Here is a 229415-nt window from a genome sequence, read left to right on the forward strand (position 1 = left end):
CGACGGCCGTGCAGCCGGCGGCCAGCGCCGGGGCGATCTTGCGGGTCGCCATCGCCAGCGGGAAGTTCCACGGGGTGATCAGGTAGCACGGCCCGACCGGATGCCTGCTGACGATCATCCGGCCGGTGCCCTCGGGGTTGGCGCCGTAGCGGCCGCCGATGTGGGCGGCCTCCTCGCTGAACCAACGCAGGAACTCGCCGCCGTAGACCACTTCGCCGCGCGCCTCCGCCAGCGGCTTGCCCATCTCGAGCGTCATCAGCAGTGCGAACTGCTCCTTGCGTTCCTGCAGCAGGTCGAACGCGCGCCGCAGGATCTCGGCACGGTCCCGCGCCGGCGTCCGCGACCAGGCGGGGAAGGCGTCGCAGGCGGCGTCCAGCGCGGCCCGGCCGTCATCGACGGTGCCGCTGGCGAGGGTGCGGATCGTCGCGCCCGTCGCCGGGTCGGTCACGGCGAACGTGGCACCGTCGGACGCCTCCCGCCACCGCCCGCCGATGAACAGCTTGTCGGGGACGCTCGCCAACAGTTCCTGCTCGTCGATGTCACTCATCTGGACTCCTTCGTCATCACCAGCAACATAGGCGATGCGCCGCACCGCGGGGATGGTTCCGGGCCGCGGGGCGGGGGCCAACGTTCTGAGAACTGGACCCGCGACGGCCTGGTTACCGCTCCGCCCGCCGTGCCCCCCTCGCTCAGGGTCCAGATTTCAGAATCCGCCCAGTGGCCCCCCGCAGCCGGGGCCCTGGGTTGCTGGCCGGAGCGCTGCTCAGTCCTGGTGCCCGAGCAGTTCCAGGACGGCCCGCTCCAGCCCGGCCTGGCGGGCGCGCGGCGTCCGGTACCACTTCGTCGCCGCCTCGGCGATCGTGGTGCCCGACTCGTACAGGTCGGTGATCCGCGGGTCGATGTAGGACGACCGCGCCACCGTCGGGGTGTTGCCCAGGTACCCCGCCACCTCCTTGACCGCCTCGCGCTCGGCCCGCGTCCGCGACGCCTTGGTCTCACCCGCCTCGTCGCTCAGCGCCAGGGCGGCCGCGTAGATGACCGTCGCGTGCCAGGTGCGGAAGTCCTTGGCGGTGAAGTCACCCCCGAACAGCTCGGCCAGGTACGCGTTCACCGTTCCGGACGCCAGGTCGAGCCACTGCGATCCGTCGCGGTAGGCGAGCAGCCGGTCCCCACCGCGCCGCTTGCGCATCACGCCCAGCGCCTCGATCACGGGTTCGTCCTCGATCAGCACGTGGTGCTCGATGCCCGACTTGCCGACGAACGCGAACGCGAGCCCGTCCCCGTGCCGCCGGACGTGCCGCCGCTCCAGGGTGGTCAGCCCGAACGACCCGTTGGCGTCGGCGTAGTAGTCGTTGCCGATCCGGAAGTAGCCCAGGTCGAGCAGCCGCACGGCGGTGGCGGCCGCCCGCTCCAGCGGCATGCCGTCCCGGTTCAGATCGGTGCTGATCCGCCGCCTGGCCGTGGGCAGCCGTTCCGCGGCCTCGGCCACCCTGTCGTACTTCAGCTTGTCCCGCAGCACCCGCCAGTGCGGGTGGTACAGGTACTGCCGGCGTCCCGCGTCGTCCACACCGGTGGCCTGCAGGTGCCCGTTCGGCACCGGGCAGATCCACACGTCCCGCCAGGCCGGCGGGATGACCAGCGCTCGGATTCGCTCGACGTCGTCGGCCGGCAGCGCCTCGCCGTCGGCGTCGAGGTAGCGAAAGCCCTTGCCGGAGCGCCTTCGCGTCCACCCCGGCGAGGTGGGCGACACGCGGCGCAGACGCGGCATGGCCGCAGCCTACGCCGCCGGGCGACGGCCGACCTGACCCGTGCGGGGGTGAACGCCATGCCCGGTCCGGAGTAGCGTCAAGGCGGCATTCGGCCAATCCCGGGCGGACGGAGGTGAGGCGTGGTTGCACGGCTACTCCTCGCACTGGCCGCCGTGCTGGCCCTGACCGGCTGCGGCAGCACCGAGGATGCCGCCCAACGCTCCGTGGCCGAGGCGCGCTCCGCCGTCATCTTCGCCCACGATGCCGGTCGCCTGCTGCTCAACGACCGCGCCAGCCGCGCCTACGTCCAGGTGGTGTTCGACGACAGCCTCGACCAGGCCGCCGACGCCGAACGTGACCTGCAGGGCGCCTCAGGCGTCGAACCGCAGCGGGTCGCCACCGCGCACCGGGTGGTGGACGCCGCGGCGTCCGTACTCGACGAACTCACCGACGCCGGCGTGGGCACGCTCGATGAGAGCGGCCTGACCCGGTTGCAGGCCGCTCTGCGCGAGTTGGACGCCGTGGCTGAGGAGTTGGAGCGGTGAAGAAGATCTTCGCCGTCGCCCTCGGCATCCTGACCGCGATCGGCGGCTTCCTGGACATCGGCGACATCGTGACCAATGCCGTGGTCGGCTCGCGCTTCGGCTGGTCGCTGGCCTGGGTGGTGGTGGTCGGGGTGGCCGGCATCTGCGTGTTCGCACACATGGCGGGCAAGGTCGCCGCGGTCAGTGGACGGGCGACCTTCGAACTGATCCGGGAGCGGCTCGGCCCGCGGATGGCGCTGGCCAACCTGTCGGCGTCCTTCTTCATCAACCTGCTCACCCTCACCGCCGAGGTGGGCGGCATCGCGCTGGCCCTGCAACTGGCCAGCAGCGTCAACTACCTGCTCTGGGTTCCAGTGGCGGCGTTCGCGGTGTGGCTGGTGGTGTGGCGGGTCGGGTTCGAACTGATGGAGAACGTCACCGGGCTAATCGGATTGCTGCTGATCGGTTTCGCCGTGGCCTTCTTCCTGCTCGGACCGGACTGGGGCGAACTGGGCCGGCAGGCCGCGCAGCTGATGCCGACCCAGGAGAGCCCGGCCACGTACTGGTTCTACGCGGTGGCCCTGTTCGGCGCCGCGCTGACCCCGTACGAGGTCTTCTTCTTCTCCTCCGGCGCCGTCGAAGAGGGCTGGAGCGTGAAGGATCTCGGGCAGTCCCGGCTCAACGTGCTGGTCGGCTTCCCGCTCGGCGGCTTCCTGTCGTTGGCGATCGCCGGCTGCGCCGCGCTGGCGCTGCTGCCGATCGGTGTCGAGGTGGGCACGTTGAGCCAGGTGGTGCTGCCGGTCGCCGAGGCGGGCGGCACGCTGCTGTTGGTGGCGATCATCCTCGGCATCGTCGCGGCCACCTTCGGCGCAGCCCTCGAAACGACTCTGTCGGCCGGGTACACGCTCGCGCAGTTCTTCGGCTGGACGTGGGGCAAGTCGAAGGCGCCCGCGCAGGCGGCGCGCTTCCACACCACCATGATCGTCTGCCTGGTGATCGGGCTGGGGGTGCTGGCCACCGGGGTCGATCCGGTGATGGTGACCGAGGTGTCGGTGGTGTTCTCGGCGGTTGCCCTGCCGCTGACCTACCTGCCGATCCTGATCGTCGCCAACGACCCCGACTACATGGGTGAGCACGTGAACTCCCGCGCCCTCAACGTCGCGGGACAGGCGTACTTCGGGCTCATTCTGGTCGCCGCCGTGGCGGCCGTGCCGCTGATGATCGTGACGGGGGTGGGGCAATGACCGAGGACTTGCAGCCGGCCCGGTCGCCGTCGGGCGGAGTGCTCGTCGACGCGCGATTGAGCCTGCTCGACCGGCAGATGCTCGACGTCGACGGCGTGACCGTGGGTGTCGTGGACGACCTGGAGTTGTCCGACGTGCCGGCGGTGCTCGAGCGCGGGACGCCGCCGCCGTCGGTGCTGGCGCTGGTGCACGGGCCGATCGTGCTGGAGAGGATCTTCGGCGGCAAACGGCCCCACGGGCAGCTGCTGCGCTTCGGCTGGGACACCGTCGCGAAGCTGGGGTCCGCGGTCGAGCTGGCCGCGCCGGCGTCCGAACTGCCGAGGCCGTGGCTGGAGACCTGGCTGCGCGAACGGGTGATCGCCCGGCTGCCGGGAGGTCGTCATGTACCTGGCTGAGCTCGTCGACGCCCCCGTGCTGCAGGCCGGAAGCCGCATCGGCCATGTGGTCGACGTGCGGCTGTTCGTGCCCCGCCACACCGAGGGCCAACGGGTGGGGACGCCGGAGGTGTTCGGGGTGGTCGTCTGCCCGCGCCGCACCGGCTCGTTCCTCGGGTTCGAACGCACCGATGCCCGGGCGCCCGCGCTGCTGGCCGCCTTCTTCCGGTGGCGCGCACGTGGGTCGTTCCTGGTGCTGTGGGACGACCTGGCCGCCGTGTCCAAGGACGCCGTCGAACTGCGTCCGGAAGCCATGCGCTGGTCACCGGCCCTGGCCTGAGCGATCGCAAGTCGACGGATGCCGTCATCCCGGGCCGACCAGTGATGGTCCCGTCAGCCCGGGTTTGCCCCGGGATCTTTCGTTGGTGCTGGTCGGCCGGGGTCCCGGCCTGCCACGGGATGACCAGGTGTGATCGTCCACCCTCAGCAGCGTGGCGTACCTTGACGCCATGGAACCCGACGATGCGGTCCCGGGGACGCGTTCCTCACCCGAGCGCCGAGAGACCCCGGCCGAGCGGCTGGACCGCAATTGGTCCGAGTTGCTGCAGGAGTTGCGGGTCACCCAGACCGGCATCCAGATCCTCACCGGCTTTCTGCTGATCCTGCCGTTCCAGGCGCGCTTCGTCGACCTGTCGCCGGCCCTGGTGGGCATCTTCCTGGCGGCCGTCCTGCTCGCCGCGCTCGCCACCGGGCTCGTGCTCGCCCCGGTCACCGCGCATCGGCTGCTGTTCCGTCGCCACGAGAAGGACGTCCTGGTCAACCTGGGCGGGGTGATGGCGAAGGCCGGACTGGTCTGCCTCGCGCTGACCGTGGGCCTGGTCGCAACCCTGGTGGTCGGGCTGGTGGCCGACCTGACCGCCGGCCTGATCGCCGGGGGCTGCCTGGTGGCCGTCTTCGGAGTGCTCTGGCTCGGGGTGCCGCTGGCGCTGGTCCGCCGCAAGCGCGACCGGACGCCCTACGTGTAGCGTCCGGTCGGCAGTCGAACCGTGCCGGCAGGGCCACCGCTACATTGTGCGGCTGTCACCGATGGGGGAGGAACCCTTGTTCAGTTTCCTGGCCGACTGGACGTGGTGGGTGGCGGTCGCCTTCGTGCTCGACATGGTGGTGCGCGTCGTGGCGATCGTCGTCATTCCCCGCAACCGGCGCCCGATGTCAGGCATGGCGTGGCTGCTGGCGTTCTTCTTCGTGCCCTCGATCGGGGTGATCCTGTTCCTGCTGATCGGCAACCCACAGCTGCCGGCCGAGCGGCGCCGCAAGCAGGTGGCGATCAACGACCACATCCGTGAAGTGACCTCCGGCGTCGAGTTCGGCACCCTGCGGTCGGACGCCCCGACCTGGTTCGACTCGCTGGTCACGCTCAACGTCAACCTCGGAGCCCTGCCGCTGACCGGCGACAACGACGCCCGGCTCTACTCCGACTACGCCGAATCCATCGAGGCGATGGCCGAGGCGGTCCGCAGGGCCGGCCGCTACGTGCACGCCGAGTTCTACATCCTGCAGGCGGACGCCGCCACCGACGTGTTCTTCGCGGCGCTCGAGGAGGCGGCGGCGCGCGGCGTCGAGGTCCGCGTCCTGCTCGACCACTGGGCCAACCGCAGCAAGCCCTACTACAAGCAGACCCTGGCGCAGCTGGACGCGATGGGCGCGAGTTGGCGGCTGATGCTGCCCGTGATGCCGTTGAAGGGTCACTACCAACGACCCGACCTGCGCAACCACCGCAAGCTGCTCGTGGTCGACGGCGAAGTCGCCTTCACCGGCTCGCAGAACCTGACCGATTCCACCTACAACCTGCCGGTCAACATCCGCCGCGGGCTGCACTGGGTCGACCTGATGGTGCGCCGCGACGGCCCGGTGGTGGCCAGCGTCAACGCCGTCTTCCTCGGCGACTGGTACAGCGAGACCAACGAAATCCTGCCCGAGGAACGCGATCTGCTCGGCGCCACCGACGGTCCGGGCGATCTGGACTGCCAGGTCGTGCCGTCCGGTCCCGGGTTCGAGTTCCAGAACAACCTGAAGCTGTTCACCGGCCTGCTGTACGCGGCCCAGCAGCGGATCATCATCGTCTCGCCCTACTTCGTGCCCGACGAGGGTCTGATGCTGGCCATCACCACCGCCTGCCAGCGCGGGGTCCGGGTCGAGCTGTTCGTGTCGGAGGAGGGCGACCAGGCCATCGTCTACCACGCCCAGCGCAGCTACTACGAGGCGCTGCTGCGGGCCGGTGTGGTGATCTGGATGTACCGGCGTCCGTTCATCCTGCACTCCAAGTCGATGACCATCGACGACGAGGTGGCGATCATCGGCTCCAGCAACATGGACATGCGCTCGTTCGGCCTCAACCTGGAGATCTCGCTGCTGGTGCGCGGCTCGGAGTTCGTCGATCAGCTGCGCGAGGTCGAGGCGCAGTACCGGGCGAACTCGCGCGAGTTGACCCTGGCCGAATGGCTGCAGCAGCCGCTGCGCTCCACCGTGCTCGACAACCTCGCCAGGCTGACCTCGGCCCTGCAGTAGGAGCCCGGTCGGCTCAGCCCTCCGGCTGCTCCAGCCTCGCCTTCTCGGACGCCGCGGCGCGCCGGGCGGCGCGGCGGTCGCGTCCGTTCTGTCGCCAGTTCTCGAGCAGGTCGTACAGCACCGGCACGAGGATCAGCGTCAGGATCGTCGACGACACCAGGCCACCGATCACCACGATCGCCAGCGGCTTGGACACGAACACTCCGCCACCGGTCAGGCCCAGGCTCATCGGCACCAGGGCGAAGATGGTGGCCAGCGCGGTCATCACGATGGGCCGCACCCGCAACCTCGCACCTGCCGCGATGGACGCCTCGATGCCGGCACCCGATCGGCGTTTCTGGTTGATCAGATCGATGAGCACGATCGCGTTGGTGACCACGATGCCGATCAGCATGAGCAGGCCGATCATCGATGGGATGCCCAGGGCGGTGTCGGTGAGCAGCGACAACCCCAGCGCACCGGTCGCCGCGAACGGGATCGACACCAGCAGGATCAGCGGCTGCAGCAGGGAACCGAAAGTCGCGACCATGATCAGGTAGACCACGGCGATCGCGACCACCATCGCCAGGCCCAGCTGTGCGAAGGACTCCTGCTGCTGCTGCGACACCCCGCCGATCCGGACGGTGACCCCGTTGGGCAGATCGAGGGCCGCCAGTCCGTTGGTGATCGCGGTGGTGGTGGCACCCAGGTCGGACGACTCCGAGCTGCCGGTGATCGTGGCCGCCCTGGTGCCGTCGACCCGGGTGACCGTCGAGGGCGCCTGGGTGACGCTCACCTTGGCCACGTCGGACAGCGCAACCGGGTCGGCGGTCGCGTCACCGGCCGCCTTGCTGTCGTCGGTGATCGACTGCTGCTGCGCCTGGGCGTCCAGCGTCTTCTGCCGCTGCTCGGCCAACGCCTCCAGCTGCTTGTCCACCGAACTCACCCCCGAGCGGGCCTGGGCGAGCGCCGAGCTGAGCTGCGCGACCTGGTTGGCCGCGCCCGAGACCTGCTGGCTGAGCTGGTACACCGAGGCCGGCAGCGGGGTGCAGCGCGGGTCGGCGGGATTGGTGGCGCACACCGTGGGCAGGCTCTGCTGCAGCGCGCCGAGCTGGCGCTGCAGCTTCGCGAGCCTGGAGCGTGCGCTCTTCAGCTGCGAGTTCAGGTTCCGGCGAGCCTTGACGGCGTCGGCCCGGCTGTCGCGCAGTGCCTCCACCTGGTCGTTGTAGGCCTTGGTGGCGTCCCGCTTCGACTGGGCCGAGAGCCTGTCGGACCGCTTCTGCACCTTGTCGGCGGCGTCCGACTTGGCGTTGGCGTTCATCAGCTGGGTGACCGGCAGTTTGATGCCGCGCAGTTCCTCGACCGACCGCACCGGCTTGCGCGAGCGGAGGTAGACGTTGAGCGTCGTGTCGCCCTGGGCCAGCGTGCCGATCAGCTGGCCGCGGACGGCGCGGGCGACGTCCTGGCCGATGCCCGCCTGGGTCATGCCCAGCTTGGCGGCCTTGGCCTCGTCGACGTCGACCGACAGCATGTCGCGCGCGTCAGCGAGGTCGCTGGTCACGTTGGTCAGGCCGCCGATTCCCTGCATCATCGCCAGCACCTGCTGGTTGGCCGCCTCGAGGGCGTCGGGGTCGGAGCTCTCCACGTACACCACGACGCCGGAGCTGGTGTTGCCGGCACCGATCGACACTTCGACCTCGCCCACGTCGGGGCCCAGGTCGGCGATCTGGGTGCGCAGCCGGTCGGCGGTCTCGGTGGCGTCCGCACCCGCCTTGAGCGGCGCGGTGAAGTCGGCGCTGTTGGTGTCGCTGGGGGCGGCCAGGAAGACGGCCGAGGAGGAGCCGCCGATGGTGGTCGAGAACGTCTGCACCGACGGATCGGACGACAGCAGCGCCTCGATCCGCTTCGCGGCCTCGTCGGTCTGCGACAGGCTGGTGCCCGAGGGCAGGGTCTGGCTGATGGTCAGCGATTCGGTGCCGGTGTTGCCGATGAAGTCGGTCTTCAGCCGCGGCACCAGGGCGAGGGTGCCGGCAAAGATGGCCACGGCGATCAGCAGGGTGATCCAGCGGTGCGCCAGCGACCAGTTAAGCACCGGCAGGTAGCCGCGTTGCAGCCAGGTGTTGGTCTCGGCCGACGCCCCGCCCGTGTCTTCGCCGGCCCGGTCATCCTCGCCGGTCCCGGAGGACGCCCCGGCCGCCGCCCGCTGCTTGGCGGTGGGCCGCATGAACCAGGAGGCGAACACCGGCACCACGGTCAGGGACACGAACAGCGAGGCAAGCAGGGCCACCACCGCGGCGACCGCGAACGGCCGGAAGATCTCGCCGGCCTGGCCGCCGACCAGGCCGATCGGCAGGAAGACCGCCACCGTGGTCAGGGTCGAGGACGTGACCGCGCCGGCGACCTCGCGCACCGCCCGGGTGATGGACTCCCGGCCGTACTCGCCCTCGCTCTGATGTCGCTTGATGTTCTCGATCACCACGATCGAGTCGTCCACGACGCGTCCGATCGCCACCGTGAGCGCGGCCAGGGTGAGGATGTTGAGCGTGTAGCCGCCCAGCCACAGCCCGATCAGCGCGATCAGCAGCGACAGCGGGATCGAGATGGCGGTGATCAGGGTCGGCCGGATCGACCCGAGGAAGAGCAGGATCACCAGCACCGCCATGGCCAGGCCGATGCCGCCCTCCACCGTCAGGTCGTGGATGGACTGCTCGATGTAGGGGGCCTGGTCGAAGACGGTGACGAATGAGGCGTTGTTGCCCAGCAACCGCTCCAGCTCGGGTAGCCGCTCGGCGATGGCGTGGGACACGGTGACCGTGTTGGCGTCCGGGGTCTTGGTCAGCGACAGGGTGAGCGACGTGCGCCCGTCGACGCGGGAGATGCTGGTGGTCTCGACGGGCTGTTCGGACACGGTGGCCAGCTCGCTCAGCTTCACCGGGCCGTCGGTGCCCTGCACCCGCAGCGCCGCGACCTGCTTGGCGGTCGAGAACGTGGTTCCGGTCTGCACATCCAGGTTGGCGGTGTCGGTGCGCATCGTGCCCGACGGGATCGCGGTGGAGTTGGCGGCGAACAGCTGGGCGATGGTCGAGGGATCGACGCCGTACTCCTGCAGCTTGGACTGCTTGTAGGTGATGACGACCTCGTGTTCCGCCTGGCCGGACACCGCGACATCGCGCACCCCGGCGATCGCCCGCAGGTCGGGGGCGACGGTGTCGGTCACCCGCTCCGAGAGGGTGCTCAAATCCTCGTCGGAGGAGAGCGCCAGGATCGCCACCGGAATGTCGTCGGTGCCGCCGGTCAGTACCCGCGGGTCGACGTCGTTGGGCAGGGACGCCGCGATCGAATCGACCGCGCTGCGCAGCTTCGTCGCCATCTCGTCGGCCGCTATGCCGTAGTCCCACTGGACGCTGACCTGGGACACCCCGCTGGAGCTCGTCGAGGTGACCTGGGTCACGCCGTCCACGGCCTTGACGGCGCTCTCGATCGGCTTGGACACCTGCGCCTCGACGACATCCGGTCCGGCACCGGCGTACACGGTGACGACGCTGCCGCGGGGCACGTCGATGGACGGGATCAGCTCCTGCTTGAGCGCGGTCGCTGCGTACACACCGACGCCGATGGTGAGCAGGCTCAATAGCAGGACGACGGTGCGGTGGGCCAGGCTGAGCTTGGTCAGGCGAACCACGGTTTCCCCTTCTACAGCCCCCGAAGGGGAGATTCATGGCGTATCGACAGCCACATCCGTTAGCATAGCCCTAACTATTTGCGCAGTAGAAAGCGATGACGGTGCCGTCCTTCCACGCCATGGGGCTCGATGCGGAGCGCGCCGGGTTGGCCTCGGAACTGTTCGAGCTGAACTCGCAGGTGCACGACCAGGCCTTCGGGCTGGTGGGGCCGATGCCGATGCCGCCCGACCTGACCATGCAGCAGGTGCGGGTACTCGGACACGTGGTGAAGAGCCCCGGGATCACCGGCAACGAACTGGGCGCCACCCTCGGGGTGAGTGCCCCGACCGCCAGCGGCCTGGTCGACCGGCTGGTCGAGAAGGGCCTGGTGACCAGGGTGGACGACGTGGTCGACCGTCGCATCCGGCGGCTGCATGCGACCCGGACCGGGCTGGAACTGATGCGTGACATGGACTCGATGTTCGGTCGCGCGCTGGGTGTGGTGTTGCAGGAGCTGTCCGCCGACGACCTGCGGTTGCTGTGTTCGGGCTCGCGCGCGATGCTCTCCGCGCTCTCCCGGGTCAGTGCCGACCAGGAGCCCGTCGGCTAGTCGTCCGGCTCGACCACCCGCAGCACGTCCTGGGCGCGGGTGTGCGGCATCCGCGTCCAGTGCGGGGTGGGGGAGAGCCACGCCTGGTCGGTGAGCATCCGGGCGATCACCAGGCCCGCGGCCAGGCCGAGCACGATGCCGAGGCTGACCGAGCCGTTCGCGAGGGCGTCCAGCGGATCCTGGTTGATCATCGCAACGAGGGCGCGGTAGGTGGACGCGCCCGGGATCATGATCAGCACTGCCGGCACCGACAGGATGATCCGCGGCGTCGCCAGCCGTTGGCTGGTCCAGGCCGCCAGTAACCCCACCATGGCGGTGGCGGTCGTCGCGCACAGCAGCTCGTTCGCCCCGGCGTCCACCGCGACCAACCGGGGCACGTTCGCGATCGTGCCGATCACGGACGCCGCCAGGGCGCTGCGCATCGGGGTGTTGAACGTGATCGCGAAACCCAGGACGCCGACGAAGCTGGCCAGCACCCGCAGCGCCAGCAACGAGCCGACGCTCAGGTCGGGGCGCAGCAGTGCACCCGGCTCGAGGCCGAACGCGGACGCGGACAGCCACGCCCCGAGCGCGGCGGCCAGCGTGATCATCGTGGCGTACAACAACCGGGAGATCCCGGACCCGAAGTCGAACCTGGCCAGGTCGAGCGCCGCGGTGAGCAGCGGGAAGCCCGGCACCAGGAACAGGATCGCCGAGGTGAAGGCCGCCCCGTGCAGGGGCTCGGGGCCCATACCGGGCAGCAGCGCGAAGACGTCGGCGAGGAACAGGAAGGTCATGCAGGCCAGGGCCGAGGCCAATGCGATCGAGGCGAGCTGATTGAGCCGGAAGCGACGCTGGATCAGTACCAGCGCCAGCTTGCCCAGGCCGGCGGCCAGCCCAGCCGCCAGGCACTCCGGCCAGCGCCCGTTGTTGAGAAAGGCGAAGGCCGTGCAGGCGGCCGCCGCACCCGCCACCACGGCACCGGACGGATACCGCGCGCGGCGCTGTTCGACCCGGTCGAGCTGGCGTTGCAGGTCGGCCGCCTGCAGTCCCGGCTCGGCGCGCAGCGACACCCGCATCAGGGCCCGGATCCGGTCGGCGTTGACCACCGGCGGGCCGGTCTCCACCACCTGGGTGCGAAAGGTCCCGAAGGCCCGGGTGGTGGCGACGATCTCGTTGAGGCTGACCTGCGCCTCCAGCTGTTCGATGCCCAGGGCGGCCGCGACCCGGCCCATCGCCGCCTTCACCCGGTACGAGCCGGTGCCGGCGCCGAGCATCATCATGCCCATCCGGCACACGGCGTCCGACTTCTCGGCCAGGACGACGGCGGGGTCCTCCGCGGGGGGGGTCAGTCATGCCGGCTCCCAGAGATCGACTGTGTGCCCAACGCTGTCACGGACGCGCCGACTGTGCACCTGTACGACCGGGCGTCCCAGTACTCGGCAGCCATTACTCGCGCGCAGTACCCGGCACGCTCGTTCTCCGGGCCGACTCTCGCCGGGCTCAGCGGGTCAGGGTTAGGGGCGCGTCGAGGGCCGCCAGCTTGTCCGGGTTCACCACGATCTTGATGCCGCTGACCAGGCCGCCGGCGAGTTCGGTCAGCACTGCGCCGTGCGGCCTGCCGTCGAGGCGGGTCACCCAGGCGGGGCTGCCGTTGACGATCGCGTGCTCCACCCGGGCGTCGGGGTTCTTTGCGATGATGCCGAGCAGGAAGCGGGCCACGGCGTCGGCGCCGACGATCGGACGCCGCGCCGCGCTGACCACACCGCCGCCGTCCGAGAGCAGCACCACGTCGGGGGCGAGCACGTCCATCAGCGCCTGCAGGTCACTGGTCAGCAGCGACCGTTCGAACTCGGCCCTGACTCTTTCGGCGGTCGCACGATCGGTGGTGAAGCGCGGACGCCGGGCCTCGACGTGCTGCCGGGCCCGGTGGGCGAGTTGGCGCACGGCGACCGGGGAACTGTCCAGCGCGCTCGTGATCTCGTCGTGGCTGTATCCGAACACCTCGCGCAGCACGAACACCGCCCGTTCGCGCGGGCCCAGTGACTCCAGCACGACCAGCAGCGCCAGCGAGACCGACTCGGCCAGCACGACGTCCTCGGCCACGTCGGGCACGGTCAGCAGGGGCTCGGGCAGCCACGGGCCCACGTAGTCCTCGCGGCGGCGGGCCAGGGTGCGCAGCCGGTTCAGGGCCAGCCGGGTGGTCACCTGCGCCAGGTAGGCGCGTGGGTTGGCCACCTCGCCCGGGGGCCGCTGGGACCAGCGCAGGTAGGCCTCCTGGACAACGTCCTCGGCGTCGGCGACCGAACCGAGCAGTTCGTAGCCAAGGGTGAACAGCAGGGAGCGGTGCCGGTCGAAGACCTCGGCATCCGTCATGGGCGTGACGGTAGCGAACACGTGGCGGAGAAGCCCTGCGAAACCAGCCCCAGGGCCGCGTTGAACCGGGATCGCTGATTCTCGATGGCCACCATCATCGCCAGTTCGACCAGGCCGTCGTCGCCCAGCGCGGACCGCAGCGGTGTCACCTGCTCGTCGGTCACCTGGGGTGGCGTCCGGGTCGCCGCGACGGCGAAGTCGATCACCCGGCGCTCCAACTCGGTCAGGTTGTCGGCCGTGCGCCAGTCGGGCACCGCGGCCAGCTTGGCCAGATCGATGCCTTCGGCGTCGGCCAGGTGATAGCCGAAGTCGATGCACCAACTGCAGCCGATCTCGGACGCCGCCGCCATCACCGCGAGCGCCTTCAGGGTCGGATCCAGCCTGTTGAACCGGGCCACCGTGCGCTCGTGGCCGAAGGTCGCGAACAACACCCGGCGGTTGTGCGCCAGGGCGTGGGCGTTGTCGAGCTCGCGGCCGTACAGCCGTCGGCCGAGCCACGTGAGGAGGGCGCCGAACGGGCCGGCCGGCGGTTCGATCGGAACCCGCGCCAGCCGGCGCCGGGTGAGGGTGTCGATGCCCGCGCCGGGCAGGATCGGCGAGCTCTGATGGATATCTGCATCGTTCATACCCATGGGACACCGCCCGGTCCGGACGCGTGACATCACACGGCCTGAAAGCCGTCATCCCGGGCTTGCCCCGGGATCTCGTCCCATCGGCCGGGCTCAGACGACCAGCGGCAAGGGCTCATAGGCTGGACGCGGATCGGTGGGCAGCCGGCCGTAGGCGATGACGTCCACCCGGTCACCGTCGACCACCAGCTTGTCCCGCTCCAGTCCTTCACGGACGAAGCCGGCGGCCAGCGCCACGGCGCGGGAGGCCGGGTTGTCGACCCGGTGGCCGAGCTCGAGGCGTTCCAGCCCTCCGGCGTCCAGGGCCCAGTCCGCGATCGTCGCGGCCGCCCGCGAACCCCAGCCGCGGCCCCGGTACGCGGCGTGCAACCAGTACCAGAACCAGCCGTTGCGGTTGCCCGGATCGACGGTGATGCCCACCAGGCCGACCGTGCGGTCCTCGACGGTGATGGCGAACGCCAGGAACGGCCCGCCCGCGGCGCTGAGCCGCTGCACGTAGCCGATGGCGCTCTCGAGGTCGGTGATGTGCCCCTGCCGGGCCATGTCCGGCGCGGAGGAGAAGGCGGCGAGGACGTCTTCGGCGTCACTCGCACGCAGCCGGCGCAGCACCGGGTCATCCATGCTCGCGACGTTACCGGCAGATCGTGGCCGGTGCCCGCGCGGGAGGGCCGCGACGGCGTCCGTTTAGGCCCCAGCGCAACGCGACCGCTACTCTGGTGACCCTTGCGGATGTAGCTCAATGGTAGAGCCCCAGTCTTCCAAACTGGCTACGCGGGTTCGATTCCCGTCATCCGCTCCGGTTAACGACCGCACCGAAAGACCACCGACTACAGGAGCATCACGTTGCCCAGCACCGTCGAGCAACTCAACCCGTCCCGGGTGAAGTTGACCGTGGAGATCCCGTTCAGCGACCTCCAGCCGCACCTCGCCAAGGCGTACCGCGAAATCGCCCAGAGCGTGAACATCCCCGGCTTCCGCAAGGGCAAGGTGCCCGCCGCGGTGATCGACCAGCGGTTCGGCCGCGGGGTCGTGCTGCAGGAGGCGATCAACGCCGCACTGCCGACCGCCTACAGCCAGGCCGTCGAGACCAACAAGCTGATCCCGCTCGGTGAGCCCGAGGTCGAGATCACCAAGCTCGAGGACGGCGACCTGGTCGAGTTCGTCGCCGAGGTGGACGTCCGTCCCGAGATCGAACTGCCGGCCTTCGACACGCTCTCCGCGACCGTCGACGTGCTCGGAGACCTCGACACCGAGGTCGACAACCGCATTGGCATGATGCGCGAGCGGTTCGCCACCAGCACCGAGGTCGACCGCCCGGCCGCCGAGGGTGACGTCGTCACCATCGACCTGGCCGGCACCCGCGACGGTGAGGCCCTCACCGACGCCACCGCGGACGGCGTCACCTACACGATCGGCTCCGGCGGCATGCTGGACGGTTTGGACGAGGCGGTGACCGGCCTGGCGGCCGGCGAGTCCGCCGACTTCAGCTCGACCCTGGTCGGCGGTCCGCTGACCGGCGAGCCCGCCGACATCCATGTGACCGTCACCAAGGTCGCCGAGCAGCAGCTGCCCGAGTTGGACGACGAGTTCGCCCAGTTGGTGTCGGAGTTCGACACCGTCGAGGAGATGAAGGCCGACCTGGCCACCGGCGTGGCCCAGTTGCTGCGCGCCGAGCAGGTCAACAGCGCCCGCGACAAGGTGCTCGAGGGCCTGGTCGAGAAGGTCGACTTCGAGCTGCCCGAGAAGCTGCTCGCCGCCGAGATCGAGTCGCGGCACGCCCAGATCGACGACCAGCTGAAGCGGGCCGGGCTCACCCTTGACCGCTACCTGGAGACCGCCGAGGACGAGGCGGACACGGCCGAGGAGTTCTGGGCCGAGGTCGACACCCGCGCCGAGCAGAGCCTCCGGGCGCAGATCCTGCTGGACGCCATCGCCGACGCCAGCGAGGTCGGAGTCGAGCAGCACGAGCTGACCGACCTGATCGTGCGCAAGGCGCAGCAGGCCGGCTCGACGCCCGAGCAGGAACTGCAGCACATGATGGAGCACAACCACATGGGCGCCTGGATGCAGGAGATCCGCCGCAGCAAGGCGCTCAGCCTGGTGCTCGCCGAGGCCACCGTCACCGACACCGAGGGCGCGACCGTCGACGTCACGCCGCCCGTCGCCGAGGCTGAGGACGCCGCCGAGGTCGAGGGCGCCGCCGACGACGAGGCGGACGCCGCGGCCGAGCAGGCCGTCGAGGCCGACGAGGTTCCCGCCAAGGCCTGACGCCGTCCGCGTCACCCTGACCGCTCGCCCAACTACCGAGGGCTCGCCAAGCTTGGCGAGCCCTCGGTAGTTGGGCGAGCGCCGGGGGCGGGGGACAGGCTGGCCAGGGGGCGGACGCCGGGGGCACTGCGCCGTCAGCGAACAGCGGGTGGATGCCCTTAGATTTGTCACCGCCGTTGGATAGGTTCGGCAGCGTGAACGACATCCAATTGCCCATGACGGCCGCCGCCCCGTTGCGTGCCGCGGCCGGTATCAGCCTCGCCGGCATCAACGACTCGGTCTACCAGGCCCTGCTGGGTAACCGGATCATCTTCCTCGGCTCCGAGGTGCGCGACGAGAACGCGAACGCCATCTGCGCGCAGATGCTGCTGCTCAACGCCGAGGATCCGCACAAGGACATCTACCTCTACATCAACTCTCCGGGCGGCTCGGTCGACTCCGGCATGGCCATCTTCGACACCATGCAGTGGATCAGCAACGACGTCGCCACGGTGGCGATGGGTCTGGCGGCCTCGATGGGCCAGTTCCTGCTCAGCGCCGGCACCAAGGGCAAGCGGTTCGCGCTGCCGCACAGCCGGATCATGATGCACCAGCCCTCCGGCGGCCTGGGCGGCACGGCGTCCGACATCCGCATCCAGGCCGAGCAGTCGCTGCACATCAAGAAGACGATGTCGTCGCTGATCGCCGAGCACACCGGGCAGACCGTCGAGCAGATCGAGGCCGACTCCGACCGTGACCGGTGGTTCACCGCCGCCGAGGCGCTCGAGTACGGGTTCATCGACCACGTCTACGAGCGCGCCGCCCAGATCGTCTCCGAATCGCCGAACCAGTGAGGACCGTCATGACCACGCCCGCTCTGCCCGGTGGACTGGCCCCGGCCGGTCCGTCGATGGACTACTACATCCCGCAGTGGGAGGAGCGCACCAGCTACGGCGTCCGGCGCGTCGACCCCTACACCAAGCTGTTCGAGGACCGGATCATCTTCCTCGGCACCCCGATCAGCGACGACATCGCCAATGCGGTGATGGCCCAGTTGCTGTGCCTGCAGTCGATGGATCCCGAGCGTCCGATCAGCATCTACCTCAACAGCCCCGGCGGCTCGTTCACGGCGCTGACGGCGATCTACGACACGATGCGCTACATCAAGCCCGACGTGCAGACGGTGTGCCTGGGCCAGGCGGCGTCGGCGGCCGCGGTGCTGCTCGCCGCGGGCACCAAGGGCAAGCGACTGGCGCTGCCGAACAGCCGCATCCTGATCCACCAGCCGGCCACCGAGGGCGGTTACGGCCAGTCCTCCGATCTGGAGATCCAGGCCAAGGAGATCCTGCGGATCCGGTCGCTGATGGAGGGCATGCTCGCCGAGTCGACCGGCCAGGAGGTCGAGAAGATCTCCCGCGACATCGAGCGCGACAAGTACCTGACCGCCGAGGAGGCCGTCGAGTACGGCATCGTGGACGCCATCCTCACCTCGCTCAAGGACATCGAAGCCTGATCTGCCGCGCTGGGGTGCGTTCCTTGCGGATGCGCCCCAGCGGGCTAGGGTGGCCATCACGGGAAGGAGGGCGGCGGTGGCACGAATCGGGGAGACCTCCGAACTGCTGAAGTGTTCGTTCTGCGGAAAGAGCCAGAAGCAGGTCAAGAAACTGATCGCGGGTCCAGGTGTGTACATCTGTGACGAGTGCATCGACTTGTGCAACGAGATCATCGAGGAGGAGTTCTCCGAGGCGGCCGACGTCGGCCTGCTCGACGACCTGCCCAAGCCACGCGAGATCTGCTCCTTCCTCGACTCCTACGTGATCGGCCAGGAGGTGGCGAAGAAGGCGCTCAGCGTCGCCGTCTACAACCACTACAAGCGGGTGCAGGCCCAGGCCACCAATCCGTCCGGACGCCGCGCGGCCGAGGAGGAGTCGGTCGAGCTCGGCAAGTCCAACATTCTGCTGATCGGCCCCACCGGCTGCGGCAAGACCTACCTCGCCCAGACCCTGGCCCGCATGCTGAACGTGCCGTTCGCCATGGCGGACGCCACCGCGCTGACCGAGGCCGGCTACGTCGGCGAAGACGTCGAGAACATCCTGCTGAAGCTCATCCAGGCGGCCGACTTCGACGTGAAGAAGGCCGAGACGGGCATCATCTACATCGACGAGATCGACAAGGTCGCCCGCAAGAGCGAGAACCCCTCCATCACCCGCGACGTGTCCGGTGAGGGCGTCCAGCAGGCGTTGCTGAAGATCCTCGAGGGCACCACCGCGTCCGTACCCCCGCAGGGCGGCCGCAAGCACCCGCACCAGGACTTCATCCAGATCGACACCACCAACATCCTGTTCATCGTCGGCGGCGCGTTCGCCGGGCTCGAGGAGATCATCAACGCCCGGGTCGGCAAGCGTCCGCTCGGGTTCAACAACGACGCCGCGGTGCGCAAGCCCGCCTCGGCCAACCCGTTTGAAGAGGTGCGCCCCGAGGACCTGCACCGCTACGGGCTGATCCCCGAGTTCATCGGCCGGTTGCCGATGATCTCCACGGTGGCCTCACTCGACGCCGCCGCCCTGGTGCGCATCCTGGTCGAACCGAAGAACGCGCTGATCAAGCAGTTCCGCAAGCTGTTCGAGATGGACGGCGTCGACCTGCAGTTCACCGACGAGGCCATCGCGGCGGTGTCGGACATGGCGCTGCACCGGGGCATCGGTGCTCGCGGGCTGCGTTCGATCCTCGAGGAGATCCTGCTCAACGTCATGTACCACGTGCCCAGCGACGACGACGTCGCCCGCGTCGTGGTCACCGAGAGCGTGGTCCGCGACGGCGTGGCGCCCACGCTGGTCTCGCGGGCCAAGGTGGCCCGCAGCGACCGGCGCGAGAAGAGCGCCTGAGTCAGCCGCTGGCCTGCAGCCCGGGGCTCGACGGACTCGAGGGGTAGGTGTCGACCAGCCCCTGCAGCCGGGCGATGCTCACCGCGACCAGCCGGTCGTGCACGCCGAGCTTGCGGTAGATGTTGCCCAAGTGCTTGTGCACGGTACGCGGCGAGAGCTGCAGCCGTGACGCGATCGAGGTGGCGAGCAAGCCTTCGGCCAGCAGCCCCAGCACCTGCAGTTCGCGGTCGGTCATGTGGTTGGTGGCCACGGCCGTCCGTACCCAGTCCTGCGCGTCGTGCGCGCGCACCAATCGTGCCGCATGCGGCCACAGCGCCACCAGGGCGTCGCGGGCGCGGTCGAGCAGCGCACGGCAGCCGGGGGTGAACGGCTGCGTCCGGACGAAGGCCAGCAGCCGGCCCGGCCCGTTGGCGCCCGGTGGGTCCGCCGGTCGGATCCACATCGAGGCGACATGGCCGAGATCGGCCACGTACTCGACCCGGAAGTCCTCCTCGCCGGCCTGTAGTCCGCGACGCAGCAGGCTGTCGCCGATGGTGGTGGCGAGCGGGCTGTCGGGCCACGTACACACCACCTGGTCGGGCCGGTCGGGGTGCAGGGCGATGGTGACCGCGACGTCGGCATTCAGCGCGTTACCCAGTTGGCGACAGATGATCTGGTCGGCGGCGTGGCCCAGAGTGAGGGCGTGCATGGCCGAGCACAGCATGTCCAACACCACTGTTGCGGTGTCGGCGCGTGGCGTTCCCCCCTCATGTGAAGCCACCTGCTCGTCCCTTCGGCCGATAATGCAGGAATCAATCACCTCGGCTCCTCCCGATCATGCACAGGAGCCACTGGGCGCTTGCACAGATACGGTGGCACAACTGCGTATTACAGCTCAATAGTCCGTGGTCCATGCGGCCTTGGTGCGAGTCTGCCGAGCGACCTCCCGCGCCTTGATACCCCCTAGCCGAGCGCCATATATTGGCAAAGACCGCAGGCGTCGCGACTCGCGTACGCCGAGTCATCACCCAGGTCCTCTGGGGCCATTCGCACAAAGGAGTCCATCCATGGCCACCCGTGAAGTCGCTATCGGTTCGTCCGTCGGCCTGCACGCCCGTCCCGCCTCCATCTTCGTCCAGGCCGCCACGGCGACCGGCCTTCCGGTCACCATCGCCAAGCAGGGTGGAAACCCGGTCGACGCACGCAGCATCCTGGGCGTGATGGCACTCGGCGCCAAGAACGGTGAGGTCGTCACCCTGTCCGCCGAGGGCGACGGCGCAGACGCCGCCCTCGATTCCCTGGTCGCGTTGCTCGAACGGGATCTGGACGCCGAATGAGCGATCTTCACTCGACGCTGACCGGTATCGGCGTGAGTGCGGGCGTGGCGGTCGGCCCCCTGGTGATCGTCAACCCCCCACCCACCCCGCCCGCGGACGAGGCGCCCACCACCGATGCGGCGGCCGCCTCGACCCAGGTTCGCGACACGCTGAAGGCGGTCGCCGACGGGCTGCTGGCCAAGGCCGCTAACGCCGATGCGCACGCCAAGCCGATCCTGGAGGCCGGTGCCATGATGGCCGGCGACCCGGGTCTCGCCGGAGCGATCGACACCCAGTTGCAAACCGGCAAGGGCATCACCAGGGCGGTCTCGGACGCCGTGGACGAGTACTGCGCCATGTTCGAGTCGCTGGGCGGCTATATGGCCGAGCGGGTCACCGACCTGCGCGACGTCCGTGACCGCACGGTCGCCCGATTGCTCGGTAAGCCCGAGCCCGGCGTCCCGACCTTGACCGCCCCCAGCGTGCTGGCGGCGATCGACCTGGCGCCGGCCGAAACCGCGACCCTGTCGACCGAGACCTGCCTGGGCATCATCACCTCCGCCGGGGGACCGACCAGCCACACCGCGATCCTTGCGGCGCAGCTCGGCATTCCCGCGATCGTTCAGGCGGCCGGCATCCTCGACGTACCGTTCGGCACCAGTGTTGCGCTGGACGGCGGTGTGGGCGAGATCATCGTCGACCCGAGCGACGAGGAGAAGCAGTCCCTGCAGGACCGCAAGGCACGCCGCGAGAAGGCGCTCGCCGCCGGCTCGGGCAAGGGCACCACCAAGGACGGCCATCCGATCCAGCTGCTGGCCAACATCGGCACCGCTGCCGACGCCCACAAGGCGGCCGCGATGGACGTCGAGGGCGTGGGGCTGTTCCGTTCGGAGTTCCTGTTCCTGGACCGTGACACGGCGCCGACCGTCGACGAACAGACCGCGACGTACACCGAGGTACTCGAGGCGTTCGGCGACCGCAAGGTCGTCGTCCGCACCCTCGATGCCGGTGCTGACAAGCCGCTCGCCTTCGCCGATCTCGGCGAAGAGGAGAACCCGGCACTCGGACGCCGTGGCATCAGGCTCAGCGCGGTGCGCACCGACCTGCTCGACGACCAGCTGCAGGCGCTGTACAACGCGTGGAAGGCGACCAACGGAAACCTGTGGGTGATGGCGCCGATGATCGCCACCCGTCAGGAGGCCGCCTGGTTCGCCGAGCGGGTCCGGGCGATCGGCCTGCCCAAGGTGGGCGTGATGATCGAGGTGCCGGCCGCGGCGCTGCGATCGTTCGACGTGCTCAGCGAGGTCGATTTCGCCAGTCTCGGCACCAACGACCTGGGCCAGTACACGATGGCCGCCGACCGGATGCAGGGTGAGCTGTCGGTGCTGCTCGACCGGTGGCAGCCGGCACTGCTCGACATCATCTACTACGCCTGCGACGGCGGGGCCAAGACAGGGCATCCCGTCGGCGTCTGTGGCGAGGCCGGTGGCGATCCGCTGCTGGCCCTCGTCCTGGCCGGTCTCGGGGTGTCCAGCCTGTCGATGGCGGCCAGCAAGGTCCGGGCCGTCCGGACGGCGCTGGCGCTGCACGACCTGCCTCAGTGCCAGCAGATGGCGGCCGCCGCTCGGGCGTCCGTCGGACCGCAGGAGGCTCGCGAGGTCGTGCTGTCGATGGCCGACCCGATCATGCGCGACCTGCTCTGATCCATCCGCGAACGGGCCGGCGAGTTCGCTCGCCGGCCCGTTCGGCCTCCGGGCTACTTCTTGGCGCCCTTGAGCGAACCCTCGATGCCGCCCTTGCTGGATCCCGCGAGGCACAGCACCTCACGGTCGCCGATCGTCCACGAGTCCTCGACCGGGTACATGTAGTACATCTCGTAGCTGGAGTTCTTGGTGGCGAGCCCGACGAACGACTTGAACTGCGCGGCGCAGTAACTGTCGGCCTGCTTGCGCACCTCGTTGTCGCCGGGGAAGTCCGTGCCCTCCAGGGCCGTCGAGGCGTACGCCTCGTAGTAGTGCGCCTGCTCGCAGGGCAGTACCTGCAGGCTGTCGACGTCGCCCTCCGTCATCGGGCCCGTGCAGTCACCGACGGAGACCTGGAACGGGTCGACCGAGGCGGACTCCGTCACCTGCCCGGCGGTGTTGCGCGGCGCCCCGGTGACGCAGCCTGCCAGGAGCAGTCCGCAGGCCGCCCAGGCGACGGCAGACCGCAGCCTCACTGGCCGACCAGGACGATCTCGACGTGCAACGGACCCTCGGTGGCCGTGGTGGTGACGTCACCCACGATGCGACCCACCGCCGTCAGGTCACCCAGCACCGGCTCCAGCCGTTCGAGCGACGCCTGCGGACCGGACACGGCTGCCGACGCGGCCTCGGTCTTCATCGACACCTTCGCGGTCGACTTGGCGCCGCGGATGCCCATCAGCACCTCGGACACGTCGGCCAGCACCGCCGGGTCGCCGTCGCCGGGCAGTTCGTCGGCCACCGGCCACCGGCTCAGGTGCACCGAGCCGTCGCGCCACCACGACCAGACCTCTTCGGTGACGTACGGCATGAACGGCGCGAACAGCCGCAGCTGGACGTCGAGCGCGAGCCGCAGGGCCGCCCGCGCGGACGCCGCCGGCCCGTCGCCCTGGGCACCGTAGGCGCGCTCCTTCACCAGTTCCAGGTAGTCGTCGCAGAACGACCAGAAGAACCGTTCGGCGACCTCCAGCGCGGTGGAGTAGTCGAACGCCTCGAACGAGGCGGTGGCACGCTGCACCACCCGCCGCAGGCCGGCCAGCATGGACAGGTCGACGGCTTCGGTGATGGCCTCGGTGCCGAGCGGGCCCTCGCCGATGCCGAGCACGAACTTGGACGCGTTGAGCACCTTCATGGCCAGCCGGCGGCCGACCTTCATGCCGGTCTCTTCGAAGGGGGAGTCCATCCCTGGCCGGGTCATCGCCGCGCGCCAGCGGACGGCGTCCGCCCCGTAGCGCTGCAGGATGTCGGTCGGCACGATGGTGTTGCCGAGCGACTTGCTCATCTTCTTGCGGTCCGGGTCGACCACGAAGCCCGAGACGGCGACGGTCTTCCACGGCACGTGGTGCTCCTCGAAGTGCGCCCGCACCACCCGGCCGAACACCCAGGTGCGGATGATCTCGTGGGCCTGCGGTGCGAAGTCCATCGGGAAGGTGAGCCGCCACAATTCCGGGTCGGAATCCCAGCCGCAGACGATCTGCGGGGTCAGCGACGAGGTCGCCCAGGTGTCCATGATGTCGGGGTCGCCGACGAAGCCGCCGGGCAGGCCGCGCTGCTGTTCGGTGTAGCCGGGCGGCACGTCCGAGGACGGGTCGACCGGCAGTGTCTCGGCGGCGGCGAAGATCGGTCGGGTGTGGTCGGGCTCGCCCTCGGCGTCCACCGGGTACCACACCGGGAACGGGACGCCGAAGTAGCGCTGCCGGCTGATCAGCCAGTCACCGTTGAGGCCGTTGACCCAGTTGGCGTAGCGGTGCTTCATGTGGTCGGGCACCCAGTTGAGTTCCTCGCCGCGGCGCAGCAGCGCCTGCTTCAGGTCGTCGTCACGGCCGCCGTTGCGGATGTACCACTGCCGGCTGGAGACGATCTCGAGCGGCTTGTCGCCCTTCTCGTAGAAGTTCGCCTTGCGGGTGGTCGGGGTCGGCTCTCCGGCCAGGTCGCCGGAGGCGCGCAGCAGCGCCACCATCGCCTCACGGGCCGAGAACGGGGTCTTGCCGGCCAACTGCGCGTACGGCTCGGCGTTCACCAGCCAGTCCGGCGTCTCGCGCGCCAGGCGTCCGTCGCGCTGGATGACGGTGCGGGTCGGCAGTTGCAGTTCGCGCCACCACTGCACATCGGTGGCGTCGCCGAAGGTGCAGCACATCGCGATGCCGGCGCCCTTGTCGGGCTCGGCCGCCGGATGCGACAGCACCGGAATCTCGACGCCGAACACCGGCGAGGTGACGGTGGTGCCGAACAGCGCCTGGTACCGGCTGTCGTCAGGGTGGGCGATCAGCGCGCACACGCTGGGCAGCAGCTCCGGCCGGGTGGTCTCGATGTGGACCGGCTCCCCGCCGGGGCGGTGGAACGCGACCCGGTGGTAGTGACCCGGGTAGTCGCGGGCCTCCTGCTCGGCCTGGGCCACGGCGGTCTGGAAGGTGACGTCCCACACCGTCGGCGCCTCGGCCAGGTACGCCTCGTCGCGCTCGACGTTGCGCAGGAACGCCTTCTGCGAGATGCGCAGCGCGTCGGTCGAGATGGTCGCGTACAGGTGGTTGTCCCAGTCGACGCTCAGCCCGAGCGTCCGCCACAGGTTCTCGAAGGCCTGCTCGTCGACCTGGGTCAGCTCGTGGCAGAGCTCGATGAAGTTCTTGCGGCTGATCGACACCTGCCGCTTGGGGTCCGGCTTGGCGGGCGGGGTGAAGTCGGGGTCGTAGGGCACCGACGGATCACACCGGACGCCGTAGTAGTTCTGCACCCGGCGCTCGGTGGGCAGGCCGTTGTCGTCCCAGCCCATCGGGTACAGCACGTGCTTGCCCTGCATCCGCTGGTAGCGAGCCACCAGGTCGGTGTGGGTGTAGCTGAACACGTGCCCCACGTGCAGCGATCCGGAGACCGTCGGCGGGGGAGTGTCGATGCTGAACACCTGCTCACGCGACTCCGGACGCCGGAACGTGTAGATGCCGTCGGCCTGCCAGCGCTGCGACCACTTGTCCTCCAGGCCCTCCAGGGCGGGGCGGTCGGGCACCGCTACTACCGCACCCGACTGGGGAGTCGCGGTGGGCACGGTCGAGCGGGTTGGCGCGGTCATGGACGCATCTTATGAAACCGGTGCCCGCGGCCACGAATCCGGCACCGGGGTGGTCACCGATCGACTCCACCCATATACTTCGCCATATGGTGAAGTATATGGACGGGTTGGACGCGGTCGCCACCGCGTTGGCCCATCCCGGTCGCCGGCAGGCGGTCACGCTGCTCGGTAGCGGCCCGGCGAGCAGCAGCCGGCTCGCCGGCGTCCTGGGCATCGGCCTGCCGGCCATGCACAAGCACCTGGCGGTGCTCACCACCGCCGGGCTGATCGAGTCGACCAAGGCCGGACGGGTGGTCACCCACCGGCTGCTCGTCGAACCGCTGCGTCGCTACGCGGGTTGGCTGGCCGAGCGCAGCGCCTTCTGGAACACCCAACTCGACGCGCTGGCCGACGCCTTCGCCGCGCCCGCCGGGGAGCCGTCAAGAGCTCCCGGTGACCCGGACGGAGACGCATGAACCAGCTCGACATCGACCGGCTGATCCCGGCCTCCCGGCAGCAGGTCTGGACGGCCTGGACCACCGCGGAGGGGCTGGCGTCCTGGTGGTGGCACACCTGGAAGGGGGTCGGTTACGCGGTCGACGCCCGGCCCGGCGGCGACTACCGCATCGAAGCGCCGGTGCAGGGCATCGGGGTGCGCGGCACCTTCCGCGTGGTGCAGCCGACCGAACGGCTGGTGTTCAGCTGGATCTGGTTCGACATCGACGACGGACGAACGGTCGAGCAGCCGGCCGACGAGGTCGAGGTGCGGTTGGTGGCCGAGGGCGAGGCGACCCGCGTGCTGCTGCGGCACACCGGCCCCTGGACGACGCCGGACGCCGCCGACGATTACCGCCAGGGTTGGGCGTTCGTGCTCGACGCCCTTGCCGCCAGGTGAGGACCCAGATCGAGGCCGACCGGCCAGGATCCGGCGAGGGTGGCGGGGATCCCGGGGCAAGCGCGGGATGACGAAGCTGGGGTCCTGGCGAGCCCTGGGATGACGGAGCGTGGTTCCCTGGCGAGCCCTGGATGAGGTGATGACGCCTTCCCGTCATCCCGCCGGACGCCGGGATCCCCGCGCGGGGTCTCGACACGGATCGACCGGCAAAGGTCGAGTCCGACTGGATCCAGATATACCTATGAGGTATATTGTGTCTGGCTCACAGGGGGACAGGAGGCAGGCGTGCAGTTCGTGATCCTCGGCCTGTTGCTGAGCGAGCCGCTGACGTTGTACGAGGTCCGCACGCGATTCACCGCAGGCATTTCCCTGTTCTACAGCGCCAGCTTCGGCAGCCTGCAGCGGGCACTGCAGGTGCTGGTCCGCGACGGGTCGGTGACCGTCACCGCGGCGCAGGGCGACGCCCGGGGCCGCAAGCTGCACGCGATCACCGAGCAGGGTGAGCGCCAGTGGCGGGAGTGGATGCTGGCGCCGGTCGAACCGGGCGTGGAGGCCGAGCGGGTGATCCTGGCCAAGGTGTTCCTGCTCGGCAGGCTGCGCCCGGCCGACCGGGCCGTGTCGTTGGCCGGCGTCCGGGCCGCGGTGGCCGAGCAGGCCGACGCGCTGGGCCGGTTGGCGTCCGAACTGGATGCCGTCGACGTGCCCGCCGAGCACCGAGGGCTGTACCACTACCAGCGCGCCACCCTCGACTACGGCCTGCGGTCCAGCGCCGTTCTGCTCGACTGGGTCGACGAACTCTCCGGAGATCTGTCGTGACCGGCGCCGGGGATCCGCCCACGCGCGCACGGGTGGGCTACGGGCTGGCCGCGGTGGCCGCCGGGATCGTGGCGGCCATCTTCGGCACGGTCGGCGACGGGGTCGGCAGCGAGGGCCTGGACGGGCCGCGAAAGGTGCTGGTCGAGCACGGCCACACGGTGGTGTGGCTGCTACTGACGGTCGCCTTCGCCGCCGCTGCGCGCACCGCACGGTGGAATCGGCTCTCGCAGCTCAGCGCCGGAGCGGCCGGATTGCTCTACCTGTCGTTCCTCGCCGCCGTGTTCAGCGGACGCTGACCGATGGCCGCTCCCGCCGCCGTCGTTGCGGTGACTCCGCTCGCAGGGCTGGCCGTGTTCCAGCTCTGCCTGGCGTCCGGCGCCGGGCGGGGAGCTCAGCATCGTGCTGGCGTGGCGTCGGCTGTCGTGGCCCCCGACTGAGGACGCGGGACGCTCAGCTCGAGGCGGCGTCCGCGATGTACTCAGGCAGCTTGCTGACGTCGTCGGGCAGCGTGGCCAGGTCGATCGTCTTGCCGTTCACCATCATCGTCGGGGTGGCGTTCACCCCCGCCTTGCTGGACGCCTCCTCGACCCCGTTCACCCAGCCGAGCATCGACTTGTTGTCGTAGCACGCCTGGAACTGGGTGAGCGTGTCGCCGGTGATGCCCGTGCGTTCGGGCAGTTCGACGCGGAACAGGTTGTCGGTGTACTCGCCGTTGTAGGCGGCCGAGAAGATGCCCTGGCTGTAGTCGTTGTAGACCCCGGCCACGTCGGCGCAGGCCGCTGCCATCGCAGCCTTGTGCGACAGCCCGTTGTCGTCACCCTTGTCGAGGAACACCTTGGTGTTGGCGACCAACTCGATCGTGCCCTCGTCGGCCATCGAGTCGAGGGTCAGGCCGTACTTCTCCTCGAAGGTGACGCAGTGGCTGCATCGGTAGTCGAGGTACAGGTTGACCCTCGGGGCGCCGGCGGACGCCTTGCCGGGGTTCACCACGATGCCGTCGCCGGCAGCGGTCGCGTTCGGGGGGCGGTTGGCGGACTGCTGGCCGGGGGCCCCGCCGAGGGTCGACCACAGCATGATCGCGATCGCGACCGCGGCTCCGACCATGACGCCGACGGCCGCGATGATGCGGGTCCGGCGCCGCTTCTGCTGAGCCTCCTGCGCCGCCCGCAGCTTCTCGCGCCGGGACGCGTTAGCCATTGCCCTTGGTGGTCAGCAGCAGTTGCTTGAAGGCGTCCGTACTGGCGGAGAAGACGGTGTTGTTGTCGAGCTTGGTGCCGTTCACCTGGATCGTGGGCGTCGAGTTGACTCCCGCCTCGGACGCCTTCTCGTTGGTGCCCTCGACGAACGATTGGGTGGCCTTGGTGTCGTAACAGTTCTGGAAGCCGCTCAGGGCGTCCCCGGTGATGCCGGCGGTGGCGGGGAAGTCGACCCGCAGCTGTTGGGTGGTGTACCCGGTGCCTTCCGTGGAGGGCTGGCCGGCGAAGACCGCGTTGTGGTAGGCGGAATACTGGCCCGCGTTGTCGGCGCAGGCTGCGCCGATGCCCGCCTTCAGCGACGAGTCGTTGCGCAGGTTGTTGTCCAGGAACGTCATCGTGCGGTAGATCAGCTGGATCTGGCCGGCACTGGCCATCTCGTCGAGGGTGGCGCCGTGCATCGACTCGAACTGCTTGCAGACCGGGCACTGGTAGTCGAGGAAGATCTCGACCTTGGGCGCCCCGTCGGCGTACGTGCCGGGGTTGACGATGATGCCGGTGCTGTCGGAGGTGGCGTTGACCGGCGTCGCCTGGGAACCGGCGACCGGGTTGCCGCCCTTGTTTAGCTGGCTCAGGAAGATGGTGGCGAACACGGCCACCACGGCGACGGCGAGCACGATCGCGCCGACGATGACGATGCGTTGCGTCCGCTTGGCTCTGGCCTGTGCCTGTTGCTGACGGCGCAGCGCTTCGCGGCGACTCTGGCTCATGGTCAGGACTCCTCGGGATCTTCGTCTTCGGTGACGTCGGTGTCGATGCTCTCGGCGGCGCCGAACAGCCAGGTGTCGAGGGCAAGTGGCGAGCGGGGGAACAGGCCCCCCCAGACGCCACACGCCAACAGGCCGACGTCGCGCGCGATTTCCCAAGGGTACTGGGCGATGCCGTTCTCGGACGCGCCGCCACCCCCGAAGCAGCCGCAGTCGATCGAGATGCCGTGCGCCCACACCCACGAGATGCCGACGATGAACGCGACCATCACCGCGGCGCCGATCCAGGCGGCCAGCCGGGTGAACAGCCCCAGCATGAGCAGCAGGCCGACGATCACCTCGAGCACCGGCAGGGCGTAGCCGATCGGACGGGTGAGGTCGAAGGGCAGCAACTGGTAGGCGCGGACGGCCTGCACCGACGCCTCCGGCCACGGCAGTTTCAGCGCTCCGGCGACGACCAGCACGATGCCCAGGATCTGCCGCGCGGCGAACGTCGCCCAGCCGACCCAGCGTCGATCGGCTAGGGGGCGCGGCATGCGGTCAGTATAGGGAGCCTCCCGCCACCCCTCCCCACCCGCGCTCGCCCAACTACCGAGCGCTCGCGAAGCTTCGCGAGCGCTCGGTAGTTGGGCGAGCGCGGGTGGGCACTAGGCTGGCCGCACCATGCCCGAAACACACGCCCAGATCGTCCGGCAGCTCGTCTCGCGCTGGCCCGAACACCGGGTGGCGCCCGGCACCGCGCGGGTCCAGGCGCTGTGCAACCTGCTGGGCTCGCCGCAGGACGCCTACCCGGTCATCCAGCTCGCCGGCACCAACGGCAAGGGCAGCACGGCCATCATGATCGACGCGTTGTTGCGGGCACTGGGGCTGCGCACGGGACGGTTCAGCAGCCCGCACCTGGTCGAGGTGAACGAGCGGATCAGCATCGACGGTCGTCCGATCGACGACGAGACCTTCGACCAGCTCGTCACCCACAGCCAGCCCCTGGTCGACATGGTCGATGCCCGGGCGATCGACGGCATCGGACTGACCTTCTTCGAGCTGATCACCGCACTGGCCTACGAGGCGTTCGCCGAGGCCCCCGTCGACGTCGCCGTCGTCGAGGTGGGCCTGGGTGGGGTGACCGACGCCACCAACGTGATGGACGCCCAGGTCGCGGTGATCTGCCCGATCGACTTCGACCACACCCACCTGCTCGGCGACAACCTGACCGACATCGCGACCGAGAAGGCGGGCATCATCAAGCCCGGTTCGCACGTCGTGCTGGCCGCCCAGCACCCCGAGGTCGCCGCCGTGCTGCTGGAGCGGTGCGCCGAGGTCGGCGCCAAGGTGTACCGCGAGGGCGTCGAGTTCGGCCTGCTGGAGCGGACGCCGGCCGTCGGCGGCCAGGTGCTGCGCCTGGACACCTCGGGCGGACCGGTCGCCGACGTACTGCTGCCGCTGTTCGGCGAGCACATGGCACGCAACGCCGCCCTGGCCGTCGCCGCGGTGGAGGCGTTCCTCGGCGGCAAGCCGCTGGCCCCCGACGTCATCGCCGAGGGGTTGGCCGACGTGGTGGCGCCGGCGAGGCTCGAAGTGGTCCGGCGCTCGCCGACGGTGGTGCTGGACACCTGCCACAACCCGCACGGCGCCCGAGCCACCATCGCCGCGATCACCGAGGCGTTCGGGTTCGCGCCGCTGATCGGCGTCGTGGCGATGATGGCCGACAAGGACATCACCGGGGTGCTGGAGGTGTTCGAGGCCGAGATGAACACGGTCGTGTGCACAGCCGTCGCCTCAACCGACCGGGCGCTCAGCCCCGACGCGCTGGGTGAACGGGCCGCCGAGGTGTTCGGCGAGGACCGGGTCCGGGTGGCGGCGTCGATGGCCGACGCCATCGAGGCCGCCGTGGCCCTCGCCGACGACGCAGGGCCCGGCGCCGGCGTCCTGATCGCCGGGTCGGTGATCGCCGCCGGCGAGGCGCGGGCGCTGCTGGTGCGGGAGGACGACGACCGATGAGCCTGCTGCCGACGAACCCGATGAACAAGGTGCTGATGGCGATCCTGCTGTTCGAGGCGATCTGCTGCGGCCTGGCGATCCCCGGCATGATCCAGGTGGCCGACGCGCCGCTGGGGCAGGCGTTGGGGCTGGGTGGTGCGGCCATGGCGCTGTGCCTGGTCGCCGCCGGGCTGATGCGGCGCCGCATCGGTTGGGTGCTCGCCTGGCTCGCTCAACTGGCCTGTGTCGCGCTGGGTTTCGCGGTCGACATGATGTTCGCGGTCGGCGGCATGTTCCTGCTGCTGTTCGTCATCACCTTCGTGCTGGGTCGCCGGCTCGAGGCGACGCGGACGGCCGGCTGAGCGCGAGGGCGCGCACGGCTAAGGTTGACCGTCATGAGCGAGCGGACTTTCGTCATCATCAAACCGGACGCGGTGCGTCGCGGTCTGGTCGGCGCCATTCTGTCCAGGTACGAGACCAAGGGCCTGGCCATCGTCGCGCTCGAACAGCGGGTGATCGGGCCCGAACTCGCGGACGCACACTACGCCGAGCACATCGAACAGCCGTGGTATCCCTCGCTGCGCGACTTCATCACGGCGGGGCCGCTGGTGGCGTTGATCCTCGAAGGAGACTCCGCGATCGAGGTGGTCCGGCTCGTCAACGGTGCGACCGACGGACGCAAGGCGGCGCCGGGCTCGGTCCGCGGTGACTTCTCGCTGTCGAACCAGGCCAACGTTGTGCACGCCTCCGACTCGCCGGGCAGCGCCGCGCGCGAGATCGCGCTGTGGTTCCCGGCGTTCGCATGACCCAGTCGCCGCAGTCGGTTCCCCCCGCGGGCCAGGGGTCGTCGGGAATCCCACCCGTCCCTTCCGGCCGGCCCGAGCCCGGTTGGCAGCCCGCAGCGCACGGCCAGTCCTGGCAGCGGGACCCGGCCTCCCCGCAGGAGCAGCCGTGGCAGCAGGCGGGGCCGTCCGCCCAGGAGACCGGCCGGACGCCGTCCGCACCCACCTTGCACGAGCCTGATCAGCAGCCGCCGGCCCAGGCGCCCGGCCAGCAGCAGTTTGGTGCGCCGCAGCCCTGGCCGCCGGCCCCGGTACCCGGCCAGCAGTTCGGCACCGCGCCGCAGCCCTGGCAGCAGGCCCCGGCGCCCGGCCAGCAGCAGTTCGGTGCGACGCAGCCCTGGCAGCCGGCCCAGCAGTTCGGCCCGGCACCGCACCCGTGGCTGCCGCAGCCGCAGCAGCTCGGCCCGCCGCCCGCACTGCCCGTCGAGCCTCGCCAGTACCACGAGTTCCTGCGCACGCCCCGGCTGCGCTGGTGGCGTCCGGTGCTGGCCCTGCTGATGGGTGCGGCCCTGTTCTTCATCGCCAGCACGCTGTTGACCCTGCCCGCGATGTTCTACGACATCAGCACGGGTCGCACGACGATGGACAACTACACCTCGCTGGACGCCTTCGTCATGACGCCGGCGTTCTTCCTCGCCAACAACGTGGCGCTGGCCGCCTGCGTCCCGATCGCCGGCCTCACCCAATGGGCCTGCTTCGGGCAGCGGCCGCGGTGGATGTCCGCGGTGACCGGTGTTTTCCGCTGGCGCTGGTTCGGTGAGTGCGTGGTCTGGATCCTGCCGCTGTTCGGGATCAGCCTCGTGATGGACGTGGTGCTCAGCGGGGGCCTGGGTGGGCTGCGGGTGACGCCCGACACCGGGTTCATGCTGGCCGCGATCCTGCTCACCACTCCGCTGCAGTCGGCGGGCGAGGAGTACCTTTTGCGCGGCCTGGGCCAGCGGTCGATCGCCGCCTGGCTGCCGACCACGGCCGGACTGGTCCTCAGCACGCTGGTGACCGCGGTGATCTTCATGCTGCTGCACGGCGCCGGCGACCCCTGGCTGAACGCCTTCTACCTGTTCTTCGCCGTGATCTCGTCGCTGCTGGCCTGGCGCACCGGTGGGCTGGAGGCGTCCGTTGCGATGCATGCGGTCAACAACGTGGTGTCGATGACCTTCCTTCCGTTCACCGACTTCTCCGACATGTTCAACCGCAGCGAGGGCACCGGCAGTCCGGTGCTGCTGGTGCAGTTCGCGATCCTGGCCGGGTCGTTGGCGCTGGTGCTGTGGCGAGCGAAGCTGCGTGGAATCGTGCGCGCCGCTGCGCCTGCCGCGGTCGCCCTCCCCGCCGGGGTGGCCGTACCGGCCGGGATGGCCGTGCCCGGACCCGCCGCCGCTGCGTGGCCCGCGCAGCCCGACCAGGCGCACCCGGCCCGCCCGCCGTGGAGGCAGGACGATGGACACCAGACCCACTGAGCCGCTGGCCCGCAAGGCCGGCCTCGCCTGGCTGGTCTCGCGGATCCGTCCCCGGGCCGGCCGCACGCTGGTGGCCGTCGACGGCGTGGACGGGGCCGGCAAGACGACGTTCGCAAACGACCTGGCCACCGAACTCACCGATTCGGGGCTGAGGGTCATCCGGATCTCGCTGGACGACTTCCTCAACCCGCCCGAGCGACGCTACGCCAAGGGTCGTAGCTCGCCGGAGGGCTTCGTCAGCGACACCTACGACTACCGGCGGTTCGTCGACGACGTCCTCGAGCCGCTCGGCCCCGAGGGCGGCGGTCGTTACCGCCCGAAGTCCTACGACTACGCCACCGAGACGCCGCTCAGCCCGCCGTGGGAGGTCGCCCCCGACCCGGTAGTGGTCGTCGTCGACGGAATGTTCCTGCACTCCGACCAGCTCCGGGACGCCCGCGGCCGGAAGGTGTGGGACCTGTCGGCCTGGCTCGAGGTGCCGCCCGAGGTCAGCGTCCGTCGGCTCGCGGAACGCGACGGGTCGCCCCCCGACCCCGACGACCCGCGCAACCATCGCTACGTCGAGGGCCAGCGGCTCTACGTGGCGGCGCAGCATCCGGCCGAGCGGGCCGATCTGGTCGTCGACAACAGCTGATGCCGCCCGGGCCGCCGAGCGTCCACCCCTCCCGACACCGATAGACTGCCCATCCCCAGCCCTGCCCGCGATCCGGCCGTCCCTGGTCGAGAGAGGGACCCGTGATCAGCAGCATCGTCATCGCCCACCTGGTGATGGCCCTGTGCGCGCCCATCCTGGCCCGCTCGATCGGTCCCCGCGGCTACCTCGTGATGGCGTTGGCGCCGGCGGTCGGCTTCGGCTGGCTGCTGAGCCTCGCCCCGCTGGTCACCGGCGGCGGCGTCTATACGGAGTCCGGGGTGTGGATCGCCAGACTCGGCGTCGTCGTCGAGTACCGGGTGGCGCTGCTGCAGTGGGTGCTCGCCCTGATCGTCACCGGGGTGGGTGCCCTGGTGCTGCTGTACTGCCGGTGGTACTTCGACTCGGGCGCCAATCCTCGGACGATGGGTGTGCTCACCGCGTTCGCCGCGGCGATGCTCGGCCTGGTCACCGTCGACGACCTGGTGCTGCTCTACGTGTTCTGGGAGCTGACCACGGTCTTCTCCTACCTGCTGATCGGCTACGACCCGACCCGGCGGGCCAACCGGTCCGCGGCGGTGACCGCGCTGATCGTGACCACCACCGGCGGGCTGGCCATGCTGGTCGGCATCGTCACCCTCGGGGTGCAGGCGGGCACCTTCAGCCTGTCCGCGATCCTGGCCACCCCGCCGACCGGCACCCTGGCGACGATCGCGGCCCTGCTGATGCTGGTGGGCGCGTTGAGCAAGTCGGCGCTGGTGCCGTTCCACTTCTGGCTGCCGGGAGCCATGGCCGCGCCGACGCCGATCTCGGCCTACCTGCACGCCGCGGCCATGGTGAAGGCCGGCGTCTACCTGGTCGCGGCGATGGCGCCGGCCTTCGCCGGCGTCCCGGGATGGCGGCCCGCGGTCGCCCTGCTCGGCGCGACGACGATGATCCTCGGCGGCTGGCGGGCGCTGCGGCAGAACGACCTGAAACTGCTGCTGGCCTACGGCACGGTCAGCCAGCTGGGCTTCATGGTGCTGCTCAGCGGTTTCGGCACCCGGGCGTCCGCACTGGCCGGCATGGCGATGCTGATCGGGCACGCGCTGTTCAAGTCGACCCTGTTCCTGATCACCGGCGTGATCGACCATTCCGCAGGCACCCGCGACATCACCAGGCTGACCGGCCTGGCCAGACAGCTGCCCGTGGTGGCGGTCGTCGCGGGCGTCGCGGCGGCGTCCATGGCCGGGCTGCCGCCCACCCTGGGCTTCATCGCCAAGGAGTCCGCGCTCGAGGCGCTCACCTACCTGACCGAGGCCGGCGGCGACGGCACCGGGCTCACCCCGATGCTGGCCGTGCTGCTGCTCGCGGCGGTCGTGCTCGGCTCGGTGCTGACCGTCGCCTACACGCTGCGTTGGTGGTGGGGGGCCTTCTCCGACAAGGCGGACGTCGAGGCGGTGCACCTGCACCGGCCGTCGGTCGGCTTCGTCTCCGCCCCCGTCCTGCTCGGCACGCTGTGCCTGGTCGGCGGCTTCGCGGGTGAACCGCTGACCGCCCTGCTCCAGCCCTATGCGGCCCGGTTCGCCACCGGGCACGAGAGCCACGGCCTCGCCCTGTGGCACGGGTTCACGGTGCCGCTGTGGCTGTCGCTGCTGGCCATCGCCCTGGGCGCGGTGCTGTTCTGGCAGCGCGAGGCCATCGCCAGGGTGCAGGGCACCTTCCCGAAGGTGGTCGGCGCCGACGAGCTGTACACGGCGGCGATGAAGAAGGTCGACTCCGTCGCCGTCGAGGTGACGGCCCGCACCCAACGCGGCTCCCTGGCCAGCTACACCTCGATCGTGCTGGCCGTCGTGGTCGTGCTGGCCGGCGGTTCGCTGCTGTTCACCGTGCACTGGCCCGCCTCGATCCGGCCGTGGGACTACCTGCCGCAGGCACTGATCGGGGCGTTGATGATCGTCGCGGCGGTGCTGGCCGCGACCTCCCGCGGGCGGCTGCGCGCCCTGCTGCTGGTGGGTGCGACCGGTTACGGCACCGCGCTGCTGTTCCTGCTGCACGGCGGCCCCGACCTGGCCCTCACCCAGGTGCTGGTCGAGACGGTGTCGCTGATCGTGTTCGTCATGGTGCTGCGCCGGCTGCCCAAGTACTTCACCAACCGTCCGCTGCGCTCCACCCGGTGGTGGCGGACGGTGCTGGCCGCGATGGTCGGCGCCAGCGTGTCGTTGCTGGCCCTGGTCGCCGCCGGCGCCCGGGTCGCCGAACCGGTCTCCGTGCAGTACTACGAGGCCGCCTATTCGTTCGGCTACGGCAAGAACATCGTCAACGTCACCCTCGTGGACACCCGCGCGTGGGACACCATCGGCGAGATCTCGGTGCTGGTCATCGCGGCCACCGGGGTCGCCAGCTTGATCTTCCTGCGCTCGCGGGTGCAGCGCGTCCGGCCCCGCGAGGGCGACTCGTCCTTCGGTGCCCGGGGCATGTGGCTGCGGGCCAGCGGCGCCCTCGACCCGCGTTCGCGCTCGCTGATCTTCGAGGTCGTGACGCGGATCATGTTCAGCGTGCTGATGCTGGTCTCCCTCTACCTGCTGATCGCCGGGCACAACGCCCCCGGCGGCGGCTTCGCCGGTGGCCTGGTGGCCGGGATCGCGCTGATGATCCGCTATCTCGCGGCCGGACGCCGTGAGCTCGACGAGGCGGCCCCGTTCGACGCCGGACGCCTGCTCGGCCTCGGCCTGGGGGTGTCGGTGCTCAGCGCGGTGGCGCCGGCCCTGCTGGGCGGCAAGATCTTCCAGAGCTACGACCTCACGGTGATCATTCCCGGTTGGGAGTCGCTGGCCACCCCATGGGGGGAGTGGACGCTGTTCGGCGAGATGCACCTGGTCTCCTCGACCGTGTTCGACATCGGCGTATACCTGATCGTGATCGGCGTCGTGCTCGACCTGACTCGCTCGCTGGGCGCGGGCATCGACATCCAGTCCGAGCAGGACCAGGCACCGGTGCCCGAGCCGGAGTCGACCCGGACCAGGCCCGCGCTGGCCTCCGAGGACGACCGGATCACCCGCTACAGCACCCACGGCGGCGGCGCGCCGGGTGGACGGGGGAGCACCCGATGAGCCCGAACGTGACGCTGGCGATCATCGCCGGAGCCCTGGTCGCCTGTGGCGTCTACCTGATCACCGAGCGCTCGCTGAGTCGCATCCTGATGGGCGTGATGGTCGCCGGCAACGGCGTGAACCTGCTCTTCCTGGTCGCCTCGGGCGCCGCCGGCGGGCCGCCCTTGATCGGCGTCACGCCGAAGGAGGAGATGTCGGATCCGCTGCCGCAGGCGATGGTGCTGACCGCGATCGTGATCGCCCTGGCCACCGCGGCGTTCCTGGTGACGATGGCCTACCGGTCGTTCCAGCTCAACGGCCACGACGAGGTCGCCGACGACGTCGAGGACACCCGCATCCGCGAACTGGCCGAGGCCGACGAGGCGTCCGACAGCTTCGAGGAGATCAGGTTCACCGACACCGGCGACGATGTGGTGAGCGAATGAACAACCTCAACAACCTGCTGCCGCTGCCGGTGCTGCTGCCGATGCTCGGCGCCGCCCTCACCCTGTTGCTGGGACGCCGGCCGCGCCTGCAGCGCGCCGTGTCGATCCTCACCCTGGCCGGCGTCTCCGCCGTCGCCGGGGCGCTCATCTGGATCACCGACACGCACGGCGTCCAGGCCCTGTGGGTGGGCGCCTGGGCGCCGCTCGGCATCGTGCTGGTGGCCGATCGGCTGGCGGCGTTGATGCTGACGGTGGCGTCACTGGTCACCCTCGGCGTCCTGATCTACGCCACCGGCCAGGACGAGGAGGAGGTGCACCGCGAAACCCCGGTGTCGATCTTCCACCCCACCTTCCTGCTGCTGTCGTCCGGGGTGTCGGACGCGTTCCTGGCCGGCGACCTGTTCAACCTGTTCGTCGGCTTCGAGATCCTGTTGTTCGCCTCGTACGTGCTGATCACCATGGGCGGGACCGGCGAGCGGATCAGCGCGGGTTCGATCTACGTCGTGATCAACCTGGTCAGCTCGCTGCTGTTCCTGACCGCACTGTCGGTGATCTACGGCGCCACCGGCACGGTCAACATGGCTCAGCTCAACCTGCGCTTCGCCGAGCTGCCGGGCGACGTCACGATCGGCATCCAGTTGCTGTTGCTGGTCGTGTTCGCGATCAAGGCGGCGGTGTTCCCGCTGTCGTTCTGGCTGCCGGACTCGTACCCGACAGCGCCGGCGCCGGTGACGGCGGTGTTCGCGGGCCTGCTCACCAAGGTGGGCGTGTACGCCATCCTGCGCACCCAGACATTGATCTTCTCCAACAGTCCGCTCACCGACCTGCTCGGCTGGACGGCGCTGGCCACCATGGTGATCGGCATCCTGGGCGCCATCGCCCAGTCCGAGATCAAACGTCTGCTGTCGTTCACGCTGGTCAGTCACATCGGCTACATGATGTTCGGGGTTGCGTTGGCGACTCAGGCCAGCCTGGGCGGTGCGATCTTCTACACCGCGCACCACATCACCGTGCAGGCCTCACTGTTCCTGGTGGCGGGGCTGATCGAGCGGGTCGGCGGGTCGACCTCGATGGATCGGTTGGGCGGGCTGGCCGCGACCGCGCCCGTGCTGGGCGTGCTCTTCTTCGTTCCGGCGATGAACCTGGCCGGCATCCCGCCGTTGTCCGGCTTCGTCGGCAAGCTCGGCCTGCTGATGGCGGGCGTCGAGGTCGGGACGCCGGTGGCCTGGGCGCTCGTCTTCGGCAGCGTGCTGACCAGTCTCCTCACCCTGTACGCGGTGGCCAAGGTGTGGGGCCGCGCCTTCTGGGGGACGCCGGTGCTGGGCCCGCTCGCCCCCGACGAGGTGGTCGCGGACGACGACGACGCGCGCGCGGGCAAGCTGCCGGGCGTGATGGTGGGTGCGACCGCCTTCCTGGTGGTGCTGGGATTGGCGCTGACCTTCGCCGCCGGGCCGCTCTACGAGTACGTCGACCGCGCTGCGGGCGCGCTGCTCGGCAACTCCTACATCGAGGCGGTGCTGTCGGGGGTGAACGGATGATGAAACGCTCGTCGAGCCGTCGCCGGCTGCGGTTCCGCCTGCAGTGGCGGGCGATCGCGATGCTCGCCCTGGTCTGGGTGGTGTTATGGGGCAACTACTCGCTGCTCGACCTGCTGGTCGGGATCGCCCTGGCCTGGTTGATCACCGTGACCTTCCCGCTGCCGCCGATCCGCTACCACGGACGGCCCCACCCGATCGGGTTGGTGAAGCTGCTGTTCACCACGCTGCGCGACCTGGCCGTGGCGTCCTACCGGCTGACGATGCAGTCGCTCGGCCGGGAGATCGACTTCTACCCGGCGGTGATCCGGGTCCGGTTGCACACCAACCAGGACTTCTACCAGGTGCAGACGGCCGAGATCATCTCGATCGTGCCCGGCTCGATCGTCATCGACGCGCGGCGCTCGAACCGCGTCCTGTACCTGCACATCGTCGACACCGAAGAGCAGGCGGGCGGGGTCGAACAGGCGCGGGCGCGGGCCCTCGAGGTGGAGCGCCGGGTGCTCGAGGCGATGGGTTCGAAGGCGGAGATCGCCCGGGCCAGGGGAGAGGCGGCGTCATGATCATCACCCAGGTCCTGTTGTGGCTGGCGATCGCGATGGTGCTGGTGGCCGCGTGCCTCGCGCTGTGGCGACTCACCACCGGGCCGTCGTCGCTGGACCGGATCGTCAGCGCCGACGTGCTGGTGTCGGTGGTGCTGGTGGCGATCTGCCTGATGATGGTGATGTTCGCCGACACCAGCGGGCTGTCCATCCTGCTGGTGCTGGCCATGGTCGCCTTCACCGGCGGGGTGAGCGTGGCCCGGATGCTGGCCCCCGGCGCGGCGGATCGCCAGCGCTACCGCCGCGACGACGATGCCGAGGAGCCGCGATGACTCCCGACGACGGCTTCGAACTGATCGGCGCCCTACTGCTGGTCGGCGGCGCCTTCTTCTGCCTGGGCGGGGCCGTCGGGCTGGTGCGCTTCCCCGACATCCTCGCCCGGATGCACGCCGCGACCAAGCCACAGGTGTTCGGCCTGCTGCTGGTGGTGCTCGGGGTGGGGTTCTCCATCCACGACGTGAAGGTGTGGCTGAGCCTGGCGCTGGTGATGGCCATGCAGGTGATCACCGTTCCGGTCGCCGGGCACCTGATCGGCCGGGTGGCGTACCGTTCCGGCGAGTGGGAGCCGGAGGACCTGGTCGTGGACGAACTCGCCGAGGACCTGCGGGACGCCGGGTTCACCCGCAACCAGGAGTTCCGTCCCGAGCGGGGCACCGACCGGCCGAGCAGCCACCGGTTTGAGACTCCGCCCGAACCCTTCGACTACGGACGCCCCGAGCCCGACTGACCCGCTGGGACCGTTGAGAACCGTCCCCAGGTCCAGCGGCGGACTCACTCCCAGGGTTCGGGCAGCACCTCGACGGTGTACTCGGTGGTCGATGCGGTGCCGTCGGGCGCGGCCAACTCGACGCGCCAGGCGTCCGCGAACTGGTCGACGCCGGCCTTCATCGGGATCGTGCCGCTCATCACCACCGTGCCGGGTCGCAGCAGGCCGGCCTCGCCGAGCCGGTCGATCCAGTAGTCGGGGGAGAGCAGCAGGGCCGGTGAACCGTCCTGGATCATCTCTTCCACACCATCGTTGGTGACCCAGCCGCGCAGGGTGAACGTGTCGAAGGAGTCCCGGACGTCACCCCAGCGCCAGGCGAGATCGCCGAGGAAGTCCGGCGCGGACTGCTTCGACCAGGCCACCCCGTGCACCTCGAGCGCCCGGTCGGTGTGGTCGCAGGCCGCCGTCACCAGGTAGTCGTCGGGGCCGGCCGCGCCGTCGGGCACGATCATCGCCCATTCGGCCTCGCCGGAGGTCTGTGCGTGCGCCACCTGCGCCTCGCCGGCCTGGCTCACCAGGGTCGCCGACAGCGGGTACAACGTGGGGATCGTGCTCGGCCCGGGAATGCCGAGTTCGGCCAGTTCGTCGATGTGGTGCTGCACCTGCTCGGTGTCCCGGCCGGCATAGCCGCAGTTCAGCGCGTAACGCACGTCGACCTCGGTGCTGCCGCCGCCGGCCAGGGTGAAGTGAAGGGTCGGCATGTTTCCTCCTGGTGTCGATTCCGGGTGGGGCTTGCGGCCGGCCGGTCCAGCCGACCAGCATGTTGGACACCCTAGCCAGGAGGCACCCCGATGACACAGGCAGGTCCGCACACCGATGCGGAGAAGAAGAACCTGCGCAAGGCCTTCGTCGCCAGCCTGTCCGGCACGGCGCTGGAGTGGTACGACTTCGCACTGTTCGGCGCCGTCACCGGCACGGTTTTCAGCAAGCTGTTCTTCGACGGCTCCGACCCGAGCATGGACACCATCAAGGCCTTCCTCACCTACGGCGCCGGCTACATCGCCCGCCCGATCGGCGGGGTCTTCTTCGGACGCCTCGGCGACCGGATCGGCCGCAAGAAGGTGCTGGTCTGGACGCTGATGCTGATCGGGTTCGCCACCTTCGCGATCGGCCTGCTACCCACCTACGCAACCGCGGGGGTGTGGGCTCCGATCCTGCTGGTGCTGATGCGGTTCCTGCAGGGTGTCGGCGTGGGGGGCGAATGGGGCGGCGCGGTGCTGCTGTCCTCGGAGTTCGCCAGGCCCGGCACCCGGGGGCTGTGGGCGTCCGCGGCGCAGACCGGCGTGCCGCTCGGTAGCTTCCTGGCGAACCTGCTGCTGGTCATCATGACCGCGTCGATGTCGCAGGAGGCCTTCTTGTCGTGGGGCTGGCGGCTGGCCTTCATGCTGTCGCTGGTGCTGGTCGGCTTCGGGTTGTGGATCAGGCACCGGCTCGAGGAGACCCCGGTCTTCCAGAAGATCCTCGAGAAGGGTGAGGCGGCCGAGGCCCCGGTCTCGGAAGTGCTGCGCACCCAGCTCAAGCCGCTGATCGGTGCCATCCTCACCCGCTTCGGTCCCGACGTGCTGTACGCCTTCTTCGCCGTCTACGTCATCACCTGGCTGCAGGCCGGCACCTCGCCGCTGACCAACCAGCAGGCGCTGACCGCGACGATGACGGCCGGCTTCATCCAGGTCTTCACCATGCCGCTCGCCGGCTGGCTGTCGGATCGGGTCGACCGTCGGCTGCTGTACGCCGTGGCGACCGTGCTGGGCGCGATCTGGACCTTCGTGTTCGTCTGGATGCAGTAGGAGCGCAGCTTCGGGCTCGCCGTGTTCGGCGTCGTGGTCGGGCTGTTGACCCACTCGTTCATGTACGCACCGCAGGCCGCCCACATCGCCGAACAGTTCCACGCCCGACTGCGTTACACCGGCAGTTCGCTCGCCTACACCTTCGCCGGCATCTTCGCCGGCGGCCTGGCGCCGACCATGTTCGCGATCTTCTGGGCCAACGGGCAGAACAGCTGGGCGATCGCCGGCTACATCGCCGCGGCCTGCGTCATCACTCTGATCGGTCTCGCCATGGGCAAGGCGGTCGTGGACGACGAGGACGACATCTTCCCGGCTGAGGACGCCCGGGCGGAGCAGGCACGGTGAGCCTGCGGCTGGCTGCCTGCCAGTTCAGCGCCACGCCAGACCCGGCCTCCAATCTAGGGCTGATCCGCGGCCAGGCCGCCGAGGCGGCCGCCCAGGGCGCCACCGTGGTGGTCTGTCCCGAGGCGTCGATGGTGCCGTTCGGCTCCGACCTGGCGGCGGCGGCCGAGCCGTTGGACGGTGCCTTCGCCGACGGCGTCCGGGCGCTGGCGCAGCAACTGGGCGTGCTGCTCGTGGTGGGCATGTTCACCCCCTCGGGCGACGGCCGGGTGTGCAACACGTTGCTGATCGCCGGCCGGGGCGTCGAGACCAGCTACGACAAGATCCACCTGTTCGACGCCTTCGGTTCGCGCGAATCGGACACGGTCGCGCCGGGCTCCGAACTGGTCACCTTCGCCGCCGACGGCGTGACGTTCGGGGTGTCGACCTGTTTCGACCTGCGCTTCGCCGCCCAGTTCACCGAACTCGGACGCCGTGGCGCCGAGGTGCTGCTGGTGCCGGCCTCCTGGGGGGAGGGCCCGGGCAAGGCCGACCAGTGGGACCTGCTGGTCCGCGCGCGGGCCACCGACGCGCAGGCGTGGCTGCTGGCCTGCGACCAGGCCTGGACGCCGCCGGCCGGCAGCGACCCGCTCGGTATCGGCCGCAGCGCCTGCGTCGACCCGCTCGGGGTGGTGCGCGCCGCCCTTTCGGGGGCGCCCGGCGTGCTGGTCTGTGACGTGGATCCGTCGTTGGCCACGGACGTCCGCGGCCGCGTCCCGGTGCTGTAGCGCCCGTCGCCGGCCCCGGCACGACAAGCCGGCGCCGAACGCGTCGGCCCGCCCCGGTCAGTACGGGTAGCCGGTGAGGCGACGGTTGGCCTCGCGGGTGTAGCCCGGGATCAGGAACAGGTCGATCAGGCAGCCGATCATCACGAACAGCAGGCCGATGCCGAGCCAGCCGAGCAGCACCGTGCTCAACAGGTACGCGATTCCCCACCCGCTGCGGCCGAGGTAGAAGTGGTGGGCGCCGAAGAGGCCGAAGAAGAACCACAGAAGATAGGCGACCCCGCTCGACTTCGGGGACACGTACACCGGCTGGTAGGCGACCGGGTACCAGCCGCCCGGTTGGGCCGAGGGCGGGTAGGGCTGCGGCTGTGGGTAGGGCTGGGGCAGGCGTCCCGGAAGGTAGGGCTGCGGCGGGCCGAACCGCTGCGGCTGCGGGGGGTACGGATGAGAGTAGCCGGCCTCCGGCGCGGATCCGGCGTGTTCGGGCAGCCCGGGATAGACGGCGTACGTCGCGGTCGGGTCGGGTGCGGTGGGGACCGACTGCGAGGGTTGGGCGAGCGGCGTCGGCGTCGTCGGGGCCCAGGCGCCGGCGTTGCCCGCCAGCGGTTGCGTCGCTGCGTACGGGTCGCCGCCGGACGCCGCAGCGGCCGGGTATTCGGGACGGGTGGGTGGGTAGAGTTCCGCCTCAGGGCGGCGCCAGGGCTCGTACTCACTCACCCGGCAATGCTAGATCCGGCCACCGACACACACCGAATCCGCCGGGCCGTCTCAGGGTCCCTCCAGGCGGGTGTGGCATAATCACGCACAGGACGAGGCCGCGCAGCGGTCTCACTCGATCCGGCCCAGTCGTGGTGACAGCACGATTGGCGAGTCCGGCCACACCGCGACGGCGACGACCGCGGGGGCCGGCGGGCACGGACCGTCGTCCACAGGCTTTGCCACTCAGGTGGCCACATCATGCGGCGCCCCCACGCCGCCGAAGGAGAGCACATGCTCGACACCGACACACCCGCACCCGGCTCCGGCGACTCCGCCGTCGACGAGACCGCCCAGCCGCCCACACCGCCACGCCGTCGGCGTGCAGCCAGCCGCCCGGCGGGACCGCCGGCCCCGGCACCCGAGCCGGCCGAGGTCGCGCCCGAGGTCACAGAACCCATCGAGGACGAGGCCGCCGCAGAGTCGGAGGCCGTCGAGACGCAGCCGGGCCCCGTCCCGGACGAACCCGCCACCGCACAGCCGGACGAGTCCGACGCGGTGGCCCCCGTCGAGGACGAGGCCGCAGCCGTGGAGCATGAACAAGCCCCGGACGAGCCAGCCGAGGACGAGCAGACGGAGGCCGAACCCGCAGCGACTGTCCGGGACGAGCCGGAGCCTGCGGAGGCCGAGGACCAGCAGCAGGGAAACGACGAGGCGGCGGCCGAACCGGTCGCGCCCGAGCCGCCGGCCAAGCCGGCGCGCCGGCGCCGCGCCACCCGGGCGGCAGCGGCGCCCGAGCCGGTGTCGTCTCCCGCCACCGAGGCGGTCGAGGAAGATGCGCCGGCCAGCGATCAGCCGGCCGCCGAGCAGCCCGGCGACCAGCAACCTGATGCCGACGGCATCGTCGAGGTGACCGCCGGCGCCGCCGAGACGGAACAGCAGCGTCCGCTCAGCCTGGACGAGCTGCCCTCGCTCGACGAACTCGCCCCCCAACAGCCCACCGAGGCACGCGGCCGGCGCCGCCGCCGCAAGTCCGAACCCGAATCGGTGCGGGAAGCGGAGGCCGATGCGGCGTCCGCGCCCGCCGACGACGCGGCGTCCGACCCCGTCGCCGCAAGCCTGGAGAACCTCAGCCGTAGCCGCAGGGGCAAGCGTGCGAAGGTCGACGAGGACGCCGCCGCGGAAGCGCTGGACCAACTCGCCGCCGCGATCGGCGGTCAGGGCGAGGCCGCCGGCCAGGATGCCGACGAGGCGGAGTCGCTCGACGAGGCGTCCGCTCACCCGACGACGGACGGCGACGACGACGACCAGGCCGTCGACACCGACGACAGCGACGACAACGACGACAACGACGATCCCGAGGGTCCCCGGCGCCGTCGGCGCCGGCGCGGTGGTCGCCGCCGCCGTCGCGGCGGTTCGGCCGACGATGCCGAGACCGGCGACGCCGACGACACCACCGACGGTGAGGCGTCCGACGGCGACAACGACGGCGAGGCCGAGCCTGCGGCAGAGGCCGAGGGTGGATCGTCGTCGAGCCGCCGCCGCCGTCGCCGCCGTCGCCGCGGCGAGGACACCACCGGCGCCGAGGACGACCCCAGCGACGTCGTCGTGCGGGTTCGCGAGCCGCGCCGCAGCAAGGCCGGCGACGAGGTCACCGGCATCGAGGGCTCGACCCGGATGGAGGCAAAGCGCCAGCGCCGCCGCGAGGGCCGGGCGGCCGGACGCCGGCGGTCGCCGATCCTGTCCGAGGCCGAGTTCCTGGCCCGCCGGGAATCGGTCGACCGGGCGATGCTGATCCGGCAGGCCGACGACTACACCCAGCTCGCCGTCCTCGAGGACGGCATCCTGGTCGAGCACTACGTCGACCGGGCCTCCGCGACGTCCATGATCGGCAACGTCTACCTGGGCAAGGTGCAGAACGTGCTGCCGTCGATGGAGGCCGCGTTCATCGACATCGGTCGTGGCCGCAACGCCGTCCTGTACGCCGGCGAGGTCGACTGGGATACCTTCGGCGTCACCGGTGGCGACCGCAAGATGGAGAAGGTCTTCAAGTCCGGCCAGAGCGTGCTCGTGCAGGTCACCAAGGACCCGATCGGCGCCAAGGGCGCGCGGCTGACCGGACACGTCTCGGTCCCCGGCCGCTACGTCGTGTACTCGCCGAGCGGCCAGCTTTCCGGCATTTCGCGCAAGCTGCCCGAGCAGGAACGCAACCGGCTCAAGGGCATTCTCGACGGCCTGGTCGGCGACCACGCGTCGGTGATCGTCCGCACCGCCGCCGAGGGGGCGTCCGAGGACGAGCTGGTGCGCGACGTCAACCGGCTCAAGGCGCAGTGGGAGATCATCGAGAAGAAGGTGAAGGCGGGCAAGTCGCCCGAGCAGCTTTACACCGAGCCCGAGCTGACCCTGCGGATCGTCCGCGACCTGTTCACCGAGGATTTCGGCAGGCTGATCGTCGACGGCAACGGCAAGGGTGAGGATGCCTGGGACTCGGTGGAGGCCTACGTCGGACACGTGGCGCCGCACCTGAAGGAACGCCTCGTGCATTGGGACCGGGGCGAGTCCGGTGACCTGTTCGAGGCGCACCGGATCAACGAGCAGATCGCCAAAGCGCTGGAGCGGAAGGTGTTCCTGCCCTCGGGCGGCTCGCTGATCATCGACCGCACCGAGGCGATGACGGTGATCGACGTCAACACCGGCAAGTTCACCGGCACCCAGGGCAACCTCGAGGCGACCGTCACATCGAACAACCTCGAGGCGGCCGAGGAGATCGTCCGCCAGCTGCGGCTGCGCGACATCGGCGGCATCATCGTGATCGACTTCATCGACATGGTGCTGCCCGCCAACCGCGAGCTGCTGCTGCGCCGGCTGGTCGAGTGCCTCGGCCGGGACCGGACGCGGCACCAGGTCGCCGAGGTGACCTCGCTGGGGCTGGTGCAGATGACCCGCAAGCGGATCGGTACCGGGCTCGCCGAGGCCTTCACCGTCACCTGTGAGACCTGCCACGGTCGCGGCTACCACCGCCACGACACACCCGTCGACTCGCAGGCACCGGCCGACGGCGGCGAGCGCGAGCACGGCCGCCGCCGCCGCTGACCCTCGCGCTCGTCCGACTGTGAGCCGCTCGCCCACTGCGCGAGCGGCACATGGTCGGGCGAGTCGCAGATCGGTGGGGGGCGGGTGCCGCGTAGCTGAGACGGGTGTCCACCGGTCGGACGCCGGGTCGTAGGGTCGTGGGGAAAGGAGAACCCCACATGACTTCGACGACGACGTCTCCCGCTCCGCTCAACTCGCCCGGGCGGGTCATCGCCGCCAGCCTGATCGGCACCACGATCGAGTTCTACGACTTCTACGTCTACGCGACCGCGGCCGTGCTGGTGTTTCCGCAGCTGTTCTTCCCGACCGGCAATCCCACCACGGCGCTGATCGCGTCCTTCGGTGTGTTCGGTGCGGCCATGGTGGCCCGCCCGATCGGTGCGATCGTCTTCGGACATCTCGGTGACAAGCGCGGACGCAAGACGACCCTGGTGCTCAGCCTGCTCACCATGGGTATCGCCACCTTCCTCATCGGCCTGCTTCCGACCTTCCAGACCGCCGGACTGCTGGCACCGGTGATGCTGCTGATCCTGAGGCTCACGCAGGGTTTCGCGCTGGGAGGGGAGTGGTCGGGTGCGGCGCTGGTGGCGACCGAGAACGCCCCGGAGGGCAAGCGCGCCTGGTACGGCACCTTCCCGCAGCTCGGGGCGCCGCTGGGGTTCATCATCGCCAACGGGCTCTTCCTGGCGATCAACGTCACCCTGCCGCACCCCAACGATCCGTTGCTGAAGTCCGAGGCGTTCCTCAACTGGGGATGGCGGGTGCCGTTCCTGTTCTCGGCGGTGATGGTCATCGTCGGCCTGTGGGTCCGGCTCAAGCTCGTCGAGTCGGACGCCTTCGTGAAGGCCGAGCAGCGAGGCAAGATCCGCAAGCTGCCGCTCGGTGACACCTTCCGGCACCACTGGCGCGAGGTGGTGCTGGGCACCTTCATCATGCTGGCGACCTACGTGCTGTTCTACCTGATGACCAGCTTCACCCTCACCTACGGCACCGCGAAGACGGACGCCACCCCGGGCGGTTTGGGCTTCAGCTACACCACCTTCGTGCTGATGCAGATCATCGGCGTGGTGTTCTTCGGCATCTTCACCCTGTTGTCCGGCCCGGCGGCCGACGCGATCGGACGCCGCACGCTGCTGATCTGGACGACGATCACCATCATCGCGTTCGGGCTGAGCTTCCCGCTATGGCTGCAGCAGCGCGCCGACGTCGCCTTCGCCGGGGCGCTCACCCAGGCGTTCCTGATCTTCGGCTTCCTGTTGATGGGCGTCACCTTCGGCCCCATGGGGGCGCTGTTGCCGGAGCTGTTCCCGACCAACGTCCGCTACACCGGGTCGGCGATCGCCTACAACGTGTCCAGCATCCTGGGGGCCGCGGTGGCGCCCATCATCGCGGTGGCACTGTGGGCGGCGGCCGGTGGCAGCACCTGGTCGGTGGGGGTCTATCTGGCCGGCGCCGGCGTCCTCACCCTGATCGCGCTGCTGCTCAGTCGGGAGACCAAGGACACCGACTACGCGGCCTCCTCGGCCGACGACGAGTTCGCGGCGCGCGCGGAGGGTGAAGCCGTCACCCTGTGACCGGGCGACCAGCCCCGCCGACCGACGGTCGACGACAAAGCGGGGGCCGGTTCACCCCCGCGTCGCCGAATGTTCTCCCGCCGTGCAGCTGCCACCCCTGCACAAAGCCGATCCTCCCTCCCTCGGTACGGTGCCTGCCTGCCCGGGAGGTGGATGATGAGAGCACGCATCGTCGTGTTGTCGGTCCTGTTCGGCCTGCTGTTCGCAGGCGCCACGGCTACAACGGCGTCCGCCGCGACCGGGGTGACGATCAACAGGATCTCGGTGGCGCCCTTGGGGCCCGGTGCGAAGGCGACCATCAAGCCGAACCTCACGGTGCGCGGCTCGCTGACGATCACCACGAAGTACTTCACGATCTGGACCTCCAAGGGCACCAAGATCGTGAACAAGAAGACCAGGGCCACGCTGAAGGCGGGCACCTACACGGTCAAGACCGTCGTCACCTACAAGGCCAAGAAGCGCAGCGGCGGGTACTACGCCGCGAAGACGGTCAAGCGTGCGCAGACCCTGACGATCGCCACCTCGACGGCGACGTGCGCGACGCTGGCCGATGCCGGGCGGGTGAAGAGCAGGGACTCCAAGCAAACCGTCGCCGACACCCTGCATTCGACGGGTGCCCTGGACTGGTCGACCTCGTCGTGGGGCGTGCTCTACGAGACGTACCGCTACGCCTACTGCGGCAGCGGCTTCCAATGGGTCTGGGTGTCCTTCGCCGACGGAGCGGTCACCGACAGCTGGGCGGAGTAGCTCGCCGGCTCATCGGGAGCGGCGGCGGTACACCAGCAGAGCTGCCACGTGTGCGACGACGAGGATGCCCGCGCACCCGGCCATGGCGACCCACAGCGAACCGCCCACCGGCCGAGGTGGCGAGACAGCCCGGCGGTCAGTGCACCAGCAGGCTCACCGTGTGGATCGCCAGGCCGGCCAGGCAGCCGACCACCGTGCCGTTTATCCGGATGAACTGCAGGTCGCGGCCGACGTGCAACTCGATCTTTCGGGCGGCATCCCGGCCGTCCCAGCGTTCGATGGTGTGGCTGATCACGGTCGACAGCTCGGCGCCGTAGGTCTGCACCACGAACGCTGCGGCGTCCTCGAGTCCGCCCTCCAACCGGGTGCGCAGCTCGGAATCGTCGAGCAGCGCCCGCCCGAACCGCTGCACCGCCCGGTGCGCCCGCCGGCGCAGCTCGGAATCCTCCGCGGTCAGGGCGTCGTCGAGCGAGGCCCGGACCGTCTGCCACAGCCCGACGATGGTCTCGACCGTCTGTGGGTGGGTGAGCAGCCGCCGTTTGAGCCGCTCGGCCCGTTCGGCGACGACCGGGTTGTGCTGCAGGTCGCGGGCGATCTGGTGCAGCAGATCGTCCAGCGCCGCCCGGGTCGGGTGGTCGCGATCCGATCGGATGGCCCACAACCACTCCACGGCCTGGTCGTAGGTCCACCGCACGACGCGCCGGTTGACGAAGCCGGGCGCCCACTTCGGTGCCCGCTCGCCCACGATGCCGTTGAAGGTGTCGGGGTGCCGGCGCAGCCAGTCGTGCACCTCGCCCACCACCAGGTCGACCAGGCCGCGGTGAGCACCGTCGGTGACCACCGCATCCAGCAGGTCACCGATCGGGCCGGCCAGCGGTTCGGTCTCCAGTCGAGGCACGATCACCTCACCGACCAGGTGGGTGACGTCGGCGTCGCTCACCTGGGCAAGCGCCACCCTCCCCAGCCGGGCGCCCTCGGCAACCACCCGGTCAGCGTTGGCGTCCACCTGCAACCACTGACCCAGCCGGGTGCCGGCCCGCAGTGACCCGATCCGTTCGCGGATGATCTCCTCGGTGAGGAAGTTCTCGGTGAAGAAGTCCTGCAGGTTGCGGGCGATGTCGTTCTTGCGCTTGGGGATGATCGCCGTGTGCGGGATGGGCAGTCCGAGCGGATGCCGGAACAGTGCGGTGACGGCGAACCAGTCCGCCAGGGCGCCGACCATCGCCGCCTCGGCTCCGGCGTTGACGAAGCCCCACACCCCCCACGGGACGCCCTCGGCGGGCCGCAGCGTCAGCAGGTAGACCACCGCGGCGAGCAGCAGCAGCGAAAGAGCCAGCAGCTTCATCCGGCGCAGCCGGGCGGCGCGCTCGAGGTCGACGCCGGTCAACTCGACCGGCAGCACCGTCATCGCAGCACCCCGGGCAGCGGACCGATCGAGCCTGGTCGATCGATCACAGCACCCGGAGTCGGGCCAGCTGGTCACGCAGCTGCCCGGCACTGGTGAACAGGATGGTGCCCAGCCCGACCTCCTCGGCCGCATCGAGGTTCGCCTGGGTGTCGTCGATCATGATCGTCGAGGACGCCGCCAGGTCGAACCGGTCGAGGGCGTAGCGGAAGATCTCCGGGTCGGGCTTGGCCAGCCCCACCTCGCCGGAGACGATCACGTCGGCGAGCAGGTCGATGGCCGGACTGGCCCGGCGGGCCACGTTGAAGTTCTCCTTGGCCCAGTTGGACAGGCCGTAGCAGGGGACGCCGGCGGCCAGCAGGTCGTCGATCACCTCGGCCGTGCCCGGGATGGGTCCGCTGACGGTCATCGGGAACCGATCCAGGTAGGTGCGGAAGGCCGTCACCAGCTGGGGTGCCTGGTCGTCCATCTCGACGATCGCCTCGTGCAGGGGCATGCCGGCATCGCAGCGGGCATTGATCTCCCAGAACACCTCCGACTCGAGGAACCCGTTCACCTGGTCGGCCGGCAACGCTCCGGCCAGCGCACGGATCGGGTCCCAGTCGACGATCACGTTGGCGACGTCGAAGATCAGGGCGGTGGTCACGTGTCCTCCTCGGCGAGCGTCAGCCGCAGGGCTCGGGCCAGGACGGGTCCGAGCCAGCGGGCCTGCTCCTCGGTGATGACGACGCCGAGCATGCTGTCCGCGCCGTCCAGGCGGTTCAACCGCACCACGTCCAGGCCGCGCAGGTCAAGGTGTTCACCCTTGCGGTGGCGCAGATCGAGATCCTCGACCAGGCACTCCGCCAGCGCGGTGCGGGTGCTGGTCGCGCCCACCAGGTCGAGGGTGCCGATGCGGCAGCCGGTGAGCACCACGTCGGCCAGGGAGGCCTCGCGCAGGTTGAGGTAGCCGATCCGGACACCCCGCAGGACGACGTTGCGCCAGGTTGCCCCGGAGCAGTCCAGCACGCCGATCGATCCGCCCTCCACGGTGACACCCCGCCAGGACGAGCGGGCCGCGTCCAGCGTCACGGTGACCGGGGCGGCGAGCTCCACCTCGGCCAGCCGCAACCGCCGCGCCGCCAGCCGCTCGGGCGGGAGCCGGGCCAACCGCGAGTCGACGATCTCGGCACCGACGACGGACGCGTCGTCGTCCACCCAGGACAGCGACGCCTCGCTGAAGGCGCCCTCGTCGGCCTCGCTCGGAGCCTCCTGCCCGGTCAGCGGCGGCAGCTGCGGAGGCGCCACCCGGGGTGCGTCGATGCTCATCGGCGTGCGGTGCCCGCGACACCACGACAGCCCGGCCTTCGCTGGATCGCCCGGCGTCCACAGGCCGGGTTGCGGGTCATGGGACGTTGCGCTGCAGCTCGTCCAGCCACAGCTTCGCGGAGGTGTCCGACGGCATCCGCCAGTCGCCGCGCGGCGACAGCGAGCCGCCGCGGACCACCTTCGGGCCGTTGGGCAGGGCCGAGCGCTTGAACTGGGCGAAGCCGTAGAACCGGCTGCAGAACACCTCCAGCCACTTCTTGATCGTCGGCAGGTCGTAGGCGACCCGCTTGTCGGCAGGGAACCCTTCCGGCCAGTCGCCGCGTTCGGCGTCCGACCAGGCGTGCATGGCCAGGAAGGCGATCGTCGACGGCTTCGTGCCGTGCCGCAGCACGTGGTAGAGGGTGAAGTCCTGCAGGTTGTAGGGGCCGATGGACGCCTCCGTCGACTGCGGCTTCTCGCCCGGCGTGGTGGGCACCAGTTCGGGGGTGATCTCGGTGTCCAGAATGGCCTGCAGCACGACGCCGACCTCGGCACTGAACTGGCCCGACGTGATCACCCACCGGATCAGGTGCTGCATGAGCGTCTTCGGCACCCCGCCGTTGACGTTGTAGTGGCTCATCTGGTCGCCGACGCCGTAGGTGCACCAGCCGAGTGCCAGCTCGGACAGGTCTCCGGTGCCCAGTACGATGCCGCCGCGCTGGTTGGCCAGCCGGAACAGGTAGTCGGTGCGCAGCCCGGCCTGGACGTTCTCGAAGGTGATGTCGTAGACCGGCTCGCCGTCGGCGAAGGGGTGGTCCATCTCGTCGAGCATGGTGCGGGCGGTGCCGGTGATGTCCAGGGTCGCGAAGCTGACCCCGAGCGCCTCCGACAGCTCGGTGGCGTTGTTCTTGGTGTGCTCGGACGTCGCGAAGCCCGGCATGGTGAACGCCAGGATGTCGCTGCGCGGGCGTCCCAGCCGGTCCATGGCCTGGGCGGCGACCAGCAGCGCGTGGGTGGAGTCCAGGCCCCCGGACACGCCGATGACCAGCTTCGGCTGGCCGATCGCCTTGAGTCGCTGTTCCAGTCCGCTGACCTGGATGTTGTAGGCCTCGTAGCAGTCCAGCGCGAGCCTGGCCGGGTCGGCCGGCACGAACGGGAATCGGGCCAGGTCGCGTTCGAGGCCCAGATCGCCGGTCGGCGCGCCGAGGGTGAAGCCGATCCAGCGGAAGCCGTCCACCCGCTCGGCGTGGGCGCGCCGGTTGTCGTCGAAGGTGCCCATCCGGAACCGCTCCTGCTGCAGCCGGGCGGTGAACACGTCGGCGACCGAGGCGCGGGGTCCCTTCGGGAAGCGCTCCGACTCGGCCAGCAGGGCGCCGTTCTCGTAGATCATCGTCTGGCCGTCCCAGGACAGGTCGGTGGACGATTCGCCCTCGCCGGCGGCGGCGTAGACGTAGGCGGCCAGGCAGCGAGACGAGTTCGCCGAGCACAACTGGTGGCGTTCGACCGACTTGGCGACGGTGATCGGCGAACCGGACAGGTTGGCCAGCACCGTCGCACCGGCCAGGGCGGCCTCGGCGCTGGGCGGGATCGGCACCCACATGTCCTCGCAGATCTCGACGTGCAGGACGAAGTGCGGCAGGTCGTCTGCGGCGAACAGCAGGTCGGGGCCGAACGGGGCGTCGACGCCGGCGATCCGGATCTCACCGGTCACGTCGTCGCCCGGGGCGATCTGCCGGCGCTCGTAGAACTCGCGATAGGTGGGCAGGTACGACTTGGGCACCACACCGAGGATTTCGCCGCGGTGCAGGACGACCGCGCAGTTGTAGATCCGGTGCAGGCTGCGCAGCGGGGCGCCGACGACGATGACGGTGGGCAGGTCGGTGGTGGCCTCGGCCAGCGTGCCGATGGCGGCGTCCGCGGCGTCCAGCACGGCGTCCTGGAGAAGCAGGTCCTCGATCGAGTAGCCGGTCAGGCACAACTCGGGGAAAACGGCCAGCGCGACCCCGTCGGCGGCTAGCTCACGGGCCTGTGCGGCGACCGCGGCGGCGTTGACGTCCGGCTGCACCATGGTGATCGGCAGCGTGGCGGCCGCCACCCGGACGAACCCGTGGGCGTACAGGCTGTGGAAATCCATCGACCCTCCATGCGGTCTGCGCCGGTGTGTGACGCCAGCATGGCAGAACTTGCCCCCGGTCGGACGCGGTGGTTGGGCCGTGGCCGGCTGCCCGCGGCGCCCCCACCCCGCCCGGTGGGGAGCGCGAGCCGCGGCAGCGCCCTCATGCCCCGGAAGGCGGCCGGTGCGGGCCGCCGCGGGGATCCCGCCGGCCCGGGCTAGCGCGGATCCAGCCGCTGGCGACCCAGCTTCTTGAGTTGCAGCACCTGCTGCCCGACAGGGAGCTCCTCCGCCGCAAGCCGCAGCTTCGGCACCTGGTCGAACCATTCCCGGAGCCGCGCCACCTCGGCCAGCCCCCAGTCCGGGCCGCGCACGACCTCCGAGACCCGCACGGTGCCCTCGAAGATCTCGGGCTCGATCTCGTACAGCCGCCTGAACATCCCCGTCATCGCGTTCTGGCAGGCCGCCCGCGCCTGTTGCAGGTCCACCCCGAAGACCAGTCGCCGGGTCTCGACCTCGACCAGTCCCCGGGCCGACGCGCGGTGGACGGCGTCGCCCGGTTCGCGGACGAACACCTCCACCGGGATCCGCACCCGGCCCTGACCGTCCCGCATGACGTAACTGCGCGGCGGCGCGAGGTCCAGGCTCAGGCCGTTCCACGCCGTGGAGGCGCGCACCGTGATCCGCTGGCGTTCGCGGGTGGATCGGCCGGGCCCGGTCGGCACGTCCACGTCGACCTCGATGGTGTGGGCCAGGTTCGCCTCGGCCGTTGCGGCCTGGCCCTTCCAGCCGCCGACCTGCACCCCCGCGACCCGCCAGGCGAACTCGGGTGCCTCGAAGCCCGTGGCGTGCGCCTGCCAGCCGACCCGGCGATCCTCGTCCTGCCAGAAGCCCTCGAAGGACGAGACCACACACCGTTCGGTGGTGCCGCCGACGTCGTAGCGACCCGCGCCGACCCGCGGATATGCGGAGGTGACGGTGTTCTCGGTCACCATCAGGCGCGCCGACGGCCGGCCGGGGAATCGCTGGACCGAGAACCCGGCGGTGCCGGCGACCGGGTCGTACGACGTCAGGGTGAACCGTGCCGACCCCGCGTCGACGTCGAGCGACTGACGCGCCCCCAGCGGCACCGGCACCGTCCCCTGGAAGATCGGCCGATTGTGCCGCCAGGCGCTGCCGTCGCGGATCTGCTGGTCGGTGGCGTCGAGGTCGAGCACTGCCGCCACGTGGTGGACGACCAGGCCGGCCGCCTCGTGGGTGTCCACGTCACCGGCGGCCAGGCCCAGCCCGGCGTCCCAGTCGAAGCCCGCGGACGAACCCGGTCGGCGCAACTCCACGACCAGCCAGCCCGGCTCGATCCTGAATGCGATCGCCCGAGGCAGGCCGGCGGGACCGTCGAAGGCGGCGATCGAGTGGTGCCCGTCGAGTTCGTCGGCGAGCGTGATCCAGTCTGGCATCAGACCCGGGACGGGAATCCACCCGGCGAGCCGCAGACGCTCGAGGATCAGGCCGAGCCTGCTGGCGTTGGACAGCCGCGGGCCGCCCTCGTCCCACAGCGCGGCCAGCGGAGACGGCGCGGGCGCGGTGACCCACGCCGGGACGCGCCGGGTGACCGAGCGGCGCGCGCCGCCCATGATGCAGTGCGGCGAGCCGTACTCCGACTCCGGTCGACCCTGCGGGTCGGTGCTGGTCAGGCCGAAGGGGTGCGGGTATCCGAGGGTGTGACCGATCTCGTGACAGATCGTGAAGTGCGAGGAGTGGGTGCTGACGTGGCAGATCGTGACGCTGCAGCCGGGCACGATCTCGACGGGCGTCGAGCTGGCGAAGTCACGGTGCGCGGGCAGCGCCGCCCAGACCAGGACAGTGTCGACGCCGGCCGGGATCGACGAGCCGATCGCCAGCAGCGCCTTGCGGACGACCTGGGCGAGGGCCGGCGTCCGGTTGCCCTGGACCTGGTCGCGCACCACGGTCCAGTCCGGATCGGCGGCCGGGAGGATTGCCCGTGGACGGACGGTCCCGCGGATGCGGATCGCGCCGCCGGTGGTGTCCGACCAGAAGTCGGCGACGGTGCTGCGTTCCCCTGCAGGGACTGCCGGGTCACTGGGGTTGAACAGGCGTTGCAGGACGGCGTCCGGCCAGGAGCCCGACCCGTCATCAACGGGCAGGACGAGCACATGGTGATCGATCACCTCAGTCATGCGCCCCACGATGGCGGACGCCCGGGCCGCTGCACATGGGCACTTTCACCCATCCTCGTCCAGCCGGACCCGCTTGATCCGGGCGCTGTTGGGAGGTCCGCGTAGCCTGCCCACCCTCGCGCAACGTGGGGGAGGGTGGGCGGTCAGTCGCCGCCGAAGCCGCCGAAGTCGCCACCGCCGCCGAAGTCGCCCCAGCCGCCGCCCTCACCGCCGCCGCCGAAGTCGCTGCCCCAGCTGCTGCCGGAGTCGACGGAGGAGAAGTCGTTGCCACCGAAGTCGCCGAAGCTGCCGCCGGCGTCGGCGCCCAGGCCGTCGATGGTGCCCGAGTCGAACATGCCCGCGGCGTCGCCGCCGAACGCGTCCCCGAACGAAGCGCCGTCGAACGCGTCACCGAAGCCGCCGGCGTCCAGACCGCCGGCGTCGAAGCCGTCCATCGCCGAGAACAACGCCAGGCTGAACATCGCATCGTGCACGCCCCAGCCCATCACCCCCAGCCAGAGCAGATCGAAGTCGTCCTCGTAACCCTCGGCGTGAGCCTTGGCCGCCAGGTCGCCGAACAACTTGACCCAGTGCGAGGCCACCCCGAGCACGATCGCCCAGGGCAGGTACTTGGAGAAGATGCCGGCCGCCTCCTCGTAGCTGAACTGCTCGATCTCGGCGGTCTCCAGGTACTTCTTGAAGCCGAGCGTCTGGACCCGCAGCGCGGTGCCCTCGGCGGTGCGGACGGGGCGTTGCGCCGTCCGGGTGCCGATGAGCGCCCCGCCCAGGGCGGCCGCGCCGCCGGCGGCCAGCAGCGGCATGCTGCCCATACCGAAACCGAGCAGCAGCAGCAGGCCGGCGGCGATCCACACCATTCGGACGGGGTGGATGCCGGTCACGTGCCGGAAGTAGCCGCGCTCGTAGGACTCGTTGGCCAGCAGGTACTGGTAGTCGTTGAAGGCGAAGTTGCGCTGCCGGGGCAGCTCGGACAGCCGCACCGGCGACCCCGCCATGAACAGCGTCCGCAGCAGCTCCTGCTCACCGGGCTCCGGCTCATCGTTGGCGGGCGGTGTGTCGGTGGCCCGCAACTCCCAGTCCTTGCCGCCGCGCGCCTTGGCGTCCTCGACCACTGTGATGGTCAGGTGGCCGCGCGCCGCCAGGTCGACGATGGTCGCCATCACGTCGCGGTTCTCGGGCTTGCCGTCGACGACGGTGCCCGCCAGGCCGGGCCGGACGCCTCGTGGCGGGTTGAACGCGACCGCGATCTCTCCGTCGTACTCGTGGCCCTGGGGCACCGGTCCGCGCAGTTCAGGCTGTTGGCCCGTGGGCGTCAACCCGGGGGTCACCCCGCCGAACATCTCGTCCGCGAACTTGTTCTGCTGGGCCCGCCAGGCCCAGACCAGCAGTGCAGCGACGGCAACTCCGGCGACGATCCACAGCCCAACCATGCCTCCATAGTGGCAGGTGCGTCCCAGCGCCAGCCGGCGACACAATGACTCCATGTCGTCGTTCACGGTGCCCACCCCGGCAGGGGAGTCGCGGGTCAGTGTCCACCCCGCCGCCGAACCCGCCGCGGTGCTGCTGCTGGGACACGGGGCGGGCGGTGGTATCGACGCGTTCGACCTGGTCTCGCTCGCCGCCGACCTGCCCGGACGCGGTGTCACCGTCGCGCTGCACGAGCAGCCGTGGAAGGTGGCCGGCAAGCGGATGACCACGCCGCCCGCCACCCTCGACCAGGGCTGGCTGCCGGTGCTGGACGCCGTGCTCGCCCGCCACCCGGGCCTGCCGCTGTGGGTGGGCGGGCGCTCGGCGGGGGCACGCGTCGCCTGCCGGTGCTTCGAGGCGCGGCAGGCGGGCGTGGTGTGCCTGGCGTTCCCGCTGCATCCGCCCGGCAGGTCCGAGCGCTCGCGGATCGCCGAACTCGCCGGGGTCACCGGCCCGGTGCTGGTGATCCAGGGCGAGTCCGACCCGTTCGGCTCCCCGGACGACGTGCGCGCCGCAGCGCTCGAGGCCGGTGGCGCCCGGCCGCTGGTCGTCGCGGTGCCGGGCGCGCATTCGTTCGGTCCGCGGACGAAGGCCGCACGCGCCGGGGCGGCGGAGTTGCGGCGCACGATCGTGGACGCGGTGGCCGGCTTCGTCCTGGGGTGAGTCGGCGGGGCTCGGCGCCCAGCAGCTGGGTGGCTACCAGCCGGCGCCGTAGCACTGGAACGTCGACAGCAGGTCCGGGTGCTTCCCGGTCGCGGCGGCCAGGGCATCGGCCGGGGGAGCGCCCCGGGCGAGTTCGGCGTGCATGTCCGGCAGGATCGCGGCCGCCACCTCGTCCGACACCGACGCCGGGGACGCGATCACGCAGCGCGCCCCTGCGTGCAACCAGGCGGTGGTGAGGCCGAGCAGCTCGTCGCCGCGCCGGATCGTCGTAGCACCCAGCTCGCAGGCCGACAGGATCACCGTCTCGGGCACCTGCGCCAGCTGGTCCAGGTCGTAGCCGAACCAGGGTCCGTCGACCAGCTCGAGGGTGGAGAACAGGGGGTTCTCCGCGACGTGGTGGCCGTGGGCGGCGAGGTGCAGCAGATCGACCTGGGCCGCCATCGCGCCCACCGCGTCCGCCGTCGCTGCGGCGCCGGACAGCACTCGCGCGTCCGGCCAGTAGCCGGCAGCCTGCTGCACCTCCTGGCCGGAGCGGGGCAGCCGGGGACCGGCCGCGAACCCCGCGGTGGCGAACTCGTGCGGACGCGACCGGGCCGCCACCCAGGCCGAGGCGTTGCGCGGAATGGTGACCGCACGACCGGCCAGCGACGGCATCAGCGTCCAGGGCAGGCCGGAGAAGATCCCCAGCGGATTGATCACCACACGCGGGCCGATCAGTTCACCGCGGGCCGGCGCCAGGATGAGATCGTCGATGGTCGCGAGCCGGTCGCGCAACGACTCGGTCACTGCGTGGGCGAGACGCGGCGGCAGATCGGACGCCGCGACGTCGAGGTCGGCGGGCAGGCCGGCGAGTCGCTCGCGCAGCACCGCCGTTGGGCCCAGCCGATGCAGAGTGCCGCGAGCCGGCGACACCACCAATGCGAAGGAGTCGTCGTCCACGCTGAACAGGGCCAGCATGGTCGCTTCGCAGGCGCCCAGCTCTGCGCGCAACGCCGGCAACGGCACCAGGTCGTGCAGTTCGGCGGCGCCCTCGTCCATCCAGGAGCGCTCCCGGACGCGGCGCACCAGCACGTCGCGTTCGTGCAGTTCCGCGTCGCTCAGCTCCTCGTCCAGGCTGAGTGCCCGCAGCCGGCTCAGGTCGGCGGCGATCTCGGGACTGGCCGGAGGGCGCAGCGGGTTCAGCCGACCGGTCAACGCGCCGGTGCGTTCGATCCACTGGTGGATGACCGCGACCCGTCCGCCGGCCACGGCCAGTCGCAGGCCACGTTCCAGCAGTGGCTGGGCGTGGCCGGCGGCGGAGGTCTGCAGGTCGAGGCTGCCGAAGGTCGCCTGCCAGGCCGAGAGCTGGTCGAGGGCTTCCCGGACGATCCGCAGGGCCCGTCCGCGGTGTCCGAGCTCCTCGGCTTCGCGGGCACGCAGGTCGGCGGCGATCAGCCGTAGCGGCAGCGGCGTGTTGGGGGGCAGTCGCAGCATGCTGGCGCGGCGGCCTGCGCCGGCGAGCACCACCTGCAACAGTTGCGCGTCCCGGCGGATCCCGCGGCGTCGCAGCTGGCTCAGCAGCATCTCGGCCTGGCCTTCGACGGCCACCCCCCGGCTCAGGTCACAGGCGGCCTTGATCGCCCGTGACCGCAGCGCCTGGTGCGGCGCCCCCGCAGTCTCGAAACGGCGCGCCGCCCGTGCCGCGACTCTGGCCGCCTCCTTCGGTTGGTCCCAGGCGAGCAACTGCGCCAGCGTCAGCTCGGCGTCCGCCTGCCGCAACCGGATGCGGCGGGAACCGAAGCTTGCCGCGGCCCTGCGCAGCAGCCGCTCGGCCTCGTCGGCGAGGCCCGCCGACACCAGCGCCTCGGCGCGATCCTGGTCAAGGGTCGGCACGATGGCGGGCGCCTGCACCCGCAGCACCTCGTAGGCGTCGGTGAGCAGCCGCAGCGAGCGGACGAGGTCGCCGCCGAGCATGTGGGCGTAGCCCAGATTGTGCGTGGCCTTCGCCTTGCCGTCGGTGCGACCCACCCGCTCGAACTGCTCGATCGCCATGGTGTAGTCCGCGATCGCTTCGGCCAATTCTCCGCGATCGAGGAAGATGTTGCCCCGGTTCACGCCGATCCGCGCCAGCTCCTCGGGGTCGTTGGCGACCAGGGGTTCCGCGGCCGCGTAGTCGGCGAGGGAGCCCCGGCCGTCGCCGAGCCGATTGCGCACCAGCCCCCGCTGCGAGAGCAGTTTGCCCCTCTCCAGCGGGCTCAACCCGTCGCTGCCGGCGATCGCCGCGTCGAGCAGTTCGCGGCCCCGGACGGCGTTGCCGAGCTCAGTCTCGGCGTAGCTGAGACCCCGCTGCAGGGCGGCGACCAGCGACGCGTCGGTGGTTCGCTCGAGACCGCGCAGGAAATCCCGCCGCGCGGCCCGATAGCTGCCGCGGCCGTTGTTCTCCACGGCGCGGGCGTGCAGTTGGGCGGCGGTCAGCACGACCTCATCGTGGCATGAGGCCGTCAGGGCTGCAGGACACTCAGCTCGGTGTGCACCTCCAACGCCGTCCAGCCACGCTCAACCGCCGTCGCGCGGGCGGCGTCCTCGTCGGACGGCATCGTCGCGAGCAGTTCCTGAGCCAATCTGCCCGCCAGCAGCGGGGCCGCGAACGACGTCCCGTTCCAGGTGCCGAAGCCGGGGGCGAAGTTGTCGGGGTCGAATCCCTCGCGCGTCCGCCCCTCGTAGCGCACGCGGGCGACGGGCAGATAGCCGCCGTTCCAGCGCGGCAGGGTGCTGATCAGCGCGACACCGGGCGCCCACGCGCGCACCCAGGGACCGGTATTAGAGAACAGGGCGTCGGTGCCGTTGGGGTTGAGCGCGCCGACGCTCACCAGGGGCAGGGCGTCCTTGCGGACCGGGAGCGAGATGGGCGGGCTGGGGTCGGTCCGCCAGGGAGCGAGGGCGGCGGGGAACTGGGGCCTCGCGGTGGCGTCGTTGCCGGCCGAGCACACGACGATGACGCCCATCGCGCCCAGGGCACCCAGCAGCAGGCGGGCGGTCTCGACGGCTTCGGTGTCCTCGGCCGTCTCGTGGTAGAAGCCCATCGACAGCGACAGGACGTCGATCCGGTGGCCCTTCGGGTCACCGTTGCGGTATGCCTGCACGAGCTTCACCACCTGCGACAGCGCGCGCTCCCACTCCGACTCCGACACCGGCCCTTCGGAGTCGACCAGCCGCCAACTCAGGATGTCGGCGTCCGGGCAGGCCTGGTGGACCAGCCCGGCGATGAACGTGCCGTGGCCGGAGTTGGTGTCCAGGGCGCCGTCGAGCGGCCCGGCCAGGTCGCCATGCTCTTCGGAGTCGGTGGCCGGGTCGGTGTGACCGATCTGCCCGTCCATCTCGACCGTCTCGTCCACGATCCCGTTGAGCCAGGGGTGGCTGGTGTCGCAGCCGGAGTCGAGGATGGCAACGACCGGGCGCAGCGAGCCGAGGCGCTCGTCGGGGCACCGAAAGGGACGGGGACCCACGTAGTTGACGGGGCTCTTGCCCACGTTGCGGTACGGGTTGGGGTCGTGGACGGGATTGGGGTCGTGCACCGGGCTCCGGTTGGGGTCGTGCACCGGGTTGGGGTCGTGGACCGGGTTCGGATCGTGCACCGGGTTGGGGTCGTGGACCGGGTTCGGATCGTGCACGGGGTTCGGATCGTGCACGGGGTTCGGTAGCGGATCGCCCGTGGCGAACACGGCGTGATCGAGCCCCACCCCGCGGACGCCGTCGCGGTCGACCGCGCGCGCCAGCTGCAGCAGGATCCACGCGTCCGGCGCAGACGCTGCGGTGCCCTCGGCGACCTCGATCACCAGCCTGGCCCGGCCGAGGGTGATCTCCGCGCCGGGCTCGCGCGGGTCGGGAATGGTGACCTCCCAGGCCGGGAAGTCCTCGTCGGGGACGACCACCCAGCCCTTGCCCTCGCCGACCCGGTTCAGCAGCTCGCGCACCGCCTCCAGCCTGGCCGTCGGCACCAGCAGGCGGTCGCTCACGTAGACGGTGGCTCGCGGGGTGACGCCCCGGATCTTCATCGCCGTCGATGGGTCCAGGACGCGACCGCCGAGCAGGTCGATGAGGTCCCGCGGGGGTGCTTCGGGGTCGCGGTCCAGCGGGTCGCGAGCCGGTTTGCGGACCGGTCGCGTGACCGGCGTCTCCTGCTGCTGGTTCTCGTCGGGGGTGGTGGTGTCGTCCACGATCGGTCCTTGCGGTAGGGGTCAGATCTCGAACAGGGTCGTCCGGAACTCGGGGTCGTCGCCGGTGCTGACCAGGTCGAGCCGGGACAGTCCGGCCGGAACGCTGGCGAACTCGAAGCGGCCGTGCTGCCCGACCGGGGCGGTGGCGGTGCCGGCCTCCTGCCACAGTGACGCGGTCAGTTCGGGCTGTTCGCCCTTGCCGTCGGTGGTGCGGGTGACCCAGCCGTCGATGCGGCGAAGGTCACCGTCGACGGGGGAGACCCGCAGCATCACGGTGAGGCCCGGGGCGGTGAACTCGAGCACCAGCTTCTGGTCGTCGCCGTTGCGGACGCCGGCCAGCTGTTGCGATCGGTGCACCATCGTGAGCAGTTCGAACTCGAGGTCGAGGTCGTCGACCGCCAGGGCGACCAGCACCCGTTCGGTCAGACCCTCGGGCACCGGGTCGAGCTCGGTGTAGAGACGCCGGACGGCGTCCAGCAGGGGATCGCGCTCCGAAGCGTTCACAGTTGGCCACCTTTCTCCAGCGAGTTGCGCAGTTTGTCGAGACAGCGACGCCGGGTCGGGCCGATGCTGCCGATCGGCATGCCGAGATCCTTCGCGATCCCCGAATAGTCGGGACGGTCGTCGAAGGCGACGATCCGGATCAGCCGCTGGCAGCGCTCGTCGAGCCCGCGAACGTGCTCCCACAGCACCGAACCGCCGAGCTGCTCCAGCGCACTGGTCTCGGCGGCCGCCGAGGCGGGCAGTCCCGCGGCCAGCTGGGCGTCCTCGGTGGGCATCGCCCGGGTGTCGGACGACTTGGCGCGCCACGCCGTCCGCCTCGCCGTGGTCAGCAGCCAACCCCCGATGGCGGCCGATTCGGTCACCTGGTGGCCGTTGCGGACCAACGCCAGCCAGGTGTTCTGAACGGCGTCCTCGGCGGCGGCCTGGGCCAGTCCGTAGGCGCGGATGGTGTGCCACAGCACCGGGGTCATGATCCGGACGAGTTCGTCCAGGGCGGCGGCCTCGCCACCCTGCCAGCGCTCGAAGCAGCGCGCCGCCCGGACCCAGACCGACGTCTCGGCCGACTCCGGGCGTCCTTCAAGATCTGATGCAGCCATCAGCGTCCTTGTCACGTTGGTCACGAGCCACCAGGAGCCCCCGTTGATACGCACCCAGAGCCCCGGGAATCCTGTGAATCCGCTGGATGTTGGCGCAAACCTACCCCTTTGGCTGTAACCTCCGCAGTTTCCGCCGGCCGGTGGTGACCGGCCGACAGGCAGACTGGGCACATGACTGAAGCTGCGCGCATCCGGTTGACCTCGATCAGTTCCCGGGCCTGGGAGCACCCAGCCGACCGGGGTGCACTGGTGGCGTTGCGCAAGCTGCGCGGCTTCGACGTGATCGTCCGGCAGCTCTCCGGCTTCATCAACGAGCGGGCGGCGCGGATGCTGCTGCTCGGCTCGGCGGTGCGCGCAGACGGGCGGCAGTTCGCGCGCGTGCACCAGCTGTACCGCGAGGCCGGCGACGCCCTGGACGCCCCCGAGCTGCCCGAGCTGTTCATCAGGGCCGACCCGACGATCAACGCGATGGCGATCGGCCTGGACAAGCCGGTGATCGTGCTCAACTCGGGCCTGCTGGAGGTGATGGACGACGACGAGCTGCGGTTCGTGCTCGGACACGAGCTGGGCCACGTGCTCAGCGGTCACGCGGTGTACCGGTCACTGCTGGGGCTGTTGCTCGGGTTGACGTCGAGTTTCATCGCGATCCCGTTCGGTGCGCTCGGCGTCCGCGCCGTGATCGCGGCCCTGCTCGAGTGGCAGCGCAAGTCGGAGCTGTCGGGCGATCGGGCCGGGCTGCTCGCGACCCAGCAGCCGGAGGTGGCGCTGCGGGCACACATGAAGATGGCGTCGGGCGGACGCATCGACGAGCTCGATGCGGACGCCTTCCTGGCCCAGGCCGACGAGTACCACGCCAACGACGACATTCGCGACGTGGTGTTGCGCATCCTGATGGTGGAGGGTCAGACGCACCCCTTCGCCGTGGTCCGGGCCGGTGAGCTGGACCGTTGGGTGAAGTCCGGCGCCTACACGGCCATCCTGGCCGGCAGCTATCCGCGGCGTGAGGACGACGCTGCGGCGTCGATGACCGATGAGGCCTCGGCCGCCGCGACGCACTACTCGGAGGAGTTCGCCCGCTTCGACGACAGCGTCGGGAAGATCTTCTCCGACCTGGGTCACGGCCTCGGCCAGGCCCGTGACTGGCTCGCCGACCGGTTGCGCGACCTTTCCGAGCCGTCTCGCCCGCGCGGGCGCCGGCCACGCGACGAGCGCCCGCCCCGCGACGACCGTCCCGGGGGCGTCAACTGGTGACCACCACGCGCTGAACCGGCAACGGGCGGCAGCACGGGCTTCAGCCGGCCAGCATGCGCGCCAGGAAGTCGAGGGTGCGGCTCCACGCCAGTCCGGAGGCCGCGGGGTGGTGGAACATCGGGCCCGGATTGTCGAACGCGTGCTCGGCGCCGGCATAGGTGTGGAACTCCGCACCGTGCGGCGTGACGGCGGCGCGCACCTTCTCGACCACCGCGGGCGGAAAGAAGCTGTCCGCCTCGCCCCAGTGGTGCAGGCTCGGGCACGTGACGTTCGGGGCCAGCGCCAGCAGGCCGGGGATCGCCGAGCCGTAGTAGGCGACGAGCGCGTCGGGGGTGTTGCGCGCGGCGACCTGGAAGCCGAGTCCGCCGCCGAAACAGAAGCCGACGATGCCGACCCTGCCGGTCACCTCGGACGCCGCACGCAGGGCGTCCAGGGTGGCCGAGGCGTCGGCGGTGGTCTGTTCCCAGTCGAGCTGCTGCGCGGCGCCCATGCCCTCCTGGACGTAGCTGGCGCTGTCCGGGTCGAAGGTCATGGCGCCGAGCCTGAAGTACAGCTCGGGTGCGTACACCACGTAACCGGCGTCGGCGAGGTCGGCGCAGCGCTGCCTGATGTAGTCGCTCACCCCGAAGATCTCCTGCAGGACCAGCAGCCCGGGGCCGCCACCGGAGGGCGGCAGCCAGCGGTGGACGGGCAGATTGCCGTCGGGACGCATCACATGGATGAGGTCGCTCACCCGGCCCATCCTGCCTCAGCGCACCCGTGCTGGGAATCACCCGGCGGGTTCATGGCCCGACCCCGGCATCTGGTACCGAGCGAACGCGCAGTTCTACGATGAACGGACGATGGCCGTCCGCAGAGTGACCGAGGAGGTCAGATGGCAGGCAAGTTCGAGGTGTACGAGGACTCGGCCGGCAAGTACCGGTTCCGGCTCAAGGCCGGCAACGGCGAGGTCGTGGCCACCGGCCAGGGGTACGCGAGCCTGTCCGGAGCCAAGGACGGCTGTGAGGCCGTCCAGCGGGCGGCGGCCGGCGCCACCATCGTTCAGGTCGACAAGGAGTAGCAAGGCGTCGCAACGGCGCGAGATCCGGCCGGTCAGGGTCAGTTTGACCCTGTTCCGGCCCGGCGCGTACTCTTGATCCTCGGTGCCCGTGGGCCGGTCGGCTGATCCATCCGGATCGCCCCTCCACGATGGCATTGCATTCATCGAGATCGAAGAGAGTGGGTCAGGCGTGTACGCGATTGTGCGCAGCGGCGGACGCCAGCACAAGGTTGCGGTCGGCGACGTCCTGGAGATCGACCGGCTCGACGCCGAGGTGGGGGACAGCGTCGCGCTGACCCCGCTGATGGTCGTCGACGGCGAAACCGTCACCACCGAGGCGAACCAGCTCGCCCAGGTGAAGGTCAGCGCCGAGGTGCTCGGCGAGATCAAGGGCGAGAAGATCCGCATCCTCAAGTACAAGAACAAGACCGGGTACAAGAAGCGCCAGGGCCACCGGCAGAAGCACACCCAGGTCAAGATCACCGGAATCGAAGGCTGAGGTAGCACCAGATGGCACACAAGAAGGGCGCATCCAGCTCCCGTAACGGTCGCGACTCCAACTCGCAGCGCCTCGGCGTCAAGCGGTTCGGCGGTCAGCAGGTCAACGCCGGCGAGATTCTCGTCCGGCAGCGCGGCACGCACTTCCACCCCGGTGAGGGCGTGGGGCGCGGCGGTGACGACACCCTGTTCGCGCTGCGCGCGGGAGTGGTCGAGTTCGGCACCCGCCGCGGCCGCAAGGTCGTCAACGTGGCGCTCGACGCCGAGTAACCGCACCAGAACAGACGCCGAAGGGCGGCTCCCCGACGGGAGCCGCCCTTCGCGCGTCCCGACCCGGTCACCCGGCCTCCGATGGCCGGGTCAGGGGCCTCAGGGCACCAGGATGGCGCGGCCGCGGACGTTGCCGGCTTCCAGGTCGGCCAGCGCGGTCAGGGCCTCGGACAGCGGGTACTTCTGGGTGTGCAGGGTGACCTTGCCGGCCTGGGCGAGCACCATCAGCTCGGCCAGATCGGTGTAGGTGCCGACGATGTTGCCGATCACGCTCTTCTCGCCGGCCACGAAGTCGAGCGTGGGAGCCACGAACTGCCCGCCGTAGCCGATGATGTACTGGTAGCCCGCGGGGGCGGTCATCGCCCAGCCGTCCAGTTCGGCGCCCTGCTCGGCGACGAAGTCGAAGACCACGTCGGCGCCCCGGCCGCCGGTCAGGTCCTTCACCGCGTCGATGTGGCTGCCATCGGAGACCACCGTTTCGTCGGCCCCGATCTCCTTCGCCAACTCGAGGGCGGCCGGGCTGCGGTCGACCACGATCACCTTCGCGCTGGTGATGGCCTTGAGCGTCTGGATACCGATGTGGCCCAGGCCGCCGGCGCCCTGCACCACCGCGGTGGTGCCGGGGAACAGGCCGGACGCCGCCTTGCGGACCGCGTGGTAGGCGGTGATGCCGGCGTCCGCCAGGGCGGCGACATCGGCCGGATCGGTGCTCGGGTCGAGCTTCACGCAGGCCCGGGCGGTGGTCCGCAGGTATTCGGCCATGCCGCCGTCGTTGTTGCTCAATCCCGGGAAGAAGGCGCTGTCGCATTGCATGTCGCGACCGGCACGGCAGGCCAGGCACATGCCGCAACTCGGTTGCGGGTGCAGGATGACGGTGTCACCGACCTTCACGTTGGTGACTCCCTCGCCGACGGCGTGCACCCAGCCGGCGTTCTCATGGCCGATCACGTAGGGCAGGTCGGGGTGCTGCGCCGCCTCCCAGTCACCGTTGATGATGTGCAGGTCGGTGCGGCAGACGCCGGCACCGCCGATCTTCACGATGACGTCGAGCGGCCCCTGCAGCGTCGGCTCGGGAATCTCGTCGATGGTCGGGTCGGAATGGTACGCATGGACGCGCACGGCCTTCATCTGTGACCTCCTCGTCGTTGAAAGGGACCGATTGCCGCAACCGGTCCCGGTCACTATCGGCTGTCTACCGGCGCCCGCCCGCCCTGTCCACGGGCTTTCGCACCCAATGAGAATCGCGCACGCCGCCCAGCACCGCCCCTGTCGCTGCCCGCACGCGGCGGGTTAGGGTGCGGCGGGACGCGACGTCGGCTCGCCCTGGCACTGCTCGCTCTGGTGCTGTTCGGGCTCACCGGCTGCCGGGTCGAGGGCCGGGTCGTCGTGCGACCCGACGACCGCCTCGACGTCGATCTGACCGTGCACGCCAAGCGCAGCCCCTACTGCAACGCCGATCTGGCGGAACTGTCGGTGATTGCGGGCAGGGACGCCGACGGCGTCGTGCTGTCCTGCCGGTATCTGGGCACCGTCGACCCGACCGTCTTCGGTTACCGCGGCGTCTCCGTCACGTCGGCGGGCGAGGTCCAGGTCGCCACGTTCAATCCGCTGCTCGTTCCGGCGGCCGGCGCGCCCACGATCATCAACGACGTGGAAGCGCTCGACGTCGTCATCGTCACGGCCGGCGACATCGTCGAGGCCAACGCGGGCGTGGTCGCAGGCAAGGAGTTGACGCTGGCTGACCCGGCGTCCCTCGGGCAGCCCGGTGGCGTGAGGGTGCTGGCGCTGCGTCACGCGGGTCCCGCGTCGTGGGTGTGGTGGGCGCTGTGCGGTGCCGTCGCCGGCGCCACCCTGCTCGTGCTGCTCGTGCTGCGGCCCGCCGCCTTCCGGGTCGGTGGGACGGCGGAGTCCGCGCCCGACGACGACCGGCCACAAGTGGACGCCGCACACCACGTCGACCCGGACGAAACCGCAGCGCCACCTCAGGCGCATTGGGCGGCACGAGGCCGCGACGGCCCCCACGAGACCGCCCCCACAGAGCCGGCCCGCCCGTCCGCGACCCCCGACCCGAGCAGGTGGGCGCCGGTGGAGTGAACCCGAATGCGACCACGGGCCGATCCGGAGGATCCGGGCGGTGTGGTAGACCGGGCGGATGCGGCCTCGGCTCAGGCGCCTGCTGGGGATGATTCTCGGCCTGGTCGCAGCCGCGTCGCTGGCCGGCTGCGACGTCACCGGCACGGCCACGATCAGGGCCGACGACTACGTCGACCTCGATCTGCGGGCGGTCGTCGACGGCAATGAACTGTGCTACTGGCAGTTCGGCGAGACGGTGCGCACCGAAGAACGCCGGATGTGGCGCGGCAGCCAGCGGCTCTGCCTGCTGCAGGGCACGGTGCACAAGGAGGAGTTGCGACGCTGGGGCGTGAGCGTGTCGCACCTCGGCGAGCGCATCGAGGTGTCGTTCAACCCGCTCGGCGTGGCCACCACCAGCAGGTTCACGGCGGCCTCGGTGGGCATCGACGACCTGGCCGTCACTGTCGAGTTCCCCGGTCAGGTGCAGGAGAGTACAGGCATCGTCGAGGGCAACACGGTCCGTTTCACCGACGTCGATCAGCTGGCCGAGCCGATGGGACTGTCGGCCGTCGGTCTCGACCACGCCGGCCCGTCCTGGGCGCTGGTGGGCACCGGGGCCGCGTTCGGGCTGGGCGTGCTGAGCACCGCGCTGCTGTGGGCCTGGCGACACCGCCGCCACCAGCTGACGGCGGCCCTGCCGGACCTACAGCCCGAGCACGCTGCGCCCGCGCCCGCGGCGCCCGTCGGTCCGCCGGGGGGCCCCACCCCGGGCAGCCTGCTGCCGTCCGACCTGGCGTCCGGGGCGCACGCCCCGCCCGGCGGCAGCGGCTGGGAACGGCCGGGTACGACGCCACCCGACGCGCAGGGCAACGCTCCGCCCCCGGTCCACGCCAAGTGGGCGCCGCCGGCGTCCTGACGACCGACGCGGTGTGCGGCCCCGCCGGACGCTGTGGGACGATGAGAGGCGTACCTTTCGTCACCCGCGAGTTCCCCGGAGTTGAACCATGGCCATTCCGTCCTTCGTCGACGCTGCGACCCTGACGGTCGCCGGCGGCAACGGTGGGCACGGCTGCGCGTCCATCCACCGGGAGAAGTTCAAGCCGCTGGGCGGCCCCGACGGCGGCAACGGCGGCAACGGAGGATCGGTGATCCTGCGCGTCGAGCCGGGGTTGACCACCCTGGTCGAGTACCACCGGCAGTCCCAGCGCCGGGCCCAGAACGGACAACCCGGCAAGGGCGACCATGCCAACGGTGCCAATGGTGAGGACGTCGTGCTCGCGGTACCCGACGGCACGGTCGTCCATGATGCCGACACCGGCGCCGTCCTCGCCGACCTGGTCGGGGCGGACGCCGAGGTGGTCGTCGCCGCGGGCGGGCGCGGGGGGCTCGGCAACGCCGCGCTGGCGTCCTCCTCGCGCAAGGCGCCCGGTTTCGCACTGCTCGGCGAGGAGGGGGAGAGTCGGCGGGTCACCCTCGAGTTGAAGGTGCTGGCCGACGTCGGTCTGGTGGGCTTCCCGAGCGCGGGCAAGTCGTCGCTGATCGCCGCCATCAGCCGGGCCCGGCCCAAGATCGCCGACTATCCGTTCACTACCCTGATCCCGAACCTGGGCGTTGTGGTCGCGGGCGAGGTGACGTTCACCGTCGCCGACGTGCCCGGACTGATCGAGGGGGCGTCAGAGGGCCGCGGGCTCGGCCACGACTTTCTGCGGCACATCGAACGGTGCCAGGCGATCGTGCACGTCATCGACTGCGCCACCTACGAGCCCGGCCGCGATCCGTTGACCGACCTGGACGTGATCGAGGCCGAGCTGGCCGCCCACGGCGGGCTGGAGGACCGGCCGCGGATGGTGGCGCTGAACAAGGTGGACGTGATCGACGCCGCCGAGCTGGCCGACATCGTCCGGCCCGACGTGGAGGCCCGCGGGCTGCCCTGCTTCGCCATCTCGACCAAGACCGGCGAGGGGCTGCAGGCGCTCACGTTCGCGATGGCCGACCTGGTCGCCGAGCGCCGGGCGTCCGCCCCCAGGCCCGAGCCGAAACGCATCGTCATCCGGCCCACCCCCGTCGCGGGCGGTCCCGAGTTCTCGATCCGCCGGCAGGGTGACGGCGAGGGCGGCTTCGTCTGGCGGGTGCGCGGCGAGAAGCCCGAACGATGGGTGCGGCAGACCGACTTCGGCAACGGTGAGGCGGTCGGGTACCTGGCCGACCGGTTCGCCCGGTTGGGCATCGAGGATGCCTTGCTGGCAGAGGGCGCCCGCGCCGGAGATGCGGTCGCCATCGGAGGCGGAGACAGTCCGGTCGTGTTCGACTTCGCCCCTCAGGTCGAGATCGGCGCCGAGCTGCTGTCGCGCCGTGGCGAGGACCAGCGGCTGTTCGACGAGCGCGAGTCGGTGAAGCGGCGGCGCGCCCTCGACGCCGAGTACCACGCGGCGAAGGCCGCCCAACGGAGCACGCGGCTGGCCTCGGAGGGCTACCACCCACCCGATGCCGACGAGGACGACCTTGACCGGCCCGGGAACGACGAATGACCGCACGACCCGCGATCACCGACGCCCAGCGGATCGTGGTCAAGGTCGGCTCATCGTCGCTGACCGGACGCAACGGGCTGGACGGCGACCGGATGGACGGCCTGGTGGGTGTGCTGGCGGGTCTGCGGGCGGCCGGCAAGGACGTCGTGCTGGTGTCGTCCGGTGCGGTCGCCGCGGGCATGCCGGCCCTGGGCATGAAGCATCGGCCGCGTGACCTGGCCAGTCAGCAGGCGGCGGCCTCGGTCGGGCAGGGCCTGCTGATCGAACGCTACGACGCGCTGTTCGCAGCCCACGGGCTCGTGGTCGGCCAGGTGCTGCTCACCGTCGACGACCTGACCAGGCAGGCCAACTACCGCAACGCGCTGCGCACGTTCACCCGGCTGCTGCAGCTGGGTGCCGTCCCGGTCGTCAACGAGAACGACACCGTCGCCACCCACGAGATCCGGTTCGGCGACAACGACCGCCTGGCCGCCCTGGTGGCCCACCTGGTGCAGGCGGACGCCCTGCTACTGCTGTCCGACGTCGAGGCGCTCTACACCAGGCACCCGTCCGAACCGGGGGCGGAGAAGCTGAGCGAGGTCGCCGACGTCGACGACCTGGACGTGGACACCAGCCGGATCGGCTCGGCGGTGGGCACCGGCGGCATGTCCACCAAGTTGCAGGCGGCCAGGATCGCTACCGCCGGCGGCATCCCGGTGGTGCTGGCCTCCTTCGCCGACCATGCCGCGGCGCTGGCGGGCGACGATGTCGGCACCCTGTTCCATCCCACCGGCAAGAAGCGTTCGCGGCGGCTGATGTGGCTGGCCTATTCGTCGCAGGCCAAGGGTGACCTGGTGCTGGACGCCGGCGCGGTCCGGGCGGTGCTGGAGCGCAAGGCGTCCCTGCTGCCGGCCGGGGTGATCGCGGTGCACGGTGATTTCCTGGCCGGCGAGCCGGTCCGGCTGCTCGATCCGGCCGGCGCGGTGATCGCCCGGGGCATCGTCAACTACGACGCCGCCGACCTGCCCGGACTCCTGGGCCGCAGCACCCACCAACTGGTCGAGGAGCGGGGGCCGGAGTTCGACCGCGAGGTCGTCCACCGCGATGCGCTGGTCGTGAAGCTGCGCAAGGCACGCTGACCGTCACCGTTCAGCGCCGGAGAGATCCCGGCGTACGCCTGGATGACGAGGCCCTACTGGGGTGGGCCCAGAGATTCGTCATCCCGGGCTTGCCCCGGGATCTCTGGTGAGAGTCTGGGCGCCCAGAGGCTGAACCCTTCGGGCAGCAGGGGCGGCAGCAGCCGGCGGATCAGCGCCGCCAGCTCGCTCTGCCGCTCGACGGTCAACCGCTCGGCCTGCATCGTGACCGACACGGCCGCGACCACCGCACCGCCCTGCATCAGCGCCACACCCATGCAGGCGACCCCCGGCTCGTTCTCCTCCAACTCCGTGGAGTAGCCGCGGCTGCGCGTGGTGCGGAGCACGCCCGCCAGTTCGTCGGGACTGACCGGCCGGCGATGCAGGTAGGCGGGCAGCTGGTCGTCGGGGACGCCGCGGGCGGCCAGCAGGGCGCGCCCCATGGCCGAGGTCGCCGCCGCGGTCCGCTGACCCACCTGCGACCAGACGCGGATCGCGCGATCGGTCTCCACCTTGTCGACGTAGAGCACCTCGTCGCCCATCAGCACGCCCAGGTGCACCAGCTCGTCGGCCTCGCGGGACAACGCCACCAGCGCCGGATGCAGCGCGAGGGCGAGGGTCTGCGGTGTGGCGAAGCCGTCGCCGAGTGCCATGGCCGCCGAGCCGAGCAGGTAGTCGCCGTTGACGCCGGACTGGTTGACGAAACCGCGTGACCGCATAGTCGACAGGGCCCGATAGGCGGTCGACTTGTTCACCCCGGTCGCGCTCGAGAGCTCGGCCAGCGACGCGCCCTCGGGCCCGGCCGCGGCCACTGCGGTCAGCAGGCTGAGCGCACGGTCGATGGCTTCTACGCGCGGTGTCTCGCTCATAGACCGATCATGCCTCGACGTTTCGCTCAATGCAACGAACGGTGCTCCCAAAGAAATCAGGCTTGCAGATTGCTGCACGTTCATGCCAGAATGTTTCATACAACGAATCTTCCGTTTCAATGAATGAAATGAGTTGAGATGTCTCTCACCGAAGAGATCCTCGCCCGCCGGATTGTTCCCGTCGTCGTCGTCAACGACGCCTCCCGCGCGTCCGGCCTCGCCGACGCACTCGTCGCCGGCGACCTGCCCGTGGCGGAAGTGACGTTGCGCACCGCTGCGGCTCCCGAGGTCATCGCGACCATGGCGAAGAAGCCGGGACTCCTGGTCGGCGCCGGCACCGTGCTCACCCCCGGTCAGGTCGATCTGGCGGTGGACGCCGGCGCGACGTTCCTGGTCAGCCCCGGCTACAGCCCGGCCACGGTCGCCCGTGCCTCGGAGCGGGGCGTCCCGATCGTGCCCGGCACCGTCACCCCCAGTGAGGTGATGGCCGCACTGGCGGCGGGGCTCACCACCCTGAAGTTCTTCCCCGCCTCGAACTACGGCGGGGCCGGCACGCTGAAGGCCTTCTCGTCGGTCTTCCAGCAGGCCAGGTTCGTGCCCACCGGCGGCGTGTCCGCCGGCAACCTCAGCGACTACCTGAGCCTGCCGAACGTCCCTGCCGTCGGGGGTTCGTGGATGGTGCCCGCCAAGACGGTCGACGCCGGTGACTTCGACACCATCCAATCCCTGTGCAGTGAAGCGGTGGCCGCTGCCGCCGACGAGTGACCAGCCGAACCACCCCGTCCCGTTCGACCGACCCCCCGAGGAATTCGACCCATGCCCAATCAACTCACTCTGCGGCCCGCCGACGAGTGCCGCTATGACGCCCTCGCCCTCGGCGAGGTGATGCTGCGGCTCGATCCCGGCGAGTTCCGCATCCGGACCGCCCGCAGCTTCACCGCGTGGGAAGGCGGCGGCGAGTACAACGTCGTGCGGGGCCTGAGCCGGGTGTTCGGCCAGCGCGCCGGTGTCATCACCGCTTTGGTGGACGACGAGGTCGGCCACCTGATCGAGGGCTTCATCATGGCCGGCGGGGTGGACACCTCGCTGATCCACTGGGCGCCCTCGGACGGCGTGGGCCGCACCGTGCGCAACGGCCTCAACTTCACCGAGCGCGGCTTCGGCGTCCGCGGCGCCAAGGGCGTCAACGACCGCGGCAACACCGCGATCTCGCAGCTCAGCCCCGACGACGTCGACTTCGACCACATCTTCGGCGCCCTCGGCGTCCGCTGGCTGCACACCGGCGGCATCTTCGCCGCGCTGTCCCAGACCAGCGCCGCCACCGCGCTGGCGGCGATGAAGGCGGCCAAGAAGTACGGCACGATCGTCTCCTACGACCTCAACTACCGGCCCAGCCTGTGGAAGAGCATCGGCGGCCAGGAGCGTGCCCAGCAGGTCAACCGCGAGCTCGCCGAGTACGTCGACGTGATGATCGGCAACGAGGAGGACTTCACGGCCTCGCTCGGCTTCGAGATCGAGGGTGTGGACGAGAACCTCACCGAGCTGCCGATCGACGGCTTCGCCCGGATGATCGAGACCGCCGCCGCGGCGTTCCCGAACTTCCAGGTGATCGCCACTACGTTGCGGGCCGTGCATTCGGCCTCCGACAACGACTGGAGCGCGCTGGCCTGGTCTCCGGCGGACGGCCTCAAGCGGGCCGCCGACCGCAAGCACCTGGAGATCCTCGACCGGGTCGGCGGCGGTGACTCGTTCGCCTCCGGCCTGTCCTTTGGCCTGATCAGCGGCGAGGACATCCAGACCGCCGTCGAGTACGGCGCGGCGCACGGTGCCCTGGCGATGACCACTCCCGGCGACACCACCATGGCCACCAAGGCCGAGGTGCTGAAGCTGGCCGGCGGCGGCAGCGCCCGGGTGGATCGGTGACGGCCGTGGGCGATGTCATCGAGAAGGTCGAGGTGCTGGTCTCCAGCCCCACCCGCAACTACGTCACCCTGCGACTGACCACCCGCGACGGCATCGTCGGGCTGGGCGACGCCACCGTCAACGGACGCGAACTGTCCGTGGCCGCCTACCTGCGCGACCACGTCGGTCCGCTGCTGATCGGCCGCGACCCGGGCCGCATCGAGGACACCTGGCAGTACCTGTACCGCGGGGTCTACTGGCGCCGCGGCCCGATCGGCATGGCGGCCATCGGCGCGGTCGACATCGCCCTGTGGGACATCCTCGGCAAGCGCACCGGGCAGCCGCTCTACCAGTTGTTCGGCGGACGGGTCCGTGACCGGCTGGCCACCTACCGGCACGCCTTCGGCTGGGACCTGCCGGCCCTGCTCGAACAGGTGGACGCGCACCGCGAAGCCGGCTTCACCAACATCCGGGTGCAGACCGGCGTGCCGGAACTCGACGTCGTCTACGGGGTCACCAAGGACGGCCCGGTATACGAGCCGGCCGGCAAGGCCGCCGCGCCAGCCGAGGAGACTTGGGACGCCGAGGCCTACGTCCGCTACGTGCCCGGCGTGATCGCCGGCGTCCGTGAGCATGTCGGTCCCGGCGTGAACCTGCTGCACGACGCGCACCACCGCCTCACCCCGATCCAGGCCGCCCGGCTGGGCAAGGCACTGGAGGAGGTGGGCATGTTCTGGCTCGAGGACGTCACCCCGGCCGAGGACCAGGAGGCGCTGCGGCTGGTGCGTCAGCACACCACCACGCCGCTGGCCATCGGTGAGGTGTTCAACACGATCTGGGACTGCCAGTACCTGATCTCCAACCGGCTGATCGACTACATCCGGGCCGCGGTGGTGCACGCCGGCGGGATCAGCCACATCCGCAAGATCTTCGCGCTGGCAGAGGTGCACGGCGTCCAGGCGGCGCCGCACGGGCCGTCCGACGTCTCGCCGATCTCGCTGGCGGCGTCGATTCACCTGGGCGTGGCGACCCACAATTTCGCCATCCAGGAGTACATGGGCTACCCGGACCTGGTGCACGAGGCGTTTCCGCACGCCTGGAGTGTCGAGGCCGGCCACCTGCAGCCCGGCGACGAGCCCGGCCTCGGTGTCAGCCTCAACGAGGAACTGCACAGCCCCGACGACTATGAGCCCGCCTACCTGCCAGTCGCCCGCCGGCGCGACGGCACCCTCACAGATTGGTGATCGATGACGATTCAGCCGCTTTCCCGCGCCAGCCTGACGGTCCCCGTTCTGGGCGCCAGCGCGCCGCCGACCCCCGGGATGCTGCATCTCGGCATCGGTAACTTCCACCGTGCGCACGCCGCCGTCTACACCGCCAAGGCGATGGCGGCCCAGGGCGGTGACTGGGGGATCGTCGCGGTGGCGAACCGCAACCGCCGGGTGGTCGACGCCCTCGCGGGGCAGGACCACCTGTACTCGATCCTGGAGCTGTCCAGCGCGGGGGAGCGGGCCGACGTGATGGACGTCCATCGCGAGACCATGGTCGCCGCCGAACAGACCACGGAGCTGATGGCCCGGATCGCCGATCCGGCCATCCGGATCGTCACCCTGACGATCTCCGAGAACGGCTACTGCCGCAACGCGGTCACCGGTGATCTCGACGTCGACGGCGCCCTGGTCAGCGCCGACCTGGCCAACCCGGACGCCCCCCGCACCACCATCGGCCAACTCGCCGGTGCGCTGATCCGGCGCTACCAGGGCAACGCCGAGCCGATCACCATCCTGTCCTGCGACAACCTGGTCTCCGCCGGGCACACCGCGCACAAGATGGTCAGCCAGTACCTGCAGGCCACCGCCACCCCGGACGGCTTCCACGACTGGTTCGCGGCCTCGGTGACCTTCCCCAACGCGATGGTCGACCGGATCGTCCCCGGCACCACGGACGCCACCCGCGCCCGGGTGCGTGAGCTGCTCGGAGTGGTGGACGCCATTCCGGTGCCGGCCGAGCGGTTCAGCATGTGGGTGATCGAGGACCGGTTCGCCGCGGGCCGTCCGGCCTGGGAGGAGGCGGGCGCCATCTTCTCCGACGAGGTCGAGGCCTACGAACTGGTGAAGTTGAGGCTGCTGAACGGCTCGCACTCGCTGATCGCCTACCTGGGCGGGCTGTCGGGCGCCGAGACCATCCCGGCCAGCTTCGGCCAGGACTTCGTCCGCGAGAGCGTCACCGCGCTGCTCAACGACGAATACCTGCCGAGCATCGAGTTGCCGAGCGGCTTCGACCCGCAGGCCTACATCGCCGAACTGTTCGACCGGTGGAGCAACCACGCCCTGGGCGATGCCACCGCACGAGTCGGCTCGGACGGCTCACTGAAGCTGCTGCAACGGGTGCCCGACCCGGCGCTGCGGCTGCTCGGCCTGGGCGAGGTGCCGCAGCAGTTGTCGCTGATGGTGGCCGGCTGGATCGCCTGCGTGGCCCCGCCCGCCGGGTTCGCCCCCGGGCCCATCGCCGACGCCATGGTCGAACCGGCCCGCGAACGGCTGGCCGAGGTCACCGCCGTCGCCGGCTCGGTCAGGGCCCACGTGGAAGGCATCCTGCGCGGCGGCTTCTTCCCCGACGCGCTGGCCGCCTCCGATGTCTTCGTCGCCCGGGTCGCCGAGCTCCTCGACATCATCGTCAGCCACGGCGTCCAGGATGCCGCGCGGGCGGCTTTGGACGCCTGACCCCTGCCGGACGAACAACCCAAGACCCGAACACCTCGAACTCACGAAGGACAGTCGATGAAGACCCTGAAGATCCACGGTGCGGAGAACATCACCATCGAGGACGCCCCGATTCCCGAGCCCGGCGAGGGAGAGGTGCGGGTGCGGATGCAGTACGGCGGCATCTGCGGCTCCGACCTGCACTACTACTTCCACGGCCGCAACGGCGCTTTCGTCGTCAACGAGCCGTTCACCCCCGGCCACGAGATGTCCGGCGTGGTCGACCTGGACCCGTCCGGACGCTGGGCGGCCGGCACCCCGGTGACCATCGCGCCCGCCACCTACGGGCACTCCGAACCCGGCATCGAGGACCGCAAGTACCTGTGGCCCGGCGGCAGCTACTTCGGGTCGGCGTCCACCACGCCGCACACCCAGGGCGGCATGAGCGAGTACCGGGTGGTCAAGGACTTCATGATCCGCGAACTGCCCGAGGGGCTGTCGGTGCGCGACGCCTCGCTGGCCGAGCCGCTGGCCGTCGCCCTGCACGCCATCGCCATCGCCGGCGGTGTGGAGGGCCAGAAGGTGCTGGTGACCGGTTCGGGGCCGATCGGGCTGTGCACGGTCGCGGCCGCGGTTGCGCTCGGGGCGTCGGAGGTGACCGCCACCGACATGCTGGAGGGCCCGCTACAGCGGGCCAGGGCCGTCGGCGCCGCGCACACCATTCTGGCCGGTGTGGACGAGGTGCCGGCGCTCACCTATGACCTCGCCTTCGAGTGCTCCGGGGTTGCGCCCGCCGTCAGCCAGGCGCTGGCGGCCGTCCGCCGGGCGGGCACCGTGGTTCAGGTCGGGATCCTGCCCGCCGACAAGATCGCGGTGAACCTCGAACCGCTGGTGTCGCGCGAGGTGCGCTACTTCGGCACCTTCCGCTTCGACGACGAGATCGAGGGGGCGGTGACCATGCTCGCCGAGCATCCCGAGATCGCCAAGGTGATCACCCACGTGATCGACGCCGACGACATCGTCGAGGCCTTCCAGACCGCGCGCAACAGCCAGGAGTCCGGCAAGGTCGTCGTCTCGCTCTGGCTCGACGACGAAGGCCAGGCCACCGCCTGAGCCGCCCCGGCGCCCGGCCCCCGGACCGCCGATCACCCGCCCCCACCACAACGCTCACCCGGATACCGATCGCTCGCCCAGCGTGGCGAGCCCTCCGTAGCAGGGGAGCGCCTGGACAGGCGTCCCACCGCCCGACCAGGCACCGCCCTCACCAACCCAACCCTGCAAAGGAGCAGTTGACGATGACTGCAGAGAATGCGGCCGGCAGCCCCGGTGGCTCCGTCGCCCAGCGCACGACCAAAGACCTGGCCAAGGCAGCCGTTTCCGGCTGGCTGGGCACGGCCCTCGAGTTCATGGACTTCCAGCTGTACTCCCTGGCCGCGGCCCTGGTGTTCAGCAAGGTGTTCTTCCCCGGCGAAGCGCCTGGTGTCGCGGTGATCGCGTCCATGGCCACCTACGCCACCGGCTATCTGAGCCGTCCGCTCGGCGCCTGGTACTTCGGGCGCCTCGGCGATCGCGTCGGCCGGACGAAGGTGCTGTTCTACACGATCGCCCTGATGGGCGTCGCGACCACGCTGATCGGCTTCCTGCCGACCTACGGGCAGATCGGCATCATGGCCCCGATCCTGCTGGTGGTGCTGAGGCTCGCTCAGGGTTTCGGCGCTGGCGCCGAGATCGCCGGCTCGTCGGTGATGCTGACCGAGTACGCCCCCCGCAAGAACCGCGGTCTGGTCGGCTCGCTGGTGGCGCTGGGCACCAACTCCGGCACGCTGGGCGCGTCCGCCATCTGGGGCGTCCTGCTGGTCACCCTGTCGACCGACGCCGTGATCGAGTGGGGCTGGCGGATCCCGTTCATCGCCTCCGCCCTGATCATGCTGTTCGCCGTCTGGCTGCGCCGCAGCCTGAAGGAGTCCCCGGTCTTCGAAGGCCGCGCGGACGTCGTCGAGGGCGAGGCGCTCAGCCGCGAGGAGCTCGACAAGGCCGCCGCGCACGACAACGTGCTCGCCGAGGCCCTGCACGAGCGCAAGGGCAGGGCGTTCTTCGAGGGCTTCTTCCTGCGCTTCGGCCAGGCGGGCAACTCGGGCATGATCCAGACCTACCTGATCAGCTACATCACCACCGTGCTGATGCTGGCGGGCTCCATCGGCACCGGCGTGGTCATCACCTCGTCGTTGATCGGCTTCGCCACCGTGCCGCTGGTCGGCTGGCTGAGCGACAAGGTGGGCCGCAAGCTGATGTACATCGTGATGTCGTCGATCTCGATCGTGCTGGCCGTGCCGATGATCTACATGATCGCGACCAAGGACGTCTCGAGCGTCTTCGCCGGCTACATCATCATTCACCAGACGTCGGTGCTGGCTCTGGCATCGCTGGAGAACAACACCATGTCGGAGCTGTTCGGTGCCCGCGCCCGCCTCACCCAGCTGGCGCTGGCCAAGGAGCTGGCGGCCATCGTCGCCACCGGTATCGGCCCGGTCGTGGCCGCCGCCCTGGTGGTCGGCTCCGGCGGTTCGGCCTGGCCGATCGCCATCATGATCGCCTTCTTCTCGGTCTGCTCGCTGGGAGCCGCGATCGTCATGCCCGAGACCGCTGGGCGTGACCTGACGGCGCTGAACGACGCACGCAAGGGCGAGGCCATCATCGGCCCGTTCGCCCGTAAGGAGCGGGCCGCGCTCGGCCTGCCCACTCCTGAGGAGGAACTGGCCAAGCTCGGCTGACCCGCCTCACCGCAGGGGCCGTCCGGTTGTCCGGGCGGCCCCTGTGCGCGTCCGTGCCCGAGGCATCCGATTTCATCAGACGTCCGATATACCGATTTTCGACCTCGATCCGGATCGAAACGTTTCAGTCGCCGATTCGAGGCATCGACGTCGAAATTCGGTATATCGGCAGGTGGTGAGATGTCCGCCGGTGTCTGACCGGCCCGCCCTCGTGTGCCGCCGGGGCTATCCTGCCGCGGTGAGCTTCCTCGACCAGGCGCGGGCCGCCAAGAGCGCCTCGATCACCCTCGCCACCCTGAATCGGGCGTGCAAGGACGCCGCCCTGCACGCCATGGCCGACGCGCTGGCCGACGCCGAGGACGCAGTGCTGGAGGCGAACCAGCGCGACGTCGAGTCGGCCCGCGCCAACGGCACCTCCGAGGCGCTGATCGACCGGCTGCGGCTCAACCCGCAGCGGGTGGACGCCATGGTCGGCGGGCTGCGCGATCTGGCGAACCTGCCCGACCCGGTCGGCGACGTGATCCGCGGCTGGACCAACGCCAACGGCGTCCAGGTGCGTCAGGTGCGGGTGCCGTTCGGCGTTGTCGGCATCATCTACGAGGCACGGCCCAACGTCACCGCCGACGCGGCCGGCATCTGCGTCAAGTCGGGCAACGCGGCGCTGCTGCGCGGCTCGTCCTCTGCGCTGGAGTCGAACCGGGCCATCGTGACCGCCCTGCGCGCCGGTCTGGACGCCGTGGGGCTGCCGGCCGACGGCGTCCAGCTCGTCGAGGGCGGCCGCGAGGTGACCGACGAGTTGATGGCGGCCCGAGGCCTGGTCGACGTGCTGATCCCACGCGGCGGGGCGGGCCTGATCAACGCCGTCGTCGAGGGCTCCAAGGTGCCGGTTATCGAGACCGGCACCGGCAACTGCCACATCTTCGTGGACGCCTCGGCCGACCCCGACATGGCGCTGCGCATCCTGCTCAACGCCAAGGTGCAGCGGCCCAGCGTGTGCAACGCCGCCGAGACGCTGCTGGTGCACGCCGCGATCGCCGACACCTTCCTGCCCAAGGCCTTGGACGCCCTGGCCGGGCAGGGCGTCACGGTGCACGGCACGGACGCCGTCCGCGGCTACTCCGAGGCCGTGCAACCCGCGGGACCGGACGAGTTCGACGGCGAGTACCTGTCCCTCGACCTGGCCGCGGCGGTCGTCGACTCGGTGGACGCCGCCATCGAGCACATCCGGGCGCACACCACCGGGCATTCCGAGACCATCGTCACCAACGACCGCACCAGCGCCGACCGGTTCGTGGCGGGGGTCGATGCCGCGGCCGTTCTGGTCAACGCGTCATCGAGGTTCGTCGACGGCGGCGAGTTCGGGTTCGGGGCGGAGATCGGCATCTCGACGCAGAAGCTGCACGCCAGGGGACCGATGGGGCTGGCCGAGATGACCTCGTCGAAGTACATCGTCACCGGCGACGGCCAGACCCGGGCCTGACAGGTGTCCGTCCCGGGCGTCGGTGCTAGTGGACGGCGCGTGCGCGCCAGTATCATCCCTGCATGGCAATCCTCCTCGAGACCACGGCGCACAACCCGTACTTCCCGTGGATCGTCGGCGGCAGCGTGTTCGCGGTGCTGATGATCGCGTTCCGGGTGGTCTTCGGCTTCGGTAAGAGCCGCCCGCACAGCTGATGACGAATACGGGCATCGCCTGGGCCGACGACGGCTCCAGGCACCGCCGCCTGGGTGTCATGGGCGGCACGTTCGACCCCATCCACCACGGTCACCTGGTCGCCGCCAGCGAGGTGGCCGCCAAGTTCAAGCTCGACGAGGTGGTGTTCGTACCGACCGGTCACCCCTGGCAGAAGGCGGACAGGCAGGTGTCGCTGCCGGAGGACCGGTACCTGATGACGACCATCGCCACGGCGTCCAATCCGCGCTTCTCGGTGAGCCGCGTCGACATCGACCGGCCGGGTTCGACCTACACCCTGGACACGCTGCGCGACTTGCGGCGGCACTACGGCGAGGACGTCGACCTGTTCTTCATCACCGGTGCCGACGCGCTGAGCCAGATCCTCACCTGGCACGGGGTGCTGGAGCTGTTCGAGCTGGCCCACTTCGTCGGAGTCACCCGGCCCGGTACCACGCTGGGCGAGCACGACATCGCGCACCTGCCGCCGGACAAGGTGACGCTGCTGGAGGTTCCGGCGCTGGCCATCTCGTCGACCGACTGCCGCAACCGGGTCAAGGAGCACCTGCCGATCTGGTACCTCGTGCCGGACGGTATCGTGCAGTACATCGCCAAACGGGGCCTCTACCGCTAGAGCGGCGGCCGGCCGCTGACCACGGGCAAAGAAGCAATGGGAGACCGATGACCGCAACAGACCACGCGATCGCACTGACCAGGACGGCCGCCAAGGCCGCCTCGGACAAGCTCGGCGGCGATCTGGTGGCGTTCGACGTGTCCGAGGCGCTGGCGATCACCGACGTGTTCCTGATCGTGAGCGCCTCCAACGAGCGGCAGGTCGGCGCGATCGTGGACGCCGTCGAGGAAGCGCTGCTGGCCCAGCGGGTCAAGCCGGCCCGCCGCGAGGGCCACGGTGAGAACCGGTGGGTGCTGCTCGACTTCATCGACATCGTCGTGCACGTGATGCACACCGAGGAGCGCACCCTCTATGCGCTGGAACGGCTGTGGCGCGATTGCCCACGGATCGAGCTGGAACTCGGCGAAGCGGCGTCCGGCGAGGCCGTCGAGACGCCCTCCACTGCGTCGTGACCGCGGCCCGGGTCGTGCTGTGGCGACACGGCGAAACCGAATGGAACGCGACCGGCCGCTATCAGGGACAGGCGGACGTCGCACTCAACGATCGCGGCCTCGCCCAGGCCAGGGCGGCGGCGCCCAGGCTGGCGGCCCTGGCACCGCAACGGATCGTGGCGTCCGATCTGGTCAGGGCCCGGAGCACCGCTGCCGAACTCGATGCGCTGACCGGCGTGGGGGTCGAAGTCGAGCCCCGACTGCAGGAGATCAACGTCGGCGACTGGGCGGGGCTGACCAACGAGCAGGTGTTCGCCGCGAACCCGGACTTCGCCGAGGCGCTCTACGCCGGCCGGGACGCCCGCCGCTCGCCCTCGGGTGAGACCGGCGCCGAAGCCGGCTCGCGGGTGGCGGAGGCGCTGCTCGACATCGCCGAGGGCACCCCGGACGGCCAGGTGGTCGTCTGCGTCGGCCACGGCTTCGCGCTGCGGGTGGCGACGGTCTTCCTGCTCGGCCTCGACTACGCCCACAACCTGACCCTGGGCGGACTGTGGAACGCGTCGTGGTCGATCCTGCAGCCGGCCGGCGAGCGCTGGCGGCTCCTCTCCTGGAACAACGTCTCCGGTATGACTGAGTGACCGTCATCCGGAACTGAGCGTCTCGGAGCTGAGCGGCATCCCGGGCTGGGCGTCATCCCGGGCTTGCCCCGGGATCTCGGGCGGTCAGTCGCGGGAGTGTCGGCGGCGGGCGAGCGCGAACACCACTCCGGCCGCGACCGCGGTGGCGCCGGTGGCGATCAGCCAGGCCGGTAGGGCGCTCTGGCCGGACGTGGCCGGGGCATCGGGCTCGTGGTCCAACTCGACTGTGCCAGCGCCGCCGTCGACCGTGATCACGTCGCCGGTGCTGATCCGGCGGGTGGCGTTGCCCGTGCCCAGCACGGCGGGGATGCCGTACTCGCGGGCCACGATCGATCCATGGCTGAGGACGCCGCCGATGTCGGTCACCACCCCTGCCGCGACCGCGAACAGCGGTGTGTAGGCGGGGGTGGTGATCGAGGCGACCAGGATCTCGCCGGGCTCGAACGCGGCGAAGTCCTGCGGCCCCTCCAGCACTCGGGCCGGCGCGGTCACCCGTCCGCCCGAGCCGCCGGTGCCGGTCAACACGGGGCCGGTCTGTCCCGAGCGGGCCGGCATCATGCTCTCGAGCCGGGTGATCCAGCCCTGCTGCGGCAGGTACTGCGGCGGTGTGGCCAGCCGCTGCCCCCGCCACGTCATCCGGCGCTGTTCGATCCGCGCGGTGGTGTCATCGAGCCGGCCGACGCCGGCGTCCAGGGCCGCCGCGGCGGCGTCCGCCTCGGACTCGGTCAGCCAGAACACGTCGTCGCCGGACGCCGTCGCGCCGACCTCGACCAGCCGGCGGCCGAGCTCGCGCAGCAGCCGGCGCATCGTCGGCCAGGCGAGCCCCATGGCCGCTAGGGCGTCTTCACGCAGCGGCGCCCAGCGTTGCGCCTTGTCGAGCGTGCCGCGGGCCAGGTGGGCGCGCAGCGGATCGAGTCGGTCGAGCAGTTCGCCGGTGATCCGTTCCCTGCGTTCGGACGCCGCACGCTGCCGCTGCGCCGGGTCGAGACCGCGTCCGGCGATCACGTGCTTCAGCGATTCCAGCACCGGGCCCGGGTCGTCGGCCGGCACCGGGTTGGCGAAGTCGAGGTTGTAGACGGTGTGCCCGAACTCGGCCAGGTAGGCGTCCAGCCGTTGCCGCAGCTCTGCCCAGTCGTCGGCGTCCACCCCGTTCGGCGGCTGGTCGGGAACGGGTCCTGAGGGCAGGGCTGCCACCGCGTCCGGCAGTCCGGGCACCCCGCGGCACCAGACTCCGAGGGCGTGCACCGCCTTCTCGGCACGCATCGGGACGGAGTCGAAGCCGAGCAGGAAGTCCGAGGCGACCGGGTCGTCCTTGCGGCGCAGCGCGGTGTCGTACAGCCGCGTCCAGATCACCTCGCTGGAGGCGGCCAGCGGGATCACCATCTGCACGTTGCTGTAGTAGCGGCAGCCCGCTGCGAGGAGTTCGCGGGTGGCCTGCAGCAGGGTGGCAGCCGGCAGGGCGGCGAGGTCGGCGTCCTGCCATCGGGCGACCGTCTCGCGGTAGGCGGGCAGTGCGACGTCGTGCCACTGGGTGAGCACGAAGTCGCGGCTGGTCAGCAGTTTCAGGGCCGTCGGGGTGAGCCGCCACATCCGGTTCATGGCGTCCGGGCTGTAGTCGTAGTAGGCGTAGCCGTTGATGGTCGGGAAGTCCACATCGGTCATCGCGCCGGCCTGGTCGAACGTGGCAAGCAGGGCGTCCAGCCCGGCGGGCACGGCGGGCCTGATCAGGTCGGCGAACAGCGGCGTCAGCGGGTCGGGCAACTGCTCGGTGATGCTGGCCCGGAAGCACAGGCTCTTCTCGCGCGGCAGCGGCCACTCGGTGGGCGGTTCGCCGGTCGGCTCGGGCAGGGCGGTGATCGGCCGGGCCTGGACCAACTGGAAGGCGCCCCCGGCCAGCACCCACTCGATGTCCTGCGGGACGCCTGCGTGCGCCTGCACCCGGGCGCCCAGCGCGGCCAGCTCGTGCACCTGGGCGTCGGTCAGCGTCGCCGCGGACGCCCGGCCCGGCTCGACGGCCTGCTGCCGGACGCCGTCGGCGGTCGTCACCGTCATCACCGCCTTGGCCGCGATCCGACGCCGCACGGCCTGCCGGTCGCCGTGGTCGACGACGTACTCGTCGGGCTCGACCTGGCCCCCGACCACCGACTCGCCCAGCCCCCAGGCGGCGGTGATCACCGTCTGGTCGCGGCGTCCGTTGCCGGGGTTGGCGGTGAACATCACCCCGGCCACGTCGGCGGGGACGAGTCGCTGCACCACCACGGCGATGCGCGGTGCCGGACCGGGATCACGCCGTGCGCGGTAGGCGACGGCGCGCTCGCCCCACAGCGAGGCCCAGCAGCGCCGGACGGCGTCCAATACGGCTGCGTCGCCGCGGACATTGAGGTAGGTGTCCTGCTGGCCCGCGAAGCTGGCGTCGGGCAGGTCCTCGGCGGTGGCCGACGAGCGCACCGCGACGGCGGGGGAGCCGAGGTCGGCGTAGGCGGTGCTGATGTCCCGGGCCAACTCGTCAGGCACCCGGCCGTGGGCGAGGGCGTCCGCCACCTCGGAAGCGGCGCCGTGCGTCACCGCCTCGGTCAGCCCCAACGCGTCGAGAGCCAAGGCGTAACCGGCGGTGGTGACCACGAAACCGTCGGGTACCGGTAACCCGGCGGCGATCAGTTCTCCCAGGTTCGCACCCTTGCCGCCGGCGGAATCCAGGTCGGCGCCGGACAGTCCGGCCAGGGGCACGACGGTTGGTGACGGATCCGTCATGGGTCCCACTTTTGTTCGCCGGGGCCGATTTCACAACCCCGTGGCGATCCACTAAAGTTGGTCACCGGCCGCAAGGCACGGGGCTATGGCGCAGTTGGTAGCGCGCTTCCATGGCATGGAAGAGGTCAGGGGTTCGAATCCCCTTAGCTCCACCCAAGTGTTCTTACGGGAACAGACGACATCGCAAGAGTTGTCGTGTTCGTGTTCCGTCTCGTTGCCTCGCGCGGCGGCTGTGATCGTCGCGAACGGCTCAGCCAGCACCGGGTGTAGTTGTTCGTCCTCGGTGACTTCGAGGCGCGTGTAGAAGGCTTGGTTCGCGAGCCTGCGATTGCCGTCGTCGGAGTGCGCGTAGGCGTAGTGAGCATCGGTGAGCAGCCGTAGCGAGTCATGGAGGAACGCGCGGCCTCCGGTGTGCTGTTCGTCGTGCTCGGCGAGGCGATGGTCGATGTCCGCGAGTCCGGCCCGGATGCGGTCCTGGTGCCGCTTCAGCGTCGGTAGGTCGATGGCGTCGGCGAAGTGCGCCGCGAGCAGCTTGTCGCTTTCGGCTTCTAGGCGCGCCCGGTTCGCGGTCAGGTCCACGAACTCCTGGTCGCGGCCCGCGCTGCGCTTGTCGAACGCGGCGTCCACTCTCGCGGCGAGGTCGCGGTAGTCGGTTTCGCTGATCGTGATGCTTTTGTAGGAGTCCGCGACCAGCCGCTCGGCCAGATGCACCGGGACGGCGCGTCTGGTGCAGGGGGTCTTCTTGGCCGCTCGGCCGGAGCAGACGAAGTAGGCGTAGGTGGTGCCTCGCGGGTTGGTGGCGAAGTCCAGCAGCATCCGTGATCCGCAGGTGCCACAGTGCAGCAGCCCTTTCAGGTGGTGCGCGTGCCGGACGTGCCGAGTTGCGCGCGCGTTGCGAGCTTTCAGCAGCGATTGCACCTTGTCGAACAGCGCAGGCTCCACGATCGGCTCATGCGCGCCGGGATGCAACGCACCCGTGTAGCGGATCACGCCTGCGTAGTACGGGTTGGTTAGCAGCGCGTAGAACGTCGCCTTGCCGAGCGGCTTGGACGGCCGCTTCGGCGAGGGCACCGTGGTCAGCCCGCGAGCCGTCAGATCGCGCAGCAGCTCGGCCACGGAGACCTCGCCGGTGGCGTACTGCTCGAACGCCCACCCGATCAGCGGCGCGCGTTCGGGATCGACCTCGACCGTGCGGACTTCCCGGCCTTGCTCGTCGGTGCGGCGGACGTTGAGGTAGCCGACCGGGGCGCGCATCGGAGTGCCGCCCTGGGCGAGCTTCTGCGTGAGCCCCTTGGTGACCTCGGTGGCAAGGTTCCGGGAGTAGAACTCCGCAATGGACGACATGATCCCGTGGACGAGCATCCCCGAGGGCGTCTGGTCGATCGACTCCGTAGCCGATACAAGGGTCACCCCGGCAGCCAGGAGCGCCTGATGTATCTCGATGTCGTCGGCGCGGTTGCGGGCGAGCCGGTCGAGCTTGTGCACGATGCAGAACGTGACCGGGCTGGCGGCGATGAACGCGAGCATGTCCTGGAGGCCGTCGCGGTCGGCGGATCGGGCGGACTCGCCGGCGTCGATGAACTCGCGCACGATCCGCGCGCCGAGGTCGGCAGCCTTGCGCTGGTTGGCTTCGCGCTGGGCCGGGATCGAGAACCCTTCCTCGGTGCCGCCGCGCTCAGCCTGCTCCCGCGTCGAGACACGCAGATACGACACGGCCAGCATCGACGGCGTGTCCGCCTCGGCGGTGGCGGTCGTGGTGGGAGCGGTGATGCCCATGACGTGCTCCGATCAATCGGTTCAAGCTGTTTCATCGTCTCGCCGAGCCGGCGGTTGGGCGAGGTCGGGAGGCGGGAGCCCGTAGGGGTCTGGCTCGCCGTTCAGGTAGGCGCGGTGGCGGGCCTCGGCGATGTTCATCACCCACTCCACGAGCCGGTCCACGTCGGGCTGCTCGCGCCCTGTCACCCGTAGCCGCAGGTTCCTCGAATCGCCGTTCATGCAAGGTAGGTGCGCACGCCCTCCCACGACGCGACGCCCCCACCGAGTTACTGCCTCGCGGATCACCCTGTTTCGAGCTACCACGCATCTTGCAGATCGAGGTACAGACCTGTAGGTATGGAATTGTCCTGACGCCAGACTAGCGCGGTCCCGCCGAATCCGACAGCCCGATCCGCGGAAGCCCGAGCAGGCCGCGACCGAGGGCCGCGGTCAGCAGTTCGTCGGCGCTCTCCCGGAACTCCGGAGCCAGCAGTCGCGCGGCAGCATCCGCGACCTCCAGGTCATCGCCGGGCTGGTCGTTCCGAAGACCGAGGATGATCGTCGCCCGGAGGCCGTCGCACCACTCCTGCGTCGCGGTCGCCAGCGGCTTGATCGCCCCGGCCACCGGGTCGGCTAGAAGACGGATGAGTGCCTGCCCTTCCCTGCGCGCGAACAACCGATCCAGCGAAGCCGCGATGCCCGCGTGAACCACATCGGGGTCGGCGTCTGGGCTGTGCTGGGCTTGGCCTTCGAGGAACGCGATCGCGTGGCCGCGCATATGGCTGATCGCATCCAGGGCGAGGTCTTCCTTGCCCCGGTAGTGGTGATACAGGCTCCCATGCCCCATCCCGGAACGCTGCAGCACCATCGTCGGACTCGTCGCCTCAAAGCCCCGCTCCGCCAGCAGCGCGCACATCGCGGCGACGAGCTTCTGCTTCGAGTCATACGCCGGACGCCCCGGCCCCCGCCGCTTCTCCACCATCACCAGCCCTCCGGTCGGCTTCACCGAAATTCCATACAGACTAGTCCGGTTCCCCGTCTGAAAGACGTGTGACCACTCAGACGAGGCGGCTTTGAGCGCCGGAAAACTCGGAGCGCGGAAGTGCCGAAGAACTCAGGGCCGGGTGGCTTTGGGGAATCCGGTCCAGCGGAGTTCGGGGGGCAGGTGGCTCATGTCGTTGAACATGGTGATGCTCGGGAGTCCGGGGCGGTGCTCGATGAGGGTGAGTGCGGTGTTGGCGCTGTTGAGGCCGAGCCATCGTACCGGGGGTGCGTCGAGGGCGTCGCGGATGAGCCAGGCGATCGGGTAGGAGTGGGTGATGAGCACTTCGTGGACGTCATCGCCGTGCTCGGGTGGCGTGGCGAACCGGGCGGTCAGGCTGTGCGCGGTCCGGTTGCCGGCGGCGGCTTCTGCGGGGTCGTAGCCGTCGAAGAACGGCACCCAGGCGTGGGGTGTCTCCTCGGGTGTCGGCACGTAGGGTACGTGGTCGATGAGTTCCGCGGCTTCGGCGACGGGCGTCCCTGGCCGGAGTTGCGCGGCCACTTCCTGTGCGGTGCCGGCGGCGCGGGGCAGCGGGGAGTGCCATACCGCGTCGATGGGCAGGTGCGCGAGCCGCTGGCCGAGGAGCCTTGCCTGTTCGCGGCCGGTGTCGGTGAACTCGCCGAATGCGTCGGCGTCACCGTGTCGTGCGATGTAGAGATACCTGGTTGCCATGAGTTGCTGAGGGCTCGGGCGCCTCGCGCCATCACCCCGTTCCTTTCTGTTGAGTGTGCGGTCGGTGTCAGTCCTGTGCTGTCGTGACGATGCCCTCGGTGCCGTCGACGGTGATCCGGTCGCCGTCTCGAATGCGCATAGTGGCCTCTGGGACACCGAGGACGGCGGGGATGCCATGTTCGCGGGCGACGATCGCCGCGTGGGAGAGCACCCCGCCTGTCTCGGTGACGACAGCGGCGGCGATGTGGAACAGGGGCGTCCAGGCCGGGTCGGTGTAGGGGCAGATCACGATGTCTCCGGGCTGGACGCGGGCGAACCCAGATGGGCTGTGCAGGACGCGGGCTACCCCGGTGACGACGCCGTGGGCTCCCGGCGATCCGACCAGCGACGCACCTTGCGCCGTGGTGGTCCGCGCTGGCAGCGAGGGGAGGGTCGCGGTGATCGGCCTCGCCTGGAGAATCCACGCCTCTCCGTCTGCGATCGCCCATTCGATGTCCTGGGGCTGGCCGAGAAGCCCCGCGATACGGCGACCGAGAGCCGCGAGCATCGCGGCGGTCGCATCGTCAAGTGTCGGGAGTGTCTGCTGTCGCTGCGGCACGTCGTAAGCGGCTACGCCGGTGCTGTGGCGGGTGCGATCGAGCCGTGTTGTCTTGTGCGCGAGGGTGCGGCGGATGCTTCCGTCTGGCGCGACCTCGTAGGCGTCCGGCGTCACGGTCCCTCCGACGATGCTGACGCCCAGGCCCCACGTCGCCTCGATCCGGGTGCTGTCCTCGGGCAGTGTTGGGGTGAACATCACGCCGGACACGTCGGCGTCGATGAGACGCTGGACGAGCACCGCCATGTCCGGCCCATTGTTCACGGCGTCGTCGTCCAGGCGGTTCCGGTAGCCGGTGGCGCGTTCCGAGGACGACGACGCCCAGCAGACCTGAACCGCCTCCGCGACCTCCTGTGTCCCACGAACGGCCAGCACACTCTCGTACTGACCGGCCGCGGACGCGCCGGCGGTGTCCTCGTCCGCGGCCGATGAGCGCACCGCCACGGGCGGATCGCCCATCTCCCCAAGGTGCCGGGCGAGCGCCTGCCTCACGGGCTCGGACACCGAGAACTCGGGATCGCTTCGAGCGGCGCGGTAGGCGGCGAAGGGCACCACGAACCCATCAGGCACCGGCAGACCTGCATGCAGTAGCGCGGCGAGCGCCGCCGCCTTGCCGCCGCAAGTGTCCGCCGTCGCGTTCCGCAGAGTCGTGACCATACCCTCATCCATCAATGATCTGTTGACAACGTTATGTTGATTGTTGAGGATGGGTGCATGGAACGCAAGCACGAGCTCGACCAGTCGGCCGAGCGGGATCGCGCCCAGGCGGGCCGGGAGCAGAATGCGCAGGACCGGCTTCTCGAACTCGGTGCCGATGGTCTGGACGCCCGCCCGTGGCGGCCCGAACCGATACCGCCCACGGCCGTCGAGCTGACGCAGTTCGCGCTCTGGCGCTCCGCCAATCTCGCCCCCGACGATCTGCTCCACGCGCTCGCACTCCTTCCAGCGGCGCGGGCCGAAGTCGAGGGCGTCGAGACCGGGTTGCTGTTCACGGCCAGGACCGCGGGGCTGACCTGGGCGCAGATCGCCGAGGCGATGGGCTTCCGCTCTCCCCAGGCGTGTCAGCAGCACTTCACCCGACTCACCACCAGGCAGGGCGACCGAGCATGACCCGACCCTCGCCGCCGCCTTTGCTAGTCCTGCACGCGGTGCGTCTCCTGGGCCTGGCAGACAGCGCCGCGATCGCCGAGCGCGCCGGGGTCGGCCACGACCACACAGTCGAGGTGCTGCACGACGCGGAGCAGCACGGCTGGGTGCAGTACAACTCGTTCGCGGGGCTGGAAGGATGGTCGCTCACCGAGGAAGGCAGAACCGAGAACGAACGCCAGCTCGCCGACGAGCGTGCCAGCGCCGACCCCGACGACGTGATCGCGGCCGTCCACCGCAACTTCCTCCCGCTCAACGCGCGCCTCGTGCGTGCGTGCACCGACTGGCAGGTCAAACCCACCAGTGAAGACAAGCTCGCTCCCAACGACCACACCGACCCTGCGTGGGACGCCCCCATCCTCGATGAACTCGCCGCCCTCAGCGCGGCGCTAGCCCCGCTGATCGAGCGCCTGGCCGGTGTGCTCATAAGGTTCGCCGGATGCGATACCCGCTTCGACGCAGCACTCCACCGCGCGCGCGCCGGAGAGAACGAATGGGTCGACAGAACGGACATCGACTCCTGCCACCGCGTCTGGTTCCAACTCCACGAAGACCTCGTAGCCACCCTCGGCATCGACCGCAGGACCGAATACTGACCTCACGTTCCTGAGCCATGCGAACGACGCGACAATCCGGCAGTCGATGACCCTGCGCCCAGCCGACTCCGGTGCGGTTCCTCTGCTTGACTATCGCCCGCTTGTGGCGTGGACGAGCATCCTGCGACGCGGCGAGGGCCATGTGGCGTATGACTGCGTAAGAGTGATGGTGATCCGTGAGGGCAGCGCGATCCTGTCCGGTGAATTCGGACAGAGGCCCGTCAGCGTCGGCGACGTGATTCTGCTCGCCCCGAACGTGCCGTGCGGTGGCGAACCGGAAGGCCGGGTCCTGCTGACCACGGTCTGCCTCGATACCAACTACGCGCTGGAGCAGGTGTTCTGGCAACACTCCGCGCTCCTGTCGGACCGGCTGGCGGCCAGCAGTTTCGCAGCAGCAAGATACACCGAGCCCTTCCAGATCATCCGCCTCGGAGAGAACGCGGTCGATGCGCTTGCCCACAGCCTCGATGAAATCGAGTCGCTGAGTCGCGGCCCGCTCTTGGAGCACTTTCACCGGATGCAAGAGCTTTGGTCTGGCATCACCCACAAGCTTGACCCGTTGATCTCCGTCTCTCCCGTCCCTATGGCGACTGCGCGGGGGCAGCGAGCGCATATCAGGCCCACGTTGCCGCGGTGGAGACGGTTCGCGCCTGTCCGGGATGAAGTTCGCACGGTCGAGGCGTTGATGCGTAACGCGATCGCCGAGCCGTGGCCGCTGTCGAGACTCGCCGACCACGCACATCTATCGACAGCGCAGCTCTCCCACCTGTTCGTTCGGAGCTACGGGAAGACCCCGTGGGCGTATCTGACCATGCTTCGGGTAGAGGAACTTGCCCGCCTCATGCGCGAAACCAACCTGACCACCGAGGCCGCTGCGCGACAGGTCGGTTGGGCCGATCGCGACCACGCCTCCCAGCTCTTTCGCCGCTACGTCGGTGTCACCCCGAGCCGCTATCGACGCAACGGCCCACCCCTCGGCTCGACAAACGTGAATCGACGTTGGCCGGCCGCGTGAGTCTCATCCGACTCCGTAGATCTCTCGATGATGGTCTCGGGTTTCAGGAAGAGGGATGGTCCGTACTGTGACAGCGCCCAGCGGCAGTTTCCCACTCTGTCGCCGTGCTCCCTGCGCCATCTACTCGGACCCAGCGCAGATCGGTGCGGTAGGTGGTGCCGTTCACGAGGAGTTCGATGTTGGTGTGCGCGACGGCCGCAGCGACGTGGCGCACACGCAGGACTGTCCAGGCAGACAGATCAAGCGCACCGTACAGGTCCTTGGCGAGGACGGCGAGCTTGCCTACCGATGACCGGGTGCTTCCAAGTTCCATGAAGTGAGCACCGACTGGTCCCCACTGTCGCTTCTCCCACTTCTCTAGCAAGTCCCCACATGTCCGCGCAACCTCAGGCTGCTCCTCAGCGGCCGGGTCAGGCTCGTACTCGTAAGGCTGCCATTCCTCGATTCGAGCCTTCTGATCCTGAACGTCCTTCCATCGACGCAACGACTCGCGCAGCGTGGGCGTCGGCTCGACGGGCTTCGCCTGACGCTCTCGGGAATCAGCCCAATCCGCGACGGCGAAGAGGCGGTTCACGCCTTGGTCGCGACGACCTCGTTGTCGAAGTTGACCACAGCTTGCCGCGCAGCACGGCACCCTCGCCGGGCACTGGTACGACGACCCGCGGGGCGTACTCTCCGACCTCGCACACGAGGACATCGCCGCCGCCCGCCGCCGGGTGCGGAAGCTCCGTCGTCCCGAGACGCCCGGCCGTGTGGTTGCGGAACTGAGCTTCGGGTTCTGGAAATTCCTGCTCGCCAAACGCTACGAGGCCACCCTATGGACCGGCTATTTGCGTCACGCCTTCCCGAACCTCGAACCGCAGAGCCGCGCCGTCGTCTACCGGGCGCTGGACGAGTTGCACACGGTGCGGAACAGGATCGCCCATCACGAGCCGATTCACAGCCGTGACCTGACCGCCGACACCCTGACCATCTACCGCCTGCTCGACTGGATCGACCACGATGTGCGCGCGTGGGCTGTCACGCTCTCCCGCCTCCAGCCGATCATCGCGGCACGGCCGAACTGACAAGAGCGAACCTCAGACCCGCCGGGTCTTCGCCTACACCGTGCCGCGGTGAATCTCGTACTGCTTCGCCAGCACGGATACGCCGACGCCGTTCGCGCGTGCTGTTCGCATAGCGTCCACTTCCTCATCGGTCAGCCGTGTTCGAGGTCGTCTCGTTGGCTCTGCCGAAGCCACGATGAGCGGATCATCCGGCTCGCCAATAGACTCGCCAACCGCGCCTGACCCTTGATTCCACGCGGAAGCAAGCCTCTCCACGCTCCGTCGCCTGTTCCCGTAGTGCTCGGTCAGGTCCACCGTTCTGGTCGAAGTTCAGTCCTGTCCCCGGGTGATCCGTGGGCAGGGCTGCTTCGTTGTGGACGCGAACCGGACAGCGCCCGGCACCCGATCACCCGCCAGTGAGCCAACCACAGGGGGCTGCCCACGGGTGGCCGCGGGCGTGTGGCGGCGTCCGAGCCGGGTCAGCCTTCGAACGCCGCGCCGGGCCGTCCGTGCAACAGTGACCCCATGGCATCTCCCCAAGCGCTCAGCGAGGTCGATCGTCGGTTGGTGGCCCTGTGGGCGGCCGACTGTGCCGAACGGGTGCTGCCCCTGTTCGAGGCCGAGGCCCCTGACGACCGCCGGGCCAGGGACGGGATCGAGCGCGCTCGGGCGTTCGGACGCGGCGAGCTCGACACCGCGGGAGAGATCCGTCGCCGATTCGAGGCCGGACGCGCCGCGGGTTCGGCGACGTCGCCCGCGGCGGTCGCGGCCGCACGGGCGGCGGGACAGGCGTCCGGCGTGGCCCACATGGGGGCGCATGCATTGGGTGCCGCCGCGTACGCCGCGAAGGCGGCCGCACTCGCGGCGCCCGATCCCGAGGAGGGACGTCACGCGGAGGTCCGCTGGCAACTGGAGCAACTCACCCCGCCGGTCCGCACGGCACTGGCCCGGCTGCCGCGGCTGGGCGAGAACCCGGCCGGCCCGCTCGGCTCCGGGCTGCTCACCACCGGGGTGCTCGCCACGACGATCCGCGACCTCCAGGCGGCCGTGCGCAGCGGCGAGTGAAGTCGCCCCGAGCTCAGCGCAGGTCCCCGAACGGGTTGGGTGCGGCGTCCGGATGGCGGAAGGCGGCGCGCATGTGGTCGCTGGTGAGAAAGTCGGCGATGCCGATCATGATCAGGCTGAACACGATCTGCTCGGTCACCATCCAGGCCGGATACAGGCCCGGGATGGCCGCGATGACCAGCGTGATCACCGGGAAGATCTGGGCGAACAACCGAAGCCGCTGGTAGGCCCAGTACCAGCCGAGGCTGGCTCGCCAGGCGAAGTAGAACAGCGTGGCGGTCATCGCCAACACCACCAGGCTGCGCATCCAGACCGCGAAACCGATGCTCGCCCCCTCTTCGGCGAGCACGAACGCGACCACGACCGCCCCGACGCCGATCACCAGTTCGACCACCAGCAGCCCGTAGACCCAGCTGAACGCCCGCCTCGTCCGGGGATGCAGCCGGGCCGGCTCCGGAATGGAGACCGACGCGTGGCGTCCGCCCGCGACGCGGTCGAGTCGCCGCAGCAGATCCTCACCGTTCACGGCCAGACTCTAGAGGGGATCAGCGAGGCGGCGATCAGCGGTCCGTCGTGACCCGCGCCACGTGCAGGGCGAGGTAGGAGATCTCGTCGGTGGTCAGCGGCGTCCCCAGCCGCAGCTCGAGCACCCCGCCCAGCCGCACCGCCACCTCGGACGCCTCGGGGAACGCCTCGCGGATGGCCCGGCCCACAGTGGTCGGCTCGTCGGCGAGTTGCTTGTGGTTGTGGATCCGGACGAACAGGTAGCGCAGGTGCGTGATGAACCGCCCGACGCTGACGCTGCCGGAGTCGAGGGTGGTGCCGTAGGCCCGTTCGATCACGTCGACCATCTGCTGGATGACGCCGGTCATCTGATAGGTGTACGACAGGTCGCCGGTCGCGAAGCCCGCGTTGACCAGGTGCAGGGCGAGCCCGACCGCCTCGGTGTCCGGCAGTTTGGTCGGAAGGTGGTCGTTGATGGCGGTCAACAGCTGCAGGGCCTGGGTGTACTCCTCGGCGTAGAGGTGCTTCACCTCGGCCAGCAGAGGGTAGGTGATCGCCATGTCGAGGTTCACCCGGCGGATGGCGAAGCTGATGTGGTCGGCGATGGCGATGATCAGGGCCGGATTGTCGGCCACCTTGGTCAGGCCCACCTCGGTGACCGCCTCGCTGACCAGGTGGATGTGCTCGGGCGGAATGCCGGCGAGGAGTTCGGCGAGATGATCCGGGTCGCGACCGTCGGCGGGAACGAAGCGTCGCACCACCTTGGCCGGGTCGACGCTCTGACCGGGGTGGGCCTGGAAGCCCAGGCCACGCCCGGTCAGGATGACCTCGCGCCCGTTCTCGTCCAGGGACAGGACGAGGTTGTTGTTGAAGACGCGCAGAATCTCCATGTGGTCAGGCTACGGGGCCGCCTCCGCAAGGGAGGCGGCCCCGCAGTCAACTCCTCTCAGGCCTCGACGTCGATGACGGTGTCGCCCGCGGCGACCTCACCGCCCTCGACGGGAGTGACCTTCTTCAGCGCCGCGGTGTTGACCACCACGACGATCGTGGTCGTGTCGAACCCGGCCTCCTTGACGGCGTCCAGATCGACGGTGCCGAGCAGGTCGCCGACCTCGACGCGGGCGTCCTTGGCGACATCGACGGTGAAGCCCTTGCCGTCCATCTGCACGGTGTCGATACCGACGTGCACCAGCAGTTCCACCCCGTCGTCGGTCTTGATGCCGAAGGCGTGGCCGGTGTCGGCGACGGTGGCCATGGTGCCCGCGACTGGGGCGACGATGTGACCGTCGGAGGGAATGATCCCGACGCCGTCGCCGAGGGCCTTGGAGGCGAACACCTTGTCGTTGACCTCAGCGAGTGGAACGACGGTCCCGGCGATCGGGGCGACGACCGTCTTCGTGGCGACCAGGGTGGCCGTCCCACCGCCGGCGGTGGAGGCGGCGGCCGCGGTGGCCGGCGCATGGGTCTTCTCCTGCTCCAGGGCGGCATCGGCGGCGTTCTGGGCCGCGATGGCCTCGAACTCGGCCTTCTGCTCCGGGGTGCGGTAGTCGCTGGCGATGACCAGCAGCATCGCGACCACGAACGCGGCGGCGATCGAGACGGCGTAGATCCACATCGGGCTGAACACCGGAATGGTGAGCAGCGAGGTGAAGGCGAACGCGCCGGTCTTCACAGTGCCGAAGATCCAGCCGAGGATGCCGATGGTCACACCGCCCACCGCACAGCCGACCAGCATCCGCGGGTAGATGCGCTTGTAGCGCAGGTGGATGCCGTACAGGGAGGGCTCGGAGATGCCACCCAGCAGACCGGCGGCCAACGCGCCGATGGCGGTCTGCCGGACCTCCATGTCCTTGGCCCGGCTCGCGACGACCAGCACGCCTGCGGTCGCACCGAAGCAGGCGAAGTTCCAGGTGCCCATCGGGCCCTGAATGAAGTCGTAGCCCAGGGTGCTGATGTTGGCGAGCATCAGGGCGTTGAGCGGCCAGTGCAGGCCCAGCGGCACCAGGAACGGGTAGAGCATCGGGATCAGCACCGCGAACAGCAGCGGCACGGTGTTGTTGAGCCAGGCCAGGCCGGCGCCCAGTCCGCTGCCCAGCCAGATGCCGAGCGGGCCGATCAGGAAGGCGGTGACCGGCACCATGATCAGCAGCGAGAAGAACGGCACGAAGACCATCTGCAGGTTCTCGGGGAAGATCCGGTTGAGCAGCTTGTACAACTGGGCGAGCACCGCGACCATGATCAGCGGCACGAACACCTGGCCGCCGTAGTCGTTCAGCTGCATGGGAATGCCGAAGATCTGAGCCACGCACTGGTCGGTGCCGAGGGTCTGGTTGGTGGTGCAGACCGTGTCGGAGGCTTCCTGCAGCGACAGGAAGTTCGGGGTGAACACGGCGGCCATGACGGCACCGCCGACCCACGGGTCGACCTTGAGGGCCTTCGCCGCGTTGTACGCGACCATGATCGGCAGGAAGTACAGCACCGAGCGCCACATCGAATCCCAGAACACCCAGGTCGCGCCGGCTTCGGTGAGCCGGTCGACGCCCTGGAACGGGACGATGTGCAGCGCGTCGAGGACCGCGGCGATGGCGATGATCAGCGAGGAGCCGAGCAGGACGCCCAGCAGCGGCCGGAAGGAGTTCGAAAGGTACTCGAAGAAGGCGTCGAGCCAGGCGACCTTGCCGCGCACCTTGGCGCGTTCGGCGGCCTTGACGTCGGCGTCGCTCTTGGCGGCTTGGGCGCCGGCCATGGACGGAAGGTGGGTGATGTCGGCGTAGACGCTGGCGACAGCGCCGCCGATCACGACCTGGTAGCGGTCACCGCTCTGGGGAACGGCACCGAGGACGCCCGGGACCTTCTCCAGGGCGCTTTGATCCACCACGCTCGCATCCTTCAATTCGAAGCGAAGCCGCGTGGCGCAATGGGTGAGGCTTGCAATATTGCCGGGGCCGCCGACTTTCTCGACGATCTGCTCGGCAGTAGTGGACGCCATTGTTGGTTCCTGTCTACTCGATGGGGTGCTGCGACCGGAAACAAAAAAGACCTGAGTTGCACCGCTAGATGCAGCTCAGGTCTTGCCCCTAGTCGGGTAACAACCCTTAACTTTCGTGAGCCGTCTTGGCTCGTCCAAGACACTAGCACCTGTGCCTCGCCCTTTGCACGCCTTTGCACCGCCCAAGAATGATCGGCGGCGATTCCCGGCGGTCAACGGCGCCCGGCGGTCGAAACGGGCCGCCCAGTGAGCCACGGCGTCTCACCCGCCGGCACCGGCAGCTCCGACCGCTGGCGGACGGGTCAGCGGTCGGGCGGTGGCGGCGGGATCGAACCGATGCCGGGAGCCTCACCCGGCCAGATCAGCAGCACCCGGCAGGGCGCGTGGTCGATCACGAACCGGGTGTGCTTGCCGAGGCTCTTCGGGCCCAGCCGGCTACGGTCCCCGTCGCGGCCGATGATGAGGTAGTCCGCCTCGCCGGCCGCCTCGGTGACCACCCGCTCGGGAAAGCCGGTGTCGAGTCGCACCGTCGCGTCCCGTCCGAGCCGGTCCTTCGCCTCGGCCAGCATCGTCTGCGCAGCCTCTTCGCTGAGCTGTTGGAACTCCTCCTCGTGACGCTTGCGCGTGCCACGTCCGAACAGCGACCCGACGCCGCTGCTGGGCGCCGATCGCGGCTCCTCGCGGACGTGGATCAACGTCACCTCGGTGTCGGAGTGGTCTTCGATGAGGTCACGGGCGGCGTCCACGCAGGCCGGCCAGGTGCCCTCGGTCACCCACACGGTGATTCTCATCCCATTCCTCCGATCAGCAACGATGCCCAGAGTGCCACCACACCCACCACGATGGCGATGGGTGTGGCCAGCAGGCCGAGCAGGGTGAACTCCTGGATCGGCGTCTCGTGATCGTGGGCCTGGACGATGCGGCGCCACAGCAGGGTGGCCAGCGAGCCCACATAGGTGAGGTTCGGGCCGACGTTGACCCCGATCAGGACGGCGAGCACCGCTCCGGGCCCGGACTCGGCCGCGAACGGCAGCAGCACCAGCACTGCGGGCAGGTTGTTCACCACATTGGCCAGCAGCGCCGCCAGGCCCGCCCACAGCAGCAGCGACAGCAGGTCGTGACCGGAGGGCACGATCATCCCGATCGCCGCACCCAGCCCGCCGTTGACGACCGCCGTGACGACGACCCCCAGCGAGAGGACGAAGGCAAGGAAGCCGAGGTTGATGAAGCCTGGAATGTCGCGCGCGGTGACCTGCTTGCGGATCAGCGCCCGGACCAGCATCACCAGCGCGCCGGCCAGTGCGACCCAGGCCGCCTCGATGTGCAGGAAACTGGCCACGACGAAGCCCGCCAGGGTCAGGGCGAGCACGGCCGCGGAGAACCGGGGCAGCGGCGGCACGTCAGGCGGTTCGGGTTTGGTGGCCGCGATCGACAGGTCCGAGGCGAAGAAGATTCGGAACGCGATGTACTCGACCCCGATGACGGCCAGCCAGGGCAGGACCATCAGCCCGGCGAAACTGACGAACGTCAACCCCGCGGCCGACATCGCCAGCAGGTTCGTCAGGTTCGACACCGGTAGCAGCAGGGAGCCGGCGTTGGCCAGGTGGGTGGTGGCGTAGGCGTGCGGCTTGGGCCGCACCCCCATCCGCGAGGCGGTGGCGAACACCACCGGGGTGAGCAGCACGACCGTGGCGTCCAGGGAGAGCACGGCGGTGACCAGCGAGGCCAGCACGAACACGAAGACCAGCAGCCGACGGGCGTCGCCGCCGCTCTTGGCGGCCATCAGGGCCCCGGCGTAGCGGAACAGGCCGTCGGCGTCGCACAGTTCGCTGATCACCAGCACCGCCGCGAGGAAGGCGACCACCGGGAACAGATGCTCCACCTCGGCCCAGGCGTCGGCGAGGCTGATCGCCCCGGTCAGGATGACGACTGCGGCCGCCGGCACGGCGGCGACCGCCTCGGGCAGTCCGCGCGGTCGGACGACGGCGAAGCCGAGCACCACCACCAGCATCGCAATCGAGATGACCTCACCCACGGGCGCTCACCCTAGAACACAACACCGTCAGGTTCGGGGTTTGGGCACGGCTCCACGCTCGGGGTCGATCGTGGGCCGGCTCAGCCCGCCCGCCGCAACGAGGCCGGTCCGCCCGGCACCTCGATCCGGACGCCGGTGTCGGCCAGGCCGGAGCCGCTGACCTCGTACACGGCCAGGCACCGGTCGGCGTACAGCTGGGCGAGCACCCGCCGCGAGTCGCCGGTGAACGCGACGCCCTGAGCCGCCGCGCCGGTGGGCAGTTCACAGACCCGGCGCAACCGGCCGGCGTCGTTGGCGAACAGAACCAGGGCCCCGGTCGGGCTGTGGCCGGGACGCCCGGGCGGCAGCTGGCTGCCGGCCATGCACAGGGCCACCACCCAGGCGCCGTCGGGAGAGATCGCGACACCCTCGGGGACCGACGGGACGGCCGCGTGGTCGACGGCCCGACACGGGCGTGCGGCGGTGTCCACCAGGGTGATCAGGTCCGCGTCGGCGACGCTCGCCCCGCCGGCCACGGCCTTGCCTGCCTGGCCGACGCTGCCGATCACGGCCCAGGTCCCGGCTGCGTCGGTGTCGACCGCGTAGGGGCTGACGCCGGTCGAGATCCGCTCGGGGCGGGCGACGGCGTCCGGGCCAACGAGGTCGACCAGCACCGCACCCTGTTCGTCGCGCAGCGACACGATCGCGGCCGAGCCGTCGGCCAGGACGCCCAGCCCGGCGAGCCGGCCCGTACTCACCGGCAGCCGCTGGGTGAGGGTGGCCGAGCCGTCGGCGAGGCCGAACACGAGCAGCTCACCGGAGACCGTGGTGACCAGCAGCCGACCGCCGTCGGGGGTGAACGCGACCGACTGGGGATGGGTGCCGATGGGCACCTCCTCCACCGTGGCGTCCGCGTCGAAGCGCACGAGTTGCAGCACCTCGTCGAACGTCAGCGCTTCGGCCGCACGGTCGTAGCGCACCGGGGCGGCCACCGCGGCCAGTCTGCCGTCGGGGGACAGGGCCACGGCCTGCGGGGGACCGACGATCGAGTTGACCACCTCGACGGTGCGCAGCACGCGGCCGGCGCCGGCGTCGACGAGGCTGAGCGTGTCCGGTCCGGCGTCGGCGGGGAACAGGTCACGGCCGAAGTCGCGCACCAGCTTGCCGTCGTTGGCGCTGACGAACAGGTCCACCTCAGTAGCCGGCGGCGGGATCGACGACGTTGGCCAACGGACGCCCGGCCAGGTAGGCGCGCAGGTTGTCGCAGAAGATCTGACAGATCCGCTCGTCCTCGAGATGGTCCAGGCCGCCAGAGTGCGGACTGACCAGCACGTTCGGCAGATCCCACAGCGGCGAGTCGTCCTCGAGCGGTTCGCGCTCGAACACGTCCAGGGCGGCGAACCCGACCTGGCCCGACCGCAGCGCATCGATCAGGGCGGCCTGGTCGATCACCGTGCCACGGCCGACGTTGACCACCGTGACCCCCGGCTTGGCCGCAGCCAGGATCCGGGCGTCGATCAGCTTCTCGGTCTCCGCGGTGCCGGGCAGGGTGAGGACGAGGTGGTCGGCCCGGCCGACGATGGACTCCAGATCGGTCAGGGCGTGCACCTCGTCCACATGCTCGACCGGTGCGACCGACCGCTTCAGGCCGAGCACGGTCATGCCCAGCGCCTTGCACCGCTTCGCCACCTGCCGGCCGATGCCGCCGAGCCCGCCGATCAGCACGGTGCTGCCCTGGATGGGACGCCCCACGATCCGGGTCGGCCATTCGTGGGCGCGCTGCTGCCGCTGCAGGCGGGGGAGCTCCTTGCAGCCGGCGAACAGGCCGAACAGCGCCCATTCCGCCAGCGGGACGCCGTGCGCCCCGGCCGACGTGGTGAACACGATCCTGCGGTAGGCGTCATCGGGGAGATCAGCGGCCACCACCTGGCCCCCGCCGCCCGCGGCCATCGTCATCACCCAGCGCAGGCGGGGGTTGGCCGCGACGGTGCGAGTCAGCGCGGCCGGCTTCACGTCCGGGATCCCGTACAGCACCTCGGCGGTGTCGATCATGGCCTCGAAGCGGGCCTGCTGCTGCGGCGTCCGGGAGAAGGCGGGATCACCCGCGAAGTCGGCGGCGTGGCGCATCGGTGGTAGCAGTTCCTGGTCGACGACCACCTCGACGCGGGGGTCGACGGCCGCGACCCTGGCGCACAGATCGGGTGACAGCGGGGTGGCGATGACCACCCTGACGGTGTCGGTCTGTTCAGGCATGCACGATCTCCTGCCCGGCGTCGTTGAGGTCTGTCAGGCTGCGGCCCCGGGTCTCGGGGGTGGCGAAGGTGGCCGCGAACGAGATGAGGGCCAGCACGGCCGAGTAGAGGGCTATGACCCACCACGCGTTGCCGGTGGTGGCGAGCAGCGCGGCGCCGACCAGGGGCGCGATGCCGCCGGCGATCACCGCGGAGAACTCCCGGGCGGTGGCGACGCCGGTGAACCGGTGCGCGTTGCCGAACAGTTCGGGCAGCAGGGCGCACTGCGGGCCGAGCATCGACTGCACGCCGATTCCGATGCCGACACCCATCACCAACAGCACCAGCCACACCTGTCCGAGGGTGAGCAGCCAGAAGCCGGGGAAGGCGAAGACCGCGGTGAACAACGCGCCCCAGCGGTACACGGGCACGCGGCCGACCTTGTCGGACAGGGCTCCGAACAGCACGACGGTGAAGATCGCGACGAGGGCCGCCACCACGGCGCCCCAGGTGCCGATCAGCTTCTGGTCGGCGTAGGCGGGCAGCGAGGCGACATAGGCGAGCAGCAGTGCGGAGTAGATCGAGGAGTTTCCGTTCTCGCCCATCCGTAGTCCGATGCCGACCAGGATGTTGCGGCGCGAGGTGGCGATGGCCTGGCCGACGCTTTGGCGAACCGGCGCCTCGCGGTGCGCTTCGGCCTCCTCGAGCGCCTCGAAGGCGGGCGACTCCTTCAGCCGCATCCGGATCACCACGGCGACGACGATGAGCACGGCGCCCAGCAGGAACGGCACGCGCCACAGCCAGCCGATCAGGACGTCGCGGGCGGCGAGACCGAGCAGGGCGAAGGTGCCGGCGCCGAGCAGGGTGCCGATCTGGATGCCCACGAAGGGCAGGGCGGCGAAGAAGCCGCGGCGTTCGCGCGGGGCGAACTCGGAGATCAGGACCGTGGCGCCGGCCTGTTCGGCTCCGGCCCCCAGGCCCTGCGCGACCCGCAGCGCGACCAGCAGGATGGCGCCCCACACGCCGGCCACCTGATAGGTGGGCAGCAGGCCGATCAGCATCGACGAGCCGCCCATCAGGGCGATGGTGATGATCAGCACGAGCTTGCGCCCGAGCCGATCGCCCAGTGCGCCGAAGACCAGCCCGCCGATGGGGCGGGCGGCGAAGCCGACCGCATAGGTGCCGAAGGCGGCGATCGTGCCACCGGCGGCCCCGAGCGGGGTGAAGAACAGCTCACCGAAGATCAGGGCGCTGGCCAGCCCGTAGATGTAGAAGTCGTAGTACTCCAGGGCCGAACCGACCGACGAGGCGAGGGTGGCGCGGCGCAGCTGGACCGGATCGACGGCGTCCGGGGTGGTGGGGGGGTAGGCGATCGAAGCCGACATCGAGAGCTCCTTTGTTCTCCAACGTGTGTTTCCACTATGCACCATAGGATGAACATAGGTCAATAGAGCGAACAAGGCCGGGTATGGCAGGACGCAAAGGTGCGATTGCGAGGGACCGACGGAACCGTCCCCCGGTCCGGACGTGGACCGGAGACGGTTCTCGTGGTCCAGGCCTCAGCCGGTGGCCATCGGGTTGCCGAGCAGCGTGGCCATCCGCTTCAGCTCGGCCACCAGCTCGTCGCGCACCTCGTCGTTCCAATCCGACTTGTGCTTGGTGACGCTGATCGCCAAGATCGGCGCGCGGACGCCCCGGGTGGGCACCACCACGGCCAGACCCACCACGCTGTCGGCGGACTCCTCGTCGTCGAGGGCGTAGCCGCGGGCGCGGGCCAGCCGGATGTCCTTCAGCAGCCTGGGCAGGGTGCGTCGCGAGCGGCCGGTCAGCCGGGGAAGCTCGTCTATGCCGTGGTAGAGCCGCTCGATCTCGGAATCGTCCAGCCGGGCCAGCAGCGCCTTGCCCTGGGCGCAGGACGACGACGGCAGCCGGTCGCCGATGTTGGTGGTCAACCGGATCGCCGGACGCCCCTCGTAGCGGGCCAGGCACAGTACGTCGATCCCCGCCGCCGTGGACAGGCGCAGCGTCTCGTCGCGGAGCACCGGCGACTCCAGGCAGGCCCGGTGGAACTCGCCCACCTGGTCGAGCCTGGCCAGGTAGGCGCCGCCCAGCTCGACCAGCTTGCGGCCCAGTGAGAAGCCGAGGTCGTCGCGGCGCACCAGTCCGCCCAGCTCCAAAGCGGTGCAGATGGTGCTCGTGGACGACTTGGGCACGCCCAGCGCCCGACTCAGATCGGACAGCGTCATGGTGCCGTCCTCGCTCGCCGCCAGCGCGTCCAGGACGGCGACGGCACGACTGACCGCCGGGGCCGCCCCCGGGGGCGTGACGTCGGTTCCACCGCGTACAGGCATCTCGCTAGGCCGTTCTCACCGGCCCGGCGTCATTGTCGCCGGGGATTGCTGGGCGATCCACTCCTGCACCACGGTGGTGTCCTGGTCGCCCAGCCCGGCCTCGGTGAGCGAGGTGAAGGCGTCCAGCAGCACCGGGCCGGTGACCAGCCGCAGGCCGGACGCCGCCGCCTCGTCGCGGGCGGCGGAGAGGTCCTTGATCATGAACTTCGCCGGACCGTCGGGGGAATGGTCGTGCGCGACGAGCTTGGGGCCCTTCACCTCCAGCACCCGGGAGGCCGCGTAGCCCCCGCCGAGCAGGTCGAGCAGCTTGCCGACGTCGAGCCCGGCCTTCTCGGCCAGCAGGGACGCCTCGGCGACGGCGACGATCTGGGCCGCCACGATCAACTGGTTGCAGGCCTTGGCGACCTGGCCGGCGCCCAGCGGGCCCAGGTGCACGGCGCGTCCGGCCGGCGCCAGGATCTCGACGACGGCGGCGGCCGCGGCGTCCGGCCCGCCGACCATGATGGACAGCGTTGCGGCTTTGGCGCCCTCGACGCCGCCGCTGACCGGCGCGTCCACGACGGTGACCGGGGGCTCGTGACCGGCCAGGTCGGCCTGCAGGTCGCGGACGTCCTGGGGCGCGGTCGTCGACGACACCACCAGCAGCAGTGGACGCCGGACGCCGGCGAGCAGCCCGTCGGGGCCCTCCAGCGCCGCCCGGATGTCGGCGATGGCCGGCACCATCACCACCACGAGCTCGGACGCCTCGGCGACCTCGCGCGAGGTGGCGACCACCGTGGCGCCCGCCTCGGCCAGCTCGGCGAGCCGGCCCGGCGTCCGTTCCAGCACGGTGAGCCGGGAGTCTCCGCGGTGCTCCAGCAGGTGCCGGGCCATCAGCTGGCCCATCCGGCCGAGTCCGACGAATCCCACCTCCATGCGTGACTCCATCCAATCCATTGAACAGGGTTTGACGTATTGGACGCCGAGCGTAGCCGCTGCTGGGAGTCCGCACCAGCAACCGGAGCGGCCGGTCGCCGGTTGGCGTTGCGCGCCACCCCGGATAAGGCCGCGCGGCGGGATCGCGGGGCGTTCCGCGGGCGCGGGTTACTTGGTGCGCCTGTGCGCCGGGGTGCGCCATACTCCCCGCCATGGGTCGCGAAGTCGAAACCAGGTCGTACACCCGCGAGCAGCGGCAGCGCTACCGCGAGAAGGTGCAGCACTGCCTCGACGTCTTCGAGCAGATGCTGGTCGCGGACTCCTTCGCGTTCGACGAACCGCTCAGCGGCATGGAGATCGAGCTCAACCTCGTCGATCGCGACTATCGGCCGAAGATGGACAACGCCAGCGTGCTGGCGGCCATCGCCGACCCGGAGTACCAGACCGAACTCGGCCGGTTCAACATCGAGTTCAACGTGCCGCCCGCGCCGCTGGCCGCAGACGCCCTGACCCGGCTCGAGGCGAGCCTGCGTGATTCGCTGAACGAGGCGGAACGGCGCAGCGCCGCGCAGGGGACGCACATCATCATGACCGGCATCCTGCCCACCGTGATGCCGGAGACCTTCGAGGGCGACTGGATGAGCGAGAACGTCCGGTACGCCGCCATCAACGATGCGGTGCTGGCCGCCCGGGGCGAGGACATCCACATCGATATCGATGGGCCCAACGGTGAGACGCTGACCCGATTCGTGGACTCGGTGGCGCCGGAATCGGCCTGCACGTCGATGCAATTGCACCTGCAGGTCCGCCCGGACGAATTCGCCGCGCATTGGAATGCGGCCCAGGTGCTGGCCGGGCCGCAACTGTCGCTGGCCGCGAACTCGCCCTTCCTGATGGGTCGGCAGTTGTGGGCCGAGACGCGGATCGTGCTTTTCGCCCAGGCGACCGATACGCGTCCGATCGAGTACGCCAATCAGGGGGTCCGTCCCCGGGTGTGGTTCGGCGAGCGCTGGATCACCTCGATCTTCGACCTGTTCGAAGAGAACGCGCGGTTCTTCCCGGCCTTGCTGCCCGAGCTCGACCCCGAGGACCCGCAGGCGGTGTTCGACGGCGGGGGGACGCCGAAGCTGTCCGAGATGCGGCTGCACAACGGCACGATCTACCGCTGGAACCGGCCGATCTACGACGTATCGGACGGTACGCCGCACCTGCGCCTGGAGAACCGGGTGCTGCCGGCCGGTCCGACGATCGTGGACACCCTTGCCAACGCCGCCTTCTATTACGGAACGCTGCACAGCCTCGCGCATGAGGAGCGCCCGGTCTGGTCGAGGATGGCGTTCAGTACCGCGCAGGCGAACTTCCTCAACGGTTCCCGGCACGGCATCGACGCCGACCTGTTCTGGCCCGGCGTCGGCGAGATGCCGGCCAGTGAACTGATCCTGCGGCACCTGCTGCCGCTGGCCCACGCCGGGTTGGACGCCTGGTCGGTCGATCCCGACGTGCGTGACCGGCTGCTCGGAATCGTCGAGGGTCGCTGCAAGACGGGCCTCAACGGTGCCCAGTGGCAGGTCGACGCCGTCCGGTCGCTCGAGGAGTCCGGAATTCCTCGCGTGGAGGCATTGCGGCAGATGGTTGCCGCCTATGCGGAACGAATGCATGCCAATCAACCCGTGCATACCTGGGAGATGCCGTAAGTAACGGTGAGAATCGCTCAGAAACAGTATCTGAGGGTATTTCGCGGAAAACTTCCTTGTTAGGCTCCCGCCGTTGGTAGCGAGGAAGGTGGGGGGATGGCCACGCCGCCACACAATGACGCACGCGATGATTCCGGGCCGCGTCGGCTCGACCCCGGTCCGGGTCCGCTTTATCACGCCCGGCCGCTGAGGGCCCTGCCGCGCCCCAACCGCTTCGGCCCGTACCTGGCCAACGCCGTCGCGATCGTGATCGCGGTGGTGCTGGCCCCGGTGCTGACCGCGTCGCAGGCGAGCGTCGGCGTGCCGAGGTCCGCGGCCACCGCGGCGGGGACGACCACTTCCTCGCCAGCCGCCGCAGTGGCCTCGTCCGGGCCGACGCAGGACGAACGGTTCAGCACCCAGGCTCCGCAGCAGCAGGTACCGGACCGCAACGCGCAGCGGCAGGGTGTGGACGACGACCACGACGACACGCTGGCCGCCCCGCCGCCGGGGAAGACGGCCGAATCCAACGGAAGTGACTTCGTCTCGCCGGTGCCGGGGCCGATCACCGGCGCCTTCGGACAGCGGTTCCACCCGATCCTGCACTACTGGCGGATGCACAACGGCGTCGACATGACCGCGGCCTGCGGCACCGTGGTGATCGCCGCCTACCGCGGCACGGTCATCCAGGCCGGGGTCAACGGCGGCTACGGCAATCTGGTGGTCATCGACCACGGCCGGTACGAAGGCAAGCACGTGATCAGCAAGTACGCCCACCTGTCCCGCATCGGGGTGCGGGTGGGTGACAAGGTCGAGACCGGTCAGGGCATCGCGCTGTCGGGCACCACCGGCCTGTCCACCGGTTGCCACCTGCACTTCGAGATCCAGGAGAACGGCGTCTACGTCGATCCGGCGCCCTACCTGACCGGCAAGCCCTCACCTCGGCCCGACGGCCCCATCGAGGACCTCGGCCCGAGCACGTCGCCCAGCGCCTCCGCGTCCCCGAAGCCGGCGCCGACGGCGTCCGTCACTCCGAGCTCCACGCCCACGCCGACCCGTTCCGCCACGGCCAAGCCGACGAGGTCCGCGACACCGTCGCCGACGAGCTCCGCGACGGCAACGCCGACACCGACGGCGACCGTGACGCAGCCGGCCACGGCGTCCGCCACGCCGACCCCCAGCGAGACCGGATCGGCGACCCCGACTCCGTCGCCGAGCGCGACCGAGCGGACGCCCGACCCGAAACCCTCCGCGACCGAGCAGGCGCCTGACCCGGAGCCCAGCGCGACCGGGAATGCACCCGATCCCGAGCCGAGCAGGACGCAACGGGCCACGCCTTCGCCCACCCGGTCCACCGAGGAGGAGCAGTCCTCGCCGTCGCCCAGAGGGTCGGCGAAGGAAGAGGAGACACCCTCGCCCTCGGCGCAGTCGACCCCCTAGGCTCTGGCCCGATGGGCGGGCTATTGCGGGGCTGGCGACGTCGGAGGCTGTTCGCTTCGCCGTCGCGAGACCGGCGCCCGCTGCCGGGTTGGTCGTGGATCCCCTTCGCGGCGCTCGCCGGTGTGCTCGGCGTCCTCGCCGCGCTGCGCGCCCTGGGCGTGGACGGCCCCGACTGGTACCGCTGGCTCACCGATCCGCGGCAGGCCGTCGTGCCGGCACTGTTCCTCGGCGGCATCCTGGCCGCCGCGACACTGTACGGACGGGCCCGCAACGCACCCGGGCGGGTGGTCGGCGTGCTCAGCGTGTCGGCCTTCGCGCTCGGTGCCGTGGTGCTCGGCATGGCCTCGTACCTGCACTGCGGCGGCGACGGGCCCCCCTTCTTCGAACAGTTGATCTGGGTGCTGTCGGGCAACGGTGCCGATCCGTGGGGGGCCGGCGCAGGGTGCCCGCAGCAGCCGCCGCTGGCTCACCACCTCGCCCGGCTGTGCGCGTTGTGGGGCGCCCTGGCGTCCGTGCTGGGCGTGGTGGCGGCGATGCTGCGACGGCAGATCGACCGCTGGCTGGCGAGTGTGGCCGACCGGGCGGTGCTGGTGCTCGGCGCCTCCGCCCAGGCGGCCGCCATGGTGCGGGTACTGGCCGCGAACCGGTCGCCGAGGTCGTCCCTGTTGGTGGTCGACCACAGCGGCGACGAGGCCTTCATCTCGACCGTGCGCGCCCTCGGCGGCCGGGTGCTGGCCGCCGAGGCCGTTGACGCCGACCTGCTGCGCAGCATGGTCACGGTCCGGGGGAGGATCTCGGTCGAGGCCGTGCACATCATCGAGGAGCGGGTGCCCGAGGCGTTGGCGACGTTCGCCCAGCTGGCCAGGGTGCTGGACGCTGCCGCCACCAACGAGGCGGTCGTCACGCGGGTGCTGCTACGGATCGACGACCCGTGGGCGGCCGAGAACTGGCGGCGCAGCATCGTGGGCCCGCAGCGGGCCTGGCTGGCCGACGCCTTGTCGGCCACCGAGCAGACGGCGCGAGCCCTGGTGGCCCGGGTCGCCCTGCTCGGCGCCGGGCGGCTGGTGCTGGCCGGCCAGGGCGACCTGGCGGCCGCCGTGCTTGCGGAGGTGGCCAGCTGCGAGCGGGAGCGCCGCGTGCTGCACCCCGGGTCCGGGACTGCCGACCTGGAGGTGGTGCTGGTCGGCACCGGCGCGGCGGCGCTCGCCGCCGAGCACACCGCCCAGCAGGCCCGCTTCGGCAACGACCCCGGCATCACCGACCTGCGCGTGGTCGACGATCCCGCGACCGACCCGGTGCTGGTCGCCGCCGGACGCGGCGTCCCGACCACGCTGCTGGTGATCGCCCAGGCGCAGCCCGAACTCAACCGGCCCACCCGGCTTGCGGGACAGCTGCCGGAGGTCACCATCCTGGCCGTCGACCCGACCAGCAACGAGATCCCCGACCAGCCGCTGGTCGGGCGGCTGACCAGCTTCGGGGTGGGGTTGCTGACCGGCGACGAGCCGCCCGAGGACCACTGGACGCGGATCGCCCGGCTGTTGCACAACGCCTACCTGGTCCAGCTCGGCGACGCGGTCGGTCAGCGCCCCTCGAGCCGGCCCTGGTCGGAGCTGCCGACCTTCTACCGCGACAGCAACCTGCGCCAGGTGCACAGCCTGTTCTCGGGGGTGGCGCTGCTCGGTCGCTCCTGGGCCGCCGAGGGTGACGGTGAACCGCTGGACGCCGCCGAACTCGACTACCTGTCCCGGCGCGAGCACGAGTCGTGGCGAGCCTTCTACCTGGCCAACGGGTGGCGTCCGGGGCCCGCACGCGACGACGACCGGCTGGTCCACGACTGGCTGATCGACTGGGACGCCCTGCCGCCACCGGCGCGGGTGCGGACGACGGCCGGCGTCCGGCGTTCCCTTGCCCTGCTCGACACCGCCGGCTACCGCTCCCGCAAGCAGCGCGCGATGATGCCGTTCCGGCGCCGCGGTGAGGTCAGGGCCAGGCAACTGGACGTCTCGTGGCAGTGGCGAACCGAATCGGGTGCGGTGATGAACGCGGCGGCCGGTGATTGGCTGGTCACCGACCCCGAGACCGGGCGCGAGTGGTCAGCGGACCCGGGCGCCTTCGCCGCCAGCCACGAACTGGTGGAGGGGAACCGCTTCCGCAGGACCGGAACCGTCCAGGCCCGCCCGGCGCACCTGGGTGAGCGGGTGGAGACGCTCGAGGGCCCGGCCGTCGCGCAGCCGGGGGAGTGGCTCGTCGAGGGCGACCTGCAGGAGCGCTGGCTGGTGCCCGGCCCCCGGTTCACCGAGGCCTACGAGGCGCTCTGAGCCCCGTGGACGGGTGCCGCCCAAAAACCGGCGGCGGCCTGCCCCCGCGCGGCCTGTATCGCTAACGTAACCTCCATGGTCACCCTCACGAGCAACACGCCCAGCAAACTCTCCGTCATCGGCGCCGGCGCTGTCGGATCTTCGCTGGCCTACGCGGCCCTGATCCGGGGTTCCGCGCAGGAGATCGCCCTGTACGACATCAACGAGAAGAAGGCCGACGCCGAGGTGCGCGACCTCAACCACGGCACCCAGTTCACCCCCTCGTCGGGCGTGATCGGCGGCGGCAACATCGAAGCCGTCAAGGACTCCGACGTGGTGATCATCACCGCCGGCGCGGCGCAGAAGCCGGGCCAGACCAGGCTCGAGCTGGCCGGGGTGAACACGAACATCCTCAAGTCGCTGATGCCGCAGTTGCTCGAGCAGGCCCCGAACGCGCTCTACGTGCTGGTGACCAACCCCTGCGACGTGCTCACCGTGGTGGCGCAGAAGGTCAGCGGACTGCCGCGCAACCGGGTGTTCTCGACCGGCACGATGCTGGACACCTCGCGGTTGCGGTTCGCGATCGCCGAGGTGGCGCGCGTCTCGACGGCGCACGTTCACGCCAACATCCTGGGCGAGCACGGAGACAGCGAGTTCCCGGTCTGGTCGAGCGCGAAGATCACCAGCATCCCGATCCGGGACTGGGTCGACTCGACCGGCAAGCGGATGTTCGACGACGCCCTGCTCGACCAGCTCGGCGACGAGGCGATGCACGCCGCCTACCGGGTGATCGAGGGCAAGGGCGCCACCAACTACGCGATCGGCCTGACCGGTGCCCGGCTGACCGAGGCGCTGATGAGCCCCAAGCGCACCGTCTTCCCGCTCTCCAGCGTCCTGGACGGCTGGCACGACCTGCACGACGTGGCGCTGTCGGTGCCCACCATGGTGTCGAGCAAGGGCATCGAGCGGGTGCTCGACGTGCCGCTGGACGACTCCGAGATCGCCAAGCTGAAGGCGTCCGCCGAGACGCTGCGGGGCACGCTGAAGTCGCTGGGCTTCTGAGGACTACTTGAGCGGCTTGCTGCGGGTGGCCACGTCGGCCGCCAGGTCGAGAGCGGCCTGCCGCTGCTCGGCCGACGTGCCGCCCAGTCCCAGCACGCGGACGTAGTACGCCTTGTCGAGGGCGTACAGGGCGGTGGTGGTCCGGGCGTCTCCGGCGACGCCCGACGTGTCGTCGCCGGAATAGTCGTCGGTCTCGCTGAGCCTGGAGAGTTCCTCGGCCAGCGCCTTGCCCTTGGGGTCGTGGACGACCTCGACGGCGAGCATGGCGCCGCCGTCCTCGCCCTGGAGCGCGCACTCGCCGACCCGCTCGCCGGGGTGGAAGGTGGACAGTTCGCGCAGGTCGGCGATCGACGTGGCGACCACCCGGGCGGCGGTCGCGGCGTCCACCCGATCGGCGCAGAGCAGGGTACGGGTGCCGACCGTGGCGGGACCGCCGCTCGGGACAGGGGACGCCTCGGCGCAGCCCGACAGGGCGGCGACCAGCGCCAACGCCACGACGGCGCGTCTCACCGCCACCGCGAACCCCCGGCGCTGCTCGGGTGCGCGTGACCGGGTCGGCGGTTCCGCGACAGCGATCGGCGGGCGTTCGGCATGGCTCGACCCTACCCGCGCCCGCGGCCGTCCCGGGCGTCAGAGTGGCCGTCTGCGCCGGCCGCAGCCGGGGCGGGTGCACAGCGCCGAACCGGTTCGGGACTGTGGTCGGTGGCGGGTAAGGTTTGCCCGGACGCCCCAGCAGATTGGACGCCGATGCTGCCGCTCAACGGACCAGGACTCTTCCTGTTCGAGCAGAACATCCCACTCGCGATCGCCATCGTGGTGGGCTCCTCCGTCGCGTACGCCGGGGGCTCGACGATGCAGCACCTCGCGGTCAGCCGACTGGTCCACCCTGACGCCGACAACCGCGCCATGAATCTGCGGCAACTGTGGCGGCTGATCCGTACCCCGCTGTGGCTGCTCGGCCTGCTCACCATCTTCATCGGAGCCTCGGCGCACATCGTCGCTTTGATGATGGCCCCGGTGACGGTGGTGCAACCGGTCGGCATCCTGGCCGTGCCGTGGGCGGTGCTGATGTCGGCACGGATCCATCGGCACACCATCACCCGGGCGATGTGGCTGTCCGTGGCGGTCACCATCGCCGGCATCGTTGTGTTCACCCTGTTCTCGGCCAGCCGCGCCGCTGACGACACCCGGCTCGATCCGGTGGCGATCGCGATCGGCTGCATTGTGATCTATCTCATCGGGGCCGCCCTCGGCCTGCTGGGCTGGAAGGGCCCGGAGCAGCTGCGCTGCCTGATGTGGGCCTCGGGCGGATCGTTCTTCTACGGCCTCTCGGCGGGCATGGTCAAGGCCACGTCCGAGGTGATCAAGCACGACGACTTCCACGGCCAACCCGTGTTCTGGGTGGTCGCACCCTTCCTGGTGATGTCCTATGCGATCGGCGGGTTCATGATTCAGCAGGCGCTGGCGAACGGGCCGGCCGAGATCACCGTCGGCTCGATGACCACCACCGACCCGATCGTGGCCGTCGCCTTCGGCCTGATCGTGCTCGGCGAGGGCGTCCGGATCACCCCGTGGGCCGGGGTGGGCATGGCGCTGGCGGGCGTGTTCGCCGTGTGGGGCGTGGTGCTGTTGTCGAAGCACCACCCGGACGCCGCCGCCCGGCGCCCGGTAGCCCAGGGTGCGGAGGTCGACGGGGCCGTCGCCTGAGAGCGGCCGAGAGCGGCCTGCGGTGGTTCAGCCCTTCACCGGGAGCGCCGACATCTGCCGTCCCGCGCCGTTGGCGAGGATGATGGTGGCGTCCCCCTTGGGCAGCGGGAAGAACACGTAGCCGGTGACGGGTTGGGTCTTGGTGATCGTGCCCGTCCGGACGTCGGGCGACTCGGGACTGTGGCTGGGTGCGACGACCTCGGTCGTGGCGTTGGCGAACGCCAGGAACGAGTAGGTGATGTTCCCGTCGTCGGTGTACAACCGCAACTGCAGCAGCAGTCCCTCGTCGGTCCAGGTCGACTGCAGGATCTCCCAGCGGCCGCTCTGCCGGCCGTCCGGCGTGGTGAACGGCTGGCCCGGGCCGGCGCTGGTCCGGCCAGGCGTGGGGCTCGGCGAGGCTTCCTGTAGGGGAAGGGACCGCACGTAGATCCCGCCGGCGATCACCAAAACCAGGGTTATCAGCGCCACCACCGTGATCAGCAGGGGCGTGCGGTTGGGCGGCGGGCGGAACTGGTCGATCGAGACCGGGGCCGGTGGCTGCTCGCCGAGGGCGCGTCGGGGGTCGAAGGCGTCCGGGTTCGGCTGACCCTGTCCGGGGTATTGCTGCCCCTGTCCGGGGTTCGGCTGGCCTTGCCCGGGGTATTGCTGGCCCTGCCCGGGGTATTGCTGGCCCCAAGGCTGAGAGCCCCAGGGCTGGGAATTGGTCCCTGGACCCTGGGGAGGCGGGCTGCCTGGCCAGCCGTTGCCGGGTGTGTTCGTCATCGTGCCTCAGGCTACCCGTCCTGAGGTTATCCACACCCGCCGGGCCAAACGCCGTGAATCTGAGCACTTTCGGAGATCCGGACGGTGACTGATGGCATGAGCCAAGACATTTCCACTCCCGTCACCCGGGTGCGCAGCGTGCCCGACCTGCTGGGCATCGTCCCGCACCTGCTGGGCTTCCATCCCGAGGAGTCGCTGGTGATGATCGTGATCGCGCAGGGGCGCGTCGTGCTGACCGCCCGGACCGGTCTGGCCGATGTCGGGCCCGACTGCCACCTGGAACTGATGATCGACCGGATGCTGCTGCGCTGGCCCGGGGCGCTGCTGTGGCTGGTGGGCTACTGCGACGACGAGCGCGACGCCTGGACGCTGCTCCATCGGGCACAGCGGCACCTGGGTGACGCGCTGGCGGGCGACCTGGTCTGCGTGTGTGATGGCCGGTACCGGGTCGGCAACCGGTTCGGTGCCCAGTACCCACACGACCCGGGTGCCACCACCACCGCTGCCGAGGCAACACTGCACGGCCTGCAGGCCCGGCACAGCAGGGCCGACCTGGCGAGGGGCCTCAGAGCCGACCCCGGGCAGGCCGACCTGGTCGAAGGGGCCTGGATGGACGGCTTCTCACGGTTCGCGGAGTTGCCCGAGGATCAGCGCGCCGACGAACTGCTGCTGACGTTGCGGCGTGGTCTGGCCCATCCCGATCGGCTCGACCTGACCGACCTGGCCTGGCTGGGCATCCTGGTGACCGACCCGGACGCCCGCGACCGGGCAGTGCTGTCGCTGACCAACGCCGCGGCCGACGGTTGGGTGGCCGTCTGGACGCGGGTCGTCCGCGCCAGTCCGTACGGCGGCCAGGTCCAGCCGCTGGCTCTCCTGGCCCTGGCCGCGTGGGCGGCCGGTGAGGGAGCGCTTCAGTCGGTGTGCCTGGAGGAGTTGGACGTCCTGGGTGTGCGGCCGGGGCTGTATCGACTGCTGGATGACCTCAACGCCGGCATGGTGCCGCCCAGCGAATGGCCCCTGATCCGTCGACGGCTCGAAGAGCTGCTCGAGAAGTGAGACCACTCAGAGCGTCAGCCCGACGAGGCTGCCCGCCAGGTAGGTGAGCCCCATCGCCAGCCCGCCGACCACCACGTTGCGCAGAATCGGACGCCCGGGTGCGGTACCACCGAGCCGGGCGCTGGCGTAGCCGGTTGTCACCAACGCCACCATCACCGCGATCAGGGTGACCGGCAGGCGGATCGGCACCGGCGCCAGTACGATCGCGAGCAGCGGAATCAGCGCGCCCAGGGTGAACGCGCTCGTGGAGGCGAACGCCGCCTGCCAGGGGCTGGTCTGTTGGTGGGCGGGCAGGCCGAGCGCGGCGCGTTCGGTGTCGCGCTGCGCGCTGACCGACACGTATTCGCCGCCACCCATCGACAACGCCCCGGCCACGACACCGGCCGCGGCAGCGATGAACAGTGCCAGCGAGTCGCTGGTCGCACCAGCCACCCCGAACACCAGTCCGGCGGTCGAGACGATGCCGTCGTCCGCACCCAGTACGCCCGCCCGCAGCCAGTTCAGCCGGGGGGCCAGGGTGGCGTCCGGAGTAGCTGTCGTGACCGAGCTCATAACGCAACTGTGATGCGCCGGGCGAGGCCGCGCAAGCCAGGAAAGGCTTGCCTTGGGCATCCCAACGCCACCCATTCTCGGGCCCTGGCAAGGCAATTCGCCGACCGAACCGCGGCCTGCGACGAATCGTGATTCGTGCGTCTGCCGTGGGCTCCAGGCGCGTCCCGGCCGGGTTGTCCACAGGCTCCAACGACTTTGACCGCTCTCGGACTTCCGGTCGCAAGCTGAAGACATGGTGACCGCACAACGACCCGACGACGACCTGACCGCGGTCGTCCGGCAGCGCCTGCAGTCGCTGCTGGCCGAGATCCCGCCGCGGCGGGCCGTGGCGTCCGCTGCCGAGCCCAGTGGTACCGGCGACGCCGATGGCCCGCCGGCGCACGGGGGCCCACGACCGGCGCCGCGATCCGAGCCGGCGCGACCCGGAGCAGGGGTCTTCGGCCACGACGGTGATCTGGGCACGCGGAACTTGGGGGCGGTGCAGCTGTACGACCCGCCGCTGCCGCTGGCATCGGTGTTGCAGCCCGGCCGGCTGGCGCTGAAGGCGGCAACCGGAACCGTCCCCGAAGTGGCGAGGTCACGGCGTCGGCGGCAGGGTCGGCCCGCCCCGGCCGCGACGGACGAGAATGACGCGGCGGCGGCAGCGGCGCTGAGCCCGCCTGCGGAACCCGACCCGGGCCTGCCCGGCCGGGCCCGTTCGGCGGCCACCGCCGCGGCGCCTGCGGTCCGGCAGTTTCTGCGCGATCACCTTGTCGTCGTCGGCATCGTGGTGCTGACCGGCTGCCTGTGGGGCGGCTACAGCCTGTTTCAGGCACGCACCGCACCGGTGGCCACCGCGGCGGTGGCACCCAGCGTCTCGGTGGGTGCCGCCAGCCCCACCCCGAGCCCGAGCCCCACTGTGACGTTGCTCGTCCACGTGCTCGGCGAGGTGCGCAAGCCGGGCGTGGTTCGGCTACCCGAGGGGGCGCGGGTGCAGGACGCCCTGGCCGCCGCCGGAGGACTCACCAAGCGCGCCGACCCGGGCGCGCTGAACCTTGCGGCGCCGGTCAGCGACGGCGCCCAGCTGACGGTTGGGCGAAGCGGCGACGACAGCGGCCTCACCGGCGCCGAGGTCGACGGCACAGGGCCTGGCCAGCCGGCGGCCCTCAACCTGAACACCGCCACCCTGGATCAACTCGACACGCTGCCCGGGGTCGGCCCGGTGACGGCACAGAAGATCCTGGCCTGGCGTGACGAGCACAAAAGGTTCCGTGACGTCGCCGAGTTGCAGGAGGTCCCCGGCATAGGCCCCAAGAGCTACGCGGAGATCGCGCCCCGTGTCCGCGTCTGAGCAGGACGCCTTCGCGCCCGACCTGCGGTTGGTGCCGGCGGCCGTGACGGCCTGGCTCGGCATGTGGGTCGCGACCCTGGCCGAGCCGGGCTGGCTGAGCCTGGGGGTGGTGGTCGCCCTGGCGGCGGGCTTACTGGCTCGCCGCAGACGATCCTGGGCACTGTGCGCGGTCGCGCTGGTGCTCCTGGGTTGCATGGTGACCGGCTGGGCTCGGTGGGCGTGGCGAGCGGGCGACGCCCTCACCGAACTCGCCGGCCACCAGGCGGTCGGCGTCGCAGAGGTGACGGTCCTCGGCACGGCCCGCAGCGGGGAACGACAGGGTGTGCGACCGGCGTGGTGGAGCAGCGCGGCCCGGCTCGATGTGCTCACTGCCCGCGGCCAGGTGCTGCACAGCGGGGCTCCGGTGCGGGTGAGTGCGTCCGGCGACACCGTTCAGGCCTGGGCGGCCATCGCGGCCGGCAGCAGGGTCAGAGTGACAGTCCGGTTGGCGGCGGCGGAGCCGGGCGACACGGAGGTGGCCCTCCTCCGCGCTCGCGAACCCCCGCAGCTCGTCGCCGCGCCGAACCCGTTCGACGCCGGCATCGAACGGGTGCGGGCCGGACTGCGGGCGAGTGCCGCCCACCTCGAGCCGGAGCCGAGGGCGCTCGTGCCCGCTCTGGTGGTCGGCGACACGGTCGGCATGCCCGACGACCTCACGGAGCGCTTCAGGGTGACCGGCCTGACGCACCTGACCGCGGTTTCAGGCGCAAATCTCTCGCTCCTGCTCGCCTTTCTGGGGTTGGTGGCGCGGTGGGCCGGCGTGCGGGGGTGGTGGCTGCGTGGGCTGCTCGGGCTGGGCGTGGTCGGGTTCGTGCTGCTGTGCCATTCCGAGCCGAGTGTGGTGCGGGCGGCGGCGATGGGGGTGGTGGGGCTGGTGGCACTGGGAGCCGGCGGCCGGGGCGGCCAGGCGGTCCGAGCGTTGTGTGTGGCGGTGACGGTGATCGTGTTCGTGGAGCCGTCGATGGCTCGCTCGGCCGGATTCGCCTTGTCGGTGCTGGCGTGCGGCGGGATCGTGGCCTGGTCGCGATCGTGGACGGACGCGTTGGCGCTGAGCATGCCGCGGGCTTTGGCCGAGGGCATCGCGACACCCCTGGCGGCGCAGTTGGCGACGCAGCCGTTGGTGACGTGGCTCTCTGGCCAGGTGAGCGTGGTGGGCCTGTTGGCGAACCTGGTGGCGGGCCCGTTGGTGGGGCCGGCAACGGTGCTGGGCTTCCTGGCGGCCGCGTCCGCTGTGCCCGCGGCGCCGGTGGCGGTGGTGTTCGCGACCGGCGCGGGCTGGTGTGCGCAGGGATTGTGCTGGATCGCCCGGTTGGGGGAGTTGTTCCCGGCTGCGGCGGTGGCGTGGCCGGCCGGCCCGGCGGGGGTGTTGGTGGCGCTGGCCGGATGTGTGGGGTTGGTGTTGGTGATGCCGGCGGTGTTGCGGAGTCGGTGGTGGGCGTTGGCGGCGGGGCTGGTGATGGTGGCTGCCCTGCTTCGGCCGCCGTCGCCTCCGGGGTGGCCGCCGTCGGACTGGGCGGTGGTGTTCTGCGATGTGGGGCAGGGGGATGCGACGTTGCTGCGGGCGGGCCCGGCCTCGGCGGTGCTGGTGGACGCCGGCCCGGATCCGGCCAAGCTGAGGGCCTGTTTGGCCTCGGTGGGGGTCTCGGCGGTGCCGTTGGTGGTGCTGACACACTTTCACGCCGACCACATCACCGGGGTCGGTGCGGCGATCTCGGGTCACGACACGGGCGCGGTGGCGGTGTCGGCGGCGACGTCACCGGCCCACGGGCGGGCGTTGGTGGCGCAGGCGGCCGGCCCGGTGGGTTTGACCGAGGTTGCCGGTGGGGGGCGACTGGTGGTGGGGCAGGTCACGATCGAGGTGCTGGCGGTGCGCGGGGTGATCGCGGTGGCGGGTTCAGACGAGGGTGAGTCGGCGGCGGAGAACGACGGCTCGCTGGTGATGCGGGCCGACGTGGGTGGGTTGCGGGTGTTGCTGGCGGGTGACGTGCAGGAGGACGGCCAGCGCAACGCGCTCGCCTCGGGAGCTGAGCTGGCGACGGAGGTGTTGCTGGTGCCGCATCACGGGTCGGGGCATCAGTCGCCGGAGTTCCTGGCGGCGTCCCGGGCCACCGTTGCGGTGTTCAGTGTGGACGCCGACAACGACTACGGCCATCCGGCGGTGCGCACCCAGCAGGCGGTGCAGCGCCTGGGCATGCGGGTGGCCCGGACCGACCAGCAGGGCGCGATCGCGATCAGCCGCAGCGCTGACGGGCTGATCCTCACCAGCCAGCGCTGACGCACCGAGACGTCCCAGCGCGCTGTGGTGGATCGGGCGGCCGGGGATTGACCGGGGCGGTTGTGGCGTTGAGGGGACGTGAGCGACACGGTCCATGACGCCCTGGTCATCGGTGCGGGCCAAGCGGGACTCTCTGCGTCCTATCACCTGACCAGGATGGGCATCGAGCACCTGCTGCTGGACGCCAACTCACGGCCGGGCGGTGCCTGGCAGCACCGCTGGGACGCCCTGACGATGGCCGATGTGCACCGGGTCGCCGACCTGCCCGGGTCGCGGCTGCCGCCGGCTGCGGACACCGCTCGGGCCAACAGGGCGGTGCCCGCGTACTTTGCCGCGTACGAGCGCGACCATCGGCTGCCGGTCGTGCGTCCGGTCAGTGTCCGCCGGGTCGAGCCCGACGCGGTCGGGTTCCTGGTCAGCGGGGTGGGCGAGGCCGGCCCGGCGCAGTGGCGCAGCCGCACCCTCGTCAACGCGACCGGGACCTGGACCCGTCCCTTCGTGCCGTCGTATCCCGGCCAGCGCACGTTCGCCGGAACCCAGCTGCACACGGTGGACTTCCCGGGACCGGCCTGGTTCGCCGGGCACCGGATCGTCGTGGTCGGCGGGGGAGCCTCCGCGGTGCAGTTCCTTGGCATGCTCGTCTCGGTCGTGGGAGCCGAGAACCTGGTCTGGGCCACCCGCACCGAACCCGACTGGCGTGCCGGGTCGTTCACCCCCGAGATCGGGCGGGCGGTGATCGCCCAGGTTCAGGAACAGGTGATGGCCGGATTGACGCCGCGGTCGGTGGTCTCCGTTACGGGGCTGCGGCTGCGCGAGCAGGAGAGCGAGGCGGAACGGCTCGGCGTGTACGCGCGGCGGCGGCCGATGTTCTCGCGGATCGAGCCGGGCGGCGTCCGCTGGGACGATCCGGAGCCCGCCGGGGCCGTCTTCGAGCCCGCCGACGTCATCCTGTGGGCCACCGGGTTCCGGGCGGCCGTCGACCACCTCGCCCCGCTGCACCTGCGCAGTCCGCACGGCGGTATCCAGCTCGCCGCCGACGGCACCTCGGCGGTCGCCGACCCGCGCGTCCAACTGGTCGGCTACGGGCCCTCGGCAAGCACCATCGGCGCGAACCGGGCGGGTCGCAGCGCTGCCCGCGGCGTCCGCACGGCGCTGCAGGCGAAACATCCCGGCCCGGCGGCGGACGGCTGACAGCCGTCGATGCGCGGCCGTTGCGTGACGTGTCGGCCGGGCCTGGCATGCTGAGCCCATGACCGCACCGTTCGCCACCGCGACCCTCATCCAGGGGCCCGAGGCGCTGATCGCCGAGCGGGCGGTGCACGAGCTGGTGACCGCCGCCACCGCCGCCCGGCCCGACGCCACGGTCAGCCGGGTGCCCGCCGCGTCCCTCGACCGGGGCACGCTGGCCGAGATCACCACCGGTTCGCTGTTCTCCAGCGCCGTGGTGGCGGTTGTCGAGAACCTGGCCGAACTGCCCGCAGAGGTGGTCGACGACCTGATCGGACTGGCCGCCCAGCCGCCTGGCGAGGTAGCGCTGATCGTCGTGCACGGGGGCGGCCCCAAGGGCAAGGCGGTGCTGGATCGGCTGCGCAAGGCCGGCGTCCGGCAGGTCGAGGCCGCTGCGGTGAAACCGTGGGAACTGCCCCAGTTCGTCACCGCCGAAGCCCGCCGCCGCGGCGGGCGCATCGACCGCGGCAGCGCCGAGGCGCTCGTCGAGGCCGTGGGAAGCGACCTGCGCAGCGTCGCTGCGGCCGTCGCGCAACTGCTGGCCGATGCGCCCGAGCCGGTGATCACGCTGGCCGACGTGCAACGCTACTTCGCCGGACGGGCCGAGATCAGCGGGTTCGCCGTCGCCGACCACTGCCTCGACGGCAACCGTGAAGCCGCGCTGGGCAGCCTGCGCTGGGCGCTGGAGACCGGCGTGGCGCCGGTGCTGCTGACCAGTGCCGTCGCGTCCGGGCTGCGCAACCTCGGCAAGTACCTCGGTGCCCGCGACGACCGCTTGCGCGACGTCGAGCTGGCGCGACGGGTCGGCGTCCCGCCCTGGAAACTGAAGGACCTGAACCGGCAGGCCAGAGGATGGACGCCGGGCGCGGTCGCCACCGCGATCGGCCTGGCCGCCACGGCCGACGCCCAGGTGAAGGGCGCCTCCGGCGACCCGGCGTTCGCCCTGGAGTTGCTGGTGCTGCGGGTCATCGACTGTCGGTCGCAGGCGAGGCGCGGCGCGGCGTCCCGAGCCTGACGGCGCCAGCGCACGCCGGAGCCCGTTCCCAGCGCCGCTGAGGCGAACCGTGCGGAGCGTGAGGTGAGCCCGTCCCTGACAGGCGAAACCCGCCCGCTGGCGGGGGGACGACCAGTCGGACGGGTTTCGCGTTCGGGGTGGTTGCGTCACCCCAGGCCGCAAACCTCAGCGCTTCACGGAGATGTGCACGTGGTCGAAGTGATTCGCGGTGGCGCCGCCACGGTTGGCCATCTTGCGCCACCGGGGGGTCGCGGTGGTCCAGATCTTCTGCCGGAAGATCACGTAGTGGATCTTGTACTTCTTGGCGGTCTTCTTCTTCGCGAAGTACTTGGCGATCGACCAGCCGAGCGACTTGTTCTTCTTCCACTTCGGGATCATCACGTCGAGGGCCCGGCCGGCCGGATGATCGCCCGAGTACGCACTGCCGGCCCGCCAGCCGCCGATGTAGCGGACCTTGCTCCACGAGTTGCGGACCTTCTTGGCCACCTTCTTGGCCTTCTTGGTCAGCCTCTTGTAGTGCGAGATCTTCGCCTTGGGCGCATTGCCCTTGAGCAGCGGCACCGTGGCGCCGTTCGCGCTGGTGACCGCGTCCCGCTCGAGGACGGCTCCCGCGCTCGGTGAGGCGAAGCCGAAGGAGCCGACAGCGACTCCGAGCGAAAGGGTCGTGGCCGCCGTGGTGATGGCGATGCGCCTGCGGATGTTCATCTGACTCCCCGTTGCGTCGTGGCCTCCGAACGAGACCTCACCGAAGGGGAGTTCTCCCGCCGCCCTCCCCAGGAATGTCTGAGAAACCTAACCCATTTCTCAGGGTTCTCCAAAATTGCTCAGGTTTGGTGGTCGGGTCGGGGCGCGGCCGTGGGACGGCCTCAGTCAGCGGAGGCGGCTGTCAGGTGTCGGACGCCGGTGTCCGGGCACGCACAAGCGCCGCCCGAACCAGCGGGCGGCGCGAATGGGTCAGCTCAGAGAGCGGCGGCCTGGGAGGCGATCGCCGACTTGCGGTTGGCGGCCTGATTGCGATGGATGACGCCCTTCGAGGCGGCCTTGTCCAGCGCGCGGCACGCGGCGGCGGCCAGGGTCTGCGCCTTCTCGGTCTCGCCGGCGTCGACGGCCTCGCGGAACCGGCGCACGTGGGTGCGCAGCGTGGACTTCACGGCCTTGTTGCGCTGACGAGCCTTCTCGTTCGTCTTGATGCGCTTCATCTGGGACTTGATGTTCGCCACAGGGCTTGCCTCTTCGATGCTTGATCTTGGGTTGGGCGCCCGACTCGGACGCGACCCCCAACGTTACCAAACCCGACGGCGGCTCACCAAAACGGGCCCGGCGGGCGGGGCCCACTCACCACTGCAGCAGCAGACGTTGCTCGGTCACGTCGGCGTGCAGCATCAGGCCGGGGGTGTCGGCCTGATGAACGACGGCCGTCAGCGCGTCGTCCGGGCCCCGGCCGGTGTGGGTGTTGGGCAGCTCCAGGAGCAGTTCCGGCCGGAAGATCACCCCGGGTCGTTCGTCGAACACCGCCGCGAAGAAGATGCCCGACTCGACGAGCTCCTGGAAGAAGTGGCTGCCGTAGGACAACTCCGGCCGGAAGTCGCCCTCGGAGTACGTGGTCTCGACGAGTCCGACGAAGCGGTTCAGGTCGTTGAAGTGGGTCGGGACGCCCAGCGACGGCATCGAGGTGCCCCAACGGCCCGGTCCGATCAGCAGGGCCGCCCCGGTCAGCGACCGATTGAGCTCACCGATCCGCCGGGCCACCGCGTACCGGTCGGGCTGGCCCAGCGCCAGGTAGGCGTCCGGACGCACCCAGACGACCTGATCGATCGGCAGCCGGACGTTGCCGCCCATGAAGTTGCCGCGGTCGGCCAGCAGGCAGCGCTCCGGCACCGGCTCGGGCACCCCCACGGCGCCGCCGACGCCCCGGGTCTGCAGCGGGCGGCACTGCACCAGGTTCAGCACCGCCACTCCGTCCGGATCGCGGTTGACCGTGAACTCGATGTCGACCGGGTGCCGGTAGGCCGAGGCGAGGGCCGCCAGCACCTGCCGCAGCAGTGCGGCCACGCCGGCCTCGTCGAGCAGGGCGGCGAAGTCCACCACCTCCGGGGTCGGCTTCGTGCTGCGGCCCAGCTCGCGCAGCCGGCGCGCGGCCGCCGCGTCGGCGCCGGCCACGAGCCTCCAGTCGGCGGGCTGAACCACGGCGCGGGCCTCGGCGAGCGCAACGGTACGGGGGGAGTCGGCGGGCAGGTCCAGTACGTCGACGCGCCGCTGCGTCCACCGGCCCTGGTCCTGGCCGCCCAACGGCGCGGACGAGGGGTCGGCCAGGCTGACGATGCGGGCGTTGTCGCGTCCGGAGCGATCCACCGCCCGGGTGCCCAGCCCGGTGACCAGCCGCGCCATGCCGGCGTCGGGCAGCGACGGGTCCCACACGTACAGCGACGACGAGTGCGCCACCCCGGCGGCGAGCGGGAAGAACAGGCCGTCGTGCAGGTCGCCGCTGACCCGCTGTACCAGGATCGCCATCTGCTCGTCGAGGTCGAGCAGGCCGCGGTCGGCCCGGTACTGCAACGCCTCCGGCCCGACCGCGCTCGCGTACACGGTGCGCACGGCGTCCTCGAAGGCGGCGAGCCGTTGCGCCGGGGTGCCCTGGTTGACGCAGAACACGCTCGCGTACTTGCCGGCGAACGCGTTGCCGAAGTCGTCCTCGAGCAGCGAACTGGACCGGACGATGATCGGTGCCTGACCGAAGTGCTCCAGCAGCTGCAGGAAGTCCTCGCGCTGCGCCCGGGGGAACTCCCCGGCGGGAATGGCCCGGTGCAGCCGTTCGGCCGCCGCCCTCCCGCCGACGTCGGTGCCCACGCCGCCGGCGCCTCCGAGGCCCTGCTTGTGCGCCGTCCAGTCCGACCACCAGCCGTTGGTGACCAGGAACGTGACGAACACGTCGGTGCCGATGAAGAACGAGTCGTGCGGCTCGAGCCGGCCGGTGACCGACTCGTCGCCGGCCTGCTCGAGGATCGCCCGGGCGACCAGCATGCCCAGGCTCTTGCCGCCGATCCGGCCGGTGCCGATCAACCTGGACGCCACCGCCAGCAGGTCGACCAGGCGCAGGCTCGTGCGGCTGAGTTCCGCCATCCGGCCACGCGCCCCGACGAGCACCTCGATCAGGGTCCGGCGGGCCGCCTCCTGGGTGGCGGCGTCGCCGTCCAGGGCGGCCCAGGCGTCGTCGACCACGCCCTGCCACACCTCGGGCTGGTCGATCCGCCGGGCGAGCGAGGCGAAGAGTTGGGTGGTGGCCGCCGACGACGTGATCGACAGCGCCCGGCCGCCGCTGAGCAGGTGCGGGAAGAACATCGTGGGGGAGTGCCGCTGCCACACCTTCAACGGATGGACGTAGACGGCATCGTCGATCCGGTGCAGGTCGAGCAGTACCTGGGTGGTCTCGCGGATCGCGGCGACGGTCGCGTAGCTGTGCCGGTTCCGCAGCAGCGGGAAGTAGGCGATGGTGTCGAGCTCGAACAGGTATGGGCAGGTGGCGCGGAAGAAGTTGGCCACCATCAGGTCGGAGCGCCACGCGAGGTGGAGGTCGGTCAGCGGTTCGATCACGTAGAAGCCCAGCCGGCCCACCCGTGCCAGCAGCTCGTGCACCGCGATCGCGAACGGCTCGAAGCCGGCGAACGGGTCCAGGGTGTGCACCTCGACCCCGGCCAGGTCCTCCAGCAGCGGCGGCCGCTGGCCGAAGCTCAGGTACAGCACCCGGCGACCCTCCGCCAGGGCGCGTCGGACGAACGGCTCCGCCACCGCGGCGAAGTCCGCCTCGGAGTCGACCTGCCAGACCACGTTGTCGCCGACCCGCAGGTCGTCGATGATCGCGTCCAGGCCCGGGACGCCGGTGCTGGCGCGCGCCATCGGCCGGCTCAGATCACGCCCATGGCGACCATCGCGTCCGCCACCTTGATGTAGCCGGCCAGGTTGGCGCCCACCACGTAGTCGCCGGGACTGCCGAACTCCTCGGCGGTCGCCACGCAGCGGTCGTGGATGTCGGTCATGATCTGCTCGAGCCGCTCGGCGGTGGTTTCGAAGTCCCAGGCGTCGCGGCTGGCGTTCTGCTGCATCTCCAGCGCGCTGGTGGCCACTCCGCCGGCATTGGACGCCTTGCCCGGCGCGTACAGCACCCCTGCCTCGCGCAGCACCGCGACCGCCGCGGGCGTGCACGGCATGTTGGCGCCTTCGGCGACCAGGCGGAGGCCGTTCGCGACCAGGGTGCGGGCCTGGGCCTCGTCCAGCTCGTTCTGGGTGGCGCACGGCAGCGCGATGTCGCACGGGACGTCCCACACCGAGCCGTCGGTCACCACCCGGGCGCGGGAGCCGACCGCGTCGGCGTAGTCGCCGATGCGGCCGCGGCGGATCTCTTTCACCTCCTGCAGCACCTCGAGGTCGATACCGGCGGGGTCGACGACGTACCCCGAGGAGTCGGACACGGCGATCACCGTCGCGCCGAGCTGCTGGGCCTTCTCGACCGCGTAGATCGCCACGTTGCCCGAACCCGACACGACCACGGTGCGGCCGTCGAAGCTGTCACCGTGCATCCCGAGCATGGCCTGGGCGAAGTGGACCGTGCCGTAGCCGGTCGCCTCGGTGCGGGCGCGGGAGCCGCCCCAGCTGACGCCCTTACCGGTGAGCACGCCCGATTCGTAGCGGTTGGTGATCCGCTTGTACTGGCCGAACAGGTAGCCGATCTCGCGCGCGCCGACCCCGATGTCGCCCGCCGGCACGTCGGTGTATTCGCCGAGGTGCCGGTACAGCTCGGTCATGAACGACTGGCAGAACCGCATCACCTCGTTGTCGGAGCGTCCCTTGGGGTCGAAGTCGGAGCCGCCCTTGCCGCCGCCGATCGGCATGCCGGTGAGCGAGTTCTTGAACACCTGCTCGAAGCCGAGGAACTTGATGATCGACAGGTTGACGCTGGGGTGGAACCGCAGGCCGCCCTTGTACGGGCCCAGGGCGGAGTTGAACTCGACCCGGAAGCCGCGGTTGATCTCGACCTGGCCGTCGTCGGTCACCCAGGGCACCCGGAAGATGATCTGCCGCTCGGGCTCGCACACCCGCTGCAGGATCGACCATTGGGCGTACTCCGGGCGTCCACCGGCCAGCGGGGTGAGGCTGTGCATCACCTCGAAGACGGCCTGGTGGAACTCGGGCTCGCCCGGGTTGCGGGCGAGCACGATGTCGAACATGGGCTGGAAGGTGGGGTGCAGCGCTGCGGTCACCCCTCGGACCCTAACGGGCCGGTGTCGCTCGGCGGGCGTCGGTCACATGGTGGGTGCGCCCCCTGCCCGGGACGCGGCGGCGCGTGGCCGGCGTCCGGATCGATAGAGTGAGCCCTCGGACCCGACACAGGACAGGTGAATGAGCGGACCCCGCCCCGGCGCGACGCCCCCGGAGATCATCCGGAACTTCTGCATCATCGCCCACATCGACCACGGCAAGTCGACGCTGGCCGATCGGATGCTGCAGCTGACCGGGGTGGTCGACGACCGCGCCATGCGCGCCCAGTACCTCGACCGGATGGACATCGAGCGGGAACGCGGCATCACGATCAAGTCCCAGGCCGTCCGGATGCCGTGGACGCAGGGTGGTGTCACCCACGTCCTGAACATGATCGACACCCCCGGCCACGTCGACTTCACCTACGAGGTGTCCCGCTCGCTGGCCGCCTGCGAGGGCGCGATCCTGCTGATCGACGCGGCGCAGGGCATCGAGGCGCAGACCCTGGCCAACCTGTACCTGGCGTTGGACGCCGACCTGCACATCATTCCGGTGCTCAACAAGATCGACCTGCCCAGTGCGCAGCCCGACAAGTTCGCCGCCGAGATCGCCCACCTGGTGGGCTGCGAGCCCGGTGACGTGTTCCGGGTGTCGGCCAAGACCGGCGAGGGCGTGGGTGAACTGCTGGACGCCATCGTGGCGCAGGTCCCGGCCCCTTCCGGAACGGCGGACGCCCCGGCGCGGGCCCTGATCTTCGACTCCGTCTACGACACCTACCGCGGCGTGGTCACCTACGTGCGGGTGGTGGACGGCGCGCTCGCGCACCGCGACCGCATCCTGATGATGTCCACCAAGGCCACCCACGAGGTCCTCGAGGTCGGCGTGATCAGCCCCGAGCCCAAGCCGGCCAAGGGGTTGGGCTCCGGCGAGGTGGGCTATCTGATCACCGGGGTGAAGGACGTCCGGCAGTCGCGGGTCGGTGACACCGTGACCCTGGCGTCCCGTCCGGCGCACGAGAACCTGGGCGGCTACCGGCAGCCCAACCCGATGGTGTACGCGGGGCTGTACCCGATCGACGGCGCCGACTTCCCCGAGCTGCGCGAGGCGCTGGACAAGCTGCAGCTCAACGACGCCGCGCTGGTCTACGAGCCCGAGACGTCCGGCGCCCTCGGGTTCGGCTTCCGGGTCGGCTTCCTGGGCCTGCTGCACATGGAGATCGTCCGCGAGCGGCTCGAGCGGGAGTTCGACCTCGACCTGATCTCGACCGCGCCGAACGTGGTCTACCGGGTGGTGATGGAGGACGGCAGCGAGCACGTCGTCACCAACCCCTCGGAGTATCCCGAAGGCAAGGTCGCCCAGGTGTGGGAGCCGGTTGTGAAGGCGACCATCCTGACCCCGACCGACTACATCGGCGCCATCCTCGAGCTGTGCCAGGCCCGCCGCGGCATCCAGACCGGCATGGACTATCTCAGCGAGGACCGGGTCGAGATCCGCTACCAGCTGCCGCTGGCCGAGATCGTGTTCGACTTCTTCGACGCCCTGAAGTCGCGGACGAAGGGGTACGCCTCGCTGGACTACGACGAGGCGGGCGAACAGCAGGCGAAGCTGGTCAAGGTGGACATCCTGCTGCACGGCGACCCCGTGGACGCCTTCAGCGCGATCGTGCACACCGACGCCGCCTACGCCTACGGGGTGGCGATGGCCCGCAAGCTGAAGGAACTCATCCCCAGGCAGCAGTTCGAGGTGCCCATCCAGGCCGCGATCGGGTCGCGGGTGATCGCCCGCGAGACGGTCCGCGCGATGCGCAAGGACGTGCTGGCCAAGTGCTACGGCGGCGACATCACCCGCAAGCGCAAGCTGCTCGAGAAGCAGAAGGAGGGCAAGAAGCGGATGAAGATGGTCGGCCGGGTCGAGGTGCCCCAGGAGGCCTTCGTCGCCGCTTTGTCGACCGGGGAGACGTCCGCCAAGAAGTGAACCGGCCCCATTTCAGGCCACTCTTTTGCTTCAGCTCTTCAGTTCGCCGATGTAGAACTGGGTGAGCTGGCTCTCGGGTCGCCCCTGGCCCGAGTGCTGGGCGTCGAATGCCGCGGTGGCGTCGGTGCCGCACAGCGCGACGATGTGCTCGGGGCCGCCGGGATGCTGGTTGATCCAGTCGGTCAGGTCGTAGACGCCGCCGCGGATCGCGGCCCAGCAACTGGTGGTGCTGTTGTGTTCCTTGACCTCGTCCAGCGTGTAGCTCTGCGCGGCTGACTCCGTCGCGGTCGCAGTGGGGCTCGCGCCGGCGCTGGGCGTCGTGCTGGCACCGGACGTCGCGCCGCTCGGGCTCGCGCCGGCCGGCACCGATGCCGCCGGGCCGCTGGGGCGTGTCCCGGACGCGCCGCTTCCTCCCCACACCGCCACGGCGCCGCTGTGGCCGACCAGCACGGTGAGCACGATGCAGCCCACCGACAGGGCCGCAGCCAGCCACCCCATGACCCTGGACGCCGTGGCCTGTTCGGCCCGGCCGCGCTGCAGGAAGTACCACACACCGGCGACCAGCAGCGTGCCGCCGGACGCCCAGGGGAGCCAGGTTCCGTAGCTCATGTGCTGGGCGGGCGTGCCCACCTCCTGAGCCAGCGCCAAGCCGGACTGGACGGCGACGAACGCCGAGACGGTGCCCACCAGCAGGCCGAGCACGGCCAGGCCGGCGAAGCGGCGGCGCAGGCGTCCGATGAAGGCGCAGGCGATGACTCCCAGTGCCGACAGCGGCAGCAGCACCACGACAGCGTGCACGACCAGGGGGTGGAGCGGTAGGCCGAAGACGTCGAACACGGTGGGCTCCTCTGTCGGGGCGGACGCCAGGACGCTGACGCATCAACAATACCGGCGTCGAAGTGTCACCCAAGAGCGCGAACCTGTGGGTAATTCACCAGCTGGGGAGAACGGTTGGCGCTCCAGGACGCGCCAGGACCCGCCGGGCCGGCCGTCGGCGCGGTCGGCTCACCGCGCCGGGTTGACCGTCCGGCGCCGGTGCAGCAGCCAGGCGGCGAGCACGCCCCCCACGGCGCCGCCGAGGTGGGCCTGCCAGGAGACCCCCGCCTGACTGGGGAAGACACCCCACAACACGCCGCCGTAGACGGCGAAGACGACGATCGCCAGCACGATCTGGGTGCCGTTGCGGCTGAACACCGCTCGGGCGAGCAGATAGCTCAGCCACCCGAAGATCAGCCCCGACGCCCCGATGGTCAGCGTGTTCGGCGGATTCAGCAACCAGGCGAACAGCCCGCTCACCACGGCCACGATCACCGTCGCCGAGACGGCGCGCAGCGTGCCACCGAGCAGCACCAGGAAACCGAGCACCGCGAACGGCACGGTGTTGGCCAGCAGGTGCGCCCACCCGCCGTGCAGGAACGGCGCCACGAACACCGAGCCCAGCGAGTCGAGCGACCACGACCGGATGCCCAGGGCGTCCAACGTGCCGCGCAACAGGTGATCGACGAGCTCGATCACCCACAGCAGGGCCGTCCATACGCCCATCACGAGGCCGGCGGTCCTCGGTGCGACCGGGGCGTTGGCACGGACGACGAGGCTGCGGCTGCTGCTCATGGTCCCAGTCTGCCGGGCGGAGCCAACCGCACCGCCGGGAGGGGCTACGGTCGTGCCGTGGACGCACCCTGGGTCAGGCACTACCAGCCGGGAGTTCCGGCGCAGATCGAACTGCCCACCGAATCGCTGGTGGCGTTGTACGAGCGCTCCGTCGCCGAGGCCGGTGACGCGGTGGCCACCGAGTTCTTCGGGGCAACCGTGACGTACCGGGAACTCGGCGAGCGGATCGCCCGGGCGGCCGCCGGGCTGCGCGCGCTCGGCGTCCGGGCCGGGGACCGGGTGGCACTGGTCCTGCCCAACTGTCCGCAGCACGTGATCGCGTTCTACGCGGTGCTGCGGCTGGGCGCCGTGGTGGTCGAGCACAACCCGCTCTACACCGAGCGCGAACTGCGGACGATCTTCGCCGACCACGCGGCACGCGTCGCGATCTGCTGGGACGCCGCGGCCGGCACGCTGCAGGCCATGCCCGAGGACGTCCGGCCCGCTCACATCGTGTCGGTGAACCTGCTCAACGCCTTCCCGTTGGTGAAGCGACTGGCGCTTCGACTGCCGTTGAAGAAGCTGCGTGCGACCCGCGCCCGGCTCACCCAACCGGCCCCGGGCACGATGCCGTGGGAGCGGCTGCTCGCCGCCGCGCCGGTGGAGCCCGACCACCCACGGCCCGGCGTCCACGACCTGGCGGTGATCCAGTACACCTCGGGCACCACCGGCACGCCCAAGGGTGCGATGCTCAGCCACTACAACCTGTTCAGCAACGCCCGGCAGGGCGAGGCATGGATGCACGGCGCCGAGTACCGCAAGGAGATCTTCTACGCGATCCTGCCGATGTTCCACGCCTTCGGGATGACGCTGTTCCTCACCTACGGGGTGCTGAAGCAGGCGCGGCTGGTGCTGTTCCCCGCCTTCGACGTCGACCTGGTGTTGGACGCCGCCAGGAAATCCCCGCCCTCGGTGTACTGCGCGGTGCCGCCGATCTACGAGCGGACCGCCACCCGTGCCAAGGAGCGCGGCATCTCGTTGCGCTCGGCCAAGTACTGCATCTCCGGTGCTATGAACCTGCCCGACTCGGTCGTCGAACTGTGGGAGAGCGTGTCCGGCGGGCTGCTGGTGGAGGGCTACGGGATGACCGAGGCGTCCCCGGTGTGCCTGGGCAACCCGTTCGCGCCCAGTCGGCGCACCGGCACGATCGGCATCCCGTTCCCCAGCACGTACATGAAGGTGGTCGACCCCGACGACCCCTCCCGCGAAGTGCCGCAGGGTGAGCGCGGCGAACTGTTGATCAAGGGCCCGCAGGTCTTCGGCGGCTACTGGAAAAACCCCGAGGAGACCGAGCGGACCCTGCTGCCGGACGGCTGGTTGCGCACCGGCGACGTGGTCACGGTGGACGCCGACGGCTTCACCACGATCGTCGACCGGGTCAAGGAGCTGATCATCACCGGCGGATTCAACGTGTCACCATCCGAGGTCGAGGCGGCGCTGCGCGGCCACCCCGACATCGCGGACGTCGCCGTGGTCGGGGTGCCCGCGGCGTCCGGGGGAGAGCGGGTGGTGGCCGCGGTGACCCTGCGGCCGGGGGCCGAGCTGGACGCGGCCGCGCTGCGCGAGTGGAGCCACGCCCGGCTGGCCGGCTACAAGGTGCCCCGGGAGTTCGTGGCCGTGGACGAGTTGCCCACGTCGATGCTGGGCAAGGTGTTGCGCAAGCAGGTTCGCGACAAGGTGCTGGCGCAGCTCGGCTGAACCGTTGACCGTGGGGACGGTTCTGTCCGTCCGGAGATGGACCGCGAGAACCGTCCCCACGAACCGGACGCCGTCAGCGTGCGTCCTCGAAATCCTCCATCGGGACGTAGATCGTCCGGCGGTGCCGCCACGGCAGCGCCTGCCAGCCGACCTTGCGGACGACATAGACGACCGCGACCAGCACGGCCAGGCCACACATGACCCCACCGATGACCAGCGTCCACCGCGGCCCCCACACGTCGCCGACCCAGCCGATGACCGGCGCGCCCAGCGGCGTCCCGCCCAGGAAGATCGCCTGGTACAGGGCCATTACCCGGCCGCGCATCACCGGCGTGGTGGCGAGCTGCACCGAGGCGTTGGCGGCGGTCATCACGGTCAACGAGGTGAAGCCGGCCGGGATGAGCAGCACAGCGAACCAGGTGTAGCTGGGGACCAGCGCCAGCAACAGGCAGGCCAGCGAGAACGCCGCCAACGCCCCGACGATGAGCCGGAGCCGCAGCCGGGTGCGGCGCGCCGCGGCCAGGCCGGCGGCCAGCGACCCGATCGCCATGATCGAGCTGAGGATGCCGTAGGACTCGGCGCCGACCCCGAACACCTTGGTCGCCATCAACGCGTTGGTGACCTGGAAGTTCAGCCCGAACGTACCGAGCATGAACACCAGGAACATCAGCAGCATGATGTCGGGGCGTGACCGCACGTACTGCAGGCCGGCCCGCACGGACCCCTTGGCCTGGGCTCGGGGCGAGGGCGTCAACTGGCTCTCGTCCATCATGGCCAGCGCGATGAGCACCGCCACGAAGCTCAGGCCGTTGAACAGCAGAGCCGGCCCGACGCCCCACCAGGCGATCGTCAACCCGGCCACCGCGGGGCCGATCAGTCGCGCCGAGTGGAAGCTGGTGGTGTTCAGGCCGACGGCGTTCGGGATGAGCTCGTTGGGCACCATCTCGGGGGCCATCGCCTGCCTTGCCGGTCCGTCGAAGGCTGCCGAGACGCCGAGCAGCGTGGCCAGTAGGTAGACGTGCCAGAGCTGGACGACGCCGCCGATCACCAGGCCGGCGAGGCTGAGGCCAATGGCCGCCTGGAAGGCCTGCGTCACCATCAGCACCCGGCGTTTGGAGAACCGGTCGGCCAGTGAGCCCGCATAGGGTGCCAGCACCGCCACGGGCAGGAACTGCAGGGCCGTGGTGAGACCGAGCGCCGTGGCCGAACCGGCCGTGAGGATGGTCAGGACCAGCCAGTCCTGCGCGATCCGCGACATCCAGGTGCCGATGTTCGAGATGAATCCGCCGGTCCAGAACAGCCGGTAGTTGCGGATGCCGAACGATGAGAACATCGGCACCCGGTCGAGGGTCGCCGCGCTCACCGCTCCAGCACCCGGGCGAGCAGCCCTGTCGCCTCTCGCAGGACGTCCAACTCTGCCGGGCTCAGCCCGCGCAGCTTCTGCTCCATCCAGTCGTCGCGCGCCCGGGCGGTCCGCGCCAGCTGCGCGCGTCCCTCGTCGGTGAGCACGACCAGCTTGGAGCGCCCGTCGGTGGGATGGTCGATGCGGGTGACCAGGCCCCTGTCGGCGAGGCAGTTCACCGTCTTGGTCATCGACGGTGGCGCTATCTGCTCGGCATCGGCGAGTTCGCCGGGGGTGCGTGGACCTGCCTTGAGCTTGGCCAGCACGCTGACCTGGTGCGGCGCCAGGTCTCCGCCCGCGTCGAAGCGCACACGGCGGCTGACCTGCTGGCAGGCGATGCGCAGGTCGTTCGCGAGGGTGTGGATCGTTGGCATGATAGTTAGCCTAACTCATTAGATGAGCTAACTATTCCCGTCTCACCGTGCGCCCGTGGTGGGGCGGGCTCAGTCGACCAGCGTGCCGATCCGGAAGCTCATCAACTGCTCGGCGGGCTTGGTGTCGCCGCTGTGCTGGTTGTTGAACGCGTCGGTGGCGTCGGTGCCGCACAGCGCGATGATCTTGTCCGAACCGCCGGGGTGCCGGTCGATCCAACTCGTCAGGTCGTACACGCCGCTGTCGACCGCCGCCCAGCAGTCCTCGCGGGTGTTGTGCGTGGCGACCTCCGCCATCCGGTAGTTGCCGGACGCCGTCGCGGTGTCGGCCGGCGACGTGGACGGCGTCGCCCCGCCGCTGCAGGCGCTCAGCACCAGGACGGCCAGGGGTGCCAGGAGGGTTCCGGTGCGGATTCTCATGGCGGCGAGCGTACTGACACGTCAGGATCGTTCAAAACCGAACCACCACCCACCGATCAGCCCCGCGGCCTGAGCGGGGGAGGGCCCAACAATCTGTCGGTGGCCATGCGTCACGGCCCGAAACGGGGTCAAAGAACCTTGTCCGACCGGTTATTTCAAACCTCAACCAGGACTGGCCCGAGCCTGCGTCGGCAACTAGGCTCCCTGCGTGCCCCAGGAACGTCCGCGTCGCTCGCGGGGACGGATGCGTCACGGCCGGTTCGGTGCGGTGCTGCTGGCGCCCAGCCTGTTCGGGCTGGCGGTCTTCCTGCTGCTGCCGATCCTGGTCGTCATCTGGCTGTCGCTGAACCGCTGGGACCTGCTCGCCCCGATGCGCTTCGTCGGCCTGGACAACTACGTGGATGTGTTGACCGACCCGACGTTCGGCAACTCGATGTTGCGCACGGTCATCTTCGTGCTGTCGGTGATCCCACTCCAGACCGCCCTGGGCCTGTTCCTGGCGGTGCTGCTCTCCCGCGGGTTGCCCGGGTCGGGGGTGTTCCGGGTGATCTACGTGATCCCGTGGATCTGCGCGCCGCTGGCTCTGGGAGTGGTCTGGAAATGGATCCTCGCCCCCTACGACGGCGCGCTCAACAACCTGTTCGGGTTGAGCGTCGAATGGCTGTCCGACCCGGCCTGGGCGATGCCCGCGGTGGCCGGAGTGACCATCTGGTCGCAGGTCGGCTACACCACGCTGTTCTTCCTGGCCGGGCTGGCCGCGATTCCCGACACCCTCGTCGAGGCCGCGCAACTCGACGGGGCGTCCAGCTGGCAGACCTTCTGGCAGGTCAAGCTGCCGCTGCTCGGCCCGACCATGTTCTTCGTGCTGGTCACCGGCGTCATCTCCGCCTTCCAGGCGTTCGACCAGATCTACGCCCTCACGCCCAACGGAGGACCGCAGGGCACCACCGACGTGATCGCGTCACGGATCTACCTCGAAGCCTTCCAGGGCGGCTTCAACCTTGGCCGGGCCTCGGTGATGGCGCTGGTGCTGTTCGTCATCCTCGTCGCCGTGACCCTGGTGCAGCAGCGGTTCTTCTCCGACAGGATCACCTATGACCTCAGCTGAGCCGACCCGGGTGGGCGGCCGGGCGACCGCGGTCGCCCCCGGTGGCGTGCCCGGCGTCCGTTCGGTCGGACGCCGGCGCAGCCCGGCCGCCGACGTCGCCACCTACCTGGTGCTGCTGGCGGGCGCACTGCTGACCCTCGGCCCCTTCGCGCTGAGCTTCATGACGGCCTTCAAGTCGCCCCAACAGTTCGCCTCGGAACCCGCCTTGACGCTGCCGAAGCCGTTCACGCTGGAGAACTTCAGCACCCTGTTCACCGGTTCGTACAGCTTCATCTCCCCGATCGCGGTGACCGCGCAGATGGTCGCGGTCATCCTGGTCGGCCAGTTGGTCTTCTCGATCATGGCCGCCTACGCCTTCGCCAAGTTGCGGTTCCGCGGCCGCGACGCGCTGTTCTGGGTGTACCTGGCGACGCTGATGATCCCGCAGGTGGTGATCGTCATCCCGCTGTACGTGATGATGGTGCAGACCGGCATGCGCAACACCTTCTGGGCGCTGGTGCTGCCCTTCATGTTCGGTTCGCCCTACGCGGTGTTCCTGCTGCGTGAGCACTTCCGTAGCATTCCCGACGACCTGATCGACGCGGCCCGGATCGACGGCGCCGGTGACTGGCGGATCCTGTGGCAGATCGTCGTGCCGTTGTCCCGCGGCATCGTGTCGACGCTGGCGATCATCACCATCGTCAGTCACTGGAACAACTTCATGTGGCCGTTGATCATCACCACCGGACGCGACTGGCAGGTGATCACCGTCGCCACCGCCAACCTGCAGAGCCAGTACAACGCGAACTGGACGTTGGTGATGGCCGCCACCACGGTGGCGATGGCGCCGCTGCTGGTGCTGTTCGGCATCTTCCAGCGCACGATCGTGGAATCCATCTCGCTCACCGGGTTCAAGTGACCTCCGGACGCGCCGAATGGTGTGATTATTGTCCTAGCTCTACCTCGAGAAGGAGAAAGACCGTGACATCGCAACTGAGTCGTCGCACCTTCATGACCGGCCTGGCCGGTGCGGCCCTGATCGGTGCGGCAGGCTGCTCGCCGGCCCAGCAGCAGGCCAGCTCGCCGGCGACGGCCTCCGGCTCGGCGGCCTCGGGCACCGTCACCGTCCGCCTGTGGGACGAACAGGTGCAGAAGGCCTACGACGAGTCGTTCGCCGAGTTCTCCAAGCAGAATCCGGGCATCACCGTGAAGACGGTGCTGGTGCCCTGGGCGGACTACTTCACCAAGCTGCGCACCGACGTCAGCGGCGGCAACGCCGACGACATCTTCATGATGAACGGCTCCTACCTGCAGCCCTACGTCACTTCGGGCTCGCTGCTCGAGATCGGCAGTGACTTCGACGCCCAGAAGGCCGACTGGGTGCAGCCGGCGGTCGAGCAGTACACCCGCGACGGCAAGCTGTGGGGCGTCCCGCAACTCACCGACGGTGGCATCGCGATGTACTACAACAAGGAGTTGCTCGACGACGCCGGGATCACCCCCGAGCAGCTGACCGGGCTGGTTTGGGCGCCGGGCGGCGGCGACACCGACACCCTGCTGCCAATCCTGCAGAAGCTGACCGTCGACAGCGCCGGCAAGCGCGGCGACGAGAGCGGCTTCAACGGCGCCAAGCCCAAGCAGTGGGGCTACTCGGCCGCGCAGGACCTGCAGGGCATCTACTACAACTTCATCGGCTCCAACGGCGGCCAGTTCCAGGACGAGTCGGGCGCCTTCGTGTTCGCCTCGGACGCCTCGGTGGCGGCCTTCCAGTACATCGTCGACCTGATCAACAAGTGGAAGGTGTCGCCGGCGGCGTCCAACACCAACGACAACGGCGACTTCACCCGCGACCAGTTCCTGCAGGGCAAGATCGCCCTGTTCCAGTCCGGCGTGTACAACCTGAAGAACGTCTCCGACGGGGCGAAGTTCGAGTGGGGCATCGCGCCGCTGCCGGCCGGGCCGGCGGGCGCGATCTCGGTGGTCAACTCGGTGATCGTCTCGGGCAACGCCAAGAGCAAGAACCCCGACGCCACCAAGGCCGTGCTGCAGTGGCTCGGCTCGGGCGACGGCGCGAAGTTCATCGGGTCCTCCGGGGCGGCGATGCCCGCGGTGATCAGCGCCCAGCAGGGGTTCACCGACTACTGGGCGGGCAAGGACGTCGACCCGTCCCAGTTCGCCAAGCAGGGTGCGATGCCGTCGATCTCGGCGCCCGCCGGCGAGAACTACGGCGCGGCGTTCAGCGCGTGGAAGCCGATCTTCAACGAGATCTTCCTGGGCCGCACCCCGGTCGCCGAAGGGCTCCAGAAGGCGCAGGACGCGGCGAACAAGGCCGCCGGCTCGTAGGAGTTTCGGCCCGCTCCGTCAATCTGCTCGGCCCGCTCTTGGGTCGCGGTGGGCGTGGCGGTCTGCTTCGAACGGTGGCTACGTCGGCCGCTGACGCGTCCGAAGAGACTGCGTAGTGTTCGCGCGCAGACCGCTCCGCCCGCCGCTGCGTCGAGTGCGGCGACATCGTCATCCCGGGCTTGCCCCGGGATCTCACAGCGGCGGACGCAAGTCATGACCGGGCGGGCAGTCCGGCGAACCGTCGGTCCTTCGCCCCGGCCGAGACCCTACACTCGGGCCCGTGCAGGCAGACATCGGGATCATCGGCGGTTCGGGCTTCTACTCCTTCCTGAAGGCGCCCGAGCGGGTGGTGGTCGACACCCCGTTCGGGGCGCCCAGCGCACCGCTCGCGCTGGGCGAGGTGGGCGGACGCCGGATCGCGTTCCTGCCCCGGCACGGCGAGCGGCACCAGTACCCGCCGCATCGGGTGAACTACCGCGCCAACCTGTGGGCGCTGCGGTCGGTCGGCGTCCGGCAGGTGCTGGCGCCGTGCGCGGTCGGCGGGCTGAAGCCCGAGCTCGCGCCGGGCACGTTCGTGGTTCCCGACCAGGTCGTCGACCGCACCTGGGGCCGCGCACACACCATCTGGGACGCCGTGGGCCCGGTCGTGCACACCTCGTTCGCCGACCCGTACTGCCCGCGCGGCCGTGCGGCGCTCCTCGCCACCGACGAACCCGCCGTCGACGGCGGCACCCTGGTGGTCATCAACGGGCCCCGGTTCTCCACCCGCGCCGAATCCCGCTGGCACGCCGCCGCCGGCTGGTCGGTGGTGGGCATGACCGGCATGCCCGAGGCGTCGCTGGCCCGTGACCTGGCCATGTGCTTCAGCACCGTGTGCATGGTCACCGACGCCGACGCCGGCGTGGAGGGCCCGGGGGTGTCGCACGCCGAAGTGCTCGAGGTGTTCGCCGGCAACATCGAACGGCTCAAGGCGATGCTGCTCACCGTGATCGCGGCGCTTCCCGACCCCGAGCCGGACGCCACCGCCAGCTGCGCCTGCCGCCGGGTGCTGGACGGCATGACCTTGCCGTTCGCGCTGCCCTGATGCCCTCCGCGCTGCCCTCGGGCGAGCCAGCCCCCCACGACGGGTCGCTGCCCGCCGCCGCCCTGGCCGAACTGGGCGACGGAGCGGTCTCGCTCTACCTGCACGTGCCGTTCTGTGCGACCCGCTGCGGCTACTGCGACTTCAACACCTACACCGCCGCCGAGCTCGGTTCGGCGCCCGGCAGCTCCCGGGACGCCTACCTGGCCGCTGCCCGCGCCGAGCTCGCGCTGGCCGCACGAACGCTCGGACCTCGCCGGGTCGACACCGTCTTCTTCGGCGGTGGGACGCCGACGCTGCTCGCGGCGTCCGAACTGGTGGGCCTGCTGGACGCCGCCCGCGAACAGTTCGTCTTCTCGCCAGGGGCCGAAGTGACGACCGAGTGCAACCCGGAGTCCGTTGACGAGGCGTACCTGGAGGCCCTGGTGGCGGGCGGGTTCAACCGCATCTCGTTCGGCATGCAGTCGGCACGGCCGCATGTGCTGCGGGTGCTGGAGCGCCGGCACACCCCGGGCCGAGTCGCCCAGGTGGTGCGCTGGGCCCGGGCCGCGGGGTTCGGCTCGGTGAGCCTGGATCTGATCTACGGCACGCCGGGGGAGTCCGCACCCGACTGGCGGGCGTCGCTGGAGGCCGCGCTGGCCTGCGAGCCCGATCACGTCTCGGCCTACGCGCTGATCGTCGAGGAGGGCACCCGGCTGGCGGCGCAGATCCGTCGCGGCGACGTGCCCGCGGTCATCGACGACGACCAGGCGGAGTTCTACGAGATCGCCGAGCAAACCCTCAGCGCCGCCGGCCTGGACTGGTACGAGCTCAGCAACTGGAGCCGCCCCGGTCACCAGTGCCGGCACAACCTGGCCTACTGGCGCGGGGCGCCCTGGTGGGGCGTCGGCCCCGGCGCACACTCGCACGTCGCCGGCGTCCGCTGGTGGAACGTGAAGCATCCTCGCAGTTACGCCGCCGCGCTGGCGCAGGGCCGGAGCCCGGCGGCGGCCCGCGAACTGCTCGACGCGACGGATCGCCGCGTCGAACGGGTGCTGCTGGAGTCGCGGCTGTCCGACGGGCTGGAACTCGAGGTGCTGACCGGAACCGAGCAGAACCGGGTTGCCGGCCTGGTCGAGCGCGGGCTGGTGGTGAGCGGGAAGGGGCGGTTGGCGCTCACGGTGCGCGGACGCCTGCTCGCCGACGCGGTCGTGCGGGATCTGCTGGCCTGAGATCGGGTACCCAACTGGCCGCCGGGTCTGCTGATGAGTCACCATGGGCTGGTGCAGGCAGAGACGCCGAAGGGGCCGGTGGAGCGTTCCCTGATGGTGCTGGAGGTCGTCGCCGAACGGGGTGGGGCATCCGCCAGGGAGATCGCCGACGCGCTCGGGCTGCCGCTGCCGACGGTGTACCGGATCGCCAACACACTGGCCGAGAGCGACTACCTGGTGCACATCAGGGCCGAGAGCCGCTACGAGCTCGGACACAAGCTGCACCAGCTGGGGCAGTCGCTGCACAAGCAGGTGGGCATGTCGCGTCCGGTCGCCCGTGAGATCACCCGGCTGCATGAGGACACCGGTCTCGCCGCCTGCCTGACCGTGCTGCGCGGCGCCGAGCTGGTCATCGTCTACGTGGTCGACTCGCCGTCGTGCCCGCGGCTGCCGACCATGCGTTTCGGCTTCCATGACGTGCCGCACTCGACGGCATTCGGCAAGATCCTGCTCGCCGAGCAGGACGCCGCCGGCCGCGATCTGTACCTGAACCGGCACGGCATGCGGGCACTGACCGCCAACACGATCACCGATCGGTGCGAGCTGGACGCCGAGCTCAGCGACGTGGCCCTGCGCGGGATCGCCTGGGAGCATGAGGAGTTCCTGGCCGGCTTCGGCTGCGCGGCCGTCCCGGTCCGGGGCCCGGACGCCGGCCTGATCGGCGCGGTGGCCATCTCTGCGCGGCCCGAACGCCTGGCCGGTCGCGAGCAGACGGTCGAGGCGAAGCTGCGCAACGTGGCGACCCGGGTCGCTGCCTGCCTGCGGGGCGCGCAACGCTGAGTGGGACCGCGGGGACGGGTCCGGCGGTCCGAAACGGGACCGTGAGAACCGTCCCCTTGGTCCGAAACCGGACCGTGAGAACCGTCCTCCCGCAGCTCTGCGCGTTCTCAGCCGGTGAGAATGCCTGATGTGTCGGGGTGGTTGGGGTGTTTACCCTCCGGACAAGCCTCACGCCCGACGACGGGCGTCCCGATGACGTGAAGGAGGCGGGAATGACCGATCTGCAGGATGCAGCGATCGAACCCGAGGATCTACAGCTCGACAACACCGATCCGGAGACCAGCGGCAGCCCCGAACCGCTCGACGACGAGCAGCAGGCGCGGCTGTTGAGGGTGCTCAAGGTCGCCTATCCGCACCCCAGCTTCCCCGACGGTCCCTACCAGCGCACCTCGGCCGCCGTGCAGCAGGCGGACGCCGACGGCGTCCTCGCCGACGGCCTGGACGCCCTGGGCGACCTGGACGGGCTCGACGACGACGCCGTGACGGCCGCGTTGAAGGCCGTCGAGGAGACGCCGTTCTTCAGGCTGATCCACTCCACCACCGTGGTGGCGCTGTACGACGACCACGAGGTCTGGCAGATCCTGGGCTACGAGGGCAGTTCGTTCGAGAAGGGCGGCTACCTGCATCGCGGCTTCGATGACCTCGACTGGCTGCCCGATCCCCGGATCGAGGAGTACGACGGCGAACCACGGCTCGAACTCGTCGAGAAGGAGGCCTGAGATGGCGTCCATCGCGCACGACGATCCGGTCGTCGTCATCATCGGCTCCGGCGCCGGCGGCGGCACGATGGCCTACGAACTCACCCGCAACGGCGTCCCATGCGTGGTGCTCGAGGCGGGCCGCTTCCTCACCCCCGACGACTACGAGAACGACGAGTGGGCCGCGTTCGGGCAGATGGCCTGGCTCGACATGCGCACCACCAGCGGCACCTGGCGGGTGGCGAAGGACTTCCCGAACCTGCCGGCCTGGATCGTCAAGGCGGTCGGCGGCTCGACCACGCACTGGTCGGGCGCCACCCCGCGGATCATGGCCCACGAGTTCAAGGCCAGGACGACCTACGGCGCGGTCGACGGCGCCAACCTGCTCGACTGGCCGATCACCCTGGACGACCTCGCACCCTGGTACGACAAGGCCGAACAGGCGATCGGTTCGACCCATCGGCACGGACGCCCCGCGCTGCCGGCCAACAACAACTACAAGGTCTTCGCCAACGGCGCCGAGCGGGTCGGCTACAAGTACTACGCGACCGGGCCCTACGGCACCAACGCCGAGCCCTACGACGGACGCCCCGCCTCCATCCAGGACGGCTTCAACTTCCAGGGCGACAAGAACACCTCGAAATGGTCGACAGCGGTGCGCGAGATCCCGCGGGCACTCAAGACGGGCAAGCTCGACCTGCGACCCGAGTGTCACGCCGTGAGGATCACCCACGACAGCACCGGCAAGGTCGACGGCGTCGAATACCTGGACGCCGCCGGCAGCCTGCACAAACAGGCTGCCCGGGTGGTCTGCGTGGCCGGCAATTCGATCGAGTCACCGCGGTTGCTGCTGATGAGCGCCAGTTCGCTGCATCCCGACGGCCTGGCGAACTCCTCGGGCCAGGTGGGTCGCAACTACATGCGGCACATGACCGGCTCGGCCTACGCCCGCTTCGACCAGCCGGTACGGATGTACCGGGGCGAGACGATGGCCGGCATCATCGCCGACGAGGCCAAGCACGACCCCAACCGCGGCTTCGCCGGCGGCTACTACATGGAGACCCTGTCGCTCGGGCCGGCGTTCCTGGCGTCCTTCATCGAGCCGGGGGAGTGGGGCCGGTCGTTCACCGAGAAGATGGACGCCTTCCTCAACACCGCCGGCATGTGGATCGTCGGCGAGGACATGCCACAGGAATCCAACCGGATCACCCTTGATGACGAGGTCAAGGACGCCCACGGCCTACCGGTGCCACACGTGCACTTCGACGACCATCCCAATGACGTCGCCATGCGCGAGCACGGCTATGCGGCCGCCGATGCCATCTACGGGGCCGTCGGTTCGACCGGCGTCCACCACACGCCGCCCTACCCCTCCACGCACAATCTGGGCACCTGCCGGATGAGCGAGAAGCCCGAGGATGGGGTGGTCGACAAGTGGGGCAAGGCACACGACGTGCCGAACCTGTTCGTCAGCGACGGCTCGGTAATGACCACCGGCGCGGCCGCCAACCCGACCCTGACCATCGTCGCCCTGGCCATGCGGCAGGCCGACCACATCCTGCAGGAGATGTCCACCGGACAGCTGTGACCCGATCTCCCCCCGTCGGGTACAGCACACGAGCGTCACCCCCCTCCCTGGGATCGGCCCCGAGGGGGGTGACGCACGAGTGGGCACAATTGCTCGGTCGCGCGAGCGGCAACACCCGGTCGTCGACGAAGGGGCGGTTCGAGCCCGGGCAGGGCAGCGTGCTCGGGCACGGAGTGCTGGTCGGCACTCACTGCCTGCGGTCAGCTCCCGGCGATCTCACATGTCATCCCGGCGGACGCCGGGATCTCGACGGCACCGGAGAATCCCCGATCAGGTCGGGACGACGATGCCTCGGGTCAGGCGCCGATGATCCGGCGCGCCGAGGTGAAGTGCCCGTAGGCCTCGAGAGAGTTGACCTGCAGGCCGTTGCGCGGGCTGCGGGCGTGCACGAACCTGCCGTCGCCGATGTACATGCCGACGTGGTGCACGGGGGAGTAGAAGAAGAGCAGGTCGCCGGGCTCGAGGTCCTTGACGCTGACCGCCTTGCCGAGCTGCGACTGCGCGATCGCCGAATGCGGCAACGAGATGCCGATGTGCTTGAACGACCAGAGCATCAGGCCCGAACAGTCGAAGCTGTTGGTGCCGGCGGCGCCCCAGACGTACTGGCTGTTGGACACCCGCGACAAGGCGGCGGCGACGACCTTCCTGGCCTTGAGCTCGGCGGCGGACAGCGTCCGGCTCTCGGCCAGCGCAACGGTGGGGGTGCGCGACACCGTCTGGGTCGCGACCGCGGCGGTCAGGGCGTCGCCGAGTTCGGCCGCCACCGACGGCACCGCGCCCACCGTCACGGCCGCAGAGGCGGACGCCGCGGCGGCCGGGGTCGGTCGCGCGCCGGCCGGTTGGGCGCCCGGCACCGCGAACACCAGCAGTCCGTTGGTGAGGGCCAATGTCGCGGACAGAGCGAGGTGGCGGAGTCGCATCGGGGGTTTCCTTCACAATCTGCGTGTGGTCGCTGCGCCGGTGGAAGATCAGAGCAACCTGAGAGTTATCTGAGAAAAACTTTAAGGCATTTCTAGTCGGTTGTACAAATCCACGATGACGGGGGACGGTCGCCGGCGACGCAAAACCCCGGCCGGGTGGTCCGGCCGGGGCGTGTGCGTGCAGCTGAGGGTCAGCGGTTCTTGATGACCCGCCGTGCCCACCGGTAGCCCGGGTAGTCCTTCAGCTTGGTCACCTCGAGGTCATCGGAAGGGTTGCGAGCGTGCACGATCTTGCCGTCGCCGACGTACATCGCGACGTGGTGCACGGGGGAGAAGTAGAAGACCAGGTCGCCAACCTTGAGATCCTTCTTGGCCACCTTCTTGCCGAGCTTGGACAGCGTCGAGGACGAGTGTGGCAGCGACTTGTTCACCTTGCGGTAGGAATACAGCATGAGGCCGGAGCAGTCGAACTTGGTGGGGCCGCTGCGCCCGCGCACGTACTGACCCGTCTTGACCCGGCTCATCGCAGCGTTCTTCACGGCCTTGGCACGCTTGGCGGCGACGGCCTTGGCCTTCTGGGCGGCCGTCGGCAGCTTCACGGTGCCGAGCGAGACCGCGCCGACGCCGGCCACGGTGACATCGGTCGGCAAGGCTGCAGCGACCGGCGCGAGGCCGTCGGCGCTGGCGGGCAGCGCGGTCGGGCCGGCCACGAGCAACGACGCCGAGAGGGCGAGTGCTGAAGTCAATGCGATCCTGCGTACAAACATGACGGTGGTCCCTCCGGAGCCTGGTGTTCGAAAGCCGTCACTCGCTGAGAGCCATATGAGCGTAACCTGAGATCAAGCTGAGAGGGACGATAGTTCATCAACGACGGCGATGCCAAATCGAGCGGACGCCGGGGGGGTTCGGCCCACCGGCACGAACCCCTCGCGGGACGTTTGCGGCGCACTTCTCAGCCGGTGGTCACGGCCGCCGGCGACCCGGGGCAGGCATCCGGTCGCCCACCCGGCCGACGGCGCACGCACACCACCCCGCCGGGACGCGACGGTGCCGAACCGGCGGCGGGCCGATCCGGTGACGCCGTCCCGCCGCGGCTCAGGCGGGGACGACGTTGACCAGCTTGGGTGCCCGCACGATCACGGTGCGGACGCCGTTGGGTGTCTCCTCGGCGATCCGCGGCAGCGCCAGCGCCCGTGCGCGCAACTCGTCCTCGGAGATGTCGGCGGGGACCTCCAAGCGGGCCCGCACCTTGCCCTTCACCTGCACCACGCAGGTGACGGCGTCCTCGACCAACAGCGCCGGGTCGGCGACCGGGAACGGTTCGTAGGCCAGCGTGTCCGCGTGTCCCAGCCGTGACCACAACTCCTCGGCGATGTGCGGGGTCAACGGAGCCACCATCAGCAGCATCGGCTCGATCGCCGCCCGCGGCACCGCGTCCAGTTTGGTCAGCACGTTGTTGTACTCGGTCAGCCGGGCGATCGCGGTGTTGAACGACAACGACTCGTAGTCCCTGGTCACAGCGTCGATAGTCCGGTGCAGAGCCACCGTCGTCGCGGCGTCCGGGGCGGTGTCGACGATCCGGATCTCGCCGGTGGTCTCGTCCACCGCGTTGCGCCACAGCCGCTGCAGGAAGCGCTGCGAACCGACCACGGCCCGGGTCTCCCACGGCTTCGACTGGTCCAGCGGGCCCATGCCCAACTCATAGATCCTGAACGTGTCGGCGCCGTAGGAGTCGTACATGTCGTCGGGAGTGACGATGTTCTTCAGCGACTTGCCCATCTTTCCGTACTCCCGGGACACCTCCTCTCCCTGCCAGCGGTAGTGGATGTCACCGTCGGCGCCGGCGACCTCCTCGACCTCGTCGGCGGGCACGGTCTGGCCCCGGGCGTCGCGGAACGCGTAGGCTTGGATGTAGCCCTGGTTGTACAGCCGGCGGAAGGGCTCGGCCGAGCTGACCTGGCCCAGGTCGAACAGCATCTTGTGCCAGAACCGCGAGTACAGCAGGTGCAGCACCGCGTGCTCGACGCCGCCCACGTACAGGTCGACGCCACCGACATCGGCGACGTCGGCACCACCGACGTCGGACGCCGAGCGCGGGCCCATCCAGTACCGCTCGACCTCGCGGTCGACGAACCGGTCGTGGTTGGCCGGATCCAGGTAGCGCATCTCGTACCAGCACGAGCCGGCCCACTGCGGCATCACGTTCAGTTCGCGGCGGTAGGTCTTCGGGCCGTCGCCCAGATCCAGTTCGACGGTGGCCCAGTCGGTGACCCGGCCCAACGGCGGCAGCGGTTCCGACGTCGAGTCGTCGGGGTCCAGCGCCTGCGGGCTGTAGTCGTCGATCTCGGGCAGCGTCACCGGCAGCATCGACTCGGGCAGCGCGATCGGGTAGCCGCCCTCGTCGTAGACGATCGGGAACGGCTCGCCCCAGTAGCGCTGCCGGCTGAACAGCCAGTCGCGCAGCTTGTAGGTGACGGTCTCGGTGCCCGTGCCGTTGGCGCTCAGCCAGTCGATCATCGTCGCCTTGGCGTCGGCCAGGTTCAGGCCGTTCAGCGAGATCTCGTCGTTGGCCGAGTTGATGGTCGGGCCGTCTCCGGTGAACGCGGTGTCCTCGTCGTGATCGGCCGGCGGCTGCACGGTGCGGATGTAGGGCAGGTCGTAGGCCTTGGCGAAGTCCCAGTCCCGCTCGTCCTCGGCCGGCACCGCCATGATGGCCCCCGTGCCGTAGCCCATCAGCACGTAGTCGGCGATGAAGATGGGGATGCGGGCTCCGTTCACCGGATTGATCGCGAACGCGCCGGTGAAGACGCCGGACTTGTCCTTGTTCTCCTGGCGTTCCAGATCGGTCTTGCGGGCCGCGGCCTCGCGATAGGCCGTGACCGCCTCGGACGGCGACGCCGCCCCGCCCGTCCACGCGTGGTTGCTGCCGGCCGGCCAGGAGTTCTCGCCGGGCGTGATCGCGTCCACGATCGGGTGCTCGGGGGCCAGGACCATGAACGTGGCGCCGAACAGGGTGTCGGGGCGGGTGGTGAACACCTCGATGGCGGCCTCGTGGCCGTCGACCACGAAGGTGACCGAGGCGCCCGAGGAGCGGCCGATCCAGTTGCGCTGCATCGCCTTGACCTTGTCGGGCCAGTCCAGCCGGTCCAGGTCGGCCAGCAGCCGGTCGGCGTAGGCGGTGATCCGCATCATCCACTGCTTCATGCTGCGCTTGAAGACGGGGAAGTTGCCGATGTCGGAGCGGCCCTCGGCGGTGACCTCCTCGTTGGCCAGCACGGTGCCCAGCCCTGGGCACCAGTTGACCGGCGCCTCGGACAGGTAGGCCAGCCGGAACGAGTCGATCACGCCGGCCTGCTCGGCGGCGTCCAGGTCGGCCCAGGGGCGCCCGTCGGGGGTGGGGCGGGCGCCAGAGGCGAACTCGTCGACCAGTTCGGCGATGGGCCTGGCCCTGTCGGCCTCGTGGTCGTACCAGGCGTTGAAGACCTGCAGGAAGATCCACTGCGTCCACTTGTAGAACTCGACGTCGGTGGTGGCGATGCTGCGCCGGTCGTCGTGGGCCAGTCCCAGCCGGCGCAACTGACGGCGCATGTTGGCGATGTTGGCCTCGGTGGTGACCCGCGGATGCTGGCCGGTCTGCACCGCGTACTGCTCGGCGGGCAGGCCGAACGCGTCGTAGCCCAGGGTGTGCAGCACGTTGCGGCCGCGCATCCGCTGGTAGCGCGCCCAGGTGTCGGTGCCGATGTAGCCCAGCGGGTGTCCGACGTGCAGCCCCGCCCCGCTGGGGTAGGGGAACATGTCCATCACGAACAGCTTGTCCCGGCCGGCCAGCTTGTCCGGCTCGGCCCACACCCCGGCCGGGTTGGGGGCGTGGAAGGTGCCCTCGGTCTCCCAGCGGTCCTGCCAGGCCTGCTCGATCCGGCCGGCCAGTTCAGCGGTGTAGCGGTACGGGGTCTCGCTCATCTCATCCTCTTGTCGTTCTGCTGTCGGGCATGAAAAAGCCCCTCGCGCAAGGAGGGGCGCCGCGTTGACGGTGGAGGGTCAGCGCGGCTGTCGAAGCAGAAGTCGGAACGTCACGGGGTCAGGTTACCGCAGTTCGGCCCGGGCGGTCCGACGCGAGCCGCGACGTTGCGCAGGCCATGGCAGGTTGCGCAGCTGCACCCCTGCGCAATGAGCCACCGGGTGCGCGACGTCGCCCGCTCGTTGTGCGGACGCCCCGCGTGGGGGTCCGCGACCGGCGGAGCGTTCGGACTAGCCTGGCCGGGTGAGTCGATACCCACGTGATGTCCTCGCGCCCGGCTGGCAGCGGGCCGGCAAGCCCGTCAGCACAGAGGTCGCCGCCCAGCCCGGCATGGTGCTGGAGGATCCGACCTCCGGTTTCGTGGGGGCGGTGGTGCGGCTCGAGAACGGGCTGCTGGTGCTCGAGGACCGCGCGGGCAAACGGCGCAGCTTCCCGCTCGGACCCGGCTTCTGGCTCGACGGCAAGCCGGTCAGCGTGGCTGCTCCGAAGCGAACCATGGCCGGTCCGGGGAGGACGCATACGGCGTCCGGTTCACGGGTGTCGAGTGCCGCACCCAAGGTGGCGCTGCCCAGCCGGATTTACGTCGAGGGCCGGCACGACGCCGAACTCGTCGAGAAGGTGTGGGGCGACGACCTGCGGCACGTCGGCGTCGTCGTGGAGTACCTGGGCGGCATCGACGACCTGCCCGCGATCGTGACCGAGTTCGCGCCGCAGCAGGGCCGCCGCCTGGCAGTGCTGGTCGACCACCTGGTGCCGGGTTCGAAGGAATCCCGGATCGTCGAGCAGGTCGGCAACCCATGGCTGTTCGTGACCGGGCACCGCTTCATCGACATCTGGACGGCGGTGAAGCCGTCCGTGCTCGGGTTGAAGGCGTGGCCGGACGTCCCGCGCGGCCAGGACTACAAGGCCGGGCTGTGCCGGGCGCTGGGCTGGCCGGCGCGCACCCAGGCCGACATCGCCGAGGCGTGGCGGCACATCCGGTCCAAGGTGACATCGTGGCGCGATCTCGACCCGGCGCTGCTGACCGAGGTGGAGAAGCTGATCGACTTCGTCACCGCCGACCACGCCGACACCCTGGAGCCGTGATGGAGACCGCGCAGGTGACCGAGGCGATCCGCCGGGTCGCCGACGACCAGATCATGCCCAGGTTCCGCACCCTCGCCGACGACGAGATCATCGAGAAGCGGCCCGGCGACGTGGTGACGGTGGCGGACCGGCGGGCCGAACGGGCGCTGGCGGAGATCTTCCGGGCGGCCGACCCCGGCTGCCTGATCGTGGGCGAAGAGGGTGTCTACGCCGACCCGAGTGCGCTGAAGGCCCTGCCGCAGGCCGAACTGGCCTGGGTGATCGACCCGGTCGACGGCACCCGCAACTTCACGCTGGGCAGTGCGGACTTCGCGGTCATGGTGGCCGAGGTGCGCGCCGGAGAGACGACCAGGAGTTGGATCTGGCAGCCGGTGCACGGCCGGATGTACGTGGCCGAGAAGGGCTCCGGGGTGTGGCTGGACGGCGCCCGGGTCGAGCCCAAGGCGATCCCCGAGCGGCCGGTCGGTGCGCTGCACGGCCGCTACGGGCGGCCCCGCGACGGCGTCCCCGAAGACGTCACGCTGGTCCGGCTGGCCGGGTGCTGCGGGGTCGACTACCCGCACGTGGTCGAGCGCGAGCGAGCCTTCCTCGGCTACTGGTCAATGCACCCGTGGGACCACCTGCCGGGCGGCCTGATGGTGACCGAGACCGGGGGCCGGCTCGCCACCATCGACGGCCGGGAGTTCGCCGCCGGTGTCACCGGCCGCTACCTGCTCGCCGCGGCGTCCCCCGAGCTGTGGGACCTGGCCGCCGGCCTGGTGAAGCAACAGTTCTCCCGCTGAGGGATTTCGAAAGCCTCAAACGTCATCCCGGGCCTGCCACGGGATGACGAACCCGATCCCGGATTCGGGTCAGCCGTCGAGGCGGTACGCCGCACTCACCGCCAGGACGAGCTCACCGGCCTCGTCGGTCGCGTCGCAGTCGACCACGGCGTCCAGCACCCAGTCGCGGTTGTCGTCGGGGTCGCGCAGGGTCTGCCGCACCGGCCGGAGGCGCGCCGTCACGCCGGGCGCCCCGACCGGCTCACCGCCGGCCTCGGGGCCCAGCGCCAGATAGGACGGCCCGCGCGCCTGCGCGTCCAGCAGCACCTCGTCATGCTCGTCGAAGTAGCTTTCGAGTGCGGCATCCCAGCGCTGCCAGGTCATCAGCACCTCGCGGGGCGGGTCGGTGCGTGCCGCCGCCTCGCGTTCCAGTCGGGCCAGCGCGTCCGGGTCATCGGCGGCGAAGGCGGCCACCCTGGCCCACATCGCGTTGCGGAGCAGCACCTCGAAGGTGCGGCCCTGCTTCGACAACGGACGCGGCGGCGGACCAGCGGCGCGATCGATGACATCGCGAGGGGCGTGCTCGGGGTCGGTCAACGCCTGCCATTCGTCGAGCAGTGAGGAGTCGGTCTGCCGGATCGTCTCGCCCAGCCAGTCGATCAGGTCGTCGAGTTCGGGGCTGCGGTGGGCGTCCGGCACCGTGTGCTGCAGCGTGCGGTAGGCGTCGGTGAGATAGCGCAGCACCAGTCCCTCGCTGCGCGCCACCTGGTAGCGGCCGATCAGGTCGGTGAAGCTCATCGCCTGCTCCCACATCTCGCGGACCACGGATTTCGGCTCCAGCCCGGCGGGGTTCAGCCACGGATGCGTCTGCCGGTAGGTCTCGAACGCGGCCTCGAGCAGGTCGGCCAGCGGCCGCGGCCAGGTGATCGACTCGACGATCGCCATCCGTTCCTCGTACTCCACACCGTCGGCCTTGAGCCGTCCGATCTCGTCACCGCGGGCGGCGCGCTGCTGCGCGAACAGCACCGGCATCGGCGCGTCGAGCACTGCCTCGACCACCGAGGTCACGTCGAGGGGGTAGGTCACCGCCTCGGCGTCGAGCAGGTCGAACGCGGCCAGCGCGAAGTGCGCCAACGGCTGGTTGAGGGCGAAGTCGGCGGGCAGGTCGACGGTCAGCACGTAACGGCGGCCGAACTCGTCGGGCCGCTCCAGCCGGGTCAGGACGCCGGACTGCACCAACGAGCGGACCAGCCGCACCGCCCGCCGCACCAGTCGCAGCTGGGCGCGGCGCTCCTCGTGGTTGTCGGTGAGCAGCCGGCGCAGCACCACGAAGGCGTCCTCGTCGCGGCTGAACACGTTGATCAGCATCGCGTCGTCGACCTTCATCCGGCTCATCAGCTTCTCCGGCTGGCCGGCCACCAGCCGGTCGAAGGTCTGCTCGCTCCACACCACCGCGCCCTCGGGCGGCTTCTTCAGCTGCGCCTTCGAGCGCCGCTTGGCGAGCTTCGCCTCGCTGAGCCCGGCGTTCTTCGCGGCCGCCTTCGCTTTGGCGCGTTCGTTCTCGATGACGTGCTCGGGGGCCTGGACGACGACGTAGCCCGCGGTGTCGAACCCGGCCCGGCCCGCGCGTCCGGCGATCTGCAGGAACTCACGGGTCCGCAGCACCCGCTGCCGTGAGCCGTCGAACTTCGCCAGCCCCGTGAACAGCACGGTGCGGATCGGCACGTTGATGCCGACCCCGAGCGTGTCGGTGCCGCACACGACGGTCAGCCGGCCCTGTTGGGCGAGTTGCTCGACCAGCCGCCGGTACTTGGGCAGCATGCCGGCATGATGGACGCCGATGCCGGCCTTGAGCAGCTTCGACAGGGTCTTGCCGAAGCCGGCCGCGAAGCGGAAACCCTCCAGCGGGTCAGCGGCCGTTCCCGCCCGGACGCCCGCCCCGGCCCGGCTCGCCTTCTTGACCGTGCCCCTGGCCAGCAGCGACACGGCGTGCTCGACGGCGGCCGCCTGGGTGAAGTGGACGACGTACACCGGCGCCTGGTGGGTCTCGACCAGTTCGTCGAGGGTCTCCTCCAGCGGCGTCATCGCGTAGCGGAAGGTGAGCGGCACCGGTCGTTCGGCCTCGGCCACGATGGCGACCTCGCGCCCGGTACGGCGTTCCAGGTCGGCGGCGATGCCGCTCATGTCGCCCAGCGTCGCCGACATCAGCAGGAACCGGACGCCGACCAGCTCGATCAGCGGTACCTGCCAGGCCCAGCCCCGCTCCGGTTCGCCGTAGAAGTGGAACTCGTCCATCACCACCACGCCCACGTCGGCGGCAGCGCCCTCACGCAGCGCGATGTTGGCGAGCACCTCGGCGGTGCAGGCGATGATGGGGGCTCCGGCGTTGACCGCGGCGTCGCCGGTGAGCATGCCGACGTTGTCGGCGCCGAAGGTGGCCACCAGTTCGAAGAACTTCTCGCTGACCAGGGCTTTCACCGGCGCGGTGTAGAACGACACCCGATCGGTCGACAGCGCGGCGTGGATCGCGGCGGTCGCCACCAGAGACTTGCCGGAGCCGGTCGGGGTGGTGAGCACCACGTGGGCGCCGCCGAGCAGCTCGATGATCGCCTCGTCCTGATGCGGGTAGAGCGCCAGGCCCAGCGTGTCGGTGTGGCGCAGGAACGACTCGTACAGCCGGTCGGCGGCGGAGTCGTCGGCCGGGTCGACCCGGAGCGGGCGAAGCAGTCGGGTCGTGTCCATGGCTCTTGCGAGTATTCCATCTGCCGCCGACGGGTTCGACCGGCGGCTCAGTCGGCCAGCAGCCCCCGCTGCCGGGCGATCGCGACCGCCTCGCCGCGGCTGGCGGCGCCGAGCTTGGCCAGGATGTTCGACACGTGCACGCTGGCGGTCTTGGTCGAGATGAACAGTTGCTTGCCGATCTGCCCGTTGCTGCGGCCCAACGCCAGCAGGGCCAGGATCTCCGACTCGCGCGCGGTCAGCCGCTGATCGCTGGTGCGGGTGCCGCGGGGGGCACGGTTGAGGCCAGGCACGTCGTCCAGCAGCCGGCGCAGCGGCTCGGACGGCAGGGCCAGCGCGGTGGCCCGCACCAGTTTGACCTCGGCCCTGGCCGCCGCCGGATCTCCGGACGCCGCCAGCACCGCCGCCAGCCGGATGCGGCTGCGGGCGGTCTGGTACGGGTCGCCCCAGCTCTCGAAGGCGGCCACCGTGGTCCGCCAGCCGGCCAGCAGCGCGTCCGGGTCGACCTGCTCACCGGCCAGCCACCGCAGGTGCAGCAGTTCGGCGTCCAGCCGGGCCGCCCACGCCACGCTCTCGGGCCCCAGCCAGCCGGCCGCGATCACGTCGCGGGCCCGTCCGGTCAGCGCCTCGAGGGTGGCCTCCAGCCGCTGCCGGACGTCGGGGTCGAGACTTCCCGCATCGCCCAGAATGCTCGCCACCGTCGCCGCGATCCGGATCTGGATCTGCTCGCGGGTGCCCCACTGCCGGTCCATCACCTTCACCGCCCGCCCGACCAGCGGCGGGATCTCGTCCAGCCGCTTCGCGCGGCCGAGCAGCTCGACCTGGGCGAGCATCGACAACAGCGCGAGCAGGGCGTCGTCGGGCCAGTACGGCAGGATCGACTCGAACAGGGCCGGGTCGACCTGCCAGTCGCGTGCCGTGTCGAGCACCAGCCGGTCGGCCAGGAACCCGGCGTAGCCGGGCTGCGGGAACGGCGGCCCGGGCGGCGACAGCCGGCGCTCGGCGTCCGCGAACCTGCCCAGCAGCACCGCCACCCGGCCTGCGGTGAGCCTGGAGAAACTCTCGAACACCCCCCACGGCCGGTTCATCCGGTCGGCGATCGCGGCGGCGGCGTCAAGATGGGCGAGAGCCTTGGGCAGGTTGCCGCGCGAATACTCCATCAGGCCGAGCCGGTAGTAGGCGCGCACGTGCGTGGGGTCGTTCAACGGCTGGTTCCGGACCAGGTCGAGCAGCCGGGCCTCGAGCTTGGGCAGGTCGACCTCGTCGGAATCCCAGGACACCAGGATCGTCCGCAGGTCGGTGGCCAGGTCGGTCGCTTCCAGCCGGTCGGCCAGGGCCAGGGCGACCTCGCTCGCGGTGGCGGCGTCCCGGTACCGATCGGCGTCGGCCAGCGCCTGCACCTCGGCGACCAGCGCCTGCAGCCTGGTCCGGTCGGCCAGGCCCTCGGTCAGCGCAACCGCCTCGCGGGCCCTGGCCAGCAGGTCGGGCGGCTCGTCGTAGACCCGGGCCAGGGTGACGTAGCCGGCCAGCAGCCGGGCGCGGGCCGGTGACGCCGATTCGCTGTGCGCCAGCCGGTCGGCGATCAGGTGGACGCCGCGCGCCACGTCCCCGGTCGCGGCGGCCGCGTACGCCGCCTGTGCGGTGGCGTCGTCGCGGCGCGGGTCGTGTTCGGCCATCAGGGTGAGCACCTGCTCGAACAGGCCGGACGCCTCACGCGGGCCGCCCAGCGCCAACGCGGCCTCGCCGGCCGCGATCCCCGCCGAGACCGCAGTCTCGATGTCGCCGCTGGCCGCCGCGTGCCGGGCCAGGTCGGACGCCGTGCCGAGCTCGGGGCGGGCGGTCAGCGCCGCGGCGAAGGCCGCGTGCAGGCGTCGCCGCTGCGCGGGCAGCAGGTCGTCGCGGATCGCCTCGGCGACCAGGGCGTGCCGGAAGCGGTAGCCGTCCTCGCCGGCGGGCTCGAGGGTGTGGTGGTCGATGGCCGCGGTCAGCGCGGCGTCCAGGGCGTCGGGGGAGAGCTCGACCACCGCCTGCAGCAGGTCGTGACCGAGCCGGCGTCCCATCACCGCCGCGGCGCGCACGACCCGCTGGGCGTCCGGGTCGAGCTGCTCGAACCGGGCCAGCAGGACCCGGCCGAGGTCGGCGCCCAGCACGTTGCCGCCGGCGACCAGTTCCTCGGCGAAGAACGCGTTGCCGCCGGCGCGGCCCACGATGTCGGCCACCTGCGGGTCGTCGGCGTCGGTGAGGTCGCGGACCAGCGTCCACATGTCAGGGGTGGGCAGCGGGTCCAGGTGGACGCGGGTGACCTCGGAGAGCCGCGCCCAGACGCCGAGCGTGGGGTGCAGCGGGTGCCGGCGGTGCAGGTCGTCGGAACGGTAGGAGACGATCAGGCCGACCGGCGCCGCGAAACCCCTGGTCATCAGCAGGGTGAGCAGGTCGCGCGAGGAGTGGTCGGCCCAGTGGGCGTCCTCGATGACGGCCAGCACCCCGCGGGTGGTGGCGACCCGGGCGAGAGCGGCGTGGACGGCCTCGGCGAGCTGGCCGGGGCCGGTCGACGAGCGGACGTCGGCGCGGGCGTGGGCGCCGGCCAGCAGCTGCGCCAGTGCCGGGTGGGTGGCCGCCACCTGGTCGATCACGTCGGGGGCGGCGGCGTGCAGCTCGGTGATCATTTCGGTGAACGGCAGATAGGGCAGGTCGGCTCCCGCCTCGGCGACGCAGTGCCCGACCACCACCAGGCGTCCAGCCCCGGCGGCGACGCCGGCCACCTCACGCAGCAGCCGGGTCTTGCCGATGCCGGCGTCCCCGGACAGCACGACGACGCCGCCGGCGCCCTCGGCCAGTCCGAGCGCGTCGACGACGTGGTCGAGTTCCTGGGAGCGGCCCACCATCGACCGGGGTTCACGCATGGGGTCGATTATCCCCATCGGCGCCCCGGCCGGGGCGGCGGGCGCGGTCACGCGGCGGGACGCTCCTGCTCGCGGCGGCGGCGGACGTCGCGCATGATCTCCAGCGACGAGCGGCGGGGCAGCCGCCGGGGCAGCAGGCCGGCCTCGGCGTAGCGTTCGTCACGGTCCTCCAGCAGTGCCTTCAGGTCGGTCAGCAGCGGATCCATGGTGATCACCTCTTCCTTCGTGGTGACACCAATCTCGTCGGCTGAGGTAGCCGCGGACATCGGCCGTGTGCGGTACCTGCGCGGCCGGGTACCTTAGCTCGGCGCGTCCGGCCGGCGGCACCTCTGAGGTAGTGGCTGCAGATCGGGCCCCTTTTGCCGCCGTCAGGGGGTAGCCGATGTCGAGATCGGTGCCGGGTGCGCGGCTGCCTGCCGGGTGGTGGGTCGTGACCCACCATCGACGGGTGTTTCGCTCCAGCGGGAGCCGATGTCGCGATCGGCGGCGGGCCGGGCCGCAGCCGACCCGCTAGAGCAGGCGCAGCCGGCGTCCGGGCAGCTTGCCCTCGGCAGCGAGCTGGGCGTAGACGATCGGGAGGACGGCGGTGATCGTGTCGTCGTCGAACTGCCACTCGCCGGCGGCGAGCGCGTCGGCCGCGGCGACCCCCTGGCTGACCAGGTACTCGGCCTGGCCGTACACCGACGAGATCTCCGCGCGCTGGGTGAACGCGAAGACCCGGTCGAAGGGTTCGCCGTGCCCGGGCACCAGCAGGGTGTGCTCGTTGACCAGCCCGAGGACGCCGTCCAGCGCCGCCGGCCACTCCTTCAGGAAGCAGTCCGGACCCATCGCCGGGGGCGCGCCCTGCTCGAGCAGGTCGCCGGTGAAGATCACCTCCGCCTCGGGCACGATGACCACCAGGTCACCGGCGGTGTGGCCGCGGCCGAAGTGCACGATCTCGGCATGGCGTCCGCCCAGGTCGACCATCCGGGCCAGGGACAGCGGACGGTTCGGCGGCTTCAGCTCCGTGGTCGCGAAACCGAGTTCGGCGGCCTCCTGCTCGACGTGGTCGGCGGCCAGCGCGTCGATCAGGCTCTCGTGGCCGTAGGTCGGCAGGTCGTCGAAGGCGGCCAGCCCGTAGTAGTGGTCGAAGTGTGCGTGGGTCACCACGACCGCCACCAGGGGGACGCCGGCCACGTCCTCGGCGGCCTCGCGCAGTCGCGCACCCTGCGACGGCGACGAACCGGTGTCGATCAGCAGCGCACCGCCGTCGCCGGCGACCAGGCCGATAGTGACCGAGGCAGGGGACGCCACCGCGCGCCAGATGCCGGGTCGGAGCTGCTCGAAGGCCGTCTCGGAGAACTGCACCGGTTCAGCCTACGTGGACCGCCGCGGCCCCCGCCGGGGGTGGGGAGGCGGGTCAGTGTGCCTCGACCAGGTCGAGCATCGCCAGCGACCACTCGTGCGCGACGTCCAGGCTTTGCGCGAAGGACGGGTTCACCCCGGCCATGCCGGTGTACCACAGGTCGAACCCGACCTGACGGGCGGCGATGAGGTCGTCCAGCCGGGTCACGTCGATCGGCCGGACGCCGCGGTAGCCGGCCAGCAGGGCACGTTCGAAGTCGGGGTAGTCGTCGCGGTCGCGCAACTCCCACAGTGCGACCGCGACGTCGTCCAGCCGATGCCCGGTGCCGCAGTCGTCGCAATCGATCAGCTTCACCTCGCCGCCGCCGAACACGGCGTTGCCCAGGCCCGCACCGGCTCCGGCACGTGCACCGGTGTCTCGGCGCGCAGGGCGTCCAGCCAGGCCAGTTCGGACGCGACCGGTGCGACCGGATCGACGTCGCCTCCGTGGCGCTGCGGCCGGTGCACCCGCACGAGCAGGCGTCCGGTCGGCGAGTCATGCCGGAAGGTGGTGTTCTCGCCGTGGGAGACGAAGGTGAGCCGTCCCGCGGGCAGGGAGTAGGACGCCAGCGCGGCCTCGGCCACCCGGCGGAGCCTGCCGACCTGAGCGCGCGTGGACACCATGGCGCCCACTGTGCGGCACCGACCGAGCAGACACCATGCGGAAGATTGCCCCCACCCCCGCGAGCCGGGGCGGGTGGGGGCGGTCAGGCCAGGCTCGACAGGCCGAGGAACGCCAGCCCCAGCAGCGGGGCGAGCCCCTGGAACAGGGCCGCCCGGGCCTTGGAGCGGTCGCTGGCGACCAGCACCAGCGCCGCCGCCAGCATCGAGCCGGGGCTCACGATGATCAGCGTCGAGGAGACCACCGGCCAGAACCACAGAGCCACCCCGGCGAACGCCCCGACGGCGAGGAACAGGTTGTAGAAGCCCTGGTTGAACGCCAATTGCTTGGTGCTCGCGGCCAGTTCGGGACTGGTGCCGAACACCTTGCGGGTGTCGGGGTGCTCCCAGCGCAGCGACTCGAGGAAGAAGATGCCGACGGGGATGACTCCGGCGACCGCGGCCAGCAGCAACGCGATGAGTCGCATGAGGCTCCTTCCGTCGAACTGCGGTCACTGTAGCCCCAGGCGCACCCCAACACCGGTTGGCGAAGGGCGGCGGCCGGCGCCGGGCCGCACGGCGGGTCACTCGACGCCGGACGAGGTTCGTCTAGACTGGCACTCGATCACCGAGAGTGCCAATGCGGCGGGAGGAGGGCCCGATGCTGGACGATCGCAAGCTCGCCATCCTGCGGGCCATCGTCACCGACTACGTGTCGTCGCAGGAGCCGGTCGGTTCCCGCGCGCTGGTCGACCGGCACAACCTGGGCGTCTCGCCCGCCACCGTCCGCAACGACATGGCCGTGCTCGAGGACGAGGGTTACATCACCCAGCCGCACACCAGCGCCGGCCGCATCCCCACCGACAAGGGCTATCGCCTGTTCGTCGACCGGCTGGCCGCCGTGAAGCCGCTGTCGGTGGCCGAGCGCCGTGCCATCCAGACGTTCATGGCCGGCGCCCTCGACGTGGACGACGTGGTGCGCCGCACCGTTCGGTTACTGGCCCAGATCACCCAGCAGGTCGCGATCGTGCAGTACCCGGTGCTCTCCAGCGCCACTGTGCGGCTGATCGAACTGCTGGTGCTGACGCCGGGCCGCGGCCTGGTGATCCTGGTCAATTCCACCGGCCGGGTCGACCAGCGGCCCGTCGATCTGCTGGGGGCCACCGACGAACAGGTGGCCGACCTGCGCGGCCGGCTCAACGCTGCCGTCGTCGGACTCACCCCGTCGGCGGCGGTCGAGCGCCTCAGCACCCTGCTCGACGACCTTCCCCCCGAACTGCACCCGGTCGCCTCGATGGTGACCGCCACCGTGATGGAACTGACCACCGCCGACCCGGCCACCCGGGTGGTGGTGGGCGGCGTCCCCAACCTGACGCGCTTCGGCGACCAGTTCGAGACCACCGTGAAACCGGTTCTCGAGGCTCTGGAGGAACAAGTGGTGCTGCTGCGGTTGTTGGGTGAGGCGGGTGGCACCGGTGACGTGACCGTCCGGATCGGACACGAGAACCCGTACGAGCCGCTGCAGTCGACCTCCGTGGTGGCCAGCGCGTACGGTCATGCGGACGATCTCTGGGCGAGCATGGGGATCGTCGGCCCCACCAGAATGGATTACCCGAGCACCATGGCCTCGGTGCGGGCGGTCGCCCGCTACGTCGGCCGCTTCCTGGCAGAAGGATGACGTGACCAAGGACTACTACGACGTGCTGGGCGTGCCCCGCGACGCCTCAGCCGAACAGATCAAGAAGGCCTACCGCAAGCTGGCCATGAAGTACCACCCCGATGTCGCCGACACCGCGGACGCCGCCGAGAAGTTCAAGGAGATCGGCGAGGCCTACGAGGTGCTGCACGACAGCAACAAGCGCGCCATGTACGACCGCGGGGTCGACCCGATGGCCGCCGGTGGTTTCGGCGGCGCGCAGGGCTTCGGCTTCCCGGGCGGATCGGCCGGCTTCGACTTCACCAACCTGGTGGACGCCATGTTCGGCCAGGGCGCGACCCGCGGCCCGCGCTCCCGCGTGCGCCGCGGCCAGGACGCCCTGGTCCGGATGTCGTTGACGCTGCCGGAGGCGGCGTTCGGGATCACCAAGCCGCTGCGGGTCGAGACGGCGGTGCTGTGCAGCACCTGCAACGGCACCGGCGCCCGCGCCGGGTCCGAGCCGGTGACCTGTAGCACCTGCCACGGCCAGGGCGACGTCACCCAGATCCAGCGATCGTTCCTGGGCGACATCCGCACCACACAGCCGTGCCCGGTCTGCCGCGGCTACGGCACCGTCATCCCCAACCCGTGCGGGGAGTGCTCCGGTGAGGGCCGGGTGCGTTCCTCGCGCACCATCAACGTCAAGATCCCGGCCGGGGTGAACGCCGGCAACCGCATCCATCTGGAGTCGCAGGGCGAGGTCGGCCCCGGCGGCGGCCCGGCCGGTGACCTGTACGTCGAACTGGGCGTCGAACCGCACGACACGTTCACCCGCAAGGGCGACGACCTCGAGATGGTGGTGAAGCTGCCGATGACGGCGGCCGCCCTGGGCACCGAGGTGACCCTGCCGACGCTCGAGGCCGAACGCGACGATCTGGACGCCGACCTGGGCACCGTGCGGCTGTCGGTGCCGAGCGGCACCCAGTCCGGCACCCGCATCGCGATCGCCGGCCGCGGCGTCCCGAGGCTGCGCGGCGCCGGCCGGGGCGACCTGGGGGTGACGCTGCTGGTGCAGACGCCCGGCCGGTTGGACGACCACCAGCGCGAGTTGCTGCGGCAACTCGCCGAGGCGCGGGGCGAAGGGCAGGAAGAGGTCGCCGTCGAGCGGCATCACAAGGGTGTTTTCGGCTGGCTGAAGGACGCGTTCACACAATGACAGAGGCACTGTTCCTGGCGGACCTGGATTCTCCGGCGGTCGGCGACGAGGTGGCGGTCACCGGCGACGAGGGCCGGCACGCGGCCATCGTGAGACGCATCCGCAAGGGCGAGACGGTGCTGGTGAGCGACGGCATCGGCACCGCGGTGCGCGGACCGGTGCTGTCCTCCGACGTCAACGGCCTGGTGGTCGAAGTCGCCGAGGTGCTGGCCGACCCCGGACGCCCGGTGCGGTTCACCGTCGTCCAGGCGCTGGCCAAGGGCGATCGCGGCGAGCTGGGCCTCGAGCAGCTGACCGAGCTCGGCGTCGACGAGATCGTGCCGTGGCAGGCGTCCCGGTCGATCGTGAAATGGTCGCCCGACAAGGTGGAACGTCAACTGACCCGGTGGCGCAACATCGTCCGCGAGGCCACCAAGCAGTCGCGCCGGTTCCGGGTCCCGCGGGTCAGCCCGCCGTTGACCACCGCCGAGCTGGCGCTGCGGATCGCCGAGCCGGCCCTCACGCTGGTGCTGCACGAGGCCGCCGAGGAGTTCATCGGCACGGCCGCCCTGCCGGCCGAGGGCGAGGTGATGGTGATCGTCGGCCCCGAGGGCGGGCTCACCGAGGCCGAGCTGGACGCCTTCGCCGAGGCGGGTGGGCGTCCCACCCTGATCGCGGACGCCGTGCTACGCACCTCGACCGCCGGGGTCGCCGCGCTGGCGCAGCTGCAGGCCCTCACTCGTGCCTGAGCCGGGCGCCGGCTTCTCGTTCACCCCCGGCGCGGTCCTGCCGGGCGGCAAGGGCCGCACCGGCCTCATCGACACTCCGCACGGCCCGATCCGGACCCCGGCGTTCGTCGCGGTCGGCACAAAGGCGACGGTCAAGGCGGTGCTGCCCGAGTCGGTCGCCGCCCTCGGGGCGCAGGCCGTTCTCGCCAACGCGTACCACCTGTTCCTGCAGCCCGGCTCCGACATCGTGGACGCCGCCGGCGGGCTGGGCGCGTTCATGAACTGGCCCGGCCCGACCTTCACCGACTCGGGCGGCTTCCAGGTGATGAGCCTGGGCGTCGGCTTCAAGAAGGTGCTGGCGATGGACACCGTCGGGGTCACCGACGACGACGTGATCGCCGCGGGCAAGACCCGGCTGGCCCACGTGGACGACGACGGGGTCACCTTCACCAGCCACCTCAACGGCGACCGGCACCGGTTCACCCCCGAGATCAGCATGCGCATCCAGCACGAACTGGGTGCCGACATCATGTTCGCCTTCGACGAGCTGACCACGCTGATGAACACTCGCGGCTACCAGGAGCAGTCGGTGCGGCGCACCCACGAGTGGGCGATCCGCTGCCTGCGGGCGCACGGCGAGCTGACCGAGCAGCGGGTGGGCAAGCACTACCAGGCGCTGTTCGCCGTCGTGCAGGGGGCGCAGTACGAGGACCTGCGGCGCGCCGCGGCGTCCGGGCTGGCGGGGTTGGCCGTGGAGGGTCGCAGCTTCGACGGGTTCGGCATCGGCGGCGCGCTGGAGAAGGAGAACCTGGGCACGATCGTCGGCTGGGTGACCGACGAACTGCCGTTCGACAAGCCACGACACCTGCTCGGAATCTCCGAGCCGGACGACTTCTTCGCCGCCATCGAGGCCGGCGCCGACACCTTCGACTGCGTAATGCCGTCGCGGGTGGCACGCAACGCGGCGGTCTACACCCGGCACGGCCGCTACAACATCAACACCTCCGCGCACCGGCGGGCATTCGGCCCGATCGAGGATGGCTGCGACTGCTACACCTGCGCGCACTACACCCGGGCCTACCTGCATCACCTGTTCAAGGCCAAGGAGATGCTGGCCTCGACCCTGGCGACGATCCACAACGAGCGGTTCACCGTCCGGCTCGTCGACGACATCAGGGCCAGCATCGAGACCGGTGACTTCGCCGAGTTCCGTGCCGAGTTCCTCGGTGGCTTCTACGCCCGGCGGGGCTGACCGGTCGGCCGGAAGGTCCGAGCGCCCACTGTCGCCAGACTCAGGAACACCGCGGCCACGCCGAACAGCAGCCCGCACGGCACACTGAGACCCACGTGAGGGGGACCCGGGTGGTGGCCGACCTGTACTCGCGGCGTCGGTCGGTGCTGCTCGGCTGCGTCGTGGTGGGCGTCGCGCTGATGCTCCAGGGCGGCTGGCCGTCCTTCTGGCCGACGCTGGCCACCCAGGTGATCTGGGGCATCGGCTACACCTTCGTCTCGGGCGCCATCCAGGCCTGGATCACCGACGAGATCGGTGAGGACGCCGTGCAGCCGGTGTTCACTGGGCGCACCTGGCCGCGGGGTGCGCACCGGCGTCCGGGTGGCGAGGCGACGCGGGGTGGTGCGGTCGTTCCTGCTGGTGGCGCTGTTGACGGGGCTGTCGTCCGAGGCGGTCGACCGGCTGTGGACGGCGCACGTGCTGGAGCAGTTCACCCTGCCGACCGTGTTCGGGCTGAGTGGTGCGGCGGTCGTCCTGCTGCGGTTGCGGCGCCGGGACGCGGAGCCGGGCGTCAGGCCGGCCGGCGGTCGGTGACGCAGTAGAGCAGCCCGGCGCGGTCCCGCAGCACGGTCCACTGCGGGTGCTCGACCACCTGCACGGCCCCCAGGCCGAGGTGCCGGGCAACCTCGGCGGGACGGTCGTCGGTGGCCAGATCGAGATGGATGCGGGCGGGGCCGCGCGCCTCGCCGAGCCGGTGCAGCAGCACCCGCATCGGCAGTTCCGGACGTCGGTCGATGGCGCTGAACTCGGCGCCGTCCAGGGCGGTGACGGGGGCGCCCAACAGTGCCGACCAGAACACCGCCTCGGCGCCGTGCACGTCACGGGGCAGGTCGAGGGCGCCGCGACCCTGGTCCACCCCGATCCGCAGGCGCTCGTCGGCCTGGTCCGCGACCCGGCGCGACCTGGTCGACCCGGCTGGCCTGTCCCTGCGGCCAGCGCATCGGCGGTGGCACCCGGGCGCTGCGGTGCGAGACCAGGCAGAACACCAGGCCGGCCGGGGACGCCATCACCCGGTAGCCCAGGCCCGGGACGGCCGCCGCGGTGGCCCCGAGCCCGATCGCGCGCTCGGCGGCGGCGTCCGGCTCGGGGACGTGGACGTCGAGGTGGATGCGGCCGACCGCGTCGCCGACCCGCTGCACGCGCAGGTAGTCGTCTCCTACACCAGGCACCAGGGTGCCGAACTCGCCGTGCTCCCCCCGCAGCGGCGAGCGAGGGTAGCCCGTCACCGAGGCCCAGAAGGCGACCGCCGGGTCGAACGATGCCTCCGGCAGGTCGAGGAAGGCGCTCAACCAGAACGGTCGGGTGTCGGTCATGCGCGAACGCTAGTGGGGACCTGCCGGCCCGCGCTGATCATCCGTCGCGGCGAATGGCCCGGGACGCCCGGCGAAAGCCCGACCAGACCGTCACCTCGGGTCGCCTCGACCCCAGAAGAACAGAGCGCTGGATCGGGTGCCCCTTCGCGGGGACCCGATCCAGCGCCCTGGCTGTCGCTGCGGTCAGGGACGCGTGCCGCCGCCCCCGCCCGGGCCACTGCCACCGGGACCGCCGCCCATACCGCCCGAGTCGGCCTGCGAGGTGTCGGTGGTGCCGGCCGAGGTGCCGTTGACGTAGACGGTGTAGGTCTCACCCTCCTGCACGTCGGCGGTGGATACCATCAGCGAGCCGATCTGCCGGGTCGGTGTGTAGGAGGCGATCGTGGTGCCCGCGGAGTCCTTGACCTCGACGGTGGCGCCGGCCTCTGCGGTCACTGTGAACTTCAGCGACTTCTGGGCCGAGCTGGTGTCGGGGGCCTCCGCCATGCCGCTGGAGCCTCCGGCCAGCAGGGTGCCGCCGGTGATGGTGAAGGTGCCGTTGGAATCCAGCGCGCCGTTGTTGTCCGCGGTTGGCCCGTAGACGGTCACGGTGCCGCCGCTCATCACGACGTCGCCGTTGGAGTCGATCCCGTCGCCGTCAGAGGTGATGGTGAGTTCGCCGCCCGAGATGTCGACCACGGTGCCCTCCTGCGACTCCATGTCGCCGGCGGTCGAGGCCGAGTCGTCGGCGTTCAGCCCGTCGTCGCTCGCGACGACGGTAACCGTGCCGCCGCTGATGCCGACGGTCTTCGCCTCCAACCCTTCGACCGACTCGGCGACGTTGAGGGTGCCGCCACTGACCAGCGCGGCCGTCCAGGCGTCGATCCCGTCGTCGCCGGAGTGCAGCGTCACGGTGCCGTCGGTGATCGACACGTAGCCGAGGCTGGCGTCCTCCTCGTTGTCGGACTTCAGCGAGTCGCCGGTGCTGGTCACCTCGATCGTGCCGCCGTTGACGACCAGGTAGTCCTTGCCGCGGATGCCGTCGTCCGCCGCGGTGACGTTGATCGTGCCCGAGTCGATGACCAGGCCGTCCTTGCTGGTGATGGCGTCGTTGTAGTTGCCGGTCACGTTCAGGGTGCCGTCGCCGAAGATGGTCAGGTCGGGGTCGCTCCACAGCGTCGCGTTCGGGTCGTCGTCCCCGGTCGCGGCGTAGCTGGAGCCGTCGACGAGGGTGTTGGTGGTGCCGTCCTCGAGCACGATCAGGGCCAGATCGGCCTTGTCGATGACCAGCGCCGAGCCGTCGCTGTTGGTGATCGAGGCGCCGTCGAGGATCAGCCAGACGTTGCCGGCGTCCTCCGTGTCGACGACGACCTGGCCGTCGGCCAGGGTGCCCGAGAGACGGTAGGCGCCGGCGGCGGTGATGGTGATCACGCCGTCGGAGACGGTGACCCCGTCGGTCGCGCTCGGATCGGACAGGTCGATCGTCACCTCGGCGGAGGTGTCCCAGGTGTGATCGGCCTCGTCGTCGTGGCTGGCGGTCAGCGCCAGGGTGCCCGACGAGCCGGTCGTCGTCGTGGCACTGCTCGAACTGGACGCCGTGCTGCCGGCCACGACGGCACCGGTGCAGCCCGCGACGCCGAGGGTGACGACGGCCAGACCGCCGGCGAGCCAGGTCTTGAGGTTGGTCAGGTGGTTCTTCATGGTGGGTTTCTCCGTTGTCGGGGTGGTGGTCAGTCGATCAGGGCTTCGTCGGCGGTGGCGGTGTCGCGGGCCAGCGGGGCGGGGTTGCGTACCCGGTAGCGGACGTCGACCACGGTCGTGTCGCGGACCTGATCGACGCGCTGGACGGTGAACTGCTTGATATCGGCGCCGAGCAACGCGGCCAGCTCGGTCTGCAGTTCCTTCTCGTCGGTGATCGCCCGGTCGAGGGTGAGCACCTGGTGCCGATAGCCGCCGAACAGGGCCGGATGGTCGGCCAGGAACATCGCTGCGACCAACAGGCCGATCAGGGCCTGGCCGAGCCAGCTCGGGTCGAAGGTGAGGCCGGCCAGCAGCCCCATCGCGAGGGAGACGAAGTAGTACGCCACCTCGGAGTGGCTCAGCTCGGAGGACCGCAGCCGGATGATCGACAGCACGCCGAACAGGCCCAGGCCGAGTCCGAGTCCGACCGACGCCCCGGCCAGCGCCCCGGCGACCGCGAGTACCGCCACGTTCAGGCCGATCATCGCGACCATCACCTCGCGGCGCCGGTACCGGTGGAAGTAGACGCCGAACGCCAACACGATGATGGCGACCAGGTCGATGCCGAGGCTGAGCAGATTCATGTCATTCCCTTTGGTTTCAGCTTGGTGATGCTTGAACGCTACGGAGCCGAACCGGCAGTGTGCTTTGGGGTTGCTGTGCCATTTCTGTGAGGGTGCGCGGTGTGTCCCGGCGCGTCGTCCGGTCCGCTGCGCGAGGGACGGGGTGCTGGGCTAGGCGTCCGTGGCTGGTCGTCCGGCCGTTCCGCGGTGCGCGGCCGAGCGCCGGTGCATTCGGACGCGGTGGTGGCTCGCCGGGTCGATACGGACGCCGGGGTCCGCCGGCAGGAGCGCTCGGACCCCTCGTGGCTGCCCGCACGAGCCGTTCGGGCATCCCGCGTTCTCAGCAACGCCCACTGCTCTCGACAACCCCCACTGTTCTCGTGTTGTGACACGAAAGCAGTCCCCGTAGCCGAGAGCAGTCGGCGTTGCTGAGAACGGCCGGCTCCGGGTGGGTTGGACCAGGGAGAACCGTCCCCACGGTCTGTCGGCGTTGCTGAGAACGGCCGACCGGGTGGGGAGACCGCGAGAACCGTGCCCGCGGTCCACCCGTTGCCGTGCGGACAAGGGGGGTTGGTAGTCTGACAGCCCAATCCCGCCGGACGTCCCGGCGGGCCGGGACGACCCGGGAGGAGCCCATGCCGAACGTCCGCATCGGCACGTCCACGGATGTGGGACACCACCGTTCGCTCAACGAGGACTCGACGCTGGCCGGGCGGCGGGTCTGGGTGGTCGCCGACGGCATGGGCGGCCACGCCGCCGGAGATGTCGCCAGCCGACTGGCGGTGGAGTCGCTGGGCGAGTTGGACGCCGGCGACGACCTCAAACCGGCCCAGGTCGGCGCGGCCATCGGACGGGCCAATGCGGCCATCGTCGACTACGGAGTCGAGCACGCCGAGGCCCGGGGGATGGGCACCACCGTCACCGGGCTGGCCGAGGTGAGCGTCGGCGGCGTCCGGCACTGGGCGGTGTTCAACGTGGGGGATTCGCGGGTCTACCGCTACGCCGGTGGCACGTTGCAGCGCGCCACGGTCGATCACTCCGAGGTCGAGGAGTTGCTGGCCGAAGGGCTGATCGACGAAGAGCAGGCCCGCACCCATCCGGCCCGGCACATCATCACCCGCTCGGTCGGCATGCGGCCGCCGCCCTCGGCCGATGTGTGGGTGTTGCCGCAGACCCCCGGCGAGCGCTTCCTGCTGTGCTCCGACGGGTTGAGTTCCGAACTGGACGACGACCGGATCGCCGAGGTGCTCGCCGCCCACACCGACCCGCAGCAGGCCGCCGACGCCCTGGTGGCCGCGGTGCTCGACGGTGAGGCGCGGGACAATGTGACGGTGCTGGTGGTCGACGTGATGGGCGCCGAGGACGATGACGGCGACGAGATCACCGTGCCCCGGACAGTGCTGGAGGCGGAGCCCCGATGAATCCTCATGCGTACTCCTACACCCCCGGGAGCGTCGTGGCGATCTGCGGCGGCCGGGTCACGGCCCTGGTCGACCTGCCGGCCGATGCGGGACTGGTGGCCGGCCTGCACGAACTCGCCGGCGACGCCGCGGCCGGGCTGGACGACGTGCTGGAACTGCTGGTCAGCCCCGGCCTGCGGGCCGTGGAGAGCTTCGCGCTGGCCGAGTTCACCGACGAGGGCCTGCGCACGGTGGTGCGCGGGCGGTTCCGGGCCAGGGCCCGCGCGCAGACCATCGAGGGCCGCGGCTTGTGGACGGACCGGATCGTACAGGCGGACGCGTTCATCCTGCTCGACCCGGACGCCGCGGACGGGCCCAGCCTGCCGCTGGCCGCCGGGGCCGTGGTGCTGGCCGGGCAGGTGCACCGCAGGTCCGGGAACGCCGTACCCAGGCTCGCCGCCCCGGTATCGTCCCCAGCGCGTCCAGACCCCGAGCCCGAGCCTCGGGGCGACCAGCCGGCGCCGCCCGGCGCGACCCACGTCCCGGCTCCGGCCGCCGCGCCGCTCACGGCGACCGACGCCCCGGCTCCGGCCGCCGCGCCGCTCACGGCCGCACCCAACCCGGCCCTGCCGACGGCACAGGACGCCGAACCGTTCGCCCCCGGCGGCGCAGCCGCGACGGCCGAGGGCCCCGCCGACCAGGGCGATTCGGGCCAGGGCGGCACCGGGCACACGCTGCCGACGCCGTTCACCAGCCCGTTCGACGCGCTGCCGGCGCCCCCGCCGTCTGCGGGCGAGCAGCCGACCTTCATCGACTCGCTGCCATGGACGTCGCCGCCGCCCGGCGAGCAGCCGTCGGTCCCGCACCCTGCCGCCCCGCCGGCGTCCGCCACCGCCTCTTCCGCCGCGCCCACCCAGGCCCTTCCCGCAGCGCCGGGCGGGGAGGCGTCCGAGCGGACGATCAGCCGCGATCAGTTGCCCGGCGAGGCCACCCAGACGGTCGTGGCCGCCCGCTGCCCGGACGGGCACCTGAGCCCCGCCTACGCCGGCACGTGCCGGGTCTGCGGCAAGCCACTGCCGCCGCAGCAGCCGGTGGAGATCCCGCGTCCGCCGCTGGGCGTGCTGACGCTCTCCAACGGCGACACCGTGGTGCTCGACCGTGGCTGCATCCTGGGCCGCAACCCGCGCATCCCGCCAGGCACCAGCGGCGAGCAGCCGAACCTGGTCAAGCTGATCGACCCGGACAAGGACATCTCCGGCCAGCATCTCGAGGTGCGGCTGGAGTACTGGCACGTGGCGGTGAAGGACCTCGGCTCGACCAACGGCACCCAGGTGGTGCTGCCCGGCGAGAACCCGGTCACGCTCAGGCCCAACGACCCGATGATGATCGAACCCGGCACCCGGGTGATCCTGGCCGGGGTGTTCAGCTTCACCTTCGAGGTCACCCCCTGATGGAGCACTGAACAGACACCGTCGTGACCGAGCTGCCCGCCCCCGCCATTCCCGGTCTGAGCTTCATCCGTAGGCTCGGCGCCGGTGGCTACGCCGACGTCTACCTGTACGAGCAGGCCCTGCCGGCGCGCCGGGTCGCGGTGAAGGTGCTGCGCGACACCGGCCTGAGCCGTGGCGTCGCGCAGCGGTTCCGCACCGAGGCCAACGCGATGGCGCAACTGGAGCACCCGCACATCGTGCCCGTCTACGCCACCGGCAGCACCGCCGACGGCAGGCCCTACCTGGTGATGATGTACTACCCGCGCGCCAGCCTCGCCGAGCGGGTGCGGGCCGACCGGCTGTCGGTGCCCGAGGCGCTGCGGATCGGCATTCAGCTGGCCTCGGCGGTCGAGACCGCGCACCGGGCCGGACTGCTGCACCGCGACATCAAGCCGGCCAACGTGCTGACCAGCCAGTACGGCACCCCCGGGCTCACCGACTTCGGCATTGCGGCCGAGGCGAGCCAGGACGACGACGGCGACACCGGGGTCTCGGTGCCGTGGTCGCCGCCCGAAGTGCTGTACGTGACCGCGCCGGCGTCCGCACGTTCGGACGTGTACTCGCTGGCGGCCACCCTGTGGCACCTGCTGGTCGGCCGCTCGCCGTTCGAGCTGCCGGGACGCGACAACTCGCACTACGCGTTGATGAAGCGCATCCGCGACTCGCCGGTCCCCGACACCGGACGCCCCGACGTCCCGGCGTCCCTGGAGCGGCTGCTGAAGGCGGGCATGGCGAAGGATCCGGCCCTGCGACCGGCCTCCGCGATGGATTTCGCGCGGTCGTTGCAGGTGGTCGAGCAGGAGCTGCGGCTGCCACGCACCGACATCGTGGTGGCCGAGGACGTCGCGGCGCCCAGTGCCGCGGGCAGTGCGGGTGACGAGACCAGGATGCAGGGTCCGCAGCTGCTGGCGGCGCAGACGCCGGCCGGCGACACCCCGGCCACGGAGGACCTGCGCACCCGGCGGCGCACCCCCGCCGTGCGCGGCGTCAATGCGCCCGAGGACGCGACCGTGCACCGTCCCGGCACGGCCCTGGAACATCCCGAGCTCGAGGAGCGTCCCGAGCCACGGGTGCCGCGCCGGGGCGTGCTGATGATCGCCGGCGCGGTCGTGGCGGCGCTCGCCGCGGTCGGCGTCTGGGTGGCGGTGGGCGGCGTCCGGCCCGAGGCGCGGCCGACGCCGAGCTCGGTGCACTCCGAGCCGCCTCCCGACCCGGGCAGCACGGTGCCGCCACCGGGCACGCCGGCCATCCTCGGCGAGAGGGACGGCACGACGGTCACGTTCCGCTGGTCCTACGCCAACCCGTTGCCCGACGACACGTTCTTCTACAAGCTGGCCGAGTCGGCGACGGCCCGTCCGCTCGCCGAGCCCAGGCTGCGGCTGACCGGCCGGCCGACCGACGAGCGGGTGTGCGTGTGGGTGCGGGTGAAGCGGGCCAGCGGCCAGGACACCACCCGGGACTTCGAGAAGGGATGCGTGGCATGAGCACCGTGACGCTGGATTTCCTCGGCGAGTTGTACCAGCGTGAACCCGGCGGTCAGTTGACCGTCGGCCGCGAAGCCGACGTGGTGGTCGACGACGAGAACGCCTTCCTGCACCGGGTGTTCCTGCTGGTGTCGCAACGCCAGGGGTTGTGGTGGCTGACCAACGTCGGGTCGCAACTGACCGCGACCGTTTCGGACGGCAACGGCGGGTTGCAGGCCTGGCTCGCGCCGGGTGGAGCGTTGCCCCTGGTGTTCGCCCACACCGTGGTGTGGTTCACCGCCGGCTCGACCACCTACGAGTTCGACCTCTACCTGGACGACTCCAGCTACGAGCCGGTCGAGGCGGTGCCCGCCTCCGACGGCACGGTGACGATCGGCCGCGTCCAGCTCACCCCGGACCAGAAGCTGCTGATCGTGGCGTTGTGCGAGAACGTACTGCGTCGCGGCGACCGCGGCGCGGGGCACGTGCCGCAATCGGGGGCGGCGGCCCAGCGCCTGGGCTGGACCGTCACCAAGTTCAACCGCAAGCTCGACAACGTGTGCGAGAAGCTGTCCGACCTCGGCGTCCGGGGGCTGCGCGGCGGCCCGACGAAGCTGGCGTCCAGCCGCAAGGCGCGGCTCGTCGAGTACGCGATGGCGGCCCGGATCGTGACCGTGGAGGATCTCGACCTGCTGCCCTGAGGTGGTCCGCGGGACGGTTCTCCGGTCCGGCGGGGGAGTGCTGCCCATGCCCCGGTTTCGGAGGTGACTCAGCGCTCGGTTAGTCTCGACGCGGAAGTTCGTCATCGCCGAGCACCGCCCTGCGGGCTCGGCCGTGTTGTTCGAGGGACTGGTCGAGGCATGCGCATGGAGACGATCACCCGGCTCGTGCCGGGCCTGATCGCGACCCTGGTGCTCGGTGTCGTGGCCGGCCTGGCGGTCGTCTCCGTCGGCTATCCCGAGAACCGGCTCGACCTGCACGACTCGGGAATCTGGGTCACCAACGATGCCGAACAGTCCTTCGGCCGGATCAACAAGTCGGCGATCGGGCTGGACGCCTTCCTCGACCTGCCCGGGGCGGCCGGAGCCGCCGAGCTCGACGTGCTGCAGGACGGCGGCGCCGCCGTCGAGTACGACGCCGCCGGCGGGTCGCTGGTGCCGATCGACTCCTCGGCCGTCACCAACTCCGCCGATCAGGCGATCAACCTCAAGCCCGGCAGCCTCGTCGACCTGCGCGGCGGCACCATCGCGGCCCTCGACCCCGCCACCGGCAAGATCTGGGCGGGCCGCTACGACCCGGCGCAACGCACCGCCGACATCCGCGGCCTCGACCCGGCGCTGCCGGCGATCGCCGAGCTCGGCGAGCCGCCGGCCGGGCTCACCGGCCAGACGGCGGCGCTGGCGGTCGGCGACGACGGCACCGTCCACGCCGTCGGCGTCAACGGCACCACGGTCACCATCGCCGCCGACGGCGACGGGTTCGCCGCGCCGACGCTGGGCAGGCTGGGCACCACCGTCCGCTCCGTGCAGGTCGCCGCCGTCGGCGTCCGCACGGTCGTCTACGACGACACCCTCGGGCTGGTGATCCTGCCCGACGCCAGCACCAAGCAGGTCACCGCCGCCGCCGGCGGACGCCTGCAGCTCAGCGGCCCGGACGCCCCCGGCGTCCTGCTGGCGCTGCCCGAGGGGCTGCTGCGGATCGGCCTCGACGACGGCATCAGCACGCAGATCGCCCAGGGCATCGGTTCGGCGCCGGCCGCCCCCGTCCGGCTGGCCGGCTGCGACTTCGGCGCCTGGGCCGGGACGCCCACCACCGTCGTGCGCGCCTGTGCCGAGGGCACTGCGGACACCATGGCGGTCACCTCGCGCGCGCAGCCGCTGGTGCGTCCGGTGTTCCGGATCAACCGGGGTTCGCTGGTGCTCAACGACGCCGCCGACGGCCGGGTGTTCGACCTCGACCAGCAGCTGCGGCTGGACAACTGGGACAAGATCAAGCCCAAGACCGACCAGAACCCCAACGATCCGGAGAACTCCGACAAGCCCGCGCTCAAGGACGCCCAGCCGCGGGCCAACGACGACCGCTTCGGCGCCCGCGCCGGCCGCACCCAGCTCGTCCACCCGCTCGACAACGACACCGACTCGATCAGCAGCATCCTGATGATCAGCGCGGTGAGCGGCGCCCCGGACGGCTACACCGTCGAGGTGACCCCCGACGGCCAGGCGGTCAAGGTGACGACCCCGGCCGACGCCAAGGACTTCAGTTTCCACTACACCGCCGGCAACGGCTACCACGACGACGAGGCGACGGTCACCATCGACGTCAAGGGCGCCGATGTCAACGGCGAGCCGTATCTGCGCGACGGCGCGACGAAACCCAGCTACAGCGTCCCGTCGTTCGGCACGCTCACCATCGCCCCGCTCGGTGACTGGCGCGACCCCGAATCCGATCCGGTGCTGCTCGTGGACGCCACCGGCGACGGTGAGACCGTGCCCACCACCCCCGACGGCCGGCTGGAGTACACCGCACCCGGCCAGCAGGCCGACGTCCGCAAGAGGCTCAGCTACCGGGTCACCGACGTGCCCGGCAACGAGGTCGGCCAGAGCGTCTCGGTCACCGTGTTGGGCGACAAGGCGCTGACCGGCGGCCGGCCGGTCGCCAACCCCGACACCGCCCGCGGCCAGGTCGGCAAGCCGATCGTGATCCGTCCGCTGGCCAACGACCTGCCTGGCTCCGACCCGCGCACCCCCGACGCCAAGCTCGAGCTCGGCGGCGACGTGGCCGCCAAGGCCAACCTGAAGGTCAGCACCGACCAGCGCTCCGGGCTCGTCACGGTGACCGCGACCCGGCCCGGGCCGTACTTCCTCGACTACGTCGCGGCCTACGGCTCGGCCCGCGTCGACCGTAGCCAGATCCGCATCGACGTGGCCAAGGACGCCGCCGGCTTCGTCCCGCAGACCATGCCCGACTCGGCGTCGATCCGGGGCGTCAACCCGGTTCGGGTCGACGTGCTGGCCAACGACGCCGATCCGCAGGGCGGCCTGCTCACCGTGCAGTCGACCCGGACCGACGCCGACGTCGACGTGTCGGTGATCGGCGGCCGCTGGCTGATGATCACCCCCCGCTCGAGCCGGATCACCCCCAACCCGTTCACCGTGCATTACACGGTCAGCAACGGTTTCCAGAGCGCCGAGGGTGACGTCATCGTCGCCCAACTGGACGCCGTGGGCTCCGACACGCCGCTGACCCGTAAGGACCGGGTGGTCGTCCGCGACGGCGACACGGTGCTGGTCAACGCGCTCAGCAACGACACCAGCCCGGCCGGGTCGCGGCTGTCACTGGTCACCAACGTCGGCAGCGACACCGTCGGCCGCCTGCCGCTGTACGACGCTGGCGGCGGCTCCGAGTCCGCGGCGGACGTCGGCGAGGCCTGGGTGAGCGACAACCAGGTCCGCTACGTCGCCCCCACCGGCCTGACCGACGCCCGCCAGGTGACCATCGAGTACTACGCGCAGACGCCCACCGGCGAACGCACCAAGGGCGAGATCGGCGTCACCGTCAAACCGCAGCCCGAGAACGCCGACGACAACCACGCCCCGCGGCCCGGCGACATCGAGGCTCGCGCGGCGGCCGGCCAACGCATCACCGTCTCGTTGCCGACCGCGTCATCGGATCCCGACGGCGATTCGGTGACCGTTGCCGGGATCGGCTCCGCGCCGACGCTGGGCCGGGTGGTCGGCTCGAGCCCGACCTCGGTCACCTACGAGGCGTACCCCGACGGTGACAACGTCGGCACCGACACCTTCTCGATCATGGTCACCGACCGGTACGGCAAGCAGGCGCCCGCCATCGTCCGGGTGGGCGTCACCCCGCCCGGCGCCCCGCAGCCGGCCGTGGCGATCCCCGACGACGTGACAGCGGCTCCCGGCGCCGTGATCCGGGTGGACGCCCGCGCCAACGATCTGATCGCCCGTGGCGACAGCGTGGGCATCGCCCCGATGGAGCCGCTCAACGACCAACTGCCGGCGGGGGTGAAGGTCACCGCCGACGGCTTCATCACCGCCCAGTCGCCCGACAACGGCCAGCCGCTGCTGCTGCAGTACGCGCTGCGCGGCAACGGCGGCACCGGGCCCGCCGCCGGCATCACGATCACCCCGCAGCAGGGCTACGAGAATCCGCCGGTGGTGTTCGACGAGGTGGCGGTCATCGACGGCGCCGTCGCCCGGGTCGACGTGCTGAAACGGGCGTGGGATCCCGACGGCCGCGACGAGCTGCTCACCGCGCGGGTGCTGCGCACCGACCCGGCCATCACCGTCGACGGCGGCACGGTCACCGTGCCGGTCACCGGTGCCCCGCAGGTCATCCCGTTCGTGGTCGCCGACCAGCGCGGCGCCGAGAGTGCGGCGCTGATCTTCGTGCCGCCGGCCGGGGGTGGCGCGCCGGCGCTGCGACCGGGTGCCCTGATCGAGGTCGACCAGGACTCCACCGTCACGGTCGCGGTCGGCGACCACGTGATGTCGCCGCGCGACCTGCCGGTCAGGCTCACCACCGCCGACACGCTGACGGCCTCACCCGCCGACAAGGTCGCCATCGAGACCGTCGACGACACCAGGTTCACCGTCACCGCCGCCGAGGGCTACGTCGGCCCCGCCGCGGTCACGGTGCAGGTGATGGACGGCGAGTCGGCCACCGACGAGGGCGTCCTCACCTCGTACGTGACCATCCCGGTGCAGGTCGGGCCCGACACCCCGGTGCTGCGGTGCCCGGACGACCCGATCACGCTGCCGGCCGGCGGCGACACCCGCACCCTCGACATCACCACGCTGTGCAACGTGTGGACGGCCGACGCCGGGGGTGCCGACAGGCTCAGCTACACCGCCGAGTGGGCCGACGACGCTCCCGGTGGCGTCGAGGTGAAGGACGGACGCAGTGTCGAGTTGACCGCGTCCGGTGCGGCCGAGCCCGGCACCCGCGGCCAGTTGGTGATCGGCGTCGCGGGCACGCGGGCAGCGACTCAGACCCTGAACATCCGGGTCGCCAAGGCGCCGCTGCCGAGCCTGCAGGGCCGCACCTACAGCGACATCAAGCAGGGCACCCCGGTGCGGGTGCCGATCGGGATCAGCTCCCCGCTGGCCGACGCGAAGCCCGGGGTGGTGAAGGTGACCCAGGTCAGCGGACCCGACACCCCGTTCACCGTCTCGGGGACCACCGTGACGTTCACCCCGCCCGGCGACTCGCACGGGCAGATCGTCTTCGAGGTGACCGGCACCGACGTGGCCGACCATTCCCGCACCGACCGGCAGGTCACCGCGCGCTTCACCCTGGTCGTCTACGGCGTCCCCGGTGCGCCGTCCGCGCCACGGCCCGGACCGAAGGTGCAGTCGAAGTCCGAGACGCTCAGCTGGACGGCCCCGGCGGCCAACGGGTCGCCGATCACCGGCTACGAGGTGCGCGACAACGGCGGCCGGATCACCCGCTGCGCCGCGACCAGTTGCCGGCTGACCGGGCTCACCAACGGGCAGTGGTACACCTTCCAGGTCCGGGCGCTGAACAAGGCCGGGCAGGGCGAATGGAGCGACTCCAGCAAGCGGATCCGCCCCGACCAGCCGCCGCCCGCGCCGTCCGGGCTGAAGGTTTCGAACCCGCAGGACCACGCGGTGACCCTCAGCTGGAAACCGGTGAGGTTCGAGGGCACGGCGGTGAAGGCCTACCACATCCTCGTCGACGGACGCCGGATCAGCGTCTCGGGCTCGGCCACCTCGCAGGTGATCCGCGGCCTGGACAACAACACGATCTACTCGATCTCGCTCGCGGCCGAGAACGAGCTGGCGATCGGCCCGACCTCACGTGTCCAGGGCCAGTCCGCCGGCAAGCCGCTCGGGCTGACGGCGCCCACGTTCGCGCCGGCGACGGCCACCGGGGCGTCGACGGCGGTGCGGGTGGCGTGGAACCTGCCCGACAAGAACGGCCCCAGCGACCTCACCTTCTCGCTGGTCCGCGACGGCGCCAAGAAGATCTGCAGCAACACCTCCGCCACCGCCTGCACCGACGACAAGGTGACCTACGACGGCGCCACCCACAGCTACGTGGTGACCGCCCGCAACGGGGCCGGCAAGACCGCCACGTCGAAGGCGTCCTGGAAGGCGATCGGCGTTCCCGAGCGGCCGTCGGCCCCGAGGGCCACCCCCACCGGCAGCGACCGGACCATCAAGGTGACCGGCACCGCACCCGACTCGCGCGGCAAGCAGTCCACGCTGCGCATCCTGGCCAACGGCTCGGCGGTCGCGAGCTTCCAGGTGTCCGCCCGGGGCCAGGCGTTCGACCGCAACGTCACCGTCCCGGCCGACGGTGCCGCGTACACGTTCACCCTGCAGGTGTGCAACGAGGAGCGCTGCGGTGCGGCCTCCGCCGGGGCCGGCGCCACCGCCTACGGACCGCTGAGGAACCTTGTCCTCTCCAAGGGGTCGGTGGACGGGCACACCGTCAGCTTCCGGGTCAGCGTCAACCCCAACGGCAAGGCCGCCTCGGTCAGCGTCGACGGCGCCGGCAAGGGCAGCACCGACAAGCGCGACGGCACCTGGAGCGCCAGCTACAGCTACGACCTGGGCGGGTACCAGCGCACCCGCACCTTCACGGTCACCGTCAGCGACGGCACACGGCGGGTGTCGAAGAACATCACCCTCACCTCGGCCGATCCGCCCGACCCGAAGGTGACCCTGATCTGGGGGCCGTACAACACCAACAGCCCCGCCGGCTGCGACTTCAGCAACCACTGCCGGTACGTGGGGGCCAGGATCAGCAACGCCCAGGGCACCCTGAGCTGCACCGTCCGGGACAGCTACGGCAGCGCCTTCCGCACCCACTGGAATCAGGGCAACGGCGAGGAGATCACCCAGGCGTACTGGGGCATCCATCCCGACAGCGCCTGGATCGAGGTCGACTGCGACGGCTACAAGGACCGCTGGCACGGCAGCAGGCCGGCATGACGAACCCCCGGTCGACGACAGAGAGGCAGCGATGAGCATCACCGACGAGCAGGCGAAGTGGTTCAACCAGACCTTCGAGCAGCTGGTGGCCAACGTCGAACTCGCCATCCGCGGCAAGGGCGACATCATCCGGCTGGCGCTGACCTGCATGCTCAGCGAGGGGCACCTGCTGCTGGAGGACAACCCCGGCACCGGGAAGACCCAGCTCGCCAAGGCGATCGCCAACACCGTGCAGGGCAGCCACAGCCGCATCCAGTTCACTCCCGACCTGCTGCCCTCCGACGTCATCGGCGTGACCGTCTACGACCAGGCCAAGCAGACCTTCGAGTTCCACAAGGGGCCGATCTTCGCCACCGTGGTGCTGGCCGACGAGATCAACCGGGCCTCGCCGAAGACCCAGTCGGCGCTGCTGGAGGTGATGGAGGAGTCCAAGGTGACCGTCGACGGCGTCCGGCACACCGTAGGGCGGCCGTTCATGGTGATCGCCACCCAGAACCCGATCGAACAGGCCGGCACCTACCGGCTGCCCGAGGCCCAGCTGGACCGCTTCCTGATGAAGAGTTCGATCGGCTACCCCGACCACGACGTGGCCGTCGAGTTGATGACGCAGGCCGCCAACCGGGACCGCTCGGCGCAGGTGCATCCGGTGATCGCCGCGCACGCGGTGGCGCAGATGTCGAACTTCGCCAACGAGGTGCACGTCGAGCCGGCCATCCTCGGCTACATCAGCCGGCTGGCCGAGCAGTCCCGCGGCCACGGGCGGGTGAAGCTCGGGTTGTCGATGCGCGGCTGCCTGGCCTACGTGCGGGCCGCGAAGACGTGGGCCATCGCGCAGGGCCGCGCCTTCGTCATCCCCGACGACATCAAGGACCTGGCGGTGCCGGTGATGAGCCACCGGCTGATCCTGAACGCCGAGGCGCAGTTCTCGGGCGTGACAGCCGAGCAGGTCATCGACGACCTGGTCGCTCAGGTCGAGGCACCCGCGGACCGGGTGAGCTGAGCTCCCTGCCATGACCGACCAGACCCGCCCCCGACCCAAGCCGCCGCAGCCCGGCGGCCGGTCGGGCCTGCGTCGGCCAAGCCCGGCCGGGCCGGGGGCGGTCCCGCCGTCGCCGGTCGTGCCGGACCCGGCCCGAACGGACGCGGCCGGTGCCGGCCGGCTCACCCGACGGATGCAGGGCTGGTGGAGCGCAGCAACCGCCCACCTCGGCCGGCTCAGCGACAGGACCGAGCCGTACCGGGCCGCGGCGCGGCCCGTGCTGGACGCCGCGGGCGGGGTGCTCGCCGCGGTGACCGGCTTCGGCTGGACGACGCTGGGCTTGGCCGCCCTCGCCTGGCTGTCCGCCGCGCTGTGGGGGTGGCGCGAGGCGGCCCTGCTCGCGGCCGCCCTGCTGGTCGCCTTCGGCATCGCCTGCCTGTTCACCATCGGCCGGATGCACCTGTCGGTCGAGTTGGACGCCGACCCGTTGCGGGTCACCGTCGGCGAGTCGTCCGCCGCCCGGGTCCGGGTCACCAACCTGGCGAGGACGCCGGCGCTGCCGATCGGCCTGGAGTTCCCGGTCGGGGATGCGCTGGGCCGGTTCACGCTGCCCGGGCTTGGCGGCGGCGCCACGCACGAGGAGGTGGTGATCATCCCCACCCAGCGCCGCGGCGTGATCGAGCTGGGGCCGGTGGTCACCCAGCGCGGCGACCCGTTCGGCCTGGTCCGCCGCGAGGTCACCTGGACCGAACGGCTGGAATTGTTCGTGCATCCTCGCCGGGTGCCGCTGGAACCGCTGGGCGCCGGCCTGCTGCGCGACCTGGAGGGGCACACCACCACCGACACGTCGATGAGCGACCTGGCCTTCCACACGCTGCGCGAGTACGCGCCCGGTGACGACCGGCGCTACATCCACTGGCGCTCGTCGGCGAAGGTGAGCGCGGCGTCCGGTCAGGGCAGCTTCCTGGTGAAGCAGTTCCTGGACACCCGCCGTTCGCACGTGGCCGTGGTGGTGGACGCCGACGGGGCGGCCTACGCCTCCGACGCCGAGTTCGAGCTGGCCGTCTCGGTGGGGGCGTCGGTGGCCGTCCGGGCGCTGGCCGACGAGATGGATCTGACCATCGTGGTGGGCGAGCACGCCGCCGCGAAGCCGCACCCGGCGCTGGCGTTGGACACCTTCTCCCGGGCCGGTTTCGGGCCTGGCGGCCTCGCCGGCTCGACCGGACGCCTGGTGCAGCTCGCCCCAGACGCCAGCGTGGCCATCCTGGTGTCCGGTTCGCGGGCCGGCTTCGCCGACTTCGCCCGCGCCCGTGCCCACCTGGCTCCCGAGGTGCACACCTTCGCCGTCACCGTCGACCGTGGCTCCACGATGGCGCTGCGGCAGGCGTCCGGCATGGCGATGCTGACCGTCAGCACCCTGTCCGACCTGCCGCGGGTGCTGCAGGGGGTGCAGGTGCAGTGAGGGTCATCCACGCCCAGGCGAGCGCCGGCACCACCGGCCGCACCCTGACCGCGCAGCTGAAGCTGCTGCGTCCCAGCACCGCCGATCTGGTCGATGCCGCGTTCCTGGCGGCCGCCTGCCTGCTTGCCCTGGCCGGTTTCGTCACCGGTTTCGACGGCCCCCGCTTCCTGCTGGTGGCGGCGGTCGGCGTCGCGGTCGGCATCGGCGCCGGGCACGTCGCCGTCACCTACCGCTGGTCGTGGGCGGCCGCCGCGCTGATGGCCGGCGTGGCCTACTTCCTGCTCGGTGGTCCGCTGGCGGTCGGCGCCGAGACGCTGGCCGGCTTCCGGCCCACGGCGTCCTCGCTCACCACGCTGGCTGTGCTGCTGGTGACCGGTTGGATGGAGTTCCTCACCACGCTGCCGCCGGTGGACGGCGCCGGCGACTACCTGGCGTTGCCGCTGGTGCTGGCCCTGCTGGCCGGCGCGATCGGACATTGCGTGGCGCGCCGCACCCGCATCCCATGGCCGGCGCTGGTGGTGCCGTTGCTGCTGTTCGGCCTGGTCACCGCCCTGGGCACCCTGGACGCCCCGCTGCAGGTGGTGCAGGGGCTCGGGCTGGGGGCGGTGTGTGTCGGCTGGCTGGCGGTGCGGTTCCCGCGCCGGCGCCGGGTGCTCGGCTCGGGGCGTCCGGGGCGCACCCAGCTCGTGCTCGGGGCGGGCATGCTCGCGGCCGCGTTGCTCGGCGGCGCCGCGGTGGCACCGGTGCTACCCGGCGTGGCGGCCGAACGCACCGTGCTGCGCACCGAACTGGAACCGCCCATCGACGTGCGCGCGTACCCGTCGCCGCTGGTCGGCTTCCGCACCTTCTCCGGCCGGGACCTCAAGCTGTACTGGGACACCCCGCTGCTGCAGGTGGACGGCGTCCAGCCCGGCACCCTGCTGCGCCTGGCCGTGCTCGACCGTTGGTCGAGCGCCACGTGGAGCGGCCTGGGCGAGGGCGGCGTCGACGGCAGCGGCTTCGACCGGCTCGGGGCGCGGGTGCCGAACCCGCCGCTGACCGGGGTCACGACCACCAGCGTGCGGGTGCTGGACGGCTACGCGGGCAACCAGTCGCTGAACGCCTGGGTGCCGTCGCTGGGCCGCGTCGCCGCGGTGGGGTTCGAGGGGGAGACCGCGCAGCGGCACCGCGACAACTACCGGTTCAACCTGGCCACCGACCAGGCCTTCGTGCCCGACCGGTTGCAGGCCGGCGACGTGCTGCTGATCGACTCGGCACCGCTGACCGGTTACGCGTCGGTCGCCGGCTATCCGGCGCCGGGCGACGGCGAGCGGCAGGACGACGCGTCCTCGGCCTTCCTGGCCTCGACGACGCAGCGGCTGGCCGCCGGCGATGCCGAGCAGTGGGCGCAGCTGGCGTTCATCGCCAAGGCGCTGCAGCAGGGGGCGTGGAGCGACGGCACCCGTGCGGGCGAGGAGCAGTACCTGCCCGGTCACGGCCAGTACCGGCTCAACCAGTTCGTCACCGCGCCGCAGTTCGTCGGCAGCGACGAGCAGTACGCGGCCACCTTCGCGTTGATGGCCAGCCGGCTCGGCTACCCGGCCCGGGTGGTGTTCGGCGCCGAGGTGCCCGCCGGGGGCGAGGTGCGCGGCAAGAACGTCCAGGCGTGGGTGGAGTTGTCGGTGGACGGCCTGGGCTGGGTCACCGTGCCGGCCTCGGTGTTCACCCCCGACCGCAGCAAGAAGCCCGAACAGAACCAGCAGCAGAACAACGACCAGGAATCGGTGCAGAACGTTCCGCCGCCGAACCCGGTCCCACCGCCCGGAACCTACGACGAGATGAACGACACCGACCCGGCCTCGGCGCGCGCCGAACTGCCCCCGGGCGAGGAGTTCTGGCGGGCGCTGTGGGCGGTGCTGCGCTGGGTCGGTCCGCCGCTGGCGCTGCTCGCGCTGCTCGCCGGCAGCGTCCTGGCGCTGAAGGCGGTGCGCAGTCACGGACGGCGGACGCGCGGTGCGGCGTCCACCCGCATCGCGGGCGGCTTCGACGAGGTGCTGGACGCCGCCCGCGACGTCGGGCGTGAAGTACCCCCGAGGCTGACGCGGCTCGAGGCGTCCGCAGCGGTGGGGCGCGACGACGTCGACCGGCTGGCCCGCGAGGCGAACGCCGCCGTCTTCGGCGCGGGCGAGATCGGAGCCGAACGGGTCGACGGTTATTGGCGGGAGGTCTTGGCGGCCCGCACCGCGATGATCAGGGAGCTGCCCTGGTGGCGGCGCGCCCTGGCCAGGTTGAGCCTGGCGTCGCTGGTGACGCGGCGCCGTGGCTAGGCCACAATCGACCTGACACTGCCGGGATCAGAGCCGATTCCTGATCGAGAGGTGTGCCATGCGCCCATGGAGGCTATCGACGCTGGTCCTCGCCCTGCTGCTCACCGCCTGCGCAGCGCCGCAGCAGGCCACGCCGACGGGCCAGGGGCCCGAGCTGGAGGGCACGTCGTGGGTGGTGACGCACATCGACGGCGCCCCCACCCTCGCCTCGACACAGCCCACGATGACCTTCACCGACGGGACGGTCGCGGGACTTGCCAGCTGCAACCGGTACGTGGCCGACTTCACCCAGTCGGGCGGCAGCATCGACCTCGGCGAGGTCGCCGTCACCGCGATGGCCTGCGCCGACGAGGCGGTGAACGCGCAGGAGGCGGCGTTCACCGGTGCGCTGGGCCGCGTCAGCCAGGTGCGGGGGACGATCGAGGCCGCCGAACTGGTCGACTCCGGCGGCACCGCGGTGCTGAGCCTCGAGCGCGCCGCCGAGAAGGAACCCAAGCCGCTGGTCGGCACCAACTGGCGGCTGTCGGGCCTGATCGACGGCGAGAGCGTGTCGTCGCCGGTGGCCGGCACCACGGTCACCCTGACCTTCACCTCCGACGCCGTCAGTGGCAAGGCGTGCAACAACTTCCGCGGCCCGGTGAGTGTCGACGAGCCTTCGCTCACCATCGGCCCGTTGGCGTCCACCCGGATGGCCTGCGCCGACAAGGACGAAGGTGATCAGGAGACGAAGGTTCTCGCGCTGCTCGGCGCGGTCACCCGCTACGCCATCGACGGCGACACCCTCACCCTGACGGCCACCGACTCCACGGGGCTGACTTGACCGCCGGCTGACCGCGGCCTTGTGTCGCATGGGGAGTGCTCCCCGTGACTGCTGCGTGGGTAGCGGCCAGACTAGGGTCATGACCTCTCTGAGCTGTCCGGTCTGCGGGCTGGAGCAGACCTTGGAGGCCCCGGATTGCGCGCGGTGCGGCGCGCCGATGGATGGCTCGGGTCTGGACATCCTGCAGCAGACGATGACGATGACCACCGACGAGACCCCCACCGCCCTGTTCGAAGCGGGCGAGGTGGACGAGCGCACCACGCTGCGCGCCACCGTGCCGGATGCCGACGCCTCCGGGAGCGCGGGGCAGGGCGCCGCGTCCGAGTCCGCGTCCGCCGGCGACCGGGCCACCGGCTCGGCTTGCGCCGCCTTCCGGCCCGGCTGGACGACCCCGGCCCCGCCCCCCGTGCCGACCGGGAGCGGATGGCAGGCGTTGTGGCATCGGCTCACCGGCAAGAAGGACTGACCCGCCGGTGTCCGGTCGGTGATTCTCAGCACCTCGATCGGCGGTGTCCAGTGTGTGCACTCGCTGTGTTCCTCATCAGCGCCTCCCGGCGCCATGCAGGAGATGGCAGGCTAGGTCCATGACCGACTTCGACCCGACGATGCCCGATGAATCCGAGCAGCTCGACCAGCTCCAGTCAGACGACTCGTTGATCGACCGCGGAGTGGACGACGTCCTCGACGAGGGGTACGTCGCACCGGAGAAGTGGTCGGCGGCGCAGACGTTCGGCAACACCGCTGCCGAGATGCGACACGGCGAGACCCTCGACCAGCGCATGGCGCAGGAGGAACCCGAGGGGGCGGCCGAGAAGCCGAAATGGACCGACGAATCGGACGGACCCCGCGAGGTCGGTTCGAAGCGCGCCGGCCGGCTCGTGGACGCCGAGGGCGGCTACGACGCCACCGACGTCGAACCGGAGAGCATCGGCAGGGACGTCGGCTTCGCTGGCGGAGCAGCCAGCGCCGAAGAGGCCGCGATGCACATCATCGACGACTACGAGGACGATGACGACGACTGAGCAGGTGCTGTACCCGCCGCTCGAGCCGTACCTGACCGGCCGCCTCGAGGTCGGCGACGGGCACAGCCTGTACTGGGAAGAGTGTGGAAACCCGCGCGGCAAGCCGGTGGTGTTCCTGCACGGCGGCCCCGGCGGGGGCTGCTCCCCGCACTACCGTCGCTACTTCGACCCGGCGGCGTACCGAGTGATCCTGTTCGATCAGCGCGGGTGCGGCCGCAGCACGCCGCACGCCAGCGAGCCCGGCGCCGACCTGGGCAGCAACACCACCTGGCACCTGGTCGCCGACATCGAGCGGCTGCGCGTCAACCGTGGGGTCGAGCGCTGGCAGGTGTTCGGCGGCTCGTGGGGCTCCACGCTGGCGCTGGCCTACGCCGAAGCCCATCCGCAGGCGGTCACCGAACTGGTGCTGCGCGGCATCTTCACGCTGCGGCGCTCGGAGCTCGACTGGTACTACAACGGCGGCGCCGGCACCATCGCCCCGCAATGGTGGGAGTCGTTCGAGGCCCCGCTGCGGCGGCACTTCGGTGAGCTGCGGCCGGGGTTCGACCGGATGGCGGCCTACCACGGCCTGTTGTTCGACCCCGATCCTGAGGTGCACGGGCCTGCCGGCGTCGCCTGGACGACCTGGGAGGCGGCGACGTCCACCCTCGAGTTCTCCCAGGCGCTGGTCGACGAGTTCGCCGACCCGGCCTTCGCCCTCGCCTTTGCGCGGATCGAGAACCACTACTTCGTGCACGCCGGCTGGCTGCGTGAGGGCCAACTGATCGATGAGGTGGCGGCGCTGCGCACCATTCCCGCTGTCATCGTGCAGGGCAACTACGACCTGCCCTGCCCGGCCCGCACCGCCTGGGATCTGCACCGTGCCTGGCCCGAGGCGGACTTCCGGCTCGTGCAGGCGGGGCATTCGATCAGCGAACCGGCGATCGCCGCCGAACTGGTCGCGGCGACGGACGCCTTCGCCCGCTGAGCCGGCGGCGGCTCCGTCCGTGCGGGCGGGTGGACCCGAACGGGTGATTCCTGGCCGGATGCTGCCGCGATCGGACGCCACCGGCTAGCCTTTCCCACCAACCCATCAAAGGAGATTCCGATGAGCAACGACCCCAACGCCGGCGGCGACATCTCCTCCGGCTTCGGCGAATCGAAGGTGACCGGCCCGGTCTCGGACGAGAAGGCCGAACAGATGAAGAAGGGTGGCGACGGGCCGCCCGCCGGCACCTCCGGCACGTCCGAGGGTGACCCCGGGAGCTACTCCGAGCAGGACGTGGCCACCAACGAGCAGGACCTCAGCCGCGACGACTCCTGATTGCCGGCGCACGCCGCCGGGGGCGTTGACGATCCGTCTCCGGCCGAGCGGTCAGGACCTCGAGGTCGGACCTGACCGCCCGATCGGGGGTCGTGCCGCCGCCCGGCCGGCCGGGGGGTCGGGTCTCAGGACAACCGCAGCCCCCACTGGAACGGCACCGTGGTGGTGCCGCTCTTGGACTCGGCGACCTTGTAGTTGCTCCACCGCTCGTACTTGGTGCCGACCTTGTAGTAGCCGTGGAAGAGCTGGCAGGTTCGCGACTCGCCCGGCGCGAGCTTGAAGCTGAACGCCAGCGCGGCTGCCTCGGTGACGGGCAGCGATGGTCGAAGCGAGCAGACCGACCCCGATCAGGGCAGCCTTCAGCGCCACAGTGGTCATGGAGGAGTCCTCCGTTGACTCGCGAATGCCGGTCGTCGTCCGGCCGGTCACGAAGGGGGCGTACCAGAAAGCCGAACGCAGCAAGCGGAGTCCAGGGACGCACTCCGACGGCTGACAAGAGGCGACTGACAAGGTGTTGAGCAGACTCTCCGGCATCGCGCGGACGGCACGCCGCGTCCGGTCCCTCCCACTGGCGGCACTGGGGGAGGGATCGGGTGGTCCGGGCTGACCGCTACGCTGACCGGGGCCCTTGACCTGGGCCGGGTGCGGACACGAAAGCGGGGCCATGGCTGAGCCGTTCGGCAGCGACGACGGCGCGCCCGGAGCACCCGGCGGTCTGCGCCAGTCGAGGGTCGCCGTCGCGGTGTTGTTCGTGCTGGCCGGCGCGGTGATGGGCGGCTGGGCGGGCCGGATCCCGTCGGTTCGGGCCCAGTTGGGTGTCTCCGACGGCGAGTGGGGCCTGATCGTGCTCGCCTCGCCGCTGGGCGTCCTGGTCTCCCTGCTGGTGCTGTCCAGGGTGATCACCCGGACCGGGGCCCGCCGTCCGTGCCTGATCGGTGCCGGCGCGATGCTTGGGTTGATGCCGCTGGCTGCGTTGGCCTCCTCGCCGCCGGTGTTGATCGGTTGCCTGTTCGCGATCGGCGTGGCGACCGGCCTGCTGTTCGGCCCGATGAACGCGCTCGCCGTCGAGGTCGAGCGCGGCTATGGCCGCAGCATCCTGTCGTCGTTCCACTTCTGGTTCAGCGGCGGCCAGTTCATCGGCGGCATGCTGGGCGTGCTGGCCGGCCTGCTGGAGTTGTCGCCCTCGGTGCAACTGGCGGCGTCCAACCTGATGCTGGCGGCGCTGTTCCTGGCCACGGCGCGATTCCTGCCCGACACCCGGCGGGCGGCCGACGACGCCCCCGAGGTGCACGAACCGCTCACCTCGCTGCCCGATCCGGAACGGACGCCGCGGCGCACCCGGTCGTGGACGCCGCAGCTGGTGGTGCTGGCCGCGATCAGCTTCCTGACCTCCATCAACGAGGGCGGGGCGGTGCAGTGGAGCGCCCAGTACACGGTGTCCCTGGGCGGCGGCGTGGCGATGGGGTCGCTGACACTGGTCTGCTACTCGCTGGCGATCGCCTCCATCCGGGTGTTCGGAGACCGGCTGGTCGGACGCCTGGGCCGGCGACGCTTCCTGCAACTGTCGGCGGGGCTGTCGGTGGTGGGGCTCGGCACCGGCCTGCTGATCGGCACCGTGCCGGCAGCCATGGTCGGATTCGCCTGCCTGGGTGTCGGGTCGGGCTGCATCGTGCCCACGGTGATGACGTTGGCCGGCAACCAGCCGACCGTGCCGTCCGCCAAGGCGGTGGCGCTGATCAGCCTGGGGGAGTGGCCGGCCTTCCTGCTCGGTCCGCCGGTGATCGGCGGCCTGGCCGAGCTGTTCGGGCTGCGCGGCGGATTGGTCGTGATCGTGCTGGGCGCGGCCGCGATCGTGGTGCTGGCGGGGTTCGTGCGCGAGCGGACGACGCCCTCAGGGCATCGCCACGACCCGGTCGGCGCGTGACCGGGCGGCTCGCACCAACTCGGCGTTGACCTCGTCGACGGTGTGCGCCCAGTGTTGGGCGTGTTCGAGGGTGTCGCCGTGCCCCAGCCGGCGATGCACCAGCCGGCGGCGCCGCTCGGCGTCGTCGAGGTCGAGGTACCACACCTCGTCCAGCAGCGGACGTACGGCGTCCCAACCGCCCTCGTCATGCAGCAGATAGTTGCCCTCGGTGACCACCAGCGGGACGCCGGGTTCGACCGGCACCGCCGACCCGATCGATTCCTCCAGGTCCCGGTCGAACCGGGGTGCGTACAGCGGTGCGGTCTGCCGCCGCAGCCGACCCAGCAGGGCGACGTAGCCGTCGACGTCGAAGGTGTCCGGGGCGCCCTTCCGGTCGCGGCGTCCCAGGCGCAGCAGTTCGGCGTTGGCGAGATGGAAGCCGTCCATGCCGACCACCACCATGGCGGGGCCCAGGCGGTCGGCCAGCACCGCGGACAGTGTCGACTTGCCCACCCCGGGCGGTCCGACCAGCCCCAGCAGCGTCCGGTCACCCCGCCCGGCCAATGCGGCCGCGACCTCCACGGCCTCGGTGAGCAGCATGCGCCCAGCATGGCGAAACCGTCCGCGGCCCGCCACCCGTCCGGGATGACGGTGCGCCGCTCGTCATCCCGGCGAAAGCCGGGATCCCCGAACGGCCCACGGCCCCGGCGCGCCTGGCCCGGACAGGTGGGCGGAGCCGGCTGTCGGCGCCGAGGGCTAGGATTCCATTCGTTCGAATCCAGAGGAGGAACATGCGAGAAGCCGACCACGAACAGTCCGGTCCCACCGGGGTGCGCCGGATCACCGTTCCCGCGTCGGTCGACATGGTCAACGTGCTGGGTCCTCGGGACGAGTTCCTGCGCATCCTCGAACGCGAGCTGTCCGCCGACGTGCACGTGCGCGGCAACGAGATCACCTTCACCGGCGACCCGGGCGACGTGACGGTCGCCTCCGAGGTGCTGACAGAGCTGATCACCATCGTCCGCACCGGCCAGGGGCTCACCGCGGACGCCGTCGAGCGGGTGGTCGGCATGACCGCCCTGCAGGCCGAGACGCTGCGCCCGGCCGAGGTGCTCACCCAGAACATCCTGTCCAGTCGTGGCCGCACCATCCGTCCGAAGACGCTGAACCAGAAGCGCTACGTGGACGCCATCGACGCCCACACCGTGGTCTTCGGCATCGGCCCGGCCGGCACCGGCAAGACGTACCTGGCGATGGCCAAGGCGGTCCAGGCGCTGCAGTCCAAGGAGGTCAACCGGATCATCCTGACCCGACCCGCGATCGAGGCGGGCGAGCGGCTCGGGTTCCTGCCCGGCACGCTGACCGACAAGATCGACCCGTACCTGAGACCGCTCTACGACGCCCTGCACGACATGGTCGATCCCGACTCGGTGCCGCGGCTGCTGACCGCCGGCACCATCGAGGTGGCGCCGCTGGCCTACATGCGTGGCCGCTCGCTCAACGACGCGTTCATCATCCTCGACGAGGCGCAGAACACCTCCATGGAGCAGATGAAGATGTTCCTCACCAGGCTCGGCTTCGGCTCGAAGATCGTGGTCACCGGCGATGTCACCCAGGTCGACCTGCCCACCGGCACCCGCTCGGGCCTGCGCATGGTCGAGGGCATTCTCGACGGCGTCGACGACATCGCCTTCTGCCGACTCAACAACCATGACGTGGTGCGGCACAAGCTGGTAGGCAGGATCGTCGCCGCCTATGACCGTTTCGAGTCGTCCCAGGGCGGCGACGACCGCACGAAGGAGCGCCGGTGACCGTCGAGATCAACAACGAGTCCGGTGCCGAGATCGACGAGCAGCGGCTGGTGGCCCTGGCGCTGTTCGCGCTGGACGCCCTGCGCATCCACCCGCAGGCCGAGCTGTCGATCCTGCTGGTCGACACCGACACGATGGCCGCCTACCACGAGAAGTACATGGACGAGCCGGGCCCGACCGACGTGCTCAGCTTCCCGATGGACGAGTTGCGCCCGCCCAAGGACGGCGAGGAGCCGCCACTGGGCATGCTCGGCGACATCGTGCTGTGCCCCGAGGTGACGGCGGCCCAGGCCGCGGATTCCAACCGGACGCCCGACCAGGAGGCCGACTACCTGCTGATCCACGGGCTGTTGCACCTGCTGGGCTACGACCACGCCGAGCCTGCGGAGAAGAAGGAGATGTTCGGCCTCAACGACCGCATCATCGCGGCCTGGCAGGCCTCGCGCGGCTGATCGATGGCTGACCGTCACCGGCCCACCTTCACCGACCTGCCGGCGCAGGTCCGCGGCTGGGCCGAGGAGGTTCTGGGCTCGCCCGTGGCCGGCACAGGGCCGGCGACCGGCGGCTATTCACCCGGGGTCACCGATTCGCTGTTCTGCGCCGACGGCCGCAGCGCCTTCCTGAAGGCGTCGCATCCGTCGCTGAACCCGGACAGTCCCGGCCTGCTGCGCTCGGAGTTGCGGGCGTTGCGGGCCATGCCGGCGGGGTTGCCGATCGCCGCCTTGCTGGACGCGTTCGACGAGGGGGCCGACGGGTGGGTGGCCGTCCTGCTCGAGCGGGTTCCCGGCGTCCAGGCACCGCTGCCGTGGACCGACACCACGATCGAAGCGGCCCTGGCCAGCCTGGCTGAGTTGGCCGGCGCACTCACCCCGGCACCGGTGGGCGGGTTCGGCGGTGCCGGCGACGCGTTGGCCCCGCTGATGACGTTGTGGTCCGAGCTGGCCGGGGTCGACGACCTCGACCCGTGGTGCGCGGCCAGGCTGCCGGCCCTGGACGCGGCGGGATGCCGGGCGCTGGCCACGGTCGACGGCGACACCCTGCTGCATCTGGACCTGCGTGCCGACAACCTCATGCTGCGCGAGGACGGACGGCTGATCATCGTCGACTGGGCGTGGGCGGCGCGGGGTGCGGCCTGGGTCGATCCGGCGTTGCTGGCCATCGAGTTCATCTCCAGTGCCGCGCCCGAGGTGGACGCCGACGCCTGGATCGAGCACGTCGCGGGCACGTACCGGGTCGCCACGGACTCGATCGTCGACCTGCTGGCTGGGATCCTGGGCTTCTTCGAGCGCACCGGACGTTTGCCCGACCCGCCCGGACTGCCCACGCTGCGCGACTTCCAGCGCTTCCAGGCGGCTGCGCTGCGCCGCTGGCTGCGGCGCTCGCCGCACGCCCGGCGGTCGATTCGCGGGTGACCGCCGCCCCGGTACAGTGACCCGGGATGTCTACCCCGAACCAGATCGGACTCGATCCGATCAGTGCGGCAGGCCTTGCCGCCGCCGGCCTCGAGGGCCGCTTGGTGACCGCTTCGAGCGCGGAGTTCGACGAGTTCGCCGCCGCCGTCGACCGTGGCTTTCTCGGTGAGCGGCCCTCAGCTGAGCGGGTGGCCGGACGCCGGGCGAGGTTCGGCGACAACCACGCGGTCGCCGTCTACGACCCGGCCTCGAGCAGCCCCTGGTTGCCCATCGGCACCCTTATCGCCTGGCCCATGGAGGTGACGGTCGATGCCGGCTCGTTCCTGCCGATGTGGGCGATCAGCGCCGTCACCGTCTCGGCGACGCACCGTCGTCACGGGATCGCCCGCCACTTGCTCGAGGGCGAGTTGCGCCAGGCGTCGGCCGCCGGCCTGCCGCTCGCCGGGCTGACGGTCTCGGAGGCCACCATCTACGGACGGTTCGGCTTCGGCGTCGCCACGCACGCCGCCAACCTGACGATCAACGCCCGCCGGGCGGGCTGGGCCGCTTGGCGGCCCGAGCTGGGCCAGGGGTCCGGGCACGTCGACCCGATCGAGCCCGAGACCCTCGCCGCCGACCTGGCCACGCTCAACGAGACGACCCGCGGGCGGCGTCCGGGCGACGTGGCCGGCTGGCCCGCGCTGTGGCAGGAACTGTCCGGGACGTCGCCGGGGAAGCCCGATCCGCGGGTGCGCGGCGTGCGGTACGTCGACGCGCAGGGGGCGGTCCGTGGCGCGCTCGCCTACCTGCTCGAGCCGGACGCCGCAGATTTCAGCAACCACAGGCTGCGGGTGAACGCGCTGCTGGCCGACACCTCCCAGGCCTATGCGGCGCTGTGGCTGTTCGCCCTCGAGCACGACCTGGTGGGGACGGTGTCCGCGTCGTTGCGCGGCCTCGACGAGCCGCTGCGCTGGATGATCGCCGACCAGCGGGCGCTGACGGTCACCGAACGCGACCATCACTGGCTGCGCATCCTCGACGTCCCCGCCTGCCTGAGCGCCCGGCGCTACCGGTGCGCCGGGACGGCGGTGCTCGAGGTGGAGGATCCGCTCGGCTTCGCCGCCGGTGCCTGGCGGCTCACCGTGGACGCCGACGGCGCGGCCACGGTCGAACGCGTCCAGCACCCCGGCTCCGGCGGGGAACGGGTGCGGCTCACGGTGGCCGCGCTCGGTTCGTTGCTGCTCGGCGGCGTCCGGGCCTCCACCCTGCGGGCGGCCGGACAGCTCGACGGCAGCGCGGCGGCGGCGTCCTGGCTGGATGTGGCCTTCCTGCCCGTCGCAGCCCCGGTGCTCAGCTACTGGTACTGACCCGCCCGGGCTCCGGCTCAGCTCCAGTTCGTGGGCCCGGCCGACCCGGCCCGGTACGAGTCGAGCGGCACCCGGCCCTGCTGCCAGGCGTCCAGCACCGGCGACAGGATCCGCCACAGCTCCTCGGCGACGTCGTTGCGCACCGACAGCAGCGGGTCGCCGTCCATGATGTGCGCCAGGATCTCGCCGTAGGGACGCAGCGGGCTGTCGCCCAGGTCGGCGCTGAGCACCGTCTCCTCGAGCACGAACTTGTCGTCGGCGCCGTTGGTGTTCAGTCGCACCGCCAGTCTCTCGTCGGCCATGCCGATCACCACCACGTTCGGCTCGCCGGAGTTACTGAACCCCTCGGGCTCGAAGGCCTCCTTGAACACCACGGTGATGGCCCGCACCTCATCGCCCAGCGCCTTTCCGCTGCGCAGGGTGATCGGGACGCCGCGCCAGCGCCGGCTGTTGATCTCGACGGTGACCTCGGCCAGGGTCTCGGTGTTGCGGGCCGGGTCCACGCCAGGCTCGTCCACGTAGTTGGGCACCTTCTCGTCGCCGACCTGCCCGGCCTCGTAGCGGGCGCGGCGCGACGAGCCGACCGGGTCGTCCGACCACAGCTGGGTGGCGCGCAGGACGTGCACCTGCAGGTCGCGCAACTCGTCGGCGTCGATCCGGTTGGGCGCCTCCATGCACAACAGCGCCATCACCAGCAGCAGATGGCTCTGGATCATGTCCTTGAGCGCGCCGGAGTGGTCGTAGTACCCGGCGCGGCCCTCCAGTGCGAGGGTTTCGTCGGAGACGATCGTGATCCGCTCGATGTTGTTGTGGTTCCACACCGGTTCGAAGAAGCGGTTGGTGAACCGTAGCCCCAGCAGGTTGAGGATCGTCGACTTGCCGAGGAAGTGGTCGACCCGGAACACCCGGTCCTCGGGCACCAGCCGGGCCAGCAGCTGGTTGAACCGGTGCGCGCTGTCGGGGTCGGAGCCGAACGGCTTCTCGATCGCCAGCCGCAGGTCGTCGGGCAGGTCGAGCCGGCCCAGCGCCTCGCAGGTCTTCATCGAGATCGCCGGCGGCAGGGCGAAGTAGAGCACCACCGGTCCGGTCAGCGGGTCGAGCAGCTTCTTCAGCTCGTCGGGGTCGGTCGAGTCGATCGTCACGTAGGTGCTGCCCGTCGCCACCGCGTCGGCCACCTTGGGCCCGCAGTCGTGCAGGGCCTCGCTGACCCGTTGTCGCCACTCGTCGGCCCCGAGTTTCTCGGAGGCTGCGCCGATCAGGTTGACCCGTCGGTCGGGCTGCGCCTTGAGCAGGGTGCCCAGCCCGGGCAGCAGCAGCCGATGGGTGAGATCACCCGAAGCACCCAGAATCACCAGGTTCACCGTGTCGGACACGCAGTCTCCTTGTTCGTCGGATCGGCGCCCACGCTACTCGGAGCCGGCAGCGGTGCTGCGCGAGGGTCGCGCGCGCGTCACGGCGCGACGGGTTCCACCTCTTTCGGGGCCGCCGCCGGCGTCCGGCGCCGCAGGCTCGCCCAGAACACGCCGCCGATCACCAGGACGCCGCCGAGCAGCTCGACGGGCTGCGGGATCTCGCCCAGTACCAGCCAGGCGGTGGTCAGTCCGGTCACCGGCACCAGCATCGAGAACGGCGCCACCCGTCCGGCCGGGTGCCTGCTCATCAGCCAGACCCACACGCCCGAGCCGAGGATCGTTCCGATCAGCACCGTGTAGGCCAGCCCGGCCCAGGCGCCCGCGGCGTCGGGGCTCAGCGAGGTGGCCAGCGCCGCGGTGATCCGCTGCGGCCCCTCGACGGCCAGCGACAGGGCCAACATCGGCAGCGGCGGGATGACCGACATCCACAGCGTCAGGTGCAACGGGTTGGGGGCCGCGGCCTTGCGTGCGGCCAGGTTGCCCAGCGCCCAGCCGAGGCCGCCCAGCACCACCAGCAGGAACGGCCATACCGAGCCGATCGACCCATGGGCGGCGCCGACCAGCACGAGCCCTCCGACGGCGACGCCGACGCCGGCCGCGGCGCGGCGCCCGATCCTCTCGCCCAGCAGCAGTGCGCCGAGCAGCACCGTGAACGGTGCGGACGACTGCAGCACCAGTGAGGCGAGTCCGGTGGGGAAGCCGGCCGCCATGCCAAGATAGAGGCCGATGAACTGCAGGGTGCCGAAGCCGAGGCCGTAGCCGATCAGCCAGCGCGCCGGCACCTGCGGTCGGGGCACCAGCAGCAGCGTCGGGACGGCCATCACCGCGAAACGCAGGAAGACCAGGAACAGTGGCGGGAACTGCTCCAGGGAGGCATGGATGGCGAGGAAGTTGACGCCCCAGACCACGGCGACGCCGACGGCGAGCAGGACATGACGGATCGGCACGGAGCCAACTCTCCCGAATCGGACTGTGAAGGACAAGCGAGACTTTATGAAGGAACTATGTAGGCTACCTTCATGGAAGTCCGGCATCTCCTGCTGCTTCGCGAGATCGCCGTGCGTGGCACCCTGGCCGCTGTCGCCGAGGCCACGCACCGGACGCCGAGCGCCGTCTCGCAGCAACTGCGCACGGCGGAACGGGAACTGGGCGTGAAGCTGGTCGAACCCGTCTCCCGTGGGCTGCGGCTGACCGCGGAGGGCCAGTTGCTCGCCGACCGGGCCGACCGGGTGGCGACCGTCCTCGCCGAGGTCGGGGCCGAGCTCGAGTCGAGGCTGGGCGAACCGGGCGGCCAGGTGTCGATCGGCACCCTACCCAGTGCGGGGGAGGCCCTGCTGCCGGGGCTGGTCCGGCGCCTGAAGGGGACCGCGATCGATGTCGACGTGCAGGATTTCGACCTCTCCGAGGCCGGCTTCGCCGCCAAGACGCTCGACCACGACCTGGTGATCGCGCACAGTGCGGCCGGCGACGTACCCGCCGGAGCCGAAGGCCTGGTCTGCCGGGTGCTGGCCCACGAGCCCCTTGACGTCGCGCTCCCGGTCGGTCACCGGTTGGCCTCGCGGGCCGAGTTGACGGCGTCCGACCTGGTGGGAACGCGCTGGATCGCGGTGCCAGCGGGCTTTCCCTTCGACTCGGTACTGCTCGCGATCGAGGCGGCCACCGGGCAGCCGCTGCAGCGCAGGCTGCGGCTGATCGACAATCGGCTGGTCGAGGCGCTGGTGGCGGCCGGCGAGGGGCTGGCGCTGCTGCCACGGTTCACCACCCGGCCGCACCCCGGCACCGTGCTGCGGCCGCTGGTCGGCGTTCATGCGCGCAGGGCGCTGGTGGCCCTGGCGCGACCCGACCACTACGCCCGCCGGGCCGTGCGGAGCGTGGTGGATCTGCTGGCCGACGCGGGCGCCGAACTCGAGAAGCTATTTCATTAGGCGCAGATATACCGAACTTCGACGTCGGACGGCATCGAAACGTTTACATCGGCGATTTCGGCCATCGAGGTCGAAAATCGGTATATCGACGCCCGCTGAAATGTCCCTTGACGCGGTGGGTCGCAATCAGGCCGGGTCGGAGGCGCAGGTACCGCACAGCGCGGGCTCGGCCTCGTCGGCGGACGTGCGGTGACGCCGCTCGAGGGCGAAGCCGACCATGGCCAGCGCCAGACCGACCGCCGCCATGGCGGCGCCCACCCACGGCGGGGCGCTGTAGCCGAAGCCCGCGGCGATCACGGCGCCGCCGAGGAAGGCGCCGAGACTGTTGCCCATGTTCAGCGCCGAGTGGTTGAGCGCGGCGGCGATCGACTGGTTGTCCTCGGCGACGTCCATCAGCCTGGTCTGGATCGACGGCGCCAGGATCGATCCGCAGAACCCGAGCGCGAACAACAGCGTCGCCAGCGCATGGAGCCACTGCGCGGCCAGTCCGATCAGCACCAGGACCACGGCGGTACCGATGAAGGCTCCGAGCAGCGTGCGCCGCAGGTCGCGGTCGGCGAGGCGTCCACCGACCAGGTTGCCGGCCGTCATTCCGATGCCGCTGATCACCAGGACGATGGGCACCGCCCACTCGGGGCCGTGGGCCAGTTCGGTCACCATCGGTGCGACGTAGCTGTTCACGGCGAAGAAGCCGCCGAAGCCGACGGCGCCGACGGCCAGGGTGAGCCACACCTGGCCGATCCGGAAGACCTGCAGCTCGGCGCGCAGCGTGCGCTCGGGCTCGCCGGCGTGCTTCGGCACGAAGGCGGCGACGCACACCGTGGCCAGCGCGAAGACGGCGGCGACGGCGACGAAGGTGGCGCGCCAGCCGAGTTGCTGGCCGAGGAAGGTGCCCACCGGCACCCCGACGACGTTGGCAACGGTCAGGCCGGTGAGGACGAAGGCGACGCCCTGGGCCCGCTTGCCGGGTCCGAGGACGTCGGCCGCGACGAGGGCGCCGATACCGAAGTAGGCGCCGTGCGGCAAGCCGGCCAGCAGCCGCGAGGCGGCGACCAGCTCGAAGCTGGGCAGCACGAAGGTGAGGGCGTTGAACAGCGTCAGGGCCAGCGCCAGGGCCACCATCACCACGTGTCGCGGGAATCGGGCCACCGAGCCGGCGATGGTCGGCGCGCCGATCACCACGCCCAGGGCGTACAGCGAGATCAGGACGCCGGCGTGGGCGATGGTGTTGTCCGGATCGGCCGCCCACGCGCTCGGCAGCAGGTCGCGCGCCAGGTTGGGCAGCAGGCCCATCACCACGAACTCCGTCAGGCCGATGCCGAAGCTGCCGATCGCCAGCGACAGTAGCGCCAGGGCAGGCGTGCGACGGGTGGAGGTGTGCGGCATCGCCCCATACTAGTCATGGTGACTATTGAAAGTACAACTATCAGTTGACTCCAAACCGACCGGTGATGGTCGGCCGCCTTTCTGAGAAGCGGACCCCGAACGACCGCTCCGACGCTGCGCGCGGCGGGAGGCCGACGTTGCGGGGCCACTTTTCAGAACCGGGCCGATCGCGGCTTGCGACCCGGCGGTCATCAGGACCGGCCCGGTATGACGTGGGTGCGTCCGTGGCGTGAGCCCGGGGACGGGATGACTCCAGCCGGGTGCTGTGCCGTAGACTGACGGCTCGATTCCCCGCCGTGAAACGAGTGATGAAACCCTGTTAACCGACCTGGAATGGTTCGAACTGGCCGTTGCCGCCGTGGGCGTGGTGCTGGCCGCTTTGTTGGTAACGGCCGAGGCTGCCCTGCAGTCGTTCTCGAAGAGCCGCGCCCAGCGCCTGCTCGAACAGGGCAAGGGCGGCGCGAAGGCGCTGGTGCGCATCACCGAGGACCCGGCGCCGACCCTGAACACCCTGCTGTTCGGCCGCATCCTGGCCGAGATCGTCGCCATCGTGCTGGTCGCCCTGTTCGTCTTCGGGCGCTTCGAACAGACCTGGGAACGGGTGCTGTACTCGGTCGGCATCATGGTGCTGGTCTCGTTCATCCTGCTGGGGGTCGCGCCGCGCACGCTAGGCCGGCAGAAGGCGGACGCCGTGGCGCTGGCCGCCGCCCGGCCGGTGTCGTTGCTGACCACCGTGCTGGGACCGATTCCGCAGGTGATGATCCTGATCGGCAACGCGCTCACCCCGGGTCGAGGCTTCGCCGACGGCCCGTTCTCCTCCGAAGCCGAGTTGCGCGAACTGGTCGACATCGCCGAGGCGTCCGACGTGATCGAAGCGGGCGAGCGCAGGATGATCCATTCGGTGTTCGACCTCGGCGACACGATCGTCAAGGAAGTCATGGTGCCGCGCACGCAGATGGTCTACATCGAGCGCACCAAGACCGTTCGGCAAGGTGTTTCGCTGGCGCTCCGGTCGGGCTTCAGCCGCATTCCGGTGATCGGCGAGGACGTCGACGACGTGTGCGGCATCCTCTACCTCAAGGACGCCATGCGCCGGATGTACGACAACCCGCGGGCCCAGGCGACCGAGACCGTCGAGTCGCTGATGCGGCCGCCGACGTTCTGCCCCGACTCCAAGCCGGTTGACGAACTGCTGCGCGAGATGCAGCTCAACCGCTCGCACGTGGTGATCGTCGTCGACGAGTTCGGCGGCACCGCCGGGCTGGCCACCATCGAGGACATCCTGGAGGAGATCGTCGGCGAGATCGTCGACGAGTACGACCAGGAGGTGCCGCCGTCGGTCGAGATCGGGCCCAACCGGTTCCGGGTGTCGGCGCGGCTCAGCGTCGACGACCTGGGCGAACTGTTCGGCAAGAAGGTCGACGACGACGACGTCGACACCGTCCTGGGCCTGATGGGCAAGGAGCTCAACAAGGTGCCGATCCCGGGCTCGGTGATCGAGTGGGAGGGCATCCAGCTCGTCGCCGAGCGGGGCATCGGACGGCGCAACAGCATCCTCACGGTGCTCGCCTCGCTGGTGGAGGAGCCGACCGACGACCCGGCCGACGAGGGTGTGGACGCTGCCGCGCAGCTGGCGTCGGAGTCGGCGGAGCGGGCCAGCTGATGCATCGCTCCGGTTTCGCCTGCTTCGTCGGGCGCCCCAACGCGGGCAAGTCGACGCTGACCAACGCCATCGTCGGGCAGAAGGTGGCGATCGCGTCCTCACGGCCGCAGACCACCCGGCACGCCGTCCGCGGCATCGTCACCCGGCCGGACGCGCAACTGGTCATCATCGACACCCCCGGCCTGCACCGCCCCCGCACCCTGCTCGGCGAACGCCTCAACGACCTCGTCCACGCGACCTGGTCGGAGGTGGACGTCATCGGCGTATGCCTGCCCGCCGACCAGCGGGTCGGCCCCGGTGACGAGTATCTGGTCGGCGAGATCGCCAAGCTGCCGAAGCGGCCGACCCTGGTGGCGCTGGCCACCAAGTCCGACCTGGTCAAGCCGCAGCGGATGGCGGAACACCTGCTGCGGATCGCCACCCTCGAGGAGAAGCTGGGCGTGCGCTGGGCCGAGATCGTGCCGGTCTCGGCGGTCACCGACGACCAGGTCGACCTGGTCACCGACGTGCTGATCGCGCAGCTGCCCGAGGGTCCCGCGTTCTACCCTGACGGCGAGGTGACCGACGAGCCGACCGAGACGCTGGTCGCCGAACTGATCCGCGAGGCGGCGCTGGAGAAGATGCACGAGGAACTGCCGCACTCGATCACCGTCACCGTCGACGAGATGGGATTGCGCGAGGGACGTCCCGACAACAAGCCGCTGCTCGACGTCTACGCCTCGCTGGTGGTCGAGCGCGACTCGCAGAAGGGGATCGTGATCGGCCACAAGGGCTCGGTGCTGCGCGAGATCGGCACCGCGGCCCGCGCCCAGCTCACCGCCCTGCTCGGGACGCCGGTGCACCTCGACCTGAAGGTGAAGGTGCTCAAGGACTGGCAGCGCAACGCCAAGCATCTCAACCGTTTGGGCTTCTGACCCGTTCGGTGCGGGTCAGGCCAGCGCGCTCGCCAGCTCGATCAACGCCAGATCGGAGCCCCGCGGGCCGACCAGGCACACCCCCACAGGACCGCCCGGCAGGTGCAGCGCGGGGACGCCGACCGCGGGGCGTCCGGTGATCCCGGCGATGCAGGTCAGCCGGAAGGTGGCCTGCCGGTGGGCGTCCACGCCGGCCGGCGACGCCCACAGCCGTGGTGCCGGACCCGACGCCGAGGGCAGCACCAGAACCTGCTCGCCGAGGGCCTTCGTCGAACTCGGCGCCCAGCCGGGTCGGCGGGTCGACGGCCGCCGCGTCCGCCACCGCGTCGATCTCGGCGGCCAGCCGGAAGCATCCTCGCCAACATCGTCGGCAACCCGGTCTCCTGACGCCCGCCCCCTGCACATCACCGCCGAACCCACGTGGCGCTCGCGCCACTGCGCGAGCGCCACATGGTCAGGCGAGCATCCACGGCTCGCGGGCTCGTTGGGCGAGTCAGCTGGAGGTGCCGAGGGTGACCTCGGCGGTGCCGGCCTGCCCGTCGCGGGTGTAGCCGACGGTGACCTTGTCGCCGGGGGCGTGATAGCGGATCGCGGCGATCAGGCCGTCGGCGCTGGTGACGTTCACGCCGTCCACCGAGGTGACCACGTCACCCGACCGGAGACCGGCCTGGTCGGCGGCGCCACCGCTCACCACCGTGGACAGGTCCACGCCGTCGGAGGTGGTCGCGGTCGAGGAGTCGTCGGACCGCAACTGGACGCCCAGGGTCGCGTCCGGGGCGGTTCCGTCGGCGATCAGGTCGTTGGCGACCCGGACGGCCACGTCCGCCGGGATGGCGAAGCCCAGGCCGATGCTGCCCGACTCCTCCGACTCGCTGGAAGACAGGGTGGCGCCGGCCGCGTCGATGCCGATCACCTGGCCGTTGAGGTTCACCAGCGGCCCGCCCGAGTTGCCTGGGTTGATCGCCGCGTCGGTCTGTACCGCCCGGTAGACGGCGTTCCCGGTCGTTCCCGAACGCACGGGCCGCGCGGTCGCCGAGACGATGCCGCTGGTGACCGTCTCGCTCAGGCCGAGCGGGGCGCCGACGGCGACCACGCTCTGTCCGACCACGACCGACGACGATTCGGCGAACGTCGCCGGCTTCAACTCGGACGCCTTGGCGTCGCTGACCTTGATGACGGCCAGGTCCTGGGTGGTGGAGGTGCCGACGACACTGGCTTCGGCGGTGCTGCCGTCCTCGAAGGTGACGGTGATGCTCGCCGAGGCCTGGTTGCCGCCACGGGTCGGGTTGGTGCCCGAGCTGGTGCCGTCGACCGACGACACGACGTGCTCGTTGGTCAGGATGTGTCCCGAGGTGTCCAGGATGACGCCGCTGCCGATGCTCTCGCCCTGGCTGCTCATGACGGTGATGGTCACCACCGACGGCGAGATCGTCTGGGCGGCGGCCGTGACGGTGCCGTCCAGCGTGCTGGGCTGGGCGACCGGCACCGCGCTGACGGCCGGGGTCGCCGAACCGTACTGGGCGCCGATCAGCGCGTACCCGCCGATGCCCGCCCCGGCGCCCACGACGGCGGCCAGTGCGGTGGAGGCGAGGAACATGGCCGCCCGCGACCGTTTCGGGGCGGCGTGCGGGGCGGTGAGGGTGGCCGTGGGGGAGGGCGCACCGAACGTGTTGCCGGGTGCGTGCCCGCCGGTGGCGGGTTGCTGCGGTCCGGTGCCGGTGGCCTGCTGCGCGAGCTGCTGCCCTGCGCCACCGGACTGCTGCGGGTTCCACGTCCACTCGTCCGGACGCGGGTTCTGGGGGTTCTGCCAGCTGCTCATGGCCTTGAGCCTGTTCCGGCACTCTGTGCACATCCTGTGCGGCGTCCATGGCATCTGTGTGGAACGGGACCGCGGCCCCCGGGGCGGTCGGCCCCGGTCGTGCGGCGATAAGCTCGGCGGCGTGAGCGAGTCCGACCCCGGGAACGCGCCGCACCGACGTGCGGCGTCCCTGGCGGCGAACGTTGGCTCGATCGCCGAGGACGCCTGGAGCCGGCTCGACTTCCGCCGCCGGCTGCTGCTCACCGGCCTGTACCTGCGGCAGGGATTGCGCCGGATGCGCGGGTCGCTGGTGCCGGTCCTGATCGCCTCCGTGGCGGCCTTCGCGGCGTTCACCTTCTCGCACAATGTGCTAGGACACCCCACCCCGTTCTTCGCCCCGGTCGCCGCCTGGATCTGTCTCGGCTTCACCTACAACCGGGTCCCCCGCAAGGTGGTCGAGATCGGCGCCGGCGCCACCATCGGGGTCGGGCTCGGCGAGGTGATCCTCTACACGCTGGGGGCCGGTGGTTGGCAGCTCGCCCTCGGGCTGCTGATCGCCGGGCTGATCGCGCGGGTGCTCGACCGCGGCGACCTGTTCACGATCCAGTCCGGGGTGAACGCCATGGTGGTGATCGGCATGGGCACCATGCTCAGCCAGATGACCGGCGCGGGGCCCTCGCGACTGCTGGACGCCGTGGTCGGCGCCGTGATCGCCCTGTTGTTCACCGTGTTGTTGCCCGGCGACGTGCTGAACCGCCCGCAGCGCTACGTCAGCAACCTGCTCACCGAGCTTTCCACGGCGTTCACCATGCTCGGCCAGGCGCTGCGCGAGGCCAACCGTGAGCGGCTGCGGGACGCCTACGCCCAACTGCGCGGCGTCGAGCGCATCCTCGCCGACGCCGAGACGGTGTGGAAGTCGTCGGCCAACGTGGTGCGGTTGAACCCGACGCTGCGCCGGCACCGCCCGCAGATCGACGAGCTGGGACGCCAGCTCGAGCTGACCACCCGCGCCCTGCATACCGTCGAACAGGTGGCCCGGCAGAGCCGTGGTGTCGTCGACGAACTCGGCCCTGAGCCGCAGGTCGCCACCCTGATGGACGACTGCGCGGCCACGCTGCACGCCCTCGCCGGCACGGTGCGGCACTGGCAGCCGCCGTTCCGGGCCCGCGCCTCGGCCAAGGACGTCGCGGCCGACTGCGCCCCGGACCGGGTGCACGAGGACAACTGGAGGGTGGGTGCACTGCTGTCGGTAATGCGGTCGGTGGCCATCGACCTGTTGCAGCTGACCGGGCTGTCCCGGGCGCAGGCGAGGCTGTACCTGCCGGGCACGGGAACCGAGCTGCGCACCTACGACGACGTGGTGGCCGGCGACGAGGCGTCCGCGGTGTGGGGGAGCGACAACCTCACGGTGCAGGGCTGAGGGCGCCCGGTCCGGCCCGATCGGCCGGCGACGATCCAGCTGCCGCGGGAACCCCCGGCCGGCTCAGGCGATGGCCCTTGAGGCGGCCGTCACCAGCCAGTCGCGGTAGCGCTGCTCACTCCAGCCGGACTGGTCGACGAGCTGCTGGTACCCCTCCGGGGAGAGCAGGAAGGACAGCTCCGCGGCGACGGAGCCCGCGTCCACCCCCGGGCCGGTGAGGCCCCGCCGCACGAGTTCCGAGACGAGCGCGCGGTAGTCGGCGTGCCGGTTGTCGAGCATCCGCTGCAGGGCTGCGGCCACCACGGTGTCCGCCTGGGCCGCCGCCAGGAGCTGGGTCCACAGCCGCCGGCCCCGGGCATTGGCGTCGACGATCGCGTCCACGACCGCGGGCAGCAGTGCCTGGTCGGGAAGCTCGAGGACGCCGTGGCCGGCCGCGCTGTCGGCCAGCGAACCCTGCCCCTCCTCGAGCGCGAACAGCACCTCGAACGAGGCGATCAGCAGTTCGGCCTTCGACCCGGCACCCTTCACGGTCTCGGCGGACACCCGCGCCCGCCGGGCGATCGCCGCGATGGTCGTGGCCTGGTACCCGTCGGAGCTGAACAGCTCCGCGCACGCCCGCAGGATGCGTGCCCTGGTGCGGCGCGCCTGCTCGGCGCGCAGGTCGGAGTGGTACTGCCGCGAAACACCATCGTCCGACATATTGAGTTTCCTATCAAGTTAGTCAATACTTCAGTGGGCAACTCAATCATAGGGGGAATCGCATGAACTCGTACCTGATCTGCTGCACACCGGCCCACGGCCACGTGCTGCCGCTGCTGACCGTCGGCCGGCACCTCGCCGGCCAGGGCCACCGCGTCCGCTTCCTGACCGGCGCCGCCTACCGCGACCGGGTCGAGGCCGCTGGCCTGACCTTCGTCCCGCTGCCCGCCGAGGCCGACGTCGACCTCGACCACGCCGGCGACCTTCCCGAGCGGGCCGGCCTCAAGGGTCCGGCGGCGATCCGGTTCGACCTGCGGCACCTGTTCATCGCACCGGGTCGCGCCCAGTTCGCCGCGCTTCGTGACCAGCTCGCGCTCGAACGGGCCGACGCGGTGCTCACCGAAGGGCTGTTCCTGGGCGCGGCGCTGCTCAACCAGCTGCCGCGCGAGCAGCGCCCGCCGGTGGTGGTGCTCGGCATCTTCCCGCTCGGTGCCGCCAGCCGCGACACCGCACCCTTCGGCCTCGGCGTCCCGCCCCTGCCGGGGGCGATGGGCCGGCTGCGCAACCGGCTGCTCACGCTGCTCAGCGAGAAGGTGGTGTTCGGGCCGGTGATCGCCGAGGTGGACGCCGTGGCCCGCGAACTCACAGGCTCGCCCATGACGGGCTCGTTCTTCGACTGGCCCTCGCACAGCGACGCCGAAATCCAGTTCACCGTGCCGTCGTTCGAGTACCCGCGGTCGGATCTACCCGCGGTGGTGCACTTCGCCGGGCCGCTGCCGCTGGCGGCGTCCGGCGTCGCGCTGCCCGAGTGGTGGGACGAACTGGACGGATCGCGCCCGGTCGTGCACGTCACCCAGGGCACGGTCGCCAACGCCGACCCGGGCCTGCTGATCCGGCCGACGCTGCAGGGGTTGGCCGATCGTGACGTACTGGTCGTGATCTCCACCGGCGGACGGGACGTCGCGGCCCTCGGCGAGCTGCCCGGCAACGCGCGGGCGGCGTCCTACCTGCCCTACGACAAGCTGTTCGACAAGCTCGACGTGCTCGTCTCCAACGGTGGCTACGGCACCGTGCAGTACGCGCTGGCCCACGGCGTCCCGCTGGTGGTGGCCGGGCAGACCGAGGACAAGATCGAGGTCACCGCCCGGGTCGGCTGGTCGGGTGCGGGCATCAACCTGCGCACGAACGCGGCCGAGGCGAGCGCGATCGCCCGTGCCGTCGACCGGGTGCTGAGCGATCCCGGCTACCGGGCCCGGGCAGAGCGGATCGGCCAGGACATCGCCGGCAGCGACGCCCTGCTGACGCTGACCCGGGTGCTGCGATCGGTGGAGCTGCTGCCCTCGGCCTGAGCGGCGCCGACCGCTCACGGCAGCGCTGTGCCCTGCATCAGCCGCGACTTGTACACGTTGCCGATCACCACGCCGTCGAGGAAGCCCGTCAACCGGTCGGCCTCGCGGTGCAGCAGGTCGGCGTGCGCCGGGGGCAGCGGCACGCCGGGCAGCACCCGGACGCGGCCGTCGTCGTCCTGCACCCAGCAGCCGACGATGCGCCCGTTGACCCATGCGGTGGTTCCGGCGTTGCCGTTGCTGTCGAACAGCAGCGGCGCCAAGGCCGGCGGCAGGTAGAAGTCGCGCTGCCGCCACCCCATGGTGGTGGGGTCGAGCACCGGCAGCAGCGCCGCCCAGTCGCCCTCGGGCGGGTCGTCGGCGGCATCGTCGCCGGGCAGCACCCAGCCGGTGCCCCCGGAATCCAGGGTCACCCGGGCCGCCCCGACCGCCTCGAGGGCCGAGCGCACCGTGGTCTTGGTCGCACCGAGCCACCAGACCAGGTCGGCCTCGGTGCCCGGCCCGAACGACCGCAGCCAGCGCCGGACCAGTTCGGCGTAGCCTTCGGCACCGGCCAGCGCCGGCGGCGGGTCGTCCAGCCAGTCGGCCATCAGCGTCCAGGTGGGACGCGACAGCCGCCAGTGCCCGGCGTTTCGCCCCCGGACGATGCTGTGCTCGGCGCCCAGCACGGTCAGCAACCGCGGCGCGAACGGCACGTCGGGCAGGTTCCAGCGCGTCCCGCCCTCGATCCGGCGGGTGCGGCCGGCGAGTTCGGGCAGCTGGTCACGCAGCTCGCGGGCACCCAGGGACACCCCGCCGGCCAGCCGGCCCAGCACGGCGCGACGCCCGCGCTCGATCCAGGCGGCACCGTCGTCGGTGACCCCATGGCGCAGCAGGTCGGCGGTGAGCCGGCGCAACTCCTGCTCGGCGACCCGCGCCGACGCGCTGCCCCACACGGCCGGCAACAGTTCGGCCGGGAAGGCGAACAGGGTGCGGCGCATCGCCAGTTGCTTGACGAGAGTGCGGTCGTCGTACAGCGCCACGTCGACGAGCGGCACCGCCGGGTCCCGCATCCGCGCGGCCACGGCCAGGTGCACGGTGGCCGCCTCGGTGGCGTGCAACGCCACCACCGCGCGGGCGGCCGCCTCGGGCGAGTCCTGCCGGTGATCGGGGTGCAGGGCGTGCCGCCGCGCCAGTCGCGCCCGCCGCGCCGGATCGGGGAATCGCATGGCCTCATCCTGCCCGCCGCCACCGACACGCCCGAGGCGTGCAGCGCTCAGCGCGGGCCGACCGGTGTCGAGATCGGTGACCGCTGGGCGGTTGTGACCGTGGCTGGAGTGTTACAACCCTCCATCGGCCGGGTTCTCCTCTATCGGACGCCGATGTCGAGATCGGCCAGGGACGCGCGGGGACGACGATCCCGACTCGCCACGCGAGACGGAACGTGGCGCATCGGCGGGCAGTGTGAGTATCGTGTGCGCCATGGCATGGGTCAGCCTCATCCTTGGCTGCCGCAGCGAGGCCTCGATCTAGTTCAGGCCCCCTCGTTGCGGAGACTTCGCACGCGCCTGAAGCCCACCGAGCCCCGCACGAGGAACCATGACCATCACCGCCAATCAATTCGGTACGCGCGTCCAGCCCAGGCCGGTCCAGCAGCCGTCGCCGATGCCGTTCGACCGCTACACCCCGTTCGTTCCGGTCGACCTGCCCGATCGCACCTGGCCGGCCAACAAGATAACGGCCGCGCCGCGCTGGCTCTCGACCGACCTGCGCGACGGCAACCAGGCGCTGATCGACCCCATGACGCCCAGCCGCAAGAAGAAGATGTTCGACCTGCTGGTGCGGATGGGCTACAAGGAGATCGAGGTGGGTTTTCCGTCCGCCTCGCAGACCGACTTCGACTTCGTCCGCGACCTGATCGTGGGCGGGCACGTTCCCGACGACGTCACCATCAGCGTCCTGACCCAAGCCCGTGAGGACCTGATCGAGCGCACCGCCCAGTCCCTGATCGGGGCGCAGCGGGCGACCATCCACCTGTACAACGCCACCGCGGAACTGTTCCGGCGGGTGGTCTTCGGCATCGACGAGGCCCAGTGCATCGCGCTGGCCACGCGCGGTACCGAGTTGGTGATGAAGTACGCCGAGCAGAACCTCGGCGACGTCGAGTTCGGCTACCAGTACTCCCCGGAGATCTTCACCCAGACTCCGACCGACTTCGCGGTGGAGGTGTGCAATGCGGTCATGGACGTCTGGCAACCGTCCGAGGGCCGCGAAATCATCCTGAACCTGCCCGCCACCGTCGAGCGCTCGACGCCCAACACCTACGCCGACCAGATCGAGTACTTCAGCCGGAACGTTCGCAACCGCGAGCACGTCGCCATCTCGCTGCACCCGCACAACGACCGCGGCACTGCGGTGGCGGCCACCGAGTTGGGCGTCATGGCCGGTGCCGACCGGGTCGAGGGCTGCCTGTTCGGTCACGGCGAGCGCACCGGCAACGTCGACCTGGTCACGCTGGGCCTGAATCTGTTCAGCCAGGGCATCGATCCCCAGATCGACTTCTCAGACATCGACGAGATCCGTCGCACCGTCGAGTACTGCACCAACCTGCCCGTTCACCCGCGCCACCCGTACGCGGGGGACCTGGTCTACACCGCCTTCTCGGGCTCCCACCAGGACGCCATCAAGAAGGGGCTGGAGGCGCTGGCCAAACAGGCCGTCGCCGAGGGCAAGGGGATTCACGAGATCCCCTGGGAGGCGCCGTACCTGCCGATCGATCCGCACGACGTCGGGCGCAGCTACGAGGCGGTGATCCGGGTCAACAGCCAGTCCGGCAAGGGTGGAATGGCCTACATCATGAAGTCCGAACACCACCTGGACCTGCCGCGCCGGCTGCAGATGGAGTTCAGCCGCGTCGTCCAGCAGTACACCGACAGCGAAGGTGGCGAGGTCACGCCGGACCAGCTGTGGCGGATCTTCTCCACCGAGTACCTGTCGGACACCGAGCCGCTGGAACTGGTCAGCGTGCCCGACATCAGCAACGGCGGCCGCTACACCGTCACCGCCAACGTCCGGGTCAACGGCAATGTCCGGACACTGGTCGGTGAGGGCAACGGCGCCCTGGACGCCTTCGCCGACGCCGTGAGCATTCTCGGCTACGAAGTACGGGTCCTGGACTACACCTCGCACGCGCTGTCCTCGGGTACCGACGCAGTCGCCGTGGCCTACGTCGAGACCGAGATCGGTCATGGTGACGACACCCGGGTGATCTGGGGTGTGGGAACCCACGAGTCGATCGCCACCGCGGCCCAGAAGGCCGTGATCGGTGCGATCAACCGGGCCGCCCGCAACGACGGCTGACCATGCCGTCGGGGTGGCCCCATGGACGCCCGGGGGTCGCGGTGACGCGGCCCCCGGCGTCCGAACTATCCGTTTTGCCCGACCAGGTCTGGTTTGATAGTCCTTAATGGCGACGGTCCGCGGTCAAGAAGCGGGCGGTGGGCCGTCCAACCATCACCGAAGGGGACGAAGTGGCGCGTCGTCCACGCGGGCAACTGCGACAGGACATTCTCAATACCGTCATCGAGTTGCTGATCAGCACCGGTGACGTCGATTCCGTGTCCATTGACGCGGTCGTCGAGCGGGTCGGATGCACGCCGCCCGCGCTCTACTACTACTTTCCGACCAAGTCCGAACTGTTGCGCCAGGCGTGCCTGGCCGAGTTCCAGAAGCTGGGCGAGCTCGTCGAGCAGGGGGTCGGAGACGGTCCGGGCAGGCCGTTGCTGCTGCTGGCCAGACGCGGGTTCGCCCTGCTCCAGTGGGCGCATCGCAACCCCGCGTTGTACCGCATCCTGTTCATGGGGTCGGGACGGCCCGGCACCGGCGACTTCACCGGCGACGCGAGCCTCCAGGCCACCGTCGCCGACCTGCAGGCGGCCGTCACCGGCGGCCTGTTCGAGCCGGCCGAGGTCGACGAGCTGACCCTGCTGGTGTGGGGGATCGCGCACGGTTACGCGTCCATCGCGGTGTCCTTCCCGGGCATCGAGCTCGCCGCCCTCGAAGCCTCGCTGCGGGTGGCGATGGACGCCGTGGGGCAGCGACTGATGACGCCGGCCGGACGCGCCGCGTGGAGCAGGGCGTCGGCGGATCAGGCGGGTGAGACTGTGCGTGTGGAGGTCTCCGGCCAGCTTTAGGATCGGATTCATGCCCAAGGTCTTGACGGAACTGCCCATCGGCGAGCGGGTGGGACTCGCATTCTCCGGAGGGCTGGACACCTCGGTGGCCGTGGCCTGGATGCGTGAGAAGGGGTCCATCCCCTGCACCTACACGGCGAACCTCGGCCAGTACGACGAACCGGACATCGACTCGGTGCCGGGCCGCGCCGCCGAGTACGGCGCCGAGATCTTCCGAATGGTCGACTGCACCGCCGCCATGGTCGAGGAGGGGCTGGTGGCCCTGGTCTGCGGCGCCTTCCACATTCGCTCGGCCGGCCGCACCTACTTCAACACCACGCCGATCGGACGGGCCGTGACCGGCACCATGCTGGTGCGCGCGATGCGCGACGACGACGTGTGGATCTGGGGCGACGGCTCCACCTACAAGGGCAACGACATCGAGCGGTTCTACCGCTACGGGTTGCTGGCCAACCCGCGGCTGCGGATCTACAAGCCGTGGCTCGATCACGACTTCGTCACCGAACTCGGCGGTCGCACCGAGATGAGCCAATGGCTGACCCAGCGCGAACTGCCCTACCGTGACAGCAAGGAGAAGGCGTACTCCACCGACGCCAACATCTGGGGCGCCACGCACGAGGCGAAGGATCTGGAATCGCTGAGCGCGGGCATCGAGATCGTCGAGCCGATCATGGGCGTCCGGTTCTGGGATCCGGCGGTCGAGATCGCCACCGAGGACGTCTCGGTCACCTTCGAGCAGGGCCGACCCGTGGCGATCAACGGCGAGTCCTTCTCCGACGCGGTGGCGCTGGTGCGCGAGGCCAACGCCATCGGCGGACGGCACGGGCTGGGCATGTCCGACCAGATCGAGAACCGGATCATCGAGGCCAAGAGTCGCGGCATCTACGAGGCGCCCGGCATGGCCCTGCTGCACATCGCCTACGAGCGGCTGCTGAACGCCATCCACAACGAGGACACCGTCGCCAACTACCACAACGAGGGCCGCAAGCTGGGCCGGCTGATGTACGAGGGTCGCTGGCTCGACCCGCAGTCGCTGATGCTGCGCGAGTCCCTGCAGCGTTGGGTGGGTTCGGCGGTCACCGGGTCGGTGACGCTGAGGCTGCGCCGCGGCGACGACTACTCGATCATCGACACCCAGGGCCCCTCGCTGTCCTACCACCCCGAGAAGCTGTCGATGGAGCGGGTGGGGGACGCCGCCTTCGGGCCCATCGACCGGATCGGGCAGCTCACCATGCGCAACCTGGACATCGCCGACTCGCGGACCCGGCTCGAGCAGTACGCCCACCTGGGCCTGGTCGGCGGTGCGGTCTCCGACCTGGTCGGCGAGCTGCAGCCGGGCGAGGCCCGCGGCATCACCGAGATCGAGGCGACCGTGGTGGACGCCGGCGTCGAGCAGGCGGTCGACAACGCCGGCATGGAGTTCGGCGCGGACTGAGCCGGCCCCCCGCTCCACGTCCTCCCGGCCACTCGTCATCCCGGCGTACGCCGGGGTCTCTCCGGACGCCTTGCAACGAGGTCCCGGGGCAAGCCCGAGATGACGGTCGGCCTTGCACCCCCGCGTCATCCCGGCGTACGCCGGGACCTCCCCGGAAACACCTCGTGCGCAGGGTTGAGCGAAGTTCGCTCAACCCTGGAATACCGGGCGGTCGGCGCTCGTTGCACTGGTCAACAGACCTGGTCCCAACGACCCAAGAAGGAGATTGACCATGGCACGCACGCTTGATCCGATCCGTGAGCTCGACCGCTGGTTCGCCGGCACGGCCCGCATTCCCGCCAGCGCCGCGATGGCGATGGACCTGTACAAGGCCGGTGACAACTTCGTCGCCCGCCTCGACCTGCCGGGTGTCGACCCGGCCTCCATCGACGTCGACGTCGACGAGCGCACCCTGACCGTCCGGGCCGAGCGCCTGGCCGACAAGGTCGAGGGCGAGCAGCGCTGGCTCACCCGGGAGCGCCCGGTGGGTACCTTCGCTCGCCAGCTCACCCTGGGCTACGGCGTGGCGCTCGACCGCATCGCGGCCGACTACCGCGATGGCGTCCTGACCCTGACCATTCCGGTCGCCGAGGAGGCCAAGCCGCGCAAGATCACGGTCGCGCATTCCGGTGACAGCAACGAGATCGAGGGCTCCGTCGAGGAGAACTGACCTCGGCAGCACCGCGAGAACCGTCCCCCCGGTCCGGAAACGGACCGGGGGGACGGTTCTTTTCCGCTCCACCTACTGCAGCTCGTTGGGCACCGCGCCGCCGTAGCGGCGGTCACGGTCGGCGTACAGCTCGATCGCGCGCCACAGATCGCGCCGGTCGAAGTCGGGCCACAGCCGGTCGAGGAAGACCATCTCGGCGTAGGCCGACTGCCACACCAGGAAGTTGGACGTCCGCTGCTCGCCCGACGAGCGGACGAACAGGTCCACGTCGGGGATCTCGGGTTCGTCGAGGAACTTCCGGAACGACTTCTCGGTCAGGTGGTCGGGGTCGAGACGTCCGGCCTGGGCGGCCTTCGCGATCGCGCGGGCGGCGTCCACGATCTCGGCGCGGCCGCCGTAGTTGACGCAGAACTGCAGGGTCAGGGTGGTGTTGTGCCTGCTCTGCTCCTCGGCCTCCTCGAGTTCGCGGATCACCGAGCGCCACAGCCTCGGGCGCCGCCCCGCCCACCGGATCCGAACCCCCAGGTCGTCCAGCTGGTCGCGCCGACGATGGATGACGTCGCGGTTGAACCCCATCAGCCAGCGCACCTCGTCGGGCGAGCGGCGCCAGTTCTCGGTCGAGAACGCGTACGCCGACAAGTACTTGAGGCCGACCTCGATGGCGCCCTCGATCACGTCGAACAGCGAATCCTCACCACGGGCGTGTCCCTGGGTGCGGGGCAGGTTGCGGGCCTTGGCCCAGCGCCCGTTGCCGTCCATCACGATCGCGACGTGCTCGGGCATCGCCTTGGGGGGGATAGCCGGCGGGCGGGCGCCGCTGGGGTGCGGGATCGGCGAACGGGGCTGCTTCGGCACGACCGCAGACTACTCGGGTGTGCCGGACGGCCCGCCGCACCCACGGCCCCCGGGCCCGCCGACCCGGCCGCGCAGAGTGCGACAGGATGGCGTCATGCAGGTGTGGCTTGACGTGACAGCCGGGGTGGCCGGAGACATGCTGATGGGGGCTCTGGTGGACGCCGGTGCCGACCTGTCAGCGGTGCAGCGAGCCATCCGTGCCGTGGCCGGCGACGACGTGGCCACCTATCGCGAGGCGGTGGTTCGCGCGGGACTGCCGGCCACCCAGCTGCACGTCGACATCATCACCCGCGGGGCCGGACGCCAGACCTGGCCGCAACTACGGGACGTTGTCACGCGCGCGGACCTGCATCCGGACACCACGGCCAACGCCCTGCGCACGCTGGAGAGGCTGATGTCGGCCTACTCGGTGGCCCACGACGTCCCGCCCGATGAGGTTGCGCTGCACGAGGTTGCCGCCCTCGACGTGCTGGCCGACGTGGTGGGCGACTGCGAAGCGATGCGGACGCTGGGCGTGACCCGGGTGACGGCGTCCCCGCTGGCGCTCGGCTCGGGGAGGATCCGCACCTCGCGCGGCGACCTCCCGGTGCCCATGCCGGTGGTGGCGCTGTTGGCCGACGGCTGGCCGGTGCGCAATCCGCCCGAGCCGGCGCCGCGACCCGAACCTCCGACCGACCCCGAACCAGCGGGGGATCGGCAGCGGGTGCCGGTCGATCGTTACATGCCGCTGGGCAGCGTGGAGGGCGGGGACGGCCGCTTCACCGAGGGTCCGGCCCCCGTCGTCGGACGCCACGGGCTCGGCGAGTTGGCCACCCCCACCGGTACCGCCCTGCTTCGCAGCTTCGCGACCAGTTGCCTGCCCGACCCCCCGTTCCAGGTGCGTCGCATCGGCGTCGGGGCGGGCGGCCGCGACGTGCCGGAGCGGCCCAACGTCGTGAGGGTGTCGACCTCCTGACCCTGGACATCCGGTTCTAGTTCAACTGTGAAGCAAGCAGGTACACACGCCGCGCCCCCGTCGTGGTTCCCTCAGCGGTCTGGGCGGCGCCCGACACGCAGGAGTGACATGGTGCCGATCGACAACGTACGAACGTGACGTCGAAGCGTGCTGCAGCGAGGGCTCGGGCTGCTGGTGGCCCCCATGGTCGGCGTGTCGGCTGCGACTGTGGATCGGCTCGCCCGACGCCGCGAACGTCAATCACGGGACCTCGTGGGAGTGCCCGGCGAGGACGTCGGCACGCTGAAGGACGCCGGCCAGGTGTCCGCCCTGACTGGAGGCCTTGGCTGGACCCAGCACAGCGCCGGGGCGCCGGGCCAGGCCGAGGCCGGTGACCGGATGGGGGCATCGCTGGCCGAGGGACTGGTCGGCGTCCCGGGCGAGAACGACGGCAGGGGAATGGTGATCAGCGGGCTTGGCGGCACCGGCCCGGTGACGGGTTTCGCCGCGCTCGAGCCGCACGCCGGTGACCAGTTCGGGGCGGCCGTCGGCTGACCCGGAGCGTTGTCCCCGCCGATATCCTCGACGCCAAAGACCGGGAGGAGGATCAGTGGAGATCAGCGTCCAGGGGACCCATGAGGAGACGGTGCCCCCCGAGATCGGCCGACTGCATGTCGCGGCGTCCACCGAGGGGGGCGACAAGGCGCAGGTGCTTCGCCAGGCGACCGAGGTGGTCCAGTTGCTCAGCACCGAGTTCAAGCGCCTGCAGGAGTCCGACGCGGTGACCGCGGTGGTGGTCCGGCCGATCGGGACGTCGTCGTGGCGTCCGATCAACAAGGGACGCCAGCAGGCGCCGATCTACCGCGCCTCGGCGGCCATGCATGCCGACTTCACCGATTTCGTGGCGCTGGCCGACCTGGCCGCCCAGTTCGGCGCGACGGAGGGGCTCGAGCTGCGCCGGGTGGAGTGGCGGCTCACAGAGGACACCCGACGCGAGGTCGAGAACACCTGCCTCACTCGCGCCGTCGAGCAGGCCAAGGACCGTGCCTTGGCGATGGCGAGCGCGGCGGGGGAGTCGCAGGTCGAGTTCGTGCAACTGGCCGACCCGGGCATGCTCGGCGAGCGGCCCACGGAGAGCTTCGCCGCCCCCGCGCCCCGGATGGCGATGATGCGCGGTGCCGGCGGCGAGGACGCACTGTCCGGCATCGACATCCAGCCCGAGGACCTGACCGTCGGCGGGGTGGTCCAGGCACGTTTCCGCACCGTCGGCTGAGGAAACGGTGGCCGGCCCGGACGCATGGCTACGCCCGACCAGGGCTCACCGGTCGACGTGCACCAGCGAACGCAGACCCCGCTCGAGGTGCCAGCTTGCGAATGCGCTGACCAGGCCGGACGCCGTGCGCTGGGTCCGCTCGTCGACGTCGCGGGTCGCCGGCCAGTCACCGGTGAGCAGCGCCGACAGGTAGCCGATCACCTGCGGCGACGGCAGGGCGGACGCCGGGGGCCGGCAACGCCGGCAGACCATGCCGCCCGATTGCGGGTTGAACGCCTCGTGCGGGCCCGCCAGCCCGCAGCGGGCACAGTCGCGCAGGCTCGGCGCCCAACCCGCGACGGCGACTGCCCGCAGCAGGTAGGAGTCCATGATCATCGTCGCCGGCCGCGCTCCGTCGGTGGTCCCGGCGGTGAGCGCGTTGAGCGCGCCGACCAGCAGCAGGTACTGCTGCAGCGACGGGTCACCCTCCTCGGCCACCAGGCGGTCGGCGGTCTCCAGGATCACCTGGCCACTGGTGTAGGCGGGGTAGTCACCGCCCAGGGGTTCGGGGTAGGAGTGCAGGGTGACGGCCTGGGTGACGACATCCAGGGTGCGCCCGGTCGCGAACTGGGCGTCGATGTGGCTGAACGGTTCGAGGCGCCCGCCGAACTTCGAGGTGGTGCGCCGAACCCCCTTGGCCACCGCCCGGATCTTGCCGTGGCGGCGCGACAGCAGCGTGATGATGCGGTCGGCCTCACCCAGCTTGTGGGTGCGCAGCACGACCGCCTCGTCACGATAGGTGGGCACCCGACCATTGTCGCCCCATCGCTTCCCACGACGCGTCAACGAGGCGGCGCGCCTCACTAGGCTCTCCGCATGCTCGCCATCAACCGCTTCCGGGTGCCCGTCGACGCCGAGGGTGACTTTCTGGCCAGGGCGCACGAGGCGGTGGCGTTCCTGGCCGGCTGTGCGGGCAACGCCGGGGCCGAACTGGTCCGCAACCTCGACGAGCCCGACCTGTGGTGCCTGGTCACCCGCTGGGCGGGCGTCGGCGCCTACCGGCGCAGCTTCAACGGGTTCCAGGCCAAGGTCATCCTGGTGCCGCTGCTCTCGGAGGCCATCGACGAGCCCGGCGCCTACGACGACCCGGACGCCGTGGGCGAGAACCTGCCACGGACCCGGTAACGTTGTCCCTTGCGTGCCAGCCGGGCACGCATCGACTCACAAGGAGTTTTCGTGGCCAGTCGGCTCGACAACGTGATCAGCCTCTGCAAGCGCCGGGGATTCGTCTACCCGTGCGGTGAGATCTACGGCGGGACCCGCGCCGCCTGGGACTACGGCCCCTACGGCGTGGAGCTGAAGGAGAACATCAAGCGGCAGTGGTGGAAGGCGGTCGTGCAGGGCCGCGACGACGTGGTCGGCATCGACTCCTCGATCATCCTGCCCCGCCAGGTGTGGGTGGCCTCCGGTCACGTCGGGGTGTTCTCCGACCCGCTCACCGAGTGCCTGAGCTGCCACAAGCGGTTCCGCGCCGACCAGCTCGAGGAGAACTTCGAGCACAAGAAGGGCCGCGCGCCGTCGGGACTCGAGGAGATCAACTGCCCCGAGTGCGGCACCCTGGGCCGGTTCACCGAGCCGCGCGACTTCAACATGATGCTGAAGACCTACCTGGGCGTCATCGAGGACGAGTCCGGGCTGCACTACCTGCGCCCCGAGACCGCGCAGGGCATCTTCATCAACTTCAAGAACGTCGAGAACTCGGCCCGGGTGAAGGTGCCGTTCGGCATCGGACAGGTGGGCAAGAGCTTCCGTAACGAGATCACCCCGGGCAACTTCATCTTCCGCACCCGCGAGTTCGAGCAGATGGAGATGGAGTTCTTCGTCGAGCCGGGCACCGACGAGGAGTGGCACCAGCACTGGATCGATGCGCGTACAGACTGGTACACCGAGCTGGGCATCGACGCGGCCAACCTGCGGCACTTCGAGCACCCGAAGGAGAAGCTGTCGCACTACTCGAAGCGGACCGTCGACATCGAGTACAACTTCGGCTTCGCCGGCGGCGACGGCTGGGGTGAGCTGGAGGGCATCGCCAACCGGACCGACTTCGACCTGAGCACCCACTCCGAGCATTCGGGCACCGACCTGTCCTACTTCGACCAGGCAAAGGGCGAGCGCTACATCCCCTACGTGATCGAGCCGGCCGCCGGCTTGACCCGGTCGCTGATGGCGTTCATGGTCGAGGCGTACACCGAGGACACCGCACCCAACACCAAGGGCGGCGTCGACACCCGGGTGGTGCTCAAGCTCGACCCGCGGCTGTCCCCGGTGAAGGTGGCGGTGCTGCCGCTGTCGCGCAACGAGCGGCTCTCGCCGGTGGCCCGCGACCTGGCCGCGAACCTGCGCCGGAACTGGAACGTCGAGTTCGACGACGCCCAGGCGATCGGACGCCGCTACCGCCGCCAGGACGAGATCGGCACCCCGTACTGCGTCACGGTCGACTTCGACACCCTGGACGATCAGGCCGTCACGGTGCGCGAACGCGACTCGATGACCCAGGAGCGGGTGTCGCTCGACCAGGTCCAGGGGTACCTGGCGCAGCGGCTGATCGGCTGCTGAACCTCGGCCGGTGCGGCCCGTCGCCCGGGCGGGCCGCGCTCAGCCCCGGTGGAACATGCTGCGCAGGCGTCCGAGCAGGGTCTGCTGCTCCATCGCCTCCTCGAACCCCTCGGCGACGGCGGCGAAGCTGCTCGCCAACTCTGCGTGGTGGTCGAGAAAGCGTCCGCCGGTGATCTCGTCGAGCCCGACCAGCCCCGTGGTCTCCTCGATCGACAGGGTCACCCTCACCAGCGTGTCGAAGGCGCCCGAGTCGGCGTTGGTCGACCAGAACGGCAGGGACGCCTGGTAGTCGTCGTGCTGCCAGCTGACCAGCAGGCCGGAGGGCCGGTGCGCCACCTGTCGCGCGAACGGCGTCGCGTCGAGGACGTACTCGTCGGCCGGCAGCACCTCCAGCAGCGCCGGTTGGACCCGGTCCCACAGCCCCACCTCCTCGGCGGCCAGCTCGTCCGGGTCCTGGTCCTGGTCGCCCTGGCCGGGATCGTCGGGCAGCGTGCTCGTGCCGGCCGGTAGGAAGTGCACCGCGAAGCTCATGGACGCAGCCTAGCCATGCCCCGAGCGAACCTGACGTCACTGCGGAGGCACTATGACGTCATTGTACTTGTGCATGACGTCATAGTGGTGCCATGATGGCGTCATGGACCTCAATCCGTATCTGGCGGCCGTAGCCGCCGACCTCGACAAGGCGACGGCCCTTGCCGACGACGCCACCCGCTCCACCACGGCCCGGGTCGCAGTCGCCGTCGAGCCCGCCCTGCGACTGGCCATGACGCAGCTGTTGGCGGACGCCGCGGCGCAACTCACCAGCGACCTGTCCGGCGCGGTCGTGACCGTCCGGATGGACGGACGCGAGCCCGTCCTGCACGTGCAGGAGCAGCCCATCGCGGACCTGCCCCCGACACTGGTCGAGCCCGCGTCCGCCGACGACGACGGCACCGCCCGCGTCACCGTCCGGCTGCCCGAGCAGCTCAAGCGGCAGGCCGAGAATCTGGCCCAGCGGGCAGACCAGTCGCTCAACACCTGGATCGTGCAGGCCGTCCGCCGCGCCGTCCAGCCCACCCGTACCGACCATCACGCGACCTCCCGCCGGATCACCGGCTGGGCCTGAGGAGAGACCATGAACACCACCACCAGCACCAGCCAGACCTGGGAGTTCGCCGTCGACGAGCTGCCCAGGCTGTTCCTGCAGGCCCACCAGGGCGACATCCACCTCCGGCACTCCGGCGGACCCGGCCAGGTCGAGGTCACGGTGAGCACCGACGTGGCCGTGGACTTCCAGGGCGTCGAGACCCGCACCGACGGTCGCGACGTCCGCGTCGTGATCCCTGCGCTGCTCAATCCGGAGGGACGCGGCTTCGCGCTCCAGTTGGGCAGCCTCAGCATCGGGGCGGGCAACACCGTTCGCAGCCGGATCGACGTGCTGGTGCCCCCCGACGCCGACCTCGAACTGCAGGTGGGCGGCGGCAACGTCACCGTGGAGGGCCGCAGCGGAACGCTTCGCGTGCGCACCGGCGGCGGCGACGTCCGCTTCGACGAGGCCGGCACCGTGCAGGTTCGCACCGGGGGCGGCGACGTCAGCGCGGTCCGGGCTGTGGAGGGGCGTCTGGACACCGGCGGCGGCGACATCAGGCTCAAGTCACTGGGGGAGGGCAGCATCAGCACCGGAGGCGGCGACGTATCGGTGCGGACCTTCGGTCCGGGCCGGATCAGTACCGGCGGCGGCGACATCAGGGTGCAGTCGACCGAGGGGGACGTGACGCTGCACACCGGCGGCGGCGACGTGAACCTGGACGGCTGCCGCGGGCGCTCGGAGGTCACGACCGGCGCCGGCGACGTCCGGATCGGGGTGTTGGCCGGCCAGCTCAACGTGCGTACCGGAGCGGGCGACATCTCGATCACCGTTCCTCCCGAGGTGCCCGTGTGGCAGGACCTGAGCAGCCCGCTCGGCGAGGTCGTCAGCCGCATCGCCGGCCGGGGCGAACCGGTCGAGGGTCAGGAGCACGTCGAGGTGGTGGCCCGCACCGGGACCGGCGACATCACGCTCGCGTGAGCCTCGGCCGCCCGGGTCACGCCAGCGGCACGAACGCGAAGCGATGCTCGGCGTCGGGGGTGCGGTGCAGGCCGGCGGCGTCCCGCTCGACGGTCCACATCACCCCGGCGGCCGGCAGCACCATCCGGCCGCCGACGGCCAGCTGAGCCTCCAGTTCGGCGGGGATCGCGCCGGCGTCCGCTGAGACCAGAATGCGGTCGAAGGGGGCACGCTCGGGCAGGCCTAGCGTGCCGGGGGCGGCCGGCACGATTTCGGCCCAGGGCAGGGCGAAGGCGTCGAGGTTGCGGGTGCCCAGGTCGACGAGTTGGCGCACCACCTCGACGCCGGCGACCGATCCGGACGGACCGGTCAGCTCGGCCAGCAGCGCCGTCGTCCAGCCCGAGCCGCTGCCGACGTCGAGCACGCGGGCGCCGGGCGGCACGGCCAGTAGTTCGAGCATGAACCGGACCGTCCAGGGTTGCGAGTTGGTGGCGCCGTGGCCGATCGGCAGCGGCGCGTCCACGTCGGCCCGGGAACGCACCGACGGCGGCAGGAAGGCGGCCCGGCCGATGCTGCGCATCGCCCGAGCGACCCGTCGATCCCGCCCGTTCATCGCCTCACCATCACCCCGACCCCCGCCCCGGCGCAAGACCACGACACCCGCCTCCCGTAATCCCGGCTCGTCCTTCGTCATCCCGGCTCGTCCTTCGTCATCCCGGCTCGTCCTTCGTCATCCCGGCGAACGCCGGGATCTCACACCGGCACCGGAGATCCCCGGGCAAGCCCGGGATGACGTCCGCAACGGCGTCCGAGCGGGTCACCCCGCGAGACCGTCGACCACACCTCGGCCCGCGGGTGATTGGCTGGTCCGATGCGGCAACGACTACGGGGTTTCCTGGCCGACACGCGGCCCTTGCAGGCGCCCGCTTTCCGGCGGCTGTGGATCGCCAACATCGTCACCGTCGTCGGCGCCCAGTTGACCGTGGTGGCTGTCCCGGCGCAGATCTACGCACTCACCAACTCCTCGGCGATGGTCGGCCTGACGGGGGTGTTCGGCCTGGTGCCCTTGCTGGTGTTCGGATTGTGGGGCGGCGCGCTGGCGGACCACTTCGACCGCCGCAGCCTGCTGCTGCTGACCACCGCCGGGCTGATCGCAACCAGCGCCATGTTCTGGGCGCTGGCCCATTTCGACGTGGGCAACGTGTGGTTGCTGCTGGTCGTGTACGCCGTCCAGCAGGCCTGCTTCGCCGTCAACCAGCCGACCCGAACGGCCGTGCTGCCCGCGTTGTTGCCGATCGACCAACTGCCCGCCGCGAGTTCGCTGAACATGACGGTGATGAGCGCCGGGGCGATCGCCGGGCCCCTGGTGGGCGGTGCGCTGATCCCGGTGTTCGGTTTCCCGGTGCTGTACCTGATCGACACGGTGTGTCTGCTGGCGACGCTGTGGGCGGTCATCCACCTGCCCAAGCTTCCGGTGCTCGAGCGCAGCGGGACGCCGGGGTTGCGATCGGTCCTGGACGGACTGGGCTATCTGCTCGGCCACCCGATCCTGCTCACGTCGTTCTTGGTCGACGGCATTGCGATGGTGTTCGGGATGCCGCGGGCGCTGTTCCCGCAGATCGCCCACGAGAGCTTCGGCGGTCCGGTCGAGGGCGGACTGGTGTTCGCGCTGCTGTTCGCCGCGATGCCCGCCGGGGCCGTGCTGGGCGGGGTGCTGTCGGGTTGGGTCTCCCGGGTCGACCGGCAGGGCCTGGCGGTGGTCTGGGCGGTGATCGGCTGGGGTGTGGGCATCACGGTCGCCGGGGTGGCGGTTTGGTTCGCGCCGTCCCTGCCCACCGTGATGCTGGTGGTCGTCATCGCCGGGCTGGCCTTCGGTGGGGCGACGGACATGTTCTCGGCCGCCTTCCGGCAATCGATGCTGTTGTCGGCGGCGGACGACGCCGTCCGGGGCCGCCTGCAGGGCGTGTTCATCGTGGTGGTCGCCGGCGGCCCCCGGATCGCGGACACCCTGCACGGGTGGGCGGCCGAGGGCGTCGGCACAGCGGCGGCGACGGCCGGCGGTGGCGTGTTGGTGATCGTCGGGGTGATCATCGCCGCGGTGGCACTGCCGGCATTCGTCCGATACCGGCTCTCGCAGAACCTGAGCGGGTGAGTGGAGTCCCTCAGGTGAGTGGAGTCCCTCGGGGGATTGATCGCGCGGTCTGCTCGGAGTGCCCGTCGGACCCCCGGGTAGTGCGTCCGGGCGTCCAGCAGCTCGCAGGTTAGGCTTGCCCGGTGCTGAAACTGCAGGTGCCGCCGTTGCGGCTGGGACGCGTCCCGGTCGACCCGCCGGTGGTCCTGGCCCCGATGGCCGGCATCACCAACTCCGCCTACCGGCAGCTGTGCCGTGAGCAGGGCGCCGGGCTGTACGTGTGCGAGATGATCACCTCGCGGGGCATCGTCGAGCGGATTCCGCGGACCTTCTCGATGCTGACCTTCGACCCGGGCGAAGCCGTCCGCTCGGTGCAGCTGTACGGGGTGGACGCCGGGGTGATGGCGAGGGCCACCACCATTTTGTGCGAGGAGTTCGGCGTCGGCCACGTCGACCTGAACTTCGGCTGCCCGGTACCGAAGGTGACCCGCCGCGGAGGCGGGGGAGCGCTGCCGTGGAAACGCGACCGGCTGGCCGCCATCCTCACCGCCACCGTCCAGGCCGCCGAGCCGTACGGTGTCCCCGTCACGATGAAGACGCGGATCGGTATCGACACCGACCACGAGACCTTCCTGGACGCCGGCCGTATCGCCCAGGAGACCGGCTGCGCAGCGATAGCCCTGCACGCCCGCACGGTCAAGCAGTCCTACGGCGGGCAGGCCGACTGGTCACGGATCGCCGAACTGGTGGACGCCGTCGACATTCCGGTACTCGGCAACGGCGACATCTGGGAGGCGGCCGACGCACTGGCGATGATCGAGGCGACCGGCTGCGCCGGGGTGGTGATCGGACGCGGCTGCCTGGGCAGGCCGTGGCTGTTCCGCGACCTCGCGGCTGCCTTCGCCGGCGAACCGGCCCCGCCGCTGCCGAACCTCGGCGAGGTGGCCGCCATGGTGTACCGGCATGCCGAACTGCTCGCCGAACTCGAGGGCGAGACCCACGGCCTGCGTGACCTGCGCAAGCACATGGCCTGGTACTTCAAGGGGTTCCCGGTCGGTGGCGACGTGCGGCGCAGCCTGGCGATGGTGTCGTCGCTGGCCGAGTTGCGCGTCCTGCTCGACGGACTCGACCCCAGCCTGCCCTTCCCGGACGCCGAACTCGGCTCGCCCCGCGGCCGGCAGGGTTCGGCCCGGGACAAGGTGGTGCTGCCCTTCGGCTGGCTCGACTCGGACTGCCTGGGCGACACCGACATCGCCGACGCCGAATCGGACGTCTCGGGCGGCTGACCTCCCCTTCGGCGAGCGGAGGGTGCGGGCCAGGCGTGCTCCCGGACCGCCTCGAAGGCCAGCCTCGGCAACGGCTGCTGCGTGATGGGTCAGCTCAGGTAGGGCATCAGGGCGGCCACCAGCACCACGACGGCGATCACCGGGGCGAGCACGCCGAGGATGATCGACCACACTCCGTAGGCGCGGCCACGCTTGGTGGCGGTGGCCACGATGCCGAGGATCCAGAACACCAGTCCGCCCCACGAGGACAGGTTGAGCATCGCCAGCCCGCTCGCGCCCATTTGCTGGACCAGGTATTCGGTGGCTTCCTGCTGATCGAGATCGCCCCCGGACTGGACGGCCAACGGTCCGATCGCGACGCCCATCCGCCACGTCAGCCAACTGAGCACGATCGCGCAGATCACCACACCACCGAGTGCGACCATGCCCAGCAGGGGAGAGCGTGCCTTCTGCATTCCGGCGCCGGGCTGCACCGCACCCCAGCCCGGTTGGTAGCCCTGCTGCGGGTAGCCCTGCTGCGGGTAGCCCTGCTGCGGGTAGCCCTGTTGCGGGTAGCCCTGTTGCGGGTAGCCCTGTTGCGGGTAGCCGTACTGGGGCTGGCCCTGCTGTCCGTAGCCGGACTGGTACGGGTTCTGCTGGGGGTTCTGGCCCTGGCTCATGACTACCTTTCGGGAAACTGACTGGCTCCATCATGGCAGGAGCCGCCAATGCGGACGGCCGAGATCCCGGCGTGCGCCGGGATGCCGGTGATGCCGGGGTGCCGGGGTGCCGGGATGCCGGTGGTGCCGGGGTGCCGGTGCTCGGTCAGGCGACGGCGATCATCGGACGTGGGGGGACTCCTCGTCCGACCAGGGCCGCACCGATCGCAGCGAGCGGATGCTCGGCCGGCAGCACGGTGATCCGGCCCGCCAGGTCGAGCGACGCCACGAACTCCGACAGCGCCGCCTGCTCGTCCAACCGCTTGCGGACCAGGTCGACCAGCCCCGGCGCTGTCCGGATCACGCCGCCGCCCAGCACCACCGCCGTCGAGCCGTGCGCCAGCACCACCAGATGGACCGCGGCCGCGATCCCGGTCGCGATCCGGGCGGCCTCGGCCACGGCGTCCGCGTCGCCTGAATCGGCGGCCTGCAGCAGGCCCGCTAACGTCACCGGCACGGCGAGGCCGGCCAACCGGCGGGTGATCTGTCCACCGCCGGCGAACACCTCGATGCACCCGTACTGCCCGCAACCGCACCGGCCCGCCGTGAGATCGATCGGGAAGTGACCGATCTCGCCGGCCAGGTTGCCGCCCCCGCGGACGAGCCGGCCGCCGGCCAGAGTGGCGGCGGAGACGCCGGTGCCGAAGTTCAGGTAGGTCAGGTCGGCGTCCGGCCTGCCCAGGTGGTCGGCCGCCCCCAGCGCGGTGACCTTGACGTCGTTGTCGACGGCGACCCCGACCCCGCCCAGCGCGTCACTGAGCAGCGGTCCCAGTTCGAGGCGGTCCACGCCCAGGTTCACCGCGGTATGGACGACCCCGCCGCGGTGGTCGATCCGGCCGGGAATGCCCACGCCGACACCCGACAGCGCAACGGCGTCCAACCCGGCCAGGGCCAGGCACTCCCGGGCGACGCTCACCGCGCTGGTGAGCACCCCGGCGTCCCCGTGCTCGGTCGGCCGGACCCGTTGGGCGAGCACCCGGGAGTGGCCGTCCAGCACCAGGCCGTGCACCTTGCTGCCGCCGATGTCCAGCCCGAGGCTGGGGGCGGGCAGGTCCGTCGCGGTCACCGCGACCCCTCCGCGAGCAGCGCGATCAGCGCCAACGCGGAAGCCCGGCCGGCACCGAAGGTCGCCACGTCCAGTCGCGGCGGACCGGCGAACTCGGGCCAGCCGAGGTCGACCACGATCGCGTCCGGGCGCTGCGCACGCACCTGTCGGACGCCCTCGCGCAGCGACCCGACGCGGGCCAGGTCGCGACCCTGCACCACGATCGGACGCCCCGGGTACGGTGCCAGCGCGGACGCCGCCCGCGTCGGGTGCTGCACGTCGACACAGGTGGCGCCGGGCAGCGCGGCGTCCAGTTCGGCCCGCAGGTGCTCGCCCAGCCCCCACACCACCTCACCGGCGGCGATGTTGGCCGGGGACGCCAGCCGCAGCAGCACCGGCGCCACCACGGGCCCGAACGGCCGGCGGTGCCACAACCACTCCGGGTCGGGCCGGGGCGGCTCCTCGAGGGGGCCGGCCGGGCCGGAACGCAACCGCCCGACCTCCCGCGCCAACGCCCGGACGCGGCCCGCGGCCTCGTGCACCCGCTCGACGCTGAGCCGTCCGGCCGCGACCGCCGCCAGGACGTGCTCGCGGATTGCGGCCACCTCGTCGGGGGAGTTGTCGCTGCCGATGCACAGCAGGTCGACACCCGCCGCCAGCGCCAGCACGGCCGCCTCCGGGATGCCCCTGCCGCCGCTGGCGCCGGCCATGTCGAGGGCGTCGCTGACGATGGCTCCGGTGAAGCCACGCTCGCGCAGTAGGCCGAGGATGCGGCCGCTGAAGGTTGCCGGCAGTTCGGCATCCAGTGCCGGGACCATCAGGTGTGAGGTCATCACGGCCAGGGTTCCTGCCGCGACGGCGGCCTCGAACGGCGGCAGGTCACGAGCGGCCAGCTCGGCGGCGTCCACCTCGATGGTGGGCAGTGCCAGGTGCGAGTCGGCGGCGGTGTCGCCGTGGCCGGGGAAGTGCTTGGCGACCGCCCCCACCCCGGCGGACTGCAGGCCGCGGGTGTAGGCGGCGACGTGCCGGCCGACCAGGGCGGCGTCCGCGCCGAAGCTGCGTACCCCGATCACCGGGTTGCGGGGGTTGCTGTTGACGTCGGCCACCGGCGCCAGGTCGAGGTCGACCCCCGCCGCGCGCAGTTCGGCGCCGATGCCGCGTCCGACCCGTTCGGTGAGGAGCTCGTCATCGATCCGGCCGAGCAGCGCCATCGACGGGTAGGGGGAGCCCTCGGCGTGATGCAGCCGGGTGACGTCACCGCCCTCCTCGTCGACGCAGACGACCGCGTCCGGGTTCGCGGCGTGGATGGCCTCGGTGAGCCCGCGCACCTGTTCCGGGGTCTCGACGTTGGTGCCGAACAGGCACACCCCACCCAGGCGCCGGCCGAGTTCGTCGGCCAACCAGTCGGGCAGCGCCGGTCCGGCGAAGCCGGGCATCAGGGTCGTGCCGACCGCCCGGCGCAGTGCGGCGTCCACCTCAGCCCTTCACCGATCCGGCGACCAGGCCCGAGGTGAGCCGGCCCTGGACGAACAGGAAGAAGACGATCACCGGCACGGCGACCAGTGTGGAGGCGGCCATCACCTGGCCCCAGTCGGTCTCACGGGTGGCGCTGGCCTGGACGAAGGTCCGCAGCCACAACGGCAGGGTCTGGCTCTCCTGCGCCTGCAGGATCACCAGGGCGACGGTGAACTCGTTCCAGGCCTGCAGGAAGGCGTACACCCCGGACGCCACCAGGCCGGGCGCGAGCAGCGGGAACGTGATCCGGAAGAACGCCTGGGTGCGGCTCAGCCCGTCCACCATCGCGGCCTCCTCGAGGTCGACGGGGACGCCGGCGACGAAGCCGCGCAACATCCAGATCGTGAACGGCACCACGGCGGCGATGTACAGGATGGAGACACCGATCACGCTGTTGAGCAGGTTCAGCGAACCCATCAGCTTGTACTGGGCGATGAACAGGCCCTCGGCGGGCAGCATCTGGATGAACAGCACCGCCAGCACGAACGCGGTGCGGCCCCTGAACCGGAAGCGGCTGATCGCCAGCGCGGCCAGGAAGGCGAACAGCAGGCACACCACCACCGTGGTGAGGGTGATGGCGACGCTCATCCCCAGCGCCGGCCAGAACGACCCCTCACGGAAGATCGCGGCGAAGTTGTCCAGCGAGCCGCCCAGGGGCAGGAAACGTGGGGTGGTCGAGGTGAGCACCGTGTTGGGCAGCAGCGAGCTGTTCAGCATCCAGTACACGGGGAAGACCCAGGCCAGCGCCACCAGCAGGGCGATGACCGTGTTGACCACCCGGGCCGGCCGGATGCGGCGGCGAATGGGGACGGTGGCGGCAGTCACTGGTCCTCCTTCATCAGGTGCATCACGTAGAAGAAGCTCAGCGCGATCGTCAGCAGCAGCACGAAGATCGACAGCGCCGAGGCCATCGCGAAGTCCGAGGAGCCGACGCCGAGCCGGTAGATGTAGGTGCCGAGCAGGTCGGTGGACGCGGTCGGCGCCCCGGCGTCCTGCAGCATCTTGATCTGGGCGAAGACGCGCAGGTCCCAGATCACCTGCAGCAGCGTCACGATCATCAGCACCGGCCGGATGAGCGGCAGGATGATCGAGAAGAAGCGCTGGGACGCCGTCGCGCCGTCGAGTGCCGCGGCCTCCATCACCTCGTCGGAGATCTGGGTCAGGCCGGCGAACACAGAGAAGGCCACGAACGGCACCGACATCCAGACCACGACGAGCGTGGCGACGAAGTAGAAGCTGAGCGGGTTCTCCAGCCAGTTGTGGTTGGTGAAGTCGAGGCCGAGCTGCGTCAAGGCCCAGTTGACGATTCCTCGTCGCCAGTCGAACACCCAGATCCAGATGGTCATCGACGCGATCACCGGCATCGCCCAGGCCAGCAGCATCGCGACCTGCAGGATCAGCCGGGTGACCTTGCCCACGGCGTTCATCAGCAGCGCGATCAGAACGCCGAGCAGCACCGTCAGGAGGGCGTTGACCAGGCAGAACGCGATCGAACGGCCGACCACTGCCCACGTCTGCGGGTCACTGAACAGCTCGACGTAGTTGGCCAGGCCCACGAACTCCGGCGGCTTGCCGAACTGCTGGGCCAGGCCGTACCGCTGCATCGAGGTGACGAACTGCCACACCAGCGGGTAGCCCAAGGCGACCAGCAGCACCACGATCGCCGGGACCAGCAGCAGGTAGGGCCCGAATGAGAACTTCCTGCGGCCTGGCTGGCGAGTCGATGCCGGTGCGGCCTGCCTGGGCCGGTCGGGCGCGGTCACGGACATGACGGCAGCCTCTCATTCCTGCATGGTCGGGGTGCGAAGGGGGTACCTGCGCTCGCTCGGGACCGTTGCGCTGCGTGCGCAACGACCTCGGGCCATCGCAGAGACCGGTGGGACGCGCCGGGCGAGCCCCCCGGGATCGTGCAGCCACGATCCCGGCAGGCTCGACCGGCTGCCGTCAGGCGATCACTTGCCGTTCAGCAACGGGGTGAAGATCGCGTCGTACTCGGTGGCCAGGGCGGTCACGTCGCCACCCTCGGCGACCTTGGAGAAGAACTCCTCGAGCTTGCCGGACGCCTCGACCGAGGCCCAGCCCGGGGCCGCCGGGGTCAGCTTCGAGTTGGACGCCGACTCGATCAGCGCCTTGGCGAACTCGTCGTCACCGAGGCTCGAGACGTAGTCGGAGTTGGCCGGGCCGAGGCCGTTCTCGCCCAGCATCTTCTGGTAGTCGGCGGAGAAGATGATCTTGAGCAGCTCGCGCGAGCCCTCCTGGTTCTTCGACTTCGCCGAGATGCCGATGTTCGAGCCGCCGGCGAAGACCGGGGCGGGCGTGCCGTCGTTGCCCGGCAGCACGAAGGTGCCGAACGTGTCGGAGTTCCACTCGCGGGTCTCCTTGCCGTCGACCTTCTTCAGGTCGCCGATCGACCAGTGCGCCCAGCCCGGCGCCATGATGGTGGCGGCGGCCAGCGAGGTCTTGCCGGTCACCTTGTCGGGATCGTCGGCGTCGTCCTTGATCACGTCGGAGTCGTTGATGTACAGCCACGGGGACTGGTCCTTGGCCGTCCTCGGTGCCTTGGACGCGTCGGTGTAGATGCCCTGCAGCTGGGTCAGGCCCTTGATGGTGTTGGGGTCGGACAGCGTGGAGGTCCACTGGCCGTTGTCGTACTTGGCCAGGTCACCGCCGTTGGCGAAGATCCACGAGATGCCGTTGCGCCAGTCCTGGCCGCCCAGGAAGAAGCCGGAGAAGTCCTTGACCTTCTTGGGGTTCTTGGTGGTGATCTCCTTCACCGCACTGTTGAAGGCGTCCAGCGTGGTGGGCACCTCGACGCCGGCGGCCTTCCAGATGTCCTTGCGGTAGAACATGTAGCGCGAGCCGAAGTAGTAGGGCAGCGTGTAGTTCTTGCCGTCCACCTTGCCGACCTCGACGAAGGACTGCAGCAGCTTGTCGCCGCCCAGTTCGCCGTACAGGTCGGAGATGTCGGAGAAGGCGCCGACGTTGGTGAAGGTGGGCGACTGGGTGTTGCCGACCTCGACCACGTCGGGGGTGTTGTTCTCGTCCGGCAGCGAGGTGGTCAGCTTGGTGACCAGGTCACCCCAGGCCTGCTCCTCGATGGTGAGGGTGCCGCCCGTGTTGGCCTTGTAGGTCTTCTTCAGGTAGTCCCGCAGCGCGTCGGGAGTGTCGCCACCGGCCAGCCACA

At 70.7% G+C, this 229415-nt stretch carries 209 protein-coding genes, 2 tRNA genes and 1 pseudogene (2 of these 212 running past the window's edge); 124 read left to right on the forward strand and 88 right to left on the reverse strand.

Annotation, left to right across the window (positions count from 1 at the left end):
- Positions 1-547, reverse strand: the 5' portion of a protein-coding gene (locus OIE40_RS09800; RefSeq protein ID WP_264702012.1) for an NAD-dependent succinate-semialdehyde dehydrogenase. It extends 926 nt beyond the left edge of the window; only the first 547 of its 1473 coding nucleotides appear in the window; its start codon is at positions 545-547; its stop codon lies off the left edge, out of view.
- Between the two features lie 216 nt (positions 548-763).
- The gene (locus OIE40_RS09805) at positions 764-1768 is read right to left on the reverse strand and encodes a DNA topoisomerase IB (protein ID WP_264702013.1); all 1005 of its coding nucleotides are present in this window, start codon (positions 1766-1768) and stop codon (positions 764-766) included.
- A gap of 120 nt (positions 1769-1888) precedes the next feature.
- Here OIE40_RS09805 and OIE40_RS09810 point away from each other — a divergent pair, with 120 nt between their 5' ends.
- From OIE40_RS09810 to cls, 6 genes are all read left to right on the forward strand, one after another.
- On the forward strand, positions 1889-2293 hold the full coding sequence (locus tag OIE40_RS09810) for a hypothetical protein (protein WP_264702014.1): 405 nt from the start codon (positions 1889-1891) through the stop codon (positions 2291-2293).
- On the forward strand, positions 2290-3516 hold the full coding sequence (locus OIE40_RS09815; protein WP_264702015.1) for an NRAMP family divalent metal transporter: 1227 nt from the start codon (positions 2290-2292) through the stop codon (positions 3514-3516). The genes OIE40_RS09810 and OIE40_RS09815 overlap by 4 nt, the downstream gene beginning before the upstream one ends.
- Positions 3513-3911, forward strand: a complete 399-nt coding sequence (locus tag OIE40_RS09820; RefSeq protein ID WP_264702016.1) for a hypothetical protein — start codon at positions 3513-3515, stop codon at positions 3909-3911. The genes OIE40_RS09815 and OIE40_RS09820 overlap by 4 nt, the downstream gene beginning before the upstream one ends.
- Positions 3898-4230: a hypothetical protein gene (locus tag OIE40_RS09825; protein WP_264702017.1), complete on the forward strand. Its 333-nt coding sequence runs from the start codon at positions 3898-3900 to the stop codon at positions 4228-4230. Before OIE40_RS09820 ends, OIE40_RS09825 begins: the two co-directional genes overlap by 14 nt.
- Positions 4231-4381: 151 nt before the next feature.
- Positions 4382-4915, forward strand: coding sequence for a DUF6328 family protein (locus OIE40_RS09830; RefSeq protein ID WP_264702018.1), 534 nt, complete (start codon positions 4382-4384; stop codon positions 4913-4915).
- A gap of 61 nt (positions 4916-4976) precedes the next feature.
- Positions 4977-6458, forward strand: a complete 1482-nt coding sequence (cls, locus tag OIE40_RS09835; RefSeq protein WP_264702019.1) for a cardiolipin synthase — start codon at positions 4977-4979, stop codon at positions 6456-6458.
- Between the two features lie 13 nt (positions 6459-6471).
- Here the strand turns inward: cls and OIE40_RS09840 are convergent, their stop codons facing one another.
- Positions 6472-10119 carry an efflux RND transporter permease subunit gene (locus OIE40_RS09840; RefSeq protein WP_264702020.1) on the reverse strand — a complete coding sequence of 1216 codons (3648 nt, stop codon included), beginning with the start codon at positions 10117-10119 and terminating at the stop codon, positions 6472-6474.
- 95 nt (positions 10120-10214) lie between these two features.
- Here OIE40_RS09840 and OIE40_RS09845 point away from each other — a divergent pair, with 95 nt between their 5' ends.
- Positions 10215-10709, forward strand: coding sequence for a MarR family winged helix-turn-helix transcriptional regulator (locus OIE40_RS09845; RefSeq protein ID WP_264702021.1), 495 nt, complete (start codon positions 10215-10217; stop codon positions 10707-10709).
- On the opposite strand, the gene OIE40_RS09850 is transcribed toward OIE40_RS09845, so the two are convergent.
- The 4 genes from OIE40_RS09850 to OIE40_RS09865 form a co-directional block, all read right to left on the reverse strand.
- Positions 10706-11977: a threonine/serine exporter family protein gene (locus OIE40_RS09850; protein ID WP_264702022.1), complete on the reverse strand. Its 1272-nt coding sequence runs from the start codon at positions 11975-11977 to the stop codon at positions 10706-10708. The two genes, OIE40_RS09845 and OIE40_RS09850, sit on opposite strands and share 4 nt — an antisense overlap.
- A gap of 214 nt (positions 11978-12191) precedes the next feature.
- Positions 12192-13064 carry an RNA polymerase sigma-70 factor gene (locus OIE40_RS09855; RefSeq protein ID WP_264702023.1) on the reverse strand — a complete coding sequence of 291 codons (873 nt, stop codon included), beginning with the start codon at positions 13062-13064 and terminating at the stop codon, positions 12192-12194.
- Positions 13061-13690: a carboxymuconolactone decarboxylase family protein gene (locus tag OIE40_RS09860; protein WP_264702024.1), complete on the reverse strand. Its 630-nt coding sequence runs from the start codon at positions 13688-13690 to the stop codon at positions 13061-13063. The genes OIE40_RS09855 and OIE40_RS09860 overlap by 4 nt, the downstream gene beginning before the upstream one ends.
- 96 nt (positions 13691-13786) lie before the next feature.
- Positions 13787-14314, reverse strand: coding sequence for a GNAT family N-acetyltransferase (locus tag OIE40_RS09865; protein WP_264702025.1), 528 nt, complete (start codon positions 14312-14314; stop codon positions 13787-13789).
- Between the two features lie 104 nt (positions 14315-14418).
- Here OIE40_RS09865 and OIE40_RS09870 point away from each other — a divergent pair.
- The 5 genes from OIE40_RS09870 (at position 14419) to clpX (ending at position 18825) form a co-directional block, all read left to right on the forward strand.
- Positions 14419-14489: transfer RNA gene (locus OIE40_RS09870), tRNA-Gly, on the forward strand.
- A gap of 47 nt (positions 14490-14536) precedes the next feature.
- Positions 14537-15961 (forward strand): trigger factor, encoded by a 1425-nt coding sequence (gene tig / locus OIE40_RS09875; RefSeq protein WP_264702026.1) that lies wholly within the window; start codon positions 14537-14539, stop codon positions 15959-15961.
- A 215-nt stretch (positions 15962-16176) separates the two neighbouring features.
- Complete coding sequence (locus OIE40_RS09880) at positions 16177-16794, forward strand: ATP-dependent Clp protease proteolytic subunit (RefSeq protein ID WP_264702340.1); 618 nt, start codon at positions 16177-16179, stop codon at positions 16792-16794.
- Between the two features lie 8 nt (positions 16795-16802).
- Complete coding sequence (locus OIE40_RS09885; RefSeq protein ID WP_319805219.1) at positions 16803-17453, forward strand: ATP-dependent Clp protease proteolytic subunit; 651 nt, start codon at positions 16803-16805, stop codon at positions 17451-17453.
- 76 nt (positions 17454-17529) lie between these two features.
- Positions 17530-18825: an ATP-dependent Clp protease ATP-binding subunit ClpX gene (gene clpX, locus OIE40_RS09890; protein WP_264702027.1), complete on the forward strand. Its 1296-nt coding sequence runs from the start codon at positions 17530-17532 to the stop codon at positions 18823-18825.
- 1 nt (position 18826) lies between these two features.
- Here clpX and OIE40_RS09895 read toward each other — a convergent pair whose 3' ends face one another.
- The gene (locus tag OIE40_RS09895) at positions 18827-19585 is read right to left on the reverse strand and encodes a helix-turn-helix transcriptional regulator (protein ID WP_264702028.1); all 759 of its coding nucleotides are present in this window, start codon (positions 19583-19585) and stop codon (positions 18827-18829) included.
- A gap of 286 nt (positions 19586-19871) precedes the next feature.
- On the opposite strand from OIE40_RS09895, the gene OIE40_RS09900 reads away from it, so the two are divergent.
- Entirely contained in the window at positions 19872-20141 is a 270-nt protein-coding gene (locus tag OIE40_RS09900) for an HPr family phosphocarrier protein (protein WP_264702029.1), read from the forward strand.
- Positions 20138-21823: a phosphoenolpyruvate--protein phosphotransferase gene (gene ptsP / locus OIE40_RS09905; protein WP_264702030.1), complete on the forward strand. Its 1686-nt coding sequence runs from the start codon at positions 20138-20140 to the stop codon at positions 21821-21823. The genes OIE40_RS09900 and ptsP overlap by 4 nt, the downstream gene beginning before the upstream one ends.
- Before the next feature lie 53 nt (positions 21824-21876).
- Here ptsP and OIE40_RS09910 read toward each other — a convergent pair whose 3' ends face one another.
- Positions 21877-22338, reverse strand: a complete 462-nt coding sequence (locus tag OIE40_RS09910) for a septum formation family protein (protein ID WP_264702031.1) — start codon at positions 22336-22338, stop codon at positions 21877-21879.
- The gene (valS, locus tag OIE40_RS09915; protein WP_264702032.1) at positions 22335-24926 is read right to left on the reverse strand and encodes a valine--tRNA ligase; all 2592 of its coding nucleotides are present in this window, start codon (positions 24924-24926) and stop codon (positions 22335-22337) included. Before valS ends, OIE40_RS09910 begins: the two co-directional genes overlap by 4 nt.
- Positions 24927-25012: 86 nt before the next feature.
- Between valS and OIE40_RS09920 the strand changes: the two genes are divergently transcribed.
- The 4 genes from OIE40_RS09920 to OIE40_RS09935 all read left to right on the forward strand — a co-directional run bounded on the left by OIE40_RS09920 (position 25013) and on the right by OIE40_RS09935 (position 26912).
- The gene (locus OIE40_RS09920; RefSeq protein WP_264702033.1) at positions 25013-25381 is read left to right on the forward strand and encodes an ArsR/SmtB family transcription factor; all 369 of its coding nucleotides are present in this window, start codon (positions 25013-25015) and stop codon (positions 25379-25381) included.
- Entirely contained in the window at positions 25378-25800 is a 423-nt protein-coding gene (locus OIE40_RS09925; RefSeq protein ID WP_264702034.1) for an SRPBCC family protein, read from the forward strand. Before OIE40_RS09920 ends, OIE40_RS09925 begins: the two co-directional genes overlap by 4 nt.
- 285 nt (positions 25801-26085) lie before the next feature.
- Positions 26086-26616 (forward strand): PadR family transcriptional regulator, encoded by a 531-nt coding sequence (locus tag OIE40_RS09930; protein ID WP_264702035.1) that lies wholly within the window; start codon positions 26086-26088, stop codon positions 26614-26616.
- Positions 26613-26912, forward strand: a complete 300-nt coding sequence (locus OIE40_RS09935) for a hypothetical protein (RefSeq protein WP_264702036.1) — start codon at positions 26613-26615, stop codon at positions 26910-26912. The genes OIE40_RS09930 and OIE40_RS09935 overlap by 4 nt, the downstream gene beginning before the upstream one ends.
- A 154-nt stretch (positions 26913-27066) precedes the next feature.
- Here the strand turns inward: OIE40_RS09935 and OIE40_RS09940 are convergent, their stop codons facing one another.
- Genes OIE40_RS09940 through OIE40_RS09950 form a run of 3 tightly spaced genes read right to left on the reverse strand, consistent with a single transcriptional unit; the run spans position 27067 to position 29112 of the window.
- Positions 27067-27813, reverse strand: a complete 747-nt coding sequence (locus OIE40_RS09940) for a DsbA family protein (protein ID WP_264702037.1) — start codon at positions 27811-27813, stop codon at positions 27067-27069.
- Positions 27806-28579, reverse strand: coding sequence for a DsbA family protein (locus OIE40_RS09945; protein WP_264702038.1), 774 nt, complete (start codon positions 28577-28579; stop codon positions 27806-27808). Before OIE40_RS09945 ends, OIE40_RS09940 begins: the two co-directional genes overlap by 8 nt.
- A gap of 2 nt (positions 28580-28581) precedes the next feature.
- On the reverse strand, positions 28582-29112 hold the full coding sequence (locus OIE40_RS09950; protein WP_264702039.1) for a MauE/DoxX family redox-associated membrane protein: 531 nt from the start codon (positions 29110-29112) through the stop codon (positions 28582-28584).
- A gap of 127 nt (positions 29113-29239) precedes the next feature.
- On the opposite strand from OIE40_RS09950, the gene OIE40_RS09955 reads away from it, so the two are divergent.
- From OIE40_RS09955 to mnhG, 11 genes are all read left to right on the forward strand, one after another.
- Positions 29240-30574, forward strand: a complete 1335-nt coding sequence (locus tag OIE40_RS09955; protein ID WP_264702040.1) for a bifunctional folylpolyglutamate synthase/dihydrofolate synthase — start codon at positions 29240-29242, stop codon at positions 30572-30574.
- Positions 30571-30915, forward strand: a complete 345-nt coding sequence (locus tag OIE40_RS09960) for a DUF4233 domain-containing protein (protein ID WP_264702041.1) — start codon at positions 30571-30573, stop codon at positions 30913-30915. Before OIE40_RS09955 ends, OIE40_RS09960 begins: the two co-directional genes overlap by 4 nt.
- 33 nt (positions 30916-30948) lie before the next feature.
- On the forward strand, positions 30949-31359 hold the full coding sequence (gene ndk / locus OIE40_RS09965; RefSeq protein WP_264702042.1) for a nucleoside-diphosphate kinase: 411 nt from the start codon (positions 30949-30951) through the stop codon (positions 31357-31359).
- Positions 31356-32849 carry a CPBP family intramembrane glutamic endopeptidase gene (locus OIE40_RS09970; protein WP_264702043.1) on the forward strand — a complete coding sequence of 498 codons (1494 nt, stop codon included), beginning with the start codon at positions 31356-31358 and terminating at the stop codon, positions 32847-32849. The genes ndk and OIE40_RS09970 overlap by 4 nt, the downstream gene beginning before the upstream one ends.
- Positions 32830-33483 (forward strand): nucleoside/nucleotide kinase family protein, encoded by a 654-nt coding sequence (locus OIE40_RS09975; RefSeq protein WP_264702044.1) that lies wholly within the window; start codon positions 32830-32832, stop codon positions 33481-33483. Before OIE40_RS09970 ends, OIE40_RS09975 begins: the two co-directional genes overlap by 20 nt.
- 101 nt (positions 33484-33584) lie before the next feature.
- Positions 33585-36572, forward strand: a complete 2988-nt coding sequence (locus tag OIE40_RS09980; RefSeq protein ID WP_264702045.1) for a Na+/H+ antiporter subunit A — start codon at positions 33585-33587, stop codon at positions 36570-36572.
- Positions 36569-36997 (forward strand): Na(+)/H(+) antiporter subunit C, encoded by a 429-nt coding sequence (locus OIE40_RS09985; RefSeq protein WP_264702046.1) that lies wholly within the window; start codon positions 36569-36571, stop codon positions 36995-36997. Before OIE40_RS09980 ends, OIE40_RS09985 begins: the two co-directional genes overlap by 4 nt.
- Positions 36994-38535, forward strand: coding sequence for a Na+/H+ antiporter subunit D (locus OIE40_RS09990; RefSeq protein WP_264702047.1), 1542 nt, complete (start codon positions 36994-36996; stop codon positions 38533-38535). Before OIE40_RS09985 ends, OIE40_RS09990 begins: the two co-directional genes overlap by 4 nt.
- Positions 38532-39095 carry a Na+/H+ antiporter subunit E gene (locus OIE40_RS09995; RefSeq protein WP_264702048.1) on the forward strand — a complete coding sequence of 188 codons (564 nt, stop codon included), beginning with the start codon at positions 38532-38534 and terminating at the stop codon, positions 39093-39095. The genes OIE40_RS09990 and OIE40_RS09995 overlap by 4 nt, the downstream gene beginning before the upstream one ends.
- Positions 39092-39406: an MrpF/PhaF family protein gene (locus OIE40_RS10000; protein WP_264702049.1), complete on the forward strand. Its 315-nt coding sequence runs from the start codon at positions 39092-39094 to the stop codon at positions 39404-39406. Before OIE40_RS09995 ends, OIE40_RS10000 begins: the two co-directional genes overlap by 4 nt.
- Positions 39403-39861 carry a monovalent cation/H(+) antiporter subunit G gene (gene mnhG, locus OIE40_RS10005; RefSeq protein ID WP_264702050.1) on the forward strand — a complete coding sequence of 153 codons (459 nt, stop codon included), beginning with the start codon at positions 39403-39405 and terminating at the stop codon, positions 39859-39861. The genes OIE40_RS10000 and mnhG overlap by 4 nt, the downstream gene beginning before the upstream one ends.
- A gap of 44 nt (positions 39862-39905) precedes the next feature.
- Here the strand turns inward: mnhG and OIE40_RS10010 are convergent, their stop codons facing one another.
- A complete protein-coding gene (locus tag OIE40_RS10010) occupies positions 39906-40601 on the reverse strand; it encodes a DUF2848 domain-containing protein (RefSeq protein ID WP_264702051.1) in 696 nt (231 codons plus the stop codon).
- A gap of 90 nt (positions 40602-40691) precedes the next feature.
- On the opposite strand from OIE40_RS10010, the gene OIE40_RS10015 reads away from it, so the two are divergent.
- Genes OIE40_RS10015 through OIE40_RS10025 form a run of 3 tightly spaced genes read left to right on the forward strand, consistent with a single transcriptional unit; the run spans position 40692 to position 42796 of the window.
- Positions 40692-41687 carry an MFS transporter gene (locus OIE40_RS10015; protein ID WP_264702052.1) on the forward strand — a complete coding sequence of 332 codons (996 nt, stop codon included), beginning with the start codon at positions 40692-40694 and terminating at the stop codon, positions 41685-41687.
- A 21-nt stretch (positions 41688-41708) separates the two neighbouring features.
- Positions 41709-42032, forward strand: a complete 324-nt coding sequence (locus OIE40_RS10020; protein ID WP_264702053.1) for an MFS transporter — start codon at positions 41709-41711, stop codon at positions 42030-42032.
- Positions 42029-42796 carry a carbon-nitrogen hydrolase family protein gene (locus OIE40_RS10025; RefSeq protein WP_264702054.1) on the forward strand — a complete coding sequence of 256 codons (768 nt, stop codon included), beginning with the start codon at positions 42029-42031 and terminating at the stop codon, positions 42794-42796. Before OIE40_RS10020 ends, OIE40_RS10025 begins: the two co-directional genes overlap by 4 nt.
- A gap of 57 nt (positions 42797-42853) precedes the next feature.
- Here OIE40_RS10025 and OIE40_RS10030 read toward each other — a convergent pair whose 3' ends face one another.
- Entirely contained in the window at positions 42854-43510 is a 657-nt protein-coding gene (locus tag OIE40_RS10030; protein ID WP_264702055.1) for a TM2 domain-containing protein, read from the reverse strand.
- A gap of 273 nt (positions 43511-43783) precedes the next feature.
- Between OIE40_RS10030 and OIE40_RS10035 the strand changes: the two genes are divergently transcribed.
- The 3 genes from OIE40_RS10035 to OIE40_RS10045 all read left to right on the forward strand — a co-directional run bounded on the left by OIE40_RS10035 (position 43784) and on the right by OIE40_RS10045 (position 48903).
- Positions 43784-46582, forward strand: coding sequence for an Rne/Rng family ribonuclease (locus OIE40_RS10035; protein WP_264702056.1), 2799 nt, complete (start codon positions 43784-43786; stop codon positions 46580-46582).
- A gap of 158 nt (positions 46583-46740) precedes the next feature.
- Positions 46741-48156 (forward strand): MFS transporter, encoded by a 1416-nt coding sequence (locus OIE40_RS10040; RefSeq protein WP_264702057.1) that lies wholly within the window; start codon positions 46741-46743, stop codon positions 48154-48156.
- 156 nt (positions 48157-48312) lie between these two features.
- Positions 48313-48903 (forward strand): hypothetical protein, encoded by a 591-nt coding sequence (locus OIE40_RS10045; protein WP_264702058.1) that lies wholly within the window; start codon positions 48313-48315, stop codon positions 48901-48903.
- 136 nt (positions 48904-49039) lie between these two features.
- Here OIE40_RS10045 and OIE40_RS10050 read toward each other — a convergent pair whose 3' ends face one another.
- The 6 genes from OIE40_RS10050 to OIE40_RS10075 form a co-directional block, all read right to left on the reverse strand.
- Entirely contained in the window at positions 49040-50311 is a 1272-nt protein-coding gene (locus tag OIE40_RS10050) for a DUF445 domain-containing protein (RefSeq protein WP_264702059.1), read from the reverse strand.
- Positions 50312-50354: 43 nt separating this feature from the next.
- Positions 50355-50954 carry an HAD family hydrolase gene (locus OIE40_RS10055; RefSeq protein ID WP_264702060.1) on the reverse strand — a complete coding sequence of 200 codons (600 nt, stop codon included), beginning with the start codon at positions 50952-50954 and terminating at the stop codon, positions 50355-50357.
- Positions 50951-51616 carry a hypothetical protein gene (locus OIE40_RS10060; RefSeq protein WP_264702061.1) on the reverse strand — a complete coding sequence of 222 codons (666 nt, stop codon included), beginning with the start codon at positions 51614-51616 and terminating at the stop codon, positions 50951-50953. The genes OIE40_RS10055 and OIE40_RS10060 overlap by 4 nt, the downstream gene beginning before the upstream one ends.
- A gap of 76 nt (positions 51617-51692) precedes the next feature.
- Complete coding sequence (locus OIE40_RS10065; RefSeq protein WP_264702062.1) at positions 51693-53729, reverse strand: NAD(+) synthase; 2037 nt, start codon at positions 53727-53729, stop codon at positions 51693-51695.
- A gap of 197 nt (positions 53730-53926) precedes the next feature.
- Positions 53927-55906, reverse strand: coding sequence for a metallopeptidase domain-containing protein (locus OIE40_RS10070; protein WP_264702063.1), 1980 nt, complete (start codon positions 55904-55906; stop codon positions 53927-53929).
- Positions 55907-56049: 143 nt separating this feature from the next.
- A complete protein-coding gene (locus OIE40_RS10075; protein WP_264702064.1) occupies positions 56050-57333 on the reverse strand; it encodes a DUF2207 domain-containing protein in 1284 nt (427 codons plus the stop codon).
- A 52-nt stretch (positions 57334-57385) separates the two neighbouring features.
- On the opposite strand from OIE40_RS10075, the gene OIE40_RS10080 reads away from it, so the two are divergent.
- Entirely contained in the window at positions 57386-58033 is a 648-nt protein-coding gene (locus tag OIE40_RS10080; RefSeq protein ID WP_264702065.1) for an alpha/beta hydrolase family protein, read from the forward strand.
- Between the two features lie 33 nt (positions 58034-58066).
- Here OIE40_RS10080 and OIE40_RS10085 read toward each other — a convergent pair whose 3' ends face one another.
- The 4 genes from OIE40_RS10085 to OIE40_RS10100 are packed head-to-tail and all read right to left on the reverse strand — an operon-like array spanning position 58067 to position 63329.
- A complete protein-coding gene (locus OIE40_RS10085; protein ID WP_264702066.1) occupies positions 58067-60490 on the reverse strand; it encodes a CHAT domain-containing protein in 2424 nt (807 codons plus the stop codon).
- A 23-nt stretch (positions 60491-60513) separates the two neighbouring features.
- Positions 60514-62229, reverse strand: a complete 1716-nt coding sequence (locus tag OIE40_RS10090; RefSeq protein ID WP_264702067.1) for a S8 family peptidase — start codon at positions 62227-62229, stop codon at positions 60514-60516.
- 21 nt (positions 62230-62250) lie between these two features.
- The gene (locus OIE40_RS10095; RefSeq protein ID WP_264702068.1) at positions 62251-62733 is read right to left on the reverse strand and encodes a hypothetical protein; all 483 of its coding nucleotides are present in this window, start codon (positions 62731-62733) and stop codon (positions 62251-62253) included.
- Complete coding sequence (locus tag OIE40_RS10100; protein WP_264702069.1) at positions 62730-63329, reverse strand: RNA polymerase sigma factor; 600 nt, start codon at positions 63327-63329, stop codon at positions 62730-62732. The genes OIE40_RS10095 and OIE40_RS10100 overlap by 4 nt, the downstream gene beginning before the upstream one ends.
- Positions 63330-63500: 171 nt before the next feature.
- Here OIE40_RS10100 and OIE40_RS10105 point away from each other — a divergent pair, with 171 nt between their 5' ends.
- Complete coding sequence (locus OIE40_RS10105; RefSeq protein ID WP_264702070.1) at positions 63501-64580, forward strand: M48 family metallopeptidase; 1080 nt, start codon at positions 63501-63503, stop codon at positions 64578-64580.
- A gap of 40 nt (positions 64581-64620) precedes the next feature.
- Here the strand turns inward: OIE40_RS10105 and OIE40_RS10110 are convergent, their stop codons facing one another.
- Positions 64621-65322, reverse strand: coding sequence for a dienelactone hydrolase family protein (locus OIE40_RS10110; RefSeq protein WP_264702071.1), 702 nt, complete (start codon positions 65320-65322; stop codon positions 64621-64623).
- Between the two features lie 132 nt (positions 65323-65454).
- Between OIE40_RS10110 and OIE40_RS10115 the strand changes: the two genes are divergently transcribed.
- The 3 genes from OIE40_RS10115 (at position 65455) to rpmA (ending at position 66387) form a co-directional block, all read left to right on the forward strand.
- Positions 65455-65640, forward strand: coding sequence for a YegP family protein (locus tag OIE40_RS10115; RefSeq protein ID WP_264702072.1), 186 nt, complete (start codon positions 65455-65457; stop codon positions 65638-65640).
- 169 nt (positions 65641-65809) lie between these two features.
- Positions 65810-66118 (forward strand): 50S ribosomal protein L21, encoded by a 309-nt coding sequence (gene rplU / locus OIE40_RS10120; RefSeq protein ID WP_264702073.1) that lies wholly within the window; start codon positions 65810-65812, stop codon positions 66116-66118.
- 11 nt (positions 66119-66129) lie between these two features.
- On the forward strand, positions 66130-66387 hold the full coding sequence (rpmA, locus tag OIE40_RS10125) for a 50S ribosomal protein L27 (RefSeq protein ID WP_105184838.1): 258 nt from the start codon (positions 66130-66132) through the stop codon (positions 66385-66387).
- A gap of 99 nt (positions 66388-66486) precedes the next feature.
- Here the strand turns inward: rpmA and OIE40_RS10130 are convergent, their stop codons facing one another.
- Complete coding sequence (locus tag OIE40_RS10130; protein WP_264702074.1) at positions 66487-67515, reverse strand: NAD(P)-dependent alcohol dehydrogenase; 1029 nt, start codon at positions 67513-67515, stop codon at positions 66487-66489.
- Positions 67516-67728: 213 nt separating this feature from the next.
- Between OIE40_RS10130 and OIE40_RS10135 the strand changes: the two genes are divergently transcribed.
- The 4 genes from OIE40_RS10135 to proB all read left to right on the forward strand — a co-directional run bounded on the left by OIE40_RS10135 (position 67729) and on the right by proB (position 72106).
- On the forward strand, positions 67729-68481 hold the full coding sequence (locus OIE40_RS10135; protein WP_264702075.1) for a hypothetical protein: 753 nt from the start codon (positions 67729-67731) through the stop codon (positions 68479-68481).
- Between the two features lie 58 nt (positions 68482-68539).
- On the forward strand, positions 68540-69376 hold the full coding sequence (locus OIE40_RS10140) for a hypothetical protein (RefSeq protein ID WP_264702076.1): 837 nt from the start codon (positions 68540-68542) through the stop codon (positions 69374-69376).
- A gap of 88 nt (positions 69377-69464) precedes the next feature.
- Positions 69465-70988, forward strand: a complete 1524-nt coding sequence (gene obgE / locus OIE40_RS10145; protein ID WP_264702077.1) for a GTPase ObgE — start codon at positions 69465-69467, stop codon at positions 70986-70988.
- On the forward strand, positions 70985-72106 hold the full coding sequence (proB, locus tag OIE40_RS10150; RefSeq protein WP_264702078.1) for a glutamate 5-kinase: 1122 nt from the start codon (positions 70985-70987) through the stop codon (positions 72104-72106). Before obgE ends, proB begins: the two co-directional genes overlap by 4 nt.
- Before the next feature lie 53 nt (positions 72107-72159).
- Here proB and OIE40_RS10155 read toward each other — a convergent pair whose 3' ends face one another.
- Entirely contained in the window at positions 72160-72972 is an 813-nt protein-coding gene (locus OIE40_RS10155; protein ID WP_264702079.1) for an IclR family transcriptional regulator, read from the reverse strand.
- 138 nt (positions 72973-73110) lie between these two features.
- Between OIE40_RS10155 and eda the strand changes: the two genes are divergently transcribed.
- The 11 genes from eda to OIE40_RS10210 all read left to right on the forward strand — a co-directional run bounded on the left by eda (position 73111) and on the right by OIE40_RS10210 (position 83722).
- A complete protein-coding gene (gene eda / locus OIE40_RS10160; protein WP_264702081.1) occupies positions 73111-73737 on the forward strand; it encodes a bifunctional 4-hydroxy-2-oxoglutarate aldolase/2-dehydro-3-deoxy-phosphogluconate aldolase in 627 nt (208 codons plus the stop codon).
- Between the two features lie 51 nt (positions 73738-73788).
- Entirely contained in the window at positions 73789-74895 is a 1107-nt protein-coding gene (locus OIE40_RS10165) for a sugar kinase (RefSeq protein WP_264702082.1), read from the forward strand.
- A complete protein-coding gene (gene manD / locus OIE40_RS10170; protein ID WP_319805220.1) occupies positions 74892-76118 on the forward strand; it encodes a D-mannonate dehydratase ManD in 1227 nt (408 codons plus the stop codon). Before OIE40_RS10165 ends, manD begins: the two co-directional genes overlap by 4 nt.
- A gap of 3 nt (positions 76119-76121) precedes the next feature.
- A complete protein-coding gene (locus OIE40_RS10175) occupies positions 76122-77597 on the forward strand; it encodes a mannitol dehydrogenase family protein (protein WP_264702083.1) in 1476 nt (491 codons plus the stop codon).
- 57 nt (positions 77598-77654) lie between these two features.
- Complete coding sequence (locus OIE40_RS10180; protein ID WP_264702084.1) at positions 77655-78689, forward strand: L-idonate 5-dehydrogenase; 1035 nt, start codon at positions 77655-77657, stop codon at positions 78687-78689.
- A 182-nt stretch (positions 78690-78871) separates the two neighbouring features.
- Positions 78872-80347, forward strand: coding sequence for an MFS transporter (locus OIE40_RS10185; protein WP_264702085.1), 1476 nt, complete (start codon positions 78872-78874; stop codon positions 80345-80347).
- Positions 80348-80585: 238 nt separating this feature from the next.
- Positions 80586-81827 (forward strand): glutamate-5-semialdehyde dehydrogenase, encoded by a 1242-nt coding sequence (locus tag OIE40_RS10190; RefSeq protein ID WP_264702086.1) that lies wholly within the window; start codon positions 80586-80588, stop codon positions 81825-81827.
- A 62-nt stretch (positions 81828-81889) separates the two neighbouring features.
- Entirely contained in the window at positions 81890-82021 is a 132-nt protein-coding gene (locus OIE40_RS10195; protein WP_264702087.1) for a hypothetical protein, read from the forward strand.
- Positions 82021-82653, forward strand: coding sequence for a nicotinate-nucleotide adenylyltransferase (gene nadD, locus OIE40_RS10200; protein WP_264702088.1), 633 nt, complete (start codon positions 82021-82023; stop codon positions 82651-82653). Before OIE40_RS10195 ends, nadD begins: the two co-directional genes overlap by 1 nt.
- Positions 82654-82700: 47 nt before the next feature.
- Positions 82701-83105, forward strand: a complete 405-nt coding sequence (gene rsfS, locus OIE40_RS10205; protein WP_264702089.1) for a ribosome silencing factor — start codon at positions 82701-82703, stop codon at positions 83103-83105.
- A complete protein-coding gene (locus OIE40_RS10210) occupies positions 83102-83722 on the forward strand; it encodes a histidine phosphatase family protein (RefSeq protein ID WP_264702090.1) in 621 nt (206 codons plus the stop codon). The genes rsfS and OIE40_RS10210 overlap by 4 nt, the downstream gene beginning before the upstream one ends.
- Positions 83723-83806: 84 nt before the next feature.
- On the opposite strand, the gene OIE40_RS10215 is transcribed toward OIE40_RS10210, so the two are convergent.
- Positions 83807-86473, reverse strand: a complete 2667-nt coding sequence (locus tag OIE40_RS10215; protein WP_264702091.1) for a PEP/pyruvate-binding domain-containing protein — start codon at positions 86471-86473, stop codon at positions 83807-83809.
- A 79-nt stretch (positions 86474-86552) separates the two neighbouring features.
- On the opposite strand from OIE40_RS10215, the gene OIE40_RS10220 reads away from it, so the two are divergent.
- A tRNA-Ala gene (locus OIE40_RS10220) sits at positions 86553-86625 on the forward strand.
- A 538-nt stretch (positions 86626-87163) separates the two neighbouring features.
- On the opposite strand, the pseudogene OIE40_RS17035 reads toward OIE40_RS10220, so the two are convergent.
- The 4 genes and pseudogenes from OIE40_RS17035 to OIE40_RS10240 form a co-directional block, all read right to left on the reverse strand.
- A pseudogene (locus tag OIE40_RS17035) lies at positions 87164-88249 on the reverse strand (recombinase family protein); the annotation flags it as partial.
- Between the two features lie 358 nt (positions 88250-88607).
- On the reverse strand, positions 88608-89234 hold the full coding sequence (locus tag OIE40_RS10230) for a TetR/AcrR family transcriptional regulator (RefSeq protein WP_264702093.1): 627 nt from the start codon (positions 89232-89234) through the stop codon (positions 88608-88610).
- A 108-nt stretch (positions 89235-89342) separates the two neighbouring features.
- Positions 89343-89942 (reverse strand): histidine phosphatase family protein, encoded by a 600-nt coding sequence (locus OIE40_RS10235; protein ID WP_264702094.1) that lies wholly within the window; start codon positions 89940-89942, stop codon positions 89343-89345.
- A 67-nt stretch (positions 89943-90009) separates the two neighbouring features.
- Positions 90010-91194 (reverse strand): PEP/pyruvate-binding domain-containing protein, encoded by a 1185-nt coding sequence (locus OIE40_RS10240; protein ID WP_264702095.1) that lies wholly within the window; start codon positions 91192-91194, stop codon positions 90010-90012.
- A gap of 57 nt (positions 91195-91251) precedes the next feature.
- Here OIE40_RS10240 and OIE40_RS10245 point away from each other — a divergent pair, with 57 nt between their 5' ends.
- From OIE40_RS10245 to OIE40_RS10255, 3 genes are read left to right on the forward strand one after another with little or no spacing between them, the layout of a single operon-like run.
- The gene (locus OIE40_RS10245) at positions 91252-91647 is read left to right on the forward strand and encodes an SANT/Myb-like DNA-binding domain-containing protein (protein ID WP_264702096.1); all 396 of its coding nucleotides are present in this window, start codon (positions 91252-91254) and stop codon (positions 91645-91647) included.
- Complete coding sequence (locus tag OIE40_RS10250) at positions 91644-92279, forward strand: transcriptional regulator (RefSeq protein ID WP_264702097.1); 636 nt, start codon at positions 91644-91646, stop codon at positions 92277-92279. Before OIE40_RS10245 ends, OIE40_RS10250 begins: the two co-directional genes overlap by 4 nt.
- Positions 92280-92325: 46 nt before the next feature.
- Positions 92326-93294, forward strand: coding sequence for a helix-turn-helix domain-containing protein (locus tag OIE40_RS10255; protein WP_264702098.1), 969 nt, complete (start codon positions 92326-92328; stop codon positions 93292-93294).
- Between the two features lie 43 nt (positions 93295-93337).
- Here the strand turns inward: OIE40_RS10255 and OIE40_RS10260 are convergent, their stop codons facing one another.
- Complete coding sequence (locus OIE40_RS10260) at positions 93338-93868, reverse strand: hypothetical protein (RefSeq protein WP_264702099.1); 531 nt, start codon at positions 93866-93868, stop codon at positions 93338-93340.
- Between the two features lie 178 nt (positions 93869-94046).
- Between OIE40_RS10260 and OIE40_RS10265 the strand changes: the two genes are divergently transcribed.
- Positions 94047-94361, forward strand: a complete 315-nt coding sequence (locus tag OIE40_RS10265) for a hypothetical protein (RefSeq protein ID WP_264702100.1) — start codon at positions 94047-94049, stop codon at positions 94359-94361.
- 504 nt (positions 94362-94865) lie between these two features.
- Entirely contained in the window at positions 94866-95405 is a 540-nt protein-coding gene (locus OIE40_RS10270) for a putative immunity protein (RefSeq protein WP_264702101.1), read from the forward strand.
- 13 nt (positions 95406-95418) lie between these two features.
- On the opposite strand, the gene OIE40_RS10275 is transcribed toward OIE40_RS10270, so the two are convergent.
- The 10 genes from OIE40_RS10275 to OIE40_RS10320 form a co-directional block, all read right to left on the reverse strand.
- Positions 95419-95931 (reverse strand): hypothetical protein, encoded by a 513-nt coding sequence (locus OIE40_RS10275; RefSeq protein ID WP_264702102.1) that lies wholly within the window; start codon positions 95929-95931, stop codon positions 95419-95421.
- Between the two features lie 34 nt (positions 95932-95965).
- A complete protein-coding gene (locus tag OIE40_RS10280) occupies positions 95966-96799 on the reverse strand; it encodes a PRD domain-containing protein (RefSeq protein ID WP_264702103.1) in 834 nt (277 codons plus the stop codon).
- 56 nt (positions 96800-96855) lie between these two features.
- Positions 96856-98898, reverse strand: a complete 2043-nt coding sequence (locus OIE40_RS10285; RefSeq protein ID WP_413774487.1) for a glucose PTS transporter subunit IIA — start codon at positions 98896-98898, stop codon at positions 96856-96858.
- 302 nt (positions 98899-99200) lie between these two features.
- The gene (locus OIE40_RS10290) at positions 99201-99689 is read right to left on the reverse strand and encodes a universal stress protein (RefSeq protein WP_264702105.1); all 489 of its coding nucleotides are present in this window, start codon (positions 99687-99689) and stop codon (positions 99201-99203) included.
- The gene (locus OIE40_RS10295) at positions 99686-100933 is read right to left on the reverse strand and encodes an SLC13 family permease (RefSeq protein WP_264702106.1); all 1248 of its coding nucleotides are present in this window, start codon (positions 100931-100933) and stop codon (positions 99686-99688) included. Before OIE40_RS10295 ends, OIE40_RS10290 begins: the two co-directional genes overlap by 4 nt.
- 80 nt (positions 100934-101013) lie before the next feature.
- Positions 101014-102105, reverse strand: a complete 1092-nt coding sequence (locus OIE40_RS10300; protein WP_264702107.1) for a YncE family protein — start codon at positions 102103-102105, stop codon at positions 101014-101016.
- A gap of 1 nt (position 102106) precedes the next feature.
- Entirely contained in the window at positions 102107-103165 is a 1059-nt protein-coding gene (locus tag OIE40_RS10305; RefSeq protein ID WP_264702108.1) for a D-2-hydroxyacid dehydrogenase, read from the reverse strand.
- Positions 103158-104528 carry an MFS transporter gene (locus OIE40_RS10310; protein WP_264702109.1) on the reverse strand — a complete coding sequence of 457 codons (1371 nt, stop codon included), beginning with the start codon at positions 104526-104528 and terminating at the stop codon, positions 103158-103160. Before OIE40_RS10310 ends, OIE40_RS10305 begins: the two co-directional genes overlap by 8 nt.
- 174 nt (positions 104529-104702) lie before the next feature.
- Positions 104703-105494 (reverse strand): IclR family transcriptional regulator, encoded by a 792-nt coding sequence (locus OIE40_RS10315; RefSeq protein ID WP_264702110.1) that lies wholly within the window; start codon positions 105492-105494, stop codon positions 104703-104705.
- Between the two features lie 15 nt (positions 105495-105509).
- Positions 105510-106421, reverse strand: coding sequence for an NAD(P)-dependent oxidoreductase (locus tag OIE40_RS10320; protein ID WP_264702111.1), 912 nt, complete (start codon positions 106419-106421; stop codon positions 105510-105512).
- 200 nt (positions 106422-106621) lie between these two features.
- On the opposite strand from OIE40_RS10320, the gene OIE40_RS10325 reads away from it, so the two are divergent.
- The 4 genes from OIE40_RS10325 (at position 106622) to OIE40_RS10340 (ending at position 112881) form a co-directional block, all read left to right on the forward strand.
- On the forward strand, positions 106622-108103 hold the full coding sequence (locus tag OIE40_RS10325; RefSeq protein WP_264702112.1) for a glutamate-cysteine ligase family protein: 1482 nt from the start codon (positions 106622-106624) through the stop codon (positions 108101-108103).
- 96 nt (positions 108104-108199) lie between these two features.
- Positions 108200-109522, forward strand: a complete 1323-nt coding sequence (locus OIE40_RS10330; RefSeq protein WP_264702113.1) for a M23 family metallopeptidase — start codon at positions 108200-108202, stop codon at positions 109520-109522.
- Between the two features lie 11 nt (positions 109523-109533).
- Positions 109534-111840 carry a hypothetical protein gene (locus OIE40_RS10335; RefSeq protein WP_264702114.1) on the forward strand — a complete coding sequence of 769 codons (2307 nt, stop codon included), beginning with the start codon at positions 109534-109536 and terminating at the stop codon, positions 111838-111840.
- Positions 111841-111915: 75 nt separating this feature from the next.
- Positions 111916-112881: an L-lactate dehydrogenase gene (locus OIE40_RS10340; RefSeq protein ID WP_264702115.1), complete on the forward strand. Its 966-nt coding sequence runs from the start codon at positions 111916-111918 to the stop codon at positions 112879-112881.
- A gap of 3 nt (positions 112882-112884) precedes the next feature.
- Here the strand turns inward: OIE40_RS10340 and OIE40_RS10345 are convergent, their stop codons facing one another.
- Positions 112885-113397 (reverse strand): hypothetical protein, encoded by a 513-nt coding sequence (locus tag OIE40_RS10345; protein WP_264702116.1) that lies wholly within the window; start codon positions 113395-113397, stop codon positions 112885-112887.
- Between the two features lie 231 nt (positions 113398-113628).
- On the opposite strand from OIE40_RS10345, the gene OIE40_RS10350 reads away from it, so the two are divergent.
- Positions 113629-114588, forward strand: coding sequence for a DMT family transporter (locus tag OIE40_RS10350; RefSeq protein WP_264702117.1), 960 nt, complete (start codon positions 113629-113631; stop codon positions 114586-114588).
- 27 nt (positions 114589-114615) lie between these two features.
- On the opposite strand, the gene OIE40_RS10355 is transcribed toward OIE40_RS10350, so the two are convergent.
- The gene (locus OIE40_RS10355; RefSeq protein ID WP_264702118.1) at positions 114616-115032 is read right to left on the reverse strand and encodes a hypothetical protein; all 417 of its coding nucleotides are present in this window, start codon (positions 115030-115032) and stop codon (positions 114616-114618) included.
- A 414-nt stretch (positions 115033-115446) separates the two neighbouring features.
- Between OIE40_RS10355 and OIE40_RS10360 the strand changes: the two genes are divergently transcribed.
- Entirely contained in the window at positions 115447-116406 is a 960-nt protein-coding gene (locus OIE40_RS10360; protein WP_264702119.1) for a DUF4192 domain-containing protein, read from the forward strand.
- A 6-nt stretch (positions 116407-116412) separates the two neighbouring features.
- Here the strand turns inward: OIE40_RS10360 and OIE40_RS10365 are convergent, their stop codons facing one another.
- Positions 116413-116958 (reverse strand): VIT1/CCC1 transporter family protein, encoded by a 546-nt coding sequence (locus tag OIE40_RS10365; protein ID WP_264702120.1) that lies wholly within the window; start codon positions 116956-116958, stop codon positions 116413-116415.
- A 232-nt stretch (positions 116959-117190) separates the two neighbouring features.
- Here OIE40_RS10365 and OIE40_RS10370 point away from each other — a divergent pair, with 232 nt between their 5' ends.
- From OIE40_RS10370 to holA, 4 genes are all read left to right on the forward strand, one after another.
- Positions 117191-118288, forward strand: a complete 1098-nt coding sequence (locus OIE40_RS10370; protein ID WP_264702121.1) for a ComEA family DNA-binding protein — start codon at positions 117191-117193, stop codon at positions 118286-118288.
- On the forward strand, positions 118275-120602 hold the full coding sequence (locus OIE40_RS10375) for a ComEC/Rec2 family competence protein (RefSeq protein ID WP_264702122.1): 2328 nt from the start codon (positions 118275-118277) through the stop codon (positions 120600-120602). Before OIE40_RS10370 ends, OIE40_RS10375 begins: the two co-directional genes overlap by 14 nt.
- 78 nt (positions 120603-120680) lie before the next feature.
- A complete protein-coding gene (locus OIE40_RS10380) occupies positions 120681-121793 on the forward strand; it encodes an NAD(P)-binding domain-containing protein (protein ID WP_264702123.1) in 1113 nt (370 codons plus the stop codon).
- Between the two features lie 58 nt (positions 121794-121851).
- Positions 121852-122844 carry a DNA polymerase III subunit delta gene (holA, locus tag OIE40_RS10385; protein ID WP_264702124.1) on the forward strand — a complete coding sequence of 331 codons (993 nt, stop codon included), beginning with the start codon at positions 121852-121854 and terminating at the stop codon, positions 122842-122844.
- 165 nt (positions 122845-123009) lie between these two features.
- On the opposite strand, the gene OIE40_RS10390 is transcribed toward holA, so the two are convergent.
- The 4 genes from OIE40_RS10390 to gdhA all read right to left on the reverse strand — a co-directional run bounded on the left by OIE40_RS10390 (position 123010) and on the right by gdhA (position 128066).
- A complete protein-coding gene (locus OIE40_RS10390; RefSeq protein ID WP_264702125.1) occupies positions 123010-123549 on the reverse strand; it encodes a VldE C-terminal domain-containing protein in 540 nt (179 codons plus the stop codon).
- 254 nt (positions 123550-123803) lie between these two features.
- Positions 123804-124064 carry a 30S ribosomal protein S20 gene (gene rpsT, locus OIE40_RS10395; protein ID WP_264702126.1) on the reverse strand — a complete coding sequence of 87 codons (261 nt, stop codon included), beginning with the start codon at positions 124062-124064 and terminating at the stop codon, positions 123804-123806.
- Positions 124065-124179: 115 nt separating this feature from the next.
- The gene (locus OIE40_RS10400) at positions 124180-126738 is read right to left on the reverse strand and encodes a PEP/pyruvate-binding domain-containing protein (RefSeq protein WP_264702127.1); all 2559 of its coding nucleotides are present in this window, start codon (positions 126736-126738) and stop codon (positions 124180-124182) included.
- An 8-nt stretch (positions 126739-126746) separates the two neighbouring features.
- Positions 126747-128066 (reverse strand): NADP-specific glutamate dehydrogenase, encoded by a 1320-nt coding sequence (gene gdhA, locus OIE40_RS10405; RefSeq protein WP_264702345.1) that lies wholly within the window; start codon positions 128064-128066, stop codon positions 126747-126749.
- A gap of 172 nt (positions 128067-128238) precedes the next feature.
- On the opposite strand from gdhA, the gene lepA reads away from it, so the two are divergent.
- On the forward strand, positions 128239-130071 hold the full coding sequence (gene lepA / locus OIE40_RS10410; RefSeq protein WP_264702128.1) for a translation elongation factor 4: 1833 nt from the start codon (positions 128239-128241) through the stop codon (positions 130069-130071).
- Positions 130072-130101: 30 nt separating this feature from the next.
- Here the strand turns inward: lepA and OIE40_RS10415 are convergent, their stop codons facing one another.
- Together OIE40_RS10415 and OIE40_RS10420 are read right to left on the reverse strand one after the other, a co-directional pair.
- The gene (locus tag OIE40_RS10415; RefSeq protein ID WP_264702129.1) at positions 130102-130908 is read right to left on the reverse strand and encodes a cytochrome b5 domain-containing protein; all 807 of its coding nucleotides are present in this window, start codon (positions 130906-130908) and stop codon (positions 130102-130104) included.
- 168 nt (positions 130909-131076) lie between these two features.
- Positions 131077-131613 carry a rhomboid family intramembrane serine protease gene (locus OIE40_RS10420; protein WP_319805227.1) on the reverse strand — a complete coding sequence of 179 codons (537 nt, stop codon included), beginning with the start codon at positions 131611-131613 and terminating at the stop codon, positions 131077-131079.
- Positions 131614-131739: 126 nt separating this feature from the next.
- On the opposite strand from OIE40_RS10420, the gene OIE40_RS10425 reads away from it, so the two are divergent.
- The gene (locus OIE40_RS10425; RefSeq protein WP_264702131.1) at positions 131740-133419 is read left to right on the forward strand and encodes a long-chain-fatty-acid--CoA ligase; all 1680 of its coding nucleotides are present in this window, start codon (positions 131740-131742) and stop codon (positions 133417-133419) included.
- Between the two features lie 73 nt (positions 133420-133492).
- Here the strand turns inward: OIE40_RS10425 and OIE40_RS10430 are convergent, their stop codons facing one another.
- From OIE40_RS10430 to OIE40_RS10440, 3 genes are all read right to left on the reverse strand, one after another.
- On the reverse strand, positions 133493-134782 hold the full coding sequence (locus tag OIE40_RS10430; RefSeq protein ID WP_264702132.1) for an MFS transporter: 1290 nt from the start codon (positions 134780-134782) through the stop codon (positions 133493-133495).
- A complete protein-coding gene (locus OIE40_RS10435) occupies positions 134779-135195 on the reverse strand; it encodes a MarR family winged helix-turn-helix transcriptional regulator (protein WP_264702133.1) in 417 nt (138 codons plus the stop codon). Before OIE40_RS10435 ends, OIE40_RS10430 begins: the two co-directional genes overlap by 4 nt.
- A 69-nt stretch (positions 135196-135264) precedes the next feature.
- Positions 135265-135612 (reverse strand): cytochrome b5 domain-containing protein, encoded by a 348-nt coding sequence (locus tag OIE40_RS10440; protein WP_264702134.1) that lies wholly within the window; start codon positions 135610-135612, stop codon positions 135265-135267.
- 208 nt (positions 135613-135820) lie between these two features.
- On the opposite strand from OIE40_RS10440, the gene OIE40_RS10445 reads away from it, so the two are divergent.
- The 8 genes from OIE40_RS10445 (at position 135821) to OIE40_RS10480 (ending at position 144439) form a co-directional block, all read left to right on the forward strand.
- Positions 135821-136720, forward strand: coding sequence for a carbohydrate ABC transporter permease (locus tag OIE40_RS10445; RefSeq protein WP_264702135.1), 900 nt, complete (start codon positions 135821-135823; stop codon positions 136718-136720).
- On the forward strand, positions 136707-137618 hold the full coding sequence (locus tag OIE40_RS10450) for a carbohydrate ABC transporter permease (protein WP_264702136.1): 912 nt from the start codon (positions 136707-136709) through the stop codon (positions 137616-137618). The genes OIE40_RS10445 and OIE40_RS10450 overlap by 14 nt, the downstream gene beginning before the upstream one ends.
- Positions 137619-137680: 62 nt before the next feature.
- Positions 137681-139042 carry an ABC transporter substrate-binding protein gene (locus OIE40_RS10455; protein ID WP_264702137.1) on the forward strand — a complete coding sequence of 454 codons (1362 nt, stop codon included), beginning with the start codon at positions 137681-137683 and terminating at the stop codon, positions 139040-139042.
- Positions 139043-139322: 280 nt separating this feature from the next.
- On the forward strand, positions 139323-140126 hold the full coding sequence (locus OIE40_RS10460) for an S-methyl-5'-thioadenosine phosphorylase (protein ID WP_264702138.1): 804 nt from the start codon (positions 139323-139325) through the stop codon (positions 140124-140126).
- Complete coding sequence (gene hemW, locus OIE40_RS10465) at positions 140126-141334, forward strand: radical SAM family heme chaperone HemW (protein ID WP_264702139.1); 1209 nt, start codon at positions 140126-140128, stop codon at positions 141332-141334. The genes OIE40_RS10460 and hemW overlap by 1 nt, the downstream gene beginning before the upstream one ends.
- A gap of 51 nt (positions 141335-141385) precedes the next feature.
- Positions 141386-142153 (forward strand): IclR family transcriptional regulator, encoded by a 768-nt coding sequence (locus OIE40_RS10470; RefSeq protein ID WP_264702140.1) that lies wholly within the window; start codon positions 141386-141388, stop codon positions 142151-142153.
- Between the two features lie 212 nt (positions 142154-142365).
- On the forward strand, positions 142366-142872 hold the full coding sequence (locus OIE40_RS10475) for a hypothetical protein (protein WP_264702141.1): 507 nt from the start codon (positions 142366-142368) through the stop codon (positions 142870-142872).
- A gap of 1 nt (position 142873) precedes the next feature.
- On the forward strand, positions 142874-144439 hold the full coding sequence (locus OIE40_RS10480; RefSeq protein ID WP_264702142.1) for a GMC family oxidoreductase: 1566 nt from the start codon (positions 142874-142876) through the stop codon (positions 144437-144439).
- 296 nt (positions 144440-144735) lie between these two features.
- Here OIE40_RS10480 and OIE40_RS10485 read toward each other — a convergent pair whose 3' ends face one another.
- The 3 genes from OIE40_RS10485 to leuS form a co-directional block, all read right to left on the reverse strand.
- Positions 144736-145359 (reverse strand): C40 family peptidase, encoded by a 624-nt coding sequence (locus OIE40_RS10485; protein ID WP_264702143.1) that lies wholly within the window; start codon positions 145357-145359, stop codon positions 144736-144738.
- 191 nt (positions 145360-145550) lie between these two features.
- Complete coding sequence (locus tag OIE40_RS10490; RefSeq protein WP_264702144.1) at positions 145551-146105, reverse strand: C40 family peptidase; 555 nt, start codon at positions 146103-146105, stop codon at positions 145551-145553.
- Positions 146106-146454: 349 nt separating this feature from the next.
- Positions 146455-149319: a leucine--tRNA ligase gene (leuS, locus tag OIE40_RS10495; protein WP_264702145.1), complete on the reverse strand. Its 2865-nt coding sequence runs from the start codon at positions 149317-149319 to the stop codon at positions 146455-146457.
- Between the two features lie 301 nt (positions 149320-149620).
- On the opposite strand from leuS, the gene OIE40_RS10500 reads away from it, so the two are divergent.
- The gene (locus OIE40_RS10500) at positions 149621-150463 is read left to right on the forward strand and encodes a DUF3097 domain-containing protein (protein WP_264702146.1); all 843 of its coding nucleotides are present in this window, start codon (positions 149621-149623) and stop codon (positions 150461-150463) included.
- On the forward strand, positions 150463-151245 hold the full coding sequence (locus OIE40_RS10505; protein WP_264702347.1) for an inositol monophosphatase family protein: 783 nt from the start codon (positions 150463-150465) through the stop codon (positions 151243-151245). Before OIE40_RS10500 ends, OIE40_RS10505 begins: the two co-directional genes overlap by 1 nt.
- Positions 151246-151314: 69 nt before the next feature.
- On the opposite strand, the gene OIE40_RS10510 is transcribed toward OIE40_RS10505, so the two are convergent.
- The 7 genes from OIE40_RS10510 to OIE40_RS10540 all read right to left on the reverse strand — a co-directional run bounded on the left by OIE40_RS10510 (position 151315) and on the right by OIE40_RS10540 (position 159337).
- Positions 151315-153966, reverse strand: coding sequence for a DEAD/DEAH box helicase (locus OIE40_RS10510; protein ID WP_264702147.1), 2652 nt, complete (start codon positions 153964-153966; stop codon positions 151315-151317).
- A gap of 47 nt (positions 153967-154013) precedes the next feature.
- Positions 154014-156866 carry a helix-turn-helix transcriptional regulator gene (locus OIE40_RS10515; protein ID WP_264702148.1) on the reverse strand — a complete coding sequence of 951 codons (2853 nt, stop codon included), beginning with the start codon at positions 156864-156866 and terminating at the stop codon, positions 154014-154016.
- Positions 156867-156913: 47 nt separating this feature from the next.
- Positions 156914-157072 carry a hypothetical protein gene (locus OIE40_RS10520; protein ID WP_264702149.1) on the reverse strand — a complete coding sequence of 53 codons (159 nt, stop codon included), beginning with the start codon at positions 157070-157072 and terminating at the stop codon, positions 156914-156916.
- A gap of 304 nt (positions 157073-157376) precedes the next feature.
- Entirely contained in the window at positions 157377-158213 is an 837-nt protein-coding gene (locus tag OIE40_RS10525; RefSeq protein WP_264702150.1) for an MBL fold metallo-hydrolase, read from the reverse strand.
- Positions 158214-158265: 52 nt separating this feature from the next.
- Complete coding sequence (locus OIE40_RS10530; protein WP_264702152.1) at positions 158266-158565, reverse strand: aminoglycoside phosphotransferase/kinase family protein; 300 nt, start codon at positions 158563-158565, stop codon at positions 158266-158268.
- Positions 158562-158873, reverse strand: a complete 312-nt coding sequence (locus OIE40_RS10535) for an aminoglycoside phosphotransferase/kinase family protein (protein ID WP_264702154.1) — start codon at positions 158871-158873, stop codon at positions 158562-158564. Before OIE40_RS10535 ends, OIE40_RS10530 begins: the two co-directional genes overlap by 4 nt.
- Before the next feature lie 83 nt (positions 158874-158956).
- Entirely contained in the window at positions 158957-159337 is a 381-nt protein-coding gene (locus OIE40_RS10540) for a DUF1304 domain-containing protein (RefSeq protein ID WP_264702156.1), read from the reverse strand.
- A gap of 173 nt (positions 159338-159510) precedes the next feature.
- Here OIE40_RS10540 and hrcA point away from each other — a divergent pair, with 173 nt between their 5' ends.
- From hrcA to OIE40_RS10565, 5 genes are all read left to right on the forward strand, one after another.
- Complete coding sequence (gene hrcA, locus OIE40_RS10545; RefSeq protein WP_264702157.1) at positions 159511-160527, forward strand: heat-inducible transcriptional repressor HrcA; 1017 nt, start codon at positions 159511-159513, stop codon at positions 160525-160527.
- A gap of 1 nt (position 160528) precedes the next feature.
- Positions 160529-161701: a molecular chaperone DnaJ gene (gene dnaJ, locus OIE40_RS10550; protein WP_264702159.1), complete on the forward strand. Its 1173-nt coding sequence runs from the start codon at positions 160529-160531 to the stop codon at positions 161699-161701.
- A complete protein-coding gene (locus tag OIE40_RS10555) occupies positions 161698-162429 on the forward strand; it encodes a 16S rRNA (uracil(1498)-N(3))-methyltransferase (protein WP_264702161.1) in 732 nt (243 codons plus the stop codon). Before dnaJ ends, OIE40_RS10555 begins: the two co-directional genes overlap by 4 nt.
- Positions 162422-163660: a tRNA guanosine(34) transglycosylase Tgt gene (gene tgt, locus OIE40_RS10560; RefSeq protein ID WP_413774488.1), complete on the forward strand. Its 1239-nt coding sequence runs from the start codon at positions 162422-162424 to the stop codon at positions 163658-163660. The genes OIE40_RS10555 and tgt overlap by 8 nt, the downstream gene beginning before the upstream one ends.
- Before the next feature lie 294 nt (positions 163661-163954).
- Positions 163955-164233 carry a hypothetical protein gene (locus OIE40_RS10565; RefSeq protein ID WP_264702163.1) on the forward strand — a complete coding sequence of 93 codons (279 nt, stop codon included), beginning with the start codon at positions 163955-163957 and terminating at the stop codon, positions 164231-164233.
- Here OIE40_RS10565 and OIE40_RS10570 read toward each other — a convergent pair.
- The 4 genes from OIE40_RS10570 to OIE40_RS10585 form a co-directional block, all read right to left on the reverse strand.
- The gene (locus tag OIE40_RS10570) at positions 164211-164555 is read right to left on the reverse strand and encodes a VOC family protein (RefSeq protein WP_264702165.1); all 345 of its coding nucleotides are present in this window, start codon (positions 164553-164555) and stop codon (positions 164211-164213) included. The genes OIE40_RS10565 and OIE40_RS10570 overlap by 23 nt on opposite strands.
- Positions 164518-165012 carry a VOC family protein gene (locus OIE40_RS10575; protein ID WP_264702166.1) on the reverse strand — a complete coding sequence of 165 codons (495 nt, stop codon included), beginning with the start codon at positions 165010-165012 and terminating at the stop codon, positions 164518-164520. Before OIE40_RS10575 ends, OIE40_RS10570 begins: the two co-directional genes overlap by 38 nt.
- 183 nt (positions 165013-165195) lie before the next feature.
- Positions 165196-166692 carry a carbohydrate-binding domain-containing protein gene (locus OIE40_RS10580; protein ID WP_264702168.1) on the reverse strand — a complete coding sequence of 499 codons (1497 nt, stop codon included), beginning with the start codon at positions 166690-166692 and terminating at the stop codon, positions 165196-165198.
- Between the two features lie 29 nt (positions 166693-166721).
- The gene (locus OIE40_RS10585; RefSeq protein ID WP_264702170.1) at positions 166722-167315 is read right to left on the reverse strand and encodes a DUF4956 domain-containing protein; all 594 of its coding nucleotides are present in this window, start codon (positions 167313-167315) and stop codon (positions 166722-166724) included.
- A gap of 614 nt (positions 167316-167929) precedes the next feature.
- Between OIE40_RS10585 and OIE40_RS10590 the strand changes: the two genes are divergently transcribed.
- The 14 genes from OIE40_RS10590 (at position 167930) to OIE40_RS10655 (ending at position 188446) form a co-directional block, all read left to right on the forward strand.
- The gene (locus OIE40_RS10590; protein WP_264702171.1) at positions 167930-168715 is read left to right on the forward strand and encodes a PP2C family protein-serine/threonine phosphatase; all 786 of its coding nucleotides are present in this window, start codon (positions 167930-167932) and stop codon (positions 168713-168715) included.
- Positions 168712-170145 (forward strand): FHA domain-containing protein, encoded by a 1434-nt coding sequence (locus tag OIE40_RS10595; RefSeq protein WP_264702173.1) that lies wholly within the window; start codon positions 168712-168714, stop codon positions 170143-170145. The genes OIE40_RS10590 and OIE40_RS10595 overlap by 4 nt, the downstream gene beginning before the upstream one ends.
- A 23-nt stretch (positions 170146-170168) precedes the next feature.
- A complete protein-coding gene (locus OIE40_RS10600; RefSeq protein ID WP_264702175.1) occupies positions 170169-171668 on the forward strand; it encodes a serine/threonine-protein kinase in 1500 nt (499 codons plus the stop codon).
- Entirely contained in the window at positions 171665-172348 is a 684-nt protein-coding gene (locus OIE40_RS10605) for an FHA domain-containing protein (protein ID WP_264702177.1), read from the forward strand. The genes OIE40_RS10600 and OIE40_RS10605 overlap by 4 nt, the downstream gene beginning before the upstream one ends.
- A gap of 165 nt (positions 172349-172513) precedes the next feature.
- The gene (locus OIE40_RS10610) at positions 172514-178630 is read left to right on the forward strand and encodes an Ig-like domain-containing protein (protein ID WP_264702178.1); all 6117 of its coding nucleotides are present in this window, start codon (positions 172514-172516) and stop codon (positions 178628-178630) included.
- Positions 178631-178661: 31 nt separating this feature from the next.
- A complete protein-coding gene (locus tag OIE40_RS10615) occupies positions 178662-179630 on the forward strand; it encodes an AAA family ATPase (RefSeq protein WP_264702179.1) in 969 nt (322 codons plus the stop codon).
- Between the two features lie 10 nt (positions 179631-179640).
- On the forward strand, positions 179641-181071 hold the full coding sequence (locus tag OIE40_RS10620; protein ID WP_264702180.1) for a DUF58 domain-containing protein: 1431 nt from the start codon (positions 179641-179643) through the stop codon (positions 181069-181071).
- On the forward strand, positions 181068-183377 hold the full coding sequence (locus tag OIE40_RS10625) for a transglutaminase-like domain-containing protein (protein ID WP_264702182.1): 2310 nt from the start codon (positions 181068-181070) through the stop codon (positions 183375-183377). The genes OIE40_RS10620 and OIE40_RS10625 overlap by 4 nt, the downstream gene beginning before the upstream one ends.
- A gap of 58 nt (positions 183378-183435) precedes the next feature.
- Positions 183436-184197: an META domain-containing protein gene (locus OIE40_RS10630; protein WP_264702184.1), complete on the forward strand. Its 762-nt coding sequence runs from the start codon at positions 183436-183438 to the stop codon at positions 184195-184197.
- 79 nt (positions 184198-184276) lie between these two features.
- The gene (locus OIE40_RS10635; protein ID WP_264702186.1) at positions 184277-184663 is read left to right on the forward strand and encodes a hypothetical protein; all 387 of its coding nucleotides are present in this window, start codon (positions 184277-184279) and stop codon (positions 184661-184663) included.
- Between the two features lie 118 nt (positions 184664-184781).
- Entirely contained in the window at positions 184782-185219 is a 438-nt protein-coding gene (locus tag OIE40_RS10640) for a DUF5709 domain-containing protein (RefSeq protein ID WP_264702188.1), read from the forward strand.
- Positions 185206-186186: a prolyl aminopeptidase gene (gene pip, locus OIE40_RS10645; RefSeq protein ID WP_264702190.1), complete on the forward strand. Its 981-nt coding sequence runs from the start codon at positions 185206-185208 to the stop codon at positions 186184-186186. Before OIE40_RS10640 ends, pip begins: the two co-directional genes overlap by 14 nt.
- A gap of 120 nt (positions 186187-186306) precedes the next feature.
- A complete protein-coding gene (locus OIE40_RS10650; protein ID WP_264702191.1) occupies positions 186307-186522 on the forward strand; it encodes a hypothetical protein in 216 nt (71 codons plus the stop codon).
- Between the two features lie 664 nt (positions 186523-187186).
- Positions 187187-188446 (forward strand): MFS transporter, encoded by a 1260-nt coding sequence (locus tag OIE40_RS10655; protein WP_264702193.1) that lies wholly within the window; start codon positions 187187-187189, stop codon positions 188444-188446.
- Here OIE40_RS10655 and OIE40_RS10660 read toward each other — a convergent pair.
- Positions 188414-189025 carry a nucleoside/nucleotide kinase family protein gene (locus tag OIE40_RS10660; RefSeq protein WP_264702195.1) on the reverse strand — a complete coding sequence of 204 codons (612 nt, stop codon included), beginning with the start codon at positions 189023-189025 and terminating at the stop codon, positions 188414-188416. The genes OIE40_RS10655 and OIE40_RS10660 overlap by 33 nt on opposite strands.
- Positions 189026-189216: 191 nt before the next feature.
- Here OIE40_RS10660 and OIE40_RS10665 point away from each other — a divergent pair, with 191 nt between their 5' ends.
- Genes OIE40_RS10665 through OIE40_RS10680 form a run of 4 tightly spaced genes read left to right on the forward strand, consistent with a single transcriptional unit; the run spans position 189217 to position 192994 of the window.
- Positions 189217-190236 (forward strand): PhoH family protein, encoded by a 1020-nt coding sequence (locus tag OIE40_RS10665; RefSeq protein ID WP_264702197.1) that lies wholly within the window; start codon positions 189217-189219, stop codon positions 190234-190236.
- Positions 190233-190688 carry an rRNA maturation RNase YbeY gene (ybeY, locus tag OIE40_RS10670; protein WP_264702198.1) on the forward strand — a complete coding sequence of 152 codons (456 nt, stop codon included), beginning with the start codon at positions 190233-190235 and terminating at the stop codon, positions 190686-190688. The genes OIE40_RS10665 and ybeY overlap by 4 nt, the downstream gene beginning before the upstream one ends.
- Before the next feature lie 3 nt (positions 190689-190691).
- Positions 190692-191648, forward strand: a complete 957-nt coding sequence (locus OIE40_RS10675) for a phosphotransferase (protein WP_264702200.1) — start codon at positions 190692-190694, stop codon at positions 191646-191648.
- A gap of 26 nt (positions 191649-191674) precedes the next feature.
- A complete protein-coding gene (locus tag OIE40_RS10680; protein ID WP_264702202.1) occupies positions 191675-192994 on the forward strand; it encodes a GNAT family N-acetyltransferase in 1320 nt (439 codons plus the stop codon).
- A gap of 17 nt (positions 192995-193011) precedes the next feature.
- On the opposite strand, the gene OIE40_RS10685 is transcribed toward OIE40_RS10680, so the two are convergent.
- Positions 193012-194367, reverse strand: a complete 1356-nt coding sequence (locus OIE40_RS10685; protein WP_264702204.1) for a glucose-6-phosphate dehydrogenase — start codon at positions 194365-194367, stop codon at positions 193012-193014.
- A gap of 77 nt (positions 194368-194444) precedes the next feature.
- On the reverse strand, positions 194445-195353 hold the full coding sequence (locus tag OIE40_RS10690) for an EamA family transporter (protein ID WP_264702206.1): 909 nt from the start codon (positions 195351-195353) through the stop codon (positions 194445-194447).
- A 72-nt stretch (positions 195354-195425) separates the two neighbouring features.
- Here OIE40_RS10690 and OIE40_RS10695 point away from each other — a divergent pair, with 72 nt between their 5' ends.
- Positions 195426-196331 (forward strand): LysR family transcriptional regulator, encoded by a 906-nt coding sequence (locus tag OIE40_RS10695; RefSeq protein ID WP_264702208.1) that lies wholly within the window; start codon positions 195426-195428, stop codon positions 196329-196331.
- Positions 196332-196457: 126 nt separating this feature from the next.
- On the opposite strand, the gene OIE40_RS10700 is transcribed toward OIE40_RS10695, so the two are convergent.
- On the reverse strand, positions 196458-197717 hold the full coding sequence (locus OIE40_RS10700) for an MFS transporter (RefSeq protein ID WP_264702209.1): 1260 nt from the start codon (positions 197715-197717) through the stop codon (positions 196458-196460).
- Positions 197718-198033: 316 nt separating this feature from the next.
- On the opposite strand from OIE40_RS10700, the gene OIE40_RS10705 reads away from it, so the two are divergent.
- Positions 198034-199380: a hemolysin family protein gene (locus tag OIE40_RS10705; protein ID WP_264702351.1), complete on the forward strand. Its 1347-nt coding sequence runs from the start codon at positions 198034-198036 to the stop codon at positions 199378-199380.
- Positions 199380-200294: a GTPase Era gene (gene era, locus OIE40_RS10710; RefSeq protein WP_264702211.1), complete on the forward strand. Its 915-nt coding sequence runs from the start codon at positions 199380-199382 to the stop codon at positions 200292-200294. Before OIE40_RS10705 ends, era begins: the two co-directional genes overlap by 1 nt.
- 15 nt (positions 200295-200309) lie before the next feature.
- Here the strand turns inward: era and OIE40_RS10715 are convergent, their stop codons facing one another.
- Together OIE40_RS10715 and OIE40_RS10720 are read right to left on the reverse strand one after the other, a co-directional pair.
- Positions 200310-200537, reverse strand: coding sequence for a hypothetical protein (locus OIE40_RS10715; protein WP_264702213.1), 228 nt, complete (start codon positions 200535-200537; stop codon positions 200310-200312).
- A 250-nt stretch (positions 200538-200787) separates the two neighbouring features.
- Entirely contained in the window at positions 200788-202113 is a 1326-nt protein-coding gene (locus tag OIE40_RS10720; RefSeq protein WP_264702214.1) for a S1C family serine protease, read from the reverse strand.
- 121 nt (positions 202114-202234) lie between these two features.
- On the opposite strand from OIE40_RS10720, the gene OIE40_RS10725 reads away from it, so the two are divergent.
- Positions 202235-203512 (forward strand): FUSC family protein, encoded by a 1278-nt coding sequence (locus OIE40_RS10725; protein ID WP_264702216.1) that lies wholly within the window; start codon positions 202235-202237, stop codon positions 203510-203512.
- Between the two features lie 63 nt (positions 203513-203575).
- Here the strand turns inward: OIE40_RS10725 and OIE40_RS10730 are convergent, their stop codons facing one another.
- On the reverse strand, positions 203576-204211 hold the full coding sequence (locus OIE40_RS10730) for a TetR/AcrR family transcriptional regulator (RefSeq protein ID WP_264702218.1): 636 nt from the start codon (positions 204209-204211) through the stop codon (positions 203576-203578).
- A 62-nt stretch (positions 204212-204273) separates the two neighbouring features.
- On the opposite strand from OIE40_RS10730, the gene OIE40_RS10735 reads away from it, so the two are divergent.
- Positions 204274-205560, forward strand: a complete 1287-nt coding sequence (locus tag OIE40_RS10735) for a glycosyltransferase (RefSeq protein ID WP_264702219.1) — start codon at positions 204274-204276, stop codon at positions 205558-205560.
- A 14-nt stretch (positions 205561-205574) separates the two neighbouring features.
- On the opposite strand, the gene OIE40_RS10740 is transcribed toward OIE40_RS10735, so the two are convergent.
- Complete coding sequence (locus OIE40_RS10740; protein ID WP_264702221.1) at positions 205575-206765, reverse strand: winged helix DNA-binding domain-containing protein; 1191 nt, start codon at positions 206763-206765, stop codon at positions 205575-205577.
- A gap of 370 nt (positions 206766-207135) precedes the next feature.
- Between OIE40_RS10740 and leuA the strand changes: the two genes are divergently transcribed.
- The 4 genes from leuA to OIE40_RS10760 all read left to right on the forward strand — a co-directional run bounded on the left by leuA (position 207136) and on the right by OIE40_RS10760 (position 211873).
- Positions 207136-208896, forward strand: coding sequence for a 2-isopropylmalate synthase (leuA, locus tag OIE40_RS10745; protein WP_264702223.1), 1761 nt, complete (start codon positions 207136-207138; stop codon positions 208894-208896).
- Positions 208897-209033: 137 nt separating this feature from the next.
- Positions 209034-209729: a TetR/AcrR family transcriptional regulator gene (locus OIE40_RS10750; protein ID WP_264702224.1), complete on the forward strand. Its 696-nt coding sequence runs from the start codon at positions 209034-209036 to the stop codon at positions 209727-209729.
- A 10-nt stretch (positions 209730-209739) separates the two neighbouring features.
- Positions 209740-211164, forward strand: coding sequence for an argininosuccinate synthase (gene argG, locus OIE40_RS10755; protein ID WP_264702225.1), 1425 nt, complete (start codon positions 209740-209742; stop codon positions 211162-211164).
- Between the two features lie 271 nt (positions 211165-211435).
- Positions 211436-211873, forward strand: a complete 438-nt coding sequence (locus OIE40_RS10760; protein WP_319805221.1) for an Hsp20/alpha crystallin family protein — start codon at positions 211436-211438, stop codon at positions 211871-211873.
- A 72-nt stretch (positions 211874-211945) separates the two neighbouring features.
- Here OIE40_RS10760 and OIE40_RS10765 read toward each other — a convergent pair whose 3' ends face one another.
- Positions 211946-212728, reverse strand: coding sequence for an isoprenyl transferase (locus OIE40_RS10765; protein WP_264702226.1), 783 nt, complete (start codon positions 212726-212728; stop codon positions 211946-211948).
- Positions 212729-212822: 94 nt separating this feature from the next.
- Here OIE40_RS10765 and larC point away from each other — a divergent pair, with 94 nt between their 5' ends.
- From larC to OIE40_RS10780, 3 genes are all read left to right on the forward strand, one after another.
- Entirely contained in the window at positions 212823-213683 is an 861-nt protein-coding gene (larC, locus tag OIE40_RS10770) for a nickel pincer cofactor biosynthesis protein LarC (RefSeq protein ID WP_264702227.1), read from the forward strand.
- Positions 213684-213935: 252 nt separating this feature from the next.
- Complete coding sequence (locus tag OIE40_RS10775) at positions 213936-214217, forward strand: hypothetical protein (RefSeq protein ID WP_264702228.1); 282 nt, start codon at positions 213936-213938, stop codon at positions 214215-214217.
- 55 nt (positions 214218-214272) lie between these two features.
- Entirely contained in the window at positions 214273-214935 is a 663-nt protein-coding gene (locus tag OIE40_RS10780; RefSeq protein WP_264702229.1) for an SIMPL domain-containing protein, read from the forward strand.
- Positions 214936-214980: 45 nt separating this feature from the next.
- Here OIE40_RS10780 and recO read toward each other — a convergent pair whose 3' ends face one another.
- Complete coding sequence (gene recO / locus OIE40_RS10785; protein WP_264702230.1) at positions 214981-215721, reverse strand: DNA repair protein RecO; 741 nt, start codon at positions 215719-215721, stop codon at positions 214981-214983.
- Between the two features lie 69 nt (positions 215722-215790).
- On the opposite strand from recO, the gene OIE40_RS10790 reads away from it, so the two are divergent.
- Together OIE40_RS10790 and OIE40_RS10795 are read left to right on the forward strand one after the other, a co-directional pair.
- On the forward strand, positions 215791-216099 hold the full coding sequence (locus OIE40_RS10790) for an antibiotic biosynthesis monooxygenase family protein (RefSeq protein ID WP_264702231.1): 309 nt from the start codon (positions 215791-215793) through the stop codon (positions 216097-216099).
- Between the two features lie 51 nt (positions 216100-216150).
- Complete coding sequence (locus tag OIE40_RS10795; RefSeq protein ID WP_264702232.1) at positions 216151-217530, forward strand: glycine--tRNA ligase; 1380 nt, start codon at positions 216151-216153, stop codon at positions 217528-217530.
- A gap of 39 nt (positions 217531-217569) precedes the next feature.
- Here OIE40_RS10795 and OIE40_RS10800 read toward each other — a convergent pair whose 3' ends face one another.
- A complete protein-coding gene (locus OIE40_RS10800; RefSeq protein WP_264702233.1) occupies positions 217570-218061 on the reverse strand; it encodes a hypothetical protein in 492 nt (163 codons plus the stop codon).
- A 103-nt stretch (positions 218062-218164) separates the two neighbouring features.
- On the opposite strand from OIE40_RS10800, the gene OIE40_RS10805 reads away from it, so the two are divergent.
- Entirely contained in the window at positions 218165-218635 is a 471-nt protein-coding gene (locus OIE40_RS10805; RefSeq protein WP_264702234.1) for a YlcI/YnfO family protein, read from the forward strand.
- 9 nt (positions 218636-218644) lie between these two features.
- Positions 218645-219577 carry a DUF4097 family beta strand repeat-containing protein gene (locus OIE40_RS10810; RefSeq protein WP_264702235.1) on the forward strand — a complete coding sequence of 311 codons (933 nt, stop codon included), beginning with the start codon at positions 218645-218647 and terminating at the stop codon, positions 219575-219577.
- Between the two features lie 16 nt (positions 219578-219593).
- On the opposite strand, the gene OIE40_RS10815 is transcribed toward OIE40_RS10810, so the two are convergent.
- A complete protein-coding gene (locus OIE40_RS10815; protein ID WP_264702236.1) occupies positions 219594-220169 on the reverse strand; it encodes a protein-L-isoaspartate O-methyltransferase family protein in 576 nt (191 codons plus the stop codon).
- Positions 220170-220427: 258 nt separating this feature from the next.
- On the opposite strand from OIE40_RS10815, the gene OIE40_RS10820 reads away from it, so the two are divergent.
- Together OIE40_RS10820 and dusB are read left to right on the forward strand one after the other, a co-directional pair.
- The gene (locus OIE40_RS10820; RefSeq protein ID WP_264702237.1) at positions 220428-221708 is read left to right on the forward strand and encodes an MFS transporter; all 1281 of its coding nucleotides are present in this window, start codon (positions 220428-220430) and stop codon (positions 221706-221708) included.
- Between the two features lie 131 nt (positions 221709-221839).
- Entirely contained in the window at positions 221840-222973 is a 1134-nt protein-coding gene (dusB, locus tag OIE40_RS10825) for a tRNA dihydrouridine synthase DusB (protein ID WP_264702353.1), read from the forward strand.
- 89 nt (positions 222974-223062) lie between these two features.
- Here dusB and OIE40_RS10830 read toward each other — a convergent pair whose 3' ends face one another.
- From OIE40_RS10830 to OIE40_RS10855, 6 genes are all read right to left on the reverse strand, one after another.
- Positions 223063-223632: a hypothetical protein gene (locus OIE40_RS10830; protein ID WP_264702238.1), complete on the reverse strand. Its 570-nt coding sequence runs from the start codon at positions 223630-223632 to the stop codon at positions 223063-223065.
- A gap of 145 nt (positions 223633-223777) precedes the next feature.
- On the reverse strand, positions 223778-224737 hold the full coding sequence (locus tag OIE40_RS10835; RefSeq protein WP_264702239.1) for an ROK family protein: 960 nt from the start codon (positions 224735-224737) through the stop codon (positions 223778-223780).
- Positions 224734-226191: a glycoside hydrolase family 3 protein gene (locus OIE40_RS10840; RefSeq protein ID WP_264702240.1), complete on the reverse strand. Its 1458-nt coding sequence runs from the start codon at positions 226189-226191 to the stop codon at positions 224734-224736. The genes OIE40_RS10835 and OIE40_RS10840 overlap by 4 nt, the downstream gene beginning before the upstream one ends.
- A gap of 1 nt (position 226192) precedes the next feature.
- Complete coding sequence (locus OIE40_RS10845) at positions 226193-227056, reverse strand: carbohydrate ABC transporter permease (protein WP_264702241.1); 864 nt, start codon at positions 227054-227056, stop codon at positions 226193-226195.
- On the reverse strand, positions 227053-228000 hold the full coding sequence (locus OIE40_RS10850) for a carbohydrate ABC transporter permease (protein WP_264702242.1): 948 nt from the start codon (positions 227998-228000) through the stop codon (positions 227053-227055). The genes OIE40_RS10845 and OIE40_RS10850 overlap by 4 nt, the downstream gene beginning before the upstream one ends.
- A gap of 183 nt (positions 228001-228183) precedes the next feature.
- Positions 228184-229415 carry the 3' portion of an extracellular solute-binding protein gene (locus tag OIE40_RS10855; protein ID WP_264702243.1) on the reverse strand. Its footprint extends 136 nt past the window's final position, so the window shows 1232 of its 1368 coding nt (coding positions 137-1368); its start codon lies off the right edge, out of view — the gene reads right to left on this strand; the stop codon is at positions 228184-228186.

Origin of the sequence: Micropruina sonneratiae (genome assembly GCF_025972045.1) — a bacterium.
GTDB lineage: Bacteria > Actinomycetota > Actinomycetes > Propionibacteriales > Propionibacteriaceae > Micropruina > Micropruina sonneratiae.

Bases quoted from the DNA above. Each gene is read 5' to 3' on its own strand.
- OIE40_RS10615 (WP_264702179.1), top strand. From the start codon at position 178,662: ATGAGCATCACCGACGAGCAGGCGAAGTGGTTCAACCAGACCTTCGAG.
- OIE40_RS10215 (WP_264702091.1), bottom strand. From the start codon at position 86,473: ATGACGGATCCGTCACCAACCGTCGTGCCCCTGGCCGGACTGTCCGGC.
- OIE40_RS09985 (WP_264702046.1), top strand. From the start codon at position 36,569: ATGAGCCCGAACGTGACGCTGGCGATCATCGCCGGAGCCCTGGTCGCC.
- OIE40_RS10270 (WP_264702101.1), top strand. From the start codon at position 94,866: ATGGCATCTCCCCAAGCGCTCAGCGAGGTCGATCGTCGGTTGGTGGCC.
- OIE40_RS10620 (WP_264702180.1), top strand. From the start codon at position 179,641: ATGACCGACCAGACCCGCCCCCGACCCAAGCCGCCGCAGCCCGGCGGC.
- OIE40_RS10610 (WP_264702178.1), top strand. From the start codon at position 172,514: ATGGAGACGATCACCCGGCTCGTGCCGGGCCTGATCGCGACCCTGGTG.
- OIE40_RS10165 (WP_264702082.1), top strand. From the start codon at position 73,789: ATGCCCAATCAACTCACTCTGCGGCCCGCCGACGAGTGCCGCTATGAC.
- OIE40_RS10605 (WP_264702177.1), top strand. From the start codon at position 171,665: ATGAGCACCGTGACGCTGGATTTCCTCGGCGAGTTGTACCAGCGTGAA.
- OIE40_RS10650 (WP_264702191.1), top strand. From the start codon at position 186,307: ATGAGCAACGACCCCAACGCCGGCGGCGACATCTCCTCCGGCTTCGGC.
- OIE40_RS10070 (WP_264702063.1), bottom strand. From the start codon at position 55,906: ATGACTGAGGTGATCGATCACCATGTGCTCGTCCTGCCCGTTGATGAC.
- nadD (WP_264702088.1), top strand. From the start codon at position 82,021: ATGACGAATACGGGCATCGCCTGGGCCGACGACGGCTCCAGGCACCGC.
- OIE40_RS09975 (WP_264702044.1), top strand. From the start codon at position 32,830: ATGGACACCAGACCCACTGAGCCGCTGGCCCGCAAGGCCGGCCTCGCC.
- OIE40_RS10680 (WP_264702202.1), top strand. From the start codon at position 191,675: ATGTCTACCCCGAACCAGATCGGACTCGATCCGATCAGTGCGGCAGGC.
- OIE40_RS10815 (WP_264702236.1), bottom strand. From the start codon at position 220,169: ATGAACGGGCGGGATCGACGGGTCGCTCGGGCGATGCGCAGCATCGGC.
- rsfS (WP_264702089.1), top strand. From the start codon at position 82,701: ATGACCGCAACAGACCACGCGATCGCACTGACCAGGACGGCCGCCAAG.
- OIE40_RS10335 (WP_264702114.1), top strand. From the start codon at position 109,534: ATGGGCGGGCTATTGCGGGGCTGGCGACGTCGGAGGCTGTTCGCTTCG.
- OIE40_RS10180 (WP_264702084.1), top strand. From the start codon at position 77,655: ATGAAGACCCTGAAGATCCACGGTGCGGAGAACATCACCATCGAGGAC.
- OIE40_RS10590 (WP_264702171.1), top strand. From the start codon at position 167,930: ATGCCGAACGTCCGCATCGGCACGTCCACGGATGTGGGACACCACCGT.
- OIE40_RS10340 (WP_264702115.1), top strand. From the start codon at position 111,916: ATGGTCACCCTCACGAGCAACACGCCCAGCAAACTCTCCGTCATCGGC.
- OIE40_RS09950 (WP_264702039.1), bottom strand. From the start codon at position 29,112: ATGCCGCGCCCCCTAGCCGATCGACGCTGGGTCGGCTGGGCGACGTTC.
- OIE40_RS10305 (WP_264702108.1), bottom strand. From the start codon at position 103,165: ATGCCTGAACAGACCGACACCGTCAGGGTGGTCATCGCCACCCCGCTG.
- lepA (WP_264702128.1), top strand. From the start codon at position 128,239: ATGAGCGGACCCCGCCCCGGCGCGACGCCCCCGGAGATCATCCGGAAC.
- OIE40_RS10045 (WP_264702058.1), top strand. From the start codon at position 48,313: ATGAGAGCACGCATCGTCGTGTTGTCGGTCCTGTTCGGCCTGCTGTTC.
- holA (WP_264702124.1), top strand. From the start codon at position 121,852: ATGACCGCACCGTTCGCCACCGCGACCCTCATCCAGGGGCCCGAGGCG.
- OIE40_RS09970 (WP_264702043.1), top strand. From the start codon at position 31,356: ATGACCCAGTCGCCGCAGTCGGTTCCCCCCGCGGGCCAGGGGTCGTCG.
- OIE40_RS10245 (WP_264702096.1), top strand. From the start codon at position 91,252: ATGGAACGCAAGCACGAGCTCGACCAGTCGGCCGAGCGGGATCGCGCC.
- OIE40_RS10580 (WP_264702168.1), bottom strand. From the start codon at position 166,692: ATGAAGAACCACCTGACCAACCTCAAGACCTGGCTCGCCGGCGGTCTG.
- OIE40_RS10100 (WP_264702069.1), bottom strand. From the start codon at position 63,329: ATGGCTGCATCAGATCTTGAAGGACGCCCGGAGTCGGCCGAGACGTCG.
- OIE40_RS10800 (WP_264702233.1), bottom strand. From the start codon at position 218,061: ATGAGCTTCGCGGTGCACTTCCTACCGGCCGGCACGAGCACGCTGCCC.
- OIE40_RS10480 (WP_264702142.1), top strand. From the start codon at position 142,874: ATGGCGTCCATCGCGCACGACGATCCGGTCGTCGTCATCATCGGCTCC.
- OIE40_RS10760 (WP_319805221.1), top strand. From the start codon at position 211,436: ATGGCACGCACGCTTGATCCGATCCGTGAGCTCGACCGCTGGTTCGCC.
- ndk (WP_264702042.1), top strand. From the start codon at position 30,949: ATGAGCGAGCGGACTTTCGTCATCATCAAACCGGACGCGGTGCGTCGC.
- leuS (WP_264702145.1), bottom strand. From the start codon at position 149,319: ATGAGCGAGACCCCGTACCGCTACACCGCTGAACTGGCCGGCCGGATC.
- OIE40_RS10000 (WP_264702049.1), top strand. From the start codon at position 39,092: ATGATCATCACCCAGGTCCTGTTGTGGCTGGCGATCGCGATGGTGCTG.
- OIE40_RS09805 (WP_264702013.1), bottom strand. From the start codon at position 1,768: ATGCCGCGTCTGCGCCGCGTGTCGCCCACCTCGCCGGGGTGGACGCGA.
- OIE40_RS10080 (WP_264702065.1), top strand. From the start codon at position 57,386: ATGTCGTCGTTCACGGTGCCCACCCCGGCAGGGGAGTCGCGGGTCAGT.
- OIE40_RS10595 (WP_264702173.1), top strand. From the start codon at position 168,712: ATGAATCCTCATGCGTACTCCTACACCCCCGGGAGCGTCGTGGCGATC.
- OIE40_RS10830 (WP_264702238.1), bottom strand. From the start codon at position 223,632: ATGAGCCAGGGCCAGAACCCCCAGCAGAACCCGTACCAGTCCGGCTAC.
- OIE40_RS10540 (WP_264702156.1), bottom strand. From the start codon at position 159,337: ATGCGACTCATCGCGTTGCTGCTGGCCGCGGTCGCCGGAGTCATCCCC.
- OIE40_RS10320 (WP_264702111.1), bottom strand. From the start codon at position 106,421: ATGGAGTCACGCATGGAGGTGGGATTCGTCGGACTCGGCCGGATGGGC.
- OIE40_RS10050 (WP_264702059.1), bottom strand. From the start codon at position 50,311: ATGACGGTGCTGCCGGTCGAGTTGACCGGCGTCGACCTCGAGCGCGCC.
- OIE40_RS10325 (WP_264702112.1), top strand. From the start codon at position 106,622: ATGGGTCGCGAAGTCGAAACCAGGTCGTACACCCGCGAGCAGCGGCAG.
- OIE40_RS10630 (WP_264702184.1), top strand. From the start codon at position 183,436: ATGCGCCCATGGAGGCTATCGACGCTGGTCCTCGCCCTGCTGCTCACC.
- OIE40_RS10350 (WP_264702117.1), top strand. From the start codon at position 113,629: ATGCTGCCGCTCAACGGACCAGGACTCTTCCTGTTCGAGCAGAACATC.
- OIE40_RS10535 (WP_264702154.1), bottom strand. From the start codon at position 158,873: ATGGTGTCCACGCGCGCTCAGGTCGGCAGGCTCCGCCGGGTGGCCGAG.
- OIE40_RS10575 (WP_264702166.1), bottom strand. From the start codon at position 165,012: ATGACCGACACCCGACCGTTCTGGTTGAGCGCCTTCCTCGACCTGCCG.
- OIE40_RS10330 (WP_264702113.1), top strand. From the start codon at position 108,200: ATGGCCACGCCGCCACACAATGACGCACGCGATGATTCCGGGCCGCGT.
- OIE40_RS09960 (WP_264702041.1), top strand. From the start codon at position 30,571: ATGAGCCTGCTGCCGACGAACCCGATGAACAAGGTGCTGATGGCGATC.
- OIE40_RS10790 (WP_264702231.1), top strand. From the start codon at position 215,791: ATGCTCGCCATCAACCGCTTCCGGGTGCCCGTCGACGCCGAGGGTGAC.
- OIE40_RS10435 (WP_264702133.1), bottom strand. From the start codon at position 135,195: ATGCCAACGATCCACACCCTCGCGAACGACCTGCGCATCGCCTGCCAG.
- OIE40_RS10185 (WP_264702085.1), top strand. From the start codon at position 78,872: ATGACTGCAGAGAATGCGGCCGGCAGCCCCGGTGGCTCCGTCGCCCAG.
- OIE40_RS10820 (WP_264702237.1), top strand. From the start codon at position 220,428: ATGCGGCAACGACTACGGGGTTTCCTGGCCGACACGCGGCCCTTGCAG.
- OIE40_RS10420 (WP_319805227.1), bottom strand. From the start codon at position 131,613: ATGGGCGTATGGACGGCCCTGCTGTGGGTGATCGAGCTCGTCGATCAC.
- OIE40_RS09845 (WP_264702021.1), top strand. From the start codon at position 10,215: ATGACGGTGCCGTCCTTCCACGCCATGGGGCTCGATGCGGAGCGCGCC.
- OIE40_RS10315 (WP_264702110.1), bottom strand. From the start codon at position 105,494: ATGCCTGTACGCGGTGGAACCGACGTCACGCCCCCGGGGGCGGCCCCG.
- OIE40_RS09900 (WP_264702029.1), top strand. From the start codon at position 19,872: ATGGCCACCCGTGAAGTCGCTATCGGTTCGTCCGTCGGCCTGCACGCC.
- OIE40_RS09865 (WP_264702025.1), bottom strand. From the start codon at position 14,314: ATGGATGACCCGGTGCTGCGCCGGCTGCGTGCGAGTGACGCCGAAGAC.
- hemW (WP_264702139.1), top strand. From the start codon at position 140,126: ATGCCCTCCGCGCTGCCCTCGGGCGAGCCAGCCCCCCACGACGGGTCG.
- OIE40_RS10280 (WP_264702103.1), bottom strand. From the start codon at position 96,799: ATGGAGATTCTGCGCGTCTTCAACAACAACCTCGTCCTGTCCCTGGAC.
- OIE40_RS10475 (WP_264702141.1), top strand. From the start codon at position 142,366: ATGACCGATCTGCAGGATGCAGCGATCGAACCCGAGGATCTACAGCTC.
- OIE40_RS10735 (WP_264702219.1), top strand. From the start codon at position 204,274: ATGAACTCGTACCTGATCTGCTGCACACCGGCCCACGGCCACGTGCTG.
- OIE40_RS10370 (WP_264702121.1), top strand. From the start codon at position 117,191: ATGGTGACCGCACAACGACCCGACGACGACCTGACCGCGGTCGTCCGG.
- OIE40_RS10130 (WP_264702074.1), bottom strand. From the start codon at position 67,515: ATGAAGGCCGTGCGCGTCCATGCGTACCATTCCGACCCGACCATCGAC.
- OIE40_RS10255 (WP_264702098.1), top strand. From the start codon at position 92,326: ATGACCCTGCGCCCAGCCGACTCCGGTGCGGTTCCTCTGCTTGACTAT.
- OIE40_RS09855 (WP_264702023.1), bottom strand. From the start codon at position 13,064: ATGACGGATGCCGAGGTCTTCGACCGGCACCGCTCCCTGCTGTTCACC.
- cls (WP_264702019.1), top strand. From the start codon at position 4,977: ATGGGGGAGGAACCCTTGTTCAGTTTCCTGGCCGACTGGACGTGGTGG.
- OIE40_RS10105 (WP_264702070.1), top strand. From the start codon at position 63,501: ATGACTGAAGCTGCGCGCATCCGGTTGACCTCGATCAGTTCCCGGGCC.
- OIE40_RS09990 (WP_264702047.1), top strand. From the start codon at position 36,994: ATGAACAACCTCAACAACCTGCTGCCGCTGCCGGTGCTGCTGCCGATG.
- OIE40_RS10285 (WP_413774487.1), bottom strand. From the start codon at position 98,898: ATGGCGTCCACTACTGCCGAGCAGATCGTCGAGAAAGTCGGCGGCCCC.
- OIE40_RS10635 (WP_264702186.1), top strand. From the start codon at position 184,277: ATGACCTCTCTGAGCTGTCCGGTCTGCGGGCTGGAGCAGACCTTGGAG.
- proB (WP_264702078.1), top strand. From the start codon at position 70,985: ATGACCGCACGACCCGCGATCACCGACGCCCAGCGGATCGTGGTCAAG.
- OIE40_RS09945 (WP_264702038.1), bottom strand. From the start codon at position 28,579: ATGAGCCAGAGTCGCCGCGAAGCGCTGCGCCGTCAGCAACAGGCACAG.
- OIE40_RS10695 (WP_264702208.1), top strand. From the start codon at position 195,426: ATGGAAGTCCGGCATCTCCTGCTGCTTCGCGAGATCGCCGTGCGTGGC.
- OIE40_RS10390 (WP_264702125.1), bottom strand. From the start codon at position 123,549: ATGAACATCCGCAGGCGCATCGCCATCACCACGGCGGCCACGACCCTT.
- OIE40_RS10450 (WP_264702136.1), top strand. From the start codon at position 136,707: ATGACCTCAGCTGAGCCGACCCGGGTGGGCGGCCGGGCGACCGCGGTC.
- OIE40_RS10140 (WP_264702076.1), top strand. From the start codon at position 68,540: ATGCGGCCTCGGCTCAGGCGCCTGCTGGGGATGATTCTCGGCCTGGTC.
- OIE40_RS10195 (WP_264702087.1), top strand. From the start codon at position 81,890: ATGGCAATCCTCCTCGAGACCACGGCGCACAACCCGTACTTCCCGTGG.
- leuA (WP_264702223.1), top strand. From the start codon at position 207,136: ATGACCATCACCGCCAATCAATTCGGTACGCGCGTCCAGCCCAGGCCG.
- OIE40_RS10365 (WP_264702120.1), bottom strand. From the start codon at position 116,958: ATGAGCTCGGTCACGACAGCTACTCCGGACGCCACCCTGGCCCCCCGG.
- OIE40_RS10520 (WP_264702149.1), bottom strand. From the start codon at position 157,072: ATGGATCCGCTGCTGACCGACCTGAAGGCACTGCTGGAGGACCGTGAC.
- rpmA (WP_105184838.1), top strand. From the start codon at position 66,130: ATGGCACACAAGAAGGGCGCATCCAGCTCCCGTAACGGTCGCGACTCC.
- OIE40_RS10805 (WP_264702234.1), top strand. From the start codon at position 218,165: ATGGACCTCAATCCGTATCTGGCGGCCGTAGCCGCCGACCTCGACAAG.
- obgE (WP_264702077.1), top strand. From the start codon at position 69,465: ATGGCCATTCCGTCCTTCGTCGACGCTGCGACCCTGACGGTCGCCGGC.
- OIE40_RS10175 (WP_264702083.1), top strand. From the start codon at position 76,122: ATGACGATTCAGCCGCTTTCCCGCGCCAGCCTGACGGTCCCCGTTCTG.
- OIE40_RS09925 (WP_264702034.1), top strand. From the start codon at position 25,378: ATGAACCAGCTCGACATCGACCGGCTGATCCCGGCCTCCCGGCAGCAG.
- OIE40_RS10250 (WP_264702097.1), top strand. From the start codon at position 91,644: ATGACCCGACCCTCGCCGCCGCCTTTGCTAGTCCTGCACGCGGTGCGT.
- OIE40_RS10585 (WP_264702170.1), bottom strand. From the start codon at position 167,315: ATGAATCTGCTCAGCCTCGGCATCGACCTGGTCGCCATCATCGTGTTG.
- OIE40_RS10660 (WP_264702195.1), bottom strand. From the start codon at position 189,025: ATGCTGCTCACCGAGGCCGTGGAGGTCGCGGCCGCATTGGCCGGGCGG.
- OIE40_RS10850 (WP_264702242.1), bottom strand. From the start codon at position 228,000: ATGTCCGTGACCGCGCCCGACCGGCCCAGGCAGGCCGCACCGGCATCG.
- OIE40_RS10555 (WP_264702161.1), top strand. From the start codon at position 161,698: ATGACAGAGGCACTGTTCCTGGCGGACCTGGATTCTCCGGCGGTCGGC.
- OIE40_RS09920 (WP_264702033.1), top strand. From the start codon at position 25,013: ATGGTGAAGTATATGGACGGGTTGGACGCGGTCGCCACCGCGTTGGCC.
- OIE40_RS09955 (WP_264702040.1), top strand. From the start codon at position 29,240: ATGCCCGAAACACACGCCCAGATCGTCCGGCAGCTCGTCTCGCGCTGG.
- valS (WP_264702032.1), bottom strand. From the start codon at position 24,926: ATGACCGCGCCAACCCGCTCGACCGTGCCCACCGCGACTCCCCAGTCG.
- OIE40_RS10310 (WP_264702109.1), bottom strand. From the start codon at position 104,528: ATGTCGGCTTCGATCGCCTACCCCCCCACCACCCCGGACGCCGTCGAT.
- OIE40_RS10505 (WP_264702347.1), top strand. From the start codon at position 150,463: ATGGAGACCGCGCAGGTGACCGAGGCGATCCGCCGGGTCGCCGACGAC.
- OIE40_RS09850 (WP_264702022.1), bottom strand. From the start codon at position 11,977: ATGGGCATGATGATGCTCGGCGCCGGCACCGGCTCGTACCGGGTGAAG.
- OIE40_RS10720 (WP_264702214.1), bottom strand. From the start codon at position 202,113: ATGAGCAGCTGGCAGAACCCCCAGAACCCGCGTCCGGACGAGTGGACG.
- OIE40_RS10485 (WP_264702143.1), bottom strand. From the start codon at position 145,359: ATGCGACTCCGCCACCTCGCTCTGTCCGCGACATTGGCCCTCACCAAC.
- OIE40_RS09825 (WP_264702017.1), top strand. From the start codon at position 3,898: ATGTACCTGGCTGAGCTCGTCGACGCCCCCGTGCTGCAGGCCGGAAGC.
- OIE40_RS10155 (WP_264702079.1), bottom strand. From the start codon at position 72,972: ATGAGCGAGACACCGCGCGTAGAAGCCATCGACCGTGCGCTCAGCCTG.
- hrcA (WP_264702157.1), top strand. From the start codon at position 159,511: ATGCTGGACGATCGCAAGCTCGCCATCCTGCGGGCCATCGTCACCGAC.
- OIE40_RS09820 (WP_264702016.1), top strand. From the start codon at position 3,513: ATGACCGAGGACTTGCAGCCGGCCCGGTCGCCGTCGGGCGGAGTGCTC.
- OIE40_RS09995 (WP_264702048.1), top strand. From the start codon at position 38,532: ATGATGAAACGCTCGTCGAGCCGTCGCCGGCTGCGGTTCCGCCTGCAG.
- OIE40_RS10035 (WP_264702056.1), top strand. From the start codon at position 43,784: ATGCTCGACACCGACACACCCGCACCCGGCTCCGGCGACTCCGCCGTC.
- gdhA (WP_264702345.1), bottom strand. From the start codon at position 128,066: ATGTTCGACATCGTGCTCGCCCGCAACCCGGGCGAGCCCGAGTTCCAC.
- OIE40_RS09940 (WP_264702037.1), bottom strand. From the start codon at position 27,813: ATGGCTAACGCGTCCCGGCGCGAGAAGCTGCGGGCGGCGCAGGAGGCT.
- OIE40_RS10810 (WP_264702235.1), top strand. From the start codon at position 218,645: ATGAACACCACCACCAGCACCAGCCAGACCTGGGAGTTCGCCGTCGAC.
- ptsP (WP_264702030.1), top strand. From the start codon at position 20,138: ATGAGCGATCTTCACTCGACGCTGACCGGTATCGGCGTGAGTGCGGGC.
- OIE40_RS10515 (WP_264702148.1), bottom strand. From the start codon at position 156,866: ATGCGTGAACCCCGGTCGATGGTGGGCCGCTCCCAGGAACTCGACCAC.
- OIE40_RS10360 (WP_264702119.1), top strand. From the start codon at position 115,447: ATGAGCCAAGACATTTCCACTCCCGTCACCCGGGTGCGCAGCGTGCCC.
- argG (WP_264702225.1), top strand. From the start codon at position 209,740: ATGCCCAAGGTCTTGACGGAACTGCCCATCGGCGAGCGGGTGGGACTC.
- eda (WP_264702081.1), top strand. From the start codon at position 73,111: ATGTCTCTCACCGAAGAGATCCTCGCCCGCCGGATTGTTCCCGTCGTC.
- OIE40_RS10510 (WP_264702147.1), bottom strand. From the start codon at position 153,966: ATGGACACGACCCGACTGCTTCGCCCGCTCCGGGTCGACCCGGCCGAC.
- OIE40_RS10065 (WP_264702062.1), bottom strand. From the start codon at position 53,729: ATGGATTTCCACAGCCTGTACGCCCACGGGTTCGTCCGGGTGGCGGCC.
- OIE40_RS10640 (WP_264702188.1), top strand. From the start codon at position 184,782: ATGACCGACTTCGACCCGACGATGCCCGATGAATCCGAGCAGCTCGAC.
- OIE40_RS10235 (WP_264702094.1), bottom strand. From the start codon at position 89,942: ATGGCAACCAGGTATCTCTACATCGCACGACACGGTGACGCCGACGCA.
- OIE40_RS10665 (WP_264702197.1), top strand. From the start codon at position 189,217: ATGCGAGAAGCCGACCACGAACAGTCCGGTCCCACCGGGGTGCGCCGG.
- OIE40_RS10040 (WP_264702057.1), top strand. From the start codon at position 46,741: ATGACTTCGACGACGACGTCTCCCGCTCCGCTCAACTCGCCCGGGCGG.
- OIE40_RS10075 (WP_264702064.1), bottom strand. From the start codon at position 57,333: ATGGTTGGGCTGTGGATCGTCGCCGGAGTTGCCGTCGCTGCACTGCTG.
- OIE40_RS10060 (WP_264702061.1), bottom strand. From the start codon at position 51,616: ATGAGCATCGACGCACCCCGGGTGGCGCCTCCGCAGCTGCCGCCGCTG.
- OIE40_RS10290 (WP_264702105.1), bottom strand. From the start codon at position 99,689: ATGAGAATCACCGTGTGGGTGACCGAGGGCACCTGGCCGGCCTGCGTG.
- OIE40_RS10400 (WP_264702127.1), bottom strand. From the start codon at position 126,738: ATGGCGCGCGCCAGCACCGGCGTCCCGGGCCTGGACGCGATCATCGAC.
- OIE40_RS10115 (WP_264702072.1), top strand. From the start codon at position 65,455: ATGGCAGGCAAGTTCGAGGTGTACGAGGACTCGGCCGGCAAGTACCGG.
- pip (WP_264702190.1), top strand. From the start codon at position 185,206: ATGACGACGACTGAGCAGGTGCTGTACCCGCCGCTCGAGCCGTACCTG.
- OIE40_RS09880 (WP_264702340.1), top strand. From the start codon at position 16,177: ATGACGGCCGCCGCCCCGTTGCGTGCCGCGGCCGGTATCAGCCTCGCC.
- OIE40_RS10240 (WP_264702095.1), bottom strand. From the start codon at position 91,194: ATGGTCACGACTCTGCGGAACGCGACGGCGGACACTTGCGGCGGCAAG.
- OIE40_RS09860 (WP_264702024.1), bottom strand. From the start codon at position 13,690: ATGAACGATGCAGATATCCATCAGAGCTCGCCGATCCTGCCCGGCGCG.
- OIE40_RS10730 (WP_264702218.1), bottom strand. From the start codon at position 204,211: ATGTCGGACGATGGTGTTTCGCGGCAGTACCACTCCGACCTGCGCGCC.
- mnhG (WP_264702050.1), top strand. From the start codon at position 39,403: ATGACTCCCGACGACGGCTTCGAACTGATCGGCGCCCTACTGCTGGTC.
- OIE40_RS10440 (WP_264702134.1), bottom strand. From the start codon at position 135,612: ATGAGAATCCGCACCGGAACCCTCCTGGCACCCCTGGCCGTCCTGGTG.
- era (WP_264702211.1), top strand. From the start codon at position 199,380: ATGCATCGCTCCGGTTTCGCCTGCTTCGTCGGGCGCCCCAACGCGGGC.
- OIE40_RS10740 (WP_264702221.1), bottom strand. From the start codon at position 206,765: ATGCGATTCCCCGATCCGGCGCGGCGGGCGCGACTGGCGCGGCGGCAC.
- larC (WP_264702227.1), top strand. From the start codon at position 212,823: ATGCAGGTGTGGCTTGACGTGACAGCCGGGGTGGCCGGAGACATGCTG.
- OIE40_RS10675 (WP_264702200.1), top strand. From the start codon at position 190,692: ATGGCTGACCGTCACCGGCCCACCTTCACCGACCTGCCGGCGCAGGTC.
- OIE40_RS10010 (WP_264702051.1), bottom strand. From the start codon at position 40,601: ATGCCGACCCTTCACTTCACCCTGGCCGGCGGCGGCAGCACCGAGGTC.
- OIE40_RS10110 (WP_264702071.1), bottom strand. From the start codon at position 65,322: ATGGGCCGGGTGAGCGACCTCATCCATGTGATGCGTCCCGACGGCAAT.
- OIE40_RS09885 (WP_319805219.1), top strand. From the start codon at position 16,803: ATGACCACGCCCGCTCTGCCCGGTGGACTGGCCCCGGCCGGTCCGTCG.
- OIE40_RS10015 (WP_264702052.1), top strand. From the start codon at position 40,692: ATGACACAGGCAGGTCCGCACACCGATGCGGAGAAGAAGAACCTGCGC.
- OIE40_RS10655 (WP_264702193.1), top strand. From the start codon at position 187,187: ATGGCTGAGCCGTTCGGCAGCGACGACGGCGCGCCCGGAGCACCCGGC.
- OIE40_RS10700 (WP_264702209.1), bottom strand. From the start codon at position 197,717: ATGCCGCACACCTCCACCCGTCGCACGCCTGCCCTGGCGCTACTGTCG.